173 protein-coding genes, 2 tRNA genes and 9 pseudogenes are annotated in these 184,990 nt (G+C 66.0%); 84 read left to right on the top strand and 100 right to left on the bottom strand.

The features are described from left to right. Positions 1-111: 111 nt before the first annotated feature. The 3 genes from STARVERO_RS04940 to STARVERO_RS04950 form a co-directional block, all read right to left on the bottom strand. A complete protein-coding gene (locus STARVERO_RS04940) occupies positions 112-1,230 on the bottom strand; it encodes a site-specific integrase (protein ID WP_159598101.1) in 1,119 nt (372 codons plus the stop codon). A gap of 204 nt (positions 1,231-1,434) precedes the next feature. Then, positions 1,435-1,509, bottom strand: a tRNA-Val gene (locus STARVERO_RS04945). An 87-nt stretch (positions 1,510-1,596) separates the two neighbouring features. Beyond that, the gene (locus tag STARVERO_RS04950; protein WP_144342505.1) at positions 1,597-2,286 is read right to left on the bottom strand and encodes an HAD-IA family hydrolase; all 690 of its coding nucleotides are present in this window, start codon (positions 2,284-2,286) and stop codon (positions 1,597-1,599) included. Between the two features lie 186 nt (positions 2,287-2,472). On the opposite strand from STARVERO_RS04950, the gene STARVERO_RS04955 reads away from it, so the two are divergent. From STARVERO_RS04955 to STARVERO_RS04965, 3 genes are all read left to right on the top strand, one after another. After that, complete coding sequence (locus STARVERO_RS04955) at positions 2,473-3,015, top strand: hypothetical protein (RefSeq protein ID WP_144342506.1); 543 nt, start codon at positions 2,473-2,475, stop codon at positions 3,013-3,015. 149 nt (positions 3,016-3,164) lie between these two features. Further along, positions 3,165-3,866, top strand: a complete 702-nt coding sequence (gene rpiA, locus STARVERO_RS04960) for a ribose-5-phosphate isomerase RpiA (RefSeq protein WP_159598102.1) — start codon at positions 3,165-3,167, stop codon at positions 3,864-3,866. 24 nt (positions 3,867-3,890) lie between these two features. Beyond that, the gene (locus tag STARVERO_RS04965) at positions 3,891-4,439 is read left to right on the top strand and encodes a DUF2059 domain-containing protein (protein ID WP_244616590.1); all 549 of its coding nucleotides are present in this window, start codon (positions 3,891-3,893) and stop codon (positions 4,437-4,439) included. A 104-nt stretch (positions 4,440-4,543) separates the two neighbouring features. Here STARVERO_RS04965 and STARVERO_RS04970 read toward each other — a convergent pair whose 3' ends face one another. The 3 genes from STARVERO_RS04970 to STARVERO_RS04980 form a co-directional block, all read right to left on the bottom strand. After that, the gene (locus tag STARVERO_RS04970; protein WP_144342509.1) at positions 4,544-6,055 is read right to left on the bottom strand and encodes a tripartite tricarboxylate transporter permease; all 1,512 of its coding nucleotides are present in this window, start codon (positions 6,053-6,055) and stop codon (positions 4,544-4,546) included. A 13-nt stretch (positions 6,056-6,068) separates the two neighbouring features. Then, positions 6,069-6,551, bottom strand: coding sequence for a tripartite tricarboxylate transporter TctB family protein (locus STARVERO_RS04975; RefSeq protein ID WP_159598103.1), 483 nt, complete (start codon positions 6,549-6,551; stop codon positions 6,069-6,071). An 84-nt stretch (positions 6,552-6,635) separates the two neighbouring features. Then, the gene (locus tag STARVERO_RS04980; protein WP_144342511.1) at positions 6,636-7,601 is read right to left on the bottom strand and encodes a Bug family tripartite tricarboxylate transporter substrate binding protein; all 966 of its coding nucleotides are present in this window, start codon (positions 7,599-7,601) and stop codon (positions 6,636-6,638) included. A gap of 205 nt (positions 7,602-7,806) precedes the next feature. On the opposite strand from STARVERO_RS04980, the gene gor reads away from it, so the two are divergent. The 4 genes from gor to STARVERO_RS05000 all read left to right on the top strand — a co-directional run bounded on the left by gor (position 7,807) and on the right by STARVERO_RS05000 (position 12,643). Beyond that, on the top strand, positions 7,807-9,213 hold the full coding sequence (gene gor / locus STARVERO_RS04985; protein ID WP_159598104.1) for a glutathione-disulfide reductase: 1,407 nt from the start codon (positions 7,807-7,809) through the stop codon (positions 9,211-9,213). 157 nt (positions 9,214-9,370) lie between these two features. Further along, the gene (locus STARVERO_RS04990) at positions 9,371-10,756 is read left to right on the top strand and encodes a class II 3-deoxy-7-phosphoheptulonate synthase (protein ID WP_144342513.1); all 1,386 of its coding nucleotides are present in this window, start codon (positions 9,371-9,373) and stop codon (positions 10,754-10,756) included. A gap of 97 nt (positions 10,757-10,853) precedes the next feature. Next, positions 10,854-11,678 carry an alpha/beta hydrolase gene (locus STARVERO_RS04995; RefSeq protein ID WP_159598105.1) on the top strand — a complete coding sequence of 275 codons (825 nt, stop codon included), beginning with the start codon at positions 10,854-10,856 and terminating at the stop codon, positions 11,676-11,678. 140 nt (positions 11,679-11,818) lie between these two features. Then, positions 11,819-12,643, top strand: coding sequence for an alpha/beta fold hydrolase (locus tag STARVERO_RS05000; RefSeq protein WP_144342515.1), 825 nt, complete (start codon positions 11,819-11,821; stop codon positions 12,641-12,643). A gap of 37 nt (positions 12,644-12,680) precedes the next feature. On the opposite strand, the gene STARVERO_RS05005 is transcribed toward STARVERO_RS05000, so the two are convergent. Then, positions 12,681-13,691 carry a zinc-binding alcohol dehydrogenase family protein gene (locus STARVERO_RS05005; RefSeq protein WP_159598106.1) on the bottom strand — a complete coding sequence of 337 codons (1,011 nt, stop codon included), beginning with the start codon at positions 13,689-13,691 and terminating at the stop codon, positions 12,681-12,683. Between the two features lie 170 nt (positions 13,692-13,861). On the opposite strand from STARVERO_RS05005, the gene STARVERO_RS05010 reads away from it, so the two are divergent. The 5 genes from STARVERO_RS05010 to STARVERO_RS05030 all read left to right on the top strand — a co-directional run bounded on the left by STARVERO_RS05010 (position 13,862) and on the right by STARVERO_RS05030 (position 20,309). Next, positions 13,862-14,242 carry a winged helix-turn-helix transcriptional regulator gene (locus STARVERO_RS05010; RefSeq protein ID WP_159598107.1) on the top strand — a complete coding sequence of 127 codons (381 nt, stop codon included), beginning with the start codon at positions 13,862-13,864 and terminating at the stop codon, positions 14,240-14,242. A 138-nt stretch (positions 14,243-14,380) separates the two neighbouring features. After that, positions 14,381-16,294 (top strand): rhamnan synthesis F family protein, encoded by a 1,914-nt coding sequence (locus STARVERO_RS05015; protein ID WP_159598108.1) that lies wholly within the window; start codon positions 14,381-14,383, stop codon positions 16,292-16,294. 35 nt (positions 16,295-16,329) lie between these two features. Next, positions 16,330-18,003, top strand: a complete 1,674-nt coding sequence (locus STARVERO_RS05020) for an NAD+ synthase (RefSeq protein ID WP_144342519.1) — start codon at positions 16,330-16,332, stop codon at positions 18,001-18,003. Between the two features lie 101 nt (positions 18,004-18,104). Further along, on the top strand, positions 18,105-18,908 hold the full coding sequence (locus tag STARVERO_RS05025; protein WP_159598109.1) for a pentapeptide repeat-containing protein: 804 nt from the start codon (positions 18,105-18,107) through the stop codon (positions 18,906-18,908). A 51-nt stretch (positions 18,909-18,959) separates the two neighbouring features. Further along, a complete protein-coding gene (locus STARVERO_RS05030) occupies positions 18,960-20,309 on the top strand; it encodes a glutamate--tRNA ligase (protein ID WP_159598110.1) in 1,350 nt (449 codons plus the stop codon). 30 nt (positions 20,310-20,339) lie between these two features. Here the strand turns inward: STARVERO_RS05030 and STARVERO_RS05035 are convergent, their stop codons facing one another. Continuing rightward, on the bottom strand, positions 20,340-21,335 hold the full coding sequence (locus STARVERO_RS05035) for a DUF2865 domain-containing protein (RefSeq protein WP_144342522.1): 996 nt from the start codon (positions 21,333-21,335) through the stop codon (positions 20,340-20,342). Between the two features lie 248 nt (positions 21,336-21,583). On the opposite strand from STARVERO_RS05035, the gene STARVERO_RS05040 reads away from it, so the two are divergent. Further along, complete coding sequence (locus STARVERO_RS05040; protein WP_144342523.1) at positions 21,584-22,120, top strand: CreA family protein; 537 nt, start codon at positions 21,584-21,586, stop codon at positions 22,118-22,120. A 28-nt stretch (positions 22,121-22,148) separates the two neighbouring features. On the opposite strand, the gene STARVERO_RS05045 is transcribed toward STARVERO_RS05040, so the two are convergent. After that, a complete protein-coding gene (locus STARVERO_RS05045; protein WP_244616592.1) occupies positions 22,149-22,487 on the bottom strand; it encodes a hypothetical protein in 339 nt (112 codons plus the stop codon). A gap of 316 nt (positions 22,488-22,803) precedes the next feature. Here STARVERO_RS05045 and cysS point away from each other — a divergent pair, with 316 nt between their 5' ends. Both cysS and STARVERO_RS05055 read left to right on the top strand, forming a co-directional pair. Next, positions 22,804-24,198 (top strand): cysteine--tRNA ligase, encoded by a 1,395-nt coding sequence (gene cysS, locus STARVERO_RS23465; RefSeq protein ID WP_159598111.1) that lies wholly within the window; start codon positions 22,804-22,806, stop codon positions 24,196-24,198. Continuing rightward, on the top strand, positions 24,195-24,695 hold the full coding sequence (locus STARVERO_RS05055; RefSeq protein WP_244616594.1) for a GNAT family N-acetyltransferase: 501 nt from the start codon (positions 24,195-24,197) through the stop codon (positions 24,693-24,695). The genes cysS and STARVERO_RS05055 overlap by 4 nt, the downstream gene beginning before the upstream one ends. Before the next feature lie 155 nt (positions 24,696-24,850). On the opposite strand, the gene STARVERO_RS05060 is transcribed toward STARVERO_RS05055, so the two are convergent. After that, positions 24,851-25,462 (bottom strand): LOG family protein, encoded by a 612-nt coding sequence (locus STARVERO_RS05060; protein ID WP_144342525.1) that lies wholly within the window; start codon positions 25,460-25,462, stop codon positions 24,851-24,853. A 177-nt stretch (positions 25,463-25,639) separates the two neighbouring features. Between STARVERO_RS05060 and STARVERO_RS05065 the strand changes: the two genes are divergently transcribed. The 5 genes from STARVERO_RS05065 to pssA all read left to right on the top strand — a co-directional run bounded on the left by STARVERO_RS05065 (position 25,640) and on the right by pssA (position 30,841). Beyond that, positions 25,640-25,993, top strand: a complete 354-nt coding sequence (locus STARVERO_RS05065) for an ArsR/SmtB family transcription factor (protein WP_159598112.1) — start codon at positions 25,640-25,642, stop codon at positions 25,991-25,993. 82 nt (positions 25,994-26,075) lie between these two features. Beyond that, entirely contained in the window at positions 26,076-28,022 is a 1,947-nt protein-coding gene (locus tag STARVERO_RS05070) for an ABCB family ABC transporter ATP-binding protein/permease (RefSeq protein WP_159598113.1), read from the top strand. A 36-nt stretch (positions 28,023-28,058) separates the two neighbouring features. Further along, a complete protein-coding gene (locus STARVERO_RS05075; protein WP_144342528.1) occupies positions 28,059-29,141 on the top strand; it encodes a patatin-like phospholipase family protein in 1,083 nt (360 codons plus the stop codon). Positions 29,142-29,244: 103 nt separating this feature from the next. Next, the gene (locus STARVERO_RS05080) at positions 29,245-29,943 is read left to right on the top strand and encodes a phosphatidylserine decarboxylase (RefSeq protein WP_144342529.1); all 699 of its coding nucleotides are present in this window, start codon (positions 29,245-29,247) and stop codon (positions 29,941-29,943) included. A 25-nt stretch (positions 29,944-29,968) separates the two neighbouring features. Beyond that, positions 29,969-30,841: a CDP-diacylglycerol--serine O-phosphatidyltransferase gene (pssA, locus tag STARVERO_RS05085; RefSeq protein WP_144342530.1), complete on the top strand. Its 873-nt coding sequence runs from the start codon at positions 29,969-29,971 to the stop codon at positions 30,839-30,841. Between the two features lie 53 nt (positions 30,842-30,894). On the opposite strand, the gene STARVERO_RS05090 is transcribed toward pssA, so the two are convergent. Further along, a complete protein-coding gene (locus tag STARVERO_RS05090) occupies positions 30,895-31,110 on the bottom strand; it encodes a transferase (RefSeq protein ID WP_244616595.1) in 216 nt (71 codons plus the stop codon). Positions 31,111-31,447: 337 nt separating this feature from the next. Then, a complete protein-coding gene (locus STARVERO_RS05095; RefSeq protein ID WP_144342532.1) occupies positions 31,448-32,041 on the bottom strand; it encodes a protease inhibitor Inh/omp19 family protein in 594 nt (197 codons plus the stop codon). 330 nt (positions 32,042-32,371) lie between these two features. Between STARVERO_RS05095 and STARVERO_RS05100 the strand changes: the two genes are divergently transcribed. Next, entirely contained in the window at positions 32,372-33,142 is a 771-nt protein-coding gene (locus STARVERO_RS05100; RefSeq protein WP_144342533.1) for an SDR family NAD(P)-dependent oxidoreductase, read from the top strand. A 3-nt stretch (positions 33,143-33,145) separates the two neighbouring features. Here STARVERO_RS05100 and chrA read toward each other — a convergent pair whose 3' ends face one another. After that, positions 33,146-34,366, bottom strand: coding sequence for a chromate efflux transporter (gene chrA / locus STARVERO_RS05105; RefSeq protein ID WP_200837676.1), 1,221 nt, complete (start codon positions 34,364-34,366; stop codon positions 33,146-33,148). A 61-nt stretch (positions 34,367-34,427) separates the two neighbouring features. Continuing rightward, positions 34,428-35,297 carry a LysR family transcriptional regulator gene (locus STARVERO_RS05110; RefSeq protein WP_144342534.1) on the bottom strand — a complete coding sequence of 290 codons (870 nt, stop codon included), beginning with the start codon at positions 35,295-35,297 and terminating at the stop codon, positions 34,428-34,430. Positions 35,298-35,533: 236 nt separating this feature from the next. On the opposite strand from STARVERO_RS05110, the gene STARVERO_RS05115 reads away from it, so the two are divergent. Together STARVERO_RS05115 and STARVERO_RS05120 are read left to right on the top strand one after the other, a co-directional pair. Then, a complete protein-coding gene (locus STARVERO_RS05115) occupies positions 35,534-36,556 on the top strand; it encodes a DMT family transporter (protein WP_144342535.1) in 1,023 nt (340 codons plus the stop codon). An 84-nt stretch (positions 36,557-36,640) separates the two neighbouring features. Then, complete coding sequence (locus tag STARVERO_RS05120) at positions 36,641-36,979, top strand: rhodanese-like domain-containing protein (RefSeq protein WP_144342536.1); 339 nt, start codon at positions 36,641-36,643, stop codon at positions 36,977-36,979. 156 nt (positions 36,980-37,135) lie between these two features. On the opposite strand, the gene STARVERO_RS05125 is transcribed toward STARVERO_RS05120, so the two are convergent. Continuing rightward, positions 37,136-38,515 carry an aspartate aminotransferase family protein gene (locus STARVERO_RS05125; RefSeq protein ID WP_159598114.1) on the bottom strand — a complete coding sequence of 460 codons (1,380 nt, stop codon included), beginning with the start codon at positions 38,513-38,515 and terminating at the stop codon, positions 37,136-37,138. Positions 38,516-38,609: 94 nt separating this feature from the next. Further along, complete coding sequence (locus STARVERO_RS05130; RefSeq protein ID WP_144342538.1) at positions 38,610-39,989, bottom strand: aspartate aminotransferase family protein; 1,380 nt, start codon at positions 39,987-39,989, stop codon at positions 38,610-38,612. 182 nt (positions 39,990-40,171) lie between these two features. Between STARVERO_RS05130 and STARVERO_RS05135 the strand changes: the two genes are divergently transcribed. Both STARVERO_RS05135 and STARVERO_RS05140 read left to right on the top strand, forming a co-directional pair. Beyond that, entirely contained in the window at positions 40,172-41,581 is a 1,410-nt protein-coding gene (locus tag STARVERO_RS05135; RefSeq protein ID WP_200837678.1) for a glutamine synthetase family protein, read from the top strand. A gap of 95 nt (positions 41,582-41,676) precedes the next feature. Further along, positions 41,677-42,786: a polyamine ABC transporter substrate-binding protein gene (locus tag STARVERO_RS05140; RefSeq protein ID WP_144342539.1), complete on the top strand. Its 1,110-nt coding sequence runs from the start codon at positions 41,677-41,679 to the stop codon at positions 42,784-42,786. Between the two features lie 84 nt (positions 42,787-42,870). Here the strand turns inward: STARVERO_RS05140 and STARVERO_RS05145 are convergent, their stop codons facing one another. From STARVERO_RS05145 to STARVERO_RS05175, 7 genes are all read right to left on the bottom strand, one after another. Beyond that, a complete protein-coding gene (locus STARVERO_RS05145) occupies positions 42,871-43,776 on the bottom strand; it encodes a lipid A biosynthesis lauroyl acyltransferase (protein WP_159598116.1) in 906 nt (301 codons plus the stop codon). A gap of 40 nt (positions 43,777-43,816) precedes the next feature. Beyond that, on the bottom strand, positions 43,817-44,839 hold the full coding sequence (locus STARVERO_RS05150; RefSeq protein ID WP_144342541.1) for a zinc-binding dehydrogenase: 1,023 nt from the start codon (positions 44,837-44,839) through the stop codon (positions 43,817-43,819). A 108-nt stretch (positions 44,840-44,947) separates the two neighbouring features. Continuing rightward, complete coding sequence (locus STARVERO_RS05155) at positions 44,948-45,700, bottom strand: SDR family oxidoreductase (protein ID WP_159598117.1); 753 nt, start codon at positions 45,698-45,700, stop codon at positions 44,948-44,950. Positions 45,701-45,814: 114 nt separating this feature from the next. Beyond that, on the bottom strand, positions 45,815-47,095 hold the full coding sequence (locus tag STARVERO_RS05160) for a beta-ketoacyl-ACP synthase (protein WP_144342543.1): 1,281 nt from the start codon (positions 47,093-47,095) through the stop codon (positions 45,815-45,817). A 38-nt stretch (positions 47,096-47,133) separates the two neighbouring features. Continuing rightward, positions 47,134-48,318, bottom strand: coding sequence for a beta-ketoacyl-ACP synthase (locus STARVERO_RS05165; RefSeq protein ID WP_159598118.1), 1,185 nt, complete (start codon positions 48,316-48,318; stop codon positions 47,134-47,136). Continuing rightward, complete coding sequence (locus STARVERO_RS05170; protein ID WP_144342545.1) at positions 48,311-48,820, bottom strand: 3-hydroxyacyl-ACP dehydratase FabZ family protein; 510 nt, start codon at positions 48,818-48,820, stop codon at positions 48,311-48,313. The genes STARVERO_RS05165 and STARVERO_RS05170 overlap by 8 nt, the downstream gene beginning before the upstream one ends. A gap of 35 nt (positions 48,821-48,855) precedes the next feature. Further along, positions 48,856-49,137 (bottom strand): acyl carrier protein, encoded by a 282-nt coding sequence (locus STARVERO_RS05175; protein ID WP_013165771.1) that lies wholly within the window; start codon positions 49,135-49,137, stop codon positions 48,856-48,858. A gap of 256 nt (positions 49,138-49,393) precedes the next feature. On the opposite strand from STARVERO_RS05175, the gene STARVERO_RS05180 reads away from it, so the two are divergent. After that, entirely contained in the window at positions 49,394-54,736 is a 5,343-nt protein-coding gene (locus STARVERO_RS05180; protein WP_159598119.1) for an alpha-2-macroglobulin family protein, read from the top strand. 10 nt (positions 54,737-54,746) lie between these two features. Continuing rightward, positions 54,747-56,867, top strand: a complete 2,121-nt coding sequence (gene pbpC, locus STARVERO_RS05185) for a penicillin-binding protein 1C (RefSeq protein WP_244616597.1) — start codon at positions 54,747-54,749, stop codon at positions 56,865-56,867. Here pbpC and STARVERO_RS05190 read toward each other — a convergent pair. Next, on the bottom strand, positions 56,854-57,060 hold the full coding sequence (locus tag STARVERO_RS05190) for a DUF1127 domain-containing protein (protein ID WP_144342829.1): 207 nt from the start codon (positions 57,058-57,060) through the stop codon (positions 56,854-56,856). The two genes, pbpC and STARVERO_RS05190, sit on opposite strands and share 14 nt — an antisense overlap. Positions 57,061-57,488: 428 nt before the next feature. Next, positions 57,489-57,562 (bottom strand) — tRNA-Gln (locus STARVERO_RS05195). Between the two features lie 410 nt (positions 57,563-57,972). Between STARVERO_RS05195 and STARVERO_RS05200 the strand changes: the two genes are divergently transcribed. From STARVERO_RS05200 to STARVERO_RS05210, 3 genes are all read left to right on the top strand, one after another. After that, on the top strand, positions 57,973-58,518 hold the full coding sequence (locus STARVERO_RS05200; RefSeq protein WP_159598120.1) for an invasion associated locus B family protein: 546 nt from the start codon (positions 57,973-57,975) through the stop codon (positions 58,516-58,518). Between the two features lie 179 nt (positions 58,519-58,697). Beyond that, the gene (locus tag STARVERO_RS05205) at positions 58,698-59,864 is read left to right on the top strand and encodes a Ppx/GppA phosphatase family protein (protein WP_144342548.1); all 1,167 of its coding nucleotides are present in this window, start codon (positions 58,698-58,700) and stop codon (positions 59,862-59,864) included. Continuing rightward, entirely contained in the window at positions 59,861-60,592 is a 732-nt protein-coding gene (locus tag STARVERO_RS05210) for an RlmE family RNA methyltransferase (RefSeq protein WP_159598121.1), read from the top strand. Before STARVERO_RS05205 ends, STARVERO_RS05210 begins: the two co-directional genes overlap by 4 nt. Here STARVERO_RS05210 and STARVERO_RS05215 read toward each other — a convergent pair. Further along, positions 60,589-62,022, bottom strand: coding sequence for an MFS transporter (locus STARVERO_RS05215; RefSeq protein WP_159598122.1), 1,434 nt, complete (start codon positions 62,020-62,022; stop codon positions 60,589-60,591). The two genes, STARVERO_RS05210 and STARVERO_RS05215, sit on opposite strands and share 4 nt — an antisense overlap. Before the next feature lie 312 nt (positions 62,023-62,334). On the opposite strand from STARVERO_RS05215, the gene guaB reads away from it, so the two are divergent. The 5 genes from guaB to STARVERO_RS05240 all read left to right on the top strand — a co-directional run bounded on the left by guaB (position 62,335) and on the right by STARVERO_RS05240 (position 68,576). Next, positions 62,335-63,825, top strand: a complete 1,491-nt coding sequence (gene guaB, locus STARVERO_RS05220) for an IMP dehydrogenase (protein ID WP_159598123.1) — start codon at positions 62,335-62,337, stop codon at positions 63,823-63,825. Positions 63,826-63,854: 29 nt separating this feature from the next. Continuing rightward, entirely contained in the window at positions 63,855-64,031 is a 177-nt protein-coding gene (locus tag STARVERO_RS05225) for an MAPEG family protein (protein ID WP_422802171.1), read from the top strand. 10 nt (positions 64,032-64,041) lie between these two features. Then, positions 64,042-65,367: an RsmB/NOP family class I SAM-dependent RNA methyltransferase gene (locus tag STARVERO_RS05230; RefSeq protein ID WP_159598124.1), complete on the top strand. Its 1,326-nt coding sequence runs from the start codon at positions 64,042-64,044 to the stop codon at positions 65,365-65,367. A 51-nt stretch (positions 65,368-65,418) separates the two neighbouring features. After that, positions 65,419-67,002, top strand: a complete 1,584-nt coding sequence (guaA, locus tag STARVERO_RS05235; RefSeq protein ID WP_144342554.1) for a glutamine-hydrolyzing GMP synthase — start codon at positions 65,419-65,421, stop codon at positions 67,000-67,002. Positions 67,003-67,319: 317 nt separating this feature from the next. Next, the gene (locus STARVERO_RS05240; RefSeq protein ID WP_128779096.1) at positions 67,320-68,576 is read left to right on the top strand and encodes a tyrosine-type recombinase/integrase; all 1,257 of its coding nucleotides are present in this window, start codon (positions 67,320-67,322) and stop codon (positions 68,574-68,576) included. Here STARVERO_RS05240 and STARVERO_RS05245 read toward each other — a convergent pair. Continuing rightward, on the bottom strand, positions 68,554-68,814 hold the full coding sequence (locus STARVERO_RS05245; protein WP_010545765.1) for a helix-turn-helix transcriptional regulator: 261 nt from the start codon (positions 68,812-68,814) through the stop codon (positions 68,554-68,556). The two genes, STARVERO_RS05240 and STARVERO_RS05245, sit on opposite strands and share 23 nt — an antisense overlap. A gap of 209 nt (positions 68,815-69,023) precedes the next feature. Further along, a complete protein-coding gene (locus STARVERO_RS05250; RefSeq protein WP_159598125.1) occupies positions 69,024-69,653 on the bottom strand; it encodes a Fic family protein in 630 nt (209 codons plus the stop codon). Positions 69,654-69,711: 58 nt separating this feature from the next. Here STARVERO_RS05250 and STARVERO_RS05255 point away from each other — a divergent pair. After that, positions 69,712-70,224: pseudogene (locus tag STARVERO_RS05255) on the top strand (recombinase family protein); the annotation flags it as partial. A 338-nt stretch (positions 70,225-70,562) separates the two neighbouring features. Here the strand turns inward: STARVERO_RS05255 and STARVERO_RS23660 are convergent. From STARVERO_RS23660 to STARVERO_RS05270, 6 genes and pseudogenes are all read right to left on the bottom strand, one after another. Further along, positions 70,563-70,694, bottom strand: a complete 132-nt coding sequence (locus tag STARVERO_RS23660; RefSeq protein ID WP_280178114.1) for a hypothetical protein — start codon at positions 70,692-70,694, stop codon at positions 70,563-70,565. Positions 70,695-70,935: 241 nt separating this feature from the next. Continuing rightward, complete coding sequence (locus tag STARVERO_RS05260; protein WP_159598126.1) at positions 70,936-71,169, bottom strand: hypothetical protein; 234 nt, start codon at positions 71,167-71,169, stop codon at positions 70,936-70,938. Between the two features lie 193 nt (positions 71,170-71,362). Next, positions 71,363-71,791: an SAF domain-containing protein gene (locus STARVERO_RS23470; protein WP_244616605.1), complete on the bottom strand. Its 429-nt coding sequence runs from the start codon at positions 71,789-71,791 to the stop codon at positions 71,363-71,365. A 16-nt stretch (positions 71,792-71,807) separates the two neighbouring features. Beyond that, positions 71,808-72,044, bottom strand: a complete 237-nt coding sequence (locus STARVERO_RS23800; RefSeq protein WP_340162842.1) for a hypothetical protein — start codon at positions 72,042-72,044, stop codon at positions 71,808-71,810. A gap of 42 nt (positions 72,045-72,086) precedes the next feature. After that, positions 72,087-72,755, bottom strand: a complete 669-nt coding sequence (locus STARVERO_RS23475; RefSeq protein WP_244616606.1) for a hypothetical protein — start codon at positions 72,753-72,755, stop codon at positions 72,087-72,089. Positions 72,756-72,764: 9 nt separating this feature from the next. Continuing rightward, positions 72,765-73,016, bottom strand: a pseudogene (locus STARVERO_RS05270) (hypothetical protein); the annotation flags it as partial. A 45-nt stretch (positions 73,017-73,061) separates the two neighbouring features. On the opposite strand from STARVERO_RS05270, the gene STARVERO_RS23815 reads away from it, so the two are divergent. Further along, positions 73,062-73,298 carry a hypothetical protein gene (locus STARVERO_RS23815; protein ID WP_200837945.1) on the top strand — a complete coding sequence of 79 codons (237 nt, stop codon included), beginning with the start codon at positions 73,062-73,064 and terminating at the stop codon, positions 73,296-73,298. Between the two features lie 38 nt (positions 73,299-73,336). Then, positions 73,337-73,722 (top strand): annotated as a pseudogene (locus STARVERO_RS05280) (transposase); the annotation flags it as partial. Positions 73,723-73,817: 95 nt separating this feature from the next. On the opposite strand, the gene STARVERO_RS05290 reads toward STARVERO_RS05280, so the two are convergent. The 5 genes and pseudogenes from STARVERO_RS05290 to STARVERO_RS05310 form a co-directional block, all read right to left on the bottom strand. Then, on the bottom strand, positions 73,818-74,150 hold the full coding sequence (locus STARVERO_RS05290; protein WP_159598127.1) for an ArsR/SmtB family transcription factor: 333 nt from the start codon (positions 74,148-74,150) through the stop codon (positions 73,818-73,820). Between the two features lie 20 nt (positions 74,151-74,170). Then, positions 74,171-75,052, bottom strand: a complete 882-nt coding sequence (locus STARVERO_RS05295; RefSeq protein ID WP_159598128.1) for an MBL fold metallo-hydrolase — start codon at positions 75,050-75,052, stop codon at positions 74,171-74,173. Positions 75,053-75,076: 24 nt separating this feature from the next. Further along, entirely contained in the window at positions 75,077-75,280 is a 204-nt protein-coding gene (locus tag STARVERO_RS05300; RefSeq protein WP_159598129.1) for a YgaP family membrane protein, read from the bottom strand. A 186-nt stretch (positions 75,281-75,466) separates the two neighbouring features. Then, positions 75,467-75,870, bottom strand: a pseudogene (locus STARVERO_RS05305) (transposase); the annotation flags it as partial. A 129-nt stretch (positions 75,871-75,999) separates the two neighbouring features. Continuing rightward, positions 76,000-76,605 carry a TetR/AcrR family transcriptional regulator gene (locus tag STARVERO_RS05310; RefSeq protein ID WP_159598130.1) on the bottom strand — a complete coding sequence of 202 codons (606 nt, stop codon included), beginning with the start codon at positions 76,603-76,605 and terminating at the stop codon, positions 76,000-76,002. A gap of 232 nt (positions 76,606-76,837) precedes the next feature. Between STARVERO_RS05310 and STARVERO_RS05315 the strand changes: the two genes are divergently transcribed. The 10 genes and pseudogenes from STARVERO_RS05315 to STARVERO_RS05360 all read left to right on the top strand — a co-directional run. Continuing rightward, positions 76,838-77,920: an ABC transporter substrate-binding protein gene (locus STARVERO_RS05315; protein ID WP_200837683.1), complete on the top strand. Its 1,083-nt coding sequence runs from the start codon at positions 76,838-76,840 to the stop codon at positions 77,918-77,920. A gap of 59 nt (positions 77,921-77,979) precedes the next feature. Beyond that, positions 77,980-79,236, top strand: coding sequence for an NAD(P)/FAD-dependent oxidoreductase (locus STARVERO_RS05320; RefSeq protein WP_200837685.1), 1,257 nt, complete (start codon positions 77,980-77,982; stop codon positions 79,234-79,236). Beyond that, on the top strand, positions 79,233-80,483 hold the full coding sequence (locus STARVERO_RS05325; RefSeq protein WP_200837687.1) for an oxamate carbamoyltransferase subunit AllG family protein: 1,251 nt from the start codon (positions 79,233-79,235) through the stop codon (positions 80,481-80,483). Before STARVERO_RS05320 ends, STARVERO_RS05325 begins: the two co-directional genes overlap by 4 nt. Continuing rightward, positions 80,480-81,457 (top strand): ABC transporter permease, encoded by a 978-nt coding sequence (locus tag STARVERO_RS05330; RefSeq protein ID WP_200837689.1) that lies wholly within the window; start codon positions 80,480-80,482, stop codon positions 81,455-81,457. The genes STARVERO_RS05325 and STARVERO_RS05330 overlap by 4 nt, the downstream gene beginning before the upstream one ends. Then, a complete protein-coding gene (locus STARVERO_RS05335) occupies positions 81,454-82,281 on the top strand; it encodes an ABC transporter ATP-binding protein (RefSeq protein ID WP_200837691.1) in 828 nt (275 codons plus the stop codon). Before STARVERO_RS05330 ends, STARVERO_RS05335 begins: the two co-directional genes overlap by 4 nt. Before the next feature lie 7 nt (positions 82,282-82,288). Beyond that, positions 82,289-82,609 carry a 2Fe-2S iron-sulfur cluster-binding protein gene (locus STARVERO_RS05340; protein WP_159598132.1) on the top strand — a complete coding sequence of 107 codons (321 nt, stop codon included), beginning with the start codon at positions 82,289-82,291 and terminating at the stop codon, positions 82,607-82,609. After that, on the top strand, positions 82,609-84,063 hold the full coding sequence (locus STARVERO_RS05345) for an FAD/NAD(P)-binding protein (protein WP_159598133.1): 1,455 nt from the start codon (positions 82,609-82,611) through the stop codon (positions 84,061-84,063). The genes STARVERO_RS05340 and STARVERO_RS05345 overlap by 1 nt, the downstream gene beginning before the upstream one ends. A 2-nt stretch (positions 84,064-84,065) precedes the next feature. Next, positions 84,066-84,470 (top strand): RidA family protein, encoded by a 405-nt coding sequence (locus STARVERO_RS05350; protein WP_159598134.1) that lies wholly within the window; start codon positions 84,066-84,068, stop codon positions 84,468-84,470. Next, complete coding sequence (locus STARVERO_RS05355; protein WP_159598135.1) at positions 84,467-85,609, top strand: NAD(P)/FAD-dependent oxidoreductase; 1,143 nt, start codon at positions 84,467-84,469, stop codon at positions 85,607-85,609. The genes STARVERO_RS05350 and STARVERO_RS05355 overlap by 4 nt, the downstream gene beginning before the upstream one ends. Before the next feature lie 73 nt (positions 85,610-85,682). Continuing rightward, positions 85,683-85,844 (top strand): annotated as a pseudogene (locus tag STARVERO_RS05360) (transposase); the annotation flags it as partial. Here the strand turns inward: STARVERO_RS05360 and STARVERO_RS23490 are convergent. The 3 genes and pseudogenes from STARVERO_RS23490 to STARVERO_RS05370 all read right to left on the bottom strand — a co-directional run. Beyond that, positions 85,842-86,064: pseudogene (locus tag STARVERO_RS23490) on the bottom strand (ISL3 family transposase); the annotation flags it as partial. The pseudogenes STARVERO_RS05360 and STARVERO_RS23490 overlap by 3 nt on opposite strands. Before the next feature lie 28 nt (positions 86,065-86,092). Continuing rightward, positions 86,093-86,788 (bottom strand): SMC-Scp complex subunit ScpB, encoded by a 696-nt coding sequence (gene scpB, locus STARVERO_RS05365; RefSeq protein ID WP_159598136.1) that lies wholly within the window; start codon positions 86,786-86,788, stop codon positions 86,093-86,095. A 1-nt stretch (position 86,789) separates the two neighbouring features. Next, a complete protein-coding gene (locus tag STARVERO_RS05370; protein ID WP_159598137.1) occupies positions 86,790-87,743 on the bottom strand; it encodes a DUF1403 family protein in 954 nt (317 codons plus the stop codon). Positions 87,744-87,867: 124 nt separating this feature from the next. On the opposite strand from STARVERO_RS05370, the gene STARVERO_RS05375 reads away from it, so the two are divergent. After that, positions 87,868-89,010 (top strand): site-specific integrase, encoded by a 1,143-nt coding sequence (locus STARVERO_RS05375; protein WP_159598138.1) that lies wholly within the window; start codon positions 87,868-87,870, stop codon positions 89,008-89,010. 89 nt (positions 89,011-89,099) lie between these two features. Here the strand turns inward: STARVERO_RS05375 and STARVERO_RS05380 are convergent, their stop codons facing one another. The 5 genes from STARVERO_RS05380 to repA form a co-directional block, all read right to left on the bottom strand. Then, entirely contained in the window at positions 89,100-89,795 is a 696-nt protein-coding gene (locus STARVERO_RS05380) for a nucleotidyl transferase AbiEii/AbiGii toxin family protein (RefSeq protein ID WP_159598139.1), read from the bottom strand. After that, on the bottom strand, positions 89,795-90,112 hold the full coding sequence (locus STARVERO_RS05385; protein WP_244616608.1) for a hypothetical protein: 318 nt from the start codon (positions 90,110-90,112) through the stop codon (positions 89,795-89,797). The genes STARVERO_RS05380 and STARVERO_RS05385 overlap by 1 nt, the downstream gene beginning before the upstream one ends. 10 nt (positions 90,113-90,122) lie before the next feature. Next, the gene (gene repC / locus STARVERO_RS05390; protein WP_159598140.1) at positions 90,123-91,439 is read right to left on the bottom strand and encodes a plasmid replication protein RepC; all 1,317 of its coding nucleotides are present in this window, start codon (positions 91,437-91,439) and stop codon (positions 90,123-90,125) included. 157 nt (positions 91,440-91,596) lie between these two features. Then, positions 91,597-92,595, bottom strand: coding sequence for a plasmid partitioning protein RepB (repB, locus tag STARVERO_RS05395; RefSeq protein ID WP_159598141.1), 999 nt, complete (start codon positions 92,593-92,595; stop codon positions 91,597-91,599). Positions 92,596-92,673: 78 nt separating this feature from the next. After that, positions 92,674-93,906 (bottom strand): plasmid partitioning protein RepA, encoded by a 1,233-nt coding sequence (repA, locus tag STARVERO_RS05400; protein WP_200837693.1) that lies wholly within the window; start codon positions 93,904-93,906, stop codon positions 92,674-92,676. 327 nt (positions 93,907-94,233) lie between these two features. Here repA and traI point away from each other — a divergent pair, with 327 nt between their 5' ends. The 13 genes from traI (at position 94,234) to STARVERO_RS05465 (ending at position 105,152) form a co-directional block, all read left to right on the top strand. Beyond that, a complete protein-coding gene (traI, locus tag STARVERO_RS05405) occupies positions 94,234-94,872 on the top strand; it encodes an acyl-homoserine-lactone synthase (protein WP_159598142.1) in 639 nt (212 codons plus the stop codon). Beyond that, on the top strand, positions 94,869-95,840 hold the full coding sequence (gene trbB / locus STARVERO_RS05410; protein WP_159598143.1) for a P-type conjugative transfer ATPase TrbB: 972 nt from the start codon (positions 94,869-94,871) through the stop codon (positions 95,838-95,840). The genes traI and trbB overlap by 4 nt, the downstream gene beginning before the upstream one ends. Beyond that, positions 95,830-96,228 carry a TrbC/VirB2 family protein gene (locus STARVERO_RS05415; protein WP_159598144.1) on the top strand — a complete coding sequence of 133 codons (399 nt, stop codon included), beginning with the start codon at positions 95,830-95,832 and terminating at the stop codon, positions 96,226-96,228. The genes trbB and STARVERO_RS05415 overlap by 11 nt, the downstream gene beginning before the upstream one ends. After that, positions 96,221-96,517 (top strand): conjugal transfer protein TrbD, encoded by a 297-nt coding sequence (locus STARVERO_RS05420; protein WP_159598145.1) that lies wholly within the window; start codon positions 96,221-96,223, stop codon positions 96,515-96,517. Before STARVERO_RS05415 ends, STARVERO_RS05420 begins: the two co-directional genes overlap by 8 nt. An 8-nt stretch (positions 96,518-96,525) precedes the next feature. Further along, complete coding sequence (locus tag STARVERO_RS05425; protein ID WP_159598146.1) at positions 96,526-98,988, top strand: conjugal transfer protein TrbE; 2,463 nt, start codon at positions 96,526-96,528, stop codon at positions 98,986-98,988. 28 nt (positions 98,989-99,016) lie between these two features. Next, positions 99,017-99,769 carry a P-type conjugative transfer protein TrbJ gene (gene trbJ, locus STARVERO_RS05430; RefSeq protein ID WP_244616876.1) on the top strand — a complete coding sequence of 251 codons (753 nt, stop codon included), beginning with the start codon at positions 99,017-99,019 and terminating at the stop codon, positions 99,767-99,769. Continuing rightward, entirely contained in the window at positions 99,766-99,996 is a 231-nt protein-coding gene (gene trbK / locus STARVERO_RS05435) for an entry exclusion protein TrbK (RefSeq protein ID WP_200837695.1), read from the top strand. Before trbJ ends, trbK begins: the two co-directional genes overlap by 4 nt. Further along, positions 99,990-101,189, top strand: a complete 1,200-nt coding sequence (gene trbL / locus STARVERO_RS05440; protein WP_159598148.1) for a P-type conjugative transfer protein TrbL — start codon at positions 99,990-99,992, stop codon at positions 101,187-101,189. Before trbK ends, trbL begins: the two co-directional genes overlap by 7 nt. A gap of 14 nt (positions 101,190-101,203) precedes the next feature. Beyond that, positions 101,204-101,866, top strand: a complete 663-nt coding sequence (locus STARVERO_RS05445; protein WP_159598149.1) for a conjugal transfer protein TrbF — start codon at positions 101,204-101,206, stop codon at positions 101,864-101,866. A gap of 17 nt (positions 101,867-101,883) precedes the next feature. Beyond that, positions 101,884-102,729, top strand: coding sequence for a P-type conjugative transfer protein TrbG (trbG, locus tag STARVERO_RS05450; protein ID WP_159598150.1), 846 nt, complete (start codon positions 101,884-101,886; stop codon positions 102,727-102,729). Next, the gene (gene trbH, locus STARVERO_RS05455) at positions 102,729-103,184 is read left to right on the top strand and encodes a conjugal transfer protein TrbH (RefSeq protein WP_159598151.1); all 456 of its coding nucleotides are present in this window, start codon (positions 102,729-102,731) and stop codon (positions 103,182-103,184) included. The genes trbG and trbH overlap by 1 nt, the downstream gene beginning before the upstream one ends. A gap of 10 nt (positions 103,185-103,194) precedes the next feature. Beyond that, the gene (gene trbI, locus STARVERO_RS05460) at positions 103,195-104,505 is read left to right on the top strand and encodes an IncP-type conjugal transfer protein TrbI (RefSeq protein ID WP_159598152.1); all 1,311 of its coding nucleotides are present in this window, start codon (positions 103,195-103,197) and stop codon (positions 104,503-104,505) included. Positions 104,506-104,843: 338 nt separating this feature from the next. Beyond that, the gene (locus STARVERO_RS05465; protein ID WP_159598153.1) at positions 104,844-105,152 is read left to right on the top strand and encodes a transcriptional repressor TraM; all 309 of its coding nucleotides are present in this window, start codon (positions 104,844-104,846) and stop codon (positions 105,150-105,152) included. 3 nt (positions 105,153-105,155) lie between these two features. Here the strand turns inward: STARVERO_RS05465 and traR are convergent, their stop codons facing one another. From traR to traA, 5 genes are all read right to left on the bottom strand, one after another. After that, positions 105,156-105,860: an autoinducer-binding transcriptional regulator TraR gene (gene traR / locus STARVERO_RS05470; RefSeq protein ID WP_159598154.1), complete on the bottom strand. Its 705-nt coding sequence runs from the start codon at positions 105,858-105,860 to the stop codon at positions 105,156-105,158. 324 nt (positions 105,861-106,184) lie between these two features. Continuing rightward, positions 106,185-106,787 carry a lysozyme family protein gene (locus STARVERO_RS05475; protein WP_159598155.1) on the bottom strand — a complete coding sequence of 201 codons (603 nt, stop codon included), beginning with the start codon at positions 106,785-106,787 and terminating at the stop codon, positions 106,185-106,187. Positions 106,788-106,805: 18 nt separating this feature from the next. Then, positions 106,806-108,014 carry a conjugal transfer protein TraB gene (locus STARVERO_RS05480; protein WP_159598156.1) on the bottom strand — a complete coding sequence of 403 codons (1,209 nt, stop codon included), beginning with the start codon at positions 108,012-108,014 and terminating at the stop codon, positions 106,806-106,808. Then, positions 107,962-108,519 (bottom strand): conjugative transfer signal peptidase TraF, encoded by a 558-nt coding sequence (gene traF / locus STARVERO_RS05485; protein ID WP_244616610.1) that lies wholly within the window; start codon positions 108,517-108,519, stop codon positions 107,962-107,964. The genes STARVERO_RS05480 and traF overlap by 53 nt, the downstream gene beginning before the upstream one ends. After that, entirely contained in the window at positions 108,516-111,824 is a 3,309-nt protein-coding gene (gene traA / locus STARVERO_RS05490; protein ID WP_159598157.1) for a Ti-type conjugative transfer relaxase TraA, read from the bottom strand. Before traA ends, traF begins: the two co-directional genes overlap by 4 nt. A gap of 253 nt (positions 111,825-112,077) precedes the next feature. On the opposite strand from traA, the gene traC reads away from it, so the two are divergent. The 4 genes from traC (at position 112,078) to STARVERO_RS05510 (ending at position 114,835) form a co-directional block, all read left to right on the top strand. Beyond that, entirely contained in the window at positions 112,078-112,374 is a 297-nt protein-coding gene (gene traC / locus STARVERO_RS05495; protein ID WP_159598158.1) for a conjugal transfer protein TraC, read from the top strand. A 4-nt stretch (positions 112,375-112,378) separates the two neighbouring features. Next, positions 112,379-112,594, top strand: a complete 216-nt coding sequence (traD, locus tag STARVERO_RS05500) for a type IV conjugative transfer system coupling protein TraD (protein WP_159598159.1) — start codon at positions 112,379-112,381, stop codon at positions 112,592-112,594. Continuing rightward, positions 112,581-114,485: a Ti-type conjugative transfer system protein TraG gene (gene traG, locus STARVERO_RS05505; protein ID WP_159598160.1), complete on the top strand. Its 1,905-nt coding sequence runs from the start codon at positions 112,581-112,583 to the stop codon at positions 114,483-114,485. Before traD ends, traG begins: the two co-directional genes overlap by 14 nt. 68 nt (positions 114,486-114,553) lie before the next feature. Next, entirely contained in the window at positions 114,554-114,835 is a 282-nt protein-coding gene (locus STARVERO_RS05510) for a WGR domain-containing protein (RefSeq protein ID WP_159598161.1), read from the top strand. Positions 114,836-114,874: 39 nt separating this feature from the next. Here STARVERO_RS05510 and STARVERO_RS05515 read toward each other — a convergent pair whose 3' ends face one another. From STARVERO_RS05515 to STARVERO_RS05555, 9 genes and pseudogenes are all read right to left on the bottom strand, one after another. After that, the gene (locus STARVERO_RS05515) at positions 114,875-115,189 is read right to left on the bottom strand and encodes a DUF736 domain-containing protein (RefSeq protein WP_159598162.1); all 315 of its coding nucleotides are present in this window, start codon (positions 115,187-115,189) and stop codon (positions 114,875-114,877) included. A 699-nt stretch (positions 115,190-115,888) separates the two neighbouring features. Further along, a pseudogene (locus STARVERO_RS05520) lies at positions 115,889-116,182 on the bottom strand (type II toxin-antitoxin system RelE/ParE family toxin). After that, the gene (locus STARVERO_RS05525; protein WP_159598163.1) at positions 116,179-116,487 is read right to left on the bottom strand and encodes a type II toxin-antitoxin system RelB/DinJ family antitoxin; all 309 of its coding nucleotides are present in this window, start codon (positions 116,485-116,487) and stop codon (positions 116,179-116,181) included. Before STARVERO_RS05525 ends, STARVERO_RS05520 begins: the two are co-directional and overlap by 4 nt. Before the next feature lie 173 nt (positions 116,488-116,660). Next, on the bottom strand, positions 116,661-117,587 hold the full coding sequence (locus tag STARVERO_RS05530) for an ArdC family protein (protein ID WP_159598164.1): 927 nt from the start codon (positions 117,585-117,587) through the stop codon (positions 116,661-116,663). A 316-nt stretch (positions 117,588-117,903) separates the two neighbouring features. Continuing rightward, positions 117,904-118,491, bottom strand: coding sequence for a hypothetical protein (locus STARVERO_RS05535; protein WP_159598165.1), 588 nt, complete (start codon positions 118,489-118,491; stop codon positions 117,904-117,906). A gap of 410 nt (positions 118,492-118,901) precedes the next feature. Next, a complete protein-coding gene (locus STARVERO_RS05540) occupies positions 118,902-119,228 on the bottom strand; it encodes a hypothetical protein (protein WP_159598166.1) in 327 nt (108 codons plus the stop codon). Continuing rightward, the gene (locus STARVERO_RS05545; RefSeq protein WP_159598167.1) at positions 119,225-120,100 is read right to left on the bottom strand and encodes a DUF7007 domain-containing protein; all 876 of its coding nucleotides are present in this window, start codon (positions 120,098-120,100) and stop codon (positions 119,225-119,227) included. Before STARVERO_RS05545 ends, STARVERO_RS05540 begins: the two co-directional genes overlap by 4 nt. Continuing rightward, on the bottom strand, positions 120,097-120,570 hold the full coding sequence (locus tag STARVERO_RS05550; protein ID WP_159598168.1) for a hypothetical protein: 474 nt from the start codon (positions 120,568-120,570) through the stop codon (positions 120,097-120,099). The genes STARVERO_RS05545 and STARVERO_RS05550 overlap by 4 nt, the downstream gene beginning before the upstream one ends. 94 nt (positions 120,571-120,664) lie before the next feature. Further along, positions 120,665-122,380 (bottom strand): ParB/RepB/Spo0J family partition protein, encoded by a 1,716-nt coding sequence (locus STARVERO_RS05555; protein ID WP_159598169.1) that lies wholly within the window; start codon positions 122,378-122,380, stop codon positions 120,665-120,667. 663 nt (positions 122,381-123,043) lie between these two features. Here STARVERO_RS05555 and STARVERO_RS05560 point away from each other — a divergent pair. Together STARVERO_RS05560 and STARVERO_RS05565 are read left to right on the top strand one after the other, a co-directional pair. Further along, positions 123,044-123,646 carry a hypothetical protein gene (locus tag STARVERO_RS05560; protein WP_159598170.1) on the top strand — a complete coding sequence of 201 codons (603 nt, stop codon included), beginning with the start codon at positions 123,044-123,046 and terminating at the stop codon, positions 123,644-123,646. A gap of 169 nt (positions 123,647-123,815) precedes the next feature. Continuing rightward, positions 123,816-124,472 carry a hypothetical protein gene (locus STARVERO_RS05565; RefSeq protein WP_159598171.1) on the top strand — a complete coding sequence of 219 codons (657 nt, stop codon included), beginning with the start codon at positions 123,816-123,818 and terminating at the stop codon, positions 124,470-124,472. Between the two features lie 25 nt (positions 124,473-124,497). On the opposite strand, the gene STARVERO_RS05570 is transcribed toward STARVERO_RS05565, so the two are convergent. The 10 genes from STARVERO_RS05570 to STARVERO_RS05615 all read right to left on the bottom strand — a co-directional run bounded on the left by STARVERO_RS05570 (position 124,498) and on the right by STARVERO_RS05615 (position 136,587). Next, positions 124,498-129,606, bottom strand: coding sequence for an Eco57I restriction-modification methylase domain-containing protein (locus STARVERO_RS05570; protein WP_159598172.1), 5,109 nt, complete (start codon positions 129,604-129,606; stop codon positions 124,498-124,500). A gap of 105 nt (positions 129,607-129,711) precedes the next feature. Next, complete coding sequence (locus tag STARVERO_RS05575; protein WP_159598173.1) at positions 129,712-130,110, bottom strand: DUF3085 domain-containing protein; 399 nt, start codon at positions 130,108-130,110, stop codon at positions 129,712-129,714. Positions 130,111-130,122: 12 nt separating this feature from the next. Beyond that, on the bottom strand, positions 130,123-130,734 hold the full coding sequence (locus tag STARVERO_RS05580; protein ID WP_159598174.1) for a DUF1419 domain-containing protein: 612 nt from the start codon (positions 130,732-130,734) through the stop codon (positions 130,123-130,125). A gap of 142 nt (positions 130,735-130,876) precedes the next feature. Continuing rightward, positions 130,877-131,836, bottom strand: a complete 960-nt coding sequence (locus STARVERO_RS05585) for a DUF3991 and toprim domain-containing protein (RefSeq protein ID WP_159598175.1) — start codon at positions 131,834-131,836, stop codon at positions 130,877-130,879. A 219-nt stretch (positions 131,837-132,055) separates the two neighbouring features. Continuing rightward, a complete protein-coding gene (locus tag STARVERO_RS05590) occupies positions 132,056-132,241 on the bottom strand; it encodes a hypothetical protein (protein WP_159598176.1) in 186 nt (61 codons plus the stop codon). A 395-nt stretch (positions 132,242-132,636) separates the two neighbouring features. Further along, on the bottom strand, positions 132,637-133,083 hold the full coding sequence (locus tag STARVERO_RS05595) for an SRPBCC family protein (RefSeq protein WP_159598177.1): 447 nt from the start codon (positions 133,081-133,083) through the stop codon (positions 132,637-132,639). 17 nt (positions 133,084-133,100) lie between these two features. After that, a complete protein-coding gene (locus tag STARVERO_RS05600) occupies positions 133,101-133,961 on the bottom strand; it encodes an SDR family NAD(P)-dependent oxidoreductase (protein WP_159598178.1) in 861 nt (286 codons plus the stop codon). Positions 133,962-133,973: 12 nt separating this feature from the next. Next, entirely contained in the window at positions 133,974-134,966 is a 993-nt protein-coding gene (locus STARVERO_RS05605) for an aldo/keto reductase (RefSeq protein WP_200837895.1), read from the bottom strand. A gap of 20 nt (positions 134,967-134,986) precedes the next feature. Then, on the bottom strand, positions 134,987-136,051 hold the full coding sequence (locus tag STARVERO_RS05610) for an aldo/keto reductase (RefSeq protein ID WP_159598180.1): 1,065 nt from the start codon (positions 136,049-136,051) through the stop codon (positions 134,987-134,989). Between the two features lie 164 nt (positions 136,052-136,215). Then, complete coding sequence (locus STARVERO_RS05615) at positions 136,216-136,587, bottom strand: Atu4866 domain-containing protein (protein WP_159598181.1); 372 nt, start codon at positions 136,585-136,587, stop codon at positions 136,216-136,218. 110 nt (positions 136,588-136,697) lie between these two features. Between STARVERO_RS05615 and STARVERO_RS05620 the strand changes: the two genes are divergently transcribed. Continuing rightward, on the top strand, positions 136,698-137,597 hold the full coding sequence (locus STARVERO_RS05620; protein WP_159598182.1) for a LysR family transcriptional regulator: 900 nt from the start codon (positions 136,698-136,700) through the stop codon (positions 137,595-137,597). A gap of 9 nt (positions 137,598-137,606) precedes the next feature. Here the strand turns inward: STARVERO_RS05620 and nicT are convergent, their stop codons facing one another. The 9 genes and pseudogenes from nicT to STARVERO_RS05665 form a co-directional block, all read right to left on the bottom strand. Next, positions 137,607-138,728 (bottom strand): Nickel transporter NicT, encoded by a 1,122-nt coding sequence (gene nicT, locus STARVERO_RS05625; protein WP_200837697.1) that lies wholly within the window; start codon positions 138,726-138,728, stop codon positions 137,607-137,609. A gap of 403 nt (positions 138,729-139,131) precedes the next feature. Further along, on the bottom strand, positions 139,132-139,944 hold the full coding sequence (locus tag STARVERO_RS05630; protein WP_159598184.1) for a helix-turn-helix domain-containing protein: 813 nt from the start codon (positions 139,942-139,944) through the stop codon (positions 139,132-139,134). Between the two features lie 286 nt (positions 139,945-140,230). Beyond that, positions 140,231-140,584 (bottom strand): DUF202 domain-containing protein, encoded by a 354-nt coding sequence (locus tag STARVERO_RS05635; protein WP_159598185.1) that lies wholly within the window; start codon positions 140,582-140,584, stop codon positions 140,231-140,233. Then, positions 140,581-140,964 (bottom strand): YidH family protein, encoded by a 384-nt coding sequence (locus STARVERO_RS05640; protein ID WP_159598186.1) that lies wholly within the window; start codon positions 140,962-140,964, stop codon positions 140,581-140,583. Before STARVERO_RS05640 ends, STARVERO_RS05635 begins: the two co-directional genes overlap by 4 nt. After that, positions 140,954-141,868 (bottom strand): dimethyl sulfoxide reductase anchor subunit family protein, encoded by a 915-nt coding sequence (locus STARVERO_RS05645; RefSeq protein ID WP_308676816.1) that lies wholly within the window; start codon positions 141,866-141,868, stop codon positions 140,954-140,956. The genes STARVERO_RS05640 and STARVERO_RS05645 overlap by 11 nt, the downstream gene beginning before the upstream one ends. Before the next feature lie 14 nt (positions 141,869-141,882). Beyond that, positions 141,883-142,626 (bottom strand): 4Fe-4S dicluster domain-containing protein, encoded by a 744-nt coding sequence (locus STARVERO_RS05650; RefSeq protein ID WP_159598188.1) that lies wholly within the window; start codon positions 142,624-142,626, stop codon positions 141,883-141,885. Then, positions 142,623-145,478 (bottom strand): annotated as a pseudogene (locus STARVERO_RS05655) (molybdopterin oxidoreductase family protein); the annotation flags it as partial. The pseudogene STARVERO_RS05655 and the gene STARVERO_RS05650, both read right to left, overlap by 4 nt. A gap of 211 nt (positions 145,479-145,689) precedes the next feature. After that, the gene (locus STARVERO_RS05660) at positions 145,690-146,451 is read right to left on the bottom strand and encodes a substrate-binding domain-containing protein (protein WP_210253537.1); all 762 of its coding nucleotides are present in this window, start codon (positions 146,449-146,451) and stop codon (positions 145,690-145,692) included. A 77-nt stretch (positions 146,452-146,528) separates the two neighbouring features. After that, positions 146,529-146,954 carry a nuclear transport factor 2-like protein gene (locus tag STARVERO_RS05665; RefSeq protein ID WP_159598190.1) on the bottom strand — a complete coding sequence of 142 codons (426 nt, stop codon included), beginning with the start codon at positions 146,952-146,954 and terminating at the stop codon, positions 146,529-146,531. Between the two features lie 365 nt (positions 146,955-147,319). On the opposite strand from STARVERO_RS05665, the gene STARVERO_RS05670 reads away from it, so the two are divergent. From STARVERO_RS05670 to STARVERO_RS05680, 3 genes and pseudogenes are all read left to right on the top strand, one after another. After that, positions 147,320-147,661 (top strand): DUF305 domain-containing protein, encoded by a 342-nt coding sequence (locus STARVERO_RS05670; protein WP_159598191.1) that lies wholly within the window; start codon positions 147,320-147,322, stop codon positions 147,659-147,661. A 12-nt stretch (positions 147,662-147,673) separates the two neighbouring features. Beyond that, a pseudogene (locus STARVERO_RS05675) lies at positions 147,674-148,991 on the top strand (YncE family protein); the annotation flags it as partial. Positions 148,992-149,035: 44 nt separating this feature from the next. After that, positions 149,036-149,641 carry an anti-sigma factor family protein gene (locus STARVERO_RS05680; protein WP_200837703.1) on the top strand — a complete coding sequence of 202 codons (606 nt, stop codon included), beginning with the start codon at positions 149,036-149,038 and terminating at the stop codon, positions 149,639-149,641. Here the strand turns inward: STARVERO_RS05680 and STARVERO_RS05685 are convergent. The 3 genes from STARVERO_RS05685 to frc form a co-directional block, all read right to left on the bottom strand. Continuing rightward, complete coding sequence (locus STARVERO_RS05685; RefSeq protein ID WP_159598192.1) at positions 149,559-151,364, bottom strand: DUF3141 domain-containing protein; 1,806 nt, start codon at positions 151,362-151,364, stop codon at positions 149,559-149,561. The two genes, STARVERO_RS05680 and STARVERO_RS05685, sit on opposite strands and share 83 nt — an antisense overlap. Continuing rightward, a complete protein-coding gene (oxc, locus tag STARVERO_RS05690) occupies positions 151,361-153,073 on the bottom strand; it encodes an oxalyl-CoA decarboxylase (protein ID WP_159598193.1) in 1,713 nt (570 codons plus the stop codon). The genes STARVERO_RS05685 and oxc overlap by 4 nt, the downstream gene beginning before the upstream one ends. Before the next feature lie 69 nt (positions 153,074-153,142). Beyond that, positions 153,143-154,393 (bottom strand): formyl-CoA transferase, encoded by a 1,251-nt coding sequence (gene frc, locus STARVERO_RS05695; protein ID WP_159598194.1) that lies wholly within the window; start codon positions 154,391-154,393, stop codon positions 153,143-153,145. Between the two features lie 237 nt (positions 154,394-154,630). On the opposite strand from frc, the gene yfdE reads away from it, so the two are divergent. Beyond that, positions 154,631-155,797 (top strand): CoA:oxalate CoA-transferase, encoded by a 1,167-nt coding sequence (gene yfdE / locus STARVERO_RS05700; protein WP_159598195.1) that lies wholly within the window; start codon positions 154,631-154,633, stop codon positions 155,795-155,797. A 10-nt stretch (positions 155,798-155,807) separates the two neighbouring features. Here yfdE and STARVERO_RS05705 read toward each other — a convergent pair whose 3' ends face one another. Together STARVERO_RS05705 and STARVERO_RS05710 are read right to left on the bottom strand one after the other, a co-directional pair. Beyond that, complete coding sequence (locus STARVERO_RS05705; RefSeq protein ID WP_159598196.1) at positions 155,808-156,917, bottom strand: TRAP transporter substrate-binding protein; 1,110 nt, start codon at positions 156,915-156,917, stop codon at positions 155,808-155,810. 63 nt (positions 156,918-156,980) lie between these two features. Beyond that, on the bottom strand, positions 156,981-158,009 hold the full coding sequence (locus tag STARVERO_RS05710; protein WP_159598197.1) for a DUF4331 family protein: 1,029 nt from the start codon (positions 158,007-158,009) through the stop codon (positions 156,981-156,983). A gap of 190 nt (positions 158,010-158,199) precedes the next feature. Between STARVERO_RS05710 and STARVERO_RS05715 the strand changes: the two genes are divergently transcribed. Then, positions 158,200-159,252 carry an AraC family transcriptional regulator gene (locus STARVERO_RS05715; protein WP_159598198.1) on the top strand — a complete coding sequence of 351 codons (1,053 nt, stop codon included), beginning with the start codon at positions 158,200-158,202 and terminating at the stop codon, positions 159,250-159,252. A 15-nt stretch (positions 159,253-159,267) separates the two neighbouring features. Here the strand turns inward: STARVERO_RS05715 and STARVERO_RS05720 are convergent, their stop codons facing one another. Next, positions 159,268-160,209 carry an AraC family transcriptional regulator gene (locus STARVERO_RS05720; protein ID WP_159598199.1) on the bottom strand — a complete coding sequence of 314 codons (942 nt, stop codon included), beginning with the start codon at positions 160,207-160,209 and terminating at the stop codon, positions 159,268-159,270. 271 nt (positions 160,210-160,480) lie between these two features. Here STARVERO_RS05720 and STARVERO_RS05725 point away from each other — a divergent pair, with 271 nt between their 5' ends. The 6 genes from STARVERO_RS05725 (at position 160,481) to STARVERO_RS05750 (ending at position 166,785) form a co-directional block, all read left to right on the top strand. Beyond that, on the top strand, positions 160,481-161,638 hold the full coding sequence (locus STARVERO_RS05725) for a sensor histidine kinase (protein ID WP_159598200.1): 1,158 nt from the start codon (positions 160,481-160,483) through the stop codon (positions 161,636-161,638). 250 nt (positions 161,639-161,888) lie between these two features. Continuing rightward, entirely contained in the window at positions 161,889-162,992 is a 1,104-nt protein-coding gene (locus STARVERO_RS05730; RefSeq protein ID WP_159598201.1) for an alpha/beta hydrolase, read from the top strand. Positions 162,993-163,077: 85 nt separating this feature from the next. Continuing rightward, positions 163,078-163,818, top strand: a complete 741-nt coding sequence (locus STARVERO_RS05735) for an SDR family oxidoreductase (RefSeq protein WP_159598202.1) — start codon at positions 163,078-163,080, stop codon at positions 163,816-163,818. Between the two features lie 24 nt (positions 163,819-163,842). Further along, a complete protein-coding gene (locus STARVERO_RS05740) occupies positions 163,843-164,757 on the top strand; it encodes an SDR family oxidoreductase (RefSeq protein WP_159598203.1) in 915 nt (304 codons plus the stop codon). 48 nt (positions 164,758-164,805) lie between these two features. Beyond that, positions 164,806-165,546 carry an SDR family oxidoreductase gene (locus STARVERO_RS05745; RefSeq protein ID WP_159598204.1) on the top strand — a complete coding sequence of 247 codons (741 nt, stop codon included), beginning with the start codon at positions 164,806-164,808 and terminating at the stop codon, positions 165,544-165,546. Positions 165,547-165,627: 81 nt separating this feature from the next. Further along, complete coding sequence (locus STARVERO_RS05750; protein WP_159598205.1) at positions 165,628-166,785, top strand: NAD-dependent formate dehydrogenase; 1,158 nt, start codon at positions 165,628-165,630, stop codon at positions 166,783-166,785. 6 nt (positions 166,786-166,791) lie between these two features. Here the strand turns inward: STARVERO_RS05750 and STARVERO_RS05755 are convergent, their stop codons facing one another. The 3 genes from STARVERO_RS05755 to STARVERO_RS05765 all read right to left on the bottom strand — a co-directional run bounded on the left by STARVERO_RS05755 (position 166,792) and on the right by STARVERO_RS05765 (position 169,446). After that, positions 166,792-167,694, bottom strand: coding sequence for an SDR family NAD(P)-dependent oxidoreductase (locus tag STARVERO_RS05755; RefSeq protein ID WP_159598206.1), 903 nt, complete (start codon positions 167,692-167,694; stop codon positions 166,792-166,794). A 78-nt stretch (positions 167,695-167,772) separates the two neighbouring features. Then, entirely contained in the window at positions 167,773-168,672 is a 900-nt protein-coding gene (locus tag STARVERO_RS05760; RefSeq protein ID WP_159598207.1) for an SDR family oxidoreductase, read from the bottom strand. Positions 168,673-168,708: 36 nt separating this feature from the next. Further along, the gene (locus STARVERO_RS05765; RefSeq protein WP_159598208.1) at positions 168,709-169,446 is read right to left on the bottom strand and encodes an SDR family oxidoreductase; all 738 of its coding nucleotides are present in this window, start codon (positions 169,444-169,446) and stop codon (positions 168,709-168,711) included. Between the two features lie 116 nt (positions 169,447-169,562). Here STARVERO_RS05765 and STARVERO_RS05770 point away from each other — a divergent pair, with 116 nt between their 5' ends. Beyond that, positions 169,563-170,465 carry a LysR family transcriptional regulator gene (locus STARVERO_RS05770; RefSeq protein ID WP_159598209.1) on the top strand — a complete coding sequence of 301 codons (903 nt, stop codon included), beginning with the start codon at positions 169,563-169,565 and terminating at the stop codon, positions 170,463-170,465. A gap of 198 nt (positions 170,466-170,663) precedes the next feature. Beyond that, a complete protein-coding gene (locus STARVERO_RS05775; RefSeq protein WP_159598210.1) occupies positions 170,664-171,083 on the top strand; it encodes an OsmC family peroxiredoxin in 420 nt (139 codons plus the stop codon). A 451-nt stretch (positions 171,084-171,534) separates the two neighbouring features. Here the strand turns inward: STARVERO_RS05775 and STARVERO_RS05780 are convergent, their stop codons facing one another. The 10 genes from STARVERO_RS05780 to STARVERO_RS05825 all read right to left on the bottom strand — a co-directional run bounded on the left by STARVERO_RS05780 (position 171,535) and on the right by STARVERO_RS05825 (position 180,238). Then, positions 171,535-172,488: an amidohydrolase family protein gene (locus STARVERO_RS05780; RefSeq protein WP_159598211.1), complete on the bottom strand. Its 954-nt coding sequence runs from the start codon at positions 172,486-172,488 to the stop codon at positions 171,535-171,537. Between the two features lie 46 nt (positions 172,489-172,534). Then, positions 172,535-173,107 (bottom strand): hypothetical protein, encoded by a 573-nt coding sequence (locus STARVERO_RS05785; protein ID WP_159598212.1) that lies wholly within the window; start codon positions 173,105-173,107, stop codon positions 172,535-172,537. Between the two features lie 188 nt (positions 173,108-173,295). Then, positions 173,296-174,651 (bottom strand): ferredoxin reductase family protein, encoded by a 1,356-nt coding sequence (locus tag STARVERO_RS05790; protein ID WP_159598213.1) that lies wholly within the window; start codon positions 174,649-174,651, stop codon positions 173,296-173,298. 153 nt (positions 174,652-174,804) lie between these two features. Continuing rightward, the gene (locus STARVERO_RS05795; protein WP_159598214.1) at positions 174,805-175,506 is read right to left on the bottom strand and encodes a VIT1/CCC1 transporter family protein; all 702 of its coding nucleotides are present in this window, start codon (positions 175,504-175,506) and stop codon (positions 174,805-174,807) included. Then, positions 175,503-175,736 carry a hypothetical protein gene (locus STARVERO_RS05800; protein ID WP_159598215.1) on the bottom strand — a complete coding sequence of 78 codons (234 nt, stop codon included), beginning with the start codon at positions 175,734-175,736 and terminating at the stop codon, positions 175,503-175,505. Before STARVERO_RS05800 ends, STARVERO_RS05795 begins: the two co-directional genes overlap by 4 nt. Before the next feature lie 14 nt (positions 175,737-175,750). Further along, the gene (locus tag STARVERO_RS05805; RefSeq protein WP_159598216.1) at positions 175,751-176,716 is read right to left on the bottom strand and encodes an FAD:protein FMN transferase; all 966 of its coding nucleotides are present in this window, start codon (positions 176,714-176,716) and stop codon (positions 175,751-175,753) included. Beyond that, complete coding sequence (locus STARVERO_RS05810; protein WP_159598217.1) at positions 176,697-178,904, bottom strand: PepSY domain-containing protein; 2,208 nt, start codon at positions 178,902-178,904, stop codon at positions 176,697-176,699. The genes STARVERO_RS05805 and STARVERO_RS05810 overlap by 20 nt, the downstream gene beginning before the upstream one ends. Before the next feature lie 9 nt (positions 178,905-178,913). After that, positions 178,914-179,384, bottom strand: a complete 471-nt coding sequence (locus tag STARVERO_RS05815) for a DUF2271 domain-containing protein (RefSeq protein WP_159598218.1) — start codon at positions 179,382-179,384, stop codon at positions 178,914-178,916. A gap of 42 nt (positions 179,385-179,426) precedes the next feature. Beyond that, positions 179,427-179,762: a hypothetical protein gene (locus tag STARVERO_RS05820; protein ID WP_159598219.1), complete on the bottom strand. Its 336-nt coding sequence runs from the start codon at positions 179,760-179,762 to the stop codon at positions 179,427-179,429. Positions 179,763-179,926: 164 nt separating this feature from the next. Continuing rightward, positions 179,927-180,238, bottom strand: a complete 312-nt coding sequence (locus STARVERO_RS05825) for a PepSY domain-containing protein (RefSeq protein WP_159598220.1) — start codon at positions 180,236-180,238, stop codon at positions 179,927-179,929. A gap of 143 nt (positions 180,239-180,381) precedes the next feature. Here STARVERO_RS05825 and STARVERO_RS05830 point away from each other — a divergent pair, with 143 nt between their 5' ends. Continuing rightward, a complete protein-coding gene (locus tag STARVERO_RS05830) occupies positions 180,382-181,041 on the top strand; it encodes a response regulator transcription factor (protein ID WP_159598221.1) in 660 nt (219 codons plus the stop codon). Then, positions 181,038-182,396 (top strand): sensor histidine kinase, encoded by a 1,359-nt coding sequence (locus STARVERO_RS05835; RefSeq protein WP_159598222.1) that lies wholly within the window; start codon positions 181,038-181,040, stop codon positions 182,394-182,396. The genes STARVERO_RS05830 and STARVERO_RS05835 overlap by 4 nt, the downstream gene beginning before the upstream one ends. A gap of 339 nt (positions 182,397-182,735) precedes the next feature. Here STARVERO_RS05835 and STARVERO_RS05840 read toward each other — a convergent pair whose 3' ends face one another. Then, entirely contained in the window at positions 182,736-184,847 is a 2,112-nt protein-coding gene (locus tag STARVERO_RS05840; RefSeq protein ID WP_159598223.1) for a hypothetical protein, read from the bottom strand. Positions 184,848-184,990: the final 143 nt, after the last annotated feature.

The following is a 184,990-nucleotide window of genomic DNA, read 5'->3' on the forward strand; positions in this document are numbered from 1 at the left end:
GCACCGGTCTCCTGCTCCTTCAGTAGTCCGATAATCTGCTCTTCCGTGAACCGCGATGGTCGCATCGTCCGTCTCCGTAATCGACGGACTCTACCCAAATCTGGAGGAAGTTCAGGGTCTCAGGTCAAGTTGCATGCCGTCGCCATCGTCATTGAGGTCCAAGTACCGGACGCCCGTCTCTGTGTCTGTCTTTACGTCGTCGAGGCGCAGTTGGGCAATTTCATTGAGGCGAGCGCCGGTGTAGATGCCGATCAGTGGTCCCCAACGTTGGTACTCTTCTCTGATCCACAGACTGTCGTCATTCGTCAGTTCCGCAAGCATGCGCCGTATCTGGCTCTTGCTGAATGCCTCCCTCGTTTCGCCGGAGGAAGCTTTCTGGATGACCATGCGTTCAAATAGATTTTGTGAGACGTAGAAATTATCTTTTCCCCACTGTAACAACGACGAGAATGTCTGAATGTACTTATTCGCCGTTAGGATATCGATCGTCTCAATCGAGGGATCTTTCATAATTTCGTCGAGTGATCGGCCTTTGAGGCTAGGGTTCTTAAATCGGTTCTTCGGATATTGAGTGATGACATTCTTAATCCGCTGAGCGTCCGCTATCGCGATGGACTTCACGTCCTTCTCGCTGCCCAGCAATTCGCAGAGCAGGTTGAAGTGTTTCTCCTTCTCATCGGCCGTACGTAGTCCCCACGCTTTCGCCTTCTGCCTGTCGGCGGTGAAGCGCTTGATTAGATCCTCCAGCGTGATCCCCGCTTCGAGCGGCTGATCCGTAGGGGCGGCGCTGGATGGGAAATTGGATGCCGAAGGCTGTGTCCCAAACTCGTAACCGTCGAGTGTGCGCAGATGGGCGACGAGCGCTCTCAGGTAGCCCCGATAGGCCCGTTTGAACTCGCCTTTGAATATGGCGAACTCGTTAGGATCTTCCGGAAATTGAAGGTCGAGACCTTCGGCATAGAGAGCTAACGCTTCACGTTCGTCGTACCCAGGCACAAGGGGCGAATCGTATTTGATGGCGTCGTCTGCATCCGAGATCTCCGTCTCAATGCTCGCGATCCGTTCGGGCGTCGGTGGCCCGTTGTCGTAAACTCGCCGCTTGGTGACTCTCAGCTTCTCGGAGAACCTCGCCTGTAGGAGGTCCCGTATCTCTCCGAACTTCATGCCCCGTGCCATCGATTCCGTAGTGACGAACTCGGCAAGGTTGGTCAGTAGGCGGGACAGACGCAAGGCCTCTCTAGGCTCTCGCGTCCGAAGTGATGTCCGGATGGTCGTGGCGACACGCCTCGGATGAGCGCCGCGAGGAATCGGCCACCGAAAGTAGAAAATGCCGTTACGCGACAGCTGGAGATAGGTCGGGTTGTGCAACGACGTGTCTCACTCCGATGTCCCACCGGGTGATAGCGATTGCTAAGTCGTTGAACTTAAAAGAGATGGTGGGCGATGCAGGGATTGAACCTGCGACCCCTCCCGTGTGAAGGGAGTGCTCTCCCGCTGAGCTAATCGCCCGTCGGACGCCGCGTTGACGCGGCGCCGTCGTCCATCGCGGCGGGATTTAGTGTGCCGGGGTCGCAGGTGTCAAGCGCGCTCGCGCCGTCACCCACGGCCGAGAAGCCGTTCCACCGTTCCCGGCAGCAGATCGTAGTGGTCGATCAGCACGTCGCCGCCCAGTTCCTCCGCCGGAGTATCGGTGTAGCCGAAGGGCACGACGATGACGGGAACGCGGGCGTTCTTGCCGGTCAGCACGTCGGTCATGCTGTCGCCGACCATGATGGCGCGGTGGGCGGAGCCGCCGGCCCGCTCGATGGTGCCTATGAGATGGCCGGCATCGGGCTTGGAGACCGGGAAGGTGTCCGAGCCGGCGATGACGGCGAAGCGGTCGGTGAGGCCGAGCTGGTCGAGGAGCAAGCGCGAGAGATATTCCAGCTTGTTCGTGCACACCGCGAGCACGTGGCCGCGCTCCGCCAGCACGTCGAGCGCCTCGACGAGGCCGGGGAAGGGGCGCGAGGAATCAGCGATATGGTCGGCATAGTGCTGGAGGAAGCGCTCGTAGAGCCGGTCGAAGGCCGGCGGATCGACGTTGATTCCGGCGGCGGTGAGCCCGCGATTGACCAGCGCCTTGGCGCCGGCGCCGATCATCTTGCGGGTTTCCTCGCGCGGCAGGCGCGGCGCGCCGGCTTCGTCGAGCACGATGTCGAGCGTGTCGAGCAGGTCGGGGGCCGTGTCGACGAGGGTGCCGTCGAGGTCGAAGGCGATCACGGCGGGCTGGGATGAAAGCGCAGACATGACGATTTCCGTGGATGGTGACGGGAAACGGTGGCTGCCCGCCGCCGCGAGACGGGTCAGGATTGCTAGGCCTACAATCCCGCCGCTTTTCGTGTCCAGCGTGGCGCGTCCATCGGGCGCATGCGGAAGGCACCGGGGGGTGGTAACAGGGCAATGTTTCGGGAATTCGTTTGGATGAGGCTGAACATGCGAAGCTGGTTTGGAACGGCCGCCGGTGCCGTGGCGGTGCTGGGACTCGTGGCGATGGCCGCTCCGGCCGGAGCACAGGAGACAGCGCCTTCCGCGACGCCTGCCGCGCCTTCGGGGGCCGCTCCCGCCGGTACCACGCCTGCGCCCGCGGCGGCCGCGCCGGCCCCCGCCGCGCCGGCCGGCAACGCTGCTGTCGGTGCTCCCTCGTCGTCCGGCCCCTTCGTCTTCGGCTCTCCGCCCTCGGCTCAGGCGAACCGCGTCTATTCGGTGAACGTGCGTACCGGCGAAGTGAGCGCCTGCCAGTTCGAGCGGCCGGAAGGCAGCCTCGTCGGCGTCACCCGCTGCTTCCGTCGCGATACGAGCGCCGGCCCGGGCGCGTCCGGCACCTACGACATGGTGACCACCCGCTATTCCGGCGAAACCGGCATCTTCCGGGTGAACGTGCAGACCGGGCAGATGAGCATCTGCTATGTGCGCGACATGCCCAAGGACGGCGGCGGCGTCGAGCCGGCGGTGGTCTGCACCGAGGCGTCGCACTAGGCGAATCGCTGCGGCGAGTCGCCCGTCGCGGTGGGTTGCGACGGGAAGTTGTGTCTCCGGGCGCTGCCGTGGGCTTGTCCCGGCGCCGTAACGGCGCTAGGCAGCGCTTGGAGACTGGAAGTCCTCCAGCCTGAGCCCTTGCGAGCACCATGTCCGACGCTGACGCCCTCAAACGTGAAGCCGCGGCCCGCGCCCTGGAATATGTCCGCTCGGGCATGAAGCTCGGGCTTGGCACCGGCTCGACCGCCAAGCATTTCGTCGACCTTCTGGCCAAGCGGGTCGAAGAAGGGCTGGAGGTGGTCGGCGTGCCGACCTCCGAGGCGACGCGGGCGCAGGCGGAGAGCCTCGGCGTGCCGCTTGGCACGCTCGACGAGCATCCCGTGCTCGATCTGTGCATCGACGGGGCCGACGAGGTGGGGCCGGACCTCTCCCTCATCAAGGGCGGCGGCGGTGCGCTGCTGCGCGAGAAGGTCGTCGCCTCCGCCTCCCGCCAGATGATCGTGATCGCCGACGCCTCCAAGAAGGTGGAGCGGCTCGGCGCCTTTCCGCTGCCCATCGAGGTGGTGGATTTCGGCGTTGCCGCCATCCGCCGGGGCATTGATCGCGCCGCCCGCGCGGCCGGCTGCGAGGGGCTGCTGACCCTGCGTCGGCGTGCCGATGGTCATGTTTTCGTCACGGATCAGGGACACCTGATCCTGGATGCCGCCTATCACAGCATCGCCGATCCCCAGGCTCTGGCCGCGCAATTGTCGAGCGTGCCGGGCGTTGTGGAGCACGGCCTCTTCATCAATCTGGCGAGCCGCGTCATTCTCGCGGGCGCCGGCGGCGTGACGGTCATAGACCGCGCGTGATCAATGTTTGTCAGGGAGACATTCATGCGGCTTGATATTGCAGGACGGCTGACCGGTGTGGCGCTGGCGCTGGCCGCCCTCGCGGGCGCGGCTCCCGCATTGGCCCAGAACCAGCCGTTCAACATGGGCGATGCGAAGGCCGGCGCTGCCGCACCGAGCCCGGAGCGGATGAAGCTCGCCAACGAGCTGCTCGTGGCCAATGGAGAGGCGACCAGCTTCGACGCCATGATCCCCGGCATCATCGAACAGGCGGCCGGCAGCTTCGTGCAGGCCAATCCGGATCTCATCCGCGACCTGCGCGAAGTCGCCAAGCAGCTCGTGCCCCAGTACGAGAGCCGTCGCAGCGAGATCGTGCAGATCCTGGCCCGCACCTATGCCACGGCCTTCACCGACTCCGAGCTTGAGGAACTGCTGACCTTCTACCGCTCGGCCGTGGGCCGGAAGCTGGTGGAGAACCGCCAGAAGCTGCTCGACGCTGGCCTCAGCGGCATTCAGGCGTGGAGCGCCACCTTCTCCCGCGAGATGGAAGGGCGGGTCCGCGAGGAGATGAAGAAGCGCGGCTTCACCATCTGAGGTGTCGCCTTCTCCCCGAGACGCTTCCAATCGGAAATGAAAATGCCCGGCTCACGCCGGGCATTTTGCTTTTGGGAGTATGGGACGGAGCGCCGCGCGGGCGCTCAGTCCTCGTCGCCGCCGACCGGGGCGCGGCGTCCGGTGAGCAGGAAGTAGATCAGCGGCCCGAACAGGGCGAGCGCCGAGAGCGCGTAGAGCGTCAGCGCGATCGGGCTCTGGAACAGCACCACCGGGTCACCGACGCTGATGGCGAGCGCCCGGCGCAGCTGCTGCTCGGCGAGGGGGCCGAGGATGAGGCCGACCACTACCGGAGCAATCGGGTAGTCGTAGCGGCGCAGCACGTAGCCGAGCAGGCCGAAGACCAGCAGCATGCCGAGTTCGACCAGCGAGGGATTGGCACCGAGCGTGCCGAGCGTGGCGAACACGAGGATGCCGCCATAGAGCCAGGGACGCGGGATCGCCAGCAGCTTCACCCACATGCCGACCAGCGGCAGGTTGAGGATCAGCAGCATCGCATTGGCGATGAACAGGCTGGCGATCAGGCCCCAGACGAGCTCCGGATTGGTGGTGAACAGCAGCGGGCCGGGATTGAGCCCGTATTGCTGGAAGCCCGCGAGCATGATCGCGGCCGTGGCCGAGGTCGGCAGGCCGAGCGTGAGCAGCGGCACCAGCACGCCGGCCGCGGCCGCGTTGTTCGCCGCCTCGGGGCCGGCGACGCCTTCGATGGCGCCGTTGCCGAACTCGTCGGGCTTCTTGCAGAGCCGCTTTTCCAGCGCGTAGGAGAGGAAGGTCGGGATTTCCGCGCCGCCCGCCGGCATGGCGCCGATGGGGAAGCCTAGGCCCGTGCCGCGCAGCCAGGGCTTCCAGGAGCGCCGCCAGTCCTCCTTGTTCATGAACACCGAGCCCTTCACCGGCTCGATGGTCTCCTCCGCGCGGTTGCCGGCGGCGACGACGGAGAGCGTCTCGCCGATGGCGAACAGGGCGACGGCGAGCGTCGTCACCTCCACGCCGTCCAGGAGGTCGGGCACGCTGAACGACAGGCGCGCCTGCCCACTCTGCAGGTCGATGCCGATCAGGCCCAGCGCCAGGCCGATAAAGAGGCTGGTGAGCCCGCGCGTCACCGACGAGCCGAAGGCCGCCGAGACGGTGGTGAAGGCCAGCACCATCAGCGCGAAATAGTCCTCCGGCCCGAAGGAGATGGCGATGTCGACAACCGTGGGCGCGACCAGCGCGAGGCCGATGGTGGCGATGGTGCCGGCGACGAAGGAGCCGATGGCGGCGGTGGCGAGCGCCGGCCCGCCGCGCCCGGCCCGGGCCATCTTGTTGCCCTCCAGCGCCGTGACGATGGACGAGCTTTCACCCGGCGTGTTGAGCAGGATGGAGGCGGTGGAGCCGCCATACATGCCGCCATAGTAGATGCCGGCGAACATGATGAGCGAGCCGGCCGGGTCCAGCTTGAAGGTGACCGGCAGCAGCAGCGCGACGGTGAGCGCGGGTCCGATGCCCGGCAGTACGCCGACGGCGGTGCCGAGCATGACGCCGACGAAGGCGAAGACCAGATTCATCGGCTGCAGGGCGATCATGAGGCCCTGAGCGAGGGCGGCAAAGGTATCCATCGGGCGCGTTCCCTCAGATCAGCCGCTCGAGCGGGCCCTGCGGCAGCGAGAGCTGGAGCCCCTTGGCGAAGATGACGTAGATGACGAAGCACAGCACGGTGCCGGCGAGCAGATGCGCCCAGACCGGCCCCTTGCCGAAGCCCTTCGCGGTGGCGGCGAACAGCCAGCCGGTGGCGATGGAGAAGCCGAGGAAAGGCAGCAGCACGATCTGCCCGACAAGGCCGGCGAGTACCCAGGCCATGGGGCCGATCTCGTCGCGCGGCCGTTCGACGGCGCCCCGGCGGATCGCTTCCACGGCCGTGGCGATGGACAGCAACGCGAGGCCGGCCGCGATGATGGTCGGGAAGGCGGCGGGGCCGACGGCCGAGTGGGCGTTGATGCTGGCGAGCCGCCAGGCGTCCCATCCGACGACGAGCGCCAGTGCGGCGAGCCCGAAGGCGATGACGAAGCCGGCCTTGTCGGGCCGCTTGGTGGTGGTGATGCGAGGATCGCTCATCGGGCTGCTCCCGGCGGGTAGAAACAAGTCTCCCCCGCGGCCTCGCGGCCCGGGGGAGCGGAAGGTAGACGGTCCGGCCACCCCTTACTGGGCGAGGCCGATATCCTTGAGGATCGTCTGGGTGGACGCGATGTCCTTGGCGAGCTGCGCCTCGAAGGCCGGGCCGGAGAGGTAGGTGTCGGCCCAGCCCTTCTGGGCGAGCAGGTCGGTCCAGGCCTTCGACTTGGCCATCTTGTCGACGGTCTCGGTCAGGGCCTGCTTCTGCTCGGGCGTGATGCCGGGAGCGGCGGCGACCATGCGCCAGTTCTGGATCTCGACGTCGACGCCGCTTTCCTTGAACGTGGGCACGTCCTTCGCCTCGGGCAGGCGCTCGGCGCTGGAGACACCGAGGATGCGCAGCTTGCCGGCTTTCGCCTGCGCGTCGTACTCCGACAGGCTGGAGATGCCGACCGTGACCTTGCCGCCGAGCAGCGAGGCGAGGGATTCGCCGCCGCCGGAGAAGGCGATGTAGTTCACCTTGGTCGGGTCGACGCCGAGGGCCTTGGCGATCAGGCCGGCGGTGATGTGGTCGGTACCGCCGGCGGAGCCACCGGCCCAAGACACCTTCTGCGGGTCGGCCTTCAGCGCCGCCACGAGGTCGGCCATCGACTTGAGCGGCGAATTGGCCGGCACGGCGATCGCCTCGTATTCGCCGGTGAGGCGGGCGATCGGGGTGACCTGTGAGAGGTTGACCGGCGACTTGTTGGTGATGATCGCGCCGACCATCACGTAGCCGCCGACGATCAGGGCCTTGGGGTCGCCCTTGCTGGTGTTGACGAACTGCGCGAGGCCGATGGTGCCGCCGGCGCCGGGCACGTTCATCACCTGCACGTTCGGCACGAGCTTGTCGGCCTGCAGCACCTGCTGCATCGAGCGGGCGGTCTGGTCCCAGCCGCCGCCGGGGGCGGCGGGGGCGATGATCTTCAGCTCGCTGACCTGGGCGGAGGCGGCGCCGAACGGCGCGACGGCGACGGCTGCGGCGAGCAGCGCTCCGCGGAACATATGCTTCATGGTTTCCTCCAAGGGATAAGTCGGCGGCACATTGGACGCTGGCCGCCGCTTGAACGCCGACTGGAAGCTAGAGCGCGAAGGCCCATCGTGTCGAGTTCCCCGGATGTCTAAGGCTTTTCGCGCGGCAGCTATGCACCGCCTTGACGCCGGGCTCCGTCGGGGCGACATGCCTGAGGCATTCGCAGCGCAGCGGGAGAGCCGGGCAATGGACCATTTCGACGTCGACCTGTTTGTCATCGGCGCGGGCTCGGGCGGCGTGCGCGCGGCGCGCATCGCGGCCGGCTACGGGGCGAAGGTGAAGATCGCCGAGGAATACCGGGTCGGCGGCACCTGCGTGATCCGCGGCTGCGTGCCGAAGAAGCTGTTCGTCTACGCCTCCCGTTTCGCGCACGAGTTCGAGGACGCCGCCGGCTTCGGCTGGAACGTGGAGGGCGTCTCGTTCGACTGGCCGACGCTGGTCGCCAACAAGGACAAGGAGATCGCCCGCCTGGAGGGCGCCTATCGCGCCAATCTGGAGCGTTCGGGCGTCGAGATCATTGCCCAGCGCGCGGTAATCGAGGGGCCGCATGCGGTGCGCCTTGCCGACGGCACGCGGCTGACCGCGCGGACGATCCTGATCGCCACCGGCGCCCGCCCCAATCTCGGCCTCGACTTTCCCGGCCGCGAGCTCGGCATCACCTCCAATGAGGCGTTCCATCTGGAGAGCTTCCCCCAGCGCATCATCGTTCAGGGCGCCGGCTACATCGCGCTGGAATTCGCCAGCCTCTTCGCCGGCCTCGGCGCGCAGGTCACGGTGGTGCATCGCGGCGACGAGCTGCTGCGCGGCTTCGACGAGGATATCCGCGCCCGCATGATCGACGAGATGAAGCAGAACGGCATCACCTTCGAGCTCGGCGCCACCATCGACGGCATCTTCGCCTTCGAGAGCGGCAAGCGCGTGCGGCTGAACGATGGTCGCGACCTCTTCGCCGACGAGGTGATGCTGGCCATCGGCCGCGTGCCGAACACCATCGGGCTGGGGCTCGATACGGTGGGCGTCGAGCTGAACGAGGCCGGCGCCATCGCGGTGGACGCGGCCTCGCGCACCAGCGTGCCGTCCATCTATGCCGTCGGCGACGTCACCGACCGGGTGAACCTCACCCCCGTCGCCATCCGCGAGGGTCACGCCTTCGCCGATACCGTGTTCGGCGGCAAGCCGTGGTCGGTGAACTACGACGTCATCCCGACGGCGGTGTTCACGGAGCCGGAGATCGGCGTGGTCGGCCTCCCGGAGGCCGAGGCGCGCGCGCAGGGGCGGCGGGTCGACATCTACAAGACCGACTTCCGCCCGATGAAGGCGACCCTGTCGGGCCGCGTCACGCGCGTCTTCATGAAGCTCGTGGTCGATCAGGCCGACGACCGGGTGCTCGGCGTCCACCTGATCGGCGAGGGCTCGGCGGAGATCGCGCAGATCGCCGCCATCGCGCTGAACCTGTCGGCGACCAAGGCGGATTTCGACCGCACCATGGCGCTGCACCCTTCCGCCGCCGAGGAACTGGTGACGCTCCGGGGCAAGCACGAGTCGAGCGACCCGCTGCCGGAAGCCTCCACCGAGGTGACCCCGGCGCTTTGAGGCGGCGCGCTTCCCGCGCGCCTACCTCTTCCGGGCAATCGTGCAAGATTGACCCTGCGGCGGCATACTGGCGCTGCCGCGAGCCTTGGGTGTATAAGGCCCGCCTTTCCCGCCGAGGACGAGCTTCGGCGGCGTTTTCTGTTTGTTGGAGGCCGTCATGTCTGATCGCTGGACGCCGGATAGCTGGAGGGCCATGCCCATTCAGCAGGTGCCGGAATATCCGGACGCCGAAGCCCTGGCTTCGGTGGAGCGTCAGCTTGCCTCCTTTCCCCCGCTGGTTTTTGCAGGTGAAGCCCGCCGGCTGAAGCGCGAGCTCGCCAAGGTGGCGACCGGCGAGGCGTTCCTGCTCCAGGGCGGCGACTGCGCCGAGAGCTTCGCCGAGCATTCGGCCGACAACATCCGCGATTTCTTCCGCGTCTTCCTGCAGATGGCGGTGGTGCTGACCTATGCCGGCGCCTCGCCGGTGGTGAAGGTCGGCCGCATCGCGGGCCAGTTCGCCAAACCGCGCTCGGCGCCGATGGAGAAGGTGGGCGATGTCGAGCTGCCGTCCTACCGGGGCGACATCGTCAACGACATCGAGTTCACCGCGGCCTCGCGCATCCCCGATCCGCGCCGCCAGCTCGAGGCGTACCGCCAGTCGGCGGCGACGCTGAACCTGTTGCGCGCCTTCGCGAATGGCGGTTATGCGAGCCTCGGCAACGCGCATCAGTGGATGCTGGGCTTCATCAAGGACTCTCCGCAGTCCGGCCGGTACCAGGCTCTCGCCGATCGCATCACCGAGGCGCTCGACTTCATGCGCGCCATCGGCATCGATCCGGAGAACCACCCGGAGATGCGCACGACCGATTTCTTCACCTCGCACGAGGCGCTGCTGCTCGGCTACGAGCAGGCGCTGACCCGCGTGGATTCCACCACCGGCGACTGGTACGCGACCTCCGGCCACATGATCTGGGTCGGCGACCGCACCCGTCAGGCGGACCACGCGCATATCGAGTATTGCCGCGGCGTGAAGAACCCGCTCGGTCTGAAGTGCGGTCCCTCGCTGAAGCCGGACGACCTGCTGCGCCTCATCGACACCCTCAATCCGCAGAACGAGCCGGGCCGGCTGACCCTCATCGCCCGCTTCGGCGCGGACAAGGTCGGCGAGCACCTGCCGGCGCTGCTGCGCGCGGTGAAGCGCGAGGGCCGCACCGTGGTGTGGTCGTGCGACCCGATGCACGGCAACACCATCAAGGCGGCCTCCGGCTTCAAGACCCGGCCGTTCGACCAGATCCTCAAGGAGGTGAAGGACTTCTTCGCCGTCCATGCGGCCGAGGGCACCTATGCCGGCGGCGTGCATCTGGAGATGACCGGCAAGAACGTCACCGAGTGCACCGGCGGCGCGCGCGCGATCTCGGACGCGGACCTCAAGGACCGCTACCACACCTATTGCGACCCGCGCCTCAACGCCGAGCAGGCCATCGAGATGGCCTTCCTCGTCGCCGAGCTGCTCAAGCAGGAGCGTGCCGGGCGCGCGCGTCCGGTGATCGAAGCCGCGGAGTGAGCAGGGCGGGCCGGGCGAAAAGCCCTTTGCCCGTTCCGGCACCCACGTTAAGGAAACACCGCAGCTTCGGCTGCGGTGTTTTCGTTTGGAGCCCGGCGTGCCGCAGGACGTCTCGCAGCAGGACACTTCGTCTGGGAATGCCGGGCGACCGGACACCGGCCGCGAGGTCATCTTCGCGAGCGAGAATGTCCGTGTCGTGCGCACGCCCGGACGGCGCACCGATGTCGCCTTCGTTACCTTCGAGGCGCACCAGATCAATCCGCCGCGCGACCGCCAGGGCTTCGGCGAGAAGTTCCTGCAGGACAACGGCTTCACCGCCTATCACCTGCTCGCCAACGACAATTTCTGGTTCCAGTACCCCGAGATGGAGCAGGTGCTCGCGGCGGTGCGGGCGGACGTCGCGCCGGGCACCGAGATCGTCGCCTATGGCGTCAGCATGGGCGGCTATGCGGCGTTCCGCTTCGCCGGGCTTCTCGGCGCGGCGCGCGTCATCGCCTTCTCACCGCAATACAGCATCGACAAGAAGGTAACGCCCTGGGACAAGAGGTGGGACCGGCTGTTCGACCGTCCCCGCCAGGTTCTGTGGGAGCACCTGACGACCCCGCGCGGGGTGCCGATCTATCTCTTCTACGACCCGCACAACCGCGACCGGCATCATGTGCGCCTGCTGGCGAAAGAGGCGGATGTGGTGCGCGTGCGCGTGCCCTATGCCGGCCACGCGACCATCACCGTCTTCATGGAAACCGGCCTGCTCGGCCGCACCATCCTCGACATCGGCGAAAACCGCTTCGACGCGGCCGCCTGCGAGCGCGAGCTGAAGACTCATCTCGAGCGTTCCCCGCTCTATGTCGCCAAGCGCGCGCGCAAGCGGGACCGGTTCCTGCGGCGCCTGCGGGCCGATTTCATCGACTGGTTCGGCTAGAAAGACGTTTAAAATCAGCTTCTTGCCGAATGTTGAAGCGCTCGTGAGGGCGGGGGCATTGCCGCGCTTGGGGGCACTTCGCTAGTTTGCCGGCGATGCGGACGCCTTTTCGCGCCGGATGAGTTTCAGGAGGCTGCCCCGTGCGGCAGACCATTTTCGAAAGTGCTGACGTCTCCGTCGTCAAGGTGCCCGGGCATCGTGAGGATGTGGTGTTCGTCACCTTCGAGTCGTTCAACCCGAACCACAAGCCGGACCGCGCGGGCTTCGGCGAAGGTTTCTTCCGCAGCCGCGGCTTCACCGCCTATCACGTCCTGCCCTCCGCAAATGTCTGGTATCACTATCCGGAAATGAAGGAGGCGCTGGCACGGCTGCGGGCCGATCTTCCGGCAGGGGCACGGGTCGTCACCTACGGCATGAGCATGGGCGGCTACGCGGCCTATCGCTTCTCCGACTGGGTCGGGGCGGATGTGGTGATCGCCTTTTCCCCGCAATACAGCATCGACCCGTGGCGCGTGTGGTGGTGGGAGCGCCGCTGGGGCTCGGAAGGCAAGTCCTTCATCTGGGACCGCCAGCCGCCGCGCCGGGAGGCGGTGAAGTACGTCTTCTACGATCCGCTGAACCAGGACCGCCGGCATGTGCGGCGGCTGCGGCGGGAGGCGCCGCTGGAGCTTGTGCGCGCCTATTTCAGCGGCCACGCCACCATCACCTTCGTGCAGGAGTGCGGCATGCTGGAAGCGGCGGTGATCGGCATTGCCGAGGACCGCTTCGATGCGCGCGATTTCGAGCGGCAGCTCTGGCGCCAGCGCACCGCCTCCGCGACCTATCACAAGATGCGCCGGCGCAAGAAGACCGGCATCTTCCGGCGCCTGCGCTACATCTGCATCGAGCGTTTTCTTGCCCGCCGCCTCGGCGTGGCGGAAGGTTCGGACCCGGCCGGCCTGCTGCCCGGCCAGGGCCCGGTTTAGCTCGCTGCGCGGCGCGGGAGGGGTGTCCCCGTCTCGGTCAGCCCCAGCCTTCCAGCACGATCTTGCCGATCGACCGGCCGCTCTCGATGGCGGCGTGGGCGCGCTTGAGATTGGCTGCGTTGATGGTGCCGAAATGGGCGCCGAGCGTGGTGCGCAACGTGCCGGCGTCGACGAGGCGCGACACCTCCTCCAGAATCTCGTGCTGGCGGATCATGTCCGGCGTCTGGAACATGGAGCGGGTGAACATCAGCTCCCAGTGCAGCGACAGGCTCTTGCCTTTCAGCGGCAGCGCATCGAGCGTCTGCGGGTCGTCAATGATGGCGATGCGGCCCTGCGGTTTCGCGCCCTTCACGATCTCCGCCCAGTGCCGGTCGGTGTTGGTGAGCGTGTAGGTGTAGTCGACGAGCCCGAGCCCGGCCGCTTCCAGCTCGGCGGCGAGAGGGCGGGAATGGTCGATCACCGCATGCGCGCCGAGGTCCTCGATCCATTTGCGGCTTTCCGGCCGCGAGGCGGTGCCGATGACGGTCAGCTGCGTGAGCTGGCGGGCGAACTGCACGGCCAGCGAGCCCACGCCGCCGGCGGCCCCGACGACGAGCAGCTTCGCTCCCGCATCCTTGGCGGGTACCTGCAGCCGATCGAACAGCCCTTCCCAGGCGGTGAGCGAGGTCAGCGGCAGGGCGGCGGCCTCCGCGAAGCCGAGGCTCTTCGGCTTGTGGCCGGCAATGCGTTCGTCGACGAGATGCAATTCGGCATTGGTGCCCGGCCGGTTCAGGTCACCGGCGTAGAACACCGCGTCGCCCGGCCGGAACAGGGTGACGTCCGCCCCCACCGCCTCGACGATGCCGGCCGCGTCCCAGCCGAGGATGACCGGCGCCTCGTCCGTACCGGCGCGGCGCATGCGTACCTTGGTGTCCACCGGATTGACCGAGACCGCCTGCACGCGCACCAGCAGGTCGCGTGGACCGGGAACCGGGGCGGGGGTGTCGAAATCGAAGAGCGAGCGCTCCTCGGCGATGGGCAGCGACTGGACGTAGCCGACGGCTTTCATGGAGGTCTCCTGCGTGCGGCGCATGTGAGTTGATCGTGGCTCCGAGATGTTGCCATGGGCCGTCGAAGCGCAAGAACGCACGAATTTGTCGGCAGGTATCGAAATTGTAAGTCCCTTCCGCAAACGCCTCGCGCTACCTAGATTTCCGGCTCCGATCGGGAGATGAGGACATGGCGAGGCGCCACGGCAACTATTCGCGCGGCAAGGGCTGCGCCGTCGAGGCGGCGCTGGAGGTGATCGGCGCCAAATGGAAGGGCGGCATCATCTACCACCTGCTTTGCGGCGAGCTGCGCTTCAGCGAGCTGCGCCGGCGCATGCCGACCGTGACCCAGCGCATCCTCGCCAAGGCGCTGCGCGAACTGGAGGCGGACGGCGTCATCTCCCGCACCGTCTACCCGACCGTGCCCCCGCAGGTGGGCTATCGGCTGACGGCCGAGGGCGAGCGCCTGCGTGTGGCGGTGCAGGAGCTTCATGCCTGGGGCACGCGGCGCAAGCCGCCGGTCGAGCTCGTGCCGGCCGACGCGGTGCCGAGCGACATCGCGGCGGAATGAGCTTTTCGCCTTCCGGACTCGCCATTGGCGATCCGGCTGATTAGAAGGCCGGTAGCGCCATATCCTCGTCTTGCCGTCGAATCGGGCAGGGTGGGTGTGGCGCGCACGGATGTCGTTCGGATCGCCCATCGGATCATCATGACCACCACCCCGGAGCAGCCCGTCGCGGGGGGCGTCTCGCCCCGGCGGCGCTATTTCGAGCCGAAACGGCGTAGCAAGCTGCGGCGGTGGATCACCGGCACCAGCCAGAAGACCGGCCGCTCCGTCGGCCGCCTGCTGTTCGACACGGAGGGCCGGCCGCGCCCATGGCTGCGCACGCTGCTGTTCGATGCCTATCAGCGCCCGCGCCCCGGCCTTGAAGGCGTGGTCTTCAAGGAACCCGGCCGTCCGCGGCGTCCCTTCGCCGACTGGCTTTCCCACGCCGACGACACGCTGGCGCCGCTAGTCGCACATCTGCCGTTCCCATCCCCGGACGAAGGCGGGCGCCGCGCCGTGCTCGTGGTCGTGGCGGGCGATGCCGCTCCCGTCGAGGGGCTGGTGCGCACGCTGGAGCCCGAACACTCGGTGATCCTCCTGCGGCTCGACGGCCGGACGGAGAGCGTCGCCGGCGCGGTGCTGGTATCGATCGACGTTGCCGCCTCCCGCGCCCCGCGCCCGGTGTTGCTGGACGCGCTGGCCCGCCGCGCCGCCGCCTGCCGCCCGCTCTTCGCCGTGACGGTGGGGCTCGACGTGGCCGATGCCGCCGACCTGCTGGAGCAGCGCAACGTCCCGGTGGTGACGCTGGCCGGGTCGCCGGAGAGCTACGCCGGCCGCCACGAGGCGCTGGAGCGCGTGCTCGACCGTGCCGGCGCCGTGGCCTTCCCGTCGGAAGTGGCGAGGAGTGCCGCGCTGGCGCTGCTGCCGCGCTTCGCCGGCCGCCGGCGTCTCGTCGTCGCGTCGGCGCCGGAAGAGGTCGCCGCCATTGGCCGCGAGATCGGCGCCGAGCTCGACAATGAACTCGCGCTGGTGCTCGCCACCGGGCCGGAGCGGCTGGAAATGCTCGCCATCGTGCGCGAGGACGACCCGCCCGGCGAGATCGACATTCCGGCGCGCCTCGCCACGCTGATCGCCAACTGGCGCCGCAAGGCGCTGCTGCGGCGTCATCCGAACCGCCCGCCGCTGCGCCGGCCGTTCTCCGGCTTCCACCCGCTGATCTATGCCGAGCACCATCCCGTCGCCTGCTTCGACGGGCGGCGCTATCCGCTCTCGCACTGGATCGAGCGCGGCCGGCCGGAGGGGCCGTGGACGATGCCGGTCATCGGCCCGCCTGCCGCCCCCGTGGCGAGCGGACTCAGGACCGCGCTGCACGGTCATTTCTTCTACACCGATCTGCTGCCCGAGCTGTTGCAGCGCCTGTCGGCCAACGCCTCGCGCCCCGATCTCTTCCTCACCACCGACACGGCGGCGAAGGTGGAGGAGCTGCGCGCGATGACGGCGGACTATCCCGCCCGCGTGCGCATCGACATCGTGCCGAATATCGGCCGCGACGTCGGCCCCTTCCTCACCGCCCTGCGCGACGCGCTCACCGGGGGCGGCTACGACGTCTTCCTCCACGTGCACGGCAAGAAGACCAAGGGCCGCCGCCGCGCCATCGGCGATCCCTGGCGCAACTTCCTGTGGGAGAACCTGATCGGCGGCGAGCACGCCATGCTCGACGCGGTGCTCGCCCATATGGCGGCGCATCCCGGCGTCGGCCTGGTCTTTCCGGAAGACACGCATCTGCTCGACTGGGCGCGCAACGCCCGCGTGGCCGAGGAGCTGCGCCGCGACATGGGGCTCACCGAGCCGATGGGCACCTATGTCGACTTCCCGGTCGGCAACATGTTCGCCGTGCGCCCGGCGGCGCTGGCGCCGGTGCTCGCCCTCGGCCTCGACTGGCAGGACTATCCCGCCGAGCCGATCCCGGACGATGGCACGGTGATGCACGGACTGGAGCGCCTGCTGCCGATGGTGGTGCGCAAGGCCGGCCTCGGCGTCGCCGCCGTGCGGGTGCCGGGCACTGACTGGGATTGATTGCGGGGACCTCTCGGGAACGCTAAATCACCGCCATGTCACAGGAACCTGCCGACCAGCTCCTCATCGCGCTTGCGCAGCTCAACCCGATCGTCGGCGACGTCGCCGGCAATATGCGTCAGGCGCGCGAGGCGCGGGCGCAGGCGGCTGAGCAGGGAGCCGAGCTTCTCGTCTTCACCGAGCTGTTCCTCTCCGGCTACCCGCCGGAGGACCTCGTGCTCAAGCCGTCCTTCCAGGCGGCCTGCCGCGCGGCGGTGGAGGAACTCGCCGCCGATACCGTTGACGGCGGCCCGGCGCTGCTGATCGGTACGCCGTGGCTCGACGGCGGCAAGCTCTACAACGCCGTGCTGCTGCTCGATGAAGGCCGGGTGGCGGCGGCGCGCTACAAGGTCGACCTGCCCAATTACGGCCCCTTCGACGAGAAGCGGGTTTTCGCTGCTGGCCCGATGCCGGGGCCCATCCCCTTCCGCGGCGTGCGGATCGGTGTCCCGGTCTGCGAGGATATCTGGTCGCAGGACGTGATCGAATGCCTCGCCGAGACCGGCTCGGAGCTGCTGCTCGTGCCCAACGGCTCGCCCTATCGGCGCAGCGTCTACGACGAGCGGATGAATGTCGCGGTCGCCCGTGTGGTCGAGAGCGGGCTGCCGCTCGCCTATGTGAACCAGGTGGGCGGCCAGGACGAACTGGTCTTCGACGGCGGCTCCTTCGTGCTCAATGCCGACCGTACGCTGCCCATCCAACTGCCGAATTTCCAGGAGAGGGTGCGCCTCACCCGCTGGGAGCGCTGGGCCGATGGCTGGCGCTGCGAGGAGGGCGCGCGGGCGCCGCTGCTGCTCGAGGACGAGGCCGACTATGCCGCCTGCGTCATGGGACTGCGCGATTACGTGGAGAAGAACCGCTTTCCCGGCGTCGTGCTCGGCCTGTCGGGGGGCATCGATTCCGCGCTCGTTGCCGCCATGGCGGTGGACGCGCTGGGCCCCGAGCGGGTGCACTGCGTGATGCTGCCCTATCGCTACACCTCGAACGAGTCGTTGTCGGATGCCGCCGGCGTCGCGCAGGCGCTGGGCGTGCGCTACGACATCCTGCCCATCGCCGAGGGTGTCGAGGCGCTCGAGAAGGTGCTGGCGCCGATGTTCGACGGCCAGCCGCGCGATGTGACCGAGGAGAATCTCCAGTCGCGCGTGCGCGGCACGCTGCTGATGTCGATCTCCAACAAGTTCGGCGCCATGGTCGTGACCACCGGCAACAAGTCGGAGATGTCGACCGGCTACGCCACGCTCTACGGCGACATGAACGGCGGCTATAACCCGCTGAAGGACCTCTACAAGACGCAGGTCTTCCGGCTCTGCGCGCTGCGCAACCGCTGGAAGCCGGCCTATGCCCTCGGCCCCGCCGGTCCGGTGATCCCCGAGAACGTCATCACCAAGCCGCCGACCGCCGAGCTGCGCGAGAACCAGAAGGACCAGGACAGCCTGCCGCCCTACGATGTGCTCGACGCCATTCTGGAACGTCTGGTGGAGCGTGAGCTGCCGGTCGCCGACATCGTGGCGGAGGGGTTCGAGGCGGCGCTGGTGGCGCGGGTCGAGCGCCTGCTCAACATCGCCGAGTACAAGCGCCGGCAGGCGGCGCCGGGCGTGAAGGTGACGGCGCGCAATTTCGGACGCGACCGGCGCTATCCCGTCACCAACCGCTTCCGCGAGACCGCGTAGCGCCGGGCCTTCCCGCTGTCGTGATGCGCCGAGTCCGCGCTCCGGTGCTATCACTTGTCCTGCCTGTGATTTTGCAGGGCGTGCGGCCGGAGTTGAGGCCTATGACGACGGCGAGGACGGTCGGGTTCGCGATCCTGCTGGCCGGATGCTTCGTCGGCGTGCCGGCCGCCGCACAGGACATGCTGCGCTATCTCGACCTGAACTCGCCGCGGATGACGACGGCCGAAATGACCCGTGCCGAGGTCGAGGCCCGGATCGCTGCCGCAAGGCCGGGCGAGCCTGTCGATCTCGCGGGGCGTCAGCTCAACGGTCTCGATCTGTCCGGCCTCGACCTGACCGGGGCGAATTTCCGCGCCGCCCTGCTCAACGGCGCAAATCTATCCCATGCGCGGCTTGATGGGGCGGTGTTCGATCAGGCCTGGATGCTGAAGGCCGACCTTTCCGGTGCCAGCCTGAAGAAGGCCCGCCTGTTCGGCACGCAGGCACAGGATGGCCGGCTCGCCGGCGCCGATCTCTCCGGCGCCCGCATCGCGGGCGATTTCTCGCGCGCCGATCTCGGCAAGGCCGATCTCTCCGGCGCCGACTTCAGCGCCGACATGCGCAACCAGTCGATGGGCCTGATGCGCGGTGTACTGAACTCGGCCAATCTCGAAGGGGCCGATCTGAAAGGTGCCAACCTGTCCCGCGCCCAGCTTCGCCATGCCAATCTCAGGACGGCGGATCTGGCAGGCGCCTCGCTTGTCGGCATGGAGGCCGCCGGCACGGACTTCACCGGGGCCAATGTGGCGGGCGCGGATTTCAGAAATGCCGATGTCGACTCGGCGCGGCTGATCGATCTCGCCGGCCTCGCGGAAGCGAAGAATCTGGATGCGGCCCGGAATCTGGGCCTCGCCATACGCAAGTGATGGGTCGGTGTGGTTGTAAGCCGCTCTCGCCTCGGCGATAAGGCGCGCATCATGAGCATCAAACCCGTCCTGCGCTTCGCGCCGTCGCCGACCGGCCTCCTGCATGTCGGCAATGCCCGCACGGCGCTCTACAACGCGCTTTATGCCCGGCGCGAGGGCGGCACCTTCATCCTGCGCTACGACGACACCGACACGGCCCGCTCGACCGAGGCGTTCGCGGACGCCATTGCCGAGGATGTCGACTGGCTGGGTATCCGCCCGGATCGGGTGGAGCATCAGTCACGCCGGCTTCCGCGCTATGATGCGGCGGTGGAGCGGCTGAAGGCGCAGGGCCGGCTCTATCCGGCCTATGAGACGGAAGAGGAGCTGGAGACGCGGCGCCTCTCGCGGCGTCGGCGCGGCCTGCCGCCGATCTATGACCGGGCGGCGCTGAAGCTCACCGAGGCCGACCGCGCGCGGCTGGAGGCGGAAGGGCGCCGGCCGCATTGGCGCTTCCGCCTCGACGGGCGTCAGGTCGTCTGGACCGACATGGTGCGCGGCGAGCAGGGCGTCGACACCGCGACCCTCTCCGATCCCGTGCTGGTGCGCGAGGACGGCAGCTATCTCTACACGCTGACCTCGGTGGTCGACGATATCGAGATGGGCGTCACCCATGTGGTGCGCGGCGAGGACCACGTCACCAATACCGGCGTGCAGATCGAGATCATCGAGGCGCTGGGGGCGAAGCCGCCCGCCTTCGGTCACCACAATCTCCTGATCCTGCCGAGCGGCGAGGGGCTGTCCAAGCGCCTCGGCCATCTCTCCCTGCGCGCGCTGCGCGAGGCGGGGGAGGAGGCGCTCGCGGTGGCCTCGCTCGCGGTGCTCACGGGCACGTCTCTGGCGGTGGAGCCGGTAGCGGATCTCGATGCACTCGCCGCGCGGATCGACTTCGCCAAAATCTCCCGCGCGCCGGCCCGCTTCGATCCGGCGGAACTGTCCGCGCTCACGGCGGCGACGCTCCACCATCTGCCCTTCGCGACGGTGGCGGATCGCCTCGCCGCTCTTGGCGTTGGAGGCGGGGAGGCGTTCTGGCTCGCGGTGCGGGGCAATCTCGCCCGGCTCCCGGATGCCGCCGTGTGGTGGCGCGTGGTCGAGGGGCCGCTTGCTCCCGTCGTTGCAGCCAAGGACAGGGAGTTCCTCGCGGACGCGGCGGCGCTGCTGCCGGAGGAGTCGTGGGACGGTGAGGTCTATGCGCGCTGGATGGCGGCGGTGAAGCCGGCGAGCGGGCGGTCGGGCCGCGCGCTGTTCCATCCGCTGCGGCTTGCCCTTACCGGCGCGGAGAGCGGGCCGGAACTGAAGGCGCTGCTGCCGCTCATCGGCCGCGCCCGGGCGCTCGCGCGCCTGCGCGGCGAGCCGGGCTGACGATCAGGCCATCAGGATTTAGTACAGGTCTCAGGGCTTGGCGCCGGCCGGCGGATTGGCCGGGCGCGGCTGGGACATCTCGCGCGCGGCGTCCTCGGTGACGACGATGTCGCCCTTGCGCAGCGTCATGTCCTGCTGCTGGCCGAGCGCCTGCGCCCAGTTCATGCCGGCGGGGCGGCAGGAGCAGGCGGCGACGAACTGCTTCTTGTAGAGCAGGGCGTTGGGCAGCGACATGTAGGTCTGCCCATTGGTGCCGACGGCCTGCTCGATGTCCTCGCCCGGATTGCGATAGGCGAACAGTCGCGCCTCGGTGCCGGGGCACTGGCGCTGGCACTGGGCCTCGTCCGAGGGGAAGCGCGACGGGCTGGCGGAGAAGGAGATCGGGAAGAAGAAGCCGTCGCAGGTGCGCACGCAGACGGTCCGATAGGTCGAGACCTTCGGCATCTCCATCGGCTGAACGTTTTCAAGGGAAGGGGACTCCTCCGGCTCCTGCGGGGTGCGCGGTGCGCCGAAGAGCTGTTCGAAGAAGTTGCGCGGGCGCCTCTGCTCCCCGGCGGCGTCGTTGCGTCGGCCCTGGCCGAGCGCGGCCTGGTATTGCGGGCCACAATTGTTCTGCGCCAGCGCGTAGATGAGCTGGCGGCGCTGGGACTCGGTGCCGCTGCGCTGGCCGCGCGCCTGCACCATGGTGCGGTCGAGCGCCGAGCGCGCCTGCGTCAGGCGGCTGTTGAGCGCCTCGCACTGGGGCGGCAGCTGCGGCTGGAAGATGAGGAAGCCGCGCTTGTCGCAGCCCAGCTGGCGCGCCTGCGCCGCAAGGTCCGCGACCTCCTTCTGCTGGCGCGCGATGGTTCCGCCGAGATTGGGCTGCCCGCCTTGGCCGCTGTCGAGCGCGGAGAGCTGGCCCTCCAGCCGCATGCAGGTCGCACGGTCGCCGCCCGGTGCGCCCTGCGCGTGCGCCAGACCTACGGAAGCGGCGAGTGTCGCGGCGGCGAGAAGGCAGGCGGCGAGGCGGGGGCGTTGAAACATCATCAGTCGGGACTGCAATCGGACCTGTCAGACGGCACCACGGGCAGGTGTGCCGGAATCGACGCGAAGGCGCAATGAGCACGGCGAGCTTGTCGAAAGTTTGAACCCGCTTTCCGACACCGATGCAACTCTTTCGCGTGGCGATCCGCCATCGTCCCGCGCAAAGGCACCTCTCGCGCGGAAGAACGCCGTTGCGGGAAAGCACGCCATACCCATATGCGGATGCGGTGATGATCCGGAGTTTCCCATCCATGACCCGCGCCGTTCGCGCCGCCCTGCGCTCCCTGCCTCTTGCCGCCCTCGTTCTCGCGGGCGCGCTCGGCCTCGCCGGTCCGGCGCGGGCACAGGAGCCGGACCTCATCTTCCGCAAGTCGACGGTGTGGAACTTCCTGACCCCCGACGACAAGCTGGCGACCTACGGCATCGACGATCCCGTGGTCGCGGGCGTCGCCTGCCATTACACCGTGCCGGAAAAGGGCGGCATGAAAGGCATGCTGGGCGTCGCGGAGGAGGTGTCGGACATCTCCATCGCCTGCCGGCAGATCGGGCCGATCTCCTTCCGCAGCAAGTTCGGGCAGGGCGATGTCGTCTATCGCGAGAGCCGCTCGCTCATCTTCAAGAAGATGCAGATCGTGCGCGGCTGCGACACCCGGCGCAACGTGTTGGTCTATCTCGTCTATTCGGACAAGCTGATCGACGGCAGCCCGAAGAACTCGACCTCGACCGTGCCGATCATGCCGTGGGGCGCGACGAACGAGGCGCCCAAATGCGCCGATTACCTCAAGTGAGGGCGCGGCGGCTCAGCGTGTGCAGGTGTCAGCGCGTGCAGGTGATCGCGACCGAGTCCTGGCAGTTGCTGCCGTAGCAGGCCGTGCGCACCGGCGTGGTGCCGACCGAACCGAGCACTGCGTCCGACTTCACCGTGCCGAAATTGACGGCGCGCTCGTAATCATGGACCCGGCACCAGGCGTCCGCCATGGCCTGTCCGCAGGTCGCGCCCGAGGCGATGCAGGCATCGATGCCGTAGCCGTCCGAGGAATCGATCAGGAACAGCTTGTCGGCTCCCCCGGCGAGCGCGAGGCCGGGCGCCAGGCAGAGGGCAGCAGCAAGAATGGCCGGGCGGAGACGGCGAACGGCGGGGAGCATCGCGGACATGGGACGGATCGTGTGTTGGGGCGGCTGGCGTGGGGCTTGCGGATACACGGCAAGTGAACGCGAATATGGCGGGAAGGTTTGAACCGAGCCTTAACACCGCCATTCGGGCGCCCACTTTCGGCGCGGCGGAGATAGCGCTCCGTCCCGCGTTTCGTCAACCTCGGGCGCAACGGCCTCGTGCGAATGCGCTCATTCCCCGCAAATGAGCCGTTATCCGATGCAAAACCGCGCTCCGGCTTGACGCGGCGGGCCAAACGGACGACAGACGCGGCGCCGTCCCTCGCATCGGACGGCAGGATCCTGAAGGCGAGAATTGATGTCGGGTACGAACGGGCAGGGGCTTCCCGAGCTGAAGCTGTACAACACGCTCACGCGCGCCAAGGAGGTGTTCACGCCTCTCGATCCGGCGCATGTGCGCATGTATGTCTGCGGCCCGACCGTCTACGATTTCGCCCATATCGGCAATGCGCGCCCGGTGATCGTGTTCGATCTGCTCTACCGGCTGCTGCGCCACCTCTATGGCGCCGACCACGTCAAATATGTGCGGAACATCACGGACGTGGACGACAAGATCAACACGCGCGCCGCCACGGAATTCCCCGGCATCGACCTCAACGAGGCGATCGCCCGCGTGACCTTCACCACCGAGGCGCAGTTCCACGACGATCTGGAGGCACTCGGCGTGCTGCATCCCGACGTGGAGCCCCGCGCGACCGAGCACATCGCCGAGATGCGCCAGCTCATCGAGATGCTGGTCGCCTCCGGCCACGCCTATGTGGCGGAGGAGCACGTGCTGTTCTCGGTGCCCTCCATGCCTGACTACGGCAAGCTCTCGCACCGGCCGCTCGACGACATGCTGGCCGGCGCCCGTGTCGACGTCGCGCCCTACAAGAAGGACGCGATGGACTTCGTGCTGTGGAAGCCCTCCAAGCCCGGTGAGCCCGGCTGGCCGTCGCCGGCGGGCATCGTCGCTCCGGGGCGTCCGGGCTGGCACATCGAGTGCTCCGCCATGAGCTGGAAGCATCTGGGCGAGACCTTCGACATCCATGGCGGCGGCATCGACCTCGTCTTTCCGCACCATGAGAACGAGGTCGCGCAGTCGCGCTGCGCCTTCCACACCGGCATCATGGCCAAGGTCTGGATGCACAACGGCTTCCTGCAGGTGGAAGGCGAGAAGATGTCGAAGTCGCTCGGCAACTTCATCACCATCCGCCAGCTTCTGGCGGACTGGCCTGGCCCGGTGCTGCGCCTCAACATGCTGAAGACCCATTACCGCCAGCCCATCGACTGGACGGTGAAGGGGCTGGAGGAAAGCGCGAAGACGCTGGAGCAGTGGTTCGACGCCGCCGCGCCGGACGCTTATCCGCGTCCCGCCCCGGCGGTGCTGGAGGCGCTGGCCGACGACCTCAATACGCCGAAGGCCATCGCCGAGATGCACGCGCTGAAGGATCACGCGGGCAAGAAGGCGCTGGCCGGCACGCTTGCCTTCTTCGGCTTCGAGGCCGCGCCGCTGCATGAATGGGCGGCTGCCCGGGCGCCGGCGCTCGTCATTCCCGAGACGGAGATCGAGGCCCGCATCGCCGAGCGGATCGTCGCCCGGCAGAATCGCGACTGGGCCGCGTCCGACCGTATTCGCGACGAGCTTCTGGCGCTCGGCGTGGCGCTGAAGGACAACAAGGACGGCACCACGAGCTGGGAGCCGAAGCGGTGAGCGATGGGCCCACCGCCGCGCTGCGTCCGGCCTTGCCGGGCGACACGCCGGTGCTTGCCGCCATCGCGCAGGCGGCCATCTTCGAGCTGACCGGCGACGATTACGACGAGGACCAACAGGAGGCCTGGGCCGCCGCGGCAGGCGACGAGGAAGCGCTGGCGGCGCGGCTCGCCGACCAGCTGACGCTGGTGGCCACGCGCGGAGGAATCCCGGTCGGTTTCATCGCGCTGGCCGACAATCGTCTCGTCGACCAGCTCTACGTGCACCCGGACGTCGCCGGCGAGGGAGTCGGCGCGCTGCTGTGCGACGCCATCGAAAGGCTGGCGGCCGCCCGCGGGGCGAAAAGCCTCACCGTCGATGCGAGCGACACGGCGCTCGGCTTCTTCCAGAAGCGTGGCTATGTGCCGAAGCATCGCAACACCGTGCCGCGCGGCGGCGTGTGGCTCGGCAACACGACGATGGAGAAGAACGTCGGGGAGCCAGACCCGATCCATTGATCGGGAAATGGTCGTGTCTCTCCCCGGAACGGCTCTCTTTCCCCCGTCATGGCCGGGCTCGTCCCGGCCATTCTCTTTCCGCCGATCCAATCAAGGCGCATCCCGGGGCGACCGTGAGAATGCGTGCTCTTGCGCGCCCGGCGTCGATGCGCCGCTCACATCCGGTCGAGCACGCGCTCCTCGGCCGCGCCGTGCAGTTCCTGATCGCCGAGATGGGCGACGGCGCCGTGGAGCTTGGGCAGCACGGCGCGCACATTGTGCGCCACCAGCAGTTTCACCGGGCGGGCCGTGTTCACGAAGCCGGTTGCCTGCATGTGATCGAGCAAGCCGAGCAGCGGATCCCAGAAGCCCGAGACGTTGAGCGCCATCACCGGCTTGGAGTGCCGGTTGAGTTGCACCCAGGTGAGTTGCTCGATCAGTTCCTCCAGCGTGCCGATGCCGCCGGGCAGGGCGATGAAGGCGTCCGCGCGCTCGAACATCAGGCGCTTGCGCTCATGCATGTCCTTGGTGACGATCAGCTCGTGGGCGTGGTCGAACGCCTGCTCCTTGCCGATCAGGAAGTCCGGAATGATTCCCGTGACCTTGCCGCCGGCCTCCGCGCAGGCGCGGGCCGTGGCGCCCATCAGCCCGACGCCTCCGCCGCCATAGACGAGGCGGATGTCCTCGGCGGCGAACAGCCGCCCCAGCTCGATCGCGGTTTCCAGATAAATGGCCTCGGCTCCCGGAGCCGCGCCGCAATAGACACATACACTTTTGATCTTCGTCATGGACGCCATGGTGCACCGCAGCAGAAGCGCGTTCAAGCGCTCTCGATCCCCTGACATGACATCCCCGCGCGAGAGGTGCAAACCGCGACGGGGCGGAATGGTTCGACGTCAGCAATTCACGGTCGTTTGTTGGAAATTTGTCTTGATCTCATCGTTGATCGACGATAAACGATCACCATGTCCTCCACCGGCACCGACGAACTCCTCGCCTTGCGGCTGCGGGCCCTCGCGCATCCGGCGCGGCTGGCGATCCTGCGGGCGCTGGCGGAGACCGAACGCTGCCAATGTGGCGAGATCGTGCGCGGGCTCCCCCTCGCGCAGTCGACGGTCTCGCAGCATCTGAAGGTCCTGAAGGAGGCCGGGCTCATCACCGGCACGATCGAGGGGCCGCGTTCCTGCTACTGCCTTGACCGGGAAGCCTTCGCATTGCTGGCGCGGCAGGTCGGGCCGCTGCTGGCGCGTCTTTCCGGCGAGGACGGCGAGCCACGTGTGGCCTGCAGTCCTGGCCCGCAGGAGGACGCACTGGTCTGATCTGGCCTCACGCCTATCTCTACGACGAAAAATCGGGAATCCGGGCGAAAACGCCCGCAGAAAAAACGGAACTGGAAGTCGCATGTCCGCACCTCAGGGCGGAACCGCCGCCGGGCGCCCCTCCAAAGCCTCCGAGATCAATCCGCGCGGCAGCCTGCTGGTCGCCCTGAAGGGGCTTTGGCCCTATCTCTGGCCGGCCGACCGGGCGGACCTGCGCACGCGCGTCGCGTGGGGCCTGCTGCTGCTCGTCCTCGCCAAGATCGCGACCATGGCGACGCCCTTCTTCTTCAAATGGGCGACCGACGCGGTGGCGGAGGGCGAGGGCGCGCGCATCTCCACCGACGCGATCAGCCTGCTCGTCGCCGCGCCGCTGGTGCTGACGCTCGCCTACGGCTTCTCGCGCATCGTCATGGCGGCGCTGACGCAGTGGCGCGACGGGCTGTTCGCCAAGGTCGCGATCCATGCGGTGCGGCGTCTGGCGCTGGAGACCTTCCAGCACATGCACGCACTCTCGCTGCGCTTCCATCTCGAGCGCAAGACCGGCGGGCTGACGCGCATTCTGGAGCGCTCGCGCGAGGGCATAGAGACCATCGTGCGGATGCTCGTCCTGCATCTCGGCCCGACCATCCTCGAATTCGCGATGGTGATCGGCGTGCTGTTCTGGCAGTTCGACTGGCGCTACGTAGCCGCCACGGTGGGCATGATCGTTGGCTATACGGTCTTCACTTTCGTGATGACCGAGTACCGGATGTCGATCCGCGCGGCGATGAACGAGAGCGACACCGACGCCAACGCCAAGGCGGTCGACAGCCTGCTCAACTACGAGACGGTGAAGTATTTCGGCGCCGAGAAGTGGGAGGCCGACCGCTACGACCGCTCCATGGCGCGCTACGAGAAAGCGACCGTGCACACCCATACTTCCCTTGCATGGCTCAATGCGGGGCAGGCGACGATCTTCACGCTCGGCCTCACGGCGGTGATGGCCCTGTGCGTGTTCGACATCCGCGCCGGGCGGCAGTCGGTGGGCTCCTTCGTCATGGTGAACGCCATGATGATCCAGCTCTATCAGCCGCTGAACTTCCTCGGCATGATCTATCGCGAGATCAAGCAGTCGCTGATCGACATCGAGGCTATGTTCGCCATTCTCGCCCGCGCGCCGGAGATCAAGGACGGGTCGGCCGTGCAGCCGCTGGCGCTGACGGGTGGCACGGTCCGCTTCGAGGACGTGCGCTTCTCCTACGATCCCGACCGGGAAATCCTCAAGGGCGTGTCCTTCGAGGTGCCGGCTGGGCGGACGGTGGCCATCGTCGGCCCGTCCGGTGCCGGCAAGTCCACCATCTCGCGGCTGCTGTTCCGTTTCTACGACGTGAATGGCGGGCGCATCCTCGTCGACGGGCAGGACCTGCGCGACGTGACGCAGGAGAGCCTGCGCGCCGCCATCGGCATGGTTCCGCAGGACACGGTGCTGTTCAACGACACGCTGGCCTACAACATTCGCTATGGCCGCGCCGGCGCTTCGGACGAGGAAGTGGCGCGGGCGGCCGAGCTGGCGCAGATCGACGGCTTCGTGCGGCGCACGCCCAAGGGCTACCAGACCGAGGTCGGCGAGCGCGGGCTCAAGCTGTCCGGCGGCGAGAAGCAGCGTGTCGCCATCGCCCGCACCATCCTGAAGAACCCGCCCATCCTCATTCTCGACGAGGCGACCTCGGCACTCGACAGCCATACCGAGCGTGAGATCCAGGATGCACTGGAGCGTGTCTCGCTCGGCCGGACGACGCTGGTCATCGCCCACCGCCTGTCCACCGTGGTCGGCGCCGACGAGATCATCGTGCTGGAACAGGGGCGCATCGCCGAGCGCGGCACCCATGGCGAGCTGATGGCGCGTCATGGCCTCTATCATTCCATGTGGGAGCGCCAGCGCGAGGCCGAGCGCGCCCGCGAGACTCTCAAGGCGGCCGGCGAGGCCGAGGAGCTGTCGGCGGATAAGGCACTGAGCGAGCGCAAGACGACGAGCGACGCGGCGGCGTAGTCTTCGCCTCCAAAGGGTTACGGAGACGGCGATTCCATGCGCAGAGCTGCAAGGTCCGGGGCGGCTCCGCCCGATCCGACTGCGCGCGGAAAGGCGAGGCCGAAGCGCGTCGCCATCGCCTGCCAGGGCGGCGGCAGCCATGCCGCCTTCACCGCCGGCGTGCTGCGGCGCCTGCTTTCGGACGAGTTCCGCGACGGATTTGAGCTTGCCGGCATCAGCGGCACCTCGGGCGGCGCGATCTGCGCGGCGCTCGCCTGGGCGGGACTGGCGACCGGTGGGCCCGAGGACGCGCGGGCACGGCTGGCCGGCTTCTGGGACCACGCCAAGGCCGACACCCCGATCGATGCCTGGCAGAACTACTGGGGCATGGCGCTCGCCAGCCTGCCGTGGAATGTAGACGTCAGCCCCTACCGGCTCGAGAACGGCGCCGACCGGGTGCTTACGGAATGGCTCCGCGCGTTTCTGCATCTGGAGAAAATCGGCGCGCCGGCCCGCCGTCGCGCGCCGGCCCTGTTCGTCGGCGCGACCGATGTGCTGACCGGCGACCGCTGCATCTTCCGGGGTGAGGAACTCGACTATCCCGACCTCATCGGCTCGGCCGCTCTGCCCTTCCTCTATCGGGCGGTGCATACGCGGGGGCATGTGCTTTGGGACGGGCTGTTCAGCGTCAATCCGCCGATCCGGGACCTGCTCGACCTCGCCGTCGACGAGCTCTGGGTAATCCAGATCAGCCCGCTCGCCATTCGCCAGGAGCCGCGCTCGGTGGAGGCGATCCGCGAACGGCGCGACCAGCTCGCGGGCAACCTCTCGCTGGCGCAGGAACTGCACTTCGTCGACAAGATCAACGAGATCCTCGCGCTCAACGGTCCCCTCAAGCACAAGCATCCCGGCGCTCAGGACCGCTACTACACCCCGGTCGCCATCCACCTGTTGGATGCGGGGCTGGAAGATGCGCGATTCGGCTATGCCTCGCGGCTGGATCGCAGCCCGAGCCTGCTCGACGAACTGCTCTCCCGTGGCGAGGAGATGGCGCCGCGCCTTCTCGCGGAGGAAACCCTCTGGCCGCGCCGGGGCGCGCTGGAGGGGCGGACGCTGACCATTGCGCGCCGAAAGCGATGATCGGCGCGGGGCGGCGCGCATCTGTCATTTGACGGGGAAGCGCGCTGGCCCTACCTCTCCCCCGATCAATCATGGGCGGCAGCCGCCCGGGAAAGGCCAATTGATGTCCGTTATCGACTCGATCCGCGGCGGTCTCGCGCCGATCCATCGCGAGGGCTATCCGTTCATTCTGATCGGGGCGGCGGTGTCGTTGCTGTTTCTGTGGTTGTTCCCGCCGCTCGGCTGGATCGGCGTGCTGATCACCGTCTGGATCTGCTACTTCTTCCGCGATCCCGAGCGGGTGACGCCGGTGCGCGAGGGGCTGGTGGTCTCGCCGGCCGATGGGCGCGTCTGCCTCGTCGGCCCGGCCGTGCCGCCGGTCGAGCTCGGCCTCGGCACGGCGCCGCTGACGCGCGTGTGCATCTTCATGAACGTGTTCGACGTGCACGTGAACCGGGCGCCGCTCGCCGGCCGCGTGACGCGCATCGCCTATCGGCCGGGGAAGTTCCTCTCCGCCGATCTCGACAAGGCGAGCGAGGACAACGAGCGCAGCGGCATGGTTCTGGATACGGCCATCGGCCCGGTGGGCGTGGTGCAGATCGCCGGCCTCGTCGCCCGGCGCATCGTCAGCTTCGTACGCGAGGGCGACAGCCTCGCGCCGGGTGAGCGCTTCGGCCTCATCCGCTTCGGCTCCCGCGTCGACGTCTATCTGCCTGCCGGCACGCGCCCGGCGGTCGCTGAAGGGCAGCGCGCCGTTGCGGGCGAGACCGTTCTGGCCGATCTTGCCGTGCAGGGCGCGGAAACCAGCTACCGCGTGGATTGAACAACCAACACAGCGAGCGCGCGTGATGGCCGACCTGTTTCCCCCCTTCGAACCCGATGCGCCGGAGCCGCGCCGCCGCCGTTTCCAGGCGGTGCCGCTGCGGGTGCTGCTACCGAACCTTGTGACGCTGCTGGCGCTCTGCGCCGGCCTCACGGGCATTCGCATGGCGATCGAGGGGCGGCTGGAACTGGCGCTCGGCGCCATCGTGCTGGCGGCCGTGCTCGACGGGCTGGACGGACGCCTCGCGCGGATGCTGCAGGGTACCTCGCGTTTCGGCGCGGAACTGGACAGCCTCTCGGACTTCGTCTGCTTCGGCGTGGCGCCGGGGCTGGTGCTCTATATGTGGGGCCTCGAGACGCTCGGCTCCATCGGCTGGATTTCCGCGCTGGCCTTCGCCATCTGCGCGGCGCTGCGTCTCGCCCGCTTCAACGTGATGCTGGAAGATCCCAACAAGCCGCCCTTCGCCGCCGACTTCTTCACCGGCGTTCCGGCGCCGGCGGGGGCGATCTGCGTTCTGCTGCCGGTCTATCTGGAGCTGATCGGCCTGCCGCGTCTGGTGGCATCCCCGGCGGTCGCGGCCTTCTACTGCCTCGCCATGGCGCTGCTGATGGTCTCGAAGGTGCCGGCCTTTTCCGGCAAGCGGCTCGGCGCGCGGATCCCGCGCGATCAGGTGATGCCGCTCTTCATCTGCGTGGTGCTGTTCGTCGCCGTGCTGGTGACGTGGCCCTGGACGGTTCTGTCGGTCGTCTGCATCGCCTATCTCGCGGCGCTGCCGTTCTCGGCGATGCGCTACGCTCAACTGGCCCGCGAGTATGAGAAGCGGCACCCCGGCGCGGTGAAGATGCACGCGGGCCCGGCGGGCGACAGCCATGACGACCGGCCGAGCCATCTGAACTGACGGCTCTCGCTTCGGCCTTGTGGGGTCGGAAGCGGGGCAGGGGGCCCGTCGCTTCAGCGAGAACGCCTGGCCATGGCCTCGACGCGGGCGGTCAGCGGCGCGCCGGGAAAGGCTTGCCGCAACAGGCGCAGCGCTTCCGCGTCGGAGCCGGGACGCGCCATGTCGAGATGCTGGGTCATGAGCTGGGCGACGGATGCCGGGTCGCGGCGCGCATAGGCGACGCGGCCGCCAGCGTTCTCCCGTCCACTGGCGGGGGACGAGGTACTCACTGTCACGCTTGCTGACTGCAGCATCACAATAGCCTCCGATCGCCAGAGCGAATCAATCAACTTTCTTCATGCATAAGGTGGGCCAACATGCCCGCCAACGCACGAACTATTTTCAGCTTCCCGATGGTGTGAACGCCCGCGATCAAGTGCTCACGGCCGCACTGTCATCTTCGTTCGAGACAATACGAAGACGAGCGGTCGATATTTCGAATATCGGGGAATTTTTGCGTGCCGGCACGTTCGCACGCGCGTTCGCAATAGCGAATTCAGGCGGATGATTTGCTCAAAGCTGGCGCGAATGACTGCATCGGTCCAGTCATTGGGCCGGTAGCGCTTGTCAGGAGCGGGTCAGCGTGATCTTGGAGCCGTCGCCGGTCGATACGCCGTCATACTGCCCGGCCGCGACCGGCTGCAGGCGGGCGGTGACCTTGCCGACGTGGTTCTGGAGCACGATCTCGTTGCCCCAGACGTCCCAGCCCTTGGTCATGAAGATGTCGTTCGGGCAGTCGACATCGGCATTGGCGGCAAAGCCGGACATGCCGCGGTCGGTCGAGAGCGTGACCTTGCAGGTCTTCTGGCCGTTGTCCCAGCCATATTTCCAGGTGCCGGCGAGCTGGGTGCGCGCTGCGCCCGGCTCGGCATAGGCGACGCCGCCCGGCGCGGTGGCCGGCGGAGGGGCCAGGGCGACCGGCGTCGCCGCGGCCTGGCGCGGCGTGACGGCACCGGCGGCCGTGGTCGCATTGGCGCCGGAGGCCGTGGTGCCGGGAGCGGGGACGGGGGAGCTTTCGACCGAGCCGGAAGGGGCCGGGGTAATCTGGCTCGTCTCCATCGCGCCGCCGCCCGACGAGCTGCCGAACCCGTCGAGAACGGTGCTGCAACCGCCCAGCATGACGGCGGCGGCGGTCGTTGCCACGACGGCGGTCAGTTTCATCGGTGCTGCACTCCTGTCCGGCCGGCCGATGGCGCGGACGTCTGCCCCACGAATACACGGTACGATGCTTTGTGAGCATTCGCACAATTCCTGTTTCCCCAAGGATCGTGGCACGAGCGTGACCCCCAGGGGGCGAAGTGGCTGCCGTCAACCCCGCATGGACTTATGCTCAACGGGACATTAATGGCCGCCTGTGGTGTCATTGCACCGTCAAACGGTCGGCCCGCCGGCATGGGGCAGGGCGGCCCCCGCGCGAAGGGCGTTCAGTTTTGCGCGGAACTGCTCTATGTGCGACGCAGCGAATGAGCCCGCGCGAACAGGAGCTGCGCCATGTACCAGATGCTGGACCCGTCCACTCTCCGCGTCCTCGTTACCGGAGCGACCTCCGGCATCGGCGCCGCGACGGCCCGCCGCTACGCGCTGGCCGGCGCCCGGGTGGTCGGTACCGGCCGACGCGCCGACCGGCTGATCGCGCTGCGCGACGAACTCGGTCCCCGCTTCCACCCGCTCGAGGTGGACGTGCGCGACAACGAGGCGCTGACGGCCGCGCTCGCGGATGTGCCGGAAGCCTTCGCGCCGTTCAACGTGGTCTTCGCCAATGCCGGGCTGGCGCTCGGGCTGGAGCCGGCGCACGCCGCCAGCCTCGACGACTGGGAGGCTATGGTCGACACGAACATCAAGGGTCTGCTCTACACCGTGCGGGCGACGCTGCCGGCGATGGTCGAGCGCAAGGAGGGGCATGTGCTCTTCACCGGCTCGATTGCCGGTGACTACCCCTATCCGGGTGGAAATACGTACGGTGCAACAAAGGCTTTCGTCAAGCAGTTCACGTTGAATCTCATCGCCGATCTCGCCGGTACGAACGTCCGCGTCACCAATATCGAGCCGGGGATGGTGGAAACGGAGTTCTCGCTGGTGCGCTTCCATGGCGACGCCGCGCGTTCCGACAGCGTCTATGCCGGCGCGCAGACACTGACGTCGGAGGACATCGCCGAGCAGGTCTTCTTCGCCTCGACCCTGCCGCGCCATGTCTGCCTCAACCGGATGCAGGTCTTCCCGACCTGCCAGACCTTCGCGCCGTTCAAGATTACGCGCGACTGAGATTTACAGCAGCACGGCGCCGCCAAGCGCGGCGCCGACGACCACGGCCCAGGCCGGAACGCGCCACAGCACGAGTGCGAGATAGGCGAGAAGGGCCAGCGCGAAGGCCCGGCCCGAGGTAATGCTCGAGGTCACCACCGGATCCCAGAACGCCGCGCCGAGCAGCCCGACGACGGCGGCGTTCACGCCGGCCATGGCGTCGCGCACCCGCCGGTCGGTCGCCAGCCGCGACCAGAAGCGCAGGGCGCCATAGACCAGCAGCGCCGAGGGCAGGAACGCCCCGACCAGCGCGAGCGCGCCGCCGAGCGCGCCGTTGGGCGGGGCCGGCATCATGGCTCCGACATAGGCGGCGAAGCTGAACAGCGGGCCGGGAACGGCCTGCGCCGCGCCATAGCCCGCAAGGAAGATCTCCCGCGTCAGGCCGCCGGGATGAACCAGTTCCGCCTCGATCAGCGGCAGCACCACATGGCCGCCGCCGAACACCAGAGCGCCGGCACGGTAGAGCGTGTCGAATAGCGCGACGCCGCCATTGCCCGATGCCTGCGCCAGAAGTGGTAGTCCCACCAGCAGCACGGCAAAGAGCAGGAGCGCCGCGAGCGAAGCGGTGCGGCCGGGCAGGTGGTGCGCGGCCGGCTCGGGGACCGGCGCCGTGTCGAGACGAATGAAGGCGAGCCCCGCCAGCGCGCCGCCGGCGATGACCGCGATCTGGCCGACGGCGCCCGGCACCATCGCCGCCGCGGCGGCGGCGAGCAGGGCGAGGCTCCGGCGGGGCCGGTCGGGGCAGAGGTTCTTCGCCATGCCGAGCACGGCGTCGGCCACGATCGCCGCCGCGGCGATCTTGAGGCCGGCCAGCCAGCCGCCGCCGATGCCAGCCGCGTCGGCGTGCATGACGCCATAGGCGAAGGCGAGCATGATCAGCGCCGAGGGCAGGGTGAAGGCCAGCCACGCCGCCGCCATGCCGGCCGGGCCGGCCCGCATCAGCCCGATGGCCATCCCGACCTGGCTGGAAGCAGGGCCCGGCAGGAATTGGCACAGCGCCACGAGATTGGCGTAGGCCTCTTCGCTCAGCCATTGTCGCCGGCGCACCAGCTCTTCCCGGAAATAGCCGAGATGGGCGACGGGGCCGCCGAAGGACGTGACCCCCAGCTTGAGGAACGCGCCGAACACCTCGCGCGGTGTGCCGGCATAGGTGGAGGCATCGGTCTGGGAGCGCGCGTCGGTCATGGTTCGCCAGCGTTAGCGCCCGGCGCGGCGCTTTGCATGCGAAACTTTCATGACGCCGGGGTCAGGCAGCCTCGACCACCGAGGGAGTGGCCAGCGCCGCGCGGAGCATGTCGGCGAGACGGCGTGCCGCGGCGGAGGCGGTGGGCGACAGCAGCAAGGCGATCTCCGCATCCGGCAGCGGCGGCAATCCCTCCGCCGGGCCCAGGCGGCGCCAGTCGGACGGAGTGGCGCATTCCGGCAGCGCGGTGAGGCACAGCCCGGTCTCGACGACGGCATGGATGCCGCCCTGCGAGGAGGAGGTGCAGGCGACGCGCCAGCTCAGCCCGGCCTTGTCGAGCGTGTTGGCGATATGGGGGCGTACCCGGCAGCCGGTGGGGAAGAGCGCGAGGGGGAGCGGGGAATTGCGCTCGGGCCGGTGCCCACGCGCGGCGAGCCACAGCATCTTCTCGCGCTTGAGCAGTTCGCCCGTCGGCCGCGACAGGTCGCGGGTGAAAAGGGCGACGTCGATATGGCCGCGCTCGACCTCGGGCTCGATGTTCTTGGAAAGATCGGAGCGGATGGAGATCTCGACCCGCGGATAGGCGGCGGCGAAGCGGGCGATCGTCGGCGTGAAATAGGCGTCGACATAATCGTCCGGCATGCCGAGGCGAACGCTGCCCTCGGGCGTGCCGCCCTTCAGGTCGGCAAGCGCCTCGCTCTCATAGGCCAGCAGGCGGCGGGCGTGGGCGACGAGACGCTCGCCGGTCTCGGTGAGGGAGATGCCACGCCGCGAGCGCTCCAGCAGCCGCACGCCGAGGCTTTCCTCGAGCTGGGCGATGCGCGCGGAAACCGCGGACTGCGTGCGGCCCACCCGTTCGGCGGCTGCGGTGAAGCCGCCCGTGTCGACGATGGCGATCAACATGCCGAGGGATTCGGTGTCGAGATGACGCATCGCGGCCTCCGGCCCACGTGAAAGGGGATGCGACGCTCGGGTCGCCGCTGTCCTCATATCAGATTTATAAATGAAACGACAAAATAAATTCGCTTTCGCGATATCAAGGGGAGTTGTAGACGTCTGCCGGCAGGGTCGGAGTCCCGACTCGTGCGCGCCGGCGGGACGGGCTCAACAAGACGTACGCGGCGAAAGAGCTGCCTTTCACAATCTCTCTGTTCCGGTCGAGTTCGGCAATGTCTCCGCCCCCCGCCGCCGTCGTGGTGTCCCCGTCTTTCGGGGAGGTCGTCGATTCCGTCCCGGTGACGACGACGGACGAGGCGCAGCTGCGCCGTCAGGCGTTCTTCGCCGTGGTGTTCGCGGCACTGTGCATCGGCTTCTCGCCGGTGCTGGTGCGCTATGCCGATGTCGGACCGGCGGCGACCGGCTTCTGGCGCCTGTTCTTTGCGCTCGGGCCCACGGTGGTGTGGGCCTTTGCCGAACGACGGGCGGCAGGTCGCCGTCCTGGCGCTGCCGGCGCCAGGCGCGGGCCGTCGGCTCGCCAGTTCCTTCTCGCGGCGATCGCCGGACTGTTCTTCGGCGCCGATCTCGTCGCCTTCCATAGCGGCCTCGCCCGCACCAGCACGGCGAATGCGGTGCTGCTGGGCAACCTCGCCGTGGTCTTCGTCTTCGTCTTTGGCTGGGTCTTCCTGCGCGAACGCCCGACGCGCGGGTTGCTCATCGCGCTCGTCATGGCGCTGAGCGGCACGCTGCTCATCATCTCCAGCAGCGCCGTCAGCGGCGCGGCGAGCGGGCGCTACGCGGTGAGCGTGGCGGGCGACGCGCTCTGCGTGGCGGCCGCTCTGTTCTACGCCGGTTATATGCTGACCACCCGGGCGGTCCGCCGCGCCGGGACGGGCGATGCGGCGCCGCTCGGCGGCGGCATGGCCTCGCTCATCGCCACCAGCTCCGGTGCCGTGCTCTGCATCGGCTGGGCGGTCGCGACGGGGGAAGTTCTCATCCCGCAGAGCCTGCAGGGCCTGCTGGCGGTCATCGGGCTCGGCCTCATCGCCCATGCGACGGGTCAGGGGCTCGCGACCTTCGCGCTGGGGCGCCTGCCGGCGGGGCTCATCTCCGTCGTCCTGCTGCTGCAGATCGTCGTCGGCGTTGCCCTGGCGGCGCTGCTGTTCGGCGAGGTTCCCTCGCTGGCGGTGTTCGCCGGCGGGATGCTCGTGGTGGCCGGCGTCGCCACCGCGCGTCCGAACGGCCGGGCGGCCTGAACGGGTGTCATCGGCGCTGTTGTCGGCGCTCTTGCGGAGGAGGGGCTGCGGGTCTACCTCCAGATCGCAGCAAGGAGCATGACGATGCAGCCCAATCCGTTCGGTGGCGTGATCGAGAATCTCTCGGTCGAAGAGGTCAAGGCCGGTCTCGAAGCCGGGACCATCCTTCTGGTGGATGTGCGGGAGCCGAACGAGACGACCGCCGAGAGCATCCCCGGCGCGGTCGACTTCCCGCTCTCCAGCTTCGACGCGCACGCGCTGCCCGATCCCGGCGACAAGATGCTGGTGTTCTCCTGCCGCTCCGGTCAGCGCTCCCAGAAGGCCGCCGCCGCGGCGCAGGCGGCGGGCATCGACCTGCATCGCCACATGGCCGGCGGCATCCTTGCGTGGAAGGCGGCCGGTTTTCCGACCGAGCAGGGCTGACCTGAATTTCGGGATCTTCCGCGTTCATGAAGCGATTCAAGAACGGAAGAAATCCGCTTTATTTCAAGACATTGTCGGTGGTTCCGAACAGATTGAGTCATCTGTTCGGGAGGTCCTGTGGTGAGGACATGCCGGCAAGGACGTACCGCCCGGCGCCTAGTTCACCAGCCGCCCGATGACCTGCCGCGTCGCCTCGATCAGCCGCTCGACCTGCGTCTCGGTGGTGGCGGGCGATGCCAGCATCATGTCGTGGAAGGGCGAGATCAGCACGCCGCGCACCAGCAGCGCGAGATGGATCGTCGCCTCCAGCGCGGGGTAGTGGGCGCCCTTGGCCTGACGGCCGTCGGTGAGCGGAGCCGGCGCGCGCACCACCTCCACCCGCGCGCCGCAGCGGGCGACGTGCCAGGGCAGACGGGCATCGGCGAGGATCTCTGAGAGGCCCGCCGCCATCCGGCCGGCCAGCCGGTTCATATGCGCATAGGCATCCCCGGTCGCCACCTGCTCCAGCGTGGCGCGCAGCGCCGCCAGCTGGAGCGGGCTGCCCGACAGCGTGGTGCCCATGCCGGAATGGCCGTCGGGCCGGTTGGTGCGGGCGGCGCGGAAACGCTCGGCCGTCGGCTCGTTCATTCCCCACACGGCGGCGGGGATGCCGCCGGCGATGGCCTTGCCGGCCACGAACATGTCCGGCTGCAGGCCGTGCTCGCGCGTGTACCCGCCCGGACCCGTGGAGAGCGTGTGCGTCTCGTCGATCAGCAGCAGCGTCCCGTGCCGCCGGGTGATCTCGCGCAGCCCCTCATGGAAGCCGGGCTGCGGCAGCACCATGGCGCAGTTGGTCATCACCGGCTCGGTGATGACGCAGGCGACGGTGTTGTCGGCCAGCGCCGCCTCCAGCGCGTCGAGGTCGTTGAAGGGCACGACGCGGGTGAGCTGGGAGAGATCGCGCGGTTCGCCCATCAGCGCCGGCCGGTTGCCGACCCGGCCATCCGGGCCGATCTCGACGAAGGTCTCGTCCACCGCGCCGTGATAGGCGCCGTCGAAGACGAGGATCCGCGGCCGGCCGGTCGCGGCGCGGGCGGCCCGGAGAGCAAAGCGATTAGCGTCGGTGGCCGTGGTGGCGACCTGCCAGTAGGGCAGGCCGAAGCGCTCGGCGAGAAGATCGCCGACGATGCTGGCATCCGGGCTCGGCAGCATGGTGGCAAGGCCGGCTCGCGCCTGCCGGGCCAGCGCTTCCGCCACCGGGGGCGGCCCATGCCCGAAGAGCGAGGCGGTGTCGCCGAGGCAGAAGTCGTCGTAGCCGTGCCCGTCGACATCGACGAGCCGGGCGCCCTGCGCTTCCCGGATGACCAGGGGCACCGGCGTCGACCAGTCGACCATCCAGTGCATCGGCACGCCGTCCAGGAGATGAGCGGCGGCGCCCGCCGCGGCGCGGGTGTTGGGCCGGGTGCCGAGATACAGCGCCTCGGCCTCCGCCCGCAGGGCGGCTGTGCGCGCCGGGCTGACCCCCGGTCCTTCGGCGATCGACGTCGCGACGTTCATGTCCGGACCGTCCGCATGGCTCTCGCTGCACTAAAGCATGTTTTGCGGGCCTGTGCCGCCGACGCCTGCGTGAAGACCGCGCTACGGGGGCGGCTCAGCGCACCCAGCCCCAGCGCTTGAGCTCGGCATAGGTGTCGTCGAGCGTCCTGCGGGCGCGGGCGACGAGTTCGTCGATCTCGCCATGGGAGATGACCAGCGGGGGGGCGATGATGAGACGGTCGCGCACGGCGCGCATCACGAGGCCGTTCTTGAACGAGAAGTCGCGGGCCAGCGTGCCGACCTTACCCACATCGGCGAAGCTGGTGCGGCCGGTCTTGTCCGGTGTCAGCTCCAGCGCGCCGACGAGACCCGTCATCGGCGCCTCGCCGACCAGCGGATGGTCCGCCAGCGCGCTCCAGCCGGCCTTGAGATAGGGGCCGGCATCGTTCGCGACATGGCCGACCAGATCCTCGCGCACCATGATGTCGAGATTGGCGATGGCGGCGGCACAGGCGGCCGGGTGGCCGGAATAGGTATAGCCATGGTTGAAGTCGCCGCCTTCCAGCAGCACCTCGGCCACGCGGTCGGCCACCATCACGCCGCCGAGCGGCATGTAGCCGGAGGTGATGCCCTTGGCCATGACGAGAATATCCGGCTCGGTGCCGAAGGTCTCGCAGCCGAACCATTTGCCGGTGCGGCCGAAGCCGCAGATCACCTCGTCGGAGATGAACAGGATGTCGCGCTCGCGGCAGATGCGGGCGATTTCCGGCCAGTAGGTGGCCGGCGGGATGATGACGCCGCCGGCGCCCTGGATCGGCTCGGCGATGAAGGCGGCGATGCGGTCCTCGCCCATCGCGTCGATGGCGGCCTCGAGCGCCTGAGCGGCACGCAGGCCGAATTCCTCCGGCGTCTCGCCCTGGCGGGCCTCGCCCCACCAGTAGGGCTGGGCGATGTGCAGGATGTCCGGGATCGGTGCGCTCTGCCCGTGCATCGGCGCCATGCCGCCGAGGCTGCCGGCGGCGACCGTGGAGCCGTGATAGGCGTTGCGGCGCGAGATGATGATCTTCTTCTCCGGCTTTTCCTTGATCTGGAAATAGCGGCGGACCAGCTTGATCACCGTGTCGTTGGATTCCGAGCCCGAGCCGGTGAAGAACACCCGGTTGAACTGCGGCGGCGTGAGCTCGGCGAGCTTGGCGGCGAGCTCGATCGCCGGCTTGTGCGTCGTCTTGAAGAAGGTGTTGTAATAGGGAAGTTCCGTCATCTGCTGGGCGACGGCATCGACGATCTCCTGCCGCCCATAGCCTACATTGACGCACCACAGGCCCGACATGCCGTCGAGGATGCGGTTGCCGTCTGAATCGGTCAGCCACACCCCCTCCGCCTTGACGATGATGCGCGAGCCCTCGGCGTTCAGCGATTTCATGTCGCTGAACGGATGCAGGTGATGGGCGGCATCGAGCGCGCGCAGTTCGGCGGTGGAGGCGGGCAGGGACATGGGACACCGGAGGCGTGAATGAAGGTGGGGTGCAGAATGTGATCACATTTTGCGTGCGTCAAGCCGTCCGTCGTGGCACAAGAACCTTCGATGCGGCGCCGGGAGCGGTTCAGGCAACAGGCTTGACCTTTCCCCGGGGGCCGTGAGCACAATCGACGTGACGACGTTAATCAGGGTGGATCATGCCATTGCCCGATGCCGTGGGCACCGCCACGGCCGCTGCGAGCGAAAACGACCCTCTCACTGACGAGTTTGGCGCCTATGTCGCCGCCCATGGCGCGCCGGAGATCGTCGAGGTCCTGCTGCCGGACACCCACGGGGTGCTGCGCGGCAAATGGATTCCCGGCGGAGCGGGCGGCAAGATCTGGGGCGATGGCGTTGCCATTCCGCTCTCCATCTTCGGCCTCGACATCTGGGGCCGCGAGGTCGAGGAAACCGGCATCCATATCGAGACTGGCGACCGCGACGGCATCTGCCGTCCCGTGCCCGGCACGCTGACGCCCGTTCCGTGGTCGCCGCGCCCCGCCGCGCAGGTGATGCTCACCATGCACGAGCCGGACGGGCGGGGCGGGGAGCGCCCGTGGGAGCTCGATCCGCGGCACAAGCTCGCCGCGCAGGTCGCGCGTCTCGCCGCGCTCGGCTTGCACCCCTGCGTCGCCTTCGAACTGGAATTCTACCTGCTGAAGCCCGGCGCCGGTCCGAACGGCGTGCCGGAACCGGTGTTCCCCGCCTCGGCGAGCGGGCCTGCGCGGCAGAACATGTACTCCATGTCGGACCTCGACGCCTTTGCCCCGCTGCTGCACGACATCCGCGAGGCCGCCCGCATCCAGGGGCTGCCGGCGGACACGGTGATCTCCGAGGCGGCGCCCGGCCAGTACGAGGTGAACCTCTATCACCGCCGCGACGCCATGGCGGCGGCGGACGACGCGATCCTGCTGCGCCGCCTCATCGACGGCGTCGCGCGCAAGCACGGCGTGCGGGCCAGCTTCATGGCCAAGCCCTTCCTCGACTTCGCCGGGTCGGGCATGCACGTCCATGTCAGCCTGACCGACAACGAGGGCGCTAACGCCTTCGGCGCCGGTGAGGACGGCGACCGGCTGCTGCGCCACTGCGCCGCCGGCCTGCTCGACACGATGATCGACACCGCCGTTCTCTATGTGCCGAGCTATAACGGCTTCCGCCGCCTCGTGCCGGGCAGCTACGCACCCACCAGCATCTCCTGGGGCTATGACAATCGGGCGGTCGCGGTGCGCGTGCCGAATGGCCCGCCCAAGGCGCGCCGGCTGGAGCACCGCATCGCGGGGGCGGATGCTCATCCGCATCTGGTGCTGGCGGCGATCCTCGCCGGCATGCTGGAGGGCATCGAGCGCGGGCAGGAGCCGCCGCCGCCGCTGACCGGCAACGCCTATGAGCAGGAGGCGCCGCGGCTCTCCTACGACATGGGCGAGGCGATCCGTTCCTTTGGTGGATCGGACTTCGTGGCGCGCGCCTTCGGCGCCGAATACCAGCGGGTGTTCGCCATCATGAAGGAGGCGGAGCTCGCCGCCTTCGAGCGCCGCATCGGCCCGCTGGAATACGAGACCTATTTGTGAGCGTGACCACAGCTTGAGCAGAACACGGGGACATTCTAGCCTTGAAGCGGAGTGTCCTCACCGCACTCAAACAACTCACTTCCGAGGAGAATAGGATGTCCCGCCTCCTAACGACAATCGCGGCAGGCCTGCTGACCGCGCTGGCCGTCGTGCCGGCGTCGGCGCAGGAGAAGGTCGTGAACGTCTACAACTGGTCCGACTATATCGACGAGTCGGTGCTGGAGGAGTTCACCAAGGAGACCGGCATCAAGGTCCGGTACGACGTCTTCGACAGCAACGAGGTGCTGGAGACCAAGCTGCTCGGCGGCAAGACCGGCTATGACGTGGTGGTGCCGACGGGCTCGTTCCTGCAGCGCCAGATCCAGGCCGGCGTCTTCCTGAAGCTCGACAAGGCGAAGCTGCCGAACCTGCAGTACCAGTGGCCGATGATCGCCGAGCGTCTGGCGGTCTACGATCCCGGCAACGAATATGCCGTGAACTACATGTGGGGCACCACCGGCATCGGCATGAATGTCGACAAGGTGAAGGAGCGCCTCGGCGACATCCCGCTCAACACCTGGGACATCATCTTCAAGCCGGAGATCCTCGGCAAGCTGAAGGACTGCGGCGTCTACATGCTCGACGGTCCCGAGGAGATCATCCCGACCGCGCTGCGCTATCTCGGCAAGGACCCGAACTCGAAGGATCCGAAGGACATCGAGGCGGCGGGCAAGCTGCTGATGCCGATCCGTCCGTTCATCAAGAAGTTCGACTCGTCGGGCTACATCAACGCCCTCGCCGGCGGCGACATCTGCATCGCAACCGGCTGGTCGGGCGACGTCTTCCAGGCCAAGGCCCGCGCCGAGGAAGCCGCCGAGAAGACCGGCAAGCCGGCGGTCAACGTCGAGTACGTCATCCCCAAGGAGGGCGCGCTGATGTGGTTCGACAACTTCGCGATCCCGAAGGATGCGCCGCATCCGGAAGAGGCTCTCGCCTTCATCAACTTCATGATGAAGCCCGAGGTCGCCGCCAAGAACGCGAACTACATCTCCTATGCCAGCGGCAGCGAGGGGGCGCAGAAGTTCATCGACAAGGCGATCCTCGACAATCCGGCGATCTATCCGGACAAGGAGACGCAGGGGAAGCTCTTCACCGTCACCACCTATCCGCAGAAGGTGCAGCGCGTCGTCACCCGCACCTGGAGCGACTTCAAGCGCGGCAAGTGACCGCCTGGCGGTGATCCGCCTCCCAGCCTGAAATGCGAAAGGCGCCCGGTCGGTCCGGGCGCCTTTTTCGTTGGGTGGTTGGGGCTACATCCGCCAGCGCTTGTAGAACCAGGTCCACTGGTCGGGGTGCTCGCGCACCCAGCCCTCCACCACGGAGGTGATCATCTGCATCGAGCCGTCGATGTCGATCTTGCCCTGGGCGTCGCGGGGAAGGTTCAGGGCCGGCGTGCATTGGATGCGGAAGCGCCCGCCCGGAAGGCGGATCACCCGGACGCCGTGCACCGGGCACTCGTAGAGCCGCGCGAGGCGGGCGATGGTCGGATTCGACGAGCAGGGATGGCCGAAGAACTGCACGGTCGGCCCACCGCGCCGCGCCTGATCGACGAGGATGCCGAGATGCTTGCCCTGATCGAGCACGGCGGCCAGCTCGAACACCGCCACATGCGAGGCGGCGACGAGGTTGCCCATCACGCGGCTGCGCGCCTCGAACAGCAGGTCGGCGAAGAAGGAATTGTCCGGCGCGCGGAACAGTACCGCGCTGTCGAGCCCCTGCGCGGCGGCGGCGATGGCCGGCAGCTCCCAGTTGCCCAGATGCGCGGTGAAGACCAGCCCCGGCTTGCCGTCGACCCGCATGGCGACGAAGTTGGAAACGCCCGTCGTCTCGATCCGGCTCTTCGACGGCTCCCACATATTGTATTGCCAGATGCGGTCGAGATGGACGAACTCGCCCGCCATGCGGCCGAGATTGTCCCACATGCCGACGGCGATCGCCTCGCGCTCGGCCTCGGTCTTCTCGGGGAAGGCGAGGCGCAGATTCTTCAGCGCGATGCGGTGGATCGAGGTGTAGCGGCCGAGTTTGCGTGCCCAGAAGCCGCCCTGCCACGAGGCGAAGCGTGGGGGCTGCAGGCGCATGAGGCGCATGAGCGCCCAGACGCTGGCCGACAACGCGGCGTCGCGCACCCGCAGCGTCCAGGGCAGGGGGCGGCTCATCGGCGGCTCATCGGGGTTTCATTCCGGGGCTCGGCGGACGTCAGAAGGTGATGACGACCTTGCCGAACACCCGGCGGGTCTCCAGGCGCTCCAGGCCGGCACCGAAATCCGCCAGCGGGAATTCGGAATCGATCACCGGCAGCACGCCGCGCTCCATGCGCTTCAGACCGTCGGCGATGGCGCGGATCGGCGCGCCGAAAGAGCCGATGATGCGGTACTGGCGCTGGAAGAGCTGCATCAGGTTCATGTTGACCGAGACGCCCGAGGTCGAGCCGCAGGTGACGAGACGCCCGCCGGGCTTCATCGACAGCAGCGAGCCGTTCCACGTCTCGGCGCCGACATGCTCGAACACGACGTCGACGCCCTTCTTCTTGGTGATCTTGCGGACCTCGTGCTCGAAGCGGTCGGTGCGGTAGTTGATCGCGTGGTCGGCGCCGAGGGCCAGCGCCTTGGCGCACTTTTCGTCGTCGCCGGCGGTGGTGATGACGGTGCAGCCGATCTCCTTGGCCATGCGGATGGCCACGGTGCCGATGCCGGAGCCGGCGGCGTGCACCAGCACGGTCTCGCCGGGTTCGAGCTTGGCATTGTCGAACAGCATGTGCTCGACGGTGGAGAAGGTGACCGGCGCGCAGGCGGCGTCGACCCAGGAGATGCCCTCCGGGATCGGCACGCAGAGCCGCTCCTTGATGTTGAGCTTGTCGCGGGCGAAGCCGTCGACATGGAAGCCCATCACGCCGGCGACCTCCTCGCAGAGATTGTCGCGGCCCTGCCGGCACATCTTGCACTGGCCGCAGGTGAGGGCGCCGTACATGGCGACCTTCGAGCCGGGCTTGAAGCGGGTGACGCCCTCGCCGGTGGCGATGACCTCGCCGACCGCCTCGGCGCCGACGACGAGTGGCATCTTGCGCTTGGCGAAGGCCATGCCGCGCCAGCCCCAGACGTCGATATGGTTCAGCGCCAGCGCCTTGATGGAGACCTGCACCTCACCCGGCTCCGGCGCACCCGGCTCCGGCAGATCGGTAAGGATGAGTTCGCGGTCGGACACCAGCTGAAGCGCGCGCATGAACAACTCCAAGACGACGGCGAGGGCATCATCGGTCCGCCCCGTTCCCGATACGGGAAGAGGCGCGGGTGGATGCCGCCCGCGGAAGGATGAGGGTGGATAACGAAATCAGCGCTGGATGGCTAGTGCGGCGGTGAGCCCGCCATCCACCGGCAGGGTCGTGCCCGTGATGTAGGCGGCCCCCGGCGACAGGAGGAAGGACACCAGCGCCGCCACATCCTCCGGTCCGGCGAAGCGGCCGGCGGGGATCTGCTTCTCGACATTGGCGCGATAGGCGGCATAGGGCGCCAGCATGGCGGTATCGACGAAGCCGGGCGCCACGACGTTCACGGTGACGCCGCGCCGGGCGCTCTCGATCGCCAGCGTGCGGCAGTAGCCGGCCAGCGCGGCCTTGGAGGCGGCATAGATGGCGTTGCCGGCATTGGCGACATCCGCCGCGATCGAGCCGATGGCGACGATGCGTCCGGCGCGGGCCCGCGTCATCGGCCGGACCAGCGCACCGACCAGCTTCACGAAGGACCAGTAATTGACCTGCATGAGCTCCTCGGCCTTGCCCTGATCGACGAGGGCGGCGAGCGTGTCGTAGCTCATGCCGGCATTGTGGATGAAGCCGTAATAGGCCGGCTCCTCCGCGAGCGTGGCGGCGAAGGCTTCGACGGCGGCCTTGTCGGCGAGGTCCAGGAGGCGTGCCTCGACCGCCGCGTCGGGCTTGTCCGTCTTGATGGAGGCGATGAGCGCCTCGGCCTCGGCTTCCGCCGTGCGGACGGTGAACAGGACGTTGAAACCGGCAAGCGCAAGGGCGCGCACGATGGCGGCACCGACACCACGGCCGCCGCCGGTCACGAGGACGCGCTGGGTCATGGGAGGTTCCTTCTGTCGCCTCGTCGCGCGGAACGGGCAGGGCGCGGAGGCATGAAACAGTGATGGCCGGGACGAACCCGGCCATCGGCAGATTTCGGAGCTGTCAGCCGGGCGTCACGCAGGCTCGCCGGTCAGGATCAGGCAGACATTCTGCCCGCCGAAGCCGAAGGAGTTCGACATCACGCGCTTCACCTGCGCATCGCGGGCCACGTTGGGCACCACGTCGAGCGGAATGGCGGGATCCGGCAGCTCGTAATTGATGGTCGGCGGGATGCGGCCCTTGGCGATGGTCAGCAGCGAGATCACCGCCTCGATGGCGCCGGCGGCGGTCAGCGTGTGGCCGATCATCGACTTGTTGGAGGAGATCGGGATTCCGGCCAGCCGCTCGCCGAACACGGCGCTCATGCCGGTGAACTCCATACGGTCGTTCTCCGGCGTCGAGGTACCGTGGGCGTTGATGTAGTCGATGTCGTCCGGGCTCACGCCGGCATCGGCCAGCGCCTGCCGCATGCAGCCGATCACCGGCTTGGCGTCCGGCGAGGAGCGGGTGCGGTGGAAGCTGTCGGCCATTTCGCCGACACCCTCGACCACGCCGAGGATCTTCGCTCCGCGCGCCGTGGCGTGCTCGAGGCTTTCCAGCACCAGCGCGCCGGCGCCTTCGGCGATGATGAAGCCGTCGCGGTTCTTGGCGAAGGGGCGCGAGGCCGCCTCGGGAACCTCGTTGTTGGTGGAGAGCGCCGAGAGCAGCGAGAAGCGGATCAGCGCCTCCGCCGTCACCGAGCCGTCGGTGGCGATGGAGAGGGCCGCGTCGCAGTCGCCGCGGCGGATCGCCTCGACGCCGAGCTGGATCGAGGTGTTGCCCGAGGCGCAGGCGGTGGACAGCGAGATCGGCTGGCCGCGCGTGCCGAATCGGTCGGCCAGATGGTCGGCGATGGAGCCGTAGAGGAACCGCTCGTGCCAGGCATCGTGGCCATTGGCCTCGGCGGCACGCAGCAGGTCGTCATAGGACACCGGGCCGTTCGGCGCGGCTTCCTGCGCGAGGATGCGGCGCTGCGGCCATTCCAGCTCGATCGGCGGCACGGCGCAGAACAGCGGGCCGGGGAAGTTGCCCTTGGAGCCGATGCCGGATTCTGCGACCGCCTCCTCCGCCGCCAGCTGCGCCAGTTCCTCGGAGAGGTCCGGCGCGGTGCGCCCGCTCTCCGGCAGGAAGTCGACCGTGCCGGCGATGGTGGTGCGCAGCGTGTCGATCGGGAAGCGGGTGATGCGGTGGATGCCGGAGGTGCCGGCAGTCAGCTTCGCCCAGTTGTCCGCCTTGCCCTGGCCGAGCGAGGTCACCATGCCCATGCCGGTGACGACGACGATCGGCCGGCCGGCCTTGTCGGTATAGGAAGCCATAGTCTGCTCCTCGGAAGCGTATGCTTCCGCGTGGTGGGTCAGTCAGCGCGCTCGACGAGCGCGACGCCTTCTCCACGCCAATGCCCCACTGCGGTGACGATGGCACGGGATATGGTGCCGTCGAAAGGCTTTTCCAGCGGCTCGCCGGCCAGCGGGGCGAAGAGCCGTCCTTCGGAGACGGAGAGCGCCGCAAGCGCCAGCGCCACCGGCATCTGGGCTTCCAGTCCGTGGCCGACGCGGTCGGTCACCGAGCGCACCGGCAGGCCGGAACGGGCGAGCACGGCGGCTTCCGCCTTCGTCGGCTCGGGTGCGCCGGTGGCGGCGGAGAAGATGGCGGTGTCGTCGGTGATTCCGGCTTCCGCGGTCTTCAGCATCTCTTCCAGCGTCGCCTCGACGGCGCCGGTCTCGCTGCGGCGGGCGCGCTCCGACCACACGCCGGAAAGCTTGGCGATGGGCCTGGCGCCGCGCGCCGTGGCGTGTTCCGGCGATTCCAGCACCAGGAAGGCGCCGGCCGAGCCGGTGGCGATGCCCTTGGGATCCGCCAGCACCGGCGCCCAGGGGGCGTGCATGGCGAGGCGCTTGAGCGCGAAGAGCAGCAGCATGTCGCGCCGCTCGGCGTTATAGGCGCCGCCGACCAGGGCGATCTCGCTGGTGCCGGCCGCGATGCGCGACCAGCCGATGCGCACCGCGTCGGTGCCGGAGCTTTCCTCGCCCATGAAGGTACGCGAGGAACCGGTGACGCCGTGGACGATGGAGATATTGCCGGCCAGCAGGTTGGAGAGCTGGGCCAGGAACAGCGTCGGGCGCAGGTTCGACTGGAGCTGCTCGTTCAGGAAGACGTCGGGATTCGCCTGCTTCTCGATCTCGCTGAGAATGGCGCCGTCGACCGATTGGTCGCGTTCGCCGCCGCCCGCCGCAACCACCATATCGGTGGCACCGAGGATTTCCTTGTTGCCCTTCAGGCCCGCCGAATCCAGCGCGAGGCCGGCCGCATAGGTGCCGATGCGCTGCCAGTGCTCCATCTGCCGCTGGTCGCCCCGCTTCGGGATCTGCTGGTCGAAATCGACCTTGGCCAGCGGATGCACGACGTAGGGAACGAAGCTGTTCTCGTCGACCACGGGGCCCGTACCGCCGGCAAGGGCCTGCCAATGGGCTTCCAGACCTTCACCGAGCGAGGAAACGAGCCCGATGCCGGTGATCCAGACGTCGCGACGATTAGACATGCGTAAGCTTTCCTGGCCGCTCGGTCCCGTCGGGCGTGGGCCCGTCTCCCATCGGCATGCAGATGCGCTCGGCAGTCGAGAGCAGGTAGCCGCGGAGTTCCGGGGCAGGGAACGGCATGGTCTTGAGGGTGATGTCGGCGTTGCAGACCAGCTTGCCCTCGACGCGCCCTTCGGCCTTCAGCCGGGCAAAGCCCGAGCCGTCGTGCTCCATGCGTGCGAACACCTCGATGACCTGCCCCGGGGTCACGAAGGTGCGCAGCTTGCCTTTGTCGACCGAGGCGAGGAACGCCATGCGGTCATAGTTGTGGAGGCGCAGAAGCAGCATGCCGCAGCTCTGCGCCATGATCTCGAACAGCAGCACGCCGGGCAGCAGCGGGTGCCCCGGGAAGTGGCCTTCGAAGATCGGGCTTTCGGTCGGGACGGTGTTGGCTGTCCTCAAGGTGCGAGCGTCGAGGTCGAGCTCGATCACCTTGTCGATCATCTGGAAATATTCGAGCCGCATCACCCGTCCCGCTTAAACCCTGCCGAACCGCCCGATCAGGCGGTCTTCGCCGCAATCAGCTCATCGATGCGGGCGCAGAGATTCTTGAGCACGAAATACTGCTCGGTCGTCGCCTTGCCCTCGTTGACTTCCTGCGTCCACTGCTCAAGCGGCAGCTTGATGCCGAAAGCCTTGTCGATGGCGAAGGCGATGTCGAGGAAGTCCAGGCTGTCGATGCCGAGATCGTCGATCGCGTGGCTCTCGGGCGTGATGTTCTCGCGCGGGATGTCGCACGTCTCGGCAATGATGTTGGCAACGGTCTCGAACGTGGTCGACATGAAATGCCTCTAGTCTCGGCGGCCGCGTCCGGCCACGGTTGCATTGGTTCTCCCGCCGCTCCCGCGACGACAGGCCCCCAAACGGATGACGGCCCGTATACCTAAGGGCGAACGGCTATTCAATGGCGGCGGCGCGGCAATCCTCGGCTGTGTGACATCCATGCCGATCGTCCCGTTGAGCGTTGTCATGGCACGGAGGCCGATTCCGGCTTATCGTTCCGTCACTGGTGGAATAGCGGGTTTCGGGGTGGGTGCCATGGTCGCGTTGTCTTCGGCCTTTTCGTGGCTCGGGCGCGGAGTGGCCGCGCCGCTATTGGCAATGGCGCTGGTGGGGCCGGGCCTCGCCCAGAACGCGCCGCCCGCGGTTCCCAAGCCGCCGAAGCCGCCCGCCGCCGCGACCTCATCGCAGCCGGCAAAGCCGGCGGCGCAGGCCGCCCCGGTGCAGGACGCATTGCCCAGGACCTATTCGCGGCAGGATCTGGTCGAGGCCGCCCGGCGGTTGCAGGCGCTGCTCCAGCGTGAGCGCGGACCGCTGCCCAAGCCGGCGGCGCAGATGCGCAAGGACGCCGATGCGGCGCTGGGGAGCGGGGACGCGCGCAGCGCCGCCGAGATCTATGGACGGCTGGCGCAGGCATCGCCGGCCGATTCCGCCGCCTGGATGCGCTTCGCGCGCGCGCTCACCCGCATCAAGCCGAACGATGACGAGAGCGCCGATGCTTTCCTCGAGCGTGCTCAGGCCGCCGCCTTCCTCGCCTATCGCGCGGCGACGACGCGGGTGCAGCAGGCCGAAGCGCTGTTCGCCATCGGCCACCTCTATAATCAGCGCTCGCTCTGGCGCGCCGCGCTCGACACGCTCAGCGCCGGCCTCACCTATGCCAACGTGCCCGACCAGCGCGCCTTCTACGAAAAGCTGCGCGAGGAGCGCGGCTTCCGCATCCTCGACTACAGCGTCGATTCGGATGCCTCCAGCCCGCGCATCTGCGTGCAGTTCTCCGAGCCGCTGGCGACCGGCGGCAAGGATTATTCCGCCTTCGTGACCCTGAGCGGGCCGAACGGGCCGATCGACAAGCCGGCGGTGACGGCAGAGGAGAGCCAGCTCTGCGTCGAGGGGCTGAAGCACGGCGACAGCTATGACGTGAAGCTGCGGCAGGGCCTGCCGTCCTCCATCGCGGCCGAGCCGCTGCGCGAGAGCGCCGACCTCACCATCTATGTGCGCGACCGCAAGCCGGGCGTGCGCTTCACCGGCCGCAACTATGTGCTGCCGCGCACCGGCCCGCGGGGCATTCCGGTGGTGAGCGTCAACACCTCGCGCGTCGGGGTGGAGCTTTATCGCATCGGCGACCGCAGCCTGATTCCCACCGCCCTGGACGGCAGCTTCCGCCGCGATCTCGGCGGCTACGATCTCCAGCAGCTCAAGGACAGCCGGGCCGAGCTGGTCTTCTCCGGCGAGCTGGAGACGGCGTCGCCGCTGAACGAGGACGTCACCACCTCCTTCCCCGTGGACGAGGCGGTCGGCACGCTGGCGCCCGGCGTCTATGTGCTGGCCGCGCGCCCGGGCGGCGAGGCGGCCAACCCGAACGACGAGTGGGGCACCCGCTCGACGCAGTGGTTCGTGGTCTCCGACCTCGGCCTCACCGCCCTGTCGGGCAGCAACGGGCTGACCGTGCTGGTGCGCGCGCTCGGCACGGCGCAGCCGCTGGAGGGCGTGGAGCTTCGCCTGCTCGCCAAGTCCAACGAGTTGCTGGCCACGGCCCGCACGGATGCTTCGGGCGCTGCGGCCTTCGACGCCGGGCTCGTGCGCGGCAAGGACGGCTTCGCGCCGGCCGTCGTCGTGGCGCAGGCGAAGGAGGGCGACTACGCCTTCCTGTCGCTGGAGGATCAGGCCTTCGACCTCACCGATCGCGGGGTCGGCGGACGCGCCGCGCCCGAGAAGATGGATGCCTTCGTCACCACCGAGCGCGGCGTCTACCGTTCCGGCGAGGAGGTGCACGTCACCGCCCTGCTGCGCGATCCGCAGGTGAAGGCGGCCCCCGGCGTGCCGCTGACCCTCGTCTTCAAGCGTCCCGACGGCGTGGAGGAGCGCCGCGTGCTGGCGGAGGACGCGGGCGCGGGCGGGCGCAGCGTGTCCTATGCCCTGATGGGCGACGCCATGACCGGCACCTGGCGCGTCGAGGCCTATGTCGACCCGCGCGGTGCGCCGGTCGGCTCCACCACCTTCCTGCTGGAAGACTATGTGCCGGAGCGTCTGGCGCTGGAGCTTTCCACCACCGCGACCGACATCGCCGCGGCCGCGCCGGCGAGCGTGGCGGCGGACGGGCGCTGGCTGTTCGGTCCGCCCGCCGCCGGCCTCGAAATCGAGGGCGAGATCGAGGTGCGTGTCGCCGATGCCCGCCCGAATCTGGCCGGCTGGCGCTTCGGCCGCCCGGATGACGGCTTTACCCCCGTGCGGCAGCCGCTCGCCGACGCGCCGTCCACCAATGCGCAGGGCAAGGCGAGCCTTTCCGTGGCGCTGCCGGCGCTGCCGCCGACGGCGCGGCCTCTGGAGGCGGAAATCTTCGTCTCGCTGAACGAGGGTGGCGGGCGCGCCGTGCGTCGTTCGCTGGTGCTGCCGGTGCGCGCGGTCGGCAACGGCATCGGCGTGAAGCCGCTCTTCGACGGCGCGGGTCCGGGGGAGGGCTCCAATGCCGGCTTCGAGGTGCAGGCGTTCGATGCCGCCGGCAAGCCCGTCGCGCTCAAGGGCGCGCAATGGGCGCTCTACCGTATCGAGACGCGCTACCAGTGGTACCGGCTCGACGGCAACTGGGATTTCGAGCCGGTCGAATCGATCGCCAAGGTGGCGGACGGCACGCTGGAACTCGGCGAGGGCGCTCCGGCGCGGCTGGAGGTGCCGGTCAACTGGGGGCGTTACCGGCTGGAGGTGAGCGACGGCAGGCTCGCCACGGCCGTGCCCTTCGAGGCCGGCTGGGGCGGCGGCGCGACCGCCGACGCGCCGGACCGGCTGGAGGTCGGCCTCGACAAGGCGCAATACGCGGACGGCGAGGCGCTGAAGGTAAACCTCACCAGCCGCCATGCCGGCTCCGCCACCGTGCTCATTGTCGGCGACGGCGTGCTGGCGTCGAAGACGCTCGACGTGCCGGCCGGCGACAGCTCGGTGGAGTTCGACGTGAAATCCGGCTGGGCGCCGGGTGCCTACGCGCTCGCCTTCCTGCACCGGCCTCTGGACGTGGCCGGCGGCCGCAATCCGGGGCGCGCCATCGGCCTTGCCTGGTTCGGCGTCGACCGGGCCCAGCGCGTGCTCGACGTGAAGCTGGAAGCGCCGGCGCTGGTACGGCCGGAAACCACGGTCTCCGTGCCGGTCCAGGTGTCCGGCGGTGGGCAGGGTGAAGCCTATGTGACGCTCGCCCTCGTCGATGTCGGGATTCTCAACCTCACCGGCTTCAAGACGCCGGACCCGGACGGCTTCTATCTCGGCCAGCGCGCGCTCGGCACTGAGGTGCGCGATTTCTATGGCCAGCTCATCGACGGCATGCTGGGCAGCCGTGGCCGCCTGCGTTCCGGCGGCGATGCCATGGAGGGCGGCCTGCAGGCCGAACCGCCCACCCAGCCGCCGCTCGCGCTGTTCTCCGGCATCGTCAAGCTCGACGGCGCGGGGCGGGGAAGCATCGACTTCACCATACCGCCCTTCGACGGCACGGGCCGGCTGATGGCGGTGGCCTGGTCCGGCGCGGCGGTGGGGCATGCGCAGGCCGATGTCACCATTCGCGATCCGGTGGTGATCACCGCCACCCTGCCGCGCTTCCTCGCGTCCGGCGACCGCTCGACGCTCAACCTCGCCATCACCAATGTAGACGGCGAGGCGGGCGACTATGCGCTCGATCTGGTGACGGAAGGGCCGGTCTCCATCGCCTCGGCGCCGAAGACCGTGCCGCTCGCCAAGGACGGGCGGCAGGCCTTCGGCGTGCAGCTCGACGGCAAGGGCATCGGCGAGGCCAAGGTTTCCGTCCGGCTTTCCGGTCCCGGCGGACTCAGCATCGTGCGCGACTACCGGCTGAATGTGCGGCCGGCCTATCCGGCGATCTCCCGCCGCAGCGTGCAGACGCTGGAGCCCGGCGCCAGCCTGTCACTCAGCCGCGACCTCGTGGCCGATCTCGTGCCGGGTCGGGGCGGCGTGACCGTCTATGCCGGGCCGGATCCGGCGCTCGACGTGCCGGCGCTGTTCGGCGCTCTCGACCGCTATCCCTTCGCCTGCTCCGAGCAGCTCACCAGCCGGGCCATGCCGCTGCTCTACCTCAGCGACTTCGGCACGCCCTCGCGCTTCCGGCTGACGCAGGAGCCGGCCGAGACGGTGAAGAACGCCATCGCGCGGCTCGTCGCGCGGCAGGGGTCGGACGGCTCCTTCGGCCTGTGGGAGGCGGGGGGCAACGATGTCTGGCTCGACGCCTATGTGACGGACTTCCTCACCCGCGCCCGCGAGCGCGGCTACGAGGTGCCGGAGCAGCCCTTCTCCATGGCGCTCGACCGGCTGCGCAACACGCTTTCCTATGCGACCGACGGCGCCACCGACGACGGTACCGCCTATGCGATCTATGTGCTGGCGCGCAACGGCCGGGCGCCGCTCGGCGACCTGCGCTATGTCGCCGACGCCAAGCTCGACGAGGTGAAGAGCCCGATGGCGCGCGGCCAGCTTGCCGCCGCGCTCGCCATGCTGGGCGACAGGGGGCGGGCCGAGCGGGTGTTCGGCGCCGCGCTGGAACTGCTGCCCGACGCGCCGGAAACGGTCGCGACCGGGCGGCCGGACTTCGGCTCCATCCTGCGCGATGCGGCGGGCGTGGCGACGCTCGCCTCGGAAGCCGGCTTCACCGGCACGGCGCGCACCGCCCGGACGCGGGTCGCGGCCGCCTTCGTCGATGCCGGTCCGACCTCGACGCAGGAGGATGCATGGCTACTGCTCGCCGCCCGTGCGGCGCGCGAGGGGCGGGGGATCGCGGTCGATGTCGATGGCGTGGCGCATTCGGGCATCTATGAGCGTGCGCTCACGCCGGATGAGCTGGCGACGCCCGTCGTGCTGACCAATCGCGGCACGGCGCCGCTCGACGTGGCGGTGTCCATCGACGGGCCGCCCAGCACGCCGGAGCCGGCCTCGGCCGAGGGCTTCGCGCTCACGCGCAGCTACTACACGCTCGACGGGACGCCGACCGACCCGGCCAAGGTGGCGCAGAATCAGCGCCTCGTCGTGGTGCTGGAGGCGCAGGAGGACGATGCCGGGCCGAGCCATGTGCTGCTGGTCGATCATCTTCCGGCCGGTTTCGAGATCGACAACCCGAATCTCGCCGTCGGCGCGGATACGGGCGCGCTGGCCTGGCTCGGCGACACGACGCAGCCGGCGCATGCTGAGTTCCGCGACGCCTTCTTCGCCGCCGCCTTCGACCGCACGCAGGGCTCGGAGGAGCCGGAACTGCTGCGCGTCGCCTATATCGTGCGCGCGGTCTCGCCCGGCAGCTACGCGCACCCTCCGGCGATGGTCGAGGACATGTACCGGCCGGGCCGCTTTGCCCGCACCGAGGCGGGGCGCACCGAAGTGACGGGTCCGGCGAGGTGAGGGGTGGACGATGAGACGCACGCTGGCGCGGAGTGGCGGGATCGCGCTTCTCGGCGCCATGCTGGTGGCGGGCGGGGGCTATGCCTGGCTCGTCGGCGTGCGCGCGGCCGCTCCCCCGCCGCCGGAGCCGGCGCTGTCGGTCGAGGTGCTGGATCGCGAGGGACGGCTGCTGCGCCCCTTCGCGCTTGCGGACGGGCGCTGGCGGCTGAAGGCGCAGGCCGGCGAGGTCGACCGGCGCTTTCTCGACATGCTGGTCGCCTATGAGGACAAGCGGTTCTGGCAGCATGGCGGCGTCGATCCGGTGGCGCTCCTGCGTGCCGCCGGGCAGATGGCGCTGCATGGGCGCATCGTCTCCGGCGGCTCGACGCTGACCATGCAGGTCGCCCGCCTGCTGGAGCCGCGCGAGGGCCGTGGCCTCGCCGCCAAGCTCGGCGCGAAGCTGCGTGAGATGCGCCGGGCGATCCAGCTGGAGGCGCGGCTGACCAAGCGCGAGATCCTCGGGCTCTACCTCACGCTGGCGCCCTATGGCGGCAATATCGAGGGCGCGCGCGCGGCGAGCCTCGCCTATTTCGGCAAGGAGCCCCGCCGGTTGACGCTGGCCGAGGCCGCGCTGCTGGTGGCCCTGCCGCAGGCGCCGGAATCGCGCCGGCCGGACCGTCATCCCGAGCGCGCCGGCCGGGCGCGCGAGGCGGTTCTGGCCCGGCTCGGCGCGACGGGCCTCTTCAATGCGCCGGAAGCTGAGTTCGCGGCGCGCGTGCCGGTTCCCGCGCGTCGGCTCGCCATGCCGATGCTCGCCGCCCACGCGGCCGAGGCGGCACGGCGCGAGCGGCCGTCGGTGCCGGTGCACCGGCTTGCCATCGAGGCATCGGCGCAGATGCGGCTGGAGGAACTGGCCGCCGAGCGGGTGCGCGAGCTTGGCGCGGGCGTCTCTTTGGCCATGGTGATGGTCGACAACGCCACCGGCGATGTTCTCGCGCGGGTGAGCGGCGCCGATCCGCTCGACGCGAGCCGGGCCGGGGCGGTGGACCTGACGCGCGCCGTGCGCTCTCCCGGCTCGACGCTGAAGCCTTTCATCTACGGCCTCGCCTTCGAGGACGGCATCGCCCATCCCGAGACGCTGATCGAGGACCGGCCGGCGCGCTTCGGCGCCTACCGTCCGCGCAATTTCGACCGCGATTATCAGGGCACGGTCTCGGTCAAGCAGGCGCTGCAATTGTCGCTGAACGTGCCGGCGGTGGTGCTGCTGCAGGCGGTCGGCCCGCAGCGGCTCGCCAGCCGTCTCGGACAGGCCGGCTTCGCGCTGAAGCTGCCGCCCGGCGAGATACCGGGGCTGGCGGTGGGGCTGGGGGGCGTGGGAATCAGCCTTGACGCGCTGGCGGGGCTTTACGCCGGCATCGCCAATGGCGGCGAGGCGCATCGCCTGCGCGAGCGGGTGGACAGCGCGGTGACGGATGGAGAGGAGGCGCGGCGTCTGATGAGCCCGGTCGCGGCCTGGTATCTGGCGCAGGCGCTGGTCGGCACGCCGGCGCCGCGTAACGAGCGGGCCGGGCGCATCGCCTTCAAGACCGGGACGTCCTTCGGCTATCGCGACGCCTGGGCGGTGGGCTTCGACGGGCGACGCACGATCGCGGTGTGGGTGGGCCGTCCGGACGGCCAGCCGGTTCCGGGGATGATCGGCCGCGAGGCGGCGGCGCCGATCCTGTTCGAGGCGTTCGCGCGGCTGGTGACGCGGCCGGCGCCCTTCGGCCCGGCACCGCGCGAGGCGCTGAACACGCGCAACATCGACCTGCCCCCGCCGCTCCGGCGTTTCGGCCGGATGGCAGGTCAGGTCGGGATGGGAGACGGGCCTCGGATCGCTTTTCCGCCCGATGGGGCGAGCGTGGAGCGCGACGCGGACGCGCCGCTAGCGCTCAAGGTGAGCGGCGGCACGGGCCGGCTCACGGTCTTCGTCGACGGTGTTCCGTCCGGCACGCCTGCCAGGGCTGCCACGTTCTTCTGGCAGCCGGCGGGCACGGGGTTCGTTCGCCTGACGGTCATGGATGCCGCGGGAGCGTCCGACAGCATCACCTTGCGTATTCGCGAGCCGGCAGGCCTTGCGGGCACGCCGGCAGGGCAGCTCAGCGGCCGTTGACGGCGACGCGGGCAATGTCCTGACGGGTCAGGCCGCGCGTGGCGAGAGCCGCGTCCGACAGGCGGGACAGGGCCTCATAGCGCTGGGCGATGCGACGGCCTTCGCCAACGGCTTCGAAGAAAGCGGCAACGCCTTCGACAACGCGCGAGAAGAAGTCCGGCGAGGTATGACGGCTAAGAGTAACAGTGCTCATTTGAGCCTCCAGGGTATTCTGTATGCCAGGAATATAGAGACTCTTTCGCACTGCAAAAGGCTGAATGCTGCATGACAGCACTGACATCAGCGCATGGATCGAGGCGGGCTCGATCTGATGCAGGGCCGCATTCTGCACCATAAGAAGGCAGAATGGGCGTTGAGAAGTGTTATAAGACCATTAACAGACAAGGTGACGTTGGGGTCTGCAAGGATTGGTTGTGGATGAGCTATGCGCTGATATGGGTGCTGGCGACATCTCTTCCGGGCACATGGAGATGCGGGGCACCGGCCACCCGACAATCCCGACGGGGTTCCCGGAAAGCTGGCGCGATGGGCGCCTTCGTCTCGCGGCGAGGTGCAGGCGGGAAGGGAAATCCGTCCGATGTTCCGAGCGTCGGTCGGTTCGGATCGCGTGGATTTTCGAGATGGCTGGGGGACCAGGATTCGAACCTGGACTAACGGAGTCAGAGTCCGCAGTTCTACCGTTAAACTATCCCCCACCAGACACCTTGGTAACGCGAGCGCATGCGGCTCGGTTCGGCGGCCGGCGGCCGGGTTGCAGACCCGGCGGCGAACGCGGGGGATATAGCGTCTCATTCGGGCGCGGTCTACCCCCCGGTCCCGCTCATGTGGATATTCCGCCGCAAGGCCCTTTCCCGCCCTGTCGGGCTTTGGGGAGCTCTGCTTGCCGTCATTATCTGACAATCGGGCGACTTTTCCGTAAGGCGGCGTCAATAACGGCTCTGTGCGCGCTGCTTGCCGTGGAATGATGGGGCCATGCCGCCTTCCGACGATTGTCTTTCTCGCGCGGGTGGGGCTGTATCTGCCGGGGATTGCCCGGCGCTGCCGTCGATCCCGTCTGCGCGCCGCGACCGGTGCGCGTCATTCTGGGATTCGCCGGAGGTAGAAAATGTCCCTTGCCACCAAGCTTGCCGCGCCGCTCGCGCTGCTCACGCCCTTCATGATCGTCGGCGGGGCGGGCGCGCAGACGGCGCCGGCCGGGCAGGCGGGGAGCACCGCCCCGGTCCGCACCGAAACGGTCGTCTACGACAACTGGGTCGTCACCTGCCGCGACCGGCTCGAAAAGGGCAGCAAGAAGACCTGCTCGGCGAGCATGCAGATCAAGGACAGCAAGTCCAACAACATCGTGCTGGTCTGGCAGGTCGGCCGCAATCCCGCGGGTGAGCCGACCCACGTCATCCGTACGCCGCTCGGCGTGCGCCTGAAGGACGGCGTGCAGGTCGCGCTTGGCGGCGGCAAGCCCCGCAAGCTCGATTACGCCTCCTGCTCGCAGCAGGGCTGCGAGGCGATCGCCCCCTTCGAGGATGGTCTGTCCAAGGAGCTGGCCGGCGCGAAGGAAGCGGTGGTGAGCTTCACCCTGGCCAACGGTCAGGCGATCAATGTGACGGTGCCGCTCAACGGCGTCGACAAGGCGCTGCCGGCCCTGAAGGGCTGATCCGGGCCGTTCCTCGGCAGGGCGGGGCGCGACGGCAGCCCCGCCTTCGGTGCGCGGCAGGCATGAAGCCGATTGCGCCCGCGCTCGCGAATGTTACATTTCACGTGAGATGTTGAACAATTCGATCCTGATCGCCGCTTTCGGTGGTCGGGGCGGCGGCTTCGGCCGAGGAATCTATAATGGTCGACGAGACCCGGATCTGGGCCGGCGAGCGGGTGACCGAAAGGTCCGCCCGCGAGGATAGGCCGCATGCGCGCGTGCGCCATCGCCACTGGCGCGGCCGGCGCGGAAACGGTGGCACGCGGCCGGAGGAGGCGGCGGCCGACGGTTCCGGCCAGCAGCGTCCGCGCGGCAGCGATCCCTGCTACGCAGCGCTCGATCTCGGCACCAATAATTGCCGCCTGCTGATCGCGCGGCCGACCGGCAACAGCTTTCGGGTCGTGGACGCCTTCTCGCGCATCGTGCGCCTCGGCGAGGGACTCATCTGTTCGGGAAAGCTCGGCGACGCGGCGATGGACCGTGCGGTCGATGCGCTCAAGGTCTGTGCCAGCAAGATCGGTGCGCGCAACATCGCCGACAGCCGCCTGATCGCCACCGAGGCCTGCCGCTCCGCCGTGAACGGCGAGGATTTCATCCGCCGGGTGGAGCGCGAAACCGGCCTGGCGCTGGAGATCGTCGACCGTGAGACGGAGGCGCGCCTGGCCGCCTCCGGCTGCACGCCGCTGGTCGATCCCTCTTCGGACGGCGCGGTGCTGTTCGACATCGGTGGCGGCTCGACCGAGGTCGTCTGGCTCGACCGGGTGGAGACGCGCGACGGCGGCCCGCCGGCGGCGGTGATCCGCGCCTGGGTGTCGGTGCCGCTCGGCGTCGTGACGGTGGCGGAGCGCCATGGCGGCGTGAAGGTGACGCGCGACGATTTCGAGGCCATGGTCAACGAGTTCAGCCCGCATCTGGCGGGCTTCGTGAAGGCGGTGGGCCCGCATAATTGCGGCCGGCTGCACCTGCTCGGCACCTCGGGCACGGTGACGACCATCGCCGGCGTCCATCTCGACCTGCCGCGCTACGACCGTTCGCAGGTCGATGGTACATGGCTCGGCGCCGAGCAGGTCCGAATCGTGGTCGACCGGCTGCTCGCCATGCCGTTCGCCGAACGGGCGGCCAATCCCTGCATCGGTGTGGAGCGTGCCGATCTGGTGCTGGCCGGCTGTGCGATTCTCGAAGCGGTGCGCCGCGCCTTCCCGTGCGATCGGTTGCGGGTGGCGGACCGTGGTTTGCGTGAGGGGATCCTGGTGGAATTGATGCGTGCCGACGGTGTCTGGCGTCACAGGGCCGGAGCGCCGACGTGATCGACAAGCCCCAGCCCCGCAAGGGGGGTGAGGCCCGGCCGCTCAAGGTCCGGCTCAAGAAAGCCCGCTCGCTCAGCTCCTCCTCGCAGAAATGGCTCCAGCGCCAGCTCAACGATCCCTATGTCGCGCGCGCCAAGCGTGAGGGCTGGCGTTCGCGCGCGGCCTTCAAGCTCATCGAGATCGACGAGAAGGCGAAGATCCTGAAGCCCGGCCTGCGGGTGGTGGACCTCGGCGCCGCGCCGGGCGGCTGGAGCCAGGTGGCGGCGCAGAAGGTGAAGGTCGAGGACGGGCGCGGCAAGATCGTCGCCATCGACCTCCTCGAGATCGACCCCATCGCGGGTGTCGATTTCGCGCAGATGGATTTCCTCAAGGACGACGCGCCGGAAAAGCTGATGGCGATGCTCGGCGGCGAGGCGGATCTCGTCATGTCCGACATGGCGGCCAACACGACCGGCCACAAGGCGACGGACCATCTGCGCATCGTCGGCCTCGTGGAACTGGCGATCGATTTCGCGCGGCAGGTGCTGGCGCCGGGCGGCGCCTTTATCGCCAAGGTGTTTCAGGGCGGCACGGAGAGCACGCTGCTCGCCGATCTCAAGCGCGACTTCGCCACCGTGCGCCACATCAAGCCGCAGGCGAGCCGGGCCGATTCCGCCGAGCTCTATGTGGTGGCGACCGGCTTCCGCGGGCGGCGGCGCGAGGCTGCGCCCGAGACTGACGAGTCCTAGGCGGCGCTGCCCATTTCGTTCGGCGTCTCGGCCGGAGCCGCGGGCTTGGTGCGCCGCTGCGCGAGTTCCGCGCCGGCGTCGGCGGGCAGGCGCACGAAGAAGAACACCGAGCACACCGCGATCAGCGACACGACGATGAAGGCGACGCTGAAATCGTCGAGATGCAGCGTGCCGTCGCCGCGCCAGCTGCGCATGCCGTCGAGCACCAGCGCGGCCACGGCGACGCCGGTCGAAATCGACACCTGCTGCGCCACGCTGGCGAAGCTGGTGGCGCGGCTCATCGCCTCGTTGGACACGTCGGCATAGGACAGCGCATTGGTGCTGGTGAACTGCAGCGAGCGGAAGAAGCCGCCGAGCAGCAGCGCGCCCACGAGCACCAGATAGGGCATGTCCGGCCGGAACAGCGCGCCGATGGCGATGAAGCCGGAGGCGATCACGCAGTTCACCACCAGCACGCGGCGGAAGCCGAAGGTGCGGATGATCGGCGCCGCCGTGAACTTCATCGTCATCGCCCCGGCGGCGGAAGCGAAGGTGATCATCCCCGAGGCGAAGGGCGTCAGGCCGAATCCCAGTTGCAGCATCAGCGGCAGCAGGAAGGGCAGGGCGCCGATGCCGATGCGGAACAGCGAGGCGCCGATGACGCCGGCGAAGAAGGTCGGGATTTTGAGCAGGTCGAGATCGAGGATCGCCCGCTCCGTATGCCGCGCATGGCGGACATAGAAGCCCATCGCCACGGCCCCGGCCGCGATGACCGCCAGGGCGATGGAGGGCGCCACCGCGTGCTGGCCGAGCAGCGCGAAGCCGAAGACGAGGCCGGACAGGCCGATGCCCGAGAGCCCCATGCCGCGCATGTCGAACGGCGGCACGTCCTCCTCGCGTATGTCCGGAATGAAGCGAGTCGCCAGCACGACCCCGATGAAGCCGATCGGGATGTTGATGAAGAAGATGTAGCGCCAGTCGAAATAGGTGGTGATGAAGCCGCCGAGCGGCGGGCCGAGGACGGGGCCCATCAGCGCCGGGATGGTCAGCCAGGCGAGGGCCGAGACGATCTCCTCCTTCGGCACGGTGCGCAGGATCACCAGCCGCCCGACCGGCACCATCATCGCCCCTCCCATGCCCTGCAGGATGCGGAAGGCGACGAAGTCCGGCAGCGAATGCGCGAGCCCGCAGAGCAGGGAGCCGGCGGTGAAGATGACGATGGCGGCCCGGAACACGGTCCGCGAGCCGAATCGGTCGGCGAACCAGCCGCTTGCCGGGATGAACACGGCGAGGCTGAGCAGATAGGAGGTCAGCGCCAGCTTGAGCGAGATCGGGTCCTCCTGCAGGTCGGCGGCGATGGCCGGCAGCGAGGTCGCGATGACGGTCGAATCGAGCTGTTCCATGAACAGCGCGCAGGCGACGATGAGCGGGACGAGGCGTTCGGCGCGCACGGATCCATCCGTAGGGGCGGCAGGGGACGATTTCACATGACGGTCGGCCTATAACGCCGATGCGCCCGACCGGGGAACCAATTCGCACGCACATATGCGTCATCACCTTCAGGTGACGCAGCGGCGCCGCGGGCGCGCAGCCGCATTGCGCGGAACACAGAGATAGATGCCTAGGAAAGCGTGTCGGCCCATGGTATGAGCCCTCGCCAACTCGAAGGCGGCGGCGTTCAGCAACCCGTCTCCCCTCGATCATCCATCCAACGGGCGGACGCGACCTTCGGCGCGTCGGTTGCCCCTAATCGGGAGTTGGCGATGTCGGTTTACGACGGCCTCGCGCGGGAAGCGCTCACCTTTGACGACGTGCTCCTCAAGCCGGGCCTGTCCGATGTCATGCCGGGTCAGGTCGACATCCGCTCGCGGGTGACGCGCTCGATCTCGCTGAACATTCCGATCATTTCCTCCGCCATGGACACCGTCACCGAATGGCGGCTCGCCATTGCGATGGCGCAGGCCGGCGGCCTCGGCGTCATCCACCGCAACCTCGACCCTGAAGTGCAGGCGGAGCATGTGCGGATGGTGAAGAAGTTCGAATCGGGAATGATCGTGAACCCGGTCACCATCCATCCCGACCAGACGCTGGCCGATGCGCTGGCGCTGATGAAGAGCCATGGCATTTCCGGCATTCCGGTGGTCGAGCGCGGGCCGAACGGGCGTTCCGGCAAGCTGGTCGGCATCCTCACCAACCGCGACGTGCGCTTTGCCAACAACCCGTTGCAGCCGGTTTCCGAGCTGATGACCAAGGAGCGGCTGATCACGGTGCGCGAAGGCGTCGAGCAGGCCGAGGCCAAGCGGCTGCTGCACCAGTTCCGCATCGAGAAGCTGCTCGTGGTGGACGATGAGGGGCGCTGCGTCGGCCTCATCACCGTGAAGGACATGGAAAAGGCCGTCACCAACCCGAACGCCGCCAAGGACGAGCAGGGCCGCCTGCGCGTCGCCGCGGCGACCAGCGTCGGCGATGACGGTTTCCGCCGGGCTGAGCTGCTGGTCGAGGCGGGCGTCGATCTCGTGGTGGTCGATACCGCGCACGGTCATTCGCGCAAGGTTCTCGATCAGGTCAGCCGCATCAAGCAGCTCTCCAACAAGGTGCAGATCCTCGCCGGCAACATCGCGACGGGCGAGGGCGCGCAGGCGCTGATCGACGCGGGCGCGGATGCGGTGAAGGTCGGCATCGGGCCGGGCTCGATCTGCACCACCCGCATCGTGGCGGGCGTCGGCGTGCCCCAGCTCACCGCCATCCTCGACGCCGTCGAGGTCGCGAAGAAGAACGACACGCCGGTGATCGCCGATGGCGGCATCAAATATTCCGGCGATCTCGCCAAGGCGCTCGCAGCCGGAGCGGATTGCGCCATGATCGGCTCGCTGCTCGCCGGCACGGACGAGAGCCCCGGCGAGGTCTACCTCTATCAGGGCCGCTCCTATAAGTCCTATCGCGGCATGGGCTCGGTGGGGGCGATGGCGCGCGGCTCGGCCGACCGCTACTTCCAGGCCGAGGTGAAGGACACGCTGAAGCTCGTGCCGGAAGGCATCGAGGGACAGGTGGCCTATAAGGGTCCGGTGGGCGGCGTGCTGCACCAGCTGGCTGGCGGCCTTCGCGCCGCCATGGGCTATGTCGGCGGCGCCAATCTCGGCGAATTCCGCGAGAAGGTGCAGTTCGTGCGCATCTCCGGCGCCTCGCTGCGCGAGAGCCACGTCCATGACGTGATCATCACCCGCGAGAGCCCGAACTATCCCAACGGGGCCTGAGGTCCCGTGACCCGGGGCAGGCGGACGGGCTGTTCGTCCTGCTCTCCTGGCTGTTCGTGCTGAGCCGCGCCGCCCACGCGCTGGTTCACGTGACGGTCAATGACGTGGCGTGGCGCTTCGCCGCCTTCGCCACCGGGGCGATCGTGCTGCTCATCATGTGGGTGATTTTCGCACTGGCGATCTTGTTCGCGCCGGCGCTGCCTTGACGGAGAAGAAATGACGCCGGCTGCCAGGCTTTCCGCCGCCATCGAGGTTATCGGCACCCTTCTTGCCGAACGCCGTCCGGCCGCCGATGTGCTGAAGGACTGGGGGCGCAGCCATCGCTTCGCCGGTTCCGGCGATCGGGCGGCGCTGTCCTCGCTGGTCTATGACGCGCTTCGCCGCCGGGCTTCCGCCGCCTGGATCATGGGCGAGCGCGTAGGTGAGGAGAGCCCGCGCGCCCTGCTGCTCGGCACGCTGCGGCTGGCTCGCGGCCTCGACGTCGAGGCCATCGCCGCCCTGTGCGACGGTGCACGCTTCGCCCCCGAGCCGCTGAACGCGGATGAGAGGGCGCGTCTTGCCGCCGCGTCGCTCGATGACGCGCCCGCCCATGTGCGTGGCGACTATCCCGAATGGCTCGACGCGCCGCTGGCCGCGGTGTTCGGTGAGGCGCGGGCGGAGGAGGGGGCGGCGCTGGCCGAGCGCGCGCCGCTGGACCTGCGCGTCAACACGCTGAAAGGCGGCGTCGACAAGGCCGCGCGCCAGCTCGCCCATCTCCATCCGGGGGCGGGCAACTGGTCGCCGCTGGCGCTGCGCATCGCGCTGGAGGCCGACGGCAAGGCGCCGCCGCTGACCGCCGAGCCGGCCTATCTCAAGGGGCTGGTCGAGATACAGGACGAGGGCTCGCAGATCGCCGCCATCCTCGCCGCCCCGCCGCGCGGTGGACAGGTGCTGGACCTGTGCGCGGGCGGCGGTGGCAAGACGCTCGAACTCGCCGCGCTGATGGACGGCGCCGGCCAGCTCTACGCCTATGACGACGACCTGCGCCGCCTCGCGCCGATCCACGAGCGCGTCCAGCGTGCGGGCGCGCACAATGTTCAGGTGCGTTCGCCCAGGGGGCGTGGTCCCGGCCGCGAGGACGTGCTGGAGGATCTCACCGGCCGCATGGACCTCGTGCTGGTCGACGCCCCCTGCACCGGCACCGGCACCTGGCGCCGCAACCCGGATGCCAAATGGCGCATGCGCCCGGGTGCGCTGGTCGAGCGGGTGAAGGAGCAGGCGGAAATCCTCGACGCCGCCGTGTGCTTCGTGAAGCCCGGCGGGCGTCTCGCCTATGTCACCTGCTCGCTGCTCGACGAGGAGAATGTCGGGCAGGTCCGCGCCTTCCTGGAGCGTCATCCGGGCTTCCGCGTCGTTCCTCCGGCCGAAGCCGTGCTGTCGCTCGGCGAGCGGGGCATGGCGCTGCGGGAAGCCGCGCTCGACCGGCCCGAGGGCCTCCTGCTGTCGCCGCGCCGCACCTCCACCGATGGATTCTTCGTCAGCCTGATGGTGCGCGACGCCTGAGCCGGGTATGAACCGAACCGATCCCGCCGCCGCCAGATCATAGAGCCGCACATGACCGATACCCTTTCCGCCACCGACGCTCCCGCCCATCACGACACGATCCTCATCATCGACTTCGGCTCGCAGGTCACGCAGCTCATCGCCCGCCGCGTGCGCGAGGAGGGGGTCTATTCGGAGATCGTGCCGTTCCAGAGCGCGGCGGAAGCGGTGCGCCGGCTGAAGCCGGTGGGGATCATCTTCTCCGGCGGCCCGGCCTCGGTGAAGGACGAGAACAGCCCGCGCGCGCCGCAGGAGGCGTTCGACGCCGGCGTGCCGATCTTCGCCATCTGCTACGGGCAGCAGACGGCGGCCCTGCAGCTCGGCGGCGAGGTCGAGGGCGGCCACGCCGCCGAATTCGGCCGCGCCGAAGTGACGGTGAACAAGCCGAGCGCGCTTTACGACGGCGTGTGGGAGATCGGCGGGCGCTATCCGGTGTGGATGAGCCACGGCGACCGCGTGACACGGCTGCCGGAGGGCTTCGAGGTGGTCGCCACCTCCGAGAACGCGCCCTTCGCCATCGCGGTGAACGAGAAGCGGCGCATCTACACCACCATGTTCCACCCCGAGGTGGTGCACACCCCGCACGGCGCCGCGCTGATCCGCAATTTCGTGCGCAGGATTTCCGGCGCGCGCGGCGACTGGGGCATGAAGGCCTATCGCGAGGAATCCATCCGCCGCATCCGCGAGCAGGTGGGCAGCGAAAAGGTCATTTGCGGCCTGTCGGGCGGCGTGGATTCCTCCGTCGCCGCCGTGCTGATCCACGAGGCGATCGGCGACCAGCTCACCTGCGTCTTCGTCGATCACGGCCTGCTGCGCCTCGGCGAGGCGGAGAAGGTAGTGACGCTCTTCCGCGACGCCTACAACATCCCGCTGGTCCATGTGGACGCTTCCGAGATGTTCCTCGGCGCGCTGGAAGGCGTCACCGATCCGGAAGTGAAGCGCAAGACCATCGGCAAGCTCTTCATCGACGTGTTCGAGGAGGAGGCGAGGAAGATCGGCGGCGCCGCCTTCCTCGCCCAGGGCACGCTCTATCCGGACGTGATCGAGAGCGTCAGCTTCACCGGCGGCCCGTCGGTGACGATCAAGAGCCACCACAATGTCGGCGGGCTGCCCGAGCGCATGAACATGAAGCTCGTCGAGCCGCTACGCGAGCTCTTCAAGGACGAGGTGCGCGCGCTCGGCCGCGAGCTCGGCCTGCCGGAGATCTTCGTCGGCCGTCATCCCTTCCCCGGCCCCGGCCTGGCGATCCGCTGCCCCGGCGAGATCACCCGCGAGAAGCTCGACATATTGCGCCTCGCCGATGAGATCTACCTCGAAGAAATCCGCCGCCACGGGCTCTATGACGAGATCTGGCAGGCCTTCGCGGTGATCCTCCCGGTGAAGACCGTGGGCGTGATGGGCGACTACCGCACCTATGACTACGTGGTCGGCCTGCGTGCCGTGACCTCGGTCGACGGCATGACGGCGGACTTCTACCCCTTCGACATGGCCTTCCTCGGCCGCGTCGCGACGCGCATCGTCAACGAGGTGAAGGGCGTCAACCGCGTGGTCTACGACGTGACAAGCAAGCCCCCGGGGACCATCGAGTGGGAATGATTTTTGCCCATCCGGGCCTATCCAAAAATACGCCATGATGCGACATAAGTGACTGAAATATATAAATAAATATCTCGGAATCTTTCGGCATCTATCGCTGGGTTAGCCTCCGGAATGACGGTATGGCTGACGGTATGGCGCATCTTGTCTCATCCGAAAATCGCATATACCGTCAGGGCTAAGAGAGCTTCTGACGGTATATTTTTTGACGTAATGCTCTGTAAACGCATGGAAAATACCAATCAGAAGGGCCGGTTTTGGCCTGACGGTATAATTGGGCGCTCTCCGGCATATTTTGACCAATCTGGAGGGTGTGGATGTTGACCGACGCCGCCATTAAGGCCCTGAAACCGAAAGAGAAATTATACAAGATCGTGGACCGTGACGGTATGTATGTCGTGGTCCAGCCCTCGGGCGCGATCGTCTTCCGCCTGGACTACCGACTGAACGGCCGCCGGGAGACGTTGACGCTGGGGCGCTACGGTCCCGCTGGGCTCTCCCTGGCTCGGGCGCGTGAGAAGGTGGTCGATGCTCGACGCGCCATTTCGGAGGGCCGCTCGCCGGCGCAGGAAAAGCAGCGCGAGAAGCGTCGCCTCCAGGAGGCGAAGAGCTTTGGCCAGTTCGGTGAGCGCTGGCTTCAGGAAGCGCGAATGGCGGACAGCACGCGCGCCATGCGTCGATCAATCTTCGAGCGCGACATTCTTCCGGCGTTTCGCAACCGGCTGCTGCCGGAGATCCTGCCGGAGGATCTGCGCGGGCTGTGTGCGAAGGTGAAGGAGCGTGGAGCTCCGGCAACGGCGGTCCACGTCAGGGACATCGTGAAGCTGGTCTTTGCCTTCGCCATTCTGCATGGCGAGAAGGTCGCTAACCCGGCCGACGAAGTTGGCCCGGCGTCGATCGCGACCTTCGTGCCGAAGGACCGATCCCTGTCTCCGGCGGAGATCCGCATCATGCTCAGCCAGATCGAGCATGTGGCGACGCTGCCGACGATCCGGCTCGGGATAAAGCTGATCCTGCTGTCGATGGTACGAAAGAGCGAATTGCAGGACGCGGTTTGGGATGAGGTCGATTTTGAGAACGCCGTCTGGTCGATTCCCAAGGAGCGGATGAAGCGCTCGAAAGCGCACAACGTCTATCTGTCTCAGCAGATGCTCGACATCTTCATCGCTCTCAAGACCTGCGCCGGCAATTCCAAATACGTCCTGCCGTCGCGCTACGACGCCGACGCGCCCATGTCGCGGGCGACGTTCAACCGGATCACGACGGCAGTGGTGGAGCGAGCCAAGAAGGAAGGGCTGCCGCTGGAGTCCTTTACGGTTCACGATCTCCGGCGCACCGGCTCGACCCTGTTGAACGAGTTGGGCTTCAACAGCGACTGGATCGAGAAGTGTCTGGCGCATGAGGACGGGCGATCCTCACGGGGCATCTACAACAAGGCGGAATACGAGCATCAGCGCCGGCATATGATGCAGGAATGGTCCAACCTGGTGGACGCCTGGGTTGCCGGCCAAAAATACACGCCGACCCTCTATCCGCCGACGATGGACCTGCTTACGCCCGAGCCGGATGTTTGATGGGGCGGGTCTTGCGGAGCTGGACGTCCGGAATGGGCGCACGCTTCACCGCCTTGGCGCGTGAAGCTCGGCGCCGTTCTTCCAACCAGGCTTCGACCTCGGTTAGATCCCAGACCACGCAGCGGGACGTGAGATAGAAGCGCTGGGGAAATTCGCCGCGCTGTTCCATGTCATAGATCGTGGTGTCGGCGAGAGGGACCATTTCCCGGAGTTGATGCCGCCGGATGGTGCGCTTCATGGTGGGCTCGACTTGCTGCCTCATGCCAAATTCCTTCGGTCGCCTCTCTAAGCGGATAGAAGGCGATAGATGATGCTGAATGGAAGCTCGAATATTCGGGCGTAGCAGCGCGTCGTGCTGTGGCGCGCAAATCGGACAAGCCCGAGGAGCACGGCGACAGTATCTCTTCCTGGCAGTCGTCCAGCAACCGTCCCTGAATGCGGCTCCTGCTATCCTGGCGTCCTACGATACCGTCCCTTCCGCCGCGATCCGATATAGCTGATGAGGTCCGCTGCTTTGAGGATGGCGATGTCCCGGCGCGCGGTTTTCAGGCTCACCGTCCAGGCCGCCACGATCTCGTTGGCGCCGCACCGGCCGTCCGCGACTCGGTCCAGGAACCAGCGTTGTCGCTCGTTGAGTTCCGCCCAATCAGGGACATTTATAGGGTCGCGTTCAGGGACACGATCAGGGTCATTAAGTTGCGCGCCTGTTGCTGGCCTTCCGCCAGCGGCTTCGCCGGCCACATAGGCTTCCCGGGCTCTTGCGAGCGAAATGCGATCCACCGGATCTGTCAGCGGGGTTGCCGCAGGTCCTTCGATCAGGCCGAGAACGAAGGCCCTGATGACCGGCGACGAAACCACGAGACGGAGGAAATAGACCGTATCCGGCCCGTGTTGCCCTGAGAGCCAATGCTTGACGGTCCTCTCACTCGCCTCGGTCTGGCGCATGAGCTGCTTGATCGCGCGATGGCTGTCGCCATGCTCCTTGCGCAGCAGCTCCGCGACGGTCTGCGCGTAGATTTCTCGCCCCGCGAGGACGCCTGTCCATAGGGGTAATTTCCTGCCCTTTTTCGGCAACATCTTCCGTTTTCTCCGCAGTTACACTGGTTTCAGTGCGGAGTGACGGCTGAGGCCCGTCATGCGCTGCGGCGGTAGGTCGCCCGGACCGCCGCAGTCGATTTCAGGAGGGCGTGATGTGACGAGCCGGAGACCTCACGACGACGATCGGTCCGGGCAGCCTGAACGTCCTCTTCGGGCTGCCGAATACGTCCGCATGTCGACGGACCATCAAAAATATTCGACCGAAAACCAATCCGACGCGATCAAGCAATATGCCGAAGCTCGTGGGATAGAGATCGTCCGGACCTATGCGGACGCGGGAAAGAGCGGCCTGAAGATTGAGGGGCGCGATGCGCTCAGGCAGCTCATCGAGGACGTGCAGTCCGGGAATACGGATTTCACATTGGTGCTCGTCTATGACGTCAGCCGTTGGGGCCGTTTTCAGGATGCCGACGAGAGCGCCTATTACGAATATATCTGCCGACGCGCCGGCATCGCCGTGGAGTATTGCGCCGAGCAATTCGACAACGATGGCAGCCCGATCTCCACCATCGTCAAAGGCGTCAAGCGCGCGATGGCCGGCGAATACAGTGACCTGAGACCCTGAACTTCCTCCAGATTTGGGTAGAGTCCGTCGATTACGGAGACGGACGATGCGACCATCGCGGTTCACGGAAGAGCAGATTATCGGACTACTGAAGGAGCAGGAGACCGGTGGGCACTCGGCAACATGGCGCCGGTCGAGTTCGCAATGAAATCCACGCTGGAAAAACAGGCCGCATGAGGCCACAAACGAAACCCAGGACTCTACCATAGACCGGAGGAGATTAGGGTCTCAGGTCAATTTTCTTCACACGGAGCGGAATCCACTTCGCTCGAAAATGCTCTAAGCGTGATTGCCGAGAAGGCAATGACGGAAAATCGGGACAACTATCCCGTTGTCAACGGCGTCGCGAGATCGCCATTCCATAGCAATTTAGCTTCGGCGACGACCTCGGTTGCGGTCAATTTGGGAAACATGATTTCCTCAAGCTGCCCCTCGAACGCCTCATATTCGTCCATCCCGGAAATCGTTTCCGTCTTCCGGGTGGGATAGAAACGCGTATTTTCCTCGTAATGTAGACCATTGTGAAGCTGCCGCTGGACACGGTTCCATCAGGCAGCAGAACCCCTGCCGGGCAGGCGGTCCAAGTGTGGGGAATACCGGGTGCAATATCGATGAGCGATCCGGGAGGCATGACATAAATCTGACCGCCAAGTTCTGTGAGCCCCACGCCGTTCAACACCAGAATGCGTTCCGAAATCAGCTTCTTCTCGCCGTTTTCCAGATCAGCAGCATGGATGTGCCGGGGGAGCCGATAATCGGTGGTGAACGGAATAAAGCCGAACTGTCCACCAAAGACCGGCGTACCATCACCCGTGGAATGGACAACTCGTTCATTGTCAGGTCGACGAAGGAGAAGGGCTGCTTGATATTGGATGAGCGGCCATGGGAGAGCCTGCAACCATTCTCGATATAGAAACCAACATCATTCATGTCTCGTAATTCCCAGTTCAAGCATCGTGGAAGCAAGCGCGCTGTGTGATTTCAACAGGAGCGCCCGATCCTCGATCGACGAGTGTTTCCGGTCGGCGGGAGGCATTTCAGCGGCGCCGGTCGCCGTAACACGACCGGCGCCACAGCCTGGATGGCCTTCACATAAACCGTCTTGCATCGAGGCCGGGCTGTCTTACCAGCCGGTCACCGCGTCCTGCGCCTTGCGAAGCAGGTAGAGCTCGCATTGCGTGTCCAGATCGACGTCACCACACAGGATCGGCTGTCCAGCCCGTACGTCCCGCTTCAACTTGCGCCCCGAGACGAGGTAATAGGGGATGGGCGCCTCATCGTTGAGCCCCGCGGGCGGTGTCATGCGGGCGGAGACATTGGTGATCGTGTGATGATGTCCCTGGGCCAGGAGCAAGGTGCCGGCAGGCAGGTCTGCGTCAGCCTGGCCGGTCAGATCGGCAACCGGGCGCGGCACGTCGGCACCGGAAGAGACGCCCAGCAACGCGGCTTCGAACACCGTCGTCGCCGCTTCCAGCCCCAGAAGGTGGCGCGGAAGGCCAAGCATCGCGGTCCGACCATTGCGAGCGACGACATGCCCCTTCTCCGCCAGCATTTTCCAGGTTTCATCGTCATCGCAGACCACGGTGACGAATACCCCCCCCCCCGGCAAAACTCGGCTCGCCCGGCAGGCGAAGGCAGTTGAACACATCGAGCCGACCATGGCCCGCCAGCAGACCGCCCTCGCTCTTCAAGGCCATGATGTCAGCGATTTCCGTGATCCTGGCGATGGGCGCATGGAAGTCCGCACGGTCTGGCTCGAGTCCGAGCGCATTGGCGACTAGTGTCAACTCGCAGAGATCCGGCACCGCGCGCTGGAGCAAGGCAGAAGCCAGTCGGGAGCGTGCTTCTCATACCTGCGCCCAAGGGCGATCACCCGCCTCGATCCACGCGCCGAAGCCCGGCACCGGCACGGTGCGACCATTGCTGGTAATCGTCTCACTTTCGGGGTCGAAGACGAAATCATACTCGCTGGACTTGCCGGCCGCGACGATCTTCAAGCCGATGACCTGCGCCCAGGTGGCCAGTCCGATCAGCAGGCTTGGCTGATCGCCGTCGACCGGTGTCACAACGCGCCCGCGTGCGGCCGCCATTCGCGCCAGGACCGGACCGACGACACTGTCGGTTTCCTTGGTGACCATCACTACGTGCTTGTCTGCCTCGATAGCGATGCGCGCATGGCGTGCGCCAGCTTCAGGATTACCGGTCGATTCAAGCACCACCTCGAAGGGCAGACCCAGCACCACGGCGAGATCACCCGCCGCGATCGCCTTGCCGGCATCCCATGCGGTCCGCGCGGCATCCGCATCGGCACACTCAACGATGTTGGCGCCGTCGATGCCGGTCGAGCGCAGCACGGCGGTGGCGATGGAGGAATCGCGGTCGACGGCGACGCGGCAACCAAGGCCCTGAACATGGTGAGCCTGGACCAGGAAGCTGCGCCCGAACCCGCCTGTGCCGACGATTGCGCACTCAACCCGCCGATCCCTGCGGGCCGCGAAATAACGCAGATGGTTCATGATACGTCCTCAGTTGGCAATGTTCTTGTTGGAGCACAGGCGCAGGCCCACCTGCACGAGACGGGGCACGATCAACATGCCGATCGCCACGAGCATGATCGACGTGACCAGCGTGTTGGAGAAGAAGATGTCCAGCGAGCCGTCGGAGAGCACCATCGACTGATGGAAGGCGTCCTCCGCCTTGTGCCCGAGCACCATCGCCAGGACCAATGGTGCCAGCGGATAACTCATCGCGAAGCCAAACAGCGCACGGCCGGCGACTTCCTCCAGCGGCTGATCGAAACGGTGCCCTACAGGATCCACACCGTGCTGGCCGACAATGGCATCCACTTCACGACGCCGGGCGCCGGGGGCTCGGCGGCCCCGCTCATCAAGGAGGCGATCGCGAACGGAGAGTTGTTCCGCGCCCATGCCTTCGAGCTCGCCCTCGCCGAGGCCGGTATCGAGCCCTCTGTCGGCCGTGTGGGCGACTCTTACGACAATGCTCTCGCCGAGATTGTCCGGCGTCAGGACCTATGGCCCAGATTTGAGGTTGAGATTTAAGGAGTGTTTTGGTCTCGTCGCGTGACGAAGGAACCAAGATGCCTACCAAATCCTCGAACACCAAGAAACCTGCTGAGCAGGTGGTGAAAGACATTCGCCGGGCCACGCGCCGGCACTTTTCGTCGGAGGACAAGATCAGGATCGTGCTGGACGGCCTGCGCGGCGATGACAGCATTGCCGAGCTGTGCCGCAAGGAAGGCATCGCCCAGAGCCTGTTCTACACCTGGTCGAAGGAATTCATGGAAGCAGGCAAACGCCGCCTGGCGGGCGACACCACCCGTGCAGCAACCACCAGCGAGGTCCAAGAGCTGCGCCGCGAAGCCCGCGCCCTGAAGGAATGCGTGGCCGATCTGACCCTCGAGAACCGTCTGCTCAAAAAAAGCATGATCGCGGATGGGGGCGACGAAGAATGAGGTATGCCGCTGATGCCGGCGATCCGTCCTTCCAGCAGCAGCATGAGCACGGCGGACAGGCCGATCAGCATGCCGCCCATGAACGAGGCGACGGGCGTGAAACTGGTCATGTCGGCTTTTCCTCCTGCGGCGCGCAGAACAGCGCGTGCATGGTGGTGATGAAGGTCTCCACGCGCGGATCGGCGAGTTTGTAGAACACCTGCTTGCCTTCCTTGCGCCCGACGATGAGGCCAGCCTCGCGCAACTCGCCGATCTGCTGCGACAGGCCGGGCTGGCGAATGCCCAGCAGCTCTTCCAGCTCACGCACCGAGCGTTCGCCGTCGACCAGCGCGCAGGCAACCATCAGGCGGTCGGGATTGGCCAGCTTCTTGAGGAAGGCGGTGGCCTCGGTCACCCGCGCCTTCATCTCGGCAACTTCGCCGGAGAGCGTGTCGAGCATCGTTTCCGTCCCGTGTGGCATCAGTCCCACGCGGCGCCGTTCAGCAGATCGAGCGGGATCTTGAGATTGCGGACCCCGTTCGATTCAGGTTCGGGCAGCCGCCCTCCATTGGTGTTGATCTGCAAGGATTGCAGGATCAGCTTCGGCATCGCCAAAGTGCGGTCGCGCGCCTCGCGGATGGCGACGAAATCATCCTCGGTCCGATAATGGGCCATATGGATGTTCTGCGCCTTCTGCTCGGCAACCGTCGACTCCCACAGGGGAGCCCGCCCACCCGGCTGGTAGTCATGCCCGGTGAAGATACGGGTCTCGTCCGGCAATGACAGAATGTCCTGGATCGACGTCCACAACACCTTCGCGCTGCCGCCGGGAAAATCGGCCCGCGCCGTGCCGCTGTCGGGCATGAACAGCGTGTCGTGCACGAAGGCGGCATCTCCAATCACATAGGTGATGGAGGCGAGCGTGTGGCCGGGCGAAAACATCACCCGCGCGTCGATGTCGCCGACCCTGAACGTGTCGCCATGGGCGAAGAGCCGGTCCCATTGCGATCCGTCGGCGGGAAAGTCCGGCCAGTTGTAGAAGCTCTTCCACAGCGCCTGGACATCTTTGACACGCTCGCCGATGGCGGTCGGCGCGCCGGTTTTCCGTTTCAGGTAATGCGCCGCCGAGAAATGGTCGGCATGGGGATGGGTGTCGAGGATCCATTCCACCTCGTAGCCACGCTCGCGTACGAATTCGAGCAGGCGGTCGGCATTGTGGCTGGCAGTCTGGCCGGACTTCTCGTCGAAATCATAGACCGGATCGACAATGACGCAGCGCTTCGTCACTGGGTCGGCGACGACATACTGCACCGACCAGGTGCGGGGATCGAAGAACCCGGTCACTTCAGGCTTCTGGGTCATGATGGGATGTCCGCCGGAGCCGGCCTAGCGGCCTGCCTTGAAGGGGCACGTATTGATGCCCACGATGGAATAGAGCGGGCAATTGCCGATAGCCGCGGTGAGCAGCGGCACGAGGCCGACAAGGCCCAGCCAGCGCAGATTGCCCTCCAGCAGGACAAGGAGCGAAAGCAGCGCGAGGCCGATGATCACGCGGAGCAGGCGGTCGGTGGTTCCAAGATTGCGGGTCATGTCAGTTATCCCGAGGAGGACGGCAGGTGCGTTCCTGTCGTCTCAGGGATAAATTAATTGTAAATTTACGCAATCATTTTTATGAAATGTATAAATACATAGTATTTCATTTCAGCTTTGGGCGCGTATTTCGGCCTCAAGCACGCCCTGCCCAGGGCGTCAGCTTCCGCGATGCGATCTGCAGGACGCCACCGGCTTCGGCACGTAGTAGATGCTGCCTCGGCTGATCCCAAGAGCCTTCGCTTGTTTCGAGATCGGCAGCTCATGTGCGAGGTCGATCATCGCTTTGCGCTCGGAAGGCCTGCCTTCACAAGCGCTCCGGCTAAAAAATCGTTGGCCAGCGTCAACTCGCCAATCTTCGCGTGGATAGCCTTCAGGTCGATCGCAGGTTGGCCGGGATCGGGGCGCGTCTCCGCACCGAATACGCCGGCAGCTCCCTCAAGGAGCTGCGACTTCCACGTCGTGATTTGGTTCGCATGGACGTCGTACTGTTGAGCCAGTTCGGCGAGCGTCTTCTCGCCCTTGATGACAGCAAGCGCCACTTTAGCTTTGAAGGCCGGGGTGTGGTTCCGGCGCGGTCGTCTCGACATCTTCTCTCCTGTTCGCCAAGCCATCTTGGCCGCTCACAGGCGGAAACACCATTTAACGGACCTGTTCAGATTCCCGAAGCCACCTCTCCCTTACTTGGAAGCGGACCTGCTGAACGTCGGCCAAGGCACTTATTCACAGTCATTTCGCCGCGCATCAAACCCGAGCGCCCGGGCGAGAATATCTCCCGTCGCGGCCTTCGCTATTGCCGCGATGCGCGGATCGCCGGTCACCATGGCGTTCACGATAGCGCCGTCGACCACCAGGCCCATCTTTTCCGTCAGTTCGTCGGGGTCCCGCGCACCGGCCGCCACGGCCAGCTCGCGCAGGCGCGCATTGATGCTGTCGCGATGCGCCACCGCTATGTCGCGGATCCAGCCATTGCGCTTCTCGTGCTCGGCAACCGCATTGATGAAGACGCAGCCGAAGAACTCGCTGCTGGCGAACCAGTGCTCTAGCAGATCGAACAGGGACAGGATACGCGCGAGCGGCTCCTTGCCCCGGCTCGGAATGTCGTGGTCGAACCAGTGGAACCACATGTCGGCTTCGGCGGCGAATACCGCGCGCAGCAGATTGTCCTTGGAGCCGTAGCGGTCATAGAGCGTTTTGCGCGCAACGCCAGCTTCCTTGATGATGCGCGCCACGCCGGTGGCATGAATGCCCTCGTTGCAGAACAGACGTCGTGCCGCGCTCAGCAGCTTGGCTTCCGGCGAAGTGTGACGTGACTGATCGAGCACGCGTGTAGCCCCCTTGCTTCAGAATATCAGGGTTTCGCGCCAGGCGCCTACGGTAGATTTTGCGCCGTCCCCGGTCATTTGGCGCCCGAAACATGAGCATCCGCCGCCTTTTTCGGCGGCCCACAGCGCTGGAAAACGATGTAGACCAGTCGGTCTCCTACTGGCACGCACCTTGCAGAAGACCGATCGGTCTACTCAACGGTCCGCAGGGCCAGAACAGGGAGCAGTGAAGATGATGGGGTTTCGTCACTGGCATATCGACGGTTCGGACTGCTGCGATGAGCGCGAGGCGGGCGGCGCGGTACCACGCTCGTCCGGACTGTCCCGTCGCGGCTTTCTCGCCTGCGGCTGCGCCGCCCTCGCGGTGAGTGCCACCGGTGCGGCGATGATCGCCAGCACGACGGCGGCGGAAGCCCAGGCGGGCGGGGCAGTGCTCAAGGTCGGCCATCTGCCGGCAGGCTGCGTGTCCCACCTCCTGCTGGCCAAGAAACGCGACATGTTCGCAGAGGCCGGCCTCACGGTGGAGATGACACAGTTCAACGGCCCGGCCGACAATCTCCAGGCGCTGGTCGCCGGTGCCATCGACGTGATGCACAACCCGTGGACCACCACCATGGCGGCTTATGGCGAGGGCACCAAGGATCTGCGGATCATCGGCGGCTCCGGCCTCGCCGGCATCGAGCTGGTCGCGCGCGAAGGCTCGGTGAAGAACGTCAACGAGTTCGTGGCGGCGGCCGGCAAGGGCCTCAAGGTCGGCACGCTCAAGCTCGATACGCTGGAACTGGTCGGCTACGGCACCATGGCCCAGAACGGCAAGTCCTATAGCGACTATGCCATGACCTTCTTCCCCAGCATGGTCGGGATGGGCGAGGCGTTGGCGAGCGGCGCGGTGGATGTGTGCACCCTCGCCCAGCCCTATGCCGAGAGCGTGGTGAAGCAGGCCAATGGCGTCTATCTCGCCAATTCCAACGATGTCTGGGGGCCCGAGGCGCCCGACTGCGTGATCAACACGCTGAGCGGCACCATCGGAGCAAAGGGCGAACTGCTTACCCGCTACATGGGTGTGCTGAAAGCCGCTGCCAAGCAGTTCTACGGCGACTTCGAGACCGCGCTCGACGATCTCCAGCCGATCTATGGCGCACCGCGCGACGTGCTTGCCATCGCACTCAAGCGCCAGTCGCCCAATCCGGTGATCGGCGACGCCGGGGCCTCCGGCATTCGCGGCGGCATGAAGTACCTGATCGAACTCGGCTATTTCAAAGACCACTTCGCCGATCAGGTGCTCGACCTCTCCCTTCAGCCCACCGCGGCGTGAAGCCGTTCCCCGGAGCCGTGCGCTCCGGGGCCCTTTCCCATCAGACGGAGATGTCTACCGTGACACCTGCGAACGGTCTCGCCTTCGATGCGGTCATTGTCGGTGCGCGCGCCGCCGGCGCCTCGCTTGCCCTGCTGCTCGCCCGCGCCGGATGGCGCGTGGCTCTCATCGATCGCGCAAGCTTTCCCTCCGACACCATGTCGACCCATGTGATCTATCCCAACACCATCGCCCGGCTCGACGCGTTCGGCGTGCTCGATCGGGTGATGGCGCATCGCCCGCCGCCGCTCTACACGGCCTGGCACCATGAGGGGCGGATGTTCGTCGCGCCCCATCAGCCGATCGAAGGTCGTGACTGGGCGATCTGCGTGCGACGGATCACGCTCGACGCCATCCTGCTCGATCAGGCCCGCGCGGCAGGCGCCACCGTGTTCGAAAACACGCAGGTCGACAGCCTCGTCGGAGCCGGAACAATGGCGGATCCGGTGCGCGGAGTAATGGCAACCACACCGGGCGGCCCGATTACCATCCTCGGCACGGTGGTGGTTGGAGCGGACGGCGTCAGCTCCACCGTCGCAAGCCTCGTCGGTGCCAAGCGCACCAGGGTGATGCCGACTGAAACCATGCTGTACTTCGCCTACTGGACCGGAGCGAAAGGCCGGAACACGCAGGATTTCTTCTTCGAGGCGCCCTGGGTCTGCGCGCATTTCCCTGCCGATGACGATCACCACGTCATTACCATGAACGGCCCGATCGCCGAACGCGCGGGTATCCGCAACCTCGAAGAATTTTATCTGCAGAAGATCCAGTCCATCCCGGCACTACGGGCGCGCCTCGAAGGTGCGACCAAGGTGAGCCGCGTGCTCGGCACCACACGGCTGGAGGGCTATTATCGCCAGCATACCGGCCCCGGCTGGGCACTGATCGGCGATGCCGCGCACTTCAAGCACCCGGCCGGCGCACAGGGCATCTGGGATGCCTTCGAATCCTCGCGTGTGCTTGCCGATGGCCTGATCGCGGGCGACTGGATGACCCGCTATCCGCACTGGCGCGACCGTGAGAGCCGCGAATTCTACGCCTTCTCCAAGCATCTGGCTGAGCCGCCCGGCAATGAGGGCATGCGCCGCACCATGGATATACTCATCCAGGATGCAGGCCTCGCCCGCCGCATGGTCGACGTCTGGGCGCGCACCTCCCGGCCCTGGGTCGACGTCATTCCCTTCATCGAGGGAATGGACACCGTTGCAGGCGCCTCCATCGAAGCCGTTCTCGCGCCCTATGAGGCCACTCCCCTCGACGCGGCGGCGTCGGCATGAGCGAGATGGTGAAGAACGCCGCGATGACCGACGCCGTCTCCGGAGCCGATGCCGTCGCGGTCGAGCGAATCCTGTCCTGCGAGCCGGTGATCCGCGAACTGGTGACGGCGCGTGACGCCCTCGGCCTGTCGGATGGCGAGCTCGGCCATGCCGGCCCGCCCTTCGTACCGGGCGAGACGCCACCGGTCGTCGTGCTGAACGCACTGGCCGGAGCCGCCATGCATGAGGGCTGGGCGGGCGACATGGAAGCCGGCCGTGCCATGGTGCTTGGCGGCGAGATCCGGCTGCGCTCCAATCACGCGCTCGGCACGGTTTCGCCAATGTCCGGCGTGGTACGCCCGAGCCAGCGCCTGTTCCGCATCGAGGACCGCGCGAGCGGTGCCTGCACCTTCGCCACGCTTGCGGAGAAGGGACGCCATGTACTGCGCTTCGGCTATTACAATGACGCCGTCGCCGATGGGCTGCGTCACGTCGAGGGCGAAGTGGCGGAGGCGATTGCCGCCGCCCTGCCTCCCGGCGGCCTGAAAGTGATGCCGGTTGTGGCGCGCGGCGTGGAGCTCGGCGACGACGTCCACCAGCGCAATATTGGCGGCATGCTCAGCTTCCTCGCTGCACTGCCGGACCTTCCGGGAACGGTGCGCCGCTGGCTCGCGGACCATCCCCAGCACTTCCTGAACTACGCGATGGCAGCCGCCAAGCTCAGTCTCGACCGCGCCCGCGACGTCGCGGGCTCCTGCATTGTGACGGCGATCAGCCGCAACGGCCTGAGCTGTGGCATCCAACTGGCGGGAACCGGCGAGGAATGGTTCAAGGCCCCCGCCGATCTGCCGAGGGGCGGCTTTTTCCCACCCTTCGTCCTCGCCGATGCCCATGCCGACCTCGGCGACAGCGCCATCATGGAAGCCTATGGCCTCGGCGGCTGCATCGCGCATGTCTCGCCGCAGATCGCCGAAACCATGCAGCGGCCCTGGAGCGAAGCGCGGGCGGGCGGCGAGCGGATGCGCTTCTGCTTCGCCGCACGTAATCCAGTTATTGCGCCCGCGCTGGCCGGCACGAAGGGCGTCGGGCTCGGTCTCGATGCACGACGGGTTGCCCTTGGCGGCGAGGGCCTGCGCATCCATACCAGCATAGCCCATCGCGACGGTGCTGCCGGCTGGATCGGCGTCGGCGTAGCTCACGCCCCGCTGGAGTGCTTCACCAAAGCCGTTGCCCGGCTCGGCACGATGCGGAAGGGAGCGCCGGCATGACCATGCTCAAGCTGGCCGCTCCAGCTTCCGGCACCGGCGGAAAAACGGGAGCGGCGCCAACGGAAGCCGTGAAGCCCGAGACCCTTGTTTCCCCTGCGTCGGGCGCCGTCCTGCCGGCCGATACCGGATCGGAGGGCATGCCGACGACACCTCCCGCAACATCTGGAAATGCGGACCGCAACCTGTATCGCTCCTTCCTTTCCCGACTGTCGGCGGGCGGCTCCTTCCTGTTCGCCTGGGGCCTCATCATCGCGTTCTGGGAAATCGGCGCCGCGCAGGGCTTTCTCAATCCACGCATACTGCCGCCGCCGAGCGAGACCTTGCCTTACCTGTTCAGCGGGGCCGCCTCGGTCGGCTTCGGCGTCCAGCGCACCGGCCTGTTCGAATCGGTGGTCATCACCTTGTCGCGCATCGCCATCGGCCTCGGCGCGGGCCTCACAGGTTCGCTGCTGCTTGCCGCCTTCATCGTCGAATTCGCCCCGCTGCGCCGCCTCGCCTTGCCCATCGTGCAGACCATAGCCCCGGTCTCGCCGGTGGCCTGGGTGCCGTTCGCCATCGCCATTGTCGGCATCGGCGCGCCGGCGGCGATCTTCGTGGTGTTCATGGCGATCTTCGGCTCGATGACGGTTTCCGCCGTCTCCGCCTTCGAGGCGGTGCCGAAAGAGTATGTGAAGGTTGCGGAGAACCTCGGCACGCCTCGCCTGCGCATCTGGCGCAGCGTGCTGTTTCCCGGCGCGTTGCCCGCCATTCTCACCATGACGCGGCTGAGCTTCTTTGGCGCTTGGATGGCGGTGCTGGCCGGCGAAATGGCCGGCATCAATTCGGGTCTCGGCTATCTGATCATCATGGGCCAGCAGATGTACAACATGAAACTGGTCATGGTCGGCATCATGACCATCGGCGTCATCGGCTTCGCGATGGACCGGCTGCTGCTGCTGATCCAGCAGCGGCTGCTGTGGTGGGAGCGGCGATGATGGCAACCCTTCCTCCCAATGTTCCGGCCATTCAGTTCGACGGCGTCTCCAAGGTTTTCCAGGGTCGTTCGGCGGTTGCCGGCATCTCGCTCAAGGTACCGCAGGGCAGCTTCACCGTGCTGGTCGGTCCCAGCGGCTGTGGCAAGAGCACGCTCCTCAACATGGCCGCCGGCCTCGACGGGCCGAGCGAGGGCTATGTCTTCGTGCACGGCCGGGAAACCGATGGCCCGACGCCCGGCGCGGCGCTGCTGTTCCAGAACTACAATCTGTTTCCCTGGATGACAGCGCTCGACAATGTCGCCTTCGCGCTGCGCAACACCGGCCTGCGCTGGCGGGCGGCGCGCGAGGAAGCCGGGCGCCTGCTCGCCAAGGTCGGCCTTGCCGCCTATGCGGGCAAGGTTCCCGCCGAGCTTTCCGGCGGCATGAAACAACGTGTGGCACTGGTGCGCGCCTTTGCGCTCAAGCCGCGCCTGCTGCTGCTCGACGAGCCCTTCGCCGCATTGGACCACCAGACCCGCAAGATGATGCAGGCCTACCTGCTGACCACCTGGCAGGATTCCGGCGCGACGGTGCTGATGGTCACCCACGATCTTGGCGAGGCACTCGCGCTTGCCGACCGCGTGGTGCTGGTCTCCGGCTCGCCGGGCTCGGTCTCCGGGGTCATCGACCTCGACACGCCGCGCCCGCGCGATGCCTCCGACCCCGCTCTGCGGGCCGTCGCGCGGCGCCTTGAAACCCATCTGGAGGCGGAAGTGGCCCGCGGCGAGTTCAGCCCCGCCGAGCTGGCCGCACTCTCCCGCTTCATCACCCTTCCGACCGATTGAGACCCGCATGCCCACGATCACCTTCACCGCCCACGACGGCGAATGCTTCACCGTGGACGCCCTCGACGGCACCAGTGTCATGCAGACCGCGGTCGACCATGGCGTGCCCGGAATATTGGGCGATTGCGGCGGCGGCTGCAGTTGCGCCACCTGCCACGTCTTCATTCCCCGAGACTGGATGGAGCGGCTGGGTCCGGCCTCGTCCATCGAGCGCGCCCTGCTCAGCGGGCGCGACGATCTCGCGCCGAACAGCCGCCTCGGCTGCCAGATCGTGCTCTCACCGGCCCATGAGGGCCTGAACGTCCTCCTGCCGGAAAGCCAGTACTGATGGACGCGCAGCTCTCCGAAGGCATTCGCATCGCCATTGTCGGCGGCGGATTCACCGGCGCGGTCTGCGCCATCGAGCTCGCACGCGCGGCGCCGGTTCCGTTGGCGATCGACATCATCGAGCCGCGCGCGACGCTCGGGGCGGGACTCGCCTATGGCTCCTGCGAGCCCGAGCACCGCATCAACGTGCCGAGCGACCGGATGACGGTGTTTCCCGATGCGCCCGACGACTTCACTCGCTGGCTCAAGGCAAGCGGAGCATGGGACGCCGATCCGTTCGGTCTCGCCGCCAATGGCGACCATTATTCCCGGCGCCGCGATTTCGGCGCCTATGCCGCGGACCTCGTCACCCGGACCCATGCCGCCAATCCTTCGGGATCGACCATCCGGCACCGGCGAGCCGGCGCACGCGCGCTGGAGCCGGTGAAGGATGGCTGGGAGGTCCGCTGCGACGATGACCGGTCCATCCGATACGACCAGGTGATCCTCGCCGCAACCTATGGCTCGCCGCGCTTTCTCTGGCCGCTGACGGAGGGCGCGCAGACCCTCGACCATCTCATCCGCGATCCGTGGAGCTGGACGGCGATCAAGGCGATCCCGAAGCAGGCCCGCGTGGTGCTGATCGGCACGGGCCTCACCGCCTGTGATGTCGTGGTGTCGTTGCGCGCCACCGGACATACAGGCCCGATCCACGCCATTTCGCGGCGGGCACAGACCCCGCGCCCGCACGGCGAATTCGATTCCGGCTTCGACCTGTTCGCCGGAGTCGCGCCGCCAGCAACTGCCCTGGGCCTACTCCGTCTGGTGCGCGCCCGTATCAGTGCGGTCGAGGCGCAGGGCCGCAGCTGGCACATCGTGGTGGATTCCCTGCGCCGTCACCTCTCCGGCTACTGGAGCACCCTGCCGGTGGCCGAGCGGCGCAAGATCGCGCATCGGCTTCGGCCTTTCTGGGATGTTCACCGCTTTCGCATGGCCCCGCAGGTGTCCGAGCTGATGGCGCGCGGCCGGCGCGAGGGCTGGCTCACCATTTCCGCCGGCCGCATCTATGCCATCGGCCGGCAGGCGGATCATTTCTCGGTGGACTGGACGAGGCGCGGCGGTGCACGCCAGCACCTGCCCGCCGATGCGGTGATCAACTGCACCGGCCCCGATGGCGACATCGCCCGCTCGACCAATCCGCTGCTGTCCCACGCCCTGGAGCATGGCGTGGCGCGCCCGGATGATCTGCGCGCCGGCATTGATGTCGATCCCAGCGGACGGGTCATCGGTGTCTCCGGCGCGCCGTCTCGCCGCCTATGGGCGGCGGGGCCGGCAGCACGCGCCGTGGTCGGCGAGGCGACCGGCGTACCGGAAGCCGCATCCCATGCCCGTCTCGTCGCCCGCGCGCTCGCCCGGAACCTCGGTGCCACGCGGGATGGCCACACACCCTATGTCTCAACCGAGAGGAGTGCCTGATCATGGCGCGCTACATCAAGGTCGACGCCGCCGCTCCGCCGCCGCGCACCGCCCGCTATTCCCATGCGGTGGAGGCCGGGGGCATGCTCTATGTGACGGGGCAATTGCCGATCAACCCCGAACAGCCGGACGCGCCGCTGCCGCCGACCATCGAGGAGCAGACCGCGCTCGCCTTCCGCAATCTGGTGCTCATCGTCGAGGCCGCTGGCTACAGCCTGGCCGACACGGTGTTCGCCCGCATCTTTCTCAGCGACTTCGACCGCAACTATGCCGGGCTAAACACCATCTATCATCGCCATTTCGACGACGATGCCCGCATGCCGGCCCGCACCACCGTCGGCGTGGCGAGGCTGGGGCGCGGCGCGCTGGTGGAGATCGACCTCATTCTGGAGCGGCGCGCACCATGAGGATCGTGATCGTCGGTGCCGGCCATGCCGGCGTGGCGCTCGCCGACAATCTGCGGCGGCGACGTCTTGCCGGCTCTGTCACGCTGCTGAGCGACGAGCCTCGCCTGCCCTATCATCGCCCCCCTCTGTCGAAAGCCGTTCTGGCGGAGGAAGGCGCGCGGCCCCCGGTGCTGCGGCCGGAGAGTTTCTACGCCGGCGAGATTTCGCTGCGGCATGCCGTCGTGGACGCCATCGATCCCGCCGAACACAGCGTGCGGCTCGGCACCGGCGAGCCTCTCGCCTATGACCGGCTGGTGCTTGCCACGGGTTCTCGGCCGCGCCGGCTCGCCGTGCCCGGCGCCGAGCTTCAGGGAGTTTCCTATCTGCGCGACGCCGCCGACGCCGCGTATCTCTCCCGCGTGCTGGTGCCGGGCGCACGCCTCGTTGTGATCGGGGCCGGCTATGTCGGGCTCGAAATCGCCGCCGCCGCCAGGAAGCGTGGTTGCAAGGTGACCGTCATCGAGCGCGCCGAACGGGTTCTGGCACGCTCCGCCTCAGCCGACTTCGCCGCCCGCATCGAGGCCTTGCATCGCGCCAATGACGTGAATCTGCTGCTCGGCCGCAGCGTGAGCGAATGCGCCGGCGACACAGCCGTCCGCGAGGTGCGGACCCGCGAAGGCGATGCGATCGGCTGCGACCATGTGCTGGTCGGCATCGGCGCAGAGCCGAGTACGGCGCTGGCGGCAGCAGCCGGGCTCGCCTGTGCCGACGGCATCTGCGTCAGTGATCGCCACGAGACATCCGTGCCAGATGTCTTCGCCATCGGTGATTGCGCCAGCGTGCCCAGCCGGCGCTATCGTCGGCGCATCCGCCATGAATCGATCGGTGCCGCCCAGGCGCAGGCCCGCGTACTGGCGGCGGTTCTGACTAGCGACGTGCTGCCAACGGAAGAACTGCCCTGGTTCTGGTCTGACCAGTTCGGCCACAAGCTCCAGATGGCGGGCAACCTCATTGGCACTGACAACGCTACTGTCGAGGGCATGGAAAATGATATCGCCGTCTCCATCATTCATAAGCATGGAGGTCTCATCCAAGCTATTGAATGTCTTGATAAGCCAGACGTCTACATAATGGTCAAACGAATATTAGAAGTGATCTGATCCCCGAAAGCTGGACCATTTGAAGCTGGAGTTTTCCGCGTCAAAATCCCCGGGCTGGGAGGAGCGGAAGACGATGAAGGCATCGAATTCTTCGGACGCGCAGAAGGCATTCATCCTGAAGCAGAGAGCGGACGGCGGGCCGGTGGCGGAGATCTGCCGGCGGGCCGGAATCAGCCAGGCGACGTACTTCAATTGGAAGAAGAGATATGAGGGGCTTGCTCCGCTCGAGATGCGTCCGTGCCGATGGCGTGCGGTTCAGGCCCCCACCCTCGATCGTTTCAGCCCGCCGGCGGCGTGTAGCCCACTCGGTGACGACTCCGCAGACTACCGCGGAACTCCTGCTGTCCGAGCCGGCGCCAGGGCTCCGCACTGTTCCGGCGCTCAGCCGCCCATTGCGCGTCGAGCAAGGCCAGGAACAGCTCGAGAGAGCTCTCGCGGGTGCGGAAGACATCCGAGCATTGGTCGAAAGATCGGCGAGCGCGCTCAGCTCTCCTCGTCGCTCACGACCTCCTCCTCCAACTCCTCGTCGTCCGACTCACCTGCCATCAGCCCGAGCGGGATATCCCCCGCCAGCAGCATGTCCTTGCTGAGCAGCCCGGCATCTTCGAGGGCCTCCATATCCGGTAGGTCGCGCAGCGTATTGAGCCCGTAATGCGACAGAAACTCCCTGGTCGTCACATAGGTATAGGGCGCGCCGGGTTGCGGTGAGCGCGGACCGGCGGCGATGAAGCCGAGCCGGCGCAGATGACCGATGGTGTCGCGACTGATCTCCCGGCCGAAGAACTGGCTGAGCTCGCCGCGGGTGATCGGCTGGAAGTAGCCGATGCATAGCAGCACCAGCGCCTCGGATTGCGACAGCGGCTTGGTCTCGGTGGTGCCGAGGCCGGTCGCCACCTGGATCGCCTCGGCAAAGCTCTTGCGGGTGCGGTGCTGCCAGCCGCCGGCGACCGCCACCAGCTCATAGGGCCGGGCGCGCAGCTCGGCGCGGATGTCGTCGATGAGATGATCGAGGCTACAGTCGCGGCCGACCACTTTTGCCAGCACCTCGCGGGTCACCGGCTCGGGCGAGGCAAAGATCACCGCCTCGACCCGGCCCATCCATTCGCGCCAGCGCAGCTCCGGCGGCAGGGCGCTGAGCTCGGCGTCAAAGCTCACCGGGGTTTTCGCGCGCTTGGCCATCTCACAGACCGTAGAGTCGGAACGCTGAGCGGCCGGTGAGCTCGCGCACCGCGCCCAGCGCCTCGAGCCGCTCGAACAGCCGCCGCGCGCCCCAGCGCGAGAGCTTTGCGGTTGCCAGCGTGCCCGGCACTGCGTCATCGTCGAGCAGAAGGGCGATCGCCTCCCCTGCCCCCTTGGCGCGCAGTTTTGGGGCGACCGCCAGCAGCCGGGCGGCGCGCGGCGCGATCTCGGCGGCTACGCGGCAGACCCGCGCCGCGCCCTGCGCCACGGCGAGGCAGAGCGCCGCCTCGAAGCCGTCATCGGCCGGGCGCAGCCGCCCTGCCCCGCCGGCGCGACGGAACACGGCGCTGTGGGCCTCGACCATCAGCAGCGGCACCGCGAACGGCCAGCGTAACGAGCGTGCCAGCATCTGGTCGGCCAGCCACCACCCGAGCACAGCGGCATTCGGCGCGACGGCATCGACGGCGCGCAGGATCGCCGCAGCAGCCAAAGGCGCCGGCCGGCCCTTGGCGAACTGTCGATCAATTTCCTCCGGGAGAGCCGCAAGCTGAGAGTTCCAGCCGATGCCGAGCAGTCCGCAGATCGACTCCAGGGCCGTCTCCTCGACATTCGGGGTGCGCTCGGCGAGACGGCGCCAGGCGGCCAGCAGCCGTCCGGCGGGGCCGGGATCGCCATCGGGCGGACGTAGAAACCACGCGTCGCGCAGGGCCGCCTCGTCCTCCGCGCGACCAGCCTGGTGGACCGCGGCGGCGGCACAGCCAAGCGCCAGCCGCGCGCGCCACGCGCCGGCCCAGGGCGGGTCCATGCGCACCAGATTGTCAAGGCAGTTCAACGCCGCGCCGGCGAGAAAGGCCGCCTCAGCCGGGTCGCTCACCCGCCCGCGCGGCAGCGCCCAGCCGGGCAGGACCGGCACGGCGGCGGGGCTCTTCAAGGGCGGAATCAGCGCGACGTCCATGGCCGGAGCTTAATGGCTATGCGCGCTTATAGCCACGCTCAAACGAGAAAACCGCACGCTATGTCGCTACATATAAAAGTCAGATAATCTTGCATTATCGGTCATTCTTCTCTTTATATAGGAGATGGCTGAAAACACCGCGCAAACCGACGAAAATCGCCCTCCGGGGCGCTCCGCATCGCCTCAGGGCTCAGGCGCACCCGTCATTGTTTCCAATGCCGCGCCGTCGGCCGAGGGTGCCGCCCTCCCCACCCCGCTTCCGGAAGAAAGTGCCCCCCTCCCCGCCCATCTCGAGCGTCTCGCCGGCCGCGCCCGCGATTATGTCGAAGCGTCCAGCTCCGCCAATACCCGCCGTGCCTATGCTAGCGACTGGGCGCATTTTGCTTCCTGGTGCCGGCGTCAGGGGCTAGAGCTTATGCCGCCCACCCCGCAGGTGGTCGGGCTGTACATCACTGCCTGCGCCTCCAGCGGCGCGATTCCCGGCGGCAAGGCGAACTCCGTCTCCACCATCGAGCGCCGGCTCTCCGCCATCACCTGGAACTACGCCCAGCGCGGCACCCCGCTCGATCGCAAGGACCGGCACATCGCCACCGTCCTCGCCGGCATCCGCAACACCCATGCCGCCCCGCCCCGGCAGAAGGAGGCGGTGCTCCCCGAAGACCTCATCGCCATGCTGGAGGTGCTGGAGCGCGGTACGCTGCGCGGCCTGCGTGATCGCGTCATGCTGCTGCTCGGCTTTGCCGGCGGCCTGCGCCGTTCCGAAATCGTCGGGCTGGATTGCGGGCGCGACCAGACCGAGGACGGGCGCGGCTGGGTCGAGATCCTCGACAAGGGACTACTGGTCACGCTGCGTGGCAAAACCGGCTGGCGCGAGGTCGAGATCGGCCGCGGCTCGTCAGATGCCACCTGCCCGGTTGTCGCCCTCACCACTTGGCTGAAGCTGGCGCGCATCAGCCATGGCCCGCTGTTCCGGCGGGTGACGGGCCGAGGCAAGGATGTCGGGACGGAACGCCTCAACGACCGCGAGGTCGCCCGCCTCGTCAAGCGCACCGCACTGGCCGCCGGGGTGCGCGGTGATCTCACCGAGGGCGAACGGGAGGCAAAGTTCGCCGGCCACTCGCTGCGCGCCGGCCTCGCCTCTTCCGCGGAAGTCGACGAGCGCCATGTGCAGAAACAGCTCGGCCATGCTTCCGCCGAGATGACCCGACGCTATCAGCGCCGGCGTGACAGATTCCGCGTCAATCTCACAAAGGCCGCTGGGCTGTAGGCGGAAGGCCCCTGCCCTATCGACCCATCGCTTCCGGCGAGATCAGTTCCAGCATAAAAAATACCGCCTGTAGCAGTCGCGACCACGAATTAGGATGAACGGGACGAAGCGTGCAGGACCTCGTCGAGGAGATCGGTAGCGATCGCAAGGCTGTCCGGGCCGATGGACTCATAGGCCGGCTTGATCATCAGCTGCGAGATTGTTCTCGCAACAAATTCCGGATTCAGCGCAGCGAGGCGCTGTCGCGTCGCCGCCACTTGTTCGGGAAAGGCCTGCAAGGCGGAGATCACCTCCGACCGATGCTCCCGTGACGCGGCAGCAAGGTCGAAGATATCCCGTGTCCTTGCAACGGTGCCCCGGTAGACGATTTTCTTGGCAATGATCTCGGGGATGGTCTCGAGCTGGACAGGCTGGCCTTCGACAAGCTGTGTCACTGTGGGGACGGCTGTCAGTGCGCTCGCAACGATGAAATCGATCTCGCCCAGCTGGTCGAAGGCAAATTTCTGGAATCGCGCTCCATCGCCTTCATAGGCTGTAGGCACGACACTGAAGCTCAACCCGCTTCTCGATGGATCCAGGAATCCGAGCAGTTGCGGATCGTTGATGAACAGATCGACGTCGTGGCTTTCACGATGACCAATCTGGATCATCATGGCCGTGCCACCGCCGAACGACCATTCGAAATCATATCCGCCGGTCGCCACCTTCACCTGGCGTATGAGATCGGAAGCAATGGCAAAAAGCCGCTGCCACTCCGAAGGACGACGATTGGCAAGCTCGGTCATCAGGCGGCGAGAGGGTAGCTCTCACCCGACCACGCTGCGAAATCACTTGCCAGAGCCTTCAGCGTCGCAAACGGAATGTGATAAGCGTCCGCGAACTTCAACTGATTGGCAACAGGCACCTCTCCCAGAAAGGCGCTCACCTGACCGGGATGCTGCTTCGCCAGGGTGATATCCGACAGACAATGAGCCAACTCCGCACCGTCAAGCTGCTCGCCATAGGGTGCGTTCACCGTCGTCAGGATCAAGGCCAGATGCGTGCTCATAACCGTTGAAAGATAGTCGTTTCGTTCCTCGCGGACAAGTTCATCAAACCGCACTCCTCTCCCTTTACCGCCCCTTTGGCTTGTTCAGGCTTTTAAGCAGCGCTTCCGAGACGTGGAGACCACCACCCTCACTGGAACCTGCTGACCGCGGCCGTTCCGTATCCCGTCCGATCCTCTGCGCATCGAGCTTTACCCGCAGCAGCGCCATGATCATCGGCCAGGTCGAGAACTTCCCGTCCCTCGCCCGATCCGTCAGGCTGCGCAGATAGCCACCGGGCGAACCGATCTGGTCGACGCGCTGGTAGATCGCGGCCAGCGTGATTGCCGCATGCTGCTCGCCCAACGCCTCCTGCGCCTCTCGCCAGGCGCTCGGGCTGATCCCCAGCATCGGCCGGACCAGCTCCGCTGCGGCCAAGAAGTCCCGCCAGTGCCGGATTTCACCACCCTGCACCAGTTCAAGCACGCCGGGGCAGGCGTCGAGCACGATCCCAAGGGGCAACTCCCGCTTCGGCAAGCTCCGCACGTTGTCGGTTTCCGCGACGCTGCCGCCCGCTTCTTTTTTATTTCGGAGGCTATGTTCAGATTCAATATGAAGGTCTGGATTTGAATTCTGTATGTGACGACCGGAATGGGACTCATTGGCATCCGGATTCTGCGTTTTCGTGAAAGATTCCAGAGCCTCGCGGATATCCGCGTAAAGAGCCGCCAGCTCGGCGCTGATTGCCTCGACCAGCTGGCGCGGGGCCGAACGAGGGAGGCGGGAGATGATCGCCTGATAGTCCAGCAGTACCTTCCCCCAATTGCCTGGGACGCTCTCCTCGACGCCGGTGTCGATCAGCTTGACGATGTCCCGTCGCAGCAGCGTGAGACGCTCCTTTGCGACGCGGAACGCCCTTCTCTCCGCATGAACCGCCTCGGCCAGGTCATGGAGTTCCTGCGCCCGCGCGACCAGCGGCGAGAGATCGAAACCATAGGCCTGCTCGATCTCGCCGCCCCTGCCCTTGCGGGCGAAGCGCTTGCCGTTCGGGCTGTCGCGCCGGATCACCAACCCGCAATCGACCAGCACGGCGATGTGCCGGCGCAGCGTCGTCGCCGGCATGCCGTTCGCTCGCGCCGCCAGCTGCTCGTTGGACGGCCAGACGATCAGCTCGGCATCGCCGGTGAGCGCGGTTTCTGGATGGAAAGTCAGCAGGGCGTTGAGGATCGCCAGCGAGCGATCAGTGGCGCCGAGGAGTTCCCTCGCCTCGCGGATGTCCTGGAACACCTGCCATTTATGCGCGACGGCATCCGGCTTCACCGCCTTCGCCACCATCTGGCTCGAAATCTGGCCGAGCTTCATCGGCCGCCGCCCAAAGGGCGTCGTCGAAACATGCGTCTGCATTGTCCTTCACCTATCGCTAGGCAAAAGAATCCAGCGCGCCCGAGCAAGGTCGTTCGCTAAAACGCTTGACGGTGATTCCGGGAGGTGCGATTCTCAATGCGCCAACAACGAGAAGGGCTTCCGGGACACCGTTTCGGGGGCCTTTTTCTTTTGCGGTTTAGTGCGTCTCCTGCTTTGATCCGTTTTTCTGGTATTCCTCGTAAAGGCGCTCCAGATTATCAGAGAGATAGGCCCCGAAATCCGAAGCGTCCTTCGCCTTCAGTGCGAGCGTGAACGAGCGACCTGCGGCCTTCGTCACCACCTTCACCGAATCTCCAGCCAGTGCCCAGTCTCGTTCGGTAGGACGAGCGACCACCGGCTTACGAGTTTTCGCCCTCGCTATTCCTTCCAGAACGAGCGCGAAGCGCTGCTCTTGAGGCGCATCCTTGAAGCTAGGCGTGTGCACCAGCTCGACTGCGGCACTGGCCTTCGCGGGATGAAGCAGTTCCTTCTTCAAATGCTCCCAGCGATCACGACCTACCCCGCGCGCAGCGCCTAGCGCGTCAAGCACCGGGGCCGGGACGGCTTCGACAACAGCCAGCATGCGCGAGAGCAAGGTATCGTCGATCGTCAGCGCACGCTTTATGTCGTCCTTCGATATTCCCGAATGGAGCAACTTCTTCGCGAAAAGCGATTTCTCAATGAAAGTCAGGTTGGCGCGAGCCGTATTTTCCTGCCCCTGCGCAATGACATGAGCGATATCCGCAAGCGGCTTCACAACCGCCCTTACCGGTATTCCAAGCTGCCGTGCCGCTTTCGCTCTGCGATGCCCATAAACGATCACGTAACGCTGGGCATCATCCGGATGCGGCCGGACGAGGATCGGTGAGGCCTGGCCGACATCCTTGATCGCTGCGACAAGCGCATCGAATTCATCAGCTTCTTCGCCGATGCGATCAGCGAAAGGGGAGGGATCAAGCAAAGCTGGATCTAGCTGAACGATCGCCTCCCCCTCCAAGAGGCGCATCGAATTCTCCGCCATCTCGTCAAGAGTTTGCATCATGGAACGGGAAGCTCCACGCCGCGCATACTCCGCACGAGACTCCGATGCCGTAGCTACGGGCACCTCTTCCTGCTTCGGATCGGCAAATGACGCCAGTAGGTGCTTCCTAGCCAAGACGCCCTCCCGATACAGGACGCATCCCTTTGCTGTACCTAGACTTTTCGGCGATTTGCACGGCTGTCAAACCAACGGTCACTTTCGCCCCCACGATTTGTGAATTAGCTCAGCGATCTCGCCGTTCACGGCGTTGAGGGATTCGACGGCCCGATCATAGGTCGACCGAGTGAACTGGCTGCGCTCAACCTCGTAAAGCGTTTGCTTGGTGATGCCCGCGTCGGAAATCGCCGTCGATTTGAGCATCTGGTTCCGCAGCATGCGACGATTGAACATCGCCTGCATGAATCCGACCATCTGCGCTTGCGGCCCATCCGTTGGCTCATAGCGCGTGACCAAATATCGGAACCAGTTCAGCCTGACCCGCGCACCAGCACTTTTGATCGACTGAAGAATGCCGCCAAGCATCAGCAGGAACTGGCTCATCGACATGATATCAAGCATCTGCGGATGGACCGTGATCAGAACGGACGTCGACGCGGTCAATGCCGTCAACGTCAGGTAGCCGAGTTGTGGAGGACAATCGATGACCACCACATCGTATTGGTCATCGACCTCCTTAAGCGCCTGAGTGATCCGGGTGAAGAACATCCGCCCCTCTGACGACCCCTTATTGGACGCCGCCAGAGGCGTTTCATACTCGTACTCCTGCAATTCGAGATTCGCCGGCACGATATCGAGGCCAGGGAAATTGGTAGGCCGAATAATCGTTTTGATCGACTTGCGCTGGTCATCGTAGCGCAGCGCCTCGAAGAGGGAGGGGTTTTTATCCAGTTCCGGCTGAATCCCATGTAGAGCCGTTAGCGATGCTTGCGGATCGAGATCAATAGCCAGAACACGGTGGCCGGTAAGGGCAAGATACTGTGCCAGATGCGCGGTCGTCGTGGTCTTGCCGCTGCCTCCCTTGAAATTGACGACGGAAACCACCTGGAGTTCATCACCCGGCCGACGATGAGGAACATACCGTTTGATGTCGCTCCGGCCGTGTTTGTCAAGGAAATGGCGCAGTTCCAGCATCTGCGCAGCCGTGTAGCTGCGCCGGCCGGAGGATGACACCTGTGGATCAGGCCCTTTCCCCTCAAGATGAAGCTTCTTGATGTGGTTCTGCGTCACTCCGAGAAACTCGGCGACCTCAACGGATGAGAAAAGGCGAAGCCCTTTCTCCGCATTAGGCGGATACTGCTCCAAGCGCAGCATATTGAGCTTATCGGAGATGAGTTCCCCCTGCTGGAGAATCTCCTCGTCAAAGTCCGTTTCCGTAGGGTGCCCTGTGCTCACTTCCGCCAACTTCTCTAGAATAACGCTTTTCATGCAGCATTCACGCTGAAAGCGTTATTACTATGGTCGATTCGAGAAGGGTCGCAAGCCGTTTTTGGTTAACGAAACCTTAACGCTCAAATCCGCAGCTCCCAAGTCCGCAGGCCATTTCGTTACGTTTTCCGAGACTTACCGTGAGTCGGCCGGAAGCGGATGCCCCATGGGAACTGCAAATTTGCACCCGCATGCAGGACGATCCGCGCCTCCCGGATCGTCCCGTCGATCACCTCGACCGTGGAATCACCCGCTGCAAATCTGCACGTAGCCGGCCCCCGCCACCGGTGATCTGTCTCCACACAGCCCGTTCATGTGGAGACGTTGATGCGGATTCAGGTTGTGGTTCCGGCACACTATGAGGCATACGCCGACCTACTCGCCCAGATGCGACGCCTGCGCGCCGCGATCTTCTCGGGACGTCTCGAATGGGACGTCACCATCGAGAACGGCGAGGAGCGGGATCAGTATGATGACCTGCAGCCGTCCTACGTCCTGGCGGTGACCGCCTCGGGACAGGTGGCCGGATGCTGTCGCCTGCTCCCCGCGTCCGGACCGACCATGCTGGAGAGGACGTTCCCGCAACTGCTCGCGAGCGGTTCGCTCAATGTCCACACGGCAATGGTCGAGAGCTCGCGCTTCTGCGTCGACACCACGCTGGCCTCCGACAGGGCAGGGGGCCTTCTGCACGAGACCACGCTGTTCCTGTTCGCCGGGATCATCGAATGGTCGATGGCCAATGGTTACAACGAGCTCGTCACCGCCACCGACCTGCGCTTCGAACGGATCCTCAAACGCGCGGGCTGGCCGATGCAGCGGCTGGGCGAGCCGGTCCGGATCGGCAACACCACGGCGATCGCGGGCACGCTGCCCATCGACGCGGCCAGCTTCCGGAACGTGTGCCCGGCTCACTATCGCCCGGAATTCAACGCAGGCGCCCCCGCAACGCTGAGGAGTGCGGCGTGACCCAGCTCCGGTCCCATTCCCGGCTGGTCCGCAAGCTCCAGGAGGCATTGGGCGACCAGCTCTGCGTCGCCCTCGACGACGCGACCGTCGTCGAGATCATGCTCAATCCCGATGGCAAGCTGTTCATCGAACGGCTCGGCCAGGGAGTCGCCGAGGTGGGAGCCATGAACCCGGCCGCCGCCGAGGTCGTGATCGGCAGTGTCGCCCATGCCCTGCAATCGGAGGCCGACGACGAGCAGCCCATCATCTCCGGCGAGTTGCCGATCGGCGGTCATCGTTTCGAGGGGCTGCTGCCCCCGGTCGTGGCCGCCCCCACCTTCACCATCCGGCGGCGCGCCTCCCGGCTGATCCCGCTCGACGACTATGTGAAGGCGAAGGTGATGAGCAAGGCTCAGGTCTCCGTCCTGCGTAGCGCGATCGCCGCGAGGATGAACATCGTCATCTCCGGCGGCACCGGCTCCGGCAAGACCACGCTGGCCAATGCGGTCATCGCCGAGATCGTCGCGGAGGCTCCCGACGATCGCCTTCTCATCCTAGAGGACACCGCCGAGATCCGCTGTCCGGCGGAGAACGCCGTCTGCCTTCACACCAGCGCCACCGTCGACATGGCGCGCCTGCTCAAGAGCACCATGCGCCTGCGCCCGGACCGCATCATCGTCGGCGAGGTCCGCGACGGCGCGGCACTAACACTGCTCAAGGCCTGGAACACCGGCCATCCCGGCGGCGTCACCACGATCCATTCCAACACCGCGATGTCGGCCTTGCGCCGTCTCGAACAACTCACCGCCGAGGTCAGCCAGCAGCCCATGCAGGAAGTCATCGGGGAGGCGGTCGACCTCATCGTCTCGATCGAGCGCTCGGGCCGGGGGAGGCGGGTGCACGAGATCCTTCACGTCGAGGGCTTCAGCGCCTCCCGGTATCAGACCGAACACTATGGGAAAACCGACGGGGACAGCCATGTCGCGTAGCCTTCACCTTGCTCTTGCCGGCGCCGGCGTTGCAGCTCTCGCCGCAACCGCACTCATCGAGCCGGCCTTCGCCTCGTCAGGCGGCAGCCTTCCCTGGGAAGGTCCGCTCGAGCAGATCCAGCAGTCGATCACCGGGCCCGTGGCCGGCTTCATCGCACTCGCGGCCGTCGCGGTCGCCGGCGGCATGTTGATCTTCGGCGGCGAGCTGAACGATTTCGCGCGGCGGCTGATGTATGTGGTTCTCGTCGCCGGCATCCTGTTAGGGGCCACCCAGATCGTTGCCCTGTTCGGATCGACCGGCGCCTCGATCGGCACGCCGGTCGCACCTGCGCAGACGGCGCCTCCCGCGTCCTCCCATGGCGGGGGAGGGGAGGGGACCGATGGCTGACACGTCCAGCCTCGCACGATCGCGCATCCACCGTGCCCTGTCCCGGCCAAACCTGCTGATGGGCGCCGACCGGGAGCTGGTGCTGCTGACCGGCCTTGCCTCCGCGATCCTGATCTTCGTCGTGCTCACCTGGTACGCGACACTGTTCGGCGTCGCGATCTGGCTGGTCGTGGTGGCAATACTGCGCATGATGGCTAGGTCCGACCCGCTGATGCGGCGTGTCTATGTGCGCCACATCACCTACCAGTCGCAGTACCGGGCGACCTCGACGCCCTGGCGGCGGTTCTGAGGTCGCCCATGGTCGCGCTCAGATCCTTTCGTCATGCCGGTCCGTCCTTCGCCGACCTCGTGCCCTATGCCGGCCTCGTCGACAATGGCGTGCTCCTGCTCAAGGACGGCTCGCTGATGGCCGGCTGGTACTTTGCCGGCCCCGACAGCGAGAGCTCAACGCCGAGTGAGCGCAACGAGGTCTCCCGCCAGATCAACACCATATTGGCGCGGCTCGGTTCCGGCTGGATGATCCAGGTCGAGGCCGTTCGTGTGCCGACCTCGGATTATCCCGACGAGAAAGACTGCCATTTCCCCGACCCAGTGACCCGCGCGATCGACGCCGAGCGTCGGTCACATTTCCAGCGCGAGCGCGGCCATTTTGAGAGCCGCCATGCACTCATTCTGACATGGCGTCCGCCGGAGCCGCGGCGTTCCGGGCTCACGCGCTATATCTATTCCGACGAGGCAAGCCGCACCGCCTCCTACGCCTCGGCGGCACTCGATGCCTTCCGGACCTCGATCCGGGAGATCGAGCAATATCTCGCCAATGTCGTCTCGATCCGTCGGATGGTGACCCGCGAGACGGAAGAGGCCGGCGGCTTTCACACCGCCCGATACGATGAACTGTTTCAGTTCATCCGCTTCTGCATCACCGGAGAGAACCATCCCGTCCGGCTGCCAGACATCCCGATGTATCTCGACTGGCTGGCCACGGCCGAACTTCGGCACGGGCTGACGCCTCTCGTCGAGAACCGCCATCTCGGCGTCGTCGCCATCGATGGGCTGCCGGCCGAGAGCTGGCCCGGTATTCTCAACGCGCTCGACCTGATGCCACTGACCTATCGCTGGTCGTCGCGTTTCGTCTTCCTCGACGAGCAGGAGGCCCGTCAAAAGCTCGAGCGCACGCGCAAGAAATGGCAGCAGAAGGTGCGGCCCTTCTTCGACCAGCTGTTCCAGACGCAGAGCCGATCGGTCGACCAGGACGCCATGATGATGGTGGCGGAAACCGAAGATGCCATTGCCGAAGCCTCCTCGCAGCTCGTCGCCTATGGCTATTACACACCGGTCATCGTCCTGTTCGACACGGAGCAGACCCGCCTGAGGGAAAAATGCGAGGCGGTGCGCCGCCTCATCCAGGCCGAGGGCTTCGGCGCCCGCATCGAGACGCTCAACGCCACCGACGCCTTCATCGGCAGCCTGCCCGGCGTCTCCTACGCCAATATCCGCGAACCCCTGATCAACACCCGCAACCTCGCCGACCTCATCCCGCTCAACTCGGTCTGGTCAGGCAGCGTCGATGCGCCGTGTCCGTTCTATCCGCCCGGATCGCCGCCGCTGATGCAGGTGGCGAGCGGCAGCACGCCGTTCCGCCTGAATCTCCATGTCGACGATGTCGGCCACACGCTGGTCTTCGGGCCGACCGGCTCTGGTAAGTCGACCCTGCTGGCGCTCATCGCCGCGCAGTTCCGCCGCTACGGCGATGCTCAGGTCTTCGCCTTCGACAAGGGCCGCTCCATGCTGCCGCTGACGCTGGCGATCGGCGGCTCGCACTACGAGATCGGCGGCGAGAACATCGGGGCAGGGGAGGAGGCTCCGCTCGCGTTCTGCCCTCTCGCCGAGCTGTCCACGGATGGCGACAGGGCGTTTGCGAGCGAATGGATCGAGACCCTCGTCGCGCTGCAGAGCGTGACGATCGCGCCCGACCATCGCAATGCCATCTCCCGGCAGATCGGCCTGATGGCAGGCTCGCGAGGGCGCTCGCTCTCGGATTTCGTGTCGGGCGTCCAGATGCGCGAGATCAAGGACGCGCTCCACCACTACACCGTCGACGGTCCGATGGGACAGCTGCTCGATGCCGAACAGGACGGTCTGTCGCTCGGCACCTTCCAGTGCTTCGAGATCGAGGAGCTCATGAACATGGGCGAGCGCAATCTCGTCCCCGTGCTCACTTATCTCTTCCGTCGCATCGAAAAGCGTCTGACCGGCGCGCCGAGCCTGATCATCCTCGACGAGGCCTGGCTGATGCTCGGCCATCCGACCTTCCGCGCCAGGATACGGGAATGGCTGAAGGTCCTGCGCAAGGCCAATTGCGCGGTCGTCCTCGCCACCCAATCAATCTCGGACGCCGAGCGCTCCGGCATTATCGACGTGCTCAAGGAAAGCTGCCCGACCAAGATCTGCCTGCCGAACGGATCGGCACGCGAGCCGGGCACCCGCGAATTCTACGAGCGCCTCGGCTTCAATGAACGCCAGATCGAGATCGTCGCGAGCGCACTGCCCAAACGCGAATACTACGTCGCCTCCCCGGACGGACGGCGGCTCTTCGACATGGCGCTGGGGCCCGTTGCCCTCTCCTTCGTGGGAGCGTCCGGCAAGGAGGACCTCAAGCGCATTCGCGCGCTGCACTCCGAAAAGGGGGCCGGCTGGCCTCTCTCGTGGCTCCAGCAGAGGGGGATCGCCCATGCCGAAACCATCCTTGCCACCGCATAGATCCCGGTTCGTGCTCACGACCGCAATCATGCTGTTCATGGCGAGCCTGCCTCGGGAGGCACCCGCCGGCGGTGCAACGGGCGGTGCGACCGAATGGACGCAGCTCGCCAACAATGCCGAGCTGGTGAGCCTTGTCGGCCAGTCCGCCGAGCAGGTGAACAACCAGATCAAGCAGATCTCCCAACTTGCCGAGCAGATCCAGAACCAGCTGAACATCTACAACAATATGCTGCAGAACACGGCGCAACTGCCGAACCATGTCTGGGGCCAGGTCGAGAATGACCTGAAGAGTCTGCAGAACGTGGTCTCGCAGGGCCAGGGCATCGCCTTCTCCATGGGCAACGCCGATGACGTGCTGCGGCAGCGCTTCCAGAGCTTCGCCGAAATGAAGAGCAGCCTGCCCGATGGCGCTTCCTTTTCCTCCACCTATCAGGGCTGGTCGACCACCAATCGCGACACCATCGCCGGCACGCTGAAGGCCGCCAACCTGACCGCGCAGCAGTTCGGCAGCGAAGAGGCCACCATGTCGTCCTTGCGCACGATGTCGGAAAGTGCCGACGGCCAGATGAAGGCGTTGCAGGTCGGCCATCAGATCGCGACCCAGCAGGTTGCGCAGATGCAGAAGCTGCGCGGCCTCGTATCCCAGCAGATGACCATGATGGGCACCTGGTATCAGTCCGACCAGGCGCAGAAGGACCTCGCCCAGGCCCGCCGCGAGCAGTTCTTCAACGCTCCCACCCGCGACATTCGCGGCGGGCAGACCATGGAGCCGCGCTGGTGAGCTCCCGTCTTGTCATTCTCATCCTGCTCGCCGGAGCCCTTGGCCTGTGCGCGACGCTCGCCTTCCGGATGGTCGGGCCATCGTCCACCGAGCCTGCCCGCGCGACAACCGAACCATCGTCACCTCCGGCATCCGACACCGCACGTCGTGAACATATCGAGCGCTTTTTCGGTGGCGATCCGAACAGGGATGTTCGCGGCGGCCAGGAGATGAAGCCGCGATGGTGATCCCGTGCCCTTGCCGTCCGCTCGAACTCGCCATTGCGGTTGCAGCGATCGTCCTGCTCGTGAGCGCACCCGCGCTGGCGCAGGAGGGTTCCGTTCTCACCACGCTGGAGAACTCCGTCGTGACCGCGGCCCGCGGCTGGGAAACCACAGTCATGGATGCCGCCCGGTCGCTGTTCTGGATCCTCGCGGGGATCGAGATCGGCATCGCGGCCGTATGGCTCGCGATCAATGCCGCCTCGCTCGACGCCTGGTTCGCCGAACTCGTGCGCCGCATCATGTTCATCGGCCTGTTCGCCTTCATTCTCGACCAGGGACCGGACTTCGCGAAGGCCGTGGTCGACAGCCTCTTCCAGATAGGCGGCAGCGGAGGGGACGCTTCACCCGCCAACATCTTCGATGCCGGTATCCGCGTCGCGTCCAAGATGTCGGAACAGGCCAAGTTCGGCCTGTTCGAGGACAATGCGCTGGCGATCGCCGCCGTTTTCGCCATGGTGGTTGTTGTCATCTCCTTCTCACTGGTCGCCGCGATCTTCGTCGCGGTGATGGTGGAGATGTATGTCGGCCTGCTTGCCGGCATGATCATGCTCGGCCTCGGCGGTTCCTCCTTCACCAAAGACTTCGCCGTCCGCTATCTCGTCTATGCCTTCTCGGTCGGCATCAAGCTGATGGCGCTGGTGATGATCGCCAGGATCGGCTCGGACATCCTGCTCGGTCTCGCCGAGGCCCCGACCGCGACCTCGGACCAGTTCATCACCACGCTGGCCATTGCCGGCATCTCGGTCGTCGTCTTCGTCATCGCCATGTATGTGCCGCCCATCATGCAGGGCGTCGTCCAGGGTGCCTCGATCTCCGGCGGCATGGAGGCGATCCGGCACGGCGCACAGGTCGCGAGCTTCGCGGCCGGTGGCGCCTTTCTGGGTGCCAGCGCGGCCGGTAAGGGCGCGCAGTCGGCGAGCGACGCCCGCGCCAGCGGCTCCTCATTGGCCGGCGCCGCCCTGCGCGGCATGGCGTCAGGTATCGGCAGTGCCGCGGGAGCGGCAGGCGCAGCGGCCAAGGAAAAGGCCATTGCCGCACCCGGCGCCTATGCCGGCTCATTGCTCGGCCTCGCCAATGCCAAGCTCGACCAGGGCCGGCAGTCCGGCGGCACGCGCTCGTCCCGCCCCGTGCCGCCGCCCATCGACGACAACAAATGAGGAGACGGTCCGGTATGGCCTCCGGCAATCCACCAGAAAACCCCTACATCGCCGCCCGTCAGGAGTGGAACGAGCGCTATGGCTCCTATGTTAAGGCCGCTGCCGGCTGGCGCGTCGTCGGCATCACCGGCATGGTCATGGCGGTGATCGGCTTCTCCTATGCCCTGTTCCAGAGCACGCAGGTCAGGCTCGTTCCCTACATCGTCGAAGTCGACAAACTCGGCACCGCCTCGAGCGCCGGCTATCCGCAGCAGATCGAATATGCCGATCCGCGCGTCGTGCGCGCGACGCTCGGAAGCTTCGTCTCGAACTTCCGCAGCGTGACGCCCGATGCCGTGGTGCAGAAACAGTACATCGACCGCACCTATGCGCATCTGCGCACCTCTGATCCGGCGACCGAAAAGGTCAATGCCTGGTTCCGTTCCTCGTCGCCCTTCGACAAGGCGAGGAACGCGACGGTCGCCATCGAGGTGAACAACATCGTCGCGCTGTCGAACCAGAGCTATCAGATCGACTGGACCGAGTTCGAGCGTGACCGCAAGGGCAAGGAGACCGCGGTCCGGCGGTTCCGTGGCATCGCCACCGTCACGCTGACGCCGCCTCAGGACGAGGCGAGCATCCGCCTCAACCCGATCGGCCTCTATCTGCGCGACTTCGATTGGACGGCCCAGCTTTGAAAGGCTCGCACGCGCGCATGCACGAAAACCACGCAGCAATCCGGCCTTTTCTGCCGACCACCATCGCCTTTGCCATCATGGCCTCCCTTCTGACGTCCCCCACCTGCGTGAAAGCGCAGGGCCTCAGCGCCAATGAGGCCAAGGGCACCGGCATTTCGGAGCGCTGGCGGGGGAGCCCCGGCGTGGTCACAAGAGGACCCGACGGGAAGGTCGTCTTTCTCTATGGCGAGATCCAGCCCTCCGTCGTCTGCTCTCCGCTGCAGGTCTGCGACATCGAACTCCAGCCGGGCGAAGTGGTCCGCGACGTGCTCGTCGGCGACACCGTCCGCTGGAAGGTCGAGCCTGCGACCTCGGGAGCGGCCGACGGCCAGGCGATCCACCTGATCGTCAAGCCGTCGGAGCCGGGGCTCGTCACCTCGATGGTGGTGACCACTTCACGCCGCACCTACCACATTCAGCTGAAATCGCATCAGAGCCAGTATATGGCCCGCGTCGGCTTCGCCTATCCCGACGATGTCTCCATCAGAATGGCGGACATCAATGCCCGGATCGAGGCCAGCACCATCCCCGGCGCCGGCGTGCCGGCTGAGCAGCTCCAGTTCGAATATTCGGTCTCCGGTCGGGCCGGCTGGCGGCCGAGCCGGGTCTATAGCGACGGACAGAAGACCTACATCCAGTTTCCGCGCTCGATCACCGGACAGGATGCGCCCGTCCTCTTCGTAACCTCGGGCGGACAGAGCCGCATCGTCAATTACCGCATGAAGGGCGACATGATGATCGTCGACTATCACGTCGACAGAGCCGTGCTCGTGTCAGGCGTCGGCTGGAACCAGGAAAAGGTGACGATCAGGAGGGGCGGCTGATGCTCCTTCCTCCCACGTTGCGTTCCCTGGCCGGCGCGGCAGCGCTCGCGCTCGTCCTTGCCGGATGTCAGACCGCCGGACAGGGCAGCCTCATTGCCAGCGAGGCACCCGCCGACGTGTCCGGTCCTGCCGCAAGCGCCATCGCTGGCGAAATGGTGAGCCGACTGGCCGAACAGGTCGGGCCGGGAACCGCCACGATCGCGCTCAAGCAGGACGGTTCGCCTTTCGGGGAAGCTCTCGAAACCGCCCTGAAGGGCTGGGGCTATGCCGTCGTCACGGACCAGAAGACCGAGGGCGGCACGAGCATTGTCCCGCTTGCCTACATGATCGTTCCCTTCGAGGGCCAGGTCCTGGCTCGGCTCTCGACAGCCGATGTTGAACTCGGGCGGGCCTATAGCGTCACGGCAGCCGGCGCTACGCCGGCGAGCCCGGTCTCCGTCATGCGGCGCGGATAGGAAGGGTGTCATGACACAATCCCTCAAGCTCGGCGGTGCTGCGAATGACGAAACCGAAGCCGGCATGCGCCGGATCAACCGGCTGCCCGTCATCATCGTCATCGTGCTGGTCGTCGCCTTCCTGGGTGTGATCTTCTACGGCCTGGCCTCGCGCGGCCTGCGCATGGGAGAAGCGGGCGGGCCCGGGGAGAGTACCGGCAACCCGGCATCCACCTTTGCCGACCAGCTCAAACGCGGCGTCGGCGATGCCATCATCGGCGAACCCCAACAGGTGGCATTACCCGCACCCGCGCCAGTCGCGACCAAAGAGGTGCCGGTAACCAACCCGTTTCTACCCCCGCCAGCGCGGCAAGCGAACGTGCGACCGGAACCCACGCTGGAGCCGGAAGCCGTCTGGCGGGCGCGGCTGCAGCGCGAGCAAGAGGAGCAATATGTGCGTGAGCGTCATCGTCAGGACATGGCGCGGCTGCAGGCGAATGACGCAGCTTATGACGCCCCCATCGCGGTCGATCGGGGCAAGCTCGACGGGCTCGGCACTGGCCCAGCAACCCGCCCCGGTGCACCGGCAACAGCTTCCGCGTCTCCTTCGGGCGGCGCCCCGGACCTTCTCGCCGCCGCCTTGCGCGCGGGAGCCGGCGGCATCAATCCGGATCCCAACGGTCAGCGTGCCAAGGAAGACTTCTTCAATGCCGACCTCAAAAGCCTCGGCTACCTGCCGAACCGGGTGGTGCCGCAGCTCTCGCCCTTTGAGCTGAAGCGCGGCTCGGTGATCCCCGCGACCCTGATCACCGGCATCAACTCCGACCTGCCGGGGCGCATCACCGCGCAGGTGAGCCAGAATGTCTATGACAGCGCGACCGGCCATCGCCTGCTCATTCCGCAAGGCACGAAGCTCTTCGGTCGCTACGACAGCAAGGTGTCGTTCGGGCAGAGCCGTGTCCTCGTCGTCTGGACCGATATCATCTATCCGAACGGCTCGACATTGCAGATCGGCGGCATGGCGGGAACGGACGCCGAGGGCTATGGCGGCTTCCGCGACAAGGCCGATCGCAAATGGCTGGAAACCTTCGGCTCCGCCATACTGATCGCCCTGATTGGCACCGGGATCGACATGGCGATTCCCCAGAGCAATGACCCGTTCAATTCCAACAGCCCCGAGGACGCCGCGCGGATCAATTTCGCCGAGACCTTCGGTCGGACGGCGGAACAGACCATCCAGCGCAACATGGACGTCCAGCCAACGCTCGAGATCCGTCCAGGCTACCAGTTCAACGTACTGGTCGACCAGGACATCGTGTTCCCCGGCGCCTATCGGGGTTAGGGGATCGCCACCCAAGGCACTGTTCCCCTGACAGATTTCTTAGGACCCAGCCAGCCTTGCTGCGGCCCGCCACTGGCGCGGCGGCCCCATGCTCCGTATAAGGAGGTTGGGGCAGTACGCGCTGTCCTGGGGCTTAGAATCCCCTGATGAACGGTTGGTGCCGACCGGAATGGCACCAGAATCCTCTGACCTTACGGCCGGGGGCCTGTGACGCATGTCCAGGCGCTTCGGTGCTAAAGGTCTCAGGGCCGATTCATCTCGGATTCTAACCCCCGGCTAGGGTTCATGGGATTAACGTCGGCGGGGGCGCACCGCGGACAACTTCAGGCGAGCAGGGGATGGAAACGAACGAGACCACACCGGAAACCAAATACGAGCTTCGTCCCCTCGTCGGGCTGACGCGAGGACTGCCGCGGTCGGATCTCGAGGCCATCACAGTCAATGCTATTCGCATCCACAGGCAGCTCGTCGATCGCGCCGACGAGCTGTTTCACGGACTTCCCGAAGCCTGCAAGACCGGGAAGACGCTGGGGGGCGAGCAGCATGTCCGGTACATCGAGGCCGCCATCGAGATGCACTCTCAAATGGCTGCCGTCGCGGCTCTTATCGCGCTTCTCGGATATACACCGAGTGTTTCAGTGAAATAATCGTCAGATCAGCTTCCGACGGATCGCCACGGCAACAAGCTGTGTAATCGTGTAGACGTTAAACCGCTTTTTTGTTTCAGCGAGTTTCACCCGCACGCTGTTATATTTGACGTTGTGGAGTTCGGCCACTTCCTCCACGGTCTTGCCCAGTGCAATCCAGCGCAGATAGGCGGCCTCCTTCGCATCAAGCCATGCGTGCTCCTCGATCGTCGGCGTCGCCTGCAGATGCGCAATGCGCGCATGAAGCTGCCCCACGGCAGCCGCGGCCGCGATAGCATCGATATCCTTTTCGGGATCGATCCTGCGCTTGTCGGATGCCAGCGTGAACATCGACATGAAGCCGTTCGCGGTATTCACCGGGATCGTAAAGCCCGACCGGATCGCGAAGTCGTCAGCATGCGAGAAGAAGGATCGCTGTTCTCTAGACAGGTGCGAGCGGTCCGACTCCCCATCCCAAGAGAAGGCGCGCCTGAGTCTCCTTGCCCGCTCAACGACGGGATCGATCACGGAGTAGCACTCATGGAAGTAAACGCGCTGCCATTCAGAGCGATAATTCGAAATTGCAAATGTATTGTTCATTTGCATATGCAGGTACGCGTAACCGGCAAAGCCAAAGGATTCAGAAAGGTCCGTCAAAGCCGATTTGAGACCGGCTTCGTCCAACCCAACCGCCGCCAGGTCGGTAAGCCTGTCAACCCAATGCTTCACCAGCTTCCTCCGCACAACGTTTTGTTTTCATGCAGCTGAGTTTTGACCTTCGGATTGGTCAACTCAAAATTACGCTTTCTCCATACACCTTGCATGAAGGCGGTATCCTGTGGGGAGTTTGCGCACTCCAGCACCTCCTCCACTGACGGGAGACCTCGGTCGCTGCAGCCGCCCCTGTCTGCTCACGATGTGATCCATTCAGCACCGCGAACATCGCTGTTCCGACCTAGTCGCCACGGATAGCGCACTGCAAATTTTTGCACTCACTTGTCGGGCGATCAAGAAACCTCCTTGCGAAATCGCACGGCGCCCCGGAATGGTCTTCTATTTCCGATCCATGGACGGCTTCACGCCGATCCTGGACAGATCGATGCGGATATCAGCGCCGTTGGGATCTCCGGCCGGAGGCTCCGATGGGCTGCCCTCCCTGTCGGCTTCCTCAGCCGTGGTTTCGGGTGGCGTGTGCGGCATCGAGCCATCGGGCGGCAGTTCCGTTGCCGTGAACACGAAATCACCCTCGAAGTACCCGCTTTTCCACGCGAGGATAGCATCCTCGAGCGCCTCGTCCGTCTCCCGACCGTACCACCTGACGACCATGGCATAGACCTTTCGGAACAGCGCGCTGCCCATGCGGATGTTCGCGCACGGATCAACTAGGTCGGAAGTGAGTTCCGCAACATCCTGCACCCCAAGGCCTGCGGGGAACTGGGTAACGCCGACGCGCACGACGTAGCGGCCAACGTGCTCGCGGATCAGAGCAAGCGCTTCGGCGGGCGAGCCCGGCTTCGGTACCAGTACAACCAGATCGCCCGCGCGGACCGTCACGGCAAGAGGATCCCGCATTCCCACCTGCTCGATGAACTTCTCGACGATCGCCGGTTTCAGGTTGGGGTCAGCGCATTGCTGGATAAGGGCGGCATCCACCATTCCCGTCTCTCCGTTGGTTCAGGTGTTGAACGACATCGCCAATGGAACCGCGAACAGCCGTGCCCACACGGTCACGTTCGTCTTCTGGATGTCGATGATCGAGGAGCCTTGGGTCCACCAGCCATTACCAGTCGCGACGATCGTCTCCGCGCCAAACCACATCGACTGAAGAATGGGCCAGACAATGAGCTGTTCGTAGCAGATGAGCGGCGCGACCCGGATGCCCGCAAGTTTCACCACCGGGTTCGCAAAGAAGTAGGCGCGGGCGCCGCCACCCGTTCCGGTCCATGTCGCCCAAGGCTGCCACATGGACACGGGTACCGGCATTCGTTCGCGGTAGAGGACACTCGCCTTACCGGCAGAAATCGCCACCATCACGTTGTCGTAGCCTTGCCGTTCAAGCACCGCGGCGCCGGCGAGGAGTGTGACGTTCGAGCAACGCAACGCGTTGATCCAGAAACCTTCGAGGGTCGGGGTCCAGAAGCCGAGCGCACTTTCCGGCAAGATCACAACGCGGGCACTGTTGATGGCCTGCTCGCGGACCAGGGCGGCGAGCGCGTCCTGATAGGCAAGAGAATGCTCGCGGCCGAGGCTCCGACCGAGAGAGAGGTCAAGGCCCCTCCATCCTGCGGGCAGCGCCGGTTGGGCCGGGTTCGCCGCCGACCATAGCCATAGCCCCGCGAGGACGATCATCATGACCGACCAGGCGCGCGTCGTCATGACAAGCAACACCGCGACGGCAGCCGTGAGCCCCCACCAGCCCCAACCGGGGAAGAGAACACCGGCAGCCGTCACGGGATGCGCCCACCCCGTGATCCCAAACGGCGGAAACGCCATCAGGACAGCAGCCACCAGATAACGCAGCGCGCGCGTCCATCCCGGTTGTCTCAACCACAGCGCAGCGTGCACCCCGACAAAGAGGCACGACGCGCCGATCCATAGCCCCAGTCCGGGCCAGATATCAGCAGCGTAGAAGGCAGCGACACCCTGTGGCAGGCCGCGTGACGCTGCGAGGAAATACCCCATCGACACCGCCGCCGCCGTGACGCGGTTCGGCGCCCACGCCCAGAGTGCCGGGAACAGCATGGCGAGCGGAAGGGTGAGCGCATGGCCGCTCCAGCCCACCCAGCCGATGGCGACGGCCGCGGTGACGAGCAGCGCAGGGCGCCAGCGATCAGGGATGGAGGGTGAAGATCGGCCGCGCCAGGCCGAGAAGGCCGGCGTCATAAGAACCTGCGAAGGGAGAGTGAACGAAGATCTGGCCGGCGGGAACGATGCCGCCGGTCCAGGGGGTGAGCGGACGTCCGGCGCCATCGCGAGCGATCAGTTCGGAGCGGGGCAGGGCAGAACCACCGATCACGATGCTGGCGCCGACCTTGATGCGGCTACCGGCAAACGCCGCGACGGTCTTGATGAGCGGGGCCGCACCGCCGGGGCACGATCCCCAGCGGAAGTAGCCGCGCTCAAGGCCGAAGGCCGAGACCGACCCCGGTGGTGGACAGATGAAGACAAGATCCCCGACCGCGATAGGACGATCGAGCGGCACGATGCGCCACAGCCCGATCGGCTCGCTCGGCGTGAGGTTGATGCGCCATCCGCCGAGGCAGCCCAGAACGGCGATCGCCGCCATCACGACCACGCCGCCGACCAGGATCGCGAGCGCACGCCGACGCGCTGCACCTACTTTCCCTCCGATCGCCATTTCGGCTCCGGCCGCCGTGCCCGCAGTCATTTGAGCGACAATCCCTGCCACTGCCCCTGGCGCATCGCCTCGGTCTGTTTCAACCCTTCCGCGGTGCGCTGCTGGGCGGCAAGCTGCTGCGCCGTGCGCATCGTCGGCCAGGCCGATTTCAGCTCATCGCGTTGGCCGGCATTCATGCCGGCCGCGAGTTTCTCGAAGGTGGGTCCGTCCGGTGTCTTCGCGCTGTTGGCAAGCATGGACCGCTCGCCGAACCGCTCATTGACGGCCCGGGCGAACCCCTCGAGCTCTGCCTTCACCATCTTGTCCTCGAGGGAGAAGGCGAGTGCCGCCGGAAGATCGTTTCGGTCGAGTGCGTCGCGGACCTTTTCGAGAGTCTGCCTGGCCATCGATGACAGCGCCGGAATGTCGACGGCGACTTTCACGCGAGCCGCGCGTTCCTCGGCCTCGTGCTTGCGTTCGGCCTCTACGCGCAGCCGCAGATAACGCTCCAGGTCCCGCGCGAGCGCTGGCACGTTCAGCGCAGCGCGTTCGCGGTCGTCCCTGTTGGCGCGGCCGGCGAGAAGGCCGGTCTTGCCCTTCAGCACCCCGAAGCTCTCGGGCTTCGCAGCGATCGTCGACAGGGTGGATCTGGCGGTGTCGGCGTTCCTGATCATGCCGTCGACGTCGACCTTGCGGAACGCCGCCTCCGGCTCGGCGAAGACGAAGCGGAAGCGGGTCGACACCTCCTCCCATTGCCTCGATAGCCCGGGATCGGCGGCGAGCCTGTTCTCGACCGCCTGGTCGACAGATTTGGGGAATGCGGTGATGCCGGCGACCATCGGCCTAACCTCCTTCCGCGTTTCCGGAACGGTCTGTTTCGAGGGCGAACCAAACCCAAGCTTCGCGCCGAGGGCCGCGAACCGCTCACCGAGTTCGGCGAGTTTTTGCTTCTGCCGGATGGTCCATCGGAGCTGGTCGGCGACGAGCGTGCGGGCGACGCGGACGAGATGCAGGCCGCGCACCTCAGTGAAGCGCAGGGCGGCGCGATAGGCGGATGCGCGCTCATAGTCGAGCGTGGTTTCCTTGCCCCGATGTTGCGACAGGATCTTCGTCAGGCCGCCGGCCTTCCGGAAGGACAGCGCCCCGTAATAGAGGCCGACATCCTCGCGATGGCGGGTCAGCGCCACGTAGGACAGGTGACGATCAAGCGAGAGCGTGGCGAGCACCTTGACGCGATCGACGGTCGCGCCCTGGCTTTTGTGGATTGTGGTCGCATAGCCATGGTCGACATAGGCATAGAAACGCTGGTCGACATCGACATAGCGACGCTGTTCGCCCTCGCCGATCATGGCTTTGAACCCGCCCTGCCGTGCCTCGACGACATGGGCGATCATGCCGTTCTTCACGCCGAGCGCCGCGTCATTCTTCAGGAACACGATCTGGTCGCCGGCCGCGAAACGGCGGGGACCATCCTCGGTGCGGAAGGCATGGCCTTCCTCAATGAGGCCGCGCTCGATCAGCTTGCGCCGCGCCATGTCGTTGAGCACACGCACGTCACGCCGGAGATGGGCGAGGATCAGCGTCGACTTCGCCGGATCATAATCGCGGTTCCAGTCCTCGATCAGCGCCGCGACGGCGTCGGACTTGAGCTTTCGGGGCTGGAGCTTGCCGTTCGCCTCATAGCCCTTCAGCGCCGCGGCGACATTGCCGCGCGCGAGATCGAGCGAGGCGTCGCGCATCCATTGTTCACGCTGGCGATAAATGGTCTCGAGCTCGGCATAGCCGGTGCGCTCGACGATGGCGCGAAACGCGGCACCCGCCTCGATCGGCTGGAGCTGATCGGGATCGCCGACGAGGACCAGCTTGGCGCCGGCCTTCACCACCGTCTCGACGAACAGCGCCATCTGCCGGGACGAGACCATGCCGGCTTCGTCGAGCACGAACACGGTCCTGTCATCGATTGTCTCGCGCCCCTTCGACCAGGCGAGCTCCCAGGAGGCCAGCGTGCGCGAGGCGATACCCGCCTCCTTCTCGAGGCCCTCCGCCGCCTTACCGGCGAGCGCGGCGCCGACGACGCGATAGCCGGACGCCTCCCAGACTTCCCGCGCGGCCTTCATCATCGTGGTCTTGCCGGCACCGGCGCGGCCGACGACAGCGGCCAGCCCGCCGTCACCGACGACATGGGTGATCGCCACGCGCTGCTCTTCCGAGAGCCGGGCATGACGCTGGAACACCGTCTCGAGCACGGTCTCGCGAACACCATGCGAGGACCGCGCGGCAAGCCAGATCGCGCGATGGGCCATCTCGGCTTCGAGCGTGATCAGCTCACGCGTCGTGTACTTGGCGGGCTCACGGATGCCGCTCGCGAAACCGATGCGCTCGCCTTCCAGACGGAGCACTTCGGGATCCTGCATGATCCGCGCGAGGAGCTGCTGGAACATGCCGGCATCGTCGACATAGCGATGCAGCACCTTGGCGATGTCGCGCTCGGTGAAGACGCTCATCTCGCGCGTGACGAGGTCGAGCACGATCTCCGGCCGGCGCAGGATGCGCTCGCGGTTCTCCGCCCGTCTCTCCTCATGGAGCGCAACACGTTCCAGCCGGGGCGACCATCCCGCCGCCGCTTCCTTCCGGTCGATCGCCTTCGCCGCCACGCCGACATGGGCGGTCGGCACGAGGTCGATGCCGCGCTCGGCGTAGGAGCGGCCGTCGACGCGGATGTCGAGGCCGGCAAGCGCCAGATGCTTGTTCTGGAGATCGAGCCAGCCCTCGCGCTGCTCGAGGAACTCGGTCTTCTCACCGGACCAGAGCCGATAGACGATCTTGCCGGTATCATTGCGCATCGGCGCACCGTCATCGCCGATCACCGGCACCTTCTTCGGCCCAAACCCGCCATCGACAAGAGGTCGTAAGGTGGCCATCAGGTGGATATGCGGATTGCCCGGTTCGTCGTGGAAAACCCAGTCCGCGACCTGCCCGCGGGCGAGCAGCTGCGTCTCGACGAACTCCCGCACCAGGGCGATGTTCTGGTCCACGGACAGCTCGACCGGCAGCGCGATGATGAACTCCCTCGCAAGCTGCGCATCGGAGCGCTTCTCGAAGGCCTCGACCGCATTCCAGAACGCCTCGGCCGCCCCCGCGACCGAGCGATCGGCGATCAGCGCCCGCGCCCATTCCGGCGCGTCGACCGGCAGCAGGAATTCCTCATGCCGCAGTCCGCGCTTGGCGGAATAGTCGACAATCCGCCCTTCGGCCTCGTGCTCCATCCGGGCGCAATGCCGGTACGCTGCCGACAGCACCGCACTGCGGCCGGAGCCGCGCGAGATGAGCTGGGGCGTGAAATGCGTGATGGCCAAGGCGGCGCGGGCTCCCGAATGACGACAAGACAGGCGTGTTCGTCGGGAACGGCGGCCGTTGCCGGGGCTGAAGCAGGGCGTCGCGATAGCGACGTATTACTGCGCCCTTGGACCATTCCTTCGGAACGGCCGGGATGATCCGCCAAAGTGTCGGCTGCGCCGACGTGCAAATCTGCACCTTTCGATCACAGGGCATCCGGAAGACCCTTGCACGATGCGATCCGCACCGGGCGCAACAGGAGGTCCCACCGGAATGAAGAAGCCATCGTCGAAGATCCGCGAGGAAATCATACAGCTCCAGGCCCAGCTCAAGCTCGCCGAAACGCGCGAGGCCGAGCGGATCGGGCGTGTCGCCCTGAAGGCAGGCCTTGGCGAGATCGAGATAGACGAAGGCGAGTTGCAGGCGGAGTTCGAGGAAATCGCCGGGCGGTTTCGCGCGAAGGGTGGAGCGGCGACCGGAAAAAGAGATGGCGGCGCCGTGGAGGAGCCCACGGCCTCGGCCACGAAGGTCGCGGCTGGCGCGGCTGCGGATGACGCTGGCGAGGTGTGAGCGCATGCGTCAGGCCTCATCCACCGAAGCCCGCAGACAAGACACGCGCGAGAAGATCGAGCTCGGCGGCCTGATCGCGAAGGCCGGACTGCGCTACGAGAAGCGCGCCGTCCTGCTCGGCGCGCTGATCGAACTCAGCCAGAGGCTGAAGGCCGACGACGCCGAGCGTATGCGCCTCGCCGCCGTCGGCGCGAAGGCCTTCGGCAATGATGGCGAATAGACTCCTGCTCGCCCTCGCGCCGATCGCGTTGATGATCGGCGTGCTCATCGGCCTGTCGGGCTTCGAGCAAGCGGCCGCCGGCCTCGGCAAAACGGAGACGCAACGAATGATGTTCGGCCGCGCCGGACTCGCGCTGCCATTCCTCGCCGCAGCCGCGATCGGCGTGATCTTCCTGTTCGCCGCAGCCGGCGCCGTCAACATCCGCACGGCCGGATGGGGTGTCATCGCGGGATGCGCGGCGGCGATCATCATCGCCGTGCTGCGCGCGACGTCGCGGTCGCCAGCGCTCACTCAGGTCGATCCGGCCTACCTGATCGGCGCGGGTGCCACTCTGATCGTCGGGTGCTTCGCCCTGCGCGTCGCGGTGAAAGGCAATACCGCCTTCGCCGCATCGGCGCCGAAGCGCGTGCATGGCAAGCGCGCCCTGCACGGCGATGCCGACTGGATGACGATGACCGAGGCCGGCAAACTCTTTCCCGACACCGGCGGCATTGTCGTCGGCGAGCGCTACCGTGTCGACAAAGACAGCACGGCGGCGTTTCGCACGCTGGACCGGCAGAGCTGGGGAGCGGGCGGACGCTCGCCGCTGCTCTGCTTCGACGCCTCTTTCGGCTCGTCGCACGGCATCGTCTTCGCGGGTTCCGGCGGCTACAAGACGACCTCGGTGACCATCCCCACCGCGCTCAAATGGGGCGGCGCGCTCGTCGTGCTCGACCCCTCGAATGAGGTCGCGCCGATGGTGACCGATCATCGCCGCGCAGCCGGGCGCACCGTCCATGTGCTCGATCCGAAGCAGCCGGCGACCGGCTTCAACGCGCTCGACTGGATCGGCCGCTTCGGCGGCACCAAGGAAGAGGACATCGCAGCCGTCGCTTCCTGGATCATGAGCGACAGCGGCGGGGCGCGCGGTGTGCGCGACGACTTCTTCCGCGCCTCGGCCTTGCAGCTCCTCACCGCGCTCATCGCCGATGTCTGCCTGTCGGGGCATACGAGCGAGGCGGAACAGACCCTGCGCCAGGTGCGCGCCAATCTGTCCGAGCCGGAACCGAAGCTGCGATCGCGTTTGCAGGAGATCTATGACGGCTCGCAATCGCCATTCGTTAGGGAGAACGTCGCCGTCTTCGTCAACATGACGCCGGAGACCTTCTCGGGCGTCTATGCCAACGCCGTCAAGGAAACCCATTGGCTGAGCTACCCGAACTATGCCGCGCTCGTATCCGGTAGCTCCTTCGTCACCGATGATCTCGCCGGGGGCGAGACGGACGTCTTCATCAATCTCGACCTGAAGACGCTGGAGACCCATGCCGGCCTCGCCCGCGTCATCATCGGCGCCTTCATGAACGCGATCTACAACCGGAACGGCGAGATGACGGGGAGGGCGCTGCTCCTGCTCGACGAGGTCGCGCGGCTCGGCTTCATGCGGATCCTCGAGACCGCCCGCGACGCCGGCCGCAAATACGGCATCACCCTCATCCTGCTGTTCCAGTCCATCGGCCAGATGCGCGAGACCTGGGGTGGCCGGGACGCCGCAAGCAAATGGTTCGAGTCGGCGAGCTGGATCAGCTTCGCCGCCGTCAACGATCCCGAAACCGCCGACTACATCTCCCGCCGCTGCGGCGCGACCACGGTCGAGATCGACCAGGTCAGCCGCTCGTCGCAATCCTCCGGCTCCTCGCGCACCCGATCGAAGCAGCTCGCGTCTCGCCCGCTGATCCAGCCGCATGAGGTGCTGCGCATGCGCGCCGACGAGCAGATCGTCTTCACCGCCGGCAACGCGCCGCTACGCTGCGGCCGCGCCATCTGGTTCCGGCGGGGCGACATGAAGGCCTGCGTGAGGGCGAACAGGTTCCAGCCGGAGAAAGAGCCTCACGCGATCCCTTCACGGAAATGAATCGATGACGCCGGACCGATTCATAAGTGTCATTGGACGCTGAATCCCGTCGATGGGATTCTGGCGTCATGCTCGCCCAGCCCTATCAGCTCTATGTCGAACGCCGGGATGCCTCCAGGAACATGGCTCGGTTCTACGCCATGTCGATTGAACAGACCCTGTTCGGACAGGCCTGCCTCATCCGGCGCTGGGGACGTATCGGCGCACATGGGCAGACCATGCAGCACTCCTTCGACCGGGAAGACGAAGCCGTACAGCTCTTCCTCGACCTGCTGCGGCAGAGGCGCAATCGCGGCTATCGGCCGAAGGGAAAACCGATCTCGTCCGGCAGCTCAGCTCCTGAGGGGTAAGAGGCTGGCCCCGCCGCGTCGGCGGGGCCGCCTTGGTGGTCAGTCCCGGTTGGGGCGGGACCAGATCAGAGAGAGGCCGTCCTCGCCTTCGACCTCGACCAGGGTGGCGTAAATCGGAGCTGGGAAGCTCGGGTCGTCCAGCTTGACCGAGAGGTAGTCGCGGCCGCTCTGCTCGGAGTGCTTCTGCCACGCCGCACCCATCTCAACCGAGCCGCTCGCGAAGATGCGGAAGTGCGGGCCCTTGTCGGAGGGGTTCTCGATCCGCTCGAAGCGGGCCTTGACGTTGAGGGTGAGAGTCTTGATCGAGCCGGTGAAGCCGTTCGAGGTGGAGGTGAAGGTGCCGATGGTCGCCATGGTGCTCGTCCTTTTCCAAGTTCTCGGGCCGCGCCCGCCGCGGCCTCGATGGCTGTCGACAAGACCGGGGACGATCGGACCGCACCCACCGGGGTCCCCGGCGCGCCTGCGCGATGGGGTGGTCCTTTTGGGGCTGGAACGAAGTGGAGGGCGGCAACGGACGATTTTGTTAGTGGGCGAGGAATGGCGGCGCCCGCAAGGTCCGCCAGGGGTCAGAAAATCGCCTGATGCCGTTGCGGGAAGACGATCGAGGCGAAGCCGGTCTCCGGTCAGACGTGCCCCATCGAGCCCGCAGGAGGGTCAGCCGGGACAAGAGAGAAAGGACGCGCCGTGGCTCAACCAGCACCCCAGCGCTCTCATCCTCGCCACCGCGCGGAAGATCGATCAGGTCGCGACACCCCACCGAATTCGAGGGCCGGCAGGTTCTGACGAACATCCCGCCAGGCCGACGCACCACGAACCATCGTCACGGCCACATGAGAATGGACGCCTGCGCCGGACAGCACGCCAATCGCGGCGGCGCCTTCTCCCACGACGCTCGCGCGGATGGTGCCCGTCAGCCGACATCCGAACCGACACCTCCTCGTCGAGGCCCGTGGCGAGAACCGACGCGTACCTGGCGCCGCCGCCGCGAGGCAGGAAGCCGCCCAACCGGGCCTGACCCCGATCCGCGTGGCGCGCTTTCCAAGCGCGCAAACGTCAACCCTCGGGCAAGGTCTCCGGCCATCGCTGCGCACCGTGCAGGACGCGAAGGATGCGAACCGTCGTGTCCGTTGCGACATAGGCCGCGACATAGGTCCTGCCGACGATCGCCAGTTCGCGCGTCCCGTCGATCCTTCCGAGACGGCCGCTTTCGGGAAAGTCCCACAGGCGGCGCGCCGCACTCGCGATCCGCTCGTCGATAGAAACAGCGCCGGACGGGCTATCCGCCTCGATATGAGAGAATATGCCGTCGCGATCCGAGAGCGCCTAGGCGGACCAAACGAGCTTCACGATTGGACGTTACCCGCACGGCGCCGTGCCGCCGCCCGGCGCGCCGCGAAATGCACCTCGGCCTCATCGTCGGTAATATCGGGCCGGGTGTCGTTCAGCGCTTCCAGCACCTTGGCACGGAACCAGGCATCATGCGCCTCGCTGTTCGCCACCAGTTCCAGCGGAAGCGCGCCCTCATTGGCGGTCCGGGTGAGCAGGATGCGCACGGCATCGGACACCGTCAGGCCCATGCTTTCGAGCACGGCGGACGCGCGATCCCGGATTTCGGCATCGATGCGGGTTTGAACGAGAGCATTTGCGACCATCGGCACCTCCTCTGTCGGTCAATGTAATGCGATTGAATGACGATTGCCAGCCTTCTCCCGACCACGCATCCTTTACATGCGCCGGCGAACGCAATGACCGGCCGTCAGAATGGCGACCATCCGGATCGGAGAGGGCTCGCCGCCCTCCCCCGAGATGATCGGAGCGTGCAACATCAGGCGGCCTCGCGCTGTTCAGAAACCGCCGGCTGGAGGCTGTGCAGGAAGGCGACGGCACGCTGCGCATGCGCGGCCGCCGAGAAGATCGCCCGTTTGTCCTCGGCCAGCACCTTAAGCCAGGAATCGAGGTAGCTGACATGGTCCGGCCTTGGCTCGAGCTCCGGTACGATGCCGAGATCGGCACAGAGGAAGCAGCTCCCGAGCTCGGCGATGAGCTCCTCGCGCGCGCGTTCACTCCTGTCCTTGCCATAGCGGCTGAGATCGCGGTTCACGCGATGGAACGCCGATGTCCAATGGGTGGCCTCATGGCTGAGGACGGCGACATAGCTCGCCGCATCCCGGAATGTCTGGAACGGCGGCATCTGGATGTGATCACTGCCGGGTGAATAGAAGGCCCGGTCGCCGCCATGCTGGATCACCGCACCGGTGTTGGCGAAGAAGCGGTCGGCCTCTTCGATCCGTTCGATCGGATCGCGGACCGGTTCCGCCTTCGCATGGTAACGCTCCGGCAGCCCGTCGATCTGCGCGACATTGAACGCGGTATAGGCCTTCAGAAAGGGGATTTCCCGCTCGACCTCGCCGCCATGACCATCGGTCTCGGCCTTGGTGAAGCGGCTGGCGAAGACCACCATGATGCCGGTCTCGCCCTTGCGCACCGCGCCGCCGAGCTCGATCGCCTGCTTGAACGTCATCCAGACCGGCGAGACGTAGCCGCGTGCCATCGCCTCGGACCACAGCAGCAGCACGTTCATGCCGGAATACGGCAAACCATTATGGCGCAGCGGCCGCGTCACCCGGCCGATGGCATTCGTAGAACGCCATGGCTGCATCCAGGGCCGCACACCCTTTCCCAGATCCGCCACGATCCTGTCGGTGATCCGCGCATAGATGTCGACGCGCGGCTTCTCTTCTTTCCTGCCCATATGCTGAACCTCCGTCCCGGAGGTCGCGCCGATCGCGACCCCGTCACGGCGGTCCTGAAGCCGGGTCGAGCGGGAGGACTGCGCATCCGCAGGACCGGAACGCAAGTGGAGGACGGCGCAGCCGTTGCGCAGGCCGCCGGGCCCGGCAGGACCACAGGCCGGGATGGGGTGCGAGCGCGAACCACTCTCTCGTCCTCCTTTTCCTTCCCTGCGCGCCGCGACATCAAAAAGGCCGGCCCCGCATCGCGAGACCGGCCGAGAAGAAGGTAGAGAGAGGAAGCGAAAAGGGCGGGACTGACGCCCCGCCCGAGGCGGCTCAGCCGAGAGCCGCCATCTGGAGTTCGGCCGCCTTGCGGTCGACGCTGTGGCCGGGATTCTCCACCTGCCGCTCGAAGGGCTTCCACGCCTCGCCGACGGTCCGTTCGTAGGCACCAACCGCGCCCTCGGCGGCCATCCGCAGAGCATGGGCCTGAAGTCCCATGTCCGCCGCGAACTCGCGCTTGCGCTGGGCCCCGCTGTCGAAGCCGACCGGACCGTCGCGATCCTCGTCGCGCATGTCGTTCGCCGCCTTGGCGGTGGCATCGCGCGCCTCGGTCACAGCCCGGCTGTAGAACTGCCCGGCACCATGGGCCGAGCCGACATAGGCGCCGACGATGCGCTGCAGGTGGATCTGCATCGCCCGCTCACCGAGCCCTTCCTTCAGCCCATCGGCCGTCTCGACGATCAGGCGCTCATGCTGGTCGCGGATGCCGTCGCTGTCGAGGATCGGAAGTCCGAAGCTCTCGGAGATCAGGGTCATCTGCGTGGCATCGGGGCAGGCGAGGCGGACCATCTCAAGAGTGGTGCCCCTGCGGAGCGGAACAATGCGGGCGGAGTGACGAGAGGACGGGGCGGTCTTGGCCATGATGTATTCCTTTCTCAGGTGCGATCCCGAGGTCTGTCCGCCGCTTGCCGGCGTCCCCTCGGGTGCGGTCGAAAGGAACCGGCGGCCGCCGGGCGGTTCATGGTCCGGCTCTTGCCAGGCGAGCGGACAGGGTCTGCGGACCAGCAGGGCGTCAGCCCTCGCGCAGGACGCGGGCCCGGTCTGTCGAGATCGGCGAGGGCCGGCCGCCACGCGGCGCGGCACGCGGCCTTGAAGCGCCCGGCAGACGGTTCAGACCGCAGCAAACCCGAGGTGATGCCGGTGAGCGGGGGATGAGGGTAACAAGGCAACCGGGAAGGATGAGGCCCACGGCGCCCGACGACCTCCGTCTCCCCTCGACGGTCGCTCTCCGAACGGCCCGGGAGAGAAGGTTCCGCTCCCACCCGTGCCGATCAGGCGACCTGCGGCAGGGCGAGACCATGACGCGCTCGGAGAGCGGCGATCGCCTGGTCCTGATGAGCGAGCTTCCGGGACAGGGCGTCGATCTCGGGCTGGCGCTCGGCGGTCAGCGCGGCGCGATGCGAACGGTAGCACTCAAGGAAGGTGTCGGGATCGGGTCGCTTGCCATGCCGGTAGCCCGTCCGCTTCGGCTGGAGCCGTGGGAGCGCCGTCATCCGCCGGATGATATGCCGGTCGATCAGGTCGAGTTGGTGCTGGATCTGCCGGCGCGCCTCCTCCATGCGCGCGAGCTGGACGCGGACCTCGGATAGAGGGGTCATGTCGCGGTCCTCCCCTGCCAGCCGATGAAACTCGACGGGCCGCGATAGGTAGGGTAGCGGTCGGGATCGATGACGAAGCCGAAACGGCCCATCGTGTATTCGCCCGACGGAACAAGGAAGCGCCGCTCCTCCGTTCCCGGTCCACGATGCCCGCCCGGTGCCGCGACGCATTCGACGAACCCCGGCTGCTGCTCCGACGTGATCGCCGAGATCGCGATCCAATCCTCTGCATGCGCGGCTTCGAAAGCCCTACGGTCCTTCTCCCGCGATTCACCCGGAGTGAGGATCGTCCCGAAGATCGTCTCCCAGGCATCCGGCCATGAATCCTTCATGGTGCGTTCGGCGCAGCGCCGCTCGAAGCTGGTGAACAGATGCGGGAAGGTGATTGCCACGATCGCCCAGGCCTCATCCTCCTCGTAGAAGCCGCCCGCAACCCGCAGCACAGGATCAACCTTGCGATTGCGCTCGGCCGAGAGTTTGAAGCCGCCATGGCTGGCGGTCGAATGACACTCGACACCCTCGGCATAGACGGTCGCACCCTGCGAGGGTCCCCATGGCGTGTGGACGCGAGAGGAAATCTCGCGCCGGCCAAGCGCCTGCTGTTCGCGCTGGTGCTCGGCATGCTCCAGCACCCGAGCACGGAACGCCGCCTCGTCGGCGAGCTCGCCCGAATGGCCGTAGAAGTCAGCCCGCCGCCATTCGGCCAGCGCCCGGCCGATCTTCCAGCCGCTGGCGAGGTAATGCCGGCCGTCGCGACCGGGCAGCATAGCGAAGGCGTTGTCGCCGATGCGCGCAACCGGGAGGCCATCGGCGGAGATGCCGAAAGTCGGCGCCACCATCGCAGGGCTTCCGGAAGGAAGGGGGATGGTCATGCCGCTCTCCCTTCGACGATATCGGCGCCGACCTCGTCTTCCGTCACCTCATCGAGCACGGCACGCGGATAACCGTGCCGTGACAGCCATTCCTCCGCCGCGGCGCGATGTGGCGCGAGGTAGACCAGCTCGGCGTTCTCGCCGGCACGGTCGAACACGCGCACCGAACCGATCGCGGGCCGCTCAACGATGGTGAAGCTGAGCGCGGATTCCACCGAAAAGATCCGATGGACACGAATGGCGATGACACCACCGGCACCGTAATCCGCCTCGTGCAGGGTGAAGGTGGCCGAGAGCGAGAGATTCCCGATCGCGCGGTCACCGCCTTTGCTGATCAGCCGCCCACGGCTGTTGCGGCTCTGCCAGGCTGCGAGCTTCTTCCGGTGCCGCTCGGGCGGGCGCGGCGTGCCGTCGGGCCAGGCGACGAGGGAACCGATGGGAGCATGGTCATGGATGATGTGCGCGGACATGAGGTCCTCCTTGTGTGCGGGCGTGAAAACACGACCGCCGCCGGGATGACCGGCGGCGGCGGGGGGCGTTCGGAAAGAGGGGGAGGGGGAGCCGCTATTCGGCGGCTTCGCGGAAGCCCTCGGGGATACCCGCCTCGTCGAAGCCGTCTTCATCCGCGTCGAAGTCGTGCGCCGGCTCGATGGGCTCATCGCCGTCGCGCTCGTCCTGATCGACCGGCGTGCCGTCATCCTCGTCCGCGACGACGCTGTTCTCGGTGAGCCACCCGTTCAAGGCGACGGCATCCGGTGCGAACAGCGCCGAGGCGTGGACGAAGTGCCCCTCCCTGAAGTGCTCGACGAGCGCGGCACGGGTGTCCTTGACGCGCTGGCGCGGCAGGACCGGCGTGTCCTTGCAGGCGGCTTCCAGTGCCGGACGGGACAGGCAGGACAGGAACTCGTCCGTGCCCATGTTCGGCAAGAAACCGTCGGCTCCGATGGCGTTGCCGGCGATCCGGGCCACGATCCCGCTATCGGTGCGGTTCTCCCGCGCCGACAACGCATCGATCAATGCGGAGCGGGCTGCGATGCGCAGCCTGTCCCTATCGGGAGCAAGCTGGCCCCCCTCGTTGACGAGGCTGACGACATGGCGCTCCATCCGGGCATAACCATAGATGTCGTCGGATGCTGCCGACTGGATCGAGACGTTGCGCCCGGCCAGTGCCAGCACCAGCAACGCCATCAGTGTGTCGTCCTCGATCGGCGCGCGGGACAGCGCCTCGTGCAGCGCATCGGTGCGCAGGACACCGATCATCTCTATGCCCTTGCGCGTCACGTCCGGGCGCGGCTTCGCCAGCGTCCCGACATCATCAGCGCCCGCCGCGTCCGAGCCCTTCGCCTTCTTCTCCACGGGCATGCGGTAGTGCACGCTCTGCACCTTGCCCTCGCGGTCGAGATACATCGCGGTGCAATCGCCCTTGCCCGGTTTGCCACGGATGCGCTCTGCCTTCTTCGGCAGCTCGGGCTGGCCCCAGCTATTGGCCTCGGTGATGATCCCCTTCTTCGGCAGATGGTTCGTCATCCATTCCTGCTGGGCGCCGAGGAAGGCTTCCACCTGCGTGGTGTAGCGGGAGTCCTCATCGGCCGGCGCGAACAGGTCCTCGGTCCATTCGATGCCGTAGGCACGGGCGAGGCCCTCGCCGAACGAGGCGTCGCGCGCATACATGCGCTTCTTCGCGAGCCCGTTGGCGATGCTCCACCACGCCGCCTGCGGATCGCCCTTCTTGGGCTTGTGCGCCTTCCAGACTTCGCGCTGCTCCTCGAGGGAGGCGGCCGCGATGGTGCGCAGCTGCTGCTCGTTCGGCATGTCGCCCTTCGCCATCTGGTCGAGCATCGCCGGCAGCACATTGGCGAGCAGGCGCAGCTTGCGGATTTGCCGCACCGGCAGGGCCAGCGCCACGGCGATCGCCTCCTCGGTCCAGCCGAGAGCGACCAAGCGCTCGATGGCCCGCCACTGGTCGACCAGGTTCAGCGGCTCGCGGGCGATATTCTCGACCATGGAGCGCATGGCGCCATTGTCGTTGGCGGCGTCGACCACCAGCACCTCGATCTCCTCAAGGCCCACCTTGATCGCCTGCTTCACCCGGCGATGGCCGGAATCGATGATGTAGCCGTTACCCCCGCCGCTCTCGGGCGCGATCACCGGCGGCTGCACGATGCCGACCGCCTTGATGGTAGCCAGCAGCAGGGCATCGGCCTGCGGCGTGGACTTCGTCTGGCGCGTGCGGTCGGGATTCTCCTTCAGCGCGCGCGGATCGACCTTCATAATCTGCATGGGAATGCTCCTTGCCGGGTTACGGACACGAGGCTTCACCCCGGTCCTGTTCCGTCTTCTTCCCGAAGACATCCCCCGGCCCGCGGAGCGGACGGGCCGGTGCAACTGCGGGCGAGCATCCCTGCCCGGCCGGCCAAGCGGGGCTATCAGCCCTGCGCAGGACGACGGGCCGGGATCGCGCAGGCTGCGGTTGAGCGACAGCGTCACTGGAACGGACGATCCGCGAGCGATCACATCCTATTTTTCCTTCATCCCTCCCCATTCTTTCCGGGCTCCAGCGGTACTGAAATCGTCGGCGTTGAGGAGGTTTCTTACCGCGTTGTGCCTCCGGCGCGCCCCTTGGGAAACCCGGGAGCATCGGAAGCACCGGGGAGGACGGGCAGCACCGGAACACGCGAGCACCGATGACATCCGGCATAGCTTTGTTCTGGCTCGTAAAATTCCAGGTTTCTGCACCAAATGGCGCATCATGGCACTTTGGGCCGCTCCAATTCCTGTGCAATGGAGTTCATGAATAGCCGATTCACTGATGCGAGTACGTCGTTCTGACGGGCGTATTCACTCGTTGCCGTTTGCGGCCGGTGAGCGCATCTATCGGGGCAAGACAGCCGAAAGGAGCAACAAATGGCGAACGGGCGACAGGCTTCCGCGAGACGGCTGAAGATGGCGGAGCGCGCCCAGCAACAGATGGCGCTACACTTCCCCAGCACACCGTCCGAGTTTATCTGGCACCGCAAGACGAACGATGGCTTCACGACCGTGCCCCGCACGATGCCGATCGTCATGCAGGCGATTGACGTCCTCTCAAAAGGCAGCCCAGCCGGTCACACGCTGTTCGCTCTCTGGGCGCGGTCCCCCGACACGCCGTTCCTTACAATCGAAAACCCGATGACCTTCGCAGCGGAGGCGGGGTTCTCGGGAGAGCGCGCCGTCGACACCTGGCGCAAACGAATGAAGCTTCTGCGGGAGCACTGGTTCATCATGACCAAGCCCGGACCATCCGGGGAATTCCATTATGTCCTGCTCATCAGCCCGAACGCGGCCGTCGAGTGGCTCCGTGCTCAAGGGAAGGTCCAGGATGGAATCTACGCCCGGTTCATCGACCGGTTGATGGAAGTCGGCGCATTCGGTGAAATCGAGGCCTTGCGCGAATATCTTGCGAAGCTCCCGGTAGCTGAAAAAACGAATGCGGCAGAAGCCGAAACCGCCACGGTGCCTCCACCGCCGGCTCAGGAGGCATCAGGCGATCCGGGAGCACAAACATGAACCGCGGAAAAGAAAAAAGCCCGCCAGAGGCGAGCTTTTCCCTTGTACCGTATGACGATGAGGGTGGTGTTACCCCGCGACCTCACGCGCCTTTCAACATGCTTTTTACGCCATTCGACACGTCGCTGTCAACGCACGTACGGGCGAGCCTGATCTAGGAACAACGACGATGCCGTTCACGCCCGAGGAAATCCATAGCCTGCCAGCGGTGCTGTCCGCGCCACGCTTCGCCACCTACCTGGCCGAAATGGCCAGCGACAAGGAGGCGGCGCTGGAACTCTACCGCTGGAATCTCGAACTCTCGGCAGCGTTCTTCGTCCCGTTGCAGATATGTGAGGTCAGTGTCCGTAATTCAATCGTGTCCGCCATTGAGGGCACCTATGGTCCCAATTGGCCTTGGGAAAGAGGCTTTATCATCAGCCTCAGAGATCCGCCACGGGCCTATAGCCCCAGGCGCGATCTGATGGATCTGGCAAACAGACTCCCGACGGCGGGCAAGATCGTTGCCGAGCTGAAGTTCGTGTTCTGGGAGCGGATGTTCACCAGGAGCCATGACGCGGCCGTGTGGAACCATCATTTCAGGACGGTCTTTCCGAATGCCGACGCAGCGAGAACCGTCCAGCAGCTGCGAAGCGATGGCTTCGACAGGCTGCAGAAGATCCGGGACCTGCGTAACCGCATCGCGCATCACGAGCCGATTTTCCGGCGCAACGTCCAGGAAGAATATGAGCGTATCCGTTCCATCGTTGCCTGGACCGACCAGACGGCCGCCGATTGGCTCGACAAGGTCGAAACCGCGACCGGCCTGATCGGGCAAAAGCCCTAGCCGCGGTTTCTATCCCAACACGGAATCAGGCTGCTTGGAGCGCATCACTCGGGTGTCCCACGGCATCGGCCGAAAGCGCAGCCTCCACCTCGGAGAGCTGCCGGCGCTTCTGGGCGAGTTCGTCGGCGAAGGCGAACACGCCGCCCTCGCGCGACCGGTAGGACACCAGCCGTCGCTCGGCATCAGCGAGCCGCTGGCGGTAGCGGTCCTCGTCCGCATCGAACCCATCGAGAGCATGCTCGAGGCGCGAGACAGCGCCAAGGGGCGTGACGGTCACCGGCAACTCGATCTCATGATCGAAGCCGGTACGCCGGAGCACGGTGTCGTAGCGATAGCCCTCCCCGCGATCGGTGCGCTCGCCATCATGGAGGAGATCGAAGCCGCCGATGGACGCTAGGACGGTCTCGCCTTCATGCTGGTTCTGCACCAGCGTGAGAACCTCCTTCATCAGTGCCCGGCCGGCGGCCTTTCGTTCGGAGAAGGACGTACCGTTCACCGTAATCGCGAGAGCCTCGCCTGCGGTCGGGCCGAGGCGGGCGATGTCCTGCCCGATCTCCTCGATCCGGCGGGTCGCCTGCGCGATGTCGCGCTCGGCATCGCGGATCTGGCGGCGGATGGCAAACTGGTCGTCCTGGTGAGCGGCGCGCAGGCGCTCAAGCCGGGCGATGTCGGCCTCCAGCCCCGCCTTCTGCATCAGACGCTGGTCGCCGGACGCGATGGCCTTGGCCATGGCAAACTGGTTCGCCTGCCCCTCGCCGAGATCCTCCAGCCTGCGGATCGAGGTGTCGCCCGACAGCGCCGCCGCGATGAAGCGGGCCTTACGCTCATTGTTCTGCCACATCGTGGCATCGAGGCTGCCCTCGGTGGCGTAGGCGAAGATATCGACCTCCTCGTGCTGGTTGCCCTGCCGCACGATCCGTCCCTCGCGCTGCTCGATCTGGGACGGCAGCCAGGGCACGTCGAGATGATGCAGCGCCTTCAGCCGAAGCTGCGCGTTCACCCCTGTGCCCATGGTCTCGGAGGAACCGATCAGAAACCGGACCTTGCCGGCACGGACATCGCCGAACAGACGCTGCTTGGCCTCGGACTTCCTGTAATCCTGCATGAAGGCGATCTCGGAGGCCGGCACTCCCATGCGGATCAGTTCGTCGCGGATCCAGCGATAGGCCGAGAAGCCGCGCGTCTTCTCCACGCTGATGGTGCCGAGGTCCGAGAAGATCATCTGCGCCGCGCCAGGTAGCTCATAGGGCCTGCCATCCGGCTGAAGATAGGCGTTGTCGGCAGTCTCGCGCCAGATCCGGACGGCATTGCCGATGAGGGCGTTGAGCTTGTTGTCCGGCTCGTTGTCAGTGTCAGGGTCGACCAGGCGCAGGTCGATCGCGGCATGGCGGCCATCGGTGATGACGGAGAGCAGGATATCGTCGCCGGGCTCGACCGGACGATCCCGCTGCTCGATCGCCTTGATACGGGCGTCCAGCTGAAGCTGGTAGCGCCGGAACGCCGCTGTCGGCTTCGCGGTGACGATCCGGCGCCGGCCGGTCGAGATTCCCGGCACCTTCACATATCGCCGCAGATCCTCCGGCATCACCACATCGGCGAAGGAGCGGAACATCGCGATCAGCTCCGGCACATTGACGAAGCTGGCGAAGCGCGAGACCGGCTTGTACTTGCCGGAGGGCTGGAGCTCGAGTTCGGTCGTGGTGTCGCCAAACGTGCTCGCCCAGGCGTCGAACTCGTGCAGGCCCCGCTCGGCGAGCGCGGCATGGCCCATCAGGCGCTGCACCGAGAACATCTCGCCGAGCGTGTTGGTGATCGGCGTGCCCGACGCCAGCACGAGTGCCCGGCCCGGGTTCCTCATCTCGATGAAGCGGGATTTCACATAGAGGTCCCAGGCGCGCTGCGAGCCGTTGGGGTCGACACCCTTCAAGGTCGACATATTGGTGGCGAAGGACAGCTTCCGGAACTCCTGCGCCTCGTCGACGATGATCTGGTCAACGCCGAGCTCGGCGATGGTCAGCAGATCGTCCTTGCGGGTGGTGAGGACCTCCAGCCGCTCCTTCAGGCCCTCCTTCAATCGCTCGAGGCGCTTGCGCGAGACGCGGTCTTCGCTCTCCACCTTCGTCAGCAGGGTCTCGTAGAGCTCAAGCTCGTCCTGGATCATCTGTTGTTCGAAGGCGGACGGGATGCCGATGAAGCGGAAGGCGGAATGGGTGATGATGATCGCATCCCAGGTCGCCGTGGCCGCCCGGCCGAGGAAGCGGGCCCGCTTCTCCTTGATGAAATTCGTCTCGTCCGCGATGAGGATACAGGCATTGGGATAGAGCGCCAGGAACTCGCGCGCCGCCTGCGCAAGGCAATGGCCGGGCACCACCAGCATTGCCTTGGCGATCAGGCCGAGCCGGCGCTGCTCCATGATGGCGGCAACAAACGTCATCGTCTTCCCGGCGCCGACGGCATGAGCGAGATAGGTCGAGCCGGCCGAGACGATGCGCCAGATGCCGCGCTTCTGATGGGAATAGAGCGTGAAGGCGCTGCTCGCGCCCGGCAGCTTCAGATGATCGCCATTGAAGGCACGGGGCGCGATGTTGTTGAAGTGGTCATTATAGACCCGAGCCAGCCGGTCGGTGCGGTCGGGGTCGGACCAGACCCAGCTCTGAAAGGCGGTCTTGATCTTCGCGAGCTTCTCCTTCGCCGCCTCGGTGTCGACGACGTTGAGCACACGGCGCTCGCTGTCCCCGTCCCTGACGATGTCGAAGATCTGCGGCACACGGCTGTTCAGCGCATCTGCCAGCAGCTCGCCGGCATGGCGACGTTCCGTGCCCCATTCCGAAGTGCCGGCGGCGAGCCAGCCGAGCTGGCGCGCCTCCACCGTCCACGAGGCAAGCTCCGGCATGTGGTGGATGCGGATCTCCGCTTCCATGGTGTCCTTCACGAAGGCGACGACATCGGCGGCCGGAATCCACGGCGCGCCGAGACGGGCCGTGATGTCGGAGGGACGCAGATCGGCGGGCTGCACCTCGATGAGCGCGCGGACATTGCGCGCGAAGATTGGGTCGAGCGCGGCGGCGGCTTCCGCCACCTTCAGCCTGTCGCGCACCGTGCCGGAGAGGTAGGCATCGGCCGTCTGCCACGCCCCGGTCTCGGGATCGCGGAAGATGGCATCTCCCAGTTCCGCGACGACGGCGTCGCGATCAGTATGCAGCAGTTCGGCGATGTGGTCGAGATCGACATGACCGCGCTCGTTCAGCACGACGGCGAGCGCATCCGCTGCCGAGGTGATAACGGGCGACGCCGGCGGCGCGATCACCCGCTCCGAGAAGATCGGACCCGGCCTCGCCGTATCGGTGTCGAGGTCGTAATTCTCGATCGAGGCGACCAGCCAGCAATCGGGATCGTCGAGGAAAGGTTGCAGGTTCGGCCGGCGATGCGTCTCGCGGACGCCGCCGCTCTCCTCGTCCTCGACGATCGACACCGTAGTGTGATTGATCGGGCCGAAGTCCCGCACGAAACTCGACCAGGCGATGCGCAGGCGCACCTGTGCGTCCTTCCAGGGCTGGTCGAGTTCCTGTGCCTTCAGCACCTCCCGCACGGCATCGCGGATCGGGATCAGCTTGCGGATGATGCGGATATGCTTATCAGGCACCCCGTCGCCGGATCGGCCTTTCCTCACCGGGACGGCGACGGGCGCACCGTCGATCACCTGCATCAGGCCGTGCACCGGGTCGAAGACATAGCTGCCTTCGCGGACATGGCGTTCGGCGGAAGCCGGGATACCGGCCTCCTCGCCGCGGTCGTCACTCTCGACATCGATCGACGTCGGCTCGCCATCATAGAGAGCTTCCGGAAGAAGGGAGATGGCGGCATCCAGCGCCGTGGCCAGTTCCTCGCCCTCGCGCGGCTGGCAGGTGTAGGTCTCGCCGAAAGGGCCTGATGTCGTGGCATGGGTGCCGAGCACGAAGACCGGGTGCTGGACGAACCAGCGGTTCACGCGGATCGCGCTCTCCTCGCCATCGGCGGTGCGGACCTCGTCGAGATCGAGCCAGCTCTGGTCGCCCTCCGGCTCCCCGGTCTTCCGCTTCCGGAAAAAGAGGATGTCGACGACAACGTCGGTGCCGGCGTCAGTGCGGAAGCTGCCTTGGGGCAGGCGGATCGCCGCGATCAGATCGGCCACCTTGGCGATATGCTCCCGCGCCGTGGTGTCAGACTTGTCCATGGTGCCGTGCGAGGTGACGAAGGCCGCAAGCGCGCCCGGCTTCAAAAGGTCGATCGAGCGGGCGATGAAGTAGTCGTGCAGGCGTAAGGCCAGCGAGCGATAGGCGCGATCGGAGCGCACCGTGCGGTCGGAGAAGGGCGGATTGCCGAGGACGAGGTCGAAACTCGCCGGCAGCTCGGTGCGTGCGAAGTCTCCCGTCACGATACGGGCGCGGGGCTGCAACAGCCGGGCGATACGCGCGGTCACCGGGTCGAGCTCCACCCCGGTGACATGCGAGACCGCGCGCAGGGCCTCCGGCATCAGCGCCGGAAACAGGCCAGTGCCGATACCCGGTTCCAAGACCCTACCGCCGCGCCAGCCGAGACGCTGGAGCCCCGACCAGATCGCCCGGATGATGAACTCCGGTGTGAAATGGGCGTACTGCGTGCAGCGCGCGAGCGAGGCATAGTCCGCATCGTCGACGGCGTCCTGAAGGTCCGCCCCGATCTCCTCCCAGCCTTTGCGGAACGTCGCCTCGCCCGGCCGGCGGAACACGCTGTTCGCAAGATCGGATGCGCCGAAACCGGTGAAGCGGATCAACCTCTCCTGTTCCGCCCGGGTGGCGGGAAGGTCCTCGCCCTCAATCCCGGCGGCCAGCCGGATCGCCGCGATGTTATCGCGAGCGCGTGCCTTCCAACCGCGTGCCAGACCGCGATCACCGTCGAGATGGAAATTGACGCCGCGCTCCGACGACGGCTTCGCGCGAGCGACAGGTCCAGTCGATGCCGGCGCACGGGCCGGCGCTGGCGTGGTTGGATCGGGATCGTCGTCGCCGGGATTGGTCTCGAAGTCCCCGGCGAACTCCGTGACACCGAGGCTCAGGCCGGAGGACAGGGCGGTGTGGCCGAACAGGTTGAGCGTGAAGGGATCGTCATGCGCCATGGTGAAGAGCTCCTGTCGTGAAGGCGCGCGCCATCGTCCGTCGGAGATGTCGGCGGGCGGGACGGGCGCAGGGATGTGAAAAAGGGAGAAGGGTCGGAACCCGCCTCAGCGGCGGATCAGCGTGAGCGACAGCGCGGTATCGTCCATCACGATCCGCAGATGCGTGGCATCCAGCGAGGCGGCCATCAGCCGGTCGAGCGCGGTCGCATCGAGGAACTCGATCCCGTCATCCGCCCCGAAATGCCGGCGTTTGCAGTGCCAGCAATCCGGATTGGTCTTCGGATCGCACTCCCCGGCATAGACGACGAGCGGGCGCTGCCCCTCCGTGAGCCTGCCGTTCGAGAGGAGATAGACGCCCTCGTCGCCGACCAGCCAGAGGCCCGGCTTTTCGCCCTCGCCGGGCCGGAGCCCGTAATAGGGATTGCGGAAGCCGCCATTGGCGGCGGCATCGATCCGACCACGCGCGATCACGGCGCGAACCTCCGTCACGGTAAAGGTGAACATCGCCGCCTCCGCTCACGCCGCGAGCGCGTCGGGGAGGTAGCGCAGATGCACCGGCAGCTTGGCCGAGATCTCCGCCTCGGTGAGGTGCTCCAGCAGCTTCAGCGCAGTGCCGCGCCGGCCCTCATGGCAGAGGACGGTGCGCTTGCCCTGCAGGCAGCGCGGCCAGCGCTCCCCGGCATAGCCGCGATCATCGTCATGGGTGGCGCTCCAGATATGCTCGAGACGCTCCTCCTGCGTCATCGCCCGCACGGGCCAGGACTCGCGCGCGACAATCGCCGCGCGCAGCTCCTCGGGCGAGCCCTTCTCGGCGAGGTCGCAATAGCCGTGGAAGTGCCGGATGCGCCCGTCGATCGGCAACTCGAGGAAGACGCTGGTGATCGAGCTGGTGAGGAACTCGCGCAGGGCGAACATATCGCCACGCATCCACAGCGGCGGCAGAATCTCGAACATATGTTCGTGCTCAGCCCTGCCGATCTCGAACCATTCGCCGCGATAGAGCGCTCCATCATCATCGCCTTGCCAGCGGTTCGGGCGCTGGGCATGGCGGTCGAACATCCGGAACATTTGCCGCCGATCGGCAACGCCCTGATACACCTTGCGGATGGGAGGAACGGAGAGGGTCATGAGCGGGCTCCTTCGGCCCCGTCCGGGCCGGAGCGCGGCTTACCCTCCGGGTCGCCATCCTCTCTTCAGCCCTGCCTGACCCCACCTCCACCGCCGCCTCACCGTCCGGGCGGGTCAAGGGCCGGCAAAGCCGGGCGAAGCGTCACCCTTGACGCGGCAGGCGGGCAGGCGGCAGGCCTCGTCTCTCCTCTCTGCGTTCCCGTTCCACTTGCATTCTCGCCTTCAGGACCTCGTTCCAGTCCTCGGCTGGCGGCCGCAGCCGCAGCCAGTCGCAGCCCACCTCCTCGGCGATCGCGCGCAGGCGCATGGCGAAGGCTTCACCCTGGGCATTGGCATCGGTCGCGGCGACAAGCTGCGCACCGGGACGCACCGCCAGTGCCCGCACCGCCGCCTCTGTCACCGGCGACCAGCCGCCGCCCGTACTGAGATAGAGGCTGCCCTCTCTCAGCCCCTCAAGGGCGGCAAGGCTCATGGCGTCGATCGCCGCCTCGGTCACGCAGAGGCGCGTACCCTCGAGCACGCCCAACCGGATCAGCACCTTCGACCCTCCGGTCGAGAAGCCGCGCCACTCCGGGCCACGCTCTTCCCAACCGGTGACGACACCCGCATCGTCGACATGCGCGGCCCACAGACTGCCGCGAGGGCCTTCCCGAACCAGATCCTGCCGGATGGCGGCGCGGATGATCGTCTCCGGCAGGAAGCGCTCGTCACGCAGATAGCGCCAGGTCGCGGAATCCGGCCAGGGTGTGCGACGGGTGCGCCAGCGTTCGGAAAGAGAAGCGAGGGGTTCCTGTTCGCGCGCTTCCCTCGTCCATGCCGGCTCGGCCGGCGTGAAGCCCACCAACTCGGCGGCTGTGGCGAGCACATAGGCGAAGCTGCCGCCGTCGAGATGACGGATCAGAGAGAACACGTCGCCCTTGGCGTCCGACAGCGGGTCGAACCAGCCCTTACCGTCATGGATCACGATGATGATGTCGTCGCCGCGCCGATGTTTCACCGCGCGGCGCGTGCTCTCCTTCGCGTCAATCGCGAAGCCCGCCTTCTCCAGCACGGCGGCGCAGGTGACGCGCTCCTTCAGATACTCGACCTCGCTCGTCTCCATCGCGTTCTTCCCGGACGATCCCCGTCCGGCCTTTCCTTTGTCTTTCCTCCCGCGCCATTCGCGGGACCGCTCCCTCCAGGCGCGAAGAGCTAAGCCCGCAAGGGCGCGGGCCGGCAACTGGAGAATTCATCAGCAAGGTCGCGACCAACCCAGCCCGCGGCGAAGCCTCCCTTGCGGGTGCCGGCTCGCAAGCGGCACCCGGCACGGCGGAAAACCGGTTCAATGAACCGGCCGGCCGCCCAAGAACGGATCGTACTCGAAAAGCACGGTGACATCGTCGCCGTCGAGCTCGTCGGCCGGCAGGACGCCGTATTCGCCGTCGACCTCGAAGAGCGAAACCGGGACCATCAGGGTGCGGGAGAGCTGCAAGGCGGCGTTCTGGGCGAGGGAAAGGTCGTTCGACATGATGAAGGCTCCATCGGGGAGCGGGTCAATTCCCGCTCGATGGCTCCCCCAAATGGGCCGGGGCCGGTCGCGATCACCGCGTAGGCGAAGCCGCAGCGGCGGCACGCTTCGCGTAGCCGACCCCGCAGCGGGTTGATCGACGGAGATCCGGAACCGGACCAGGAGACATCGCGGAAGAGCGGGATTGGGCTGCTTCCCGTTCGGCACCTCTCACGAACGAACTGTCTCGCCGGGATCTCGCCGCCGCCCCGCCCTCGATGGTCCCTGTCCCGCGCCCTTCGAGCGTGAAGCAACTACACTCAGCCGCCCGCCTCAGATTCTCGTCGACCATGGCCTGCAAAGTCACGAGATCCGCGCCATTTCCGCCGCGACCTTCGCCCAACAAGCGAATTCCCTTAAACGCTCTTTCTCGAACGGACGACACTCTCGAGTTCTTCGAGACAAGTCTTGAAGATGCCATCACGCACCCATTCGATCGCGGTCGCGGGATTACCTTCGACGTCGAAATCGGCCGACCATTCCGCGAAGCAGCGGTCCTGATCGTTCGTCACCTCGTGGATTTGGAGGACCGCGCTGTAGTTCTTGGTTGGAATGTCGGCCTTGACGATGTCGTAGACGATGCGGCGGTCGCGGTCAGAAAGCTCCAGTAGCCGCTCCTCGATGATGCTGTCATCGGCAACGGTGTTGGCACGGATCGTGCCGACCTCGTGTGGACCTCCGCCGCGCAATTCCGAGCGCTTCACAAAGGGAAACCAGATTGGCAGCGCACCAAAGTCGCGGACGATCTGCCATGCGCTGTTCGCCGGAACGTCGAGTATCTTGCTGAAGTAGACGTGGGCCATGATCGGAACGCTTCCTTTTAGTTGGCGGCTGCAGGACTTGCAGCGATGTGGTCGTGATCGGTCGCCATGCCGACCGCCCGCCAGGCATCCAGGTCCGCCGCGAAGGCGCGCAGCATCTCGTCGGTGCGGCGGATGGCATCCGGGCCGAGCACCAGGTGCAGCGGCGGGTTGGCGGACTCGATCGCCTCCAGGATCGCCGCCACACCCTTTGCCGGATCGCCCGGTTGCCGGCCGGCGAGCCTGGCAAGATAGTCCGCCGAGGCGCCGGCCGTGTCGACATAATCGCCGCCCATCATCACCGTCGTGCGCAGCGAATGGCTGGTGAGGAAATCGGTGCGGAACGCGCCGGGCTCCACACAAGTGACCTTAATGCCGAGCGGCGCCACTTCGCGGGCAAGGCTCTGCGAGAGACCTTCAAGAGCGTATTTGGCGGCAGCGTAGTAGCCCGAGCCGGCACTTGCGGCGATGCCGGCAATCGAGGTGATGTTGACGATGTGCCCACGACGCTGCCCGCGCAGATGCGGCAACGCCGCCTGAATGATGCGCCGAGGGCCATGGAAGTTCACGTCCATGACGTGCTCGACTTCGGCATCAGTGGCGTCCTCGATCGAACTCATCAGCCCGTAGCCGGCATTGTTGACGACAACATCGATCGGCCCTGCGGCGAAGGCGGCCGCAACCACCTCGCGGACCGCGCCACCATCGGTAACGTCGAGCGGGAGAACAGTGAGCCGGCCTTCGGGCGCGGCGATGTCCGCCGTTCCCTCGCGCGTCGTGCCGATAAGGGTGTCGCCGCGCGCGAGAATCTGCCGGGCGAACTCCCTACCGAAGCCGCGCGAGATGCCGGTGACGAACCAGGTACGAGACGTATGGGGCATGGAGGTGATCCTTCAGCGGTCGAGCATTTCGAGGTCGTGAGGGTTGTAGCGCTGGCCGACCACGCCGGTGCGGTCCGCGATGGTGTCGAGGGTGGCGATTTCCGATGCCGTCAGCTTGAGTTTGGCTGCGGCGACATTGTCCTCGAGATAGCCTCGCCGCTTGGTGCCGGGGATCGGCACGATGTCGTCACCCCGTTGCAGGAGCCAGGCGAGCGCCACCTGCGCGGCTGTGGCGCCGCGAGCGGCGGCGAGTTCATGCACCGCGTCCGCGACGGCCATGTTCGCATCGAAATTGGTGCCCTGGAAACGGGGATCGCCCCAGGAGCGGAAGTCGGTGGCCGGATAATCCTCGGCGCGCTTCGCCTGCCCGGAGAGAAAACCGCGACCGAGCGGGCTGAACGGCACCAGGCCGATGCCGAGTTCCCGGATCACCGGCAGGATCGCATCGTCGAGACCGCGCTCCCACAGCGAATATTCGCTCTGTAGCGCCGAGACCGGCTGGACGGCATGGGCGCGCCGGATATTCCCGGCGCCCGCTTCCGAAAGGCCGAAATACAGCACCTTGCCCTCGGCGATGAGGTCTCTCACCGTTCCGGCGACGTCCTCCATCGGCACGCTCGGATCGACCCGGTGCTGGTAGACGAGATCGATGCGGTCGGTCTGGAGGCGTCGGAGCGAGGCGTCGACAACCTCGCGGATGTGGACCGGGCGGCTGTCGACGCCGGAGCGCGATCTGCCGTCCAACACGAAGCCGAACTTGGTGGCGATCACAACCTTGTCACGGTGCGGCTTCAGCGCACGGCCGAGCAGTTCCTCATTGGTGAAAGGCCCATAAGCCTCGGCCGTGTCGAAGAAGGTGACGCCGAGTTCGATGGCGCGCTCGATCGTGGTGGCGGATTCCGCGTCGTCGGGCGTGCCATAGGCATGGCTCATCCCCATGCAGCCGAGGCCGAGTTCAGAGACTTCGAGGCCCTGGCGGCCCAGCTTGCGTTTGCGGAGCATGATCTTCTCCCCTGCTTGTTTCACTATCTGCGTACCGGGAGGTGGCTGCCGCCAGTGATGAGGCCGCGGACCATCGGCCCAGCGATGAAGCGATGCGGAAAGATGGGATGGGGATCGCTCGCCGCGTCGAGCCGCGCGATCTGCGACGCGTCGAGCACAACGTCGAACGCCCCGAGATTGTCCTCCAGCTGCTTGAGTGTCCGCGCGCCGAGGATCGGCGTCGGGGCGCAGGGCCGCGCCAGCAGCCAGGCGATCGCGACCTGTGAGGCCGGCTTGCCGACTTCGTCGGCGATGTCGCGCACCGCATCGGCAATGCTAAGCGATCGCTCGGTCAAGCCGCCCATGGCGGCGATGACGTCGCGCCGCGAGCCGGTGACGGCGGCGCCTTCCTTCGCGCTTTCGAGATCGTTGCGGCCGTACTTGCCCGCCAGCAGCCCGCCGGCGAGCGGCGACCAAGGCACGATGCCGAGCCCAAGCGCCTCGGCCATCGGCACGAGTTCGTGCTCGACGGTCCGCTCGGCCAGGCTGTACTCGATCTGAAGGGCGATGAAGGGCGCCCAGCCACGCAAATCTGCCAGCGTCTGCATCTGCGCGATCCGCCAGGCCGGCGTGTTGGAGATGCCGACATAGGCGACCTTGCCGGCGCGCACCACGTCGTCGAGCGCGCGCATGATCTCGTCGACGCCAGTGGTGAAATCCCAACTGTGAAGGTAGAGTAGGTCGATCCAATCGGTATCGAGCTGGCGCAGCGAGGTCTCCACCGAGCGCAGGATGTTCAGACGGTGATTGCCGCCGGCATTGGGATTGCCCGGCTCGCGCGCCATGGAGAATTTGGTCGCGACCACGACCCGCTCGCGTTTGTCCTTCAGGAACGAGCCGAGGATGCGCTCGGAGGAGCCGTCGGTATAGTTCACTGACGTGTCGACGAAATTGCCGCCGCGCTCGACATAGGCGTCGAACATGGCACGCGCCTCTCTATCGTCGGCGCCCCAGCCCCAGTCGGTGCCGAAGGTCATGGTGCCCAGTGCAAGCGGGGAGACGCGAAGGCCGGAGCGGCCGAGCAGGCGATAATCGGAAAGTGCGGTCATGAGCAAACGCTCCTCATGTGATCTGCGCGACCTTGCCACCGGCTCTGCGGCGGCTTCTGCACACGCGGATGAAGATGGGTTTGAAAGCCGGGACGCGCACGCCGCCTTCGGCTCGCGGCGCGCAGCGGGCGTGTGTTCGCGGAACGCGGTAACGGATGCTGTAATCAGCGCCGCCGACGCAGGATCATGCCGCCATGATGCAGAGTGTCGGCGTCGACGAAGTTGCCGTCGGCGGTGAATCCGGTGTCGTCCCTATACTGGATATAGTCGCCGCGCACCTCGTAGCGGCCCCGATAGGCGCTCTCGCGCGTGCCTCGGGCCTCGTCATAGCGCCCATCGGGCAAAAGCTCGTGGCGGACGCGGCCATCGTCGGTCACCCACATGCCGACATAGGGATGATGCAGGTTCATAATGCTGTTGGTTCCCGTCTGGAGAGCGGCGGGTGGAGTTTGCATGCCGGCGGCGGGGGCGCTCCCGGCGAGGGTCAACGCCGCGATGCGCGCGAGGTGGTTCGATCTCAAGACCGCCTTCGGCATGGTCCTGTCTCCTTCCGTGTCGCTCGTCGTTGCGATGGTCGAGTCATAGCGCCGGGCATTGTCGCGATCAGCTTGTCAGGCCGGCATGTGCCAGTTAGAAATACTGGACAATGTCGGACGATATCGAGGGCATCTCCGTTTTCCTGGCGATCGCCGAGGCGCGGAATTTCCGGCTCGCCGGTGAACGCCTCGGTGTGACGCGCTCGGCCGTGAGTCAGGCGTTGCAGCGGCTGGAGGACAAGGTCGGTACCACGCTCGTCCAGCGCACGACACGCAGCGTGCATCTGACGGAAGCGGGCCAACTGTTCTATGACCGGGCTGTGCCTTCGCTCCTTCAGCTGCGCGAGGCGTTCGAGGCGGTGCGGGACTATCAGTCGAAGCCCGGCGGGCTGCTGCGGATCGCCGCCTCCTCGATCGCAGAGGGGTTCCTGTCCGGCCCCTTTCTCGCCGGGTTCGTCGCCGCACATCCGGAGGTGAGGCTCGACATCACCGTCTCCGACGAGGAGTTCGACATCGTCGAGGCTGGCTATGACGCGGGCGTGCGTCTCGGCGAGGTGATCGAGCAAGACATGATCGCTGTGCCGGCTTCGCCGCCGCAGCGACAATGTGCCGTCGCCGCCCCGGCCTATCTGGAACGCCACGGCGCGCCGGACCACCCGCGCGACCTGCAGGCCCATATCTGTATCGGCTGGCGCCCGCGGCCGGACACGGCGCCCTATCGCTGGGAGTTCACCGAGGATGGCAGGGATTTCGACGTCGCGGTCGATCCAGCGGTAACGACCAACGACATGCGCGTCATGATCCGCCTCGCCCTTGCCGGCGCGGGCATCACCTTCGGTATGAAGGACACCTTCCGGCCCTGGTTCGAAAGCGGCGAACTGGTGCCTCTGCTCGAGGCGTTCAGCCCGCCCTTCCAAGGCTTTCACCTCTATTACCCTTACCGCCAGCGCCAGCCGCTGAAGCTCAAACTGCTCGTGGACTACATCCGGCGGCGTGAGCCGTTCCGCTGAAGCGCCCGCTCACTCGCCCAAAGTCGTGGCTTGCCCGAGCCCGGGCGACCAGCGTTCCTCGATGCTGCCCAAGCGCCAGACCGCGAGAGCGGCCAGCCAGACCACGACGAACAGTCCGGCAATGACAAAGCCGGTGACGTTCAGGTCGAGTGCCGACACGAAGTCCCACACCGGCCCGCGAAGTTCGAGCCGCTCGGCAACGAGCCCGATGACTTCGATCGAGCCCACGATCAGCGCCACGGCGACCGACAGGCCGGTAACGACGAGGTTGTAATAGATCTTCCGCACCGGCCGGACGAAGGCCCAGCCATAGGCCGCCGTCATGAAGGAACCCTGCAACGTGTCGAATAGCGACATGCCGGCGGCGAACAGCACGGGCAGGCACAGTACGGCATACCAGGGCAGCCCGGAAACCGCGCTCGACGTGGCGAGAACCAAAAGGCCGACCTCCGTGGCAGTGTCGAAGCCGAGCCCGAACAGCAGGCCGACCAGATACATCTGCCACGGCTTCGTCACCGAGCCGGCGACGCGCCCGACGAGCCGGTTCATCAGGCCGCGTTCGTCGAGATGATGATCCAGCATGCCCTCGTTGGCGCCGCCGGTGCGAAGGTTGCGGCCGGTCCGCCAGATGTGGGCGAGGGTAACGAGGTTGAGGGCAGCGATGGCGAAGAGGAAGAGGCTGGAGGCGGCGGTCCCCAGCAGGCCGGTGACGAGATGGAAACGCGAATTCTCTTCCGCGATCGCCCCGTGAAGTGAGGTCGCCCCGAGCGCCAACAGAAGGGTGAGGGCAAGAACGATGGTCGAATGGCCGCACGAGAACCAGAAGCCGACGCGCGCCGGTTGGACGCCCTGCTGCATGAGCTCGCGGGTGGTGTTGTCGATGGCGGCGATATGATCGGCATCGAAAGCGTGGCGGACGCCGAGCATATAGGCCGTGACGCCGATACCGACCCTCAGCGTCGCCGTCTGCGGTCCGCTCTCCGCCGGAAAAGCCATTACCAGCAGCGCGCCCCAGCCGAGGACGTGTAGGCAGGCAATGGCCGCGCCCGCGCCGACGAGCGCGGCGGCGAATGACGATCCTGCGCCGGCTCCCCGCGTGGCCACCGGTGGCGACGTCTGAAAAGGCATCATCGACATTCTCAAAGCTCTTTCAGCGCAGAGAGGCGCCGATCTGGGTGGAGGAAAGCGGCAGGCGCCCAGGTGCGAGGAGAGTTGTGGGCGCAACTGGGCAGAGTTGCCCGTTGGGAAACTCTCATTGGGATAGGCCAATACATCTGGCAGCATGACAAAGAGGACAGCGCTACTGACGAGACACCTTAAACAAAGAAGCCGATGATACTTATAATAATATCACAACCAGCCAAACAATAAATCAGATTATTTCTTTCAATCGAAAGTAATTTCGTATTACTTGAAATTGTATGTCTATCTTATAAAAGATGCATGTATCCTTACTTCATTATTTACTTCTCGTATTTCACGTTTGCATGGCGGCGATCGTGGTCGATGTAGGATTGTTTCGCTTGACGGTGCCTCAGAGCGCCCCACGCCGATACTGCCCCGGAGAGACACCCATTGTCCGATGGAACGCGCGGGTGAACGCCGCTTGTGACGAGAATCCGGACAATTGTGCGATTTCGGCGAGCGAAGCCGAACCGGTGAGAATCATGCTCTTGGCTCGTTCCAGCCGTCGCCGGCTCAGATAACGATGCGGCGGGCATCCAACGGTCGCCGAAAAGGCGCGGCTGAAATGAAACTCGCTCATGCAGGCAACTGCGGCGAGATCGGAAAGTGAAATCTCATCGTCGAGATGGGCTTCCATGAAGCTCATCACGCGATTCAGACGGCTTGCATCGAGAGACGTGTTTGATCTGGGGGCGATGCGAGCGGACCTAGACTCGGCATAATGCTGCAACAGCCAAGCCACGAGCATGGTCGTCGCGGAGTCCACGAGCAGGAGGCTGGCAGAACTCTCGCGTATCATCTCACCCAAGATCACACGCCCAAAATGCTCAATCATCTCGTCGCGGGCAACCACAGCACTGCGCAGTTCCTTGCTGCCGGTGCGGCACTCCTCCGTTTCCGCGATCGCCGCTAAACTTGCGTCGGGTAGATAGATATGAGCCGCCATAAGGTCCGAACGGGAGGTACGAATCTCATCTGCCTGAACCCCTGCCGGACATATCCAGGTCGTGCCCGTCAGCGTTGGAACAGAATGTTCCCTGGATCCGAACTTGCAATTCGCGTTGCCGTACCGAGCGCCTTTGAGGAGAAAGACAATCTCCAGCTGTTCGCCGTTGTAGCCCGGACCTTCTGTTCCGCTGTGCGCCCGCAGCTCCGCGCTCACCCTCGACCAGTCACGCTCACCCGACGAGCGCACAAGCATGGATGTCGGATATTTTGCCTGTCCGTGTGAGTACATGTAGCGAAACCTATCGGAAAAGCGCCCTTCACCCACATATAAACGGGGCGAGCGGTATGCCACATCCTTCACGTACGGATATTAAGGCATGATCGCTCATTTCGCGATGTACCGAGAGCCAATCGCCAGTTGCCCCGTGATGCCGGCGCTCGGAGAGGCAGAGCTTGGCATGGGCAAGCTCCAATAAAGCGGACCTGCCTGGCATGGACGGTCATCCATTCCATATCTCGACGATGACTATCCCGGCGAGCAACGCAAGGCCCATACCAAGCAGACCAACGATCCATCCTCGGACCACTCTCCTCGACCCGGAGAGCAGAAGCTCTCGCTGGCGCCATGCCGCGATAACCAGCAGGAAAAGAGACAGGGAGAAGGCGATGCCTGCCGCAGCGAGCTGCATCGGCCCCGGCATGCCGAGATCATGTCTCACGAGCAACAAGCCGCCATTCATCATCGTCATGAGGGCCGTCCGAGCCCAGGAAAGATAGGTTCGCTGCGGCTGTAGGCCTAATCGGCCGGGGATCAGCCGGTCGCGGACATGATCGTCCCTCCAGGCTATCATCATCGACCGACGCCATAGGCGACGATGAGGCCAAGCACGATGGCACTGATCATCAGAATGGCCGTCGTCAGCAGCCAGACCGCCGCCGTCGGCGGCAGGTCCTCGTCGCGGCGCATGGCCTGCTGCACCACCCGCCAACGCCAGCTGCAATAGATCATGATCGTCATACTGATGAGCGCCAACAGGCAGCCGAGCAGCTTGCGCGCATCCAGTACCGCGAAGCCGGGAACCAGCTGAACGATCGCCACCGAGCCTGCCAGAAGACCGAGCGCGGTGCGCACCCAGGCGAGATAGGTGCGCTCGTTCGCCAGTGTGAAGCGGTAGTCCGGCTCGTGATCAAGTGCTTCCCGGGTCGCCCGGGCCCCTTCGCGTTCAGCGTCCATAGTAGATGGTCGAGACATGGGTTGCTTCCGCAAAGAACAGCCAGCGTTCGACCAGCAGCCCAGCCAGCGCGAGCAAGGCGGCAAGAATGGTCGCAATGACGGGCACGGTGCCGAGTGCGGCGACGACAATGAGAAGAGCAGGACAGAAGAAGGCGAGCACCAGGGCAATGTGCCTGAGTTTGGCGGCATGTTTGCGCGCGGTTTGGAAGCCCATCTCGCGCAATATGTAATTCTCGGTGAAATGTGGCCGGTCGAGTGGGCGCACATTGCCAAGAGCGGCGAGTCCCGTTGCAGAGGCGAGAGTGACGAGCGGCTTCTGTCGATCGATGAAGCGCCAGTAGGCAAGCTTGGCGCCCGCTGCGGCGAGGGCGCAGATCAGCGCACCCACCGCCAATTCCCACGGGAGACCGAACCATGCCGCCCACAACGCTACCATCAGCACCGCGCCGGAGAAGACCGCGTAGATCAGGTAGTCGGGCGCCGTATGACGGTTGTGCCACTGCCGGATCGGCTTGAGGCTGGCATAGATCATAGCCGTACAGCCGACGGTAACGAGGCCCATCACTGCCGCCGCGAGACCGAGAATCCGCGTGACGATCATGTCGGGGCCGAACCACCACCAGGAGGCGGCGAACAGCACCGCCGGCGGATAGGTCGCCATCGCCGCCACGCCTTCGCGCGAAAGCCAGGAGGAGCGCCATTGGCTAAAGGCACGCCACGCCCGCTCGGGATGGCCGAGATGAAGCGTCGATGCCATGAGCCCCGCGGCGGAAAACCCAAGGGCGACCACTACGGCCATCGGCACGAAAAAAAGCGAGGGCGGCACGAGCGCGAGCGCAGCGAGGAAGCCCACCCAGACCAGCAAGCCAAAGCCGAAGCCGGTCAGCGTGGTCAGCAGGAGCACGGAGCTTGCGGGAATCATCGCGAAAGGACCTTGTCGATCAGCCGCAAAAGTGCATTGGCGCCATTGGCGGATGGGCGTTCGAGCGGCTTGGCGGGAATGGTCGTGCGTCGCGGCGGCAGGTACTTGTTGGTCGGCCGGTAGCCGAGCTCGGGCATCAGATCGACGCCGCCGCGCGCCGCCACAAGCTGCGAGACATCGCTCTCGGGATCGCCAAGATCGCCGAAGTGGCGTGCGCGCGAGGGACAGGTGGCGACACAGGCCGGCTCGCGCTCCTCGACCGGCAGGTTCTCGTTGTAGATGCGGTCGATGCAGAGCGTGCACTTCTTCATGACGCCCTGGTCCTCGTCGAACTCGCGCGCGCCATAGGGACAGGCCCAGGAGCACAGCTTGCAGCCGATGCAGATGTCGGTGTTCACGAGGACGATGCCGTCTTCCGGGCGCTTGTAGGAGGCGCCGGTCGGGCAGACGGTGACGCATTGGGGCTGTTCGCAATGCAAGCAGGAACGCGGAAAATTCACCGTCTTGCTGCCGCAGGCATCGGCCGTGCCCGTGTTCACTTCGTAGGAATGGATGCGGTTGAACCAGACCCCGTCGGGGTTCTTGCCGTAGGGATCGTAGTCCGGCAGCGGCGCGTAGTGGCCGCCCGTGTTCCACTCCTTGCAGTTTACGGCGCAGGCATGGCAGCCCACGCAGGTGTCGAGATCGATGACCAGACCGAGCTTCTTCGCGCCCGGCTGCAGTGGCGGCAGGCTCGTCATGACGCAGGCGCCTTTCGTTTCGCGCCGGCCGTCCTGGCGCCGAAGCGCAGGATCGACGGGCGGGAGGGCTGGAAGGGTGGCGTGAGCGTGCCCGGATGCGGCGCGGTTTCTTCCACCGATCCCGGCGCGCAGCGTTCCACCCGCACGGTCAAGTCGAACCAGGCCGCCTGGCCGGTGACGGGATCGCTGTTGGAAGCGCGTCGGCCGTCCGCGTCGGGCGGCAGATATTCCGAGATGATGTGGTTGAGCAGGAAACCGGTGTGCGATTCCGGTGCGTCCTTGTCGAGCGCCCATGCACCGGAGCGCTTGCCGATGGCGTTCCAGGTCCACACCGTGCCGGGGTTCAATCCGTCCATCACCCGCGCGCGGCACTTCAGTTCGCCGTTGCGGCTTTCCACCCGCACCCAATCCTCGTCGGCGATGCCGAGTTCGGCGGCGGTGGCACGGGCGATGTAGAGACGGTTCTCGGAGAGGATCTGTCGCAGCCACGCATTCTGCGAGCCCCAGGAATGGTACATGGCCATGGGCCGCTGGGTGATCGCGTGCAATGGATAGCGGTCGAGATCGACCCGCGTTTCCTCGATCGGCGCGTACCAGAACGGCAGCGGATCCATGAAGCGCGCGGTGCGCTCGCGCAGCCGCTCCGGCGGCTGGATCGGCCCGTGTCCTTCAGCGGCGAGGCGGAATTTCTGCAGCGTCTCGCTATAGATTTCGAGCGTGATCTTGCCGGCGTGATCGATCAGGCCCATCGCCTCGGCGCCGTCCAGATAGGCCTGGTTGTCGTATTTGAAGTACAGCTGTTCGGCCGGCAGGTGATGACGCCAGAAGCTGCCATTGGCGATGTAGCGATCGAGCTGCTCGGGATTCGGCGCGCCACGGCCGATCGCTGTCCCGTCGGCACCACGGAAACCGGCCAGCGGGCCGATGCCGGGCCGACGTTCGTGGCGCACGATATAATCGGCATACGAAGCATAGAGCGGCGCACCGGCGCTATCGACGAAGTTCGGCAAGCCGAGCCGGCCGGCGAGTTCGATCAGCACGTCCTGGAACGGGCGCACGTCGCGGTCGGGCTTCAGCACCGGTACGCGGATCGCATCCGCCGGCCCGTGTGCCGAGCCGATGGGGCGGTCAAGCAGCGAGATACAGTCGTAGCGCTCCAGATAGGTCGTATCCGGCAGCACCAGATCGGCATAGTCGACGGTCTCGGAGAAGAAGGCGTCGACATAGATGACGAAGGGAATGCGGTAGTTGCCGGCCTCGTCGGTGTCGGTCAGCATCCGGGTCGCCTCACCCGGATTCATCGCCGAATTCCACGCGACGTTCGACATGTAGAGGAACAGCGTATCGATGGGCTGCCGGTCCTGCAGGTGGGCCTCGGCAATCGCCATGTGCATCAGCCCGTGAATGGCGATCGGCGCATCCCAGGAGAAGGCCCGGTCGAGCCGCAGCGCCTCTCCGCGGCCATCGACCAGCAGGTCTTCGGGGCCGTGCGGGAAGCCGAGCGGCGGCGTGGTGAGCGCGCCGTCGGTACACCGCTCCCGCCCGCCAGGCGCCGCGCCGGACGCGACGTGCTTGGGGTAAGGCGATTTGTAGCGCCAGGAGCCTGGCGTATCGATCGCGCCCAGCAGCATCTGCAGCAGATGGATGGCCCGGCAGGTATGAAAGCCGTTGGAATGCGCCGAGATGCCGCGCATGGCATGAATGGCGACCGGCCGGCCGAGCATGGTTTCGTGCCGCCGGCCGGCCGTATCGGTCCAGGGCTGCTGAAGGACGACCGGCTGCTCAAAGGCGACCTCCGCCATCTCGGCTGCGAGACGGCGGATCGTCTCGGCCGAGATGCCGCAGCGCTCGGCCACCGCCTCGGGCGCATATTCGGGTGCGAGATAGCGCTCGGCCGCCAGCGCGAAGGCCGGACGCACCGAGCGCCCGTCCGGTAGGGTGAAGGTGCCCAGAAGAGCGGGATCGATTCCGACCGCCTCCGCTTCCGCCGGGGCGCCGCACGCCCGGTCCCAGGCCATCGGCCGGCCCTCGCCGTCGCGGGCGAACAGGCCGTTCTCCGCCGTGCCGGGCGCATCGATGACGAGATAATGCGCGTTGGTGTGGCGCACGAGGAAGTCGACGTCGATCTTCCCCGCTTCCAGCAGGCAATGCACGAGCGCGAGGATGAACAGCCCGTCCGTTCCCGGCGTGATGCCGACGAATTCGTCGGCGATGGCGGCATAGCCGGTGCGGACCGGATTGACCGCCACCACCTTGGCCCCGCGCTCCTTCAGCCGGCCGAGGCCGAGCTTGATCGGGTTGGAATCATGGTCTTCGGCGATGCCGATCATCAGGAAGAGCTTCGTCTCGTCCCAATCGGGTTCGCCGAACTCCCAAAAGGCTCCGCCGACGGAATAGAGGCCGGCGGCAGCCATGTTGACGGTACAGAACCCGCCATGGGCGGCGAAGTTCATGGTGCCGAACATCTGCGCGAAATAGCCGGTCAACGCCTGCGACTGATCACGGCCGGTAAAGATGGCGAGACGGTCGGGATCGGTACGGCGGATGCGGGCGAGGCGCTCGGTCGCGATCGCCATCGCCTCGGCCCACTCGATTTCCTGAAATTGGCCCGAGCCGCGCGGCCCCACCCGCTTGAGCGGCTTGCGCAGCCGCGCCGGCGACAGCACGTTCATGATGCCCGCCGAGCCCTTGGCGCATAGCACGCCCCGGTTCACGGGATGTTTGCGGTTGCCCTCGATATAGCGGAGTTGACCATCACGAAGCGTAACTTTGATCCCGCAGCGGCATGCACACATGTAGCAGGTGGTGAAGGTCGTGCTGTCACCTGCCGGATCCGAATATTCGACGTGATCTTTCGGCATGATCATCAACCTGAATCATCGCTTGATTTGATTTCATTCTACAATATACGAGGATGAATAATCTTTCAGATAAGAATGATGATAATGTAATATATTTTATGATCTTTACAGGATCCGTATCACGATCACACGCAGCTGCGCCTCCGTTGAAACTTCCCGGAGGCGCATTCCGAATTGTCCTTGGGTGCGAGGAGGCGGACGCTCACCGGCCCGGGCTGATCCATCCCCATTTCTGGAAGATCGCAGCACCGTCAGCGCTTTTCAGGAACGCCACGAAGTCGGCGGCCAGCGGCTTGTCGTGCCCGCGCGTCGTCGCGACGATGCCGGCGTCCCGGTATATGCGATGCTCGGGATCAATCTCCACCAGATCGGCGAGGGTCGGGTTGGAGACCTGCCAGATGTTCCAGATGATCCAGGCGTCGAACGACGGATCCTCCACCCAGTTCTGCCGGGCAACGGCGCTGTTCGGGGCGAAGGAGGCGACATTGGCCCGCAGCCGGCGGACATCGACGATATCGCCACTCCGGCCCGCCACGTCCTCCCACATGCCGGTCTGCCCCGCGCCGTGCACGACAAGCACTTTCATGCCCGGCTTCATGAGGTCGGCGAGACCGCCGATCTTCTTGGGGTTGCCGGGCCGAACCAGTATCGCGGCGGCGCGCAGATAGAGCGGCTCGACGTCCGTGCTATGGATCTGGCCGCCCAAGGCCGTCACGAAGTCGGTCATCATGGATTCGGAGCCGCTGTAGACGAGATCGGCGTCCTGGCGCGCCTTCTCGATCCAGGCCGAGGTGGGGCCGGCAGTGACGGCGACGTCCACTCCCCGGAGCTTGCCGAAGGTGGCTGCCGCCTCCTTCATCGCCGGGGCCGGTCCGCCCGGCCCATAGATGTTCAGATCGGCCGCCCGCGCCGCGGGTACGATGGCAACGGCAACGGCGAGGGACAGAAGAAGGGATTTGAGCACAATGATGTCTCCAGCTTCAGGCACATGGCCGGCCGGCTCGCGGGATGCGCCGGTCGGCCTCTCGAAGGGCGAATGGTTCAGTTGGTCGCGGCGGGATTGACCTGCCAGATTTCATCGACCAGCTTCCCCTCGCGATAGAGCAGGACGTAGCGGACTTTAACGGTGTTCCGGCCCGCGAAGGCGACGTCAGCGGTCACAGTCGCCCCCTTCGGGTTGGCCGCTTCCGACATCGAGGCGACCGTGGCCTTCTGGTCGCCCTGTGCGGCAAAGAACTTCGACCAGATTTCCCGGATGCTGCCGGGATCGCCATAGGTGCCGTCGAGCGGGCCGCCAACCCAGTGCAGCGTCGCGCCGGGCGCATAGGCGTCCGTGACGGGGGAAAGGAGTCCTGCCGCGATGGCCTCGACACGGGCTCGTGCGAGATCCACGGCCGGCCCAGCAAGAGCGGCCTGGCCGCTGGCCACGGACAACACAGCCGACAAGGCGATGAGTTGAAGGCGCATGCTCGGTATCTCCCATGATGGCATCAGGGGAGACTCGAGCTGCGCACGTTTATTCCACGTCCCGGTACGAATTATCTCCGGTGCACGGCGGCCGGCGTCCATTCGAGCAAAAGGGCGAGAAAATAGCGCCCAGCTGGAATAAATGGATCGAAGGCAAGTCTCCATCCCTGACAGCGGCGAACAAGCTGCAAGGAGAATCCCATGCGAAAACGATATTTGACAACCGTGGGTGCTTTGCTGGCCGTGTGCCTGACCAACACCATGGTCGAGGCCCATGATAGCCAGCACACAATCCCGTCCGATGCCCCACCGGCGCATTCCGCACTGGCGACAGAGGTACTTTTCTTTCCGAAAACTCCGCGGCCATGGACCGGATGATGGCCGGAATGGACGTGAAGCCGACCGGCAACATCGATGCCGACTTCACCGCCATGATGATCCCGCACCACCAGGGTGCCATCGACATGGCGGTCGCTTATCTGCGCTACGGCACGGATCCACAGTTGCGCAGGATTGCGCAAGAAATTGTGGTCGAGCAGCAGCAGCAGATCGCCACGATGCGGCTGGCGCCCGGCCAGCCGCTGCCGCCTTCGGCTCCGGCCTTTACCCAGCCCGAAGCGAGAATGGGCATCCCCGCCGCTGCGCAGGGCCCGTCGACCGTATCTCATGATGCGATGGCCGCTTCCCCGGCCATGCAGATGAAGTAGGAATTCATCCCGATGATCACCCACCTCCTTCGCGCGGCGCTTGCAGGAACGATGCTCGCCTGTGCCGTACCTGCCTTCGCGGGGCAGGCTCCCTTCACGACCTCCACGCCGAACGTCCCCGTGAGCAGCCGTGACCGTGTCTATGCCGCCGAGCAGTTCTCCAACACCGTGTCGGTGAGCGATCCCGCGACCAACAAGCTGCTTGGCGTCATCCGCCTCGGCGATCCCCAGCCCGGCAATTTCAGTCCGCTCTACCGGGGGCAGGTGCTGGTGCATGGCATGGGTTTCTCGCCGGATGGCCGGACGCTCGCCGTCGTCTCCATCGGCTCCAATTCCGTCACCTTTATCGACACCGTGACCAATGCGGTGAAACACACCACGTATGTTGGACGGTCCCCGCACGAAGCTTTTTTCATCCCCGATGGCAAGGAAGTGTGGGTTACGGTACGCGGCGAGGATTATGTCGCGGCTCTGGACGCCAAGACCTACGAGGAAACGGCCCGCATCAAGGTACCCAATGGGCCCGGGATTCAGATTTTCTAGCCGGACAGGAAATATGGCTATGTCTGTTCTTCTTTCTCGCCGGAAACGGCGGTGATTTCACTGGCGGACCACATGATCGTCGGCCATTTGAAGCAGGCGAGCCCGTTCTGTCCGAACATCGCCGCCACACCGGATGGCAGGTAGATCTCGTTCACGCTGAAGGACATCGGCAAGACGCAGGTGTTCAACGCACAGCCGCGCTTCGAGGTCATCCAGACCATCGATACCGGGCCTATCACCAATCACGTCAATTTCGCGCAGAATGCGAACGGCACCTTCGCCTACGTAGCCGTGGGAGGCCTGAATCAGGTGAAAGTCTTCCGCACCGACGATTTTTCGCTCGTTGCGACTATCCCAGCCGGCAATCTGCCGCACGGCCTGTGGCCCTCGGGCGATGGCTCGCGCATCTATATCGGGCTTGAGAACGCCGACGCGCTCGTCGACATCGGCACGCCGACCAACAAGGTCGTTGCCACAATCCCGATAGGTCAGGCGCCGCAGGCTGTCGTTTATGTGCCGGATGCAGTGCCACAAGGCGACGGCACAGCGAATTACCAGCCGCTCGGTATCGCCGGCGAGGCCACTCATCTCTCGCTCGCCAGCGCCGGCAACGCCGCAGTGAGCAGCGTCTCTTTGTTCGATCAGGGCTTGATACAGGTGCTGCAGGCCTCGGTCACCGGCCTCGAACCAGAAGAAAGCTTACCTGCCTGCGCTTGCCGCCCAGCCGGACGGCGGTGGGTCGCTACAGCCGCTTTCCGCCTTCACGACCAACCCCGCTGGCTCGGCCAGCGCGCGCAGCGGGACCAGCTGAGAGCCGCCTTCGACCCGGTCATGCACGAGCCGGTGCCGGCGGAACTCGATCTGTTCCGGATGATGGAGGAACGCCGCCGCCCTCGTCAGGTACCGCTATGGGCGATTGCGACGGCCGCCTTGTTCCTTCTGGCGATCGGCGGCGGCAGCGGCTGGTCGCTGCGCGGCGTGATGGCAGTGCCTTCCGAAGGCGTGCAGGCTCTCGCCCGGGAGGCAGCGGCGAGTTACGCAGTTTATGCACCCGATCGCGTGCGTCCCGTCGAAATCCGTGCCGAGGACAGCAAGACGCTTGCCGCATGGACTACGAAGCGTATCAGACGTTCCGTAGGGATTCCCGATCTTTCCATGGCCGGCTATCGCTTCATGGGAGGACGAGTAGTGCCTACCGAGCATGGGCCTGCAGCGCTGTTCATGTATGACAACGACAAGGGCAGCCGACTTGTCATACTGGCGCACCCCATGGTCGCCGACAAGAGCACGCCCATGGTCCCTCATAAGATGGACGGTCTTAACGGCTATTCCTGGGCGGATGGAGGACTGGGGTTCAGTCTCGTCGGAGCCGCGCCGGCTGATGTGCTGCATCTGCTTGCCGATGATGCGCGCCGTCAGCTACAGCAGACCGTCTGACGCCAGCACATGACTGCATGAAGGGTGATCCGTAGACGGCGAAGAACCACGCCTCCATGGCCGCGTCCTGCCAAGATTGCCACGTGTCGAGCGAGCTGGCCAGCGCATCGGACATTGTCTCCTGCGCCGTCAGGAAAGGATTGTCGGGTGCCACCGGCCGGCGACAATCGGCGACAATCGGCGCCAGCGCCCGCGCAACCTGCATCCACGGATTGAGACTGGAGAGCAGCGAATAGCTGAGCCGGAGCGGATGGAGCATGCGCAAGCATTCGGCAGCGGGGGCATTGGCGAATGTCCGCACCACCGGTTGTACGACCGCGCGATAGAGGGCGAGGTTCATCCGCGACACCCCCGCAACAGCGGCGAACGCCGCGTCCTCGTCGGGCGTGTTGCGGCCGAAGACACGGATATCCTCCAGCGTCCGGTTCTCGAAACGCACGCGCATCGCCTTGTGGGCGCCCGTGGCAGGTTCCGGCGGCACCTCGACCATTTCGTAGAGGCCCGGCGCCAGACGCGCGATGGCCTCCATTGCCAGCACGAACTCCTCGTCCTCGTGCTCCGCCACTCCGGCCGAGACGAAAAGGCCGAGATGGCCGGCGTGCGCGTCCACCGCGTAGACGATCACCCGCCCCGCCGAGCGGATCTCCTCGACGCTCCGGTAAAGATCGAGGATCCATCCCAGTGTCTGGGGCGGCGGCGAGATCTGGTCGCGTGTCGAGGTCAGCACGACCGTCGGTGACGTCAGTGCGTGCAGGTCCACCGCCTCGCCCTCGTGCAAGGTGAGAACGCCGCGAACAAGCTCATCGCCGATGAACAGGTGATCCACCAGGTACTGGATCTCCTCGCCATTGAACATGATGAAGTCGCCCCACCATTTCTCGAAGTCGAGGTAGCGGTCGGCTTCCTCGTCGACATGCGCATAGAGATTATACTGCTTGACCCACAGGAAATTCGCGAGCCCAAGCAAGTCGAAGTTCAGGATCAGCCACGCCCCATCGAACCGGCCGGCACCGAGGTCGGCGAGCATTGCCGTGATCCAGCTGCCACCGCCGAGACCGCCGAGATAGCGCATGGGAGCCGTTCCCCGCCGGCCCTGCCAGTAGGACATCGGCGACCCGACGACCATGCAGGGCCCGAACAGGTCCGGTCGCCGGGCTGCGGCCATGAGCACCTGGTAGCCTGCCTGGCAATTGCCGATGGCGGTCGGCCGCGGCGCGTCCGGATGGAGCGCCACGACCCGTTCGGCGAAGGCGATGCCGCCTTCGACCACGTCCGGGAAGCCCTGACCGGGCAGGGGGGTGGCGGAAAAGCCGATGAAATAGACCGGGTGCCCGGCGGCGAGCGCGTCGCCGATTTCGCTCTCCGGCTTGAACCCGCCGATTCCCGCTCCCTGCCCAGCACGCGGATCGACGACGATCAGCGGCCGCTTGGCAGGGTTCGTCGACGCGCCCGGCGGCACGGCGATCCGGTAGAGGGAATAGTTGATGGGCCGCGCGAGGGTCCGCCCATCCAGCACCAGTTCGTGATCGAACGCCAGCACCATGGTTCCGTGACGGGCTTCCATGTCGATCTGCGTGTCGCCGCGCCGACGCAGGACGTCCAGAAACAGTGTCCAGCGCTGGACGCCATCGATCACGTAGTCGGTCAAGGGGGCGAGCAGCGCCTCGCCGGCCGAAGACACGCCGCCTTGATCTGGTACGGCCCGGATTTCCGACCCGCTCACGACTTCGCCCCGACATGGCTCTGCGGGTTGAGATTGCCGATATGGCCGCTCTCCGTCCCGGCTTTCGGGTCGATGGTGCAGTTGACGAGCGCCGGCTTGCCGGCAGCGAGCGCGTCGCGGAGCGCCGCAGCAAGTTCCGCCGGCGTGTCGGCCTGGTAGCCGATGCCGCCGAACGCCTCGATGACCTTCTGATACCGGGCGTCAGGCATGAGCACGGTCGGCGCCGGGTCGCTGCTGCCGGAGCGGTTGATGTCGTCACCGCGGTAGATGCCGCCATTGTTGAACACGACGATCACCACCGGCAGATGGTAGCGGCAGATGGTTTCCACCTCCATGCCGGAAAAGCCGAAGGCGCTGTCGCCTTCCACGGCCACGACGGGCTTGCCGCTCGTCACCGCCGCGCCGATGGCGTAGCCCATGCCGACGCCCATGACACCCCAGGTGCCGCAGTCGAGCCGCCGGCGGGGAAACTGCATGTCGAGCACGTTGCGGCCGATGTCGAGCGTGTTGGCGCCCTCGTTGACGAGATGGATGTCGGGCCAGTCCGCAATGACATCCTTGATGGCGCCGAGAGCGCTGTAGAAGTCCATCGGCTTCGGATCCGCGGCGAGCCGCTGCTTCATATGTGCAACGTGCTTCGCCTTGTCCTGCAGGATTTCCGCCATCCAGTCGGAGTGCGGGCGCGTGTGCTGCGGCCCGAGCCCGGCCAGCAGCGCGGCGACCGACGAGCCGATATCGCCCACAACGGGCGCGGCGATGGCGCGGTTGCTGTCCATCTCGGTCGCCTGGATGTCGAGCTGAATGAACCGCGCGGTCGGCGACCATTCCGGGCTGCGGCCATGGCCGAGCAGCCAGTTGAGCCGCGCGCCGACCAGCATCACCACATCCGCCTGCTTCAGCGCCAGCGAGCGCGCGGCCGCGGCGGACTGGGGGTGGTCGTCCGGCAGCAGCCCCTTGGCCATCGACATCGGCAGGAAGGGAATGCCGGTCTTCTCGACCAGCGTGCGGATGTCGGCGTCGGCCTGAGCATAGGCGGCGCCCTTGCCGAGCAGGATGAGCGGCCTTTCCGCCGTCGCCAGCAGGTCGAGGGCCCGGCTCACCGCCTCGGGCGCGGGCGGCTGGCGCGGATCGGCATCCACGACCTTGATGAGTGAGGCGGCGCCCTCCGCCGCATCGATCGTCGCCGCCAGCGCTTCTCCCGTGACATCGAGGTACACGCCGCCGGGGCGCCCCGAGACCGCCGCGCGGATGGCGCGGGCGAGGCCGAGCCCCATGTCCTGCGGACGGTTCACGCGATAGGCAGCCTTGGCATAGGGCTTGGCGGCATTCATCTGGTCGAGTTCCTCATACTCGCCCTGCTGGAGGTCGACGGTGACGCGGTCGCTCGATCCCGAGATCTGGATCATCGGGAAGCCGTTAGTCGTGGCGTTGGCGAGCGCCACCATGCCATTGAGGAACCCGGGTGCGGAGACGGTCAGGCAGACGCCCGGCCGCTTCGTCAGATAGCCGGCGATGGCGGCGGCGTTGCCGGCCGAAGCCTCGTGCCGAAAGCCAATATAGCGGATGCCCGATGCCTGGGCGAGGCGGGCGAGGTCGGTGACAGGAATGCCCGCCACGCCGTAGATCGTGTCGAGTCCATTGAGTTTCATCGCCTCGATCAGCAGGCCAAAGCCGTTGGTCAAGGTTGCGGGCTGGGGTGCGCTGTCCATGGATATTTCCTTGGAGTTGTCGTTCCCGAAGGTAGCCGGCCGACATTCGCCGGCCAGAGGTATGACTGGTCAGATGACCTGCTTGCCGCGCAGGGCGGCGATGTCGGCCGCGGCGTAGCCCAGATGCGCCAGCACCTCGTCAGTGTGCTCGCCGAGCAGTGGTGCGCCCTTGATGGTCGGCGTGAAGCTGGAGAACTTGATCGGGCTGCCGACGGTCAGGTAGGTGCCGCGCTTTTCCTGCTCGACCTCGACCACGGAGCCGAGCGCGCGCAGCGCCGGATCATGGGCGATCTCCTTCATGGAGAGCACTGGCGCGCAGGGCACCTCGAATTTGCGCAGGATATCCACCGCCTCGAATTTGGTCTTGTCGGCGAGCCATTTTTCGATGTCGGCGAAGATGTCGAAGATGTGCGGCTGGCGCGCCTTGGCAGTGGCGTAGTTGGGATCGGTCTTCCAGTCGGGATGGCCGATCGCCTCGCACGTCTGCGCCCAGTTCTGCTCCTGGATTGTGAAGTAGATATAGGCGTTGGGATCGCTCTCCCAGCCCTTGCACTTCAGGATCCAGCCCGGCTGGCCGCCACCGCCGGCATTGCCGCCGCGCGGTACCGCATCGCCGAACGGGGTCTTCGGATATTGGGGATATTCCTCAAGGTAGCCGACACGTTCCAGCCGCTCCTGGTCACGCAGCTTCACGCGGCACAGATTGAGCACCGCGTCCTGCATGGAGACGGCGACCTTCTGGCCCTCGCCGGTCTTCTCGCGGTGGAGGAGGGCGGTGAGGATGCCGATGGCGAGGTGCATGCCGGTGTTGGAATCGCCGAGCGCGGCCGCCGAGACGGTCGGCGGGCCGTCCCAGAAGCCGGTCGTCGAGGCCGCGCCGCCGGCGCATTGCGCGACGTTCTCGTAGACCTTGAGGTCGGAATAGGGATGTCCTTCGGCGAAGCCCTTCACCGAGCCGAAGATGAGGCGCGGGTTGAGCTCGTGGATGTGCTCCCAGGTGAAGCCCATGCGGTCGAGCGCGCCGGGCGCGAAGTTCTCGACCATGACGTCCGCCTCGCGGATCAGCTGTTCGAGGATCTTCTTGCCCTCGGGCGTCTTTGTGTTGAGCTCGATGGAACGCTTGTTGCTGTTCAGCATCGTGAAATAGAGCGCGTCCAGATCAGGGATGTCGCGCAACTGCCGGCGTGTCACGTCGCCGGTACCCGGGCGTTCGACCTTCAGCACGTCTGCGCCGAACCAGGCGAGCAACTGTGTGCAGGCGGGCCCCGCCTGCACACCGGTGAAATCGATAATCTTGATGCCTTCAAGCGGAAGGGGCATGTCTGAAACTCCTCAATCTGTGTGGAGGAGTTTAGGCGCGGTGTTACTTTTCGTATTTAGTCGATATTTATAGTCTTTATGGACAAAAATATTATTGTCATTGTGATATTTATATGATCGATTTTTATTTTTCTCGAAAACATTATTGAGATTTTTTCTACGCGTTCATACGTATGTGCGTGGTTCTGTATTCGACAGGACTCTTCCTTGAAGGGATATCATCGAAAGGAGCTGTGAATGAACCGCGCCGACGCTACGGCCGAGAGTGCAAAGGGAACCGGCCCGCTTTCTGGGATTCTCGTGGTCGACCTCACCCATGTGCTCAACGGCCCATTCGGCACGATGATGCTCGCCGATCTTGGGGCGCGGGTGATCAAGGTCGAGCCGCCAGGTGGTGGCGACGATACCCGCACCTACGGCCCGTTTCTTAATGACGCCTCGCTTTATTTCGCCTCGGTCAATCGTGGGAAGGAGAGCGTCGTCCTTAATCTCAAGGACGATGGCGATCGCACGATCTTCCTCAACATGGTGCGGCGGGCCGACGTCGTGGCGGAGAATTTCCGACCCGGCGTGATGGCGCGGCTGGGCTTTTCCTATGCGGAACTCTCGAAGGTGAACCCACGACTGATCTACGCCTCATCCTCCGGCTTCGGGCAGACCGGGCCGCTGGCGAATTTCCCAGCTTACGACACGATCGTGCAAGCTATGAGCGGCATCATGAGCATGACGGGTTTTCCGGACGGTCCGCCGACCCGGGTGGGAACGTCTCTGTCGGATCTTCTGGGCGGACTGAACCTGTTCGCTGGTATCACAACCGCGCTCTATGCTCGCGAGAAGACCGGACGCGGCACCCATGTCGACATCTCAATGTTCGACGCGACACTTGCCTTCCTGGAGCAAGGCACGATGGAATATGCGGCGACCGGCCACGCGCTTGGCCGCATCGGCAATCGGCATCCTTTTCTCGCGCCGTTCGACCTCTATGAATGCGCCGATGGCCATGTTGCGATCTGCTGCGGCAACGATCACCTGTTCGCGGCGCTGTGCTCCGCCATTGGGCGGGCGGAAATGGCCAGTGATGCCCGTTTCCAGGCGAACGAGAGCAGGGTGAAGCACGTCGCCGCGCTGAAAGTGGAACTGGAGGCGGCACTCAAATTACAGCCCGCCGCCTATTGGCTGAAAATCATCCATGAGGCCGGTGTGCCTATCGGCCCGCTGCTGGATGTGGCTCAGGCTCTGGCGCAGCCGCAGGTGGCCGCGCGCGCGATGCTCGTCGAAGCCGGAGGAATCAAGATGACCGGGATGCCAATCAAGCTCGCCGGCTATGCTGATGCCGCCGCCCGCCCCCCGGCTCCCGCGCTCGATCAGCATGGAGCTCGGCTGCGCGAGGAGTTTTCCCGCTGAGCCGGCTGTATCACTTGTCGTTGCGGAGCCGGCTGCCGTGCGTATGGGTGATCATCATGGTGTCGTAGGGATATTCGCCAACCTGCCACCACAGATAGTCCTCGTCGCGAAACCGTAGCAGAGCATCAAGTATGTCGCCGAAATCTGGGTGGCGCGCACCAAGCTCGGCGTAGAGCGCGTTCGTCTCCGTGAAGGCGGCGTCGATGAAGCTCCGCGGAAAGGGGCGCAACACAGCGCCCGCAGCCACGAGACGCCGGAGCGCGGCGGGGTTGCGCGCATCGTATTTTGCCAGCATGTCGGCATTGGCGAAACCTACTGCGGCTTCGAACACCGCCTTGTAGGACGCGGGCAGTTCCAGCCATTTGCCGCGGTTGACGACGAGGTTCACGACCGTGCCACCGTCCCACCAGCCGGGGTAGTAGTAGTAGGGCGCGACCTTCACGAAACCCAGCTTCTCGTCGTCATAGGGGCCGATCCATTCGCAAGCGTCGATCGTGCCCTTGTCGAGGGCGGAATAGATGTCTGCTGGGGCAATCTGCTGCGGCACGGCGCCGAGCCGGGCCATAACCTCGCCAGCGAGGCCGCCGATGCGGAATTTCAGACCCTTAAGATCGTCGAGCGCATGGATCTCGCGGCGGAACCAGCCGCCCATCTGCCCACCAGTATTGCCACCGGGAAAACCGACGAGGCCGTATTTCGCCAGAAAGCTCTCCTGCAGCTCACGTCCGCCGCCGTGCCAGTACCAGGCGTTCTGCTGGCGCGCATTCAGCCCGAACGGCACGGCCGCGAAGCAGGCGAACGTCGGATCTTTGCCGACATAGTAGTAGAGAGGCGTCTGAGCGATCTCGACCGTCCCGTTCTCCGCAGCATCAAGTGCCTGCAGGCCGGGCACGATCTCTCCAGCCGCGAAGTTCTGGATGACGAAGCGACCATCCGTCGCTTCGCTCACATAGCGCGAGACCAGTTCGTTGGCACCAAAGATGATGTCCAGCGACCTCGGCACGCTAGTTGTCAAGCGCCAGCGCACCTGGGGGGCGTATTGTGCCAAGGCAGGCGCCGCGAGAGCGCCTGTCCCCGTGGCGGTGATACCGGCGGCGCGTAGAAGGCTGCGGCGGTTCATCACTCGGCCCCGTTCCTCAGTCCTTCCGGCTCGTCCGTTCCTTCGTTATGACCTTCCCCCCGATCATAGCGCCCGCGGCATGTAGGGAAAGGTCCCCGTTGGCTTGGAGGTAACCGACTCGCGACCGATGCCGAGTGTGATCGGCGTATTGGCCGCAAGACTGAACATGACATCCGGTGCATTGTCGGTCAACGAACGGCCGTTCCAGCCGCCGAAGCCGAAATTGGCCGGTGTGCCTACGATGTAGGGCAGGATGTTGGGAAAGAAGCGACGGGCGATCATCTCGCCATAGGCGGCGGGATCATCCGAGGTGCCGTAGGCGGCGACGACGTCGGCAACCGCTTCCGCCACCTGCTCGCCATAGACGGCGAAGTCGTCCGTCGGCACGCCGGCATTCAGGCGGTTGCCGAGATCTTCATTGTATTGGGTGAAGAGCGGATGGATCATCGGCAAGCCTACACGGTTGATCGAGCACCAGCCGCCGGCATCGGTCGCCAGCGTCGCTACCGCCCACACGCCAATCTTGCCGCCCCCAGCAGCAGAGAAGACGGAATCCGGCACTTCAAGCACGATGGAATAGACGGTGTGGCCAGCGAACAGATTCTTCGCCTTTGCGCGGTCCCACCCGGAGAGGTCGGCGACGGTGCCGTCCTGGAACGCATGGCCGACTGCGTGAAGCACGTCTGGCTCGATCCAGAACGGATCGCCCGCCTTGCCGGTCCATAGGCGAACCCCGTCGGATCCCTCGACGTTCTCTCCCGTCACGCCCTCTGCGATGACCATGCCCGGCGCGTCGGGATTGGTGGCGCCGCTTCCAGTAACGCACCGCAGAAGAAGTCGTTGCGCGCCCGCGCCATCACGTTCGTCGAAGGTCAAGCGGTAAGTGATATCTTCAACCGCATCGCCGTCGAGATCGATCTTGAATTCATACATACCCTCCGGATGGTATCCGGGAGTCGGAATTGCGCCGAAGATCGAATGGCAGACATTGATTGCGAAAACAGTGCCTACCTCACCGCGGAAGACGTAGAGATCCGTGATGTCGAGGCGAATATCTTGCCGGGCGAGCGGTGAATCGAGGTGGTGTGACATGATGTGCTCATACTCTTGAGTGCCCTGCGTCGGGCGTCCATCGTTCGAGTGCAAGTCGCGTCTTCCATACCTCGCGACCAACCGCCGACATGACCCGGTCGGCTATGCTGCAACTATCCGGCGCGACGCACGCCCGCATATTTCAGCATCCGTTGCGCGCCTTACGCGATCAAACGCTGGACGTCGCAGCATGGGAACGTTCGGCAATCCCGATCAAGAGAACAGCAAATCCGGTAAAGACGCATCGAGGTGCGTGCGCCTAGATGGCGGCATGAATCGCGTTGAAATGCTGGAAGCGGCGGCGACGGCGAAGTCAGTCAGCCCCCACAGCCCGAACAACCCTTCGAACCTCGTGTTGCGGGAAGACAACTGGCGGCGACGGCCGGGGCGGGAGATGCGACCGGACGGCGGACGCGACATCATCCTGTCGCGTTGGACGATTCAGCTTGCCAACGACGAACTGGAAGTATCCAGGGACGAGGGCGAGCCTTGCCACGTCCTTTCGATCGCCCTGCAGGCGACGCGACAGAGCTTCCACTGGAACGGCGACACAGTGGTAGACGGTCGAGTGCCGGCGCACAGCCTAATGGTCAGCGGCCCGCGGGACCATCCGTGTCGGGCGGTGTTCCGCCAGTCCGCGGACGTGTTCCGCGTCTATATCCCTCCCGCCCTGATCGAGGAATGCACGCGCGGGCTATTCCCCGGTTCCGGCGCGTTGCCGGTCGGCTTCTGTACGGCGAACCTTGTTGAGGACGAGGCGCTTTCGCGCCTCGTTCGCTCCCTCGTCAACATCGACGAGCAGGGTGGAAGTCTCGCGCCGATTTTCGTCGAGGGAATCGGCCTCGCCTTGACCGCCCGGTTGATCGCCCTCCAGGCGACACCAGGCCTGAGTCGGGACGCATCCCCCAAGCGCGTGCTGGCCCCCTGGCGCCTTCAACGGGTGAAGGATTATATCGAGGGCAATCTAGATCGCACCATAACGCTTGAGGAAATGAGCGAAGTCGCCTGCCTGAGCCGAATCCGGTTCGGAGCGCAGTTCCGGGAAGCGGTCGGCGTCACGCCCTATACATACGTCCTGCAACGGCGGGTCGCCTACGCTCAACGACTTCTTCGAGACACCAAGATGCCATTGGCACAAATCGCATTGCTAGTCGGTTTCAGTAGCCAAGCGCACTTCACCACCATATTCGGCCGGCATATTGGGCTCTCTCCCGGCCAATGGCGACGCAGCGCTGGGAATTAAGAACCCGACAGTGCATTATAGGATTTCGCGCCAGCGCCCTGGCGTCATCCCCGTCACCTTCCTGAAGGCGGTCACGAAATGCGCCGCGCTCGAGAAACCGAGCGCGGTGGCGACGTCCTCCACGGAGAACTCGTGCCAGCGGAGCATATCCTGCGCCCGCGTTACACGCCGCCGCAGAATATAGGCATAGGGTGCCACACCCAGCGCGGCCCGGAACTGCGCCGAGAAATGCGAGGAACTGAGCCCGGCGGTGGCGCTGACCTCAGCGAGATAGATCGGTTCGGACAGGTGTGCCTCAATGTAGTCGATCGCGCGGCGCAACCGCCATTGCACCATCGGAGCTGGAAGCCTGCCCGATGGCGGCAGCGAACCCGATGCATGGCAAAGGATCAGGCGTGACGCAAGCGCAAGTCCAACGCCATCGACGAAGGCCGGGCCAAGCGGCCCGCCATCGGCGTCCACTTCCACCAGGCTGCGGATGAGACTATCCATAATCGGATCCTCGACGAAACGGGCATCGAACAGCACGATCTCGGACGAGGGCGCCGGCAGGCGGCTCGCCTCCAGGCACTCTGCCAGAACGGATTGAGGAAAATACACCCGGAAGAAATCGAACGAATCCCGATACAGCGACTGCCGCTTCTGCCAGGTCGGCCCCTGCAGCAATATGCGGTTCGGCTGGACGATTCCCCGCGTCACCGCCGTCCGGGCGATGGAGAAATCGACATCCGCCCGACGCAGCGAATACGTGACGAAATGGCTGTCGTCGACATGGTCGGCGCTGACCTCAAGCGGCTCCGTTAGCTCTGATCGTGTCCAGCGCGCCAGCGAAATGCGGGCGATCCGTCCATCGGGCCTCAAGATGGGCGCTGGCGCCTTCTGCCAATTGGTTTCCGGCCGGGCGATGACCAAAGTACCTGCGGCCGACCGCCGGCCGTCTGGCAACCTGTCCGCCATGAGCTTGTCCTCACGAATCCTCCCTCCAGCGGTCAGATCCTATCGGGCAAGAGGCGGACTATCTTTCACGATATGATCGCGAGACCCTCATTGCATACCCTACAGCACCGTCGATTTGTGCAATCGGCGGAAGCGGTCCCGAAAGAGTCGGGACGCGATCGCATGGAGAGTACCTCGATCCAGAAACGCTCGCCTCGCCTCCCGATGGCCCATTCGACGGCGGAACCGAAGGCGAGCGATCTGGTGGCCCATGCCAGCCGGAGAGATTCCCATGTCGTCTACGTTATGGCGCGACAATCGCGGCCGTTTCATCGCAATCGCACTGGTGATCGCCGGAGTTTTTCTCTTCGACGTGTTCGCTCCGTTCGATGTCTCGATCGCGGTACTCTACACGCTCGCAATATCGATCGCGATCGGCACTTTTTCTGAAAGCGGCATCATCGCCGTGGCGGCGATAGCCTCCCTCCTGACTTGCACCGGCTTCTTCGTCGTGCACGACGGCGACCTTGAGACGGCAGCGGCAGGGCGCTGCCTCGTGGCGCTGATCGCTATCGCCGGCACGACGGCGATAGCCGTGTGGACGCAGCGAGCCGCCAAGCACGATCGCGTCGAACGTCAACAACTTGCAGCCAATCTCGATAGAATACAGGTCGAACTGCGCCATCTGGGACGGGTCACATTAATGGGCGAGCTCTCGTCGGCTATCGTCCACGAGATTCGTCAACCCCTATCAGCAATCGCCATCGAGGCCGAAGCGGGCCGGCGGTGGCAGGCACGCGGGATATCCGCCGTCGCCGAAGCCGATGCGTGCTTCGAACGCATCATCGTGGAATCCCGTCGCGCCGACGCGATCATCGCGCGACTGAGGGCGATGGCACGGCAGGAATCGGGAACAAGTTCGGTCTTCAGTTTCAACGATATCGTGAACGACGTGGTGCCGCTGATCAGGCGCGAGCTCGTGGCTCATTCGGTGAAACTCGATCTCTCGCTGCCGCCGTCGTCTCACTCCATCTGCGGCGACCGGGTGCAGTTCCAGCAAGTGCTGCTGAACCTCGCGCTCAATGCCATCCAAGCCATGGCGCCGGATGAGAATGCGCGCCATGTGCTTAAGCTACATGCTGGATACACAACGCCAGACACCAGCCTCGCGACGCTCGAAGTTCGCGACACCGGCCCCGGCATTCCGGCCGAATTGAGTGAACGGCTCTTCCAGCCTTTCTTCACCACCAAGCCGCAGGGCATGGGGATGGGCCTGTCGATCTGCCGATCCATCGTCGAGGCGCATGGTGGATGCATTGAGATCGTCCCGAACGAGGGCGGCGGAGCCGCGTTCAGAATTGCGGTTCCAACCGCCGCCCCACTGACGGAAGCGGTTCACGATGTGCCGGCACAGGGACATCAAGGCTGGCGTCCTCCCTTGCCGGCCTGACCCGCATTTCAGGATCGCTGCCGCTTTATTCAAGTCGCATCGATAACGAACATCCGCCCATGTTAAATATTACGACCTAAACGTATGTATAGATACACGACTTGCACGCATCGATTACCTATATTCGCGCAATTCACAGTTATGAATAATTGCAAATAGCTGCTTATGCCGCCGACGTGAACGACGTCATTCAAAAAATGACGTCTCATCGAGGGCGATACGCGAAAAAACAGACAAAAGGACATCACCCATGTCTCGCCTCACCCATATACTCGCCGGCATCAGCTGCCTGCTCCCGGCGCTCGCAGCCTCTGCGACGCAGGCCCAGTCGGCCAGCGCGAGCGAACCCTACCGGCCTCAGGCCTGCTCCGAGCATGTGACGCCGGCGACGGCGGACGTGGCGAGGGATCCCGATCTCGCCCCCGCCGTGCGCGAGTTGCTTGTCAAGCTCGACAAGAACGAGAGCCCGTTCTGGGAGCTGCCGCAGCCCAAGCCGCAGGCTATCCTCACCGCGCTGCAGAACCAGACGCCGGTCGATATGTCCGGCGTCGCCACGACGGAGCGGACGCTGACCGTCGACGGGCGCGAGGCCAAGCTTTTCATCATGAAGCCGGATCATCCCGCGGCCAATCCGGGTGTTATCCTGTTCTTGCACGGCGGCGTCTGGATCGTCGGCAATTTCGAGAACCACAAGCGGCTGTTGCGCGACATCGTAGTGGAATCCGGCCAGCCCGCAGTGTTCCTGCAATACACCACCCTGCCCGAGGCCCGCTATCCCGTGCAGATGGACCAGGCCTACGCCGCGCTGGAATGGATCGGTTCGCATGCCGGCGAGATCGGCGGCGACCCGGCGCGCATAGCCGTCGTCGGTAATTCGGTCGGCGGCGACATGACCGCGGCGCTGACGCTGATGGCCAAAGACCGCAAGGGCCCGAAGATCGGCTACCAGGTCCTACTGTGGCCGGCGACCGATGCCAGCGTTGACACCTGCTCGTATGAGCAGTTCGCCAATGACCGCTTCCTCAGCCGCTCCTTCATGAAGTACGGCTGGGATCTCTACGCGCCGACCGAGGCGGAGAAGAACAATCCCTACGTCTCGCCGCTGCGTGCGAGCCTCGACCAGTTGCACGGCCTTCCGCCCGCGCTGGTGATCACCGACCAGAACGACGTGCTACGCGATGACGGCGAGACCTACGGCATGCGGCTGCAGGATGCCGGCGTGCCCACCGTCTCGACCCGCTACGAGGGCACAATCCACGACTTCGGACTGCTCAACGCCTTCGCCGATCAGCCGACCACCCGAGCGATGATCCGCCAGGTGGCTGACGGTATCCGCGCGCATATCGGCGGCTGACCAGAATGGAGAGCTGGGGCGAAGCGGGGCCTTTCCGCTTTACCCAAGCTCCCGAGACGTATCTCAAACAAAGGGAACTGCGAACATGACCGAACAACCGAAGAAAGTCGCTATCGTGACCGGCGCTTCCGGCGGCATCGGCGCTGCCGTGGCACTGCGCCTCGCCGGCGAGGGCTTCACTGTCGTGGCCAACTATGCCGGTCGCTCCACCGAAGCCGACAAGACAGTCGCGGCCATTACCGCTCAGGGCGGGAAAGCGATCTCGGTATCCGCGGACGTCGCCGATCCGACCTCGGTCGCCGCCCTGTTCGCGCGGACGAAGGAGGCCTTTGGCCGCTGCGACGTGGTTGTGCACTGCGCCGGCATCATGCCGCTGAGCCCGATCACAGAAGGCGACGTCGCCCTGTTCGATAAGGTGATCGCCGTGAACCTCCGCGGCAGCTTCCTCATCCTTGCCGCAGCGGCAAAGGAGGTGGCGGAAGGTGGGCGCATCATCGCCTTCTCCTCAAGCGTGCTCGCCAAGTCCTTCCCCGGCTATGGCGCCTATATCGCCTCCAAGGCCGGCGTTGAGGGCCTCGTCCACGTTCTTGCCAATGAGCTGCGCGGCCGCAACATCACCGTGAACGCCGTGGCGCCTGGGCCGGTGGCGACCCCTCTGTTCCTGAACGGCAAGACGCAGGCGCAGATCGACGAACTCGCCAAGGTGCCGCCTCTCGAAAGGCTCGGCCAGCCGAGTGACATCGCTGACGTTGTCTCCTTCATCGCCGGAGCGCAGGGCGGCTGGATCAACAGCCAAGTCCTCCGTTCCAATGGCGGCTTTGCCTGATCACAAGAAACCGGAGTCAGAAATATGAGCAAGATCATTCTCGTAACCGGAGCGTCGAGTGGCTTCGGCGCGCATTCCGCACGTGAACTCGCGCTGCGCGGCGACACCGTCTATGCCAGCATGCGCGAGACTGAAGGGCGCAATGCCCCGCAGGTCGCCGATGCCGCCGCCTTCTCGGCAAAGCACGGCGCGGATTTGCGTACGATCGAGCTTGACGTGCAGGACGAAACTTCGACTGACGGCGCCATCGCTCGGATCATCGCCACCCACGGCCGGCTGGACGTGGTCGTCCACAATGCCGGCCACATGGTGCTCGGGCCCGCTGAAGCCTTCACCGCAGCCCAATACGCCGAACTCTACGACATTAACGTACTTGGCACCCAGCGGGTGAACCGTGCCGCGTTACCGCATCTACGCCAGCAGGGTGAAGGACTGCTGGTCTGGGTCTCGTCGTCGTCGACCCGTGGCGGCACCCCGCCGTTCCTCGCGCCTTACTTCGCAGCGAAGGCGGCAATGGACTCGCTGGCGGTGAGCTACGCCGCAGAGCTCGCCCGCTTCGGTATCGAAACCTCGATCATCGTGCCGGGCGCCTTCACCTCTGGTACCAATCATTTCGCCCATTCGGGACGCCCCGCCGATTCCGAACGAGCGCGAGCCTATGAGAATGGCCCCTACAAAGGCTTGCCGGAACAGATGCAGGTCGCACTGGGGAAGCTGGAGCCTGCCGATGCCGACCCGCTGGCAGTTTCCAGAGCCATTGCCGACGTGGTCGCGCTTCCCTTTGGAAAGCGGCCATTCCGTACGGTCGTCGACCCGGCGGATGATGGTGCCGGCGTTGTCAGCGCCGTCGCCGATCGCATCCGCGTGGAGTTCTTCAACCGGATCGGCATTGAGGATCTGCTGAAACCAGCGGTCACAAAGAATCCCGCCGCCGCGTAACCCTTTATGCCCGACGATGGGCACTCCAGTCCGAAAATGGAGAGGACAATGTCTGTCTCGACAGGGAAAGTTGCGCTCATAACCGGTTCCTCGCGTGGAATCGGCGCTGAGCTCGCCCTCAGGCTCGCCGAGGACGGCTTTAAGATTGTCGTCAATTACTCCGGGAACGCCGGGCCGGCGCACAACGTTGCGGGCATGATCGGGGACCAAGGCGGCGAGGCCATCGTCGTACAAGCTGACGTCGCCGATCCAGCGGCAGTGATCGCGATGTTCGACACGACGGAGAAAACCTTCGGTGGCGTCGACGTGGTGATCAACAGCGCCGGCATCCTCAAGCTCGCCAAGATTGCCGAGTTTGACGACACAACATTCGACCAGTGCGTCGCCATCAACCTCAAGGGGACGTTCAACGTCTGCCGCGAGGCGGCCAAACGCCTGCGCGATAATGGGCGGATCATAAATCTTTCGTCGAGCGTCATTGGCGTGCGGCTGCCGACCTATGGCGTCTATATCGCCACCAAGGCGGCAGTCGAAGGGCTGACACAGGTGCTTGCCCAGGAGATGCGTGGACGCGGCATCAGCGTGAACGCTGTGGCTCCCGGCCCGGTCGCGACCGAGCTCTTCCTCGACGGCAAGAGCCCCGAGCTCATCGAGCGCATGGCGAAGATGAACCCGCTGGAGCGGCTCGGCCAACCCAGGGACATCGCCAGCGTGGTTTCCTTCCTGGTCGGCCACGAAGGCGGCTGGATCAATGGCCAGACGATCCGCGCCAATGGCGGCATGTGTTAACCGGCGCATGCCGCTGCCACAGCATTTCCAATGCCGCTTAGGCCGTTAACTTCTAAGATCTCACGCAATTAGGAGCCCATCATGGCAAAGATTGTCTGCGTCCTTTACCCGGACCCCGTGGACGGCCACCCCACCCGCTATGCTCGCGACAACATCCCCGTCATCCGTTCCTATGACGGCGGGCAGACCGCTCCCACTCCCTCGGCGATCGATTTCACGCCGGGCGAGATGCTCGGCGACGTCTCGGGCGAACTTGGACTTCGAAAGTTCCTCGAGGCAGCCGGCCACGAACTCGTCGTGACCTCCGACAAGGATGGACCAGACTCGGTGTTCGAGCGCGAATTCGTGGATGCCGACGTGGTGATCTCCCAACCCTTCTGGCCGGCCTACCTCACCCGCGAGCGCATAGCCCGAGCGCGTAAGCTCAAGCTTGCTCTCACTGCCGGCATCGGCTCCGATCATGTCGACCTCGCCGCCGCTGCCGAACGGGGTATCACCGTGGCAGAGGTCACCTGGTCCAACAGCATCAGCGTCGCTGAGCACACGGTGATGATGATCCTCGGCCTCGTGCGCAACTATCTCCCCTCCCACGACTGGTCCCGCAAGGGTGGCTGGAACATCGCCGACTGCGTCGCCCATGCCTATGATCTTGAGGCCCTGCAGGTCGGCATCGTCGCTGCCGGTCGCATCGGGCAGGCGGTGCTGCGGCGGCTGAAGCCGTTCGATGTCAAGCTGCACTACAATTCTCGCCACCGCCTACCCGCAGCCCTCGAACAGGAACTCGGCCTCACCTACCATTCCGAGGTGAAGGACTTGGCGCGGGTCTGCGACATCGTCTCGCTGCATTGCCCGCTGACGCCGCAGACGGATGGCATGTTCAACGCGTCGATGATCGCGTCGATGAAGCGCGGCGCCTATATCGTCAACACCGCGCGCGGCCGACTCGTCGACCGCGATGCGGTAGCGCAGGCGCTCAAGAGCGGCCATCTCGCCGGCTATGCGGGGGACGTGTGGTTCCCGCAGCCGGCACCGGCCGACCATCCCTGGCGCACCATGCCGTGGGAAGGCATGACGCCGCACATTTCGGGCACCACGCTCTCCGCCCAGGCGCGCTACGCCGCCGGCACGCGTGAGATCCTCGAATGCTTCCTCACCGGCAAGCCGATCCGTGAGGAGTACCTCATCGTCCAGGGCGGCGGATTCGCCGGCACGGGTGCCCACAGCTACGCCGCCGCATGAACCACATCAGTCGCCGGCCGGCACAGCCAGCAGGTCGGCGACGCCCATGCGCGTGAAGAAGAGACGGCGCATCTCGTTCGCCTTCTCAGCGACTACCATCGCCTGCCGCTGCTGGGGATCGACCTCGAACCGCCATGGCCTTGTGCCGTGCGGCATGTCGACGACCTTGGCGATCTTCTCCGCGACCTCCTTGGCGTCGGTGCGGGCGCCCGGCACATTGGCGGCGTCCAGCTTGCCGGCGAGTTCTTCGGCGAGCCCGGCGAGCTTGCCGTACTGGTCGGCGACGGCAGGGTCGGCGCCAAAGACCGCATGCTTGAAGTGATCGGTGCCGGATGTGTAGGCACCCGGCATGCAGATGACCGTCTCGATGTTGTAGCGGCTGTTCTCCAGCCCCATGATCTGGGCCAGCATGTCGCCGGCGGCTTTGCTGGCGGCATAGGGGCCGGTGAACGGATCGGGAATCTGGGTGATGCCGCTGCCAACGTAGAGGAGCAGGCCCTTGTTCTGCCGCCGCTTGGTGGGCAGGAACGCGCGGTTGACGCGCAGCCACGAAATCGCGTTCAGGTCGATGATCTCGGCGATCTGCTCGGGCCGAAACGACTCGGTCAAGCCTGCCATCATCATCGCGGCATTGTTGATCACCACGTCGATACGGCCGTTGACGGAGAGGACATAATCGGCCGCCGCCCGGCAGCTCGGCTCCAGACGAACGTCCAATTCGAGCGGGCGCAGATCGAGCTTCTCAATATTCGCGATCGATCGGATATCGTCGACCTTGTCCTTGCTGTGGCCAGCGAGGTCGCGCATCGAGGCGTAAACTTTATGTCCGGCGCGCGCCAACTCCAGGGCGGCTAGCCGGCCGAAGCCCGACCCGGCTCCGGTGATGACGATGATCTTCTTCTCGCTCATGATGACCTCCTTTGGCGGATCACCTCGCCCGCCGCCGCACCTGGCGGGAGCGCGGCGGCGGAGATGGCGGATGGGCGCTCAATCGCTAACGTGCGGGCTGAGCAGGTCCTTCAGGCCGATGTTATGGAACATCTCGCGCCGCATGCGGTCGCCGACGCGGAACACTTCCTCCGCGCCGTCCTGCGAGGGATCGATGAACACGCGGTAGGGACGTTTGCCGAACGGCGCATCGACAATGGCGACGAGCTGCCTCGCGACTTCGCCGGGATCGGCATCCGCCGGTTCGAGTGCCGTCAACCCCTTCATCGTCTGATCGGCGACACCGAAATAAGGGCCCTCGTCATAGGCTTGCTGGACCGCCTTGTCAGCGGGCGTGCCGGCATGGGCGAAGTGGTTGGTGCCCTTGGTGAAGGCGCCGGGCACGACGATGGAGGTCTCGATGCCCCAGCGAGCGAGTTCGCCGGCATAGGACACGGCGAGCGAATCCATACCCGCTTTCGCCGCGAAATAAGGCGCAAGGAAGGGCGGGGTGCCGCCGCGGGTCGAACTCGAGGAGACCCAGACCAGCAGGCCGCGACCCTGCTTGCGCAGATGTGGCAGCGCTGCACGGTTAACCCGCTGCGTCGAGAGCACATTGACGTCGTAGAGTTCGGCCAGTTGCTCGGGCGTGAACGCCTCAGCGACCCCGAACACCATATGTCCGGCATTGTGGACCACAACGTCGATCCGCTTGTTGTCAGCTATGATCCTGTCAATTCCGGCGACGACAGATACATCCGACAGGACGTCGAGTTCCACGGTCCGCAGGTCCGCACCCTTCTCCTTCGCCCAAGCCTGCACTTCGGCAACCTTAGGGGCATTGCGACCTGTGGTCTCGCGCATCGAGGCGTAGACGATATGACCCGCCTTGGCGAGCGCCTGCGCTGACATCAGACCGAAGCCGGAAGACGCTCCGGTGACAAGAATGACTTGTTTCATGGTGTTTGACCTCGATTGGGGGAATGGAAGGACGGCTCAGCACATGCCGCCATTGGCGCGGAGTGTCTGTCCGTTGATCCAACCGCCCTCCGAGCCGGCAAGGAAGGCAACAACGCGGGCGATATCCTCGGGCTGGCCGAGCCGCTCCAGCGGGTTCATCTTCGCCATGCGCTCGATGAGCTCGGGGCTCTTGCCGTCGAGGAAGAGCTCGGTCGCGACCGGGCCGGGAGCGACAGCGTTCACGCTGATATTGCGCCCACGCATCTCCTGGGCGAGCACCTGCGTCAGCCCTTCCACCGCCGCCTTGGTAGCGATATAGACGCCATAGGTCGGCAGCCGCACGCCAATGACGCTCGACGAGAAATTGATGATGCGCCCCCCCTCCCGCAGCCGCTTCGCCGCCTCGCGGCAGACGTTGAACGTCCCCTTGAGGTTGATGGCGACGCTCTGATCGAATGTTGTGTCGTCGAATTCGGCGATGGATGCGAGCTTGAGGATGCCGGCGCAGTTGACCACTACGTCGACGCCGCCGAAAACCTTCTCCGTCGTGTCGAACAGCGCGATCACCGCCGCCGGGTCGGCGACGTCCGCCTGCACGGCGATCGCCGCGCCGCTTGTGCTCTTGATGCTCTCGACAACGTCCTGCGCAGGACCGGCGCCACCGACATAGTTCACCACGACCTTGAATCCCTCGCAGGCGAGGTGACGGGCGACCTCCGCCCCAATGCCGCGCGAGGATCCTGTGACGATCGCGATCTTCCCGGGCGTGCTCATATCTTGCTCCTGTGTCTCGGCGCCGGATATTTCACCGGCGAGGAGCAAGATAGGCGTCGCCAGAAACTAAGAATAATGCATTGTTATAAGACTATGAATGACTGAAAGTACGCCTCATGACCTTCGACAGTAGGCTGCTCAGCGGCATCGGTGTTCTCTCGGCTGTGGTAGAGGCGGGCAGCTTCGCGCGCGCAGGCGAGGCCATGGGGCTGACCCAGCCGGCGGTGAGTCGCGCCGTTGCACGGCTGGAGGAGCGGATCGGCATCCGCATTTTTAACCGCACGGCGCGGGCGATTTCGCTGACCGACGAAGGCCGCCGCTTCTACGAGGCTGTGTCGCCGCATCTCGCCAGCATCGAAGACGCGGCGGTGGCGGCCGGCGGCAACAAGGCATCGGTCCGCGGCCGCCTCAGGGTCAATACCGACGGCACCTTCGGCCATTACTTGCTAGCCTCACGGATCGGGGAGTTCCTCGACCGCCATCCTGACCTCTCCGTTGAGATGAACGTGCGGGACAGGATGGGCGATCTGGTTGCCGACGGTTTCGACGTCGCAATCCGCTTCGGCGAGCCTGAACCCTCCTCGCTGAAGGCGCGGCTGCTGCTCGAGACGCGCGTGCTGACCTGCGCCTCGGCCGACTATGTCACCCGCCACGGTGAGCCCAGCCATCCGGGCGATCTCACGAGCGGGCATCGATGCCTGCTGATCCGCGATCCCTCGACCGGCCGGCCGTTCGAATGGGAATTCCGGCGCGGCGGGGAAGTCGTACCGCTCGCTGCTGCCGGCCGGCTGATGGTCAACGATACCGGCTCGCTGCTAGGCGCCTGTCTCGGCGGAGTCGGTATCGCGCAATTGCTTGAGCTCTATGCGAAGGAACTGGTCGCCAGCGGGAAAGTGATCCTGCTGCTGCCTAACTGGGCGGAAGAGACTTTTCCTCTCTACGCCTACCATCATACCACACATCTGGTTTCAGCGAAGGTCCGCGCCTTCCTCGACTTCGTGCGTGACATCACGATGTGAGACCGCGAGATCTGCCGCTGGCTGGCCCAGTCGGGATAGGAGGCGGGGTTTTCGACAAGAACCGTATGCGGAAGCGGAAGAGACGTTCAGCCGTTCTTTGCTAGAGCTGCTCTCGGGGCCAGGCTTGCGGTTCCCATCCCGGATGCCTCTCGCCCCGGCATGGAGCCAGACAACGAGATAGGAGGAAAGGATCAGGCAATGGATCGGTTCGGCAGCGCACATTGGAACGGTGACATTGGGCACGGTCACGGCACAGTTTCGACGCAGAGCGGTGCGGTCGATCAACTGCGCTACGCGTTTCTTACCCGCTTTGGCGAGCAACCCGGCACCAACCCTGAGGAACTGATCGGCGCGGCGCATGCCGCGTGCTTCGCGATGGCGCTGAGCAACGCTCTTACCGCCGCCGGTTTCATCCCCGACAGCCTCGATACAAAATCCATCGTGACGATCGAGAAGGACGGTCCAAGCTTCTCAATAAAGGGAATTCACCTGTCCGTCAGTGCTGCGGTGCCAGGAATTGACCGACAATCATTCCTCAAGATAGCGGAAGAGGCGAGGGTTGGCTGCCCTGTCTCCCGTGTCTTCAAGGCGCCCATCACTTTCGAAGTGACCTTCTGACCGTCTTTGCGCGCCGTTAGGCGGGCAAATTCATCGCCTTCGTTTCAAATGACGGCAGCACCGTGCACAGGTCGAAGAAACTGGCAGCATGGGTTGCGCCCGATCAAGGAACGCCTGCAGGCGCGGAACAACGAATCAAGGAACACGCGCACGCTCCGGGGTAGGCGGGCGCCACCGGGGTAGACGGCGCTGATCGGTTCCTCATCGCCCTCCATTACGTCCGCCAGCACCTCAACCAGACATCCGCTCGCAACCTCGCCGCAGGCTTGGTAGTCGCCGAGCCCGGCCACCTCGACGTTTGCCCGCGCGAACCACTGCGACGATGATGTCGGCACGGGTCCGCGGCACAGGAGGCCGCCGTGTGGAAAATTCGACGACGCAGCCGTTAGCCGCAAACACGGCTTAGCGACGTAGGCTGGAGCTGATTGTGCCGGCGGATTTTCCGGGCAGCCTAAAGGCCCAGCAAGCGCTCGGCATTGCCGTGGCAAACCTTGGCGCGCCTTTCCTCGCTGATCGGGGCGGTCTCGATTAATTTTGAGGCCAGCTGCGGATCCTCATAGGGATAGTCGACCGAGAACATCACATTGTCGTCGCCCAAGGCCTGAAGGGCCGCCACGAGCGGCGCCGCGTCGCACACACCGGAGGTGGTGACGGCAATGTTGCGTTTGATGATCGCCGATGGAAGCGCATCCGGCGCGAGCTTCTCTCCGAGGTCGAATTCCCTCCGGCTGTCGAGGCGCCATAGCAGGAAGGGAAGTGTCTCGCCCATGTGGCCGAGAATGACTTTCGCTCCGGGAAAGCGCGTGAAGGTGCCGCCGAAGACGAGCCGCAACGCATGTGCTGCGGTTTCCGCGGTCCAGGCCCAGATGGGGCCGCCCAATTCCGGGCGATGTGCAAACATGGCGGGACTGTCGGCCATGTTGCCGGGATGCAGATAGACCGGGACATCCAGTTCCTGCACGCGCTCCCAGAACGGCGCGTACTGGTCCTCATCGAGGTAGTGCCCGTTGGTCTGGCCGTTGATGAGCGCGCCTCGGAACCCGAGTTCCCTGACAGCTCGCTCGAGCTCCGTAGCGGCCGCCTCGGCGTCCTGCATCGCGAGATGAGCGAAGCCGGCGTAGCGGCTCGGTCGCTTCTGCACCTCCCGCGCGAGGAAGTCGTTGGCGCCGCGGGCGAGCCGGATCGCCTCTCCCGTATCGCGTACGCCCTGAACCCCCGGCGTGGTGACCGAAAGCACCATAAGATCTATCTCGGCCCGGTCCATCATTTCGAGCCGCAACTCGTCGAAATCGGCCAGACGACGTTCGATATCGGCAAAGAGCGCGTCGCTCTGTGTCGGCCTGGCTACGTAGTTTCCGGCGAGTTCTGGCGTCGTGAAGTGCTCTTCGAGGGCGATCTTGCGCATACCCGCTTCCCGGTTCGTGTATGATGGCTTGTTGTAACCGGAATCATTACTTGGGCACGGGGCAAGCCTCTGCCGGCGACTTCGCGATCTTGAGCTGCTCCATCATGAATTCGGCATTGCTTCTGGAATCGGCCAGGAGCGCTCCCGACCAGTAGGCGGTCTTGCACGTCGCCGTGTCGCAATCCCCGCCGGCCGTCTGCCATTCGCCGGTGCGCACCACGTCGCAGGCGCAGATCGCCTTGTCGGGATTGGCAGGATCGACCGTGCAGATCTTGTTGAGGCACTGCGACCAGGGCGTGCCGCTTTCGCACTTCAGCGCCTTCTTGCCGCCTTCGAACTGCGTGAGCGCGAACTGCGAATAGACCGTGCGAACCCCCTCCGCGTCAGTGCTCGGCTTGACCGCGTCACATTCGACGGTCGCGAGGTTCGGTCCCTCCTGGACGTCGCAAACGCAGATCGAGACGTTCGGATTGCCGGGCTGCGGGACGCAGGGCGCCGAGGTGCAAAGCGCGAATTGCTGGTTGCAGAGATAGTTATTTGCCGTCGCCTCCTGCACGAAGCCGGGAGCGGCCGCCATGCCTGAAATCGCCAGCGCAAAGCCCAACATCATCCAGCGCATCGGAAAGCTCCCCGTTCCATTTGTGATTTTAGATTACCGGCAGCATTGAAAAAATAACAGCAACCCACCGGGTTGGCTGGAAGAGTGACGAAGCTACTGGTTGCGGATCATCTCTGTACGGTCGATCAATGACAGCACAACCGGTGTGCACCGCAAATAGACATTACGAAACTGTTCAGAACCGACGCTCACCGCATCTCGAACAGTTCCTGATGGAAGCGTTCCTCGACGGGAAAGCCCTTAGTAGCAAAGTCCCGTCGCAGTGCTTCCCCGAAGCCGGCGGGGCCGCAGAACCAGATGCTTGCCTCGCGCCAATCCGGCACCTCCTCGCGGATGCGGGTGCCGGTGAGCCGGCCATCGCGGGCGCTGATCAGAAGATGCAGGCGCACATTGGCCGCCCCCGCGTCCCGCGCGAGCTTTGCCAGCGCAACCTCGTCCACATCGGCGGTGGCGTAGAACAGGTCCGCCGTCTGGCCTTCCGGCCAGTCGGGCGCGTCGCCACGCAGAGCCATATGCTTCATCCGGGCGACGAACGGCGTGATGCCGATGCCGCCGCCGATCCAGATCTGATGGCGGCAATCGTCGTCGAAGGTGAAGCAGCCATAGGGTCCTTCCACCCGCACCTGCTGGCCGGGACGCAGTCTCTCGCGCAGCCGGCCAGTGTGGTCGCCGAGCTCCTTGGTGATGAAGGCGATCCGTGGATGATCCGGGTGCCAGCCGGAGGCGATGGTGTAGGGATGCGCGCCTTCGGACGCGTGCGACATGGCGAAGGCGAACTGGCCCGCCCGGTGCCCCGGCCAGCCGGAGGGCACGTCTATGATGGTTTCGAGCGCCTTCACGCCGGGATAGTAGTTCAGCTCGGCGATCCGCCCCTTCACCTGTCGTGCGATGCCCACGCGGCGCAGCAGCACGACTCCCGCCGCATAGGCGCCGACGGCGAGAAGCAAGGCCGTCGCCACGCCGAGCGGCGTCATCCAGTCGGCGAAATTCAGCAGCACCACCGCGTGGAACGCCAGTACCAGATAGGCGACGGCGAGCAGGCGGTGGGTCTTGTAGAACCAGCGGTAGGGAAAGGCGCGGATCAGCGCCAGCGCGATCAGCACCGCCGCCGCGTAGAAGGCCCATTCGCCGAGGCCCTCGGCAGTGCCGCGCAGGCTTGAGAACAGGGCCTCCACCGGGTCCGCAGGCGCCGGGCGGGCGCCGCTCCGCACCGGCCGTTCCAGAATCCCCCAGCCCACTGCCCATTTCGGTCCCTGCGCCCACAGCCAATGAACGATGGCGACGACGAGCGCGGTGATGCCGAGCCATTTGTGGAGGCGGTACATCTTGTCCAGCCCGCCCATCCAGCGCTCGGGCCAGCGCGGGCGCAGCGCGAGCATCATCGCCACGCTCATGGCCGCGATCGCGAGGACGCCGGTATATTGCACGGCGGCCGCTCTCGCCGCAAAGAAGCCGCTCGACTGGAACACCCCAGGCTCGGCCGCGACCCACAGCACGGAGAGAACGGCGAGGAGGGCGAAAAGGGCCAGCTTGATGTGTCGCATGTCTCGGGCTTTCTTCCTTCCGCGCCAAGCTGCTCGCGATCCGAATGGCTAGGCTCGCGAAACAGATACCCGGCGCCCCGCTTGCCGCATTGAGCGGCCTCAAGGCGGGGTGCGATCGCGAAAGGGACGACGAGGTCGTAGACGGAAGGCTCGCTATCCGGCCTGGGCCCCGAAGATCATCCCGACCGCGGCGGTCACGCCCATGGCCAGCGCACCCCAGAAGGTGACGCGAAGGGCCCCGCGCACCACGCCGGCTCCTCCCGCGGTGGCGCCGAGGCCGCCCAGGATGGCCAGCGCCACCAGCGTCGAGGCCGCGACCAAGACGCTCGTCCTTTCGGCGGGTGACATCAGGGCGACGAGCACCGGCACGACGGCTCCCGCCGCAAAGGTGAGCGCCGAGACGATGGCCGCCTGTACCGGACGGGCGGCGACGGTCTCGGAGATGCCGAGTTCGTCACGCGCATGGGCTCCCACCGCGTCGTGTTCCGTCAGTTGCGCGGCGACCTGTTCCGCGAGCGTGCGGTCGAGCCCCCTGTCGACGTAGATCTGCGTCAGTTCCTCCAGCTCCGCATCGGGCGTCTCGGCGAGTTCACGTCTCTCGCGAGCGAGGTCGGCGTTCTCGGCGTCCGTCTGGGAGCTGACCGAGACATATTCCCCGGCGGCCATCGACATCGCACCTGCCACGAGGCCGGCCAGCCCCGCGATCAGGATCTCGGTCGATCCCGATCCGGCCGCCGCGACGCCGACGACGAGGCTCGACGTCGAGACGATCCCGTCATTCGCGCCGAGCACCGCGGCGCGGAGCCAGCCGATCCGGTGGACCATGTGGATTTCCGAATGCGAGAGACGGCTCATTTCGGATGCACTCCTGGAAGGCTGGTTTGAGTGATGACGGGAGCCGATGCAGATGGCGGCGTGCACAGGCTGCGCAGAAGCGCGGCCAGGACGGGAATGACGCCCGCGAACCAGACGGTCTGCGCGAGATCCGGCCTCCCCGCGACATGGAGGACGAGGCCGGTCGCGAGGCCGCCGAACCCCACCAGCAGCAGCGCGATCTTCAGCCTGTCGCCGTTCGAATGCTCCACCGCGTTCAGCCTCCCTACGCCCGAACCGCCATCGTTGCGTCCCCGAACAGGCGTCCGGTCCCACAGGAACGGATGCCACAGGCGCCGCGAAGCAGAAACAGGGCATCGATCCCCAGCCGCCGGGCGAGTTCCCCGCCGTCGTCGGCGCCGAGCACCATCAGCGCGGTCGCCCAGGCGTCGGCCTCCGCGCATGTCGGCGCGAGCACGGTGACCGAAGCCGGGGATTGCGCAAGCGGGGCGCCGCGGGCGGGGTCCATGGTGTGGGAGAGGCGCCGGCCCTGAACGTCGATCCAGTGGCGGTAGTCGCCGGAGGTGGCGACGGCGCAATCCTCCAGCGACAGCAGCGAATGCGGGGCGCGACGCTCCGGGTCCGGCTGCTCCACCGCGACCGTCCAGGCTTCGCCGTCGGGCCTCAGGCCCATGGCGCGCATCTCGCCGTCGATCCCCACGAGCCCGTCGCGGATGCCGGCGCCGCCGAGTATCCCGGCGAGGCGGTCCACGCCATATCCCTTGGCGATGCCGTTGAGGTCGAGCGTGATCGGCACGCGCTTGCGGACCCTGGTTCCATCGATCTCGAGCGCGTCATGGGCCGGCACGCGTCGGGCCTCCATCGCGCTGCGGATGCGGTCCGGGCTCGCTTCCGCGGCGCCGAAGCCCCACGCGGCCACCGCGTCGCCCATGCCGATGTCGAACGCGCCGTCGGAGGCGCGACCGATCGCCAGCCCCAGCCGGAGCACATCCAGGAGGCGTGCCGGAACGCTCATCCATTCTCCCGCCGGCGTCTCGTTCAGGCGCATCAGCTCGCTGTCGGGCTTCCATGTCGACATTTGCGCATCGACCTCGTCCATCGCCGCCTGCAGATCCGCCTGAACCGCCCCGGCATCGAAGCCGGAGGGAGCATGGAAGAGCGCGGACCAGCGCGTCCCCATCGTCGGGCCGTTGAGGGCGCACCGCGCGAGATCAGTAGACATCTTCGACATAGCGTCCCTCAGCCTTGAGAAGCTGGTGCGACAGGCCGAGCGGTTCCAGCATCCGCGTCATCGCCTCGGCGACCCCGGCCGCCATCTGCCGCCCGCCGCAGACCATGACATGCGCGCCTTCCCGGATTGCGCGGGTGACTTCGAGCTGCTCGGCGACCAGCGCGTCCTGGACATGGCGCGGCCGCGCGCCGCGGGAGACCGCCGTGGACAGATGGCGGAGCCGGCCCCCGGCCGCCCAGCCTTCCAGCTCCTCGCGATAGAGGAAGTCGCTGTCGGGATGCCGCATGCCGAAGAACAGGTGGATCGGGCGGCGCGAGGCGTTGGCGCGGATGAAGCCGGCGAGCGGCCCGATGCCGGTGCCGGCGCCGATCAGGATCAGGGGCGTGCGGTCGCGGGCCGCGTGGAAGCCGGGATTGCGGCGGATGAAGGCGGCGACCGTCCCGCCGGGCTCCAGCGTCGTGAGCGCGCTCGAGCAGAGGCCGCCGACATGCCGGCGCACCACGATCTCCACGAAGCCGTCCCGGCGGCCCGAGGCGAGCGAATAGAGGCGAGGCATGGGCGATCCCTCCGGCACGATGCCGATGAGGTCCCCGGCCTCGAAGCGGGCAAATCCCTGCCCCGTCAGGCGCTGCCATAGGGAGAGGCGCGGCAGCGCGAAGCGCAGGATGGCGGTGGGGGCCTGGACGTCGTGGCCATAGTCGCGGCGTGAGATGAGGGTGAGCGTGCTCGTCGCGGGCCGGACGGGCTGGTGGTCGAGCTCCAGCGCGATGCCGAGCGCCTCGCCGAGCGCGCGGCCCCAGCGCGCGAATTCCTGCGGCGACTGGCGGTCCACCGTCTCGAAGGGCAGCAGGAGCCGCCAGCCCTTGGCTTCCGCCGCGGCGGCGACCGACCTGGCGTAGGCGCAGAAGGCCGGAAAGCTCCGGTCGCCGAAGCCCAGCACCGCCACCGGCGCGGCCGGCACGGCGGAAAGCCGGTCCAGGCGGTCGAGGAACCCTTTCGCCGAAGCGGGGGCGTCGCCGTCGCCATAGGTCGCCGCCAGCACGAGGTAGCGCCGCGCCCCGGAAAAGCGGGCGGGGTCGAACGCCGACATCGGCGCAGCATGGACGTGCTGCCCGGCGCGGGTCAGCGCCGCGTGCAGCGTCGCGGCGAATCCCCAGCTGCTGCCGCCCTCGCTGCCGACGAGGATGATCGTCTCCGCGCGGCCCGGCGCGGCGTTGCCGCGGATCCCGGGGCGACGGGTGCGGCCGGCCAGCCAGATGGAGAGCCCCGTGACGCCCATCGCCGGGACGGCGAGCGCCGTGAGCCCGAGCAACAGGCCGAGAAGCGGGGCGCCCTGTCCGGTGTGGAGCATGTAGACGGTCTCCGAGACCCGCTCCCAGCCGCTCAGCCCCGACCAGCCGAGCGTCGCCCCGGTGCCCTGGTCGATATAGCCGGCCCCGTCGTCGGTCTTGAGCGTGAAGACGTCGGTGGCGTCGTCGGGATAGGGGAAGCTCAGCTCGCGCAGGCTCGCGACGGGCGTCGCGGCGAGCAGCGGCATGGAGGCCAGCGGGGCGCCGGTCGCGCCGCTCACCGCGGAAGGCGGCTCCGGAGGGGCTCCCTCGTCGGGAAGGAAGCCGAAGGTCGAGGCCGTCATCCAGAGCGCCGTCGCCGACGTCAGCAGGAGGCCGAGCACGGCGGCCCGCGCAAGCTCGACATGGACACGCCCGGCCAGAGGCCCGCGCAGTGGCGCCAGCCAGCGTCGCCATCCGCCCGCGCGCCGCGCGACCAGCGCGAAGCCGGAGATTGCGAGGACAAGCATCGCTCCCGCCCCCGCCGCCATGACGATGCGGCCGGCATCATCGAGGAACAGCGAGCGGTGCAGATTGGTGAGCCAGCGCTGGAACGGGTTGGGATCGGCCGAAGCGACGCTTGCCCCCGTCGCCGGGTCGATGACCGCGGAGCCCGGCGTGCCGCCGTCGAACCAATAGGCGGTGATGCGCCCGGAAGGCGCACGCCTGATCTGCTCGACGCCCGGATGGGCGGACCGGATGCGCGCGGCGAGGTCGGCCACGCTCATGGCCTCCTCCGCCTGCGGCGCGGCGATCCGTTCCGCCGCCGGGAAGACGGACAGCGCCGCGCCGCTCACCGCGAGCAGCGTCACGAGGGCGAGGGCCAGCAGGCCCGGCCAGCGATGGAGGGCGCGGAGCATGCTCGTCCCCTACATGCCGTAGCTGAAATTCGCGATGTAGCGGCGGCCCTGGACGGGCTGTCCCGCTCCCTTCGCGGTCAGCGGCACGGCGATCTCATTGGGGCTGTCGCGCATGTCCTCGACCGCCGCATCGACATGGAGCGTGTAGCCGGCGTCGAAGAGCGCATCGGCGAGATCGAGGGTGATCGCCAACCGGCGGCCCGCCCCGACGCTGGCTCCGGTGATGCCGTTGATCTCGGCGGTGTTGCCGCCGGTCGCGCGATACCAGTCGGACAGGTGCCCGTAGTATCTGGACTTGGTGCCGGCCATCCACAGGCTGCCGGCATAGGCCCCCTTCGGGTCGGTGACGTAGATGGCGAGGTAGGCGCCGTTGCCGCCATAGTTCTTCAGCGTCGTGGTCAGGGTCACCGGCCGCGCCATGGCGATGCCGGGAAGCGTGAGCGCCGTGGTCAGCGCCAGGGCGGCAAGGATGCTTCTCATCGTCGGGTTCTCTCGATCTGGCATGGATGAAGGGCGGTCGGCTCAGTTCATCTGGGCCTTGGGCGCCGCGCCGTTGCCGAAGAGGCCGTTGTTCGGGGGAGCGACGCTGCCCGCCGGAGCCGGTGCGGAAACATTGCCGCCGCGGGAATCGTCATCGTCTTCGTCGTCGTCATCGTCCCCGCGCCGGAGCTGGCGTCCGTGATCGCGGTCGTCGTCATCGTCGCTGGCCAGCACCACGCCGAGATCCCGGCCGGCATCCAGGACGGCGTCACGCAGCCCTTCGAAGCGGGCGGCCTCGTGCATCGCGCTCCACGCGGGAAAGCCGATCCCGGCGGTCAGGGCGGTCGAGGCGAAGAGGATGGCAAGGGTCTTTCTCATGGCAGGGTCTCCTTATCTCTGCTGGAACCGTTCTGGGCGCCCTGCCTGATCCGTTCCTGACGCAAACGGATTTTCTGCTTCAGCCTGCCGTCAGGAATCGAAAGGCCCCGCCGAAACGACGGGGCCGGTTGGCCTCAGTTTCTGATCCGGCCCGACGGTGCAGTTCAATCGCCGCCGCGATCTTCCTCGTCGCGGCGGCGGCCGGTGCCGTCCTTGCGCTCGATCTCGATGACGTCGAGGGTGGAGGGATGGACCGTCACCTCGATCCGCTGGCCTTCGGCGTCCGTGCCGTCGATCTCGTAGCAGCCGTCGTCGATCTTGATCCGGCGTACCGTCCAGCCGTTGCGGGTGGCGAGGGCGGCGACGGCTTCCTTCGGCTTCCAGTCCGCCATCGGCGCGAAGCAGTCGTCGTCGGCGAGCGCCTGCCCCACCGGGAGGACCGTGATACATGCGAGAATTGTCAGGGCGAGCCGCACGGGCCGGAACTCCTTTCCACCTTGATCTGCGACAAGCCTGGGGGGCCAAGCTGACGGCATCCTGAAGCTCGCGTGCGATCTGCGTCAGCGCGGTGTCAGGAAGGACCGTCAAGGAAGGCAGGAGCCGCGAAAGGCGAGGGACGATGCGAATCCTGCTGATAGAGGACGACGGCGTGCTGGGCGCGGCGGTGCGCGACCAGATCGTCGGCGACGGTCATTCCGCCGACTGGGTCACCCGGATCGACGCGGCCCGCGACGCCATGGCGGGCGCCGCCTACGACCTGATCCTGCTCGACCTGATGCTCCCCGACGGCCGGGGGATCGTGTTCCTGCGCGCTCTGCGCGCCGCGGGGAACGTCACGCCCGTGATCATCCTCACGGCGCTCGACCAGGTGTCGGACCGGATCGAGGGCCTGACCGCCGGGGCGGACGACTACCTGGTCAAGCCGTTCGACCTCGACGAGCTGTCGGCGCGCATCGGCTCGGTCGCCCGCCGCTATTCCGGCAATCCCAACCCGATCATCCGGCATCATTCGCTCGACATCGACATCGCCCGCCGGAGCGTGTGCCGGGAGGGCCGGCCGGTGCAGCTCACCGCCCGCGAATGGGCGCTGCTGGAGGCGTTCCTGGCGCGGCCGGGGCAGGTGCTTTCCAAGGCGCAGCTGGAGGAAAAGCTCTACGACTTCGATGCCGAGGTGGAGAGCAACACGATCGAGGTCCATGTCAGCCGGCTGCGCAAGAAGCTCGGCGCCGACCTGATCGAGACCGAGCGCGGCCTCGGCTACCGGCTGGCCGCGGCATGAGGCGCCCGCGAAGCCTCCAGGGCCGGCTCCTGCTCTCGCTCGGGGCGGTGCTGCTGGTGATCTGGGTCGGCGCGGCATGGACGACCGCCGTGCTGCTGCGGCACGAGATCGGCGAGGTCTTCGATTCCTCCCTGCAGGAGACGGCGCAGCGCCTGCTTCCCCTCGCGGTCATGGACATCGTCGGCCGCGAGGAGGGGGATGTCGCCAGCCAGCGGCTCGGTGCCATCCACGGCCATGACGAGCTCTTCACCTATGTGGTCCGCGACGACGAGGGCAAGGTCCTGCTCCAGTCCCACGCCGCCGACCTGTCGGTCTTCCCGCCCTATGGCGGTCCCGGCTTCGGCCGGACCGCGACGCACCGCCTGTACAGCGAGGAGGCCCTGCAGGGCACGATCCGCATCACGGTGGCGGAGCCGCTCGCCCATGAGGCCGGGGTCGCGCGGGAGATCCAGATCGGCCTCGGCCTGCCGATCCTCCTGGTCATCCCGGCCGCCTTCGCCGCCGTCATGCTCGCGGTGCGCCGGAGCATGCGGCCGCTGCGGGCGTTCCGGGAACGGCTGGAGACCCGCAGCGAGAAGGACCTCGGACCCGTCGCCTCCGACGACCTGCCCAGCGAGGTCGCCCCGCTCGCCGCCACGCTGAACGCGCTGCTCGACAGGCTCAGGGCGGCCTTCGCGGCGGAACGCAGCCTCGCCGCCAACACCGCCCATGAGCTCCGGAATCCGCTCGCCGGGGCGATCGCCCAGGCCCAGCGCATCCAGAAGGAGACCGCGGAGCCTCACATCGCCCGGCGGGGAGCCGACATCGAGGCGACGCTCAAGCGGCTGACGGCGCGCGCCGAGCGCCTCATGCAGCTTGCCCGTGCGGAAGGCGGCCGGCTTCGGCTCGACCGGACGTCGGACCTGCGCGCGGCCCTGCGTATCGTGATCGACGACATGCGCAGGAGCATGCCGCAGGACAGGGTGTCCCTGCGCGTGCCGGAAACACCCGTGACGTCCGACATCGATCCCGATGCCGTCGGAATCATCTGCCGCAACCTCGTGGAGAATGCCCTCGGCCATGGCAGCCCGTCATCGCCCGTCGAGGTGATCCTTGCGCCCAACGGGCTGCTGACGGTGTCGAATGACGGCCCCGTCGTCCCGCCCGAGACGCTGGAGAAGCTCGCCAGCCGTTTCGAGCGGGCCGGAACCTCGGCCCGCGGCAGCGGGATCGGCCTGTCGATCGTGTCGACGATCGCCGAGCGCCTGGGCAGCCCGCTCACGCTTCGGTCGCCGCGGCTTGGCATGCGATCGGGTTTCGAAGCCAGCGTCAGGTTCGCAACCACCGGGAATGTCGAGGTGACGACATGGTCTTGATGCCGGCCCTGATCCCTGTCGTTTGGCTTCAATGGCGTCAAGGCGCCAGATGCGGACCTTCCCGAGCGCGCGTCTGAACGTCCGGTGTGGGGCCGTCTGCTGACTGTCCGGTTCTGGCCGAGAAAACTGAGAAAGCGGACGTTCGGCAACGACCCCAAGTGAGCCGTCAACGGCTATTGGTTTAGCCCCCTGAAGCAGACGTTCGACCTGGTCCGAAAATGGTAGCTTCGCGCCGATCGCATCATCATGCCCTTGATCCGTAAGCGTGAGAGCTGTCAAATTTTGTCGGCCTTCATAATGCCAACGCGCTAACTTCGGCCGTGCATTCGGCAAAGCCCGTCAGCTATCAAATGCGAGCTCGCCCTTTTGTTCTGAGGCGGAGGCGCCTCTATATTCGGCGGACACCTGTTTATTCAGCGCCTCCAAGACCTTGTTGAGATCGAGAGCATAGGACCGGAATTCTAGCTGCCACCTATCGAGGGCGAATGACCGATCAAGCTCCACCATGGAGTCGAACATTAGTCCTTGCAGTAGATCCTGCCCGATGTATTCGTGCAAGAATTCCGGCCTCAGATCGGGACTTCTCCAAAGGTGGTACTCAGCCGCATCGTTAGTGGCGACATCGAGCCCTTTCTCGTCTTGGGATACCGACGTTTGGATAAAGCGGACATAACCTGTTTCGACCATGTTTGTAAGCTCCCGGAGACGTCGTACGGGGTGCCCATTCAACCGAAGTCCTGGAAACATTCCATTACAGGAAACTATACATGTAACGATCTCCTTCGCACGTCCAACCTTCCATCCCAAGCGACGATAGAGTTCGAGTTCCATTTTGTTCTCGGACAGGATACTTGTTATTTTGGACAACTGAGAAGCTCCAGTTTCCATATGCTTGTAGGAAGTACGGAGCTCGAAAACATTGCATGGCAAAAGAGAGTGCTTGCATTCGAATATGAATAGAAACTCCCCGAACCTGCAGATAACGTCGATCTCGAACCGCTTCCCTCCAAGTGTCGTCTCATACTCGATTTGGACCATGGGTGACACGACGCGCAGACAACGGGCCAATTCCTTGATGGCCCCGTCCTCTTCGACGTTCTCTACGACTCGCCGCCGCTCCGTGTGAGCGAAATTTCGGTACCAGTTAGTCGATCCTGCAATATGCATGGGTATAAGGTAGTAGTTTCCACCATCAACGATTGATCTGTACTGTATGTCTACAATTCCGCTCGATCTCGTTGCGAATGACATCACACGAAGAATGGCATCTGCCTCGTCTTTGCCAACACACCAGCCCAAAAGTTCCTGCAACTTGTGTTTGGCGAACACCGGCACGAGGGAGCGATATACCAGTTCGCTTTCCGTCTCCAATCTCGGAAGAAGATGGTTGGATGCGATACGCGCTAGGAACCTGAAGAGGCGCTGAACTTTTAGCATGCCCTCAAACGTGACGCCGCCTTCAAACTGGAATTCTTTGAGCTCGTCCCATGTGACGAGTTCGGTTGAAAGGACCTCATGAAGGTAGAGCCTCTCTTCGATCGTGAAGCCGTCATGGTTGAACAAGCCATGAAATTGAGGGGCATCGGGAAACCCGAAGGCGTACCGCGAAATCGGCTCGCGCTTTAGAACAACCACGTCGTCTGCAAAACGCTCGTAGATACTGTCGGCTACAGAGAGGATCGATACTTCACCCTCCCGCATCGCACGAATTCGTGCGATGATGGAGGGCTGACCAGCCTGTTCTGACATCGCGTAGCCCAGTCGAATGCTCTTCTCCAATTCTGGGCTCGGCGGGACTATTCTGACCGTTCGTCCATGTCGCTCACATTCGTAGTGGAAGCCGTCAAGCAATATTTCCGCTTCGCAGTATGCGCGAATCTTGGCCGCTTTGACAAAAAGCTTCGAGTACAGACCGCGCGAAATGCCGGTCTCGCTCATATAGTTGAATTGATCGTCGCGGATACCAATACATCTATCAATAACATGGAGCATGTAGGAGGCGGCCTCCGCCAACTCTTCCTTGCTGTATCCCGCTAAATCGTCAGAAGAGATGGATGGATGCCCCTCATGGTCCATCATGAAGAGCGAATCGACAAACGCAACAACTGACTTTAATGCCGTGTTCTGGTTCCTGACGAGAAAGCCCTCAAGCGACCTGTTCAGTTTCGCGACCTCTTTCCCCGCCTTCAGTAAGAGCATGACGGAAGTCAAGTAGTTTACAAATGAGCAAGGCATTGATAGCGGGGCTGCCTTTTGCAGGAGTCTTTCGACCACATCCAGAGGGCCTTTGATACCGAAATTGTATTTCGACGCCCTAAGAATGCCTGAGCTTCCCAGGTATTTCCGGGCCTTCGTCGCATCGACCACCGTAGCAAGGCCAATGTAGTTCGAGGCCACTGCGCTGTTACCGCGCATTATCTCGGTCCCCGCCCGTTCCACGAGCGGGAGCACGCGGTTGCGCAGGCCAGCTGTCCGTCGTCAGAACATTTGGCGCAACTCGCGGCGTAAATTAGCGGAGTGCGGGCCTCGTCTGGGGGGTGATGTTAGGCGGCGAGCTTGCGGTGCTGCAAGCGCCGATATTCGATGGTCTGTCG

Source organism: Starkeya nomas (assembly GCF_902703545.1).
Taxonomy (GTDB): domain Bacteria; phylum Pseudomonadota; class Alphaproteobacteria; order Rhizobiales; family Xanthobacteraceae; genus Ancylobacter; species Ancylobacter moscoviensis.

Coding starts and splice junctions, on each gene's coding strand:
- STARVERO_RS04950 (WP_144342505.1), bottom strand. CDS start 2,286: ATGTCTGCGCTTTCATCCCAGCCCGCCGTGATCGCCTTCGACCTCGAC.
- STARVERO_RS04955 (WP_144342506.1), top strand. CDS start 2,473: ATGCGAAGCTGGTTTGGAACGGCCGCCGGTGCCGTGGCGGTGCTGGGA.
- rpiA (WP_159598102.1), top strand. CDS start 3,165: ATGTCCGACGCTGACGCCCTCAAACGTGAAGCCGCGGCCCGCGCCCTG.
- STARVERO_RS04965 (WP_244616590.1), top strand. CDS start 3,891: ATGCGGCTTGATATTGCAGGACGGCTGACCGGTGTGGCGCTGGCGCTG.
- STARVERO_RS04970 (WP_144342509.1), bottom strand. CDS start 6,055: ATGGATACCTTTGCCGCCCTCGCTCAGGGCCTCATGATCGCCCTGCAG.
- STARVERO_RS04975 (WP_159598103.1), bottom strand. CDS start 6,551: ATGAGCGATCCTCGCATCACCACCACCAAGCGGCCCGACAAGGCCGGC.
- STARVERO_RS04980 (WP_144342511.1), bottom strand. CDS start 7,601: ATGAAGCATATGTTCCGCGGAGCGCTGCTCGCCGCAGCCGTCGCCGTC.
- gor (WP_159598104.1), top strand. CDS start 7,807: ATGGACCATTTCGACGTCGACCTGTTTGTCATCGGCGCGGGCTCGGGC.
- STARVERO_RS04990 (WP_144342513.1), top strand. CDS start 9,371: ATGTCTGATCGCTGGACGCCGGATAGCTGGAGGGCCATGCCCATTCAG.
- STARVERO_RS05005 (WP_159598106.1), bottom strand. CDS start 13,691: ATGAAAGCCGTCGGCTACGTCCAGTCGCTGCCCATCGCCGAGGAGCGC.
- STARVERO_RS05010 (WP_159598107.1), top strand. CDS start 13,862: ATGGCGAGGCGCCACGGCAACTATTCGCGCGGCAAGGGCTGCGCCGTC.
- STARVERO_RS05015 (WP_159598108.1), top strand. CDS start 14,381: ATGACCACCACCCCGGAGCAGCCCGTCGCGGGGGGCGTCTCGCCCCGG.
- STARVERO_RS05020 (WP_144342519.1), top strand. CDS start 16,330: ATGTCACAGGAACCTGCCGACCAGCTCCTCATCGCGCTTGCGCAGCTC.
- STARVERO_RS05025 (WP_159598109.1), top strand. CDS start 18,105: ATGACGACGGCGAGGACGGTCGGGTTCGCGATCCTGCTGGCCGGATGC.
- STARVERO_RS05030 (WP_159598110.1), top strand. CDS start 18,960: ATGAGCATCAAACCCGTCCTGCGCTTCGCGCCGTCGCCGACCGGCCTC.
- STARVERO_RS05035 (WP_144342522.1), bottom strand. CDS start 21,335: ATGATGTTTCAACGCCCCCGCCTCGCCGCCTGCCTTCTCGCCGCCGCG.
- STARVERO_RS05040 (WP_144342523.1), top strand. CDS start 21,584: ATGACCCGCGCCGTTCGCGCCGCCCTGCGCTCCCTGCCTCTTGCCGCC.
- STARVERO_RS05045 (WP_244616592.1), bottom strand. CDS start 22,487: ATGTCCGCGATGCTCCCCGCCGTTCGCCGTCTCCGCCCGGCCATTCTT.
- cysS (WP_159598111.1), top strand. CDS start 22,804: ATGTCGGGTACGAACGGGCAGGGGCTTCCCGAGCTGAAGCTGTACAAC.
- STARVERO_RS05060 (WP_144342525.1), bottom strand. CDS start 25,462: ATGACGAAGATCAAAAGTGTATGTGTCTATTGCGGCGCGGCTCCGGGA.
- STARVERO_RS05065 (WP_159598112.1), top strand. CDS start 25,640: ATGTCCTCCACCGGCACCGACGAACTCCTCGCCTTGCGGCTGCGGGCC.
- STARVERO_RS05070 (WP_159598113.1), top strand. CDS start 26,076: ATGTCCGCACCTCAGGGCGGAACCGCCGCCGGGCGCCCCTCCAAAGCC.
- STARVERO_RS05075 (WP_144342528.1), top strand. CDS start 28,059: ATGCGCAGAGCTGCAAGGTCCGGGGCGGCTCCGCCCGATCCGACTGCG.
- STARVERO_RS05080 (WP_144342529.1), top strand. CDS start 29,245: ATGTCCGTTATCGACTCGATCCGCGGCGGTCTCGCGCCGATCCATCGC.
- pssA (WP_144342530.1), top strand. CDS start 29,969: ATGGCCGACCTGTTTCCCCCCTTCGAACCCGATGCGCCGGAGCCGCGC.
- STARVERO_RS05095 (WP_144342532.1), bottom strand. CDS start 32,041: ATGAAACTGACCGCCGTCGTGGCAACGACCGCCGCCGCCGTCATGCTG.
- STARVERO_RS05100 (WP_144342533.1), top strand. CDS start 32,372: ATGTACCAGATGCTGGACCCGTCCACTCTCCGCGTCCTCGTTACCGGA.
- chrA (WP_200837676.1), bottom strand. CDS start 34,366: ATGACCGACGCGCGCTCCCAGACCGATGCCTCCACCTATGCCGGCACA.
- STARVERO_RS05110 (WP_144342534.1), bottom strand. CDS start 35,297: ATGCGTCATCTCGACACCGAATCCCTCGGCATGTTGATCGCCATCGTC.
- STARVERO_RS05115 (WP_144342535.1), top strand. CDS start 35,534: ATGTCTCCGCCCCCCGCCGCCGTCGTGGTGTCCCCGTCTTTCGGGGAG.
- STARVERO_RS05120 (WP_144342536.1), top strand. CDS start 36,641: ATGCAGCCCAATCCGTTCGGTGGCGTGATCGAGAATCTCTCGGTCGAA.
- STARVERO_RS05125 (WP_159598114.1), bottom strand. CDS start 38,515: ATGAACGTCGCGACGTCGATCGCCGAAGGACCGGGGGTCAGCCCGGCG.
- STARVERO_RS05130 (WP_144342538.1), bottom strand. CDS start 39,989: ATGTCCCTGCCCGCCTCCACCGCCGAACTGCGCGCGCTCGATGCCGCC.
- STARVERO_RS05135 (WP_200837678.1), top strand. CDS start 40,172: ATGCCATTGCCCGATGCCGTGGGCACCGCCACGGCCGCTGCGAGCGAA.
- STARVERO_RS05140 (WP_144342539.1), top strand. CDS start 41,677: ATGTCCCGCCTCCTAACGACAATCGCGGCAGGCCTGCTGACCGCGCTG.
- STARVERO_RS05145 (WP_159598116.1), bottom strand. CDS start 43,776: ATGAGCCGCCCCCTGCCCTGGACGCTGCGGGTGCGCGACGCCGCGTTG.
- STARVERO_RS05150 (WP_144342541.1), bottom strand. CDS start 44,839: ATGCGCGCGCTTCAGCTGGTGTCCGACCGCGAACTCATCCTTACCGAT.
- STARVERO_RS05155 (WP_159598117.1), bottom strand. CDS start 45,700: ATGACCCAGCGCGTCCTCGTGACCGGCGGCGGCCGTGGTGTCGGTGCC.
- STARVERO_RS05160 (WP_144342543.1), bottom strand. CDS start 47,095: ATGGCTTCCTATACCGACAAGGCCGGCCGGCCGATCGTCGTCGTCACC.
- STARVERO_RS05165 (WP_159598118.1), bottom strand. CDS start 48,318: ATGTCTAATCGTCGCGACGTCTGGATCACCGGCATCGGGCTCGTTTCC.
- STARVERO_RS05170 (WP_144342545.1), bottom strand. CDS start 48,820: ATGCGGCTCGAATATTTCCAGATGATCGACAAGGTGATCGAGCTCGAC.
- STARVERO_RS05175 (WP_013165771.1), bottom strand. CDS start 49,137: ATGTCGACCACGTTCGAGACCGTTGCCAACATCATTGCCGAGACGTGC.
- STARVERO_RS05180 (WP_159598119.1), top strand. CDS start 49,394: ATGGTCGCGTTGTCTTCGGCCTTTTCGTGGCTCGGGCGCGGAGTGGCC.
- pbpC (WP_244616597.1), top strand. CDS start 54,747: ATGAGACGCACGCTGGCGCGGAGTGGCGGGATCGCGCTTCTCGGCGCC.
- STARVERO_RS05190 (WP_144342829.1), bottom strand. CDS start 57,060: ATGAGCACTGTTACTCTTAGCCGTCATACCTCGCCGGACTTCTTCTCG.
- STARVERO_RS05200 (WP_159598120.1), top strand. CDS start 57,973: ATGTCCCTTGCCACCAAGCTTGCCGCGCCGCTCGCGCTGCTCACGCCC.
- STARVERO_RS05205 (WP_144342548.1), top strand. CDS start 58,698: ATGGTCGACGAGACCCGGATCTGGGCCGGCGAGCGGGTGACCGAAAGG.
- guaB (WP_159598123.1), top strand. CDS start 62,335: ATGTCGGTTTACGACGGCCTCGCGCGGGAAGCGCTCACCTTTGACGAC.
- STARVERO_RS05230 (WP_159598124.1), top strand. CDS start 64,042: ATGACGCCGGCTGCCAGGCTTTCCGCCGCCATCGAGGTTATCGGCACC.
- guaA (WP_144342554.1), top strand. CDS start 65,419: ATGACCGATACCCTTTCCGCCACCGACGCTCCCGCCCATCACGACACG.
- STARVERO_RS05240 (WP_128779096.1), top strand. CDS start 67,320: ATGTTGACCGACGCCGCCATTAAGGCCCTGAAACCGAAAGAGAAATTA.
- STARVERO_RS05245 (WP_010545765.1), bottom strand. CDS start 68,814: ATGAAGCGCACCATCCGGCGGCATCAACTCCGGGAAATGGTCCCTCTC.
- STARVERO_RS05250 (WP_159598125.1), bottom strand. CDS start 69,653: ATGTTGCCGAAAAAGGGCAGGAAATTACCCCTATGGACAGGCGTCCTC.
- STARVERO_RS23660 (WP_280178114.1), bottom strand. CDS start 70,694: ATGGACGAATATGAGGCGTTCGAGGGGCAGCTTGAGGAAATCATGTTT.
- STARVERO_RS05260 (WP_159598126.1), bottom strand. CDS start 71,169: ATGAATGATGTTGGTTTCTATATCGAGAATGGTTGCAGGCTCTCCCAT.
- STARVERO_RS23470 (WP_244616605.1), bottom strand. CDS start 71,791: ATGCTGGCGGAGAAGGGGCATGTCGTCGCTCGCAATGGTCGGACCGCG.
- STARVERO_RS23475 (WP_244616606.1), bottom strand. CDS start 72,755: ATGAACCATCTGCGTTATTTCGCGGCCCGCAGGGATCGGCGGGTTGAG.
- STARVERO_RS05290 (WP_159598127.1), bottom strand. CDS start 74,150: ATGCTCGACACGCTCTCCGGCGAAGTTGCCGAGATGAAGGCGCGGGTG.
- STARVERO_RS05295 (WP_159598128.1), bottom strand. CDS start 75,052: ATGACCCAGAAGCCTGAAGTGACCGGGTTCTTCGATCCCCGCACCTGG.
- STARVERO_RS05300 (WP_159598129.1), bottom strand. CDS start 75,280: ATGACCCGCAATCTTGGAACCACCGACCGCCTGCTCCGCGTGATCATC.
- STARVERO_RS05315 (WP_200837683.1), top strand. CDS start 76,838: ATGATGGGGTTTCGTCACTGGCATATCGACGGTTCGGACTGCTGCGAT.
- STARVERO_RS05325 (WP_200837687.1), top strand. CDS start 79,233: ATGAGCGAGATGGTGAAGAACGCCGCGATGACCGACGCCGTCTCCGGA.
- STARVERO_RS05330 (WP_200837689.1), top strand. CDS start 80,480: ATGACCATGCTCAAGCTGGCCGCTCCAGCTTCCGGCACCGGCGGAAAA.
- STARVERO_RS05335 (WP_200837691.1), top strand. CDS start 81,454: ATGATGGCAACCCTTCCTCCCAATGTTCCGGCCATTCAGTTCGACGGC.
- STARVERO_RS05340 (WP_159598132.1), top strand. CDS start 82,289: ATGCCCACGATCACCTTCACCGCCCACGACGGCGAATGCTTCACCGTG.
- STARVERO_RS05345 (WP_159598133.1), top strand. CDS start 82,609: ATGGACGCGCAGCTCTCCGAAGGCATTCGCATCGCCATTGTCGGCGGC.
- STARVERO_RS05350 (WP_159598134.1), top strand. CDS start 84,066: ATGGCGCGCTACATCAAGGTCGACGCCGCCGCTCCGCCGCCGCGCACC.
- STARVERO_RS05355 (WP_159598135.1), top strand. CDS start 84,467: ATGAGGATCGTGATCGTCGGTGCCGGCCATGCCGGCGTGGCGCTCGCC.
- scpB (WP_159598136.1), bottom strand. CDS start 86,788: ATGGCCAAGCGCGCGAAAACCCCGGTGAGCTTTGACGCCGAGCTCAGC.
- STARVERO_RS05370 (WP_159598137.1), bottom strand. CDS start 87,743: ATGGACGTCGCGCTGATTCCGCCCTTGAAGAGCCCCGCCGCCGTGCCG.
- STARVERO_RS05375 (WP_159598138.1), top strand. CDS start 87,868: ATGGCTGAAAACACCGCGCAAACCGACGAAAATCGCCCTCCGGGGCGC.
- STARVERO_RS05380 (WP_159598139.1), bottom strand. CDS start 89,795: ATGACCGAGCTTGCCAATCGTCGTCCTTCGGAGTGGCAGCGGCTTTTT.
- repC (WP_159598140.1), bottom strand. CDS start 91,439: ATGCAGACGCATGTTTCGACGACGCCCTTTGGGCGGCGGCCGATGAAG.
- repA (WP_200837693.1), bottom strand. CDS start 93,906: ATGAAAAGCGTTATTCTAGAGAAGTTGGCGGAAGTGAGCACAGGGCAC.
- traI (WP_159598142.1), top strand. CDS start 94,234: ATGCGGATTCAGGTTGTGGTTCCGGCACACTATGAGGCATACGCCGAC.
- STARVERO_RS05415 (WP_159598144.1), top strand. CDS start 95,830: ATGTCGCGTAGCCTTCACCTTGCTCTTGCCGGCGCCGGCGTTGCAGCT.
- STARVERO_RS05420 (WP_159598145.1), top strand. CDS start 96,221: ATGGCTGACACGTCCAGCCTCGCACGATCGCGCATCCACCGTGCCCTG.
- STARVERO_RS05425 (WP_159598146.1), top strand. CDS start 96,526: ATGGTCGCGCTCAGATCCTTTCGTCATGCCGGTCCGTCCTTCGCCGAC.
- trbJ (WP_244616876.1), top strand. CDS start 99,017: ATGCTGTTCATGGCGAGCCTGCCTCGGGAGGCACCCGCCGGCGGTGCA.
- trbL (WP_159598148.1), top strand. CDS start 99,990: ATGGTGATCCCGTGCCCTTGCCGTCCGCTCGAACTCGCCATTGCGGTT.
- STARVERO_RS05445 (WP_159598149.1), top strand. CDS start 101,204: ATGGCCTCCGGCAATCCACCAGAAAACCCCTACATCGCCGCCCGTCAG.
- trbG (WP_159598150.1), top strand. CDS start 101,884: ATGCACGAAAACCACGCAGCAATCCGGCCTTTTCTGCCGACCACCATC.
- trbH (WP_159598151.1), top strand. CDS start 102,729: ATGCTCCTTCCTCCCACGTTGCGTTCCCTGGCCGGCGCGGCAGCGCTC.
- trbI (WP_159598152.1), top strand. CDS start 103,195: ATGACACAATCCCTCAAGCTCGGCGGTGCTGCGAATGACGAAACCGAA.
- STARVERO_RS05465 (WP_159598153.1), top strand. CDS start 104,844: ATGGAAACGAACGAGACCACACCGGAAACCAAATACGAGCTTCGTCCC.
- STARVERO_RS05475 (WP_159598155.1), bottom strand. CDS start 106,787: ATGGTGGATGCCGCCCTTATCCAGCAATGCGCTGACCCCAACCTGAAA.
- STARVERO_RS05480 (WP_159598156.1), bottom strand. CDS start 108,014: ATGACGCCGGCCTTCTCGGCCTGGCGCGGCCGATCTTCACCCTCCATC.
- traF (WP_244616610.1), bottom strand. CDS start 108,519: ATGACTGCGGGCACGGCGGCCGGAGCCGAAATGGCGATCGGAGGGAAA.
- traC (WP_159598158.1), top strand. CDS start 112,078: ATGAAGAAGCCATCGTCGAAGATCCGCGAGGAAATCATACAGCTCCAG.
- traD (WP_159598159.1), top strand. CDS start 112,379: ATGCGTCAGGCCTCATCCACCGAAGCCCGCAGACAAGACACGCGCGAG.
- traG (WP_159598160.1), top strand. CDS start 112,581: ATGATGGCGAATAGACTCCTGCTCGCCCTCGCGCCGATCGCGTTGATG.
- STARVERO_RS05510 (WP_159598161.1), top strand. CDS start 114,554: ATGCTCGCCCAGCCCTATCAGCTCTATGTCGAACGCCGGGATGCCTCC.
- STARVERO_RS05515 (WP_159598162.1), bottom strand. CDS start 115,189: ATGGCGACCATCGGCACCTTCACCTCCACCTCGAACGGCTTCACCGGC.
- STARVERO_RS05525 (WP_159598163.1), bottom strand. CDS start 116,487: ATGGTCGCAAATGCTCTCGTTCAAACCCGCATCGATGCCGAAATCCGG.
- STARVERO_RS05530 (WP_159598164.1), bottom strand. CDS start 117,587: ATGGGCAGGAAAGAAGAGAAGCCGCGCGTCGACATCTATGCGCGGATC.
- STARVERO_RS05535 (WP_159598165.1), bottom strand. CDS start 118,491: ATGGCCAAGACCGCCCCGTCCTCTCGTCACTCCGCCCGCATTGTTCCG.
- STARVERO_RS05540 (WP_159598166.1), bottom strand. CDS start 119,228: ATGACCCCTCTATCCGAGGTCCGCGTCCAGCTCGCGCGCATGGAGGAG.
- STARVERO_RS05545 (WP_159598167.1), bottom strand. CDS start 120,100: ATGACCATCCCCCTTCCTTCCGGAAGCCCTGCGATGGTGGCGCCGACT.
- STARVERO_RS05550 (WP_159598168.1), bottom strand. CDS start 120,570: ATGTCCGCGCACATCATCCATGACCATGCTCCCATCGGTTCCCTCGTC.
- STARVERO_RS05555 (WP_159598169.1), bottom strand. CDS start 122,380: ATGCAGATTATGAAGGTCGATCCGCGCGCGCTGAAGGAGAATCCCGAC.
- STARVERO_RS05560 (WP_159598170.1), top strand. CDS start 123,044: ATGGCGGAGCGCGCCCAGCAACAGATGGCGCTACACTTCCCCAGCACA.
- STARVERO_RS05565 (WP_159598171.1), top strand. CDS start 123,816: ATGCCGTTCACGCCCGAGGAAATCCATAGCCTGCCAGCGGTGCTGTCC.
- STARVERO_RS05570 (WP_159598172.1), bottom strand. CDS start 129,606: ATGGCGCATGACGATCCCTTCACGCTCAACCTGTTCGGCCACACCGCC.
- STARVERO_RS05575 (WP_159598173.1), bottom strand. CDS start 130,110: ATGTTCACCTTTACCGTGACGGAGGTTCGCGCCGTGATCGCGCGTGGT.
- STARVERO_RS05580 (WP_159598174.1), bottom strand. CDS start 130,734: ATGACCCTCTCCGTTCCTCCCATCCGCAAGGTGTATCAGGGCGTTGCC.
- STARVERO_RS05585 (WP_159598175.1), bottom strand. CDS start 131,836: ATGGAGACGAGCGAGGTCGAGTATCTGAAGGAGCGCGTCACCTGCGCC.
- STARVERO_RS05590 (WP_159598176.1), bottom strand. CDS start 132,241: ATGTCGAACGACCTTTCCCTCGCCCAGAACGCCGCCTTGCAGCTCTCC.
- STARVERO_RS05595 (WP_159598177.1), bottom strand. CDS start 133,083: ATGGCCCACGTCTACTTCAGCAAGATACTCGACGTTCCGGCGAACAGC.
- STARVERO_RS05600 (WP_159598178.1), bottom strand. CDS start 133,961: ATGCCCCATACGTCTCGTACCTGGTTCGTCACCGGCATCTCGCGCGGC.
- STARVERO_RS05610 (WP_159598180.1), bottom strand. CDS start 136,051: ATGACCGCACTTTCCGATTATCGCCTGCTCGGCCGCTCCGGCCTTCGC.
- STARVERO_RS05615 (WP_159598181.1), bottom strand. CDS start 136,587: ATGCCGAAGGCGGTCTTGAGATCGAACCACCTCGCGCGCATCGCGGCG.
- STARVERO_RS05620 (WP_159598182.1), top strand. CDS start 136,698: ATGTCGGACGATATCGAGGGCATCTCCGTTTTCCTGGCGATCGCCGAG.
- nicT (WP_200837697.1), bottom strand. CDS start 138,728: ATGATGCCTTTTCAGACGTCGCCACCGGTGGCCACGCGGGGAGCCGGC.
- STARVERO_RS05635 (WP_159598185.1), bottom strand. CDS start 140,584: ATGATGATAGCCTGGAGGGACGATCATGTCCGCGACCGGCTGATCCCC.
- STARVERO_RS05640 (WP_159598186.1), bottom strand. CDS start 140,964: ATGGACGCTGAACGCGAAGGGGCCCGGGCGACCCGGGAAGCACTTGAT.
- STARVERO_RS05650 (WP_159598188.1), bottom strand. CDS start 142,626: ATGACGAGCCTGCCGCCACTGCAGCCGGGCGCGAAGAAGCTCGGTCTG.
- STARVERO_RS05665 (WP_159598190.1), bottom strand. CDS start 146,954: ATGCGCCTTCAACTCATCGCCTTGTCGGCTGTGTTGTCCGTGGCCAGC.
- STARVERO_RS05670 (WP_159598191.1), top strand. CDS start 147,320: ATGGACCGGATGATGGCCGGAATGGACGTGAAGCCGACCGGCAACATC.
- STARVERO_RS05680 (WP_200837703.1), top strand. CDS start 149,036: ATGCACGAGCCGGTGCCGGCGGAACTCGATCTGTTCCGGATGATGGAG.
- oxc (WP_159598193.1), bottom strand. CDS start 153,073: ATGGACAGCGCACCCCAGCCCGCAACCTTGACCAACGGCTTTGGCCTG.
- frc (WP_159598194.1), bottom strand. CDS start 154,393: ATGCCCCTTCCGCTTGAAGGCATCAAGATTATCGATTTCACCGGTGTG.
- yfdE (WP_159598195.1), top strand. CDS start 154,631: ATGAACCGCGCCGACGCTACGGCCGAGAGTGCAAAGGGAACCGGCCCG.
- STARVERO_RS05705 (WP_159598196.1), bottom strand. CDS start 156,917: ATGAACCGCCGCAGCCTTCTACGCGCCGCCGGTATCACCGCCACGGGG.
- STARVERO_RS05710 (WP_159598197.1), bottom strand. CDS start 158,009: ATGTCACACCACCTCGATTCACCGCTCGCCCGGCAAGATATTCGCCTC.
- STARVERO_RS05715 (WP_159598198.1), top strand. CDS start 158,200: ATGGGAACGTTCGGCAATCCCGATCAAGAGAACAGCAAATCCGGTAAA.
- STARVERO_RS05720 (WP_159598199.1), bottom strand. CDS start 160,209: ATGGCGGACAGGTTGCCAGACGGCCGGCGGTCGGCCGCAGGTACTTTG.
- STARVERO_RS05725 (WP_159598200.1), top strand. CDS start 160,481: ATGTCGTCTACGTTATGGCGCGACAATCGCGGCCGTTTCATCGCAATC.
- STARVERO_RS05730 (WP_159598201.1), top strand. CDS start 161,889: ATGTCTCGCCTCACCCATATACTCGCCGGCATCAGCTGCCTGCTCCCG.
- STARVERO_RS05735 (WP_159598202.1), top strand. CDS start 163,078: ATGACCGAACAACCGAAGAAAGTCGCTATCGTGACCGGCGCTTCCGGC.
- STARVERO_RS05740 (WP_159598203.1), top strand. CDS start 163,843: ATGAGCAAGATCATTCTCGTAACCGGAGCGTCGAGTGGCTTCGGCGCG.
- STARVERO_RS05745 (WP_159598204.1), top strand. CDS start 164,806: ATGTCTGTCTCGACAGGGAAAGTTGCGCTCATAACCGGTTCCTCGCGT.
- STARVERO_RS05750 (WP_159598205.1), top strand. CDS start 165,628: ATGGCAAAGATTGTCTGCGTCCTTTACCCGGACCCCGTGGACGGCCAC.
- STARVERO_RS05755 (WP_159598206.1), bottom strand. CDS start 167,694: ATGAGCGAGAAGAAGATCATCGTCATCACCGGAGCCGGGTCGGGCTTC.
- STARVERO_RS05760 (WP_159598207.1), bottom strand. CDS start 168,672: ATGAAACAAGTCATTCTTGTCACCGGAGCGTCTTCCGGCTTCGGTCTG.
- STARVERO_RS05765 (WP_159598208.1), bottom strand. CDS start 169,446: ATGAGCACGCCCGGGAAGATCGCGATCGTCACAGGATCCTCGCGCGGC.
- STARVERO_RS05770 (WP_159598209.1), top strand. CDS start 169,563: ATGACCTTCGACAGTAGGCTGCTCAGCGGCATCGGTGTTCTCTCGGCT.
- STARVERO_RS05775 (WP_159598210.1), top strand. CDS start 170,664: ATGGATCGGTTCGGCAGCGCACATTGGAACGGTGACATTGGGCACGGT.
- STARVERO_RS05780 (WP_159598211.1), bottom strand. CDS start 172,488: ATGCGCAAGATCGCCCTCGAAGAGCACTTCACGACGCCAGAACTCGCC.
- STARVERO_RS05785 (WP_159598212.1), bottom strand. CDS start 173,107: ATGCGCTGGATGATGTTGGGCTTTGCGCTGGCGATTTCAGGCATGGCG.
- STARVERO_RS05790 (WP_159598213.1), bottom strand. CDS start 174,651: ATGCGACACATCAAGCTGGCCCTTTTCGCCCTCCTCGCCGTTCTCTCC.
- STARVERO_RS05795 (WP_159598214.1), bottom strand. CDS start 175,506: ATGAGCCGTCTCTCGCATTCGGAAATCCACATGGTCCACCGGATCGGC.
- STARVERO_RS05805 (WP_159598216.1), bottom strand. CDS start 176,716: ATGTCGAAGATGTCTACTGATCTCGCGCGGTGCGCCCTCAACGGCCCG.
- STARVERO_RS05810 (WP_159598217.1), bottom strand. CDS start 178,904: ATGCTCCGCGCCCTCCATCGCTGGCCGGGCCTGCTGGCCCTCGCCCTC.
- STARVERO_RS05815 (WP_159598218.1), bottom strand. CDS start 179,384: ATGAGAAGCATCCTTGCCGCCCTGGCGCTGACCACGGCGCTCACGCTT.
- STARVERO_RS05820 (WP_159598219.1), bottom strand. CDS start 179,762: ATGAGAAAGACCCTTGCCATCCTCTTCGCCTCGACCGCCCTGACCGCC.
- STARVERO_RS05830 (WP_159598221.1), top strand. CDS start 180,382: ATGCGAATCCTGCTGATAGAGGACGACGGCGTGCTGGGCGCGGCGGTG.
- STARVERO_RS05835 (WP_159598222.1), top strand. CDS start 181,038: ATGAGGCGCCCGCGAAGCCTCCAGGGCCGGCTCCTGCTCTCGCTCGGG.